191 protein-coding genes, 3 tRNA genes, 1 other RNA gene and 1 pseudogene (2 of these 196 only partly in view) are annotated in these 230,686 nt (G+C 62.4%); 118 read left to right on the top strand and 78 right to left on the bottom strand.

Annotation, left to right across the window (positions count from 1 at the left end):
- From mrdA to RRF64_RS07490, 14 genes are all read left to right on the top strand, one after another.
- Positions 1–125: the final stretch of a penicillin-binding protein 2 gene (gene mrdA, locus RRF64_RS07555; protein WP_323845221.1), read on the top strand. The gene continues 1,768 nt to the left of window position 1, outside the view; 125 of the gene's 1,893 nt are visible here — the last part of the coding sequence; its start codon lies beyond the left edge, outside the window; the stop codon is at positions 123–125.
- Entirely contained in the window at positions 118–1,263 is a 1,146-nt protein-coding gene (gene rodA, locus RRF64_RS07550; protein ID WP_323845220.1) for a rod shape-determining protein RodA, read from the top strand. Before mrdA ends, rodA begins: the two co-directional genes overlap by 8 nt.
- Before the next feature lie 38 nt (positions 1,264–1,301).
- Positions 1,302–2,312: a lytic murein transglycosylase B gene (gene mltB, locus RRF64_RS07545; protein WP_422732611.1), complete on the top strand. Its 1,011-nt coding sequence runs from the start codon at positions 1,302–1,304 to the stop codon at positions 2,310–2,312.
- A gap of 186 nt (positions 2,313–2,498) precedes the next feature.
- On the top strand, positions 2,499–3,341 hold the full coding sequence (locus RRF64_RS07540; RefSeq protein WP_323845605.1) for a septal ring lytic transglycosylase RlpA family protein: 843 nt from the start codon (positions 2,499–2,501) through the stop codon (positions 3,339–3,341).
- A 113-nt stretch (positions 3,342–3,454) separates the two neighbouring features.
- Positions 3,455–4,600, top strand: coding sequence for a D-alanyl-D-alanine carboxypeptidase family protein (locus tag RRF64_RS07535; protein WP_323845218.1), 1,146 nt, complete (start codon positions 3,455–3,457; stop codon positions 4,598–4,600).
- Positions 4,601–4,827: 227 nt separating this feature from the next.
- Complete coding sequence (locus RRF64_RS07530; RefSeq protein WP_323845217.1) at positions 4,828–5,103, top strand: HP0495 family protein; 276 nt, start codon at positions 4,828–4,830, stop codon at positions 5,101–5,103.
- Positions 5,103–5,831 carry a lipoyl(octanoyl) transferase LipB gene (gene lipB, locus RRF64_RS07525; protein WP_323845216.1) on the top strand — a complete coding sequence of 243 codons (729 nt, stop codon included), beginning with the start codon at positions 5,103–5,105 and terminating at the stop codon, positions 5,829–5,831. The genes RRF64_RS07530 and lipB overlap by 1 nt, the downstream gene beginning before the upstream one ends.
- Positions 5,824–6,837: a lipoyl synthase gene (gene lipA, locus RRF64_RS07520; protein WP_323845215.1), complete on the top strand. Its 1,014-nt coding sequence runs from the start codon at positions 5,824–5,826 to the stop codon at positions 6,835–6,837. Before lipB ends, lipA begins: the two co-directional genes overlap by 8 nt.
- A gap of 960 nt (positions 6,838–7,797) precedes the next feature.
- Entirely contained in the window at positions 7,798–10,440 is a 2,643-nt protein-coding gene (locus tag RRF64_RS07515) for a LuxR C-terminal-related transcriptional regulator (protein ID WP_323845214.1), read from the top strand.
- A 20-nt stretch (positions 10,441–10,460) separates the two neighbouring features.
- Positions 10,461–10,943: a response regulator gene (locus RRF64_RS07510; RefSeq protein WP_323845213.1), complete on the top strand. Its 483-nt coding sequence runs from the start codon at positions 10,461–10,463 to the stop codon at positions 10,941–10,943.
- A gap of 164 nt (positions 10,944–11,107) precedes the next feature.
- The gene (locus RRF64_RS07505; protein ID WP_323845212.1) at positions 11,108–11,818 is read left to right on the top strand and encodes a response regulator; all 711 of its coding nucleotides are present in this window, start codon (positions 11,108–11,110) and stop codon (positions 11,816–11,818) included.
- Complete coding sequence (locus RRF64_RS07500) at positions 11,815–12,225, top strand: Hpt domain-containing protein (RefSeq protein ID WP_323845211.1); 411 nt, start codon at positions 11,815–11,817, stop codon at positions 12,223–12,225. Before RRF64_RS07505 ends, RRF64_RS07500 begins: the two co-directional genes overlap by 4 nt.
- A 179-nt stretch (positions 12,226–12,404) precedes the next feature.
- Complete coding sequence (locus RRF64_RS07495; RefSeq protein ID WP_323845210.1) at positions 12,405–17,024, top strand: PAS domain-containing hybrid sensor histidine kinase/response regulator; 4,620 nt, start codon at positions 12,405–12,407, stop codon at positions 17,022–17,024.
- Between the two features lie 1,006 nt (positions 17,025–18,030).
- Positions 18,031–18,336, top strand: a complete 306-nt coding sequence (locus RRF64_RS07490; RefSeq protein WP_323845209.1) for a hypothetical protein — start codon at positions 18,031–18,033, stop codon at positions 18,334–18,336.
- A gap of 222 nt (positions 18,337–18,558) precedes the next feature.
- Here RRF64_RS07490 and RRF64_RS07485 read toward each other — a convergent pair whose 3' ends face one another.
- Entirely contained in the window at positions 18,559–18,852 is a 294-nt protein-coding gene (locus tag RRF64_RS07485) for a DUF1540 domain-containing protein (RefSeq protein WP_323845208.1), read from the bottom strand.
- Positions 18,853–19,002: 150 nt separating this feature from the next.
- Positions 19,003–19,296 carry a DUF1540 domain-containing protein gene (locus RRF64_RS07480; RefSeq protein WP_323845207.1) on the bottom strand — a complete coding sequence of 98 codons (294 nt, stop codon included), beginning with the start codon at positions 19,294–19,296 and terminating at the stop codon, positions 19,003–19,005.
- Between the two features lie 160 nt (positions 19,297–19,456).
- Between RRF64_RS07480 and RRF64_RS07475 the strand changes: the two genes are divergently transcribed.
- Entirely contained in the window at positions 19,457–22,972 is a 3,516-nt protein-coding gene (locus tag RRF64_RS07475; protein WP_323845206.1) for a hybrid sensor histidine kinase/response regulator, read from the top strand.
- Positions 22,973–23,211: 239 nt separating this feature from the next.
- On the opposite strand, the gene RRF64_RS07470 is transcribed toward RRF64_RS07475, so the two are convergent.
- Together RRF64_RS07470 and acs are read right to left on the bottom strand one after the other, a co-directional pair.
- The gene (locus RRF64_RS07470) at positions 23,212–23,916 is read right to left on the bottom strand and encodes a response regulator transcription factor (RefSeq protein ID WP_323845205.1); all 705 of its coding nucleotides are present in this window, start codon (positions 23,914–23,916) and stop codon (positions 23,212–23,214) included.
- A gap of 223 nt (positions 23,917–24,139) precedes the next feature.
- Positions 24,140–26,098, bottom strand: a complete 1,959-nt coding sequence (gene acs / locus RRF64_RS07465) for an acetate--CoA ligase (RefSeq protein ID WP_323845204.1) — start codon at positions 26,096–26,098, stop codon at positions 24,140–24,142.
- A 219-nt stretch (positions 26,099–26,317) separates the two neighbouring features.
- Between acs and RRF64_RS07460 the strand changes: the two genes are divergently transcribed.
- From RRF64_RS07460 to RRF64_RS07450, 3 genes are all read left to right on the top strand, one after another.
- A complete protein-coding gene (locus RRF64_RS07460) occupies positions 26,318–27,634 on the top strand; it encodes a DcaP family trimeric outer membrane transporter (protein ID WP_323845203.1) in 1,317 nt (438 codons plus the stop codon).
- Between the two features lie 77 nt (positions 27,635–27,711).
- Entirely contained in the window at positions 27,712–28,029 is a 318-nt protein-coding gene (locus RRF64_RS07455) for a DUF4212 domain-containing protein (RefSeq protein ID WP_323845202.1), read from the top strand.
- 9 nt (positions 28,030–28,038) lie between these two features.
- Entirely contained in the window at positions 28,039–29,745 is a 1,707-nt protein-coding gene (locus RRF64_RS07450) for a sodium:solute symporter family protein (RefSeq protein WP_323845201.1), read from the top strand.
- Between the two features lie 105 nt (positions 29,746–29,850).
- Here the strand turns inward: RRF64_RS07450 and RRF64_RS07445 are convergent, their stop codons facing one another.
- From RRF64_RS07445 to RRF64_RS07430, 4 genes are all read right to left on the bottom strand, one after another.
- Positions 29,851–30,378, bottom strand: a complete 528-nt coding sequence (locus tag RRF64_RS07445; RefSeq protein ID WP_323845200.1) for a GNAT family N-acetyltransferase — start codon at positions 30,376–30,378, stop codon at positions 29,851–29,853.
- A 153-nt stretch (positions 30,379–30,531) separates the two neighbouring features.
- A complete protein-coding gene (locus RRF64_RS07440) occupies positions 30,532–32,898 on the bottom strand; it encodes an autotransporter outer membrane beta-barrel domain-containing protein (RefSeq protein ID WP_323845199.1) in 2,367 nt (788 codons plus the stop codon).
- Positions 32,899–33,183: 285 nt separating this feature from the next.
- A complete protein-coding gene (locus tag RRF64_RS07435) occupies positions 33,184–35,172 on the bottom strand; it encodes a BCCT family transporter (RefSeq protein WP_323845198.1) in 1,989 nt (662 codons plus the stop codon).
- A gap of 138 nt (positions 35,173–35,310) precedes the next feature.
- The gene (locus tag RRF64_RS07430) at positions 35,311–37,296 is read right to left on the bottom strand and encodes a BCCT family transporter (RefSeq protein ID WP_323845197.1); all 1,986 of its coding nucleotides are present in this window, start codon (positions 37,294–37,296) and stop codon (positions 35,311–35,313) included.
- 116 nt (positions 37,297–37,412) lie between these two features.
- On the opposite strand from RRF64_RS07430, the gene arfB reads away from it, so the two are divergent.
- From arfB to RRF64_RS07415, 3 genes are all read left to right on the top strand, one after another.
- Positions 37,413–37,826: an alternative ribosome rescue aminoacyl-tRNA hydrolase ArfB gene (gene arfB / locus RRF64_RS07425; protein ID WP_323845196.1), complete on the top strand. Its 414-nt coding sequence runs from the start codon at positions 37,413–37,415 to the stop codon at positions 37,824–37,826.
- Between the two features lie 147 nt (positions 37,827–37,973).
- Positions 37,974–39,029: an Ldh family oxidoreductase gene (locus RRF64_RS07420; RefSeq protein WP_323845195.1), complete on the top strand. Its 1,056-nt coding sequence runs from the start codon at positions 37,974–37,976 to the stop codon at positions 39,027–39,029.
- Positions 39,030–39,608, top strand: coding sequence for an HD domain-containing protein (locus RRF64_RS07415; RefSeq protein ID WP_323845194.1), 579 nt, complete (start codon positions 39,030–39,032; stop codon positions 39,606–39,608).
- 85 nt (positions 39,609–39,693) lie between these two features.
- Here RRF64_RS07415 and RRF64_RS07410 read toward each other — a convergent pair whose 3' ends face one another.
- Together RRF64_RS07410 and RRF64_RS07405 are read right to left on the bottom strand one after the other, a co-directional pair.
- Positions 39,694–39,948 carry a hypothetical protein gene (locus RRF64_RS07410; protein ID WP_323845612.1) on the bottom strand — a complete coding sequence of 85 codons (255 nt, stop codon included), beginning with the start codon at positions 39,946–39,948 and terminating at the stop codon, positions 39,694–39,696.
- A 36-nt stretch (positions 39,949–39,984) separates the two neighbouring features.
- Positions 39,985–40,254: pseudogene (locus RRF64_RS07405) on the bottom strand (DUF2799 domain-containing protein); the annotation flags it as partial.
- A 298-nt stretch (positions 40,255–40,552) separates the two neighbouring features.
- On the opposite strand from RRF64_RS07405, the gene RRF64_RS07400 reads away from it, so the two are divergent.
- The 4 genes from RRF64_RS07400 to RRF64_RS07385 all read left to right on the top strand — a co-directional run bounded on the left by RRF64_RS07400 (position 40,553) and on the right by RRF64_RS07385 (position 48,962).
- Positions 40,553–41,995, top strand: a complete 1,443-nt coding sequence (locus RRF64_RS07400) for an amidase (protein ID WP_323845193.1) — start codon at positions 40,553–40,555, stop codon at positions 41,993–41,995.
- On the top strand, positions 41,992–43,191 hold the full coding sequence (locus tag RRF64_RS07395) for a pyridoxal phosphate-dependent aminotransferase (protein ID WP_323845192.1): 1,200 nt from the start codon (positions 41,992–41,994) through the stop codon (positions 43,189–43,191). The genes RRF64_RS07400 and RRF64_RS07395 overlap by 4 nt, the downstream gene beginning before the upstream one ends.
- A 249-nt stretch (positions 43,192–43,440) precedes the next feature.
- A complete protein-coding gene (locus tag RRF64_RS07390) occupies positions 43,441–45,918 on the top strand; it encodes a Lon protease family protein (protein WP_323845191.1) in 2,478 nt (825 codons plus the stop codon).
- 434 nt (positions 45,919–46,352) lie between these two features.
- Positions 46,353–48,962: a TonB-dependent receptor plug domain-containing protein gene (locus tag RRF64_RS07385; protein WP_323845190.1), complete on the top strand. Its 2,610-nt coding sequence runs from the start codon at positions 46,353–46,355 to the stop codon at positions 48,960–48,962.
- Between the two features lie 95 nt (positions 48,963–49,057).
- Here RRF64_RS07385 and RRF64_RS07380 read toward each other — a convergent pair whose 3' ends face one another.
- The 4 genes from RRF64_RS07380 to can form a co-directional block, all read right to left on the bottom strand.
- Positions 49,058–49,831 carry a glycerophosphodiester phosphodiesterase gene (locus tag RRF64_RS07380; protein WP_323845189.1) on the bottom strand — a complete coding sequence of 258 codons (774 nt, stop codon included), beginning with the start codon at positions 49,829–49,831 and terminating at the stop codon, positions 49,058–49,060.
- 134 nt (positions 49,832–49,965) lie between these two features.
- Positions 49,966–50,478: a flavin reductase family protein gene (locus RRF64_RS07375; protein ID WP_323845188.1), complete on the bottom strand. Its 513-nt coding sequence runs from the start codon at positions 50,476–50,478 to the stop codon at positions 49,966–49,968.
- 199 nt (positions 50,479–50,677) lie between these two features.
- A complete protein-coding gene (locus tag RRF64_RS07370; protein WP_323845187.1) occupies positions 50,678–52,339 on the bottom strand; it encodes an FAD-dependent oxidoreductase in 1,662 nt (553 codons plus the stop codon).
- Between the two features lie 91 nt (positions 52,340–52,430).
- Complete coding sequence (gene can, locus RRF64_RS07365; protein ID WP_323845186.1) at positions 52,431–53,087, bottom strand: carbonate dehydratase; 657 nt, start codon at positions 53,085–53,087, stop codon at positions 52,431–52,433.
- A gap of 144 nt (positions 53,088–53,231) precedes the next feature.
- Here can and RRF64_RS07360 point away from each other — a divergent pair, with 144 nt between their 5' ends.
- The 8 genes from RRF64_RS07360 to RRF64_RS07325 all read left to right on the top strand — a co-directional run bounded on the left by RRF64_RS07360 (position 53,232) and on the right by RRF64_RS07325 (position 60,688).
- Positions 53,232–53,429, top strand: a complete 198-nt coding sequence (locus RRF64_RS07360; protein WP_323845185.1) for a hypothetical protein — start codon at positions 53,232–53,234, stop codon at positions 53,427–53,429.
- A 47-nt stretch (positions 53,430–53,476) separates the two neighbouring features.
- The gene (locus RRF64_RS07355; protein WP_323845184.1) at positions 53,477–53,986 is read left to right on the top strand and encodes a GNAT family N-acetyltransferase; all 510 of its coding nucleotides are present in this window, start codon (positions 53,477–53,479) and stop codon (positions 53,984–53,986) included.
- Between the two features lie 163 nt (positions 53,987–54,149).
- A complete protein-coding gene (locus RRF64_RS07350) occupies positions 54,150–54,875 on the top strand; it encodes a hypothetical protein (protein WP_323845183.1) in 726 nt (241 codons plus the stop codon).
- A gap of 153 nt (positions 54,876–55,028) precedes the next feature.
- Entirely contained in the window at positions 55,029–56,033 is a 1,005-nt protein-coding gene (locus RRF64_RS07345; protein ID WP_323845182.1) for a phospholipase A, read from the top strand.
- Positions 56,034–56,172: 139 nt separating this feature from the next.
- Positions 56,173–57,210, top strand: a complete 1,038-nt coding sequence (locus tag RRF64_RS07340) for a phospholipase A (protein WP_323845181.1) — start codon at positions 56,173–56,175, stop codon at positions 57,208–57,210.
- A gap of 2 nt (positions 57,211–57,212) precedes the next feature.
- On the top strand, positions 57,213–57,617 hold the full coding sequence (locus RRF64_RS07335) for an NUDIX hydrolase (protein WP_323845180.1): 405 nt from the start codon (positions 57,213–57,215) through the stop codon (positions 57,615–57,617).
- Between the two features lie 247 nt (positions 57,618–57,864).
- Complete coding sequence (locus RRF64_RS07330) at positions 57,865–59,910, top strand: aminotransferase class I/II-fold pyridoxal phosphate-dependent enzyme (RefSeq protein WP_323845179.1); 2,046 nt, start codon at positions 57,865–57,867, stop codon at positions 59,908–59,910.
- Positions 59,911–59,947: 37 nt separating this feature from the next.
- A complete protein-coding gene (locus RRF64_RS07325) occupies positions 59,948–60,688 on the top strand; it encodes an SDR family oxidoreductase (RefSeq protein WP_323845178.1) in 741 nt (246 codons plus the stop codon).
- A gap of 63 nt (positions 60,689–60,751) precedes the next feature.
- Here RRF64_RS07325 and RRF64_RS07320 read toward each other — a convergent pair whose 3' ends face one another.
- The 5 genes from RRF64_RS07320 to leuS form a co-directional block, all read right to left on the bottom strand.
- The gene (locus tag RRF64_RS07320; RefSeq protein ID WP_323845177.1) at positions 60,752–62,410 is read right to left on the bottom strand and encodes an acyl-CoA dehydrogenase family protein; all 1,659 of its coding nucleotides are present in this window, start codon (positions 62,408–62,410) and stop codon (positions 60,752–60,754) included.
- A gap of 304 nt (positions 62,411–62,714) precedes the next feature.
- A complete protein-coding gene (gene holA / locus RRF64_RS07315; protein WP_323845176.1) occupies positions 62,715–63,716 on the bottom strand; it encodes a DNA polymerase III subunit delta in 1,002 nt (333 codons plus the stop codon).
- Between the two features lie 14 nt (positions 63,717–63,730).
- Positions 63,731–64,258, bottom strand: a complete 528-nt coding sequence (locus RRF64_RS07310) for an LPS-assembly lipoprotein LptE (RefSeq protein ID WP_323845175.1) — start codon at positions 64,256–64,258, stop codon at positions 63,731–63,733.
- Positions 64,255–64,734 carry a hypothetical protein gene (locus RRF64_RS07305; RefSeq protein ID WP_323845174.1) on the bottom strand — a complete coding sequence of 160 codons (480 nt, stop codon included), beginning with the start codon at positions 64,732–64,734 and terminating at the stop codon, positions 64,255–64,257. The genes RRF64_RS07310 and RRF64_RS07305 overlap by 4 nt, the downstream gene beginning before the upstream one ends.
- Positions 64,735–64,792: 58 nt before the next feature.
- The gene (gene leuS / locus RRF64_RS07300; protein ID WP_323845173.1) at positions 64,793–67,405 is read right to left on the bottom strand and encodes a leucine--tRNA ligase; all 2,613 of its coding nucleotides are present in this window, start codon (positions 67,403–67,405) and stop codon (positions 64,793–64,795) included.
- A 161-nt stretch (positions 67,406–67,566) separates the two neighbouring features.
- Between leuS and RRF64_RS07295 the strand changes: the two genes are divergently transcribed.
- The 3 genes from RRF64_RS07295 (at position 67,567) to RRF64_RS07285 (ending at position 69,330) form a co-directional block, all read left to right on the top strand.
- Positions 67,567–68,016 (top strand): zinc ribbon-containing protein, encoded by a 450-nt coding sequence (locus RRF64_RS07295; RefSeq protein WP_323845172.1) that lies wholly within the window; start codon positions 67,567–67,569, stop codon positions 68,014–68,016.
- Positions 68,016–68,813 carry a YdcF family protein gene (locus RRF64_RS07290; protein ID WP_323845171.1) on the top strand — a complete coding sequence of 266 codons (798 nt, stop codon included), beginning with the start codon at positions 68,016–68,018 and terminating at the stop codon, positions 68,811–68,813. The genes RRF64_RS07295 and RRF64_RS07290 overlap by 1 nt, the downstream gene beginning before the upstream one ends.
- A 142-nt stretch (positions 68,814–68,955) precedes the next feature.
- Complete coding sequence (locus tag RRF64_RS07285) at positions 68,956–69,330, top strand: hypothetical protein (protein WP_323845170.1); 375 nt, start codon at positions 68,956–68,958, stop codon at positions 69,328–69,330.
- A gap of 128 nt (positions 69,331–69,458) precedes the next feature.
- On the opposite strand, the gene RRF64_RS07280 is transcribed toward RRF64_RS07285, so the two are convergent.
- Entirely contained in the window at positions 69,459–70,376 is a 918-nt protein-coding gene (locus RRF64_RS07280; RefSeq protein ID WP_323845169.1) for a TIGR01777 family oxidoreductase, read from the bottom strand.
- Between the two features lie 362 nt (positions 70,377–70,738).
- Here RRF64_RS07280 and RRF64_RS07275 point away from each other — a divergent pair, with 362 nt between their 5' ends.
- Positions 70,739–71,218 carry an acyloxyacyl hydrolase gene (locus RRF64_RS07275; protein WP_323845168.1) on the top strand — a complete coding sequence of 160 codons (480 nt, stop codon included), beginning with the start codon at positions 70,739–70,741 and terminating at the stop codon, positions 71,216–71,218.
- A 23-nt stretch (positions 71,219–71,241) separates the two neighbouring features.
- On the opposite strand, the gene lnt is transcribed toward RRF64_RS07275, so the two are convergent.
- The 5 genes from lnt to miaB all read right to left on the bottom strand — a co-directional run bounded on the left by lnt (position 71,242) and on the right by miaB (position 77,394).
- Entirely contained in the window at positions 71,242–72,810 is a 1,569-nt protein-coding gene (gene lnt, locus RRF64_RS07270; protein ID WP_323845167.1) for an apolipoprotein N-acyltransferase, read from the bottom strand.
- Positions 72,811–73,031: 221 nt separating this feature from the next.
- A complete protein-coding gene (locus RRF64_RS07265; RefSeq protein WP_323845166.1) occupies positions 73,032–73,943 on the bottom strand; it encodes an HlyC/CorC family transporter in 912 nt (303 codons plus the stop codon).
- Between the two features lie 76 nt (positions 73,944–74,019).
- Positions 74,020–74,493, bottom strand: a complete 474-nt coding sequence (ybeY, locus tag RRF64_RS07260; RefSeq protein WP_323845165.1) for an rRNA maturation RNase YbeY — start codon at positions 74,491–74,493, stop codon at positions 74,020–74,022.
- Between the two features lie 16 nt (positions 74,494–74,509).
- Entirely contained in the window at positions 74,510–75,547 is a 1,038-nt protein-coding gene (locus RRF64_RS07255; RefSeq protein WP_323845164.1) for a PhoH family protein, read from the bottom strand.
- Positions 75,548–76,026: 479 nt separating this feature from the next.
- Complete coding sequence (gene miaB / locus RRF64_RS07250; RefSeq protein ID WP_323845163.1) at positions 76,027–77,394, bottom strand: tRNA (N6-isopentenyl adenosine(37)-C2)-methylthiotransferase MiaB; 1,368 nt, start codon at positions 77,392–77,394, stop codon at positions 76,027–76,029.
- A gap of 294 nt (positions 77,395–77,688) precedes the next feature.
- Between miaB and RRF64_RS07245 the strand changes: the two genes are divergently transcribed.
- The 5 genes from RRF64_RS07245 to olsF all read left to right on the top strand — a co-directional run bounded on the left by RRF64_RS07245 (position 77,689) and on the right by olsF (position 83,053).
- Complete coding sequence (locus RRF64_RS07245) at positions 77,689–78,021, top strand: DUF1820 family protein (protein ID WP_323845162.1); 333 nt, start codon at positions 77,689–77,691, stop codon at positions 78,019–78,021.
- A gap of 293 nt (positions 78,022–78,314) precedes the next feature.
- Positions 78,315–79,688, top strand: a complete 1,374-nt coding sequence (locus RRF64_RS07240; protein WP_323845161.1) for a hypothetical protein — start codon at positions 78,315–78,317, stop codon at positions 79,686–79,688.
- Positions 79,689–79,735: 47 nt separating this feature from the next.
- A complete protein-coding gene (locus RRF64_RS07235; RefSeq protein WP_323845160.1) occupies positions 79,736–80,473 on the top strand; it encodes a hypothetical protein in 738 nt (245 codons plus the stop codon).
- A gap of 115 nt (positions 80,474–80,588) precedes the next feature.
- A complete protein-coding gene (locus tag RRF64_RS07230) occupies positions 80,589–81,380 on the top strand; it encodes a UDP-2,3-diacylglucosamine diphosphatase (protein ID WP_323845159.1) in 792 nt (263 codons plus the stop codon).
- Positions 81,377–83,053 carry a bifunctional ornithine lipid synthase OlsF gene (gene olsF, locus RRF64_RS07225; protein ID WP_323845158.1) on the top strand — a complete coding sequence of 559 codons (1,677 nt, stop codon included), beginning with the start codon at positions 81,377–81,379 and terminating at the stop codon, positions 83,051–83,053. The genes RRF64_RS07230 and olsF overlap by 4 nt, the downstream gene beginning before the upstream one ends.
- Positions 83,054–83,242: 189 nt before the next feature.
- On the opposite strand, the gene RRF64_RS07220 is transcribed toward olsF, so the two are convergent.
- The 3 genes from RRF64_RS07220 to RRF64_RS07210 all read right to left on the bottom strand — a co-directional run bounded on the left by RRF64_RS07220 (position 83,243) and on the right by RRF64_RS07210 (position 86,892).
- Entirely contained in the window at positions 83,243–84,517 is a 1,275-nt protein-coding gene (locus RRF64_RS07220; RefSeq protein WP_323845157.1) for an aspartate aminotransferase type Ic, read from the bottom strand.
- A 100-nt stretch (positions 84,518–84,617) separates the two neighbouring features.
- Positions 84,618–85,481, bottom strand: a complete 864-nt coding sequence (locus RRF64_RS07215; RefSeq protein WP_323845156.1) for a DUF6279 family lipoprotein — start codon at positions 85,479–85,481, stop codon at positions 84,618–84,620.
- 88 nt (positions 85,482–85,569) lie between these two features.
- Positions 85,570–86,892, bottom strand: a complete 1,323-nt coding sequence (locus tag RRF64_RS07210) for a phosphate ABC transporter substrate-binding protein (protein WP_323845155.1) — start codon at positions 86,890–86,892, stop codon at positions 85,570–85,572.
- Between the two features lie 559 nt (positions 86,893–87,451).
- On the opposite strand from RRF64_RS07210, the gene nagK reads away from it, so the two are divergent.
- The 4 genes from nagK (at position 87,452) to RRF64_RS07190 (ending at position 92,015) form a co-directional block, all read left to right on the top strand.
- A complete protein-coding gene (nagK, locus tag RRF64_RS07205) occupies positions 87,452–88,399 on the top strand; it encodes an N-acetylglucosamine kinase (protein WP_323845154.1) in 948 nt (315 codons plus the stop codon).
- A gap of 61 nt (positions 88,400–88,460) precedes the next feature.
- Positions 88,461–89,459 carry a glucosamine-6-phosphate deaminase NagB-II gene (gene nagB-II / locus RRF64_RS07200; RefSeq protein WP_323845153.1) on the top strand — a complete coding sequence of 333 codons (999 nt, stop codon included), beginning with the start codon at positions 88,461–88,463 and terminating at the stop codon, positions 89,457–89,459.
- Between the two features lie 20 nt (positions 89,460–89,479).
- A complete protein-coding gene (nagA, locus tag RRF64_RS07195) occupies positions 89,480–90,646 on the top strand; it encodes an N-acetylglucosamine-6-phosphate deacetylase (RefSeq protein WP_323845152.1) in 1,167 nt (388 codons plus the stop codon).
- A 37-nt stretch (positions 90,647–90,683) separates the two neighbouring features.
- A complete protein-coding gene (locus tag RRF64_RS07190) occupies positions 90,684–92,015 on the top strand; it encodes a sugar MFS transporter (RefSeq protein WP_323845151.1) in 1,332 nt (443 codons plus the stop codon).
- 141 nt (positions 92,016–92,156) lie between these two features.
- Here RRF64_RS07190 and RRF64_RS07185 read toward each other — a convergent pair whose 3' ends face one another.
- Positions 92,157–93,203, bottom strand: a complete 1,047-nt coding sequence (locus RRF64_RS07185; protein ID WP_323845150.1) for a LacI family DNA-binding transcriptional regulator — start codon at positions 93,201–93,203, stop codon at positions 92,157–92,159.
- A 339-nt stretch (positions 93,204–93,542) separates the two neighbouring features.
- Here RRF64_RS07185 and pgi point away from each other — a divergent pair, with 339 nt between their 5' ends.
- The 12 genes from pgi to RRF64_RS07125 all read left to right on the top strand — a co-directional run bounded on the left by pgi (position 93,543) and on the right by RRF64_RS07125 (position 110,799).
- Complete coding sequence (gene pgi / locus RRF64_RS07180; protein ID WP_323845149.1) at positions 93,543–95,207, top strand: glucose-6-phosphate isomerase; 1,665 nt, start codon at positions 93,543–93,545, stop codon at positions 95,205–95,207.
- 47 nt (positions 95,208–95,254) lie between these two features.
- Positions 95,255–97,072, top strand: a complete 1,818-nt coding sequence (gene edd / locus RRF64_RS07175) for a phosphogluconate dehydratase (protein WP_323845148.1) — start codon at positions 95,255–95,257, stop codon at positions 97,070–97,072.
- Positions 97,073–97,131: 59 nt separating this feature from the next.
- Positions 97,132–98,592: a glucose-6-phosphate dehydrogenase gene (gene zwf, locus RRF64_RS07170; RefSeq protein WP_323845147.1), complete on the top strand. Its 1,461-nt coding sequence runs from the start codon at positions 97,132–97,134 to the stop codon at positions 98,590–98,592.
- A gap of 30 nt (positions 98,593–98,622) precedes the next feature.
- Complete coding sequence (pgl, locus tag RRF64_RS07165; protein ID WP_323845146.1) at positions 98,623–99,333, top strand: 6-phosphogluconolactonase; 711 nt, start codon at positions 98,623–98,625, stop codon at positions 99,331–99,333.
- 90 nt (positions 99,334–99,423) lie between these two features.
- Positions 99,424–100,050, top strand: a complete 627-nt coding sequence (locus RRF64_RS07160) for a bifunctional 4-hydroxy-2-oxoglutarate aldolase/2-dehydro-3-deoxy-phosphogluconate aldolase (protein WP_323845145.1) — start codon at positions 99,424–99,426, stop codon at positions 100,048–100,050.
- A gap of 85 nt (positions 100,051–100,135) precedes the next feature.
- Positions 100,136–101,167, top strand: coding sequence for a type I glyceraldehyde-3-phosphate dehydrogenase (gap, locus tag RRF64_RS07155; protein ID WP_323845144.1), 1,032 nt, complete (start codon positions 100,136–100,138; stop codon positions 101,165–101,167).
- 81 nt (positions 101,168–101,248) lie between these two features.
- Positions 101,249–102,685: a pyruvate kinase gene (pyk, locus tag RRF64_RS07150; protein WP_323845143.1), complete on the top strand. Its 1,437-nt coding sequence runs from the start codon at positions 101,249–101,251 to the stop codon at positions 102,683–102,685.
- Between the two features lie 451 nt (positions 102,686–103,136).
- The gene (locus tag RRF64_RS07145) at positions 103,137–105,749 is read left to right on the top strand and encodes a TonB-dependent receptor (protein WP_323845142.1); all 2,613 of its coding nucleotides are present in this window, start codon (positions 103,137–103,139) and stop codon (positions 105,747–105,749) included.
- Positions 105,750–105,867: 118 nt separating this feature from the next.
- Positions 105,868–106,584, top strand: a complete 717-nt coding sequence (locus RRF64_RS07140; RefSeq protein ID WP_323845141.1) for a SapC family protein — start codon at positions 105,868–105,870, stop codon at positions 106,582–106,584.
- Positions 106,585–106,606: 22 nt separating this feature from the next.
- Positions 106,607–108,175 (top strand): tryptophan halogenase family protein, encoded by a 1,569-nt coding sequence (locus tag RRF64_RS07135; RefSeq protein WP_323845140.1) that lies wholly within the window; start codon positions 106,607–106,609, stop codon positions 108,173–108,175.
- Between the two features lie 7 nt (positions 108,176–108,182).
- Positions 108,183–109,733, top strand: a complete 1,551-nt coding sequence (locus RRF64_RS07130) for a tryptophan halogenase family protein (RefSeq protein ID WP_323845139.1) — start codon at positions 108,183–108,185, stop codon at positions 109,731–109,733.
- On the top strand, positions 109,726–110,799 hold the full coding sequence (locus RRF64_RS07125) for a sulfite exporter TauE/SafE family protein (RefSeq protein ID WP_323845138.1): 1,074 nt from the start codon (positions 109,726–109,728) through the stop codon (positions 110,797–110,799). The genes RRF64_RS07130 and RRF64_RS07125 overlap by 8 nt, the downstream gene beginning before the upstream one ends.
- A gap of 203 nt (positions 110,800–111,002) precedes the next feature.
- Here the strand turns inward: RRF64_RS07125 and RRF64_RS07120 are convergent.
- From RRF64_RS07120 to RRF64_RS07070, 11 genes are all read right to left on the bottom strand, one after another.
- A tRNA-Gln gene (locus RRF64_RS07120) sits at positions 111,003–111,077 on the bottom strand.
- A 38-nt stretch (positions 111,078–111,115) separates the two neighbouring features.
- Positions 111,116–111,192 (bottom strand) — tRNA-Met (locus tag RRF64_RS07115).
- Between the two features lie 148 nt (positions 111,193–111,340).
- Positions 111,341–112,255, bottom strand: a complete 915-nt coding sequence (locus tag RRF64_RS07110) for a DMT family transporter (RefSeq protein WP_323845137.1) — start codon at positions 112,253–112,255, stop codon at positions 111,341–111,343.
- 85 nt (positions 112,256–112,340) lie between these two features.
- Positions 112,341–113,432 (bottom strand): redox-regulated ATPase YchF, encoded by a 1,092-nt coding sequence (gene ychF, locus RRF64_RS07105; RefSeq protein ID WP_323845136.1) that lies wholly within the window; start codon positions 113,430–113,432, stop codon positions 112,341–112,343.
- Between the two features lie 86 nt (positions 113,433–113,518).
- Positions 113,519–114,115 (bottom strand): aminoacyl-tRNA hydrolase, encoded by a 597-nt coding sequence (gene pth / locus RRF64_RS07100; RefSeq protein ID WP_323845135.1) that lies wholly within the window; start codon positions 114,113–114,115, stop codon positions 113,519–113,521.
- An 11-nt stretch (positions 114,116–114,126) separates the two neighbouring features.
- The gene (locus tag RRF64_RS07095; RefSeq protein WP_323845134.1) at positions 114,127–114,753 is read right to left on the bottom strand and encodes a 50S ribosomal protein L25/general stress protein Ctc; all 627 of its coding nucleotides are present in this window, start codon (positions 114,751–114,753) and stop codon (positions 114,127–114,129) included.
- 410 nt (positions 114,754–115,163) lie between these two features.
- The gene (locus RRF64_RS07090; protein ID WP_323845604.1) at positions 115,164–116,093 is read right to left on the bottom strand and encodes a ribose-phosphate pyrophosphokinase; all 930 of its coding nucleotides are present in this window, start codon (positions 116,091–116,093) and stop codon (positions 115,164–115,166) included.
- 284 nt (positions 116,094–116,377) lie between these two features.
- Positions 116,378–116,452 (bottom strand) — tRNA-Gln (locus RRF64_RS07085).
- Positions 116,453–116,466: 14 nt separating this feature from the next.
- On the bottom strand, positions 116,467–117,360 hold the full coding sequence (gene ispE, locus RRF64_RS07080) for a 4-(cytidine 5'-diphospho)-2-C-methyl-D-erythritol kinase (protein WP_323845133.1): 894 nt from the start codon (positions 117,358–117,360) through the stop codon (positions 116,467–116,469).
- A gap of 64 nt (positions 117,361–117,424) precedes the next feature.
- Positions 117,425–118,045, bottom strand: a complete 621-nt coding sequence (gene lolB, locus RRF64_RS07075) for a lipoprotein insertase outer membrane protein LolB (protein WP_323845132.1) — start codon at positions 118,043–118,045, stop codon at positions 117,425–117,427.
- On the bottom strand, positions 118,029–119,828 hold the full coding sequence (locus RRF64_RS07070; protein ID WP_323845131.1) for a tetratricopeptide repeat protein: 1,800 nt from the start codon (positions 119,826–119,828) through the stop codon (positions 118,029–118,031). Before RRF64_RS07070 ends, lolB begins: the two co-directional genes overlap by 17 nt.
- A gap of 290 nt (positions 119,829–120,118) precedes the next feature.
- Between RRF64_RS07070 and hemA the strand changes: the two genes are divergently transcribed.
- The 4 genes from hemA to RRF64_RS07050 all read left to right on the top strand — a co-directional run bounded on the left by hemA (position 120,119) and on the right by RRF64_RS07050 (position 124,441).
- Positions 120,119–121,396 (top strand): glutamyl-tRNA reductase, encoded by a 1,278-nt coding sequence (gene hemA, locus RRF64_RS07065; RefSeq protein WP_323845130.1) that lies wholly within the window; start codon positions 120,119–120,121, stop codon positions 121,394–121,396.
- Positions 121,393–122,475 (top strand): peptide chain release factor 1, encoded by a 1,083-nt coding sequence (gene prfA / locus RRF64_RS07060; protein WP_323845129.1) that lies wholly within the window; start codon positions 121,393–121,395, stop codon positions 122,473–122,475. The genes hemA and prfA overlap by 4 nt, the downstream gene beginning before the upstream one ends.
- A gap of 91 nt (positions 122,476–122,566) precedes the next feature.
- Positions 122,567–123,394 carry a peptide chain release factor N(5)-glutamine methyltransferase gene (prmC, locus tag RRF64_RS07055; protein WP_323845128.1) on the top strand — a complete coding sequence of 276 codons (828 nt, stop codon included), beginning with the start codon at positions 122,567–122,569 and terminating at the stop codon, positions 123,392–123,394.
- 141 nt (positions 123,395–123,535) lie between these two features.
- Positions 123,536–124,441 (top strand): cation diffusion facilitator family transporter, encoded by a 906-nt coding sequence (locus RRF64_RS07050; protein ID WP_323845127.1) that lies wholly within the window; start codon positions 123,536–123,538, stop codon positions 124,439–124,441.
- A 94-nt stretch (positions 124,442–124,535) separates the two neighbouring features.
- Here the strand turns inward: RRF64_RS07050 and RRF64_RS07045 are convergent, their stop codons facing one another.
- Positions 124,536–126,110 (bottom strand): succinylglutamate desuccinylase/aspartoacylase family protein, encoded by a 1,575-nt coding sequence (locus RRF64_RS07045; RefSeq protein ID WP_323845126.1) that lies wholly within the window; start codon positions 126,108–126,110, stop codon positions 124,536–124,538.
- Between the two features lie 114 nt (positions 126,111–126,224).
- The gene (locus tag RRF64_RS07040) at positions 126,225–127,586 is read right to left on the bottom strand and encodes an MATE family efflux transporter (RefSeq protein ID WP_323845125.1); all 1,362 of its coding nucleotides are present in this window, start codon (positions 127,584–127,586) and stop codon (positions 126,225–126,227) included.
- Positions 127,587–127,685: 99 nt separating this feature from the next.
- Here RRF64_RS07040 and RRF64_RS07035 point away from each other — a divergent pair, with 99 nt between their 5' ends.
- The 4 genes from RRF64_RS07035 to RRF64_RS07020 all read left to right on the top strand — a co-directional run bounded on the left by RRF64_RS07035 (position 127,686) and on the right by RRF64_RS07020 (position 133,589).
- Complete coding sequence (locus RRF64_RS07035) at positions 127,686–128,315, top strand: HvfX family Cu-binding RiPP maturation protein (RefSeq protein ID WP_323845124.1); 630 nt, start codon at positions 127,686–127,688, stop codon at positions 128,313–128,315.
- Between the two features lie 376 nt (positions 128,316–128,691).
- Positions 128,692–129,981 (top strand): ATP-dependent RNA helicase RhlB, encoded by a 1,290-nt coding sequence (rhlB, locus tag RRF64_RS07030; RefSeq protein ID WP_323845603.1) that lies wholly within the window; start codon positions 128,692–128,694, stop codon positions 129,979–129,981.
- Between the two features lie 242 nt (positions 129,982–130,223).
- The gene (locus RRF64_RS07025; protein WP_323845123.1) at positions 130,224–132,233 is read left to right on the top strand and encodes an acyltransferase family protein; all 2,010 of its coding nucleotides are present in this window, start codon (positions 130,224–130,226) and stop codon (positions 132,231–132,233) included.
- A 204-nt stretch (positions 132,234–132,437) separates the two neighbouring features.
- Complete coding sequence (locus RRF64_RS07020) at positions 132,438–133,589, top strand: hypothetical protein (RefSeq protein ID WP_323845122.1); 1,152 nt, start codon at positions 132,438–132,440, stop codon at positions 133,587–133,589.
- 71 nt (positions 133,590–133,660) lie between these two features.
- Here RRF64_RS07020 and cysZ read toward each other — a convergent pair whose 3' ends face one another.
- The 7 genes from cysZ to gatC all read right to left on the bottom strand — a co-directional run bounded on the left by cysZ (position 133,661) and on the right by gatC (position 141,800).
- The gene (gene cysZ, locus RRF64_RS07015; protein WP_323845121.1) at positions 133,661–134,494 is read right to left on the bottom strand and encodes a sulfate transporter CysZ; all 834 of its coding nucleotides are present in this window, start codon (positions 134,492–134,494) and stop codon (positions 133,661–133,663) included.
- Positions 134,495–134,523: 29 nt separating this feature from the next.
- Positions 134,524–134,823 carry a PA4642 family protein gene (locus RRF64_RS07010; protein ID WP_323845120.1) on the bottom strand — a complete coding sequence of 100 codons (300 nt, stop codon included), beginning with the start codon at positions 134,821–134,823 and terminating at the stop codon, positions 134,524–134,526.
- Between the two features lie 245 nt (positions 134,824–135,068).
- On the bottom strand, positions 135,069–136,757 hold the full coding sequence (locus tag RRF64_RS07005) for an AMP-binding protein (protein ID WP_323845119.1): 1,689 nt from the start codon (positions 136,755–136,757) through the stop codon (positions 135,069–135,071).
- A 213-nt stretch (positions 136,758–136,970) separates the two neighbouring features.
- Positions 136,971–138,113 carry a serine hydrolase domain-containing protein gene (locus tag RRF64_RS07000; RefSeq protein WP_323845118.1) on the bottom strand — a complete coding sequence of 381 codons (1,143 nt, stop codon included), beginning with the start codon at positions 138,111–138,113 and terminating at the stop codon, positions 136,971–136,973.
- A 428-nt stretch (positions 138,114–138,541) separates the two neighbouring features.
- Entirely contained in the window at positions 138,542–140,005 is a 1,464-nt protein-coding gene (gene gatB, locus RRF64_RS06995; protein ID WP_323845116.1) for an Asp-tRNA(Asn)/Glu-tRNA(Gln) amidotransferase subunit GatB, read from the bottom strand.
- A gap of 14 nt (positions 140,006–140,019) precedes the next feature.
- Positions 140,020–141,480, bottom strand: a complete 1,461-nt coding sequence (gene gatA, locus RRF64_RS06990) for an Asp-tRNA(Asn)/Glu-tRNA(Gln) amidotransferase subunit GatA (RefSeq protein WP_323845115.1) — start codon at positions 141,478–141,480, stop codon at positions 140,020–140,022.
- A gap of 32 nt (positions 141,481–141,512) precedes the next feature.
- Positions 141,513–141,800 (bottom strand): Asp-tRNA(Asn)/Glu-tRNA(Gln) amidotransferase subunit GatC, encoded by a 288-nt coding sequence (gene gatC / locus RRF64_RS06985; protein WP_323845114.1) that lies wholly within the window; start codon positions 141,798–141,800, stop codon positions 141,513–141,515.
- Positions 141,801–142,347: 547 nt separating this feature from the next.
- On the opposite strand from gatC, the gene RRF64_RS06980 reads away from it, so the two are divergent.
- The 8 genes from RRF64_RS06980 to RRF64_RS06945 all read left to right on the top strand — a co-directional run bounded on the left by RRF64_RS06980 (position 142,348) and on the right by RRF64_RS06945 (position 152,848).
- Positions 142,348–143,382, top strand: a complete 1,035-nt coding sequence (locus tag RRF64_RS06980; RefSeq protein WP_323845113.1) for a rod shape-determining protein — start codon at positions 142,348–142,350, stop codon at positions 143,380–143,382.
- 100 nt (positions 143,383–143,482) lie between these two features.
- Positions 143,483–144,349, top strand: a complete 867-nt coding sequence (gene mreC, locus RRF64_RS06975; RefSeq protein ID WP_323845112.1) for a rod shape-determining protein MreC — start codon at positions 143,483–143,485, stop codon at positions 144,347–144,349.
- Positions 144,330–144,815, top strand: coding sequence for a rod shape-determining protein MreD (gene mreD / locus RRF64_RS06970; protein ID WP_323845111.1), 486 nt, complete (start codon positions 144,330–144,332; stop codon positions 144,813–144,815). Before mreC ends, mreD begins: the two co-directional genes overlap by 20 nt.
- 114 nt (positions 144,816–144,929) lie before the next feature.
- On the top strand, positions 144,930–145,607 hold the full coding sequence (locus tag RRF64_RS06965; protein WP_323845110.1) for a Maf family protein: 678 nt from the start codon (positions 144,930–144,932) through the stop codon (positions 145,605–145,607).
- The gene (gene rng, locus RRF64_RS06960) at positions 145,604–147,094 is read left to right on the top strand and encodes a ribonuclease G (RefSeq protein ID WP_323845109.1); all 1,491 of its coding nucleotides are present in this window, start codon (positions 145,604–145,606) and stop codon (positions 147,092–147,094) included. The genes RRF64_RS06965 and rng overlap by 4 nt, the downstream gene beginning before the upstream one ends.
- A 75-nt stretch (positions 147,095–147,169) precedes the next feature.
- Positions 147,170–151,345: a YhdP family protein gene (locus tag RRF64_RS06955; RefSeq protein WP_323845108.1), complete on the top strand. Its 4,176-nt coding sequence runs from the start codon at positions 147,170–147,172 to the stop codon at positions 151,343–151,345.
- Between the two features lie 60 nt (positions 151,346–151,405).
- The gene (gene msrB, locus RRF64_RS06950; RefSeq protein WP_323845107.1) at positions 151,406–151,939 is read left to right on the top strand and encodes a peptide-methionine (R)-S-oxide reductase MsrB; all 534 of its coding nucleotides are present in this window, start codon (positions 151,406–151,408) and stop codon (positions 151,937–151,939) included.
- 72 nt (positions 151,940–152,011) lie between these two features.
- Entirely contained in the window at positions 152,012–152,848 is an 837-nt protein-coding gene (locus tag RRF64_RS06945; protein WP_323845106.1) for a hypothetical protein, read from the top strand.
- A 137-nt stretch (positions 152,849–152,985) separates the two neighbouring features.
- Here the strand turns inward: RRF64_RS06945 and yjgA are convergent, their stop codons facing one another.
- From yjgA to RRF64_RS06885, 12 genes are all read right to left on the bottom strand, one after another.
- On the bottom strand, positions 152,986–153,498 hold the full coding sequence (gene yjgA, locus RRF64_RS06940; RefSeq protein ID WP_323845105.1) for a ribosome biogenesis factor YjgA: 513 nt from the start codon (positions 153,496–153,498) through the stop codon (positions 152,986–152,988).
- Positions 153,499–153,590: 92 nt separating this feature from the next.
- Complete coding sequence (gene mgtE, locus RRF64_RS06935; RefSeq protein WP_323845104.1) at positions 153,591–154,958, bottom strand: magnesium transporter; 1,368 nt, start codon at positions 154,956–154,958, stop codon at positions 153,591–153,593.
- A 215-nt stretch (positions 154,959–155,173) separates the two neighbouring features.
- Positions 155,174–155,443 carry an HPr family phosphocarrier protein gene (locus tag RRF64_RS06930; RefSeq protein ID WP_323845602.1) on the bottom strand — a complete coding sequence of 90 codons (270 nt, stop codon included), beginning with the start codon at positions 155,441–155,443 and terminating at the stop codon, positions 155,174–155,176.
- 174 nt (positions 155,444–155,617) lie between these two features.
- A complete protein-coding gene (gene rapZ, locus RRF64_RS06925; protein WP_323845103.1) occupies positions 155,618–156,523 on the bottom strand; it encodes an RNase adapter RapZ in 906 nt (301 codons plus the stop codon).
- A gap of 127 nt (positions 156,524–156,650) precedes the next feature.
- Positions 156,651–157,112, bottom strand: coding sequence for a PTS IIA-like nitrogen regulatory protein PtsN (ptsN, locus tag RRF64_RS06920; RefSeq protein ID WP_323845102.1), 462 nt, complete (start codon positions 157,110–157,112; stop codon positions 156,651–156,653).
- A gap of 3 nt (positions 157,113–157,115) precedes the next feature.
- Entirely contained in the window at positions 157,116–157,406 is a 291-nt protein-coding gene (hpf, locus tag RRF64_RS06915) for a ribosome hibernation-promoting factor, HPF/YfiA family (RefSeq protein ID WP_323845101.1), read from the bottom strand.
- 310 nt (positions 157,407–157,716) lie between these two features.
- On the bottom strand, positions 157,717–159,165 hold the full coding sequence (locus RRF64_RS06910) for an RNA polymerase factor sigma-54 (protein ID WP_323845100.1): 1,449 nt from the start codon (positions 159,163–159,165) through the stop codon (positions 157,717–157,719).
- Between the two features lie 193 nt (positions 159,166–159,358).
- On the bottom strand, positions 159,359–160,084 hold the full coding sequence (gene lptB / locus RRF64_RS06905; protein WP_323845099.1) for an LPS export ABC transporter ATP-binding protein: 726 nt from the start codon (positions 160,082–160,084) through the stop codon (positions 159,359–159,361).
- A 232-nt stretch (positions 160,085–160,316) separates the two neighbouring features.
- Positions 160,317–160,868 carry a lipopolysaccharide transport periplasmic protein LptA gene (gene lptA / locus RRF64_RS06900; protein WP_323845097.1) on the bottom strand — a complete coding sequence of 184 codons (552 nt, stop codon included), beginning with the start codon at positions 160,866–160,868 and terminating at the stop codon, positions 160,317–160,319.
- Complete coding sequence (gene lptC, locus RRF64_RS06895; protein WP_323845096.1) at positions 160,855–161,421, bottom strand: LPS export ABC transporter periplasmic protein LptC; 567 nt, start codon at positions 161,419–161,421, stop codon at positions 160,855–160,857. The genes lptA and lptC overlap by 14 nt, the downstream gene beginning before the upstream one ends.
- Entirely contained in the window at positions 161,421–161,972 is a 552-nt protein-coding gene (locus RRF64_RS06890) for a KdsC family phosphatase (RefSeq protein WP_323845095.1), read from the bottom strand. The genes lptC and RRF64_RS06890 overlap by 1 nt, the downstream gene beginning before the upstream one ends.
- A 250-nt stretch (positions 161,973–162,222) precedes the next feature.
- On the bottom strand, positions 162,223–163,194 hold the full coding sequence (locus tag RRF64_RS06885; protein WP_323845094.1) for a KpsF/GutQ family sugar-phosphate isomerase: 972 nt from the start codon (positions 163,192–163,194) through the stop codon (positions 162,223–162,225).
- Between the two features lie 426 nt (positions 163,195–163,620).
- Between RRF64_RS06885 and RRF64_RS06880 the strand changes: the two genes are divergently transcribed.
- The 5 genes from RRF64_RS06880 (at position 163,621) to hisD (ending at position 168,297) form a co-directional block, all read left to right on the top strand.
- Entirely contained in the window at positions 163,621–164,274 is a 654-nt protein-coding gene (locus RRF64_RS06880; RefSeq protein WP_323845093.1) for an MlaC/ttg2D family ABC transporter substrate-binding protein, read from the top strand.
- 94 nt (positions 164,275–164,368) lie between these two features.
- Entirely contained in the window at positions 164,369–164,602 is a 234-nt protein-coding gene (locus tag RRF64_RS06875) for a BolA family protein (protein WP_323845092.1), read from the top strand.
- 219 nt (positions 164,603–164,821) lie between these two features.
- Positions 164,822–166,084 (top strand): UDP-N-acetylglucosamine 1-carboxyvinyltransferase, encoded by a 1,263-nt coding sequence (gene murA, locus RRF64_RS06870; protein ID WP_323845091.1) that lies wholly within the window; start codon positions 164,822–164,824, stop codon positions 166,082–166,084.
- Positions 166,085–166,331: 247 nt separating this feature from the next.
- On the top strand, positions 166,332–166,955 hold the full coding sequence (gene hisG, locus RRF64_RS06865) for an ATP phosphoribosyltransferase (protein WP_323845090.1): 624 nt from the start codon (positions 166,332–166,334) through the stop codon (positions 166,953–166,955).
- 34 nt (positions 166,956–166,989) lie between these two features.
- Positions 166,990–168,297, top strand: a complete 1,308-nt coding sequence (gene hisD, locus RRF64_RS06860) for a histidinol dehydrogenase (RefSeq protein ID WP_323845089.1) — start codon at positions 166,990–166,992, stop codon at positions 168,295–168,297.
- Between the two features lie 24 nt (positions 168,298–168,321).
- Here hisD and RRF64_RS06855 read toward each other — a convergent pair whose 3' ends face one another.
- Positions 168,322–168,759, bottom strand: coding sequence for a nuclear transport factor 2 family protein (locus RRF64_RS06855; protein WP_323845088.1), 438 nt, complete (start codon positions 168,757–168,759; stop codon positions 168,322–168,324).
- A gap of 32 nt (positions 168,760–168,791) precedes the next feature.
- On the bottom strand, positions 168,792–169,934 hold the full coding sequence (locus RRF64_RS06850; protein WP_323845087.1) for a S1C family serine protease: 1,143 nt from the start codon (positions 169,932–169,934) through the stop codon (positions 168,792–168,794).
- A 196-nt stretch (positions 169,935–170,130) separates the two neighbouring features.
- Here RRF64_RS06850 and sat point away from each other — a divergent pair, with 196 nt between their 5' ends.
- Entirely contained in the window at positions 170,131–171,321 is a 1,191-nt protein-coding gene (sat, locus tag RRF64_RS06845; RefSeq protein WP_323845086.1) for a sulfate adenylyltransferase, read from the top strand.
- A gap of 81 nt (positions 171,322–171,402) precedes the next feature.
- Here the strand turns inward: sat and RRF64_RS06840 are convergent, their stop codons facing one another.
- Complete coding sequence (locus tag RRF64_RS06840; protein WP_323845085.1) at positions 171,403–171,861, bottom strand: Z-ring associated ZapG family protein; 459 nt, start codon at positions 171,859–171,861, stop codon at positions 171,403–171,405.
- Between the two features lie 166 nt (positions 171,862–172,027).
- Here RRF64_RS06840 and zapE point away from each other — a divergent pair, with 166 nt between their 5' ends.
- From zapE to RRF64_RS06795, 9 genes are all read left to right on the top strand, one after another.
- Complete coding sequence (gene zapE, locus RRF64_RS06835) at positions 172,028–173,152, top strand: cell division protein ZapE (RefSeq protein WP_323845084.1); 1,125 nt, start codon at positions 172,028–172,030, stop codon at positions 173,150–173,152.
- Between the two features lie 285 nt (positions 173,153–173,437).
- Entirely contained in the window at positions 173,438–173,866 is a 429-nt protein-coding gene (gene rplM, locus RRF64_RS06830; RefSeq protein WP_323845083.1) for a 50S ribosomal protein L13, read from the top strand.
- A gap of 14 nt (positions 173,867–173,880) precedes the next feature.
- Positions 173,881–174,273 carry a 30S ribosomal protein S9 gene (rpsI, locus tag RRF64_RS06825; protein WP_323845082.1) on the top strand — a complete coding sequence of 131 codons (393 nt, stop codon included), beginning with the start codon at positions 173,881–173,883 and terminating at the stop codon, positions 174,271–174,273.
- Between the two features lie 302 nt (positions 174,274–174,575).
- Entirely contained in the window at positions 174,576–175,175 is a 600-nt protein-coding gene (gene petA / locus RRF64_RS06820) for a ubiquinol-cytochrome c reductase iron-sulfur subunit (protein ID WP_323845081.1), read from the top strand.
- Positions 175,172–177,373, top strand: a complete 2,202-nt coding sequence (locus RRF64_RS06815) for a ubiquinol-cytochrome c reductase (protein WP_323845080.1) — start codon at positions 175,172–175,174, stop codon at positions 177,371–177,373. The genes petA and RRF64_RS06815 overlap by 4 nt, the downstream gene beginning before the upstream one ends.
- Before the next feature lie 112 nt (positions 177,374–177,485).
- Positions 177,486–178,112, top strand: a complete 627-nt coding sequence (locus RRF64_RS06810; protein ID WP_323845079.1) for a glutathione S-transferase N-terminal domain-containing protein — start codon at positions 177,486–177,488, stop codon at positions 178,110–178,112.
- 239 nt (positions 178,113–178,351) lie between these two features.
- The gene (locus RRF64_RS06805) at positions 178,352–178,747 is read left to right on the top strand and encodes a ClpXP protease specificity-enhancing factor (protein ID WP_323845078.1); all 396 of its coding nucleotides are present in this window, start codon (positions 178,352–178,354) and stop codon (positions 178,745–178,747) included.
- A 137-nt stretch (positions 178,748–178,884) separates the two neighbouring features.
- The gene (locus tag RRF64_RS06800) at positions 178,885–180,084 is read left to right on the top strand and encodes a GGDEF domain-containing protein (RefSeq protein WP_323845077.1); all 1,200 of its coding nucleotides are present in this window, start codon (positions 178,885–178,887) and stop codon (positions 180,082–180,084) included.
- A 106-nt stretch (positions 180,085–180,190) separates the two neighbouring features.
- Positions 180,191–180,805, top strand: coding sequence for a Yip1 family protein (locus tag RRF64_RS06795; protein WP_323845076.1), 615 nt, complete (start codon positions 180,191–180,193; stop codon positions 180,803–180,805).
- A gap of 61 nt (positions 180,806–180,866) precedes the next feature.
- Here RRF64_RS06795 and RRF64_RS06790 read toward each other — a convergent pair whose 3' ends face one another.
- A complete protein-coding gene (locus RRF64_RS06790; protein WP_323845075.1) occupies positions 180,867–182,807 on the bottom strand; it encodes a M48 family metallopeptidase in 1,941 nt (646 codons plus the stop codon).
- 3 nt (positions 182,808–182,810) lie between these two features.
- The gene (locus tag RRF64_RS06785; RefSeq protein WP_323845074.1) at positions 182,811–183,407 is read right to left on the bottom strand and encodes a LemA family protein; all 597 of its coding nucleotides are present in this window, start codon (positions 183,405–183,407) and stop codon (positions 182,811–182,813) included.
- 185 nt (positions 183,408–183,592) lie between these two features.
- Here RRF64_RS06785 and RRF64_RS06780 point away from each other — a divergent pair, with 185 nt between their 5' ends.
- Complete coding sequence (locus tag RRF64_RS06780; RefSeq protein WP_323845073.1) at positions 183,593–184,783, top strand: acetyl-CoA C-acyltransferase; 1,191 nt, start codon at positions 183,593–183,595, stop codon at positions 184,781–184,783.
- 206 nt (positions 184,784–184,989) lie between these two features.
- Here the strand turns inward: RRF64_RS06780 and RRF64_RS06775 are convergent, their stop codons facing one another.
- From RRF64_RS06775 to RRF64_RS06760, 4 genes are read right to left on the bottom strand one after another with little or no spacing between them, the layout of a single operon-like run.
- On the bottom strand, positions 184,990–185,565 hold the full coding sequence (locus RRF64_RS06775; RefSeq protein WP_323845072.1) for a BON domain-containing protein: 576 nt from the start codon (positions 185,563–185,565) through the stop codon (positions 184,990–184,992).
- 18 nt (positions 185,566–185,583) lie between these two features.
- Complete coding sequence (locus RRF64_RS06770) at positions 185,584–186,174, bottom strand: SIS domain-containing protein (protein WP_323845071.1); 591 nt, start codon at positions 186,172–186,174, stop codon at positions 185,584–185,586.
- A gap of 49 nt (positions 186,175–186,223) precedes the next feature.
- Complete coding sequence (locus RRF64_RS06765; protein ID WP_323845070.1) at positions 186,224–186,595, bottom strand: YraN family protein; 372 nt, start codon at positions 186,593–186,595, stop codon at positions 186,224–186,226.
- Positions 186,582–188,528, bottom strand: a complete 1,947-nt coding sequence (locus RRF64_RS06760; RefSeq protein ID WP_323845069.1) for a penicillin-binding protein activator — start codon at positions 188,526–188,528, stop codon at positions 186,582–186,584. The genes RRF64_RS06765 and RRF64_RS06760 overlap by 14 nt, the downstream gene beginning before the upstream one ends.
- Before the next feature lie 51 nt (positions 188,529–188,579).
- Here RRF64_RS06760 and rsmI point away from each other — a divergent pair, with 51 nt between their 5' ends.
- The 23 genes from rsmI to RRF64_RS06645 all read left to right on the top strand — a co-directional run bounded on the left by rsmI (position 188,580) and on the right by RRF64_RS06645 (position 215,845).
- The gene (gene rsmI / locus RRF64_RS06755) at positions 188,580–189,422 is read left to right on the top strand and encodes a 16S rRNA (cytidine(1402)-2'-O)-methyltransferase (RefSeq protein WP_323845068.1); all 843 of its coding nucleotides are present in this window, start codon (positions 188,580–188,582) and stop codon (positions 189,420–189,422) included.
- A gap of 343 nt (positions 189,423–189,765) precedes the next feature.
- Positions 189,766–190,125, top strand: an RNA gene (rnpB, locus tag RRF64_RS06750) — RNase P RNA component class A.
- A 552-nt stretch (positions 190,126–190,677) separates the two neighbouring features.
- Positions 190,678–191,121: a division/cell wall cluster transcriptional repressor MraZ gene (gene mraZ / locus RRF64_RS06745; protein WP_323845067.1), complete on the top strand. Its 444-nt coding sequence runs from the start codon at positions 190,678–190,680 to the stop codon at positions 191,119–191,121.
- Positions 191,122–191,144: 23 nt separating this feature from the next.
- A complete protein-coding gene (rsmH, locus tag RRF64_RS06740; RefSeq protein ID WP_323845066.1) occupies positions 191,145–192,071 on the top strand; it encodes a 16S rRNA (cytosine(1402)-N(4))-methyltransferase RsmH in 927 nt (308 codons plus the stop codon).
- A 22-nt stretch (positions 192,072–192,093) separates the two neighbouring features.
- Positions 192,094–192,369, top strand: a complete 276-nt coding sequence (ftsL, locus tag RRF64_RS06735; protein ID WP_323845065.1) for a cell division protein FtsL — start codon at positions 192,094–192,096, stop codon at positions 192,367–192,369.
- 54 nt (positions 192,370–192,423) lie between these two features.
- Entirely contained in the window at positions 192,424–194,193 is a 1,770-nt protein-coding gene (locus RRF64_RS06730) for a peptidoglycan D,D-transpeptidase FtsI family protein (RefSeq protein WP_323845064.1), read from the top strand.
- Positions 194,190–195,728, top strand: a complete 1,539-nt coding sequence (locus RRF64_RS06725) for a UDP-N-acetylmuramoyl-L-alanyl-D-glutamate--2,6-diaminopimelate ligase (protein ID WP_323845063.1) — start codon at positions 194,190–194,192, stop codon at positions 195,726–195,728. The genes RRF64_RS06730 and RRF64_RS06725 overlap by 4 nt, the downstream gene beginning before the upstream one ends.
- A complete protein-coding gene (locus tag RRF64_RS06720) occupies positions 195,725–197,104 on the top strand; it encodes a UDP-N-acetylmuramoyl-tripeptide--D-alanyl-D-alanine ligase (protein ID WP_323845062.1) in 1,380 nt (459 codons plus the stop codon). The genes RRF64_RS06725 and RRF64_RS06720 overlap by 4 nt, the downstream gene beginning before the upstream one ends.
- Positions 197,105–197,266: 162 nt before the next feature.
- The gene (gene mraY, locus RRF64_RS06715) at positions 197,267–198,352 is read left to right on the top strand and encodes a phospho-N-acetylmuramoyl-pentapeptide-transferase (protein WP_323845061.1); all 1,086 of its coding nucleotides are present in this window, start codon (positions 197,267–197,269) and stop codon (positions 198,350–198,352) included.
- A 63-nt stretch (positions 198,353–198,415) separates the two neighbouring features.
- Positions 198,416–199,822 (top strand): UDP-N-acetylmuramoyl-L-alanine--D-glutamate ligase, encoded by a 1,407-nt coding sequence (gene murD / locus RRF64_RS06710; protein ID WP_323845060.1) that lies wholly within the window; start codon positions 198,416–198,418, stop codon positions 199,820–199,822.
- Positions 199,819–201,042: a putative lipid II flippase FtsW gene (gene ftsW / locus RRF64_RS06705; RefSeq protein WP_323845059.1), complete on the top strand. Its 1,224-nt coding sequence runs from the start codon at positions 199,819–199,821 to the stop codon at positions 201,040–201,042. Before murD ends, ftsW begins: the two co-directional genes overlap by 4 nt.
- A complete protein-coding gene (murG, locus tag RRF64_RS06700; RefSeq protein ID WP_323845058.1) occupies positions 201,042–202,163 on the top strand; it encodes an undecaprenyldiphospho-muramoylpentapeptide beta-N-acetylglucosaminyltransferase in 1,122 nt (373 codons plus the stop codon). The genes ftsW and murG overlap by 1 nt, the downstream gene beginning before the upstream one ends.
- Before the next feature lie 43 nt (positions 202,164–202,206).
- Positions 202,207–203,661 carry a UDP-N-acetylmuramate--L-alanine ligase gene (gene murC, locus RRF64_RS06695; protein WP_323845057.1) on the top strand — a complete coding sequence of 485 codons (1,455 nt, stop codon included), beginning with the start codon at positions 202,207–202,209 and terminating at the stop codon, positions 203,659–203,661.
- Between the two features lie 122 nt (positions 203,662–203,783).
- Positions 203,784–204,626, top strand: coding sequence for a cell division protein FtsQ/DivIB (locus RRF64_RS06690; RefSeq protein ID WP_323845056.1), 843 nt, complete (start codon positions 203,784–203,786; stop codon positions 204,624–204,626).
- A 99-nt stretch (positions 204,627–204,725) separates the two neighbouring features.
- Positions 204,726–205,961 (top strand): cell division protein FtsA, encoded by a 1,236-nt coding sequence (ftsA, locus tag RRF64_RS06685; RefSeq protein WP_323845055.1) that lies wholly within the window; start codon positions 204,726–204,728, stop codon positions 205,959–205,961.
- A gap of 204 nt (positions 205,962–206,165) precedes the next feature.
- On the top strand, positions 206,166–207,380 hold the full coding sequence (gene ftsZ, locus RRF64_RS06680) for a cell division protein FtsZ (RefSeq protein WP_323845054.1): 1,215 nt from the start codon (positions 206,166–206,168) through the stop codon (positions 207,378–207,380).
- Between the two features lie 480 nt (positions 207,381–207,860).
- A complete protein-coding gene (lpxC, locus tag RRF64_RS06675; RefSeq protein ID WP_323845053.1) occupies positions 207,861–208,772 on the top strand; it encodes a UDP-3-O-acyl-N-acetylglucosamine deacetylase in 912 nt (303 codons plus the stop codon).
- A 343-nt stretch (positions 208,773–209,115) separates the two neighbouring features.
- Positions 209,116–210,051 (top strand): M23 family metallopeptidase, encoded by a 936-nt coding sequence (locus RRF64_RS06670; protein ID WP_323845052.1) that lies wholly within the window; start codon positions 209,116–209,118, stop codon positions 210,049–210,051.
- 266 nt (positions 210,052–210,317) lie between these two features.
- Positions 210,318–213,068 (top strand): preprotein translocase subunit SecA, encoded by a 2,751-nt coding sequence (gene secA / locus RRF64_RS06665; RefSeq protein WP_323845051.1) that lies wholly within the window; start codon positions 210,318–210,320, stop codon positions 213,066–213,068.
- A gap of 411 nt (positions 213,069–213,479) precedes the next feature.
- A complete protein-coding gene (gene argJ / locus RRF64_RS06660; protein WP_323845050.1) occupies positions 213,480–214,682 on the top strand; it encodes a bifunctional glutamate N-acetyltransferase/amino-acid acetyltransferase ArgJ in 1,203 nt (400 codons plus the stop codon).
- 10 nt (positions 214,683–214,692) lie between these two features.
- Positions 214,693–215,094, top strand: coding sequence for an 8-oxo-dGTP diphosphatase MutT (mutT, locus tag RRF64_RS06655; protein ID WP_323845049.1), 402 nt, complete (start codon positions 214,693–214,695; stop codon positions 215,092–215,094).
- 239 nt (positions 215,095–215,333) lie between these two features.
- A complete protein-coding gene (locus RRF64_RS06650; protein ID WP_323845048.1) occupies positions 215,334–215,618 on the top strand; it encodes a BrnT family toxin in 285 nt (94 codons plus the stop codon).
- Positions 215,618–215,845, top strand: a complete 228-nt coding sequence (locus RRF64_RS06645; protein WP_323845047.1) for a BrnA antitoxin family protein — start codon at positions 215,618–215,620, stop codon at positions 215,843–215,845. The genes RRF64_RS06650 and RRF64_RS06645 overlap by 1 nt, the downstream gene beginning before the upstream one ends.
- Before the next feature lie 166 nt (positions 215,846–216,011).
- Here RRF64_RS06645 and yacG read toward each other — a convergent pair whose 3' ends face one another.
- The 5 genes from yacG to pilB all read right to left on the bottom strand — a co-directional run bounded on the left by yacG (position 216,012) and on the right by pilB (position 221,153).
- Positions 216,012–216,221, bottom strand: a complete 210-nt coding sequence (gene yacG / locus RRF64_RS06640) for a DNA gyrase inhibitor YacG (RefSeq protein WP_323845046.1) — start codon at positions 216,219–216,221, stop codon at positions 216,012–216,014.
- Between the two features lie 7 nt (positions 216,222–216,228).
- Positions 216,229–216,831 (bottom strand): dephospho-CoA kinase, encoded by a 603-nt coding sequence (gene coaE / locus RRF64_RS06635; protein ID WP_323845045.1) that lies wholly within the window; start codon positions 216,829–216,831, stop codon positions 216,229–216,231.
- Between the two features lie 309 nt (positions 216,832–217,140).
- On the bottom strand, positions 217,141–218,025 hold the full coding sequence (locus tag RRF64_RS06630; protein WP_323845044.1) for a prepilin peptidase: 885 nt from the start codon (positions 218,023–218,025) through the stop codon (positions 217,141–217,143).
- A 6-nt stretch (positions 218,026–218,031) separates the two neighbouring features.
- Positions 218,032–219,243 (bottom strand): type II secretion system F family protein, encoded by a 1,212-nt coding sequence (locus RRF64_RS06625; RefSeq protein ID WP_323845043.1) that lies wholly within the window; start codon positions 219,241–219,243, stop codon positions 218,032–218,034.
- Positions 219,244–219,440: 197 nt separating this feature from the next.
- Complete coding sequence (gene pilB / locus RRF64_RS06620; protein WP_323845042.1) at positions 219,441–221,153, bottom strand: type IV-A pilus assembly ATPase PilB; 1,713 nt, start codon at positions 221,151–221,153, stop codon at positions 219,441–219,443.
- Between the two features lie 610 nt (positions 221,154–221,763).
- Here pilB and RRF64_RS06615 point away from each other — a divergent pair.
- The 4 genes from RRF64_RS06615 to RRF64_RS06600 all read left to right on the top strand — a co-directional run bounded on the left by RRF64_RS06615 (position 221,764) and on the right by RRF64_RS06600 (position 224,025).
- Positions 221,764–222,207 carry a pilin gene (locus RRF64_RS06615; RefSeq protein WP_323845041.1) on the top strand — a complete coding sequence of 148 codons (444 nt, stop codon included), beginning with the start codon at positions 221,764–221,766 and terminating at the stop codon, positions 222,205–222,207.
- 332 nt (positions 222,208–222,539) lie between these two features.
- The gene (locus RRF64_RS06610; protein ID WP_323845040.1) at positions 222,540–223,262 is read left to right on the top strand and encodes a transposase; all 723 of its coding nucleotides are present in this window, start codon (positions 222,540–222,542) and stop codon (positions 223,260–223,262) included.
- Positions 223,263–223,426: 164 nt separating this feature from the next.
- Positions 223,427–223,636, top strand: a complete 210-nt coding sequence (locus tag RRF64_RS06605; protein ID WP_323845039.1) for an AbrB/MazE/SpoVT family DNA-binding domain-containing protein — start codon at positions 223,427–223,429, stop codon at positions 223,634–223,636.
- Positions 223,636–224,025, top strand: a complete 390-nt coding sequence (locus RRF64_RS06600) for a type II toxin-antitoxin system VapC family toxin (protein WP_323845038.1) — start codon at positions 223,636–223,638, stop codon at positions 224,023–224,025. Before RRF64_RS06605 ends, RRF64_RS06600 begins: the two co-directional genes overlap by 1 nt.
- A gap of 40 nt (positions 224,026–224,065) precedes the next feature.
- On the opposite strand, the gene RRF64_RS06595 is transcribed toward RRF64_RS06600, so the two are convergent.
- The 3 genes from RRF64_RS06595 to imuA all read right to left on the bottom strand — a co-directional run bounded on the left by RRF64_RS06595 (position 224,066) and on the right by imuA (position 229,967).
- Positions 224,066–227,335 carry an error-prone DNA polymerase gene (locus RRF64_RS06595; protein WP_323845037.1) on the bottom strand — a complete coding sequence of 1,090 codons (3,270 nt, stop codon included), beginning with the start codon at positions 227,333–227,335 and terminating at the stop codon, positions 224,066–224,068.
- Positions 227,336–227,388: 53 nt separating this feature from the next.
- Positions 227,389–228,900 carry a Y-family DNA polymerase gene (locus RRF64_RS06590; protein ID WP_323845036.1) on the bottom strand — a complete coding sequence of 504 codons (1,512 nt, stop codon included), beginning with the start codon at positions 228,898–228,900 and terminating at the stop codon, positions 227,389–227,391.
- 359 nt (positions 228,901–229,259) lie between these two features.
- On the bottom strand, positions 229,260–229,967 hold the full coding sequence (imuA, locus tag RRF64_RS06585; RefSeq protein ID WP_323845035.1) for a translesion DNA synthesis-associated protein ImuA: 708 nt from the start codon (positions 229,965–229,967) through the stop codon (positions 229,260–229,262).
- 222 nt (positions 229,968–230,189) lie between these two features.
- Between imuA and dcd the strand changes: the two genes are divergently transcribed.
- Positions 230,190–230,686 carry the 5' portion of a dCTP deaminase gene (dcd, locus tag RRF64_RS06580; protein WP_323845034.1) on the top strand. It continues 73 nt past the right edge of the window, so 497 of the gene's 570 nt are visible here — the first part of the coding sequence; its start codon is at positions 230,190–230,192; its stop codon lies off the right edge, out of view.

Genomic DNA, 230,686 nt, shown 5'->3' with positions numbered 1-230,686 from the left:
AGGGCGGCGGCAAGGTGGCGGCGCCCGTGGCGCGTGAAGTGTTTTACGACTGGATGTCGCGACCGCCGGTGCAGGCGGCCGACAATTCCAATACCGATATCAACGAGGGGGCAGGGCATGGCTAGTCGCGACTATATGCACCGGCTGCCGGATTCCCACAGCAGCCTCAGCCGCCCGGTGAGCCTGTCGCGCCGCTGGCATATCGATGTACCGCTGCTGATGCTGTTGCTGGTGCTGGCGGCGGTGGGCCTGGGGGTGCTCTACAGTGCCGCCGGCGGTGACGTGCACTATGTGAAGCGCCAGGCCGTGTTCATGGTGATGGCGTTTGTCGGCATGTTTGTAGTCGCGCAGATACCGTTGGACGTGTACCGGCGCTGGTCGCCCTGGGCCTACGTGGGCGGCTGCGGCCTGCTGGTGGCGGTGCTGTTCGTCGGCGTCGGCGCCAAAGGGGCCCAGCGCTGGCTGGAAGTGGGCGGGTTCCGCTTCCAGCCGTCGGAGGCAATGAAGCTGGCGGTGCCCATGTCGGTGGCCGCCTACCTGCACAGGCGCACATTGCCGCCGTCTTTCTTCACAGTCGTGGGGGCACTGGCCATCGTCGCCGTGCCGGCTGCACTGATTGTGCGGCAGCCGGATCTCGGCACCTCCATCCTGATCGCCGCCTCGGGGCTGTTCGCACTCTATCTCGCCGGCCTCAGCTGGAAGATGATCGGCGCGGCGCTGATGGCACTGGTGGCGGCTGCCTGGCCCATCTGGCAGTGGGGGCTGCGGGACTACCAGCGCCAGCGCATCCTCACGCTGCTGGATCCCGACGCGGACCGCCTCGGCGCCGGCTGGAATATTTTTCAGTCCAAGGCCGCCATCGGTTCCGGCGGCGTCTACGGCAAGGGCTATATGCAGGGTACCCAGTCGCAGCTGGACTTTTTGCCCGAGAGTCACACGGACTTTATCATCGCCGTGCTGTCGGAAGAGTGGGGCATGCGCGGTGCCCTGATACTGTTGCTGTTGTATATATTGATCATTGCGCGCGGGATCTATATTAGTTTTATCGCACAGCATGTGTTCGGACGGCTGTTGGCGGGGAGTATTACCCTCACTTTCTTTGTCTATGTGTTTGTGAATATCGGTATGGTCACCGGACTGCTGCCGGTGGTGGGGGTGCCGCTGCCGATGGTGAGCTATGGCGGAACCTCGCTCATCACGCTGATGGCCGGGTTTGGCATCCTGATGGCGATAGGAACAGAGCAGCGCCGGGTGTCTTTCTAGCACCTGCCAGAATAAAAACTTGGATGTAGAGACGCACTATGAGAACAGGAGCGGTTGTTTTGAAGTGGACGACAGGATTATTCGCAGGTATGGGGCTGATGCTCGCCGCCTGCGCCCAGGAGCCCGGCCACGGCGACAACGTCAATGCGCAGGCGTTTGTCGAGTACATGGTGGAAAAGCATGACTTCGACCGCGAAGAACTCCTTGCCCTGATGCGCGAGGCCAAGCTGAAGGAGTCCATTCTCAAGGCGATCAAACGGCCGGCGGAGAAAGCCAAGCCCTGGTATGAATACCGCAAGATTTTCCTGACCCCGCAGAGCATCGCCGGCGGTGTCGATTTCTGGGACAAGAACGCCAAGGCACTGGCGGAAGCCGAGAAAAAATACGGTGTGCCGGCGGAGATGATCGTCGCCATTATCGGCATCGAAACCCGCTACGGCGGCAACATGGGCGGCTACCGGGTGCTGGATGCGCTCGCCACTCTGGCCTTCAATTATCCGCGCCGCTCCGCTTTCTTTACCAAGGAACTGGAAAACTTCCTATTGCTCACCCGCGACCAGGGCATGGATCCCACCGGACTCAAGGGCTCTTACGCCGGTGCCATGGGCTTCGGCCAGTTCATGCCGTCCAGCTACCGCGCTTACGCCGTTGATTTCAACAGCGATGGCCATGTGGATATCTGGACCGATACCGAGGACGCCATCGGCAGCGTCGCCAACTATTTTGCCCGCCACGGCTGGTTACCGCTGGAGCCTGTCGTAGTGCTCGCCAACCCGCGTCCCAATGCGGACATGACCATCGTCAACGACTCCCTGGATACGAACTGGACGGTCGGCGAGCTGGCGGAAAAGGGCTTCCCCACCACCGCTCAGGTGGAACCGGACATGCCCGCCAGCGTGTTTTCGCTGGAGACCGAAAACGGCAAGCAGTACTGGATAGGGCTCAACAATTTTTCCACGATCACCCGCTACAATCGCAGTCGCCTCTACGCCATGGCGGCCTACGACCTGGCGCAGGAGATCGTCAAGGCGCGCGGCGGTCGCTCTTGAATCGACCGTTTTAGAGTTAAGAATAAAGATCAGAGGGGTTCCGTAAATTTGCGGAACCTATATCGTTGTCGATAATCCAACGATTTCAAATTAAATAGACGGCTTCAAATAACAACGGCTTTGGGGGCGGCAGTTTTGCGCCGCACGCCGGGGGGAATCATGTTTCAGTGCAAAGTGCGACTGGGAGTGGTATTGGCCGCTCTCCTACTGGCGGCCTGTAGCGGGCAGCCGACCAAACCCGCCAGGAACACCAGCGTGGATACCATCAAGGACAGCGGCCCGCCGACCCCGGTGGACATGCTGGCGACGCCTGAGCCGACACCGGTGCGCGAGCCCATCGGCCCGGCCGGCAATAAATCCCCCTACAAAGTCAACGGCGTCACCTACAAGGTGCGCAACGACGTCAAAGGCTACAAGGAGCGCGGCCACGCCTCCTGGTATGGCACCAAGTTTCACGGTCGCCGCACAGCAAATGGCGAGGTCTACAATATGTACGCCATGTCCGCCGCGCACAAGACGCTGCCGCTGCCCAGCTACGCCAAGGTGACCAACCTGGAGAACGGCCGCAGCATTATCGTGCGCGTCAACGACCGCGGTCCGTTCGTGCCCGGGCGCATCATCGACCTGAGCTACACCGCGGCGCAGAAACTGGGCTACGTGAACAAGGGCGTGGCGCGGGTGGAAGTGGAAGCACTGGATCCAGCGACACTTCCAACCGCGGGCCAGACCCTGGCGATGGAAAAGGATGTTGCCGCGCGCGAGAGTCTGGCCCAGGATGCGAGTTTCAAACTGCCCGCCAACACCTATTTGCAGGTTGGCGCCTACAGCAACGCCGGCCAGGCCAACAATGTGCGCGCGCAGGTGTCCGCCGTGGTCGACTATCCTGTATCGGTCAGTCCCACTGAGAGCGGCGGCCAGAGGCTGTACCGCGTGCGCATAGGGCCTATAGGCCAGCAGCGCGCCCTGGTTGCTGCACGTGAAACCGTAGAGGAGAACCGCCTGGGACAACCCCAGGTCGTCTATGACTAAACGGCCAGGAGGGCCGTTTGCACAGACGAAGGTCGTCCACGGGACAAGGGGGGTCGGTAAAGGCTCAAATGATTGGAAATCAACGAACACGAGGAATAATGAGACACATAAATATGATCAAACGGATAATTGCCTGCGCTTTCCTGTCACTTTGTGCCGGCCTGGCCCAGGCCCAATCGCTGATTCCCGCACCGCCGCAACTGGCCGCGACGGCCTACCTGTTGCTCGACGCACATACCGGCCAGGTACTGGTGGAGCACAATGCGGACAAGCAGGTACCCCCGGCCAGCCTCACCAAGATGATGACCGCCTATATCGTTTCCGAGGAAATAGAGAAGGGCACCATCAAGGAACAGGACATGGTGCGCATTTCCGAGAAGGCCTGGCGCATGGGCGGCTCGAAGATGTTCGTCAAGGTGGGCAACACGGTGCCCGTCATCGACCTGCTGCGCGGTGTGATCATCCAGTCCGGCAACGACGCCAGCATCGCCCTGGCGGAGCATGTATCCGGCAGCGAGGAGGTGTTCGCTGAGGTCATGAACCAGCAGGCGGAACTGCTGGGCATGCGCGACACTCATTTCGTCAATGCCACCGGCTGGCCGGCGGATGGGCATCTGACCACTGCCCGCGATCTGGGCACCCTGGCCCGCGCGCTGATCGCCGACCACCCGCAGCACTACGACATCTACTCGGAGAAGTACTTCAACTGGGCCGGTATCAACCAGCCGAACCGCAACCGCCTGCTGTGGCGCGATCCGGCGGTGGACGGCATCAAGACCGGTCATACCGAGGAGGCCGGCTACTGTCTGGTGGCGTCCGCGGTGAAGCGCGGTATGCGCCTGATCGCGGTGGTCCTCGGGACCGACAGCGACGAGAAGCGCGCCGCCGAGACCCAGAAGCTGCTCGCCTACGGTTTCCGCTACTTCCAGACCCACAAGGTTTACGGCAAGGACGATGTGCTGCAGACCGAACGCGTCTGGGGCGGCAAACAGCCTGAAGTGGGCATCGCCGTAGAAAAAGACGTATTCGTTACCATACCCCGCGGTGGCGAGGAGAGTATCAAGGCCGACCTGATCATCGACGGCGAACTGGAAGCACCACTGGAGAAAGGGCAGCCGGTGGGCAAAGTCGTGGTGACTCTGGACGGAGAGACGGTCGCGGAGGTCAAGGCCGTTGTCGCCGAGGATGTGGAGGAGGCCGGCTTCTTCAAACGCCTCTGGGATGCCATCAAGCGCTTCGTCATGGGCTTCTTCAGCTGATTTCCCTGCGCCCCTCTCCCATTTATGGGGGAGGGGCCGAGGGGAGAGCGCCAGCCCCTGGGAACGCCGAGCTCCAGCTCGGCAACGGGCCGCAGGCCCGCCGGGCGAACACCAGGTTCGCCCTGCACACCTTCCTCCCTGTCCACTAATCACTCACCACTGTATAATCGCCGCCCGGCCGCGCCCCCGCTGTCACCATGTCTTTCCGCGCGGCCCTGGAGAGTGGTATGAGTCGAGATCCCCAGCCCCCGAAAATCGAGTTCCCGTGCGAAGACTATATGGTCAAGGTCGTCCGCGACGCCGATGACCAGACACACGAGTTCGTGCTGGAAGTCATGCGCAGGCACGCGCCGGGACTCGACGAAGAGCGCATCACCCTGCGCGACAGCAAGAGCGGCAACTTCACCTCCATGACTTTCTATATCGTCGCCACCGGCGAGGAACAGCTACAGGCGCTGTTCGATGAACTCAAAGCGCACCCGTCGGTGCATATGGTGCTGTGATGACGCAGGACAAGACAAAGGTCTGCAACCTCGGCCGGCGGGACTACGAATCCGTGTGGCGGGCCATGTCCCACTACACCGATCGGCGCGATGAACTCAGTGAAGACCAGATCTGGTGTGTCGAGCACGAGCCGGTGTTCACTCAGGGACAGGCGGGCAGGGCGGAGCATCTGCTGAACACCGGTGACATCCCGGTGGTGCAGGTCGACCGCGGCGGCCAGGTTACCTACCACGGCCCGGGCCAATTGGTGGTCTACCCGCTGCTGGACCTGCGCCGCGCCAGAGTGGGCGTCCGCGACCTGGTCACGGCACTGGAAACCGCTACCGCGGCGATGCTGAAGGAATTCGGTATCAGCGCCGCCCCCCGCGCCGATGCCCCGGGCGTCTACCTGACGGAAGGCCCCCGCGCCGGCAACAAGATCGCCTCTATCGGCCTGCGCGTGCGCCGCGGCTGCAGCTTTCACGGCATAGCGATCAATATCGACATGGACCTGGCGCCCTTCCTGCGCATCAATCCCTGCGGCTACGCCGGTATGCAGATGGTGCAGATGGCGGAACTGATAGAGCCGGTTCCGGGCTGGCATCAGGTGGCGGAAATCTTCGTGCGCGAATTGCTGCGCACGCTGGCGCTGCCCGAGGCGGAGTGGCAGCCGCTGGACGAAAATGAATTTGCGCGCTTGCGCGCCCCTGTGCAGGGCAAAGAGGAACAGGAAACAACCAATGGCTGACGACACCAAACTGGACAGTCTCAATCTGGACGGGCCCGATCTGGTACCGGTTAAACGCACCCGCCGCCTGCAGCAGGGCGAGAAGCTGCGCGACGGCGACAAGGTGGAGCGCATTCCGGTGAAGGTGATCGCCAGCGACCAGGTGCTGCGCAAGCCGGACTGGATCCGCGTGAAGGTGCCCGCCTCCAAGGAGGTGGACCGCATCAAGAGCATCCTGCGCTCGCAGAAGCTCGCCACCGTGTGCGAGGAGGCCAGCTGTCCCAACCTGGGTGAGTGCTTCAGCGGCGGTACCGCCACTTTTATGATCATGGGCGAGATCTGCACCCGCCGCTGCCCCTTCTGCGATGTGGGCCACGGCAAGCCGAATCCGCTGGATCCGGAAGAACCGCAACACCTGGCGGAGGCCATCGCCGCGATGGGTCTGCGCTACGTGGTGATCACTTCGGTGGACCGCGACGACCTGCGCGACGGCGGCGCCCAGCACTTCGCCGACTGTATCAAGCGCGCCCGCGAATTGTCGCCGAACCTGCAGGTGGAGATTCTGACCCCGGACTTCCGCGGCCGCATGGAAGTGGCGCTGGATATCCTCGAGGCCGAGGCCCCGGACGTGTTCAACCACAACCTGGAGACGGTGCCGCGCCTCTACCGCGAGTCCCGCCCCGGCGCCAACTACAAGTGGTCGCTGAAGCTGTTGCAGGAATACAAGAAGCGCCGCCCGGACGTGCTGACCAAGTCCGGCCTGATGGTGGGGCTCGGTGAGGAGAAGGAAGAGATCTTCCGGGTAATGGACGACATGCGCGCCCACGATATCGACATGCTGACCATCGGCCAGTACCTGCAGCCGAGCAAGCAGCACCTGCCGGTGCAGCGCTATGTGCACCCGGACGAGTTCGAGGAGTACCGCCGCTATGCCGAACAGATCGGCTTCAAGCACGCCGCCTGTGGCCCGCTGGTGCGCTCCTCCTATCATGCCGACAAGCAGGCACACGGCGAGAAGGTCGGCTGATCCCAGCATAGAAGCTTCGTGAAAGAAAAGGCCGGTGTCTCGCACCGGCCTTTTCCGCTCATTGACACCCATCCTTCCACACTCCGCAAGTACGGTGGCGGCAAAGCACTGGGGCGGGTATTGCAAAATTTACACTAGCCACCCTGCTAGGGTGGGCGAGCCAGTCGAGAAATTTTGCATAATAGCCAATAACATTAACAGCTTGCTTGACTCTCAGAGCGGCTCCCTCATTTCAGACATTCCATCTTGGGTTTCTGCCGCGACTAGCTCGCGGTTTTTTTTGCGCTGTATCGCCAATGTCGGGCAGGGGCGCCCGCTCCTATTGACGATGGTTATATCCAGGCCACTTGTAATTGTTTCTGTTCTTGCCAGTTCGAACTCGACCACCACTCCCTTGGCATCTGCGATGCCTGTACACCCCAAATTGCAGGCTTGATGCCGCACGCAGCTCCGATTGGCGCGGAGCCGTGGGAAGTCTTGGGCAAAATACTCACCCCACCCGTTGCGGGTTGGCGGGAAAAAGTTGGGGGGGAGCATAATAGCCAGCCATAATGTGTGGTTTGAAAGCTTGCAGTGCATGGTTTTGTCATAAGCCAGAGGTATAATTGGCGCACTGAGCCAGGCGCGATATGTGCAAGGTGTTCTGCATCACAAGAATAATTCGGGGGCGCAGGCTGGGTGTTGACCTGGGGTAACAAAAGACAGGACGGCGCCAACTTTGGCATCTGTCAGCAGCGCTACGGCGCGGCTGGCAGGCTCGTTAATGGCCCCGCCCATGATCAATTCAGATGCCATCACGGCGCTAGCGGCGATCCGCGCGACGCGGTGACGGGCTGCGACGGGACGGCCAGTGGCGCTACAGTGGCGCAAAGCGGCCGGACCTGCGCGCTGGAAAATGCGACGAGGGCTCGATGGCGCAGTTGTTGATCGACATCAACATCAACCGTACGAGGGGAACAGTTGAAGGTTGAAGTGCAGAGTATGCAGCCAGACGAGGCTTTGCTCAGAACGGCCCCGCCGCGTCTGCCGGATGCCTTTGTCGGGGGGGCGCGCCTGGACCTGGCGCAAGCGCGCTGGGCCGGCGCCGCCTTGGTGGAAGTGCGCGCGCCGGCGGGTTATGGAAAAACGGCATTACTGGCGCACTGGCGGCGCAGTTGCCTGAGCGCCGGCGAGGTAGTGGCCTGGTTGTCGCTTGACGGCGAGCTGGGCGCAGCCGGATTCGTGCAGGGACTGGCCGCGGCGCTGGCCGCGGGGAGTGGCCGGCGACCCCCGAAAGGGTCGCCGGAGGCACCGCCCGCGCAGGCGATGACCGCGTGGTTGGCCCGGGTGGCCAGCCTCGGTGGCCCGGTGACGCTGATGCTCGACGATATCCACCGGTTGCCGGCGACCGTACTTGATGGCCCGATGGCCTACCTGCTGCACCTGATGCCGGCCAACCTGCGGGTGGTGGTGGCTGGCCGTCCCGCGCGCACCACCTTGGGTGGACTGTGCGATGGCAGGGGTTACGTTCTGCTCAACGAATGTGAGCTCAGACTGACTGCCACAGAGTCGGCGGTGCTTCTGCGGGGCCGTTATGGTGACGCCCTGGATGACGATACCTGTGCGCGGCTGCATGCGATGAGTGAGGGCTGGCCGCTGGGCCTGACGCTGGCAGCCGCGGGCATCGACCGGGCGCCGGGTTGGAGCGAGGCCATAAGCCGAGGCGAGCAGGTGGGCCGCGAGCTCGAGCAGTACTTCCAGCGCATCTTGATCGACAGCTTGGGTCCCGAGATGGATGCGTTCCTAACGAAGCTGGCCATCGTGCGGGATATCCACGCCGACCTGGCCCGGGTGATCACCGGCTCGGCCGATGCGGCCGAGCGCCTGGAGGTCCTGCGCGGGGCGACGCCGGTGCTCTCGCTCGCGCCAGTGGATGGCTGGTACAGGCTGCATGTCTTGGTGCGCACTTTTTTCCGGCAACGCCTCGCGTCCCTGGCGCCGATGCAGCGGCGGGCGTTGCACGCGAGTGCCGCGCAGTGGTTCGCCCAGGCACACCAGTACGCAGAGGCCGCGCATCACGCGCGGGAGGCAGGGTGCGAGGAGTTATTGCGAAGCACCCTCTCGCAGGCGCTGTATGCGAGCGTTGCGCAAGGCAGCATCGCGGCGGTGCGCGCTTGGGACGGGGCACTGCTCGATCAGTGCTTGCGGCAGGATGAGCAGCTGTGCCTGACGCTGTGCCTGACGCTGGCCTATTCGACGGAAGCGGATCTTGTGCCGGCGTGGGTGGGGCCGATCCGCCAGCGTTCGCAGCCGGGGAGCGTGGCGTGGCGGCAAGCAGGTGCGAGCCTGGCCGCGGTGGCTGCGGTGCGGGATCGGCTCGACGAATGTGAGCAACTGATGAATATCCCGGCTGCTGCGCCGGAGGCCGGCGCCGGGGCGCTTCCCGACCGCGTTCACGCATCGGAGGCCGCGACCCAGGCGTATCTGGCCCTGCACCAAGGGCGTGTGGAGGCGGCGCGTCTTATATTGGAGCGGGTTCGTACCCCAGCGCATACCCCGGGGCGCGAGGCAATTCAGCGGATCTGCGACCATATGTACGCGAGGACTTACCTGTGGGAAGGCCGTCCGCGCGAGGCGGCGCGCTACGCCCGGGCGGCACTGGAAGAATGCGAAACGGCCTTGCCTCGGCGCAGCCAGCATGCCACCGCGCTGGCCAGTGTGCTGGCGGCCGCGCTGTGGGAGCAGGGGGACGATGGAGATCAGGTGGCGATGCTGCTCGCGGACCGGCTCGACCTGTTCGAGCTCGGCGGCCCGATGACAGCGGTCAACGCTTTCGTCACGGCGGCGCAGTTGGCGTGCGAACGCGGCGAACACCTGCGCGCGGAGAGCTTGCTGTGGCGGCTGGCCGAGTTGGGCCGCATGCGGGGCCAGCCGCGGCTGGAGCTGACCGCGTTGCGCTACCACGTGCAATTCCAGGCACAGCTCGGACATGAGAGTGCCTGTAGCAGGCTTATCAGAGAAATTGAGACGGTTGCGGCGCGTGCGGACCGGTCCGGCCTATTGGCGCACTTGTTGGAGCTGCAGGTGGCACTGGCGCGCGCCCACGCCTCCTTGGCGCGCAAGGAGTGGCGCGACCTGCAGGCCCAGGCGAGCATCGCCGAAGCGCTGGCAGTGATGCTGGGCCGTGTCGGCGATGTTGCGCGAGCTAAGGCGCTCACGGCGCTGGCATTGTGCCGGCTTGGGCAGGACGAGTCCGCGACCTTGGCCGAGGCATACCATCTGGTGGATACGCGGGGGCTCCAACGGCTGCGCGACGAGATGACGGATGCGTTCAGTTTTCCGGTCCTCCGGAGGGCTCAGCCCGCTCAGGCCCCGCTTATGGCGGGCAATAGTCTGACCCGTATCCGCGTTACCCCCAGCAGTTTGCTGACCCCGAAAGAGGGCGACATCCTGCTGTTGCTGGCGCGAGGATTGACGAACAAGCAGATCGGGCTGGCACTGGACTGCAGCGATCAGACGGTCAAATGGCATCTGCAGAATCTGTATACAAAATTTGCGGTGGGCCGGCGGAAGCATCTGGTCGAGCGGGCCCAGATGCTTGGCATCATTGAAATTGAAGGCTGAATAAACAGGCGGGCAAGAGGATGACCAATATATTGTCGTATCGTCCTGGGGATGTTGCGGATCAGCACGTCATTTGCATCGTGGATGACAACCCAGTGGTGCTCGCGCACATCGGGGGCATGCTGCGGCGGGCGAACCTGGGCAATGTCGCCGTCTTCGCGGATCCGGGGCAGGCCCTGGCCTACTGCCTCGCCGATCCGCCCGACGTGATACTGCTCGACTACCGTATGCCCCGCATGGATGGTTTGGCGTTTCTGCGGGCGTTGGACTCGTGCCACACCCGCCCGGCGGTGTTGATGTTCAGTGGTTTCGACTTGGAGCCATTGAGGGCGCCCGCCTATAGTGCCGGCGCAGTCGATGTTCTGCCCAAGTCAGTGAGGGGCGAGGAAGTGGTGATGAAGGTGCGCAACCTGATAGCGTGTAGAACCAGGCGGTGGAGCCATTGTGGAGACGGTCGCGGCGCCGCTGAGCGCGAGCTGCTCACCTCTCCGAAACTCAGCTGAGCAGCTCATCCGGGTTCGTGCTGTACCACTGCGAATACTGGAATGGGGCAGGTCACCCTCGGAGGCTGCGCGGCGAGGAGATCCCGGTCAGAGATTATCATGAACCGCTTCGGTGACGCCTTCGAGTGTGCGCCCGAAGCCCAACACCTTGAGGAACAAAAAAATTGAGCCGTTCTACGAAAGATGATCAGGTTCCGGAAAACAAATCCCTGGTTAGCGTCGGCGGTGCCGCCACGCTTCTGGGGGTTTCCAGAGCCACGGTGCAGCGCTTGGTCGACCAGAATCAATTGCAGGGCATGCGCACTTTAGGCGGCCATCGGCGAATTCTGATCTCGTCGCTAACCCAGTACCTTACCCAACATGGTGCGCCCCAAAGAGCGACCGGCACATCCCGATTGAAGGTACTGATCGCCGAGGACAACCTCACCATGCAGCATGCGTATGATCTTCGGCTGGGGCGAGAGATGCCGCAGGTCGATTGGATGCTGGCGCGCGACGCTGTCGAAACCCTGCTCATCATAGAGCGCAATCGCCCACATGTGTTGATCGTCGACCTGGTGATGAAGCCCTTCGATGGCTTTCACCTGATCAACCAGATTTATCGGCGCCCCGAGTTTTCCGACATCAGCATCATTGTCGTAACGGCATTGGACACTGCCGAAATTGCCGCCCGCGGAGGCCTTCCCCCCAGTATCCCGTGCTTGTCGAAGCCAGCCCCGTGGGAGCGCTTGTTCGGTTACCTGGAAGCGCACTTCCAGTTGCGGTTCAGAAAACAGTTGGACGAGGCTTGGCTGTCGCAGAATGGCTTTGCTCACGATGAGATAAACGCGCCCGGGAAGGGGTTGAGGCAATGGGCTACGGAGGGAGATCTATGAGCGATCTTATTATCGATCTGGAGGCCCTGCAGGCGCAGTATGGCATAGACAAGGCGGCCATTGGCTCGCTGATTCGGGTATTTTTCAAGCAGGTGCCCAACATGATCGGTGCGCTCGAATCCAGCGCCGATGCGCCGGAGGCGGAGGCGTTCGCGTCGGCATGCCACGAGATCGCCACGTCGCTGGCTATCGTTGGCGCCACGTCACTGTCGGAGCAGATCCGGCAAATGGAGCATGGGTTACGCCGAGGCGCCTCGATCGATCGCCTGGCAGCTGCTCAGTCGATCGACGCGGACCTCCACCGTGTCGCGCAGCGTCTCGCCCAGATTAAGGACGATTTGGCTGGCAAGCCCTGTACGGATGGGGCCGGAATTGAAGCCCCAAAGCCCTCCCTCAGCGCGTTCTAAACGCGTTCTAAGGGACCCAAGGTGCTCAATGAGAAATTGGACACTGCCAGTTGCACACCTCCCCCTGTCGATAGTAACCCCGTGAAGAGCGTTTCCAAGGATAACTTCCTACCGTCGTTGTTGTTTGCCGATGTGATGCCTGCCGGAAATGCCAATCCGCGTCAGGAATTGGAGTATGCATGTTAAGCCTGATTTCATTTTTGAGACCGATAGCCACTGAACGGCGACCGAAACCCATTTGGCTGGCAGTGATAAGCCTGTTGCTGCCCAAAGTCTCGATGGCCGAGGCGAAGTTGGCCAGTGGCAAGACACCGGCCTTCTGGCTGATCTCGTCTCCGGTTTTCGCGGGTGTTGTCGGTTTGCTGCTCGCGGTGGCCTTGATCGGCTCGAGTTGGTTTCACTTTCGATCGGCGAACAAGCGATCAGATTCCTGGCTATCCGATCGCGGTGGTCGAGTTTATGGCGTCACCTCAGCCGTGCTGCTGTTCTTGCTCGCATCGATGTTTGTGGTCGGTTCCGCACAGTCCCGACTTGAAAAAGAACTTCAAAACAGTATTGGATTGACGCTAAAGGCGGTCAATGACGGGGTTTATCTTTGGCTGGATTTGTGGAAGAAAGGCCATGCCAGTGACATGGCGGAACTATTGGATATTCCAGAATATCAGCAACGGTTACAGACACTGGTTCGTGAGCTGCAAGACCGTCCATCACCTTCGCCGCCCGGCGTCGAGGAAATGGTGCGGACATTTGATATCGTCTATCCCGACAACAGTTCCAGCGGGTTTGGCATTTTTTTGCCAAATGGCCACTCCTTTCGGCACGGTCTCTGTGCAGAGCAAAACCTATCGATATTTCTTCAGGACAATCCGGGCCTGCTCAGCCGCGTGTTTTCAGGAGAGCGTCTGTTTTCGAAGGTCAGTTACGCGCGAACCGTAGACTTGAACGGTGGCAATGGATATCGGTTTGATAAGCCGCTCCTACATTATTTTATTCCTCTATACGGTCCTCAGGGGGACGTGGTAGCCGCCTACGGTCACTGCTTTAACCTCACTACCAGTCTGTCAGCGATTGGCCGCTCCGGACGAGTGGGTGAGAGTGGAGAAACCTATTTCATCGATCATAATGCGCGCTTCTTGACCGAGGGGCGATTTCTGAATCACTCCGAATGGCCGTCTGATTGGTTCGGCAACCCGGATAGCATGGTAGGTGTCAGGGCGCTGGATCCTGGCGACCAACGACTGCAGACTTCCAAAACTGAAGGCCATCCACAGGCGGGGCTATTGACCTATGCTGCGGAGCAATTGCTGCAAGGTCGCAGCGGAATGAACGTCAATGGTTATAACGACTACCGCGGCGTTCCGGTGATCGGGATTTGGCACAACTTCCATGAGCTTGGTATCGGTGTCATTACTGAAATCGATCAATCCGAGGCACTGGCGCCCTACCTCCGCAACCGCCGCATGATTTGGCTTGCATTCGGAGGTGTGATTGGTCTGTCTCTGATTCTGACCATGATCGTCCTGCTGAGTGGAAGACGAACACGCCGCCAGCTGGCGGATCAGGTACGTGCCCAGACTCGCGAATTGAGTGCCAGTGTCGAACGTTTCCGAATTTTGTTTGAGGCAGCACCGCAGGCGTATTTGCTGTTTGAAAGCCAGCATCTCGTCGATTGTAATCAGATGGCGGTGACGCTGTTCGGCTTTGAATGCAAAAGTAACCTGTTGTCCCTGCAGCCGATAGACCTGTCGCCGCTGGAACAGCTTGATGGGCAAGGCACAACTTTGCAGTTATTCGAGCAAATAGTGGCCGCAGAGCGCGAAGGTTGTGCCGAATTCAGCTGGCTGTGTGTCCGTGCCAATGGTGAAACATTTCCGGCGACTGTTGCACTAACGGCTATTGCGCTCGATGGCCGCCCGCACTTGTTGGCGATGGTGCATGATTTGACTGACATTCGTCGAGCGCATGCGAAACTGGAACAGGCCAATTTCTATAGTGATGTAGCGCTCAGCCTCACCAAGTGTGGCTTTTGGCGATACGATTACGGCGATCCGCAACACTATTACTTATCGCCACAAGCGGCGGCCATTCTTGGCGAAACGACGCATCCGGATGGTCGCTATCAATTGCATGGCGAATGTCATAGGCGCATCTGTCACGCCGCCCCGGCGATTTCGAAATCCGTTCGCCAGGCTTTTGCAGATGTACTGCGCAATCGGGCATCCGGTTTTGATGAGCAGTTCCAGTATTGTCGACCAGCTGACGGCAAGGTGATCTGGTTGCGCTGTGTCGGCAAGGTCGTGCGTGAAAATCAGGGACGGCTGCGGTCTCTATACGGTGTCTATCAGGATATCACCGCACAGAAACATCAGGAGATCGAGGCCGAACAGTGCCGGCAGAGGCTGGTGAACTTTTTCGATTTTTTGCCATATGGCGCCATGCTGCTAGATAGAAATGGTTATCTGCGGATTGCGAATCAGAAAGCAGAAGAGATTTTACAGATTCCGAGTAATCGCGATAGCAGTTGGAGTCCGAATGATCAGGACTGGAACTTTTACAGTCCCGACTGTGTGCCGTTGGCGCACCATGAAAATCCGATACAGTTGTTGCAGGGCGGCAAACAGGAGCTGCGCAACTTGGAGGTACTGATTTCCAGGGGGGCAGGACAGTTTGCCCACCTGCTGCTATCAGGCACGGTACAAGACGAGTTGAGTGGCGGCGGTATCGTACTCGTTTTTGAAGATATTACCGAACGAAAACGCGTTGAAGAAGAGGTGAATAGGGGTAGAAACCTACTGCGCACCATCATCGATAACATTCCCAGTGCCGTAGTTTTGAAAGATCGCGATGGCCGTTATTTGATTGCCAACGCTTACTGTGAGCAGTTGATCGATTTCCCGGTCGAACAGTTGCTCGGGAAAAACGATCGGGAAGTACTCGGGCCGGACGTCGGCGCCAGAATCATGGCCGGCGATCAGGCAGTAATGGCATCGGCGCAGCCGAGTAGCTTCGAAGAACAGTTTCTGCACCCGGATGGTACCGAGCATCAGTACTGGACCACCAAGGTGCCGTTAATTGACAGCCATGGACAGGTGTATGCTCTGGCAGCCATCGCCACTGATGTCACGGAGCGTTTTCAGTTCGAGCAGGAGCTGTTGCATGCGAAAGAGGTGGCTGAACAAGCAACATCCACCAAGTCGAAATTTCTGGCCAACATGTCCCATGAAATTCGTACGCCCATGAATGCGATCATTGGTATGACTCGCCTGGCGCTGCAAACGGAATTGAGCGCTAAGCAACAGAACTATGTGGAAAAGATCAGCCACTCGGCCGAAATCCTGCTCGACCTGGTCAATGGGATTCTCGACTTTTCTAAAATCGAAGCAGGGAGGCTCGATCTGGAAAACGTGGAATTTAGCCTCGATAAGGTGCTCAATGACTTGGCAAGCATAGTCGGGCTCAAAGTTGAGGAAAAAGGCCTGGATTTCTTGTTTCGCATCGAGAGAAACCTTCCGGCTCGTTTGATCGGTGATCCGCTGCGTCTGGGCCAGATACTGATCAATCTTGTTTCAAATGCGGTGAAATTTACCGAGCCGGGGGGTGTGATCACTGTTGCTGTGTCCATGGCAAGTCAGAATGACACCAGAGTCAAACTGAAATTCAGTGTTCAGGATACCGGTATCGGTATAGCCGAGGCTCAGAAGAGTAAACTGTTCCAGGCGTTTTCTCAGGCCGATGGTTCTACCACGCGACGATATGGCGGCAGCGGTCTCGGTCTGGTAATCAGTAAAAGTCTGGTCAGTATGATGGGCGGCGAGATCTGGTTGAGTAGCACCATCGGCGAGGGTTCGACATTTTATTTTACCGCCGAGTTCGACTGGGTTGCAGTTGAGCGCGAGTCTGAAGCGAATGTCGACGTAGGTCCAGTGAGGATTCTACTGCTCGAGAGCAACGACAGACGCCGGGAGTATCTCTCCGAGATGCAGGACAACTTCCAATTTGTGGTTGATGCCGTGGTCGACGTGCCGGAGGCGATACAGCGAGCGGTTCAAATGGCAAGTGAGGATTCTCCGCCGCAGCTGTTGCTGGTCGATTGGAAAACCGATGGCGACAATGCGCTCAAGGCCATCGCAGCGCTTCGCAATCTGCCCGCATTGGCATCGCTGCCGGTCGTAATAGTCACTGAGGGGCGAAGCGCTGGTGCTGACGAACCGCAGTTGGCGGATATCGACAATAAAGCCTGCCTTGCCGAGCCGATAACGCGTTCGGCACTGCTGGATGCTGTTCGCGTGGCGATGGGTAAATCGGCCGTTCAAAAACACGTGAACAATCAGGCTGGCCCCGGCAGCGAGGATCTGGCGAAATTGCGTCATGCCCGCATCCTGCTGGTCGAGGACAATGAGATCAATCAGGAACTTATGCGCGAGATCCTGATCAATCAACAGATGGCGGTGTGTATTGCCAGTAACGGGCAAGAGGCTCTTGACTTGCTCGTCGAGCAGTCCTTTGACGGCGTTTTAATGGACTGCCAGATGCCGGTTATGGATGGCTACACTGCCGCGCGGCTCATTCGCCAGCGGCTGCAGCTGCAGGATCTTCCTGTATTGGCGCTCACCGCAAATGCCATGGCGGGTGATCGAGAAAAAGTCCTCGCCGCCGGTATGAACGATCACATTGGGAAACCTATTCGCCTGGCAGAGCTGTTCAGTACTATGGCCCGTTGGATAACGCCGGGGGTAAGGGAAAATCGGACGCAGTCCGCCGATATGATCTCACCGCCTGAGGCCGATGTCCGCGACTAAGTGCAATTCCGGCCCAGCTCGGTGGCAATTGGCTAAGGGGCGGCCTGCAGCTGTGTCAAGGCGGGGCTTCGTTATATCCAGAAATCCTTGGCTCAGAAGCGAAGGTTTATCAATCGGTTCCACGATCCCCACTTCGTTCCTGGCAAAGTGGGGGATTGCTGACCTTGAATGTTTTCAGCAGATGCGGCTTCAGATCTGCAGCCTGCCAAAGCTGGCGAGCCAGACAGGTCGCCATGCCCACACTGGAGTGCGTGGCCTCGTGGGGAACAGCGCCCATTGTCAGCTTGAGGGCGCGATGCACTGATTCTCCATCAATCACCGACGGACGCCCTGGTCCCGCCCGAGCGGGCAATCCGCTTGATCCGGATTCCGCCAACCGCGTTTTCCACTTGGGGACTGTTTTGCGCGAAGCCCGCTGAGCGGCAGCCACCTCCGTCACCGGTACCTCCTGAAAGCGCCTGAATCATCTTTGCACGGGTGATCTGTCTTTGCGCTAGCGAAGTGTTGCGAATCCAGCGTTCCTGCCAGCCCTCTCTGTGAGTTTATTTGAGGAAATCCTATCATCCCACCCGTAATCGGTGGGAGATGCGGGTTCGAAACTTTGCATAATAACCGTGAGAGGTTTGTGCAATTCTCGAAGTGGCTCCTTTTCCATCCAGGCTTTTAGCCGCGCCTAAACGTGGCTTTTTTTCTGAGCTGTATGGCCTCTGCCGGCCAGAGATGCCCCCTCAATCTTTACCGGGACGCATTTCTGTCCACGCCCTCAAGCCTGAGCGCGGCCTACACAGAGACTTTGTGCGCATATTTATTGTGTGCTGGAGCGAAGAGTCATCCCGGAGCGGTAAGTGAGCACAAAGGGAGCTCCACGCGCCACATATTCTCGACGGCCAATTGAAATCCACCGGGCTGCAGATTGAAAAGAGCAGGTGGCGAACCAGGGAAAGACTGGTGGCCGAGATGGAACCAGGAAGCCTGCGCTATGAGGTATGGGAAGTTTGTGGTTTGTATGCTGTTTTGTATGGGCGTGGTCCTGCCTGTCACCACCTGGGGTGTCGAAAGCAATGTCAGCGCCTCTGCCTCGGCGCGTATCACCCTCCGCATTCCTTCCCGGGTGCAGCTGCGCCAGACCGATAACCCGGCCAGCGACCAGCTGTGCGTCAGCCGAATACCGGCGAGCAGCTACTACCTGACCGTTTGGGACATGGGAACACAGGCAGAGAAGCCGAAGCGCCTGTCGGGCCAGCCCGGTAATCACTGTATCCAGGTGTCCGCATCCCGCGAGGGCAAAATGGTGCTGATAGTGGCCGAGTAGCGATTTGCCCCTATTGGGGCGCGGAAAAACTGTGGCATTACCGCTATGCCGATCCCCTAAGCGCTGAAGAGAATCGCTACTGGCCCGGCCGCCACTGGCTGCCGTGTTCATGGACAGGATCTTCGTCCACCGGGATGACTCCCCCAACGCGCTCGGCGCTACATGCTCCGCCCCTGCTTGCTTGCGGCTTTCGGTGAGCCTTGGCGCAGGCCGGTCTGGCGGTCAATGGCAGGTGCAGGTCTGGCACTTCGCCGCCTTGTCTCGCCTGCCGACGCTAATACTGTCCGCCGAACACTCGAAGTCGACATTGAAGTCGCACGCCTCCACCTTGCAGGCGCCGACGCCCGCGGCGCGGTGGCTGCGCGTGTGGGTGGAGTTGGCAAAATAGGTGTCGCAGCCGGGGTTGTCGCCATCGCCGACGGTAATGGCGCGCGCGTGGCAGTTGTTGTCGGTGTTGTAGGCACAGGTGGAGACCGTGCACTGGGCGACTTCCGGCATGTCGGTGGCGATTATCATAGCGGACCTCGCTAAACAGTCTGGCTTATACGAGCCTAGTTCAGCGGGGTCGCTTGTCAATTGAGCCACTCGGGAGCGGCAATTATTTCCGCTCACCCCCACGGAACTGAATGCTCAGCGGGGATCAGCCAGAAGGACAAAAGGGCTGGTTCAGTGCCTGGTATAGGTCTGGCAGTTGGCTGTACCGGCAGAGGCGCCCACCTGAATACTGTCGGCGGTGCACTCGAAATCCCGGTTGTGGGTGCAGTCCTCGATCTTGCAGGCGCCCACGCCGGCAGTGCGGCTGCTGCGGGTGTGCTTGTTGCTGTCGAAATAGGTGTCGCAGTCCGGGTCCGCGCCCTCGCCGATGGTGATGGCGCGCGCGTGGCAGGCGTCATCGGCGTTGTAGGCGCACTGACTGACAACACACTTGGCGACTTCGGGCATATCGGTCGCGATGATCATGGCTGAGTTCTCTCGAGTTGGGGCTTTTACGTTCGAGCCTAGTTCAGCCCCGCCCCATGTCAATGCAGCACTGACACCGACGATTCGCTAATGGCGGCCGCATCATGCGTCGGGTATAAAGATCACTTACGCGTCACAACCCGATGCGCGGAGTGAACGAATGATCGGCAAGCCCTATCTGTTGTTTTTTGCCCTCGCCTACGTGGCGCTGCTGTTTGCGGTGGCCTGGCGTGCGGAGCATCGCAAACAGTGGCTGCTGCGCTACCGCCCGCAAATTTACGCACTGACGCTGGCGGTCTACTGCAGCTCGTGGACCTTCTTCGGCGCTGTCGGCCAGGCGGTTTCCAGTACCTGGAGTTACCTGCCGATCTATCTCGGCCCGATGCTACTGTTCCTGTTCGGCGGCGCTTTTCTGCGCAAGCTGATGCTGGTGAGTGAGCGGCAGAAGGTGACCTCTATCGCCGACTTTATCGGCTGCCGCTATGGCAAGAGTCAGGGGCTGTCGGCGCTGGTGACGCTGCTGGCCATCGTGGGCAGCCTGCCCTACATAGCGCTGCAGCTGCGGGCGGTGACCATGGCTTGGGACACCGTGGGCGCCGGCAGCGAGTCCGGCGGCTGGGTCGGTCTCGACACGGCCTTCGCCACCGCCCTGCTGATGGTGGTGTTCGCGATGCTTTTCGGCACCCGTCACCTGGAGGGGCGCGAGCGCAACCGCGGCGTGGTGGCGGCCATCGCGCTGGAGTCCGTGGTCAAGTTACTGGCCTTTGCCGCTGTGGCCGCAATGGCCGGTTGGTTGCTGGTGGCCGGCGAGCGCTATGCGACCGTCGAACTGTACCTGGATCCACTGATTCCCGATGCCAATTTTCTCACCCAGACACTTTTGGCCACCGCGGCCATCATCTGCCTGCCGCGCCAGTTCCATATGGCAGTGGTGGAATTTCAGGACCAGCGCGAGCTGCGCACTGCGCGCTGGCTGCTGCCATTGTATCTGGGGTTCTTTTCACTGCTGATTTTGCCTATCGCCCTCGCCGGGCAGCCGATGCTGGCGCAGGGGCTGCTGGATCCGGATGGGCTGGTTCTGACACTGCCAATGGCGAACGGCAGCAGTGGCCTGGCGCTGCTGGCCTATATCGGCGGATTCTCGGCGGCCACCGGCATGGTGATCGTCGCCGCTGTGACCCTGGCGGTGATGATCTCTAACGAACTCGTGGCGCCGCTGTGGCTGTTCCTGAGCCGCTTCACATCGCTGTCGGCTGCGTCATTGGGCAATCACCTACGCCTGATCCGCCGACTCAGCATTTTGCTGTTACTGATGCTGAGTTGGGGCATGCACAAGGCGATCACCGGGGTAGTACCGCTGGCTTCCATCGGCCTGCTGTCGTTTGCCGCCGCGGCGCAGCTGGCGCCGGCGCTGATCGGTGCCATCTACTGGCGCCGCGCCCACCGGTTTGGTGTGCTGGCCGGACTAGTGGCCGGCTATGGGCTTTGGTTCTACTGCCTGGTGTTCCCCGCGCTGTATCCTCAGCACCAGCTACTGTCGCAGGGCTTGTTGGGCCAGTCCTGGCTGCGGCCGGAGCACCTGCTGGGCCTCGGCGGGCAGGATGCGCTGAGCCACGGTGTTTTCTGGAGCCTGCTGGCGAATGTGCTGCTGTTTATCGCCGTATCCTTGCTGAGTCGTCAGCAGACGCGCGACCGCCGTCAGGCGGAGGCCTTCGTCGAGTTGTCGGAACTGGACGGCGGCGCGAATCTGGAGTTGAGCGGGATCCAGGTGGGGCAGCTGAAGAGCCTGATGCAGCCGTTTGTCGGTCGCAAACGGCTGGAACAGATCTGGAACGGTTTCGAGCGGCGCAGCCAGCAGCGTCTGCTGGCGGACGACGCGGCGCCGCGCTTTGCGGTGCAGGAGGCGGAAAGCGTCCTTGCCGGCATTATCGGTTCCGCCACCGCCCACCAGGTCATTGACCTGCTGCAAGCCAACCGGCCGTTTCAGCTGGAAGACATAGCGAGGCTGGTAGACGGTACTTCGCAAAAGCTGCGCTTTTCCCAGGAACTGCTGCAGACCACCGTGGAGACCATCAGCCAGGGCATCAGCGTGGTGGACGCGGACCTGCGTCTGGTGGCCTGGAACCAGCACTATATCGAGCTGTTCGATTACCCGGAGCGGCTGCTCTACATCGGCTGCCCGGTGGAAAAACTGTATCGGCACAATGCCGAGCGCGGCCTCTACGGCGACAATGCCGATCTCGAGGCAGAGGTCCAGCGGCGCCTGGAGTTGCTGCGTCACGGCAGTGCACACCGCTTCGAGCGCAGGCTGCCGAACGGCAGCATCGTCGAGGTGCGCGGCACCCCAATGCCCGGCGGCGGCTTCGTGACCACATTTACCGATATCAGCGACTACCGCGCGGCGGTGGACGCACTGGAAGAAAACCAGCGCACGTTGGAAGAGCGGGTGGAACAGCGCACGGCGGAACTGCTGCAGAGCAACGAGGCGCTGCAGGCGGAGAACCGCCGTCGCGCCGAGGTGGAGGGGCAGATGCGCGAGCTGCATGCTGCCAAGACCCGCTTTCTCGCCCACACCAGTCACGACCTGTTGCAGCCGATCAATGCCGCGCGGTTGTTTATCGCCTCGGCGCAGCAGAAGGCGGCGCGCAGCGCCTGGGAGGAGACCCTGGAGGATATCGGCCATATCGACAGTGCACTCAATACCGCCGAGCACCTGATCGGCGCACTGCGCGAGATCAGCCGGCTGGACGGCGGCAACCTGACCCCGCGGCGCGAGCACTTCCCGGTGGCGGAGCTGCTCGATGCGCTTACCGCGGAGTTCCAGGCGATTGCGGCCAGTCGCGGCCTGCAGTTGCGCTACCGCCCCAGCAGTCTCTGGGTCCACAGCGACCGGCACCTGCTGCGCCGAATCCTGCAGAATTTCCTCAGCAACGCGCTGCACTACACCAGTCGCGGCAAGGTACTCCTCGGCGCGCGCAGGCGCGGAGGGGAGTTTGGAGAAGAGCTGGAAATCCAGGTCTGGGATACCGGTCCCGGCATTGCGCCCGCGGCGCAGGCGCAGATTTTTGACGAGTTCGTGCGCCTGACATCCGCGGAGGGTCCGGCCGACAAAGGCCTGGGGCTGGGACTCGCGATCGCGAAACGAAGTGCGGAGCTGCTGCAGCACCCGATTGCGGTGCAGTCGTGTCCGGGACGCGGGGCGATGTTCTCTATCCGTATACCGCTGGGCGTGGCGGCCAGGGCCGAGCAGCCGAAGCCACCACCGCAAATCGCCGGAGCCGACCTGTCGGGCATCCGGGTGCTGTGTATCGACAACGAGGAGTCGATACTGCGCGGTATGCAGAGCCTGCTGAGCGGCTGGGGGTGCCGGGTAACGGCGGTCCGGTCACTGCGGGAGGCGCTGGCCACCTGGCCCAGTGAGCTGCCGCCGCAACTGGTGATCGTCGATTACCACCTCGACTGCAACGAGACGGGGATCGCGGCGCTGGATGGACTGTATCAGCGCTGGGGACAGCCGCTGCCGGGCATTCTGATCAGTGCGGATATTTCCGAACAGGTACGCGATGCCGCCGTCGCACGCGGATGCTTTTATCTCTCCAAACCGGTCAAACCGGCGGCACTGCGCAACCTGGTGCGGCGGCTGGCGCGGCGGCCGGCAGTGGCAGTTGAGTTTTAGCGAATTGTTTGCATTCGGCCCGTATGCAGGCTGGGTCAGGTGTGGTCCGGTGGCGGCAAAGCACCGGGGATTGTATTTCGAAAACGCATGAATATGTCCCTGCAGCTCCGTCTGCGCCGTCCCTGCGCAGACGGTTTCGAAATACAGACCCCCGGCATTTTGCCTTCGATTCTGGGTGCACGACTCTGTAAGCAAAAACGGACAAACACGAAGCTCGCCCCGGCAAATCAGTGAAGAAATCAGACGTGCGCGGGCGCGTGCTTCGGTGGCGGCGTGAACTGTCCGGGCGGTTCGACATCCAGGCTGCCGAGTGCCAGCACCGCCTGGGTGCGGGAGCTGACGTCCAGTTTGCGGAACAGCGCCGTCAGGTGCGCCTTGACCGTCGCCTCGGTGACATTCATTTCATAGGCGATCTGCTTGTTCAGCAGGCCTTCGGCGAGCATCGTGGCGACGCGGAACTGCTGTGGCGTCAGCGATGCGACCACATCGGCCACGGACAGGTCGGAGGACGCCGCCGCACACTGTTCAGCCACGCCCCGCAGCAGCCAGATTTCGCCAGCCAGTACCTGCCGCAGCGCGGTGGTGATCGTTTCCACCGGTGCCGACTTGGGCAGAAAACCGCAGGCGCCGTAATCGATCGCGCGGCACATCACCTCCGGCTTTTCGTTCGCAGATACCACCATCACCGGCAGTTCCGGATACTGGCCATTGAGAAAGATCAGGCCGCTAAATCCCCGCGTGCCGGGCATGTGCAGATCCAGTAACAGCAGGTCGCAATCACCGTGTTCGGCCACGCAGCGCTGCAGGCTGTCCATATCCTCCGCCTCGTACAGCTCGGCACCCGGAAATGCCTGGGTAATGGACTGGCGCAGGGCGCTGCGAAACAGTGGGTGGTCGTCAGCGATAATGAACTTGTGCACCGCTTTATCGGTATTCGAGTGCATGGTTATCGCTCCCTCATCATCAATGGTCTCCCTCGACCCGCACGCAGGCCGGCGAGAGTGAGTGCGTACACACATTATATTTTTATCAGTGTACGCCGATATTGTGAGTGATTCTTATTGTTTCTTGCTATCGAACACGGCTAAACGTCACCGCCGTTGACGGGCGATGCCGCTTCTGCTGTCAAAACCCGCCGTGTGCGCCGCGGCACACGGCAAACTGCGCTCAGGCCGTCTGTGCCAGCTCGGCGTGATTGTCGATCAACTGCCGTACCACCGACGGGTCCGCCAGGGTGGAGATATCGCCCAGCTGGTCGCACTCGTCGGCGGCGATCTTGCGCAGAATGCGGCGCATGATCTTGCCGGAGCGGGTCTTCGGCAGCCCCGGCGCCCACTGGATTACGTCCGGAGTGGCGATGGGGCCTATTTCACTGCGCAGCCAGTTGCGCAGTTGCTGGCGCATCTCCTCGCTGGGCTCCATGTGGCTGTTCAGGGTAACGTAGACGTAGATACCCTGGCCCTTGATGTCGTGGGGGAAGCCCACCACCGCCGCCTCGGCGACTGCCTCGTGAGCGACCAGCGCGCTCTCCAGCTCGGCAGTGCCCATGCGGTGGCCGGACACATTGAGTACGTCATCCACGCGCCCGGTAATCCAGTAGTAGCCGTCGGTATCGCGGCGCGCGCCGTCACCGGTGAAGTACATACCGGCGAAGGTGCCGAAGTAGGTGTCGATAAAGCGCTGGTGATCGCCGAACACCGTGCGCATCTGCCCGGGCCAGCTGTCCAGCAGCACCAGATTGCCCTCGGCCGCGCCGTCGAGAATATTGCCGTCGTTGTCGACCAGCGCCGGCTGCACGCCAAGGAAGGGGCGGGTGGCGGAGCCGGGTTTGAGGGCGGTGGCGCCCGGCAGCGGGGTCAGCATGGCGGCGCCGGTTTCGGTCTGCCACCAGGTGTCGACGATGGGGCAATGGCCGCGGCCGAAGGTGCGGTGAAACCACTTCCACGCCTCGGGGTTGATCGGCTCGCCGACGGTGCCCAGCAGGCGCAGGCTGGAGAGGTCGGCGCCTGCCACCGGCTTGTCGCCCTCGGCCATCAGCGCGCGAATCGCGGTCGGGGCGATGTAGAGAATCTCGATCTTGTGATCGTCGATGATCTGCGCCACGCGGGTCGCGTCGGGGTAATTCGGTACTCCTTCGTACATCACGGTGGTGGCGCCGTTGGCCAGCGGACCATAGATGATATAGGAGTGACCAGTGACCCAGCCGATATCGGCGGCACACCAATAGCGCTCGCCGCGGCGGTAATCGAAGACGTATTCATGGGTCAGGGAGGCGTAGGTCAGATAGCCGCCACCGGTGTGCAGCACCCCCTTGGGTTTACCGGTAGAGCCGGAGGTATACAGGATAAACAGCGGGTCCTCCGCGTTCATTTCCGCAACCGGGCAGTCGACACTCTGTTGCGCCACCAGCTCACCGTAGTCAGTGTCGCGCCCCGGGTGCCAGGTGACCTTGTCGCTGGTGTAACCGACCACCACCACTTTGTCGACGGAAGTCTCCTGGCACAGCGCGATGGCCTTGTCGACGTTCTCCTTCAGTACCACCGAGCGGCCGCCGCGCACGCCGGCATTCGCGGTGATCACGACGCGGGAGTTGCCGTCGTCCATACGCCCGGCCAGGGCCTCGGGCGAGAAGCCGGCGAATACCACCGAGTGAATGGCGCCGATGCGCGCGCAGGCCAGCATGGCCACCGCTGCTTCCGGGATCATCGGCATATAGATGGTGACCACATCGCCTTTCCGCACACCGATCGACTTGAGGCCGTTGGCAAAGCGGCATACGTCCCTGTGCAGCTCACGGTAGCTGATCTCCCGCGAAACACCCGGTTCGTCGCCTACCCACAGGATGGCGGTGCTGTCGCCGTGCTCGGTTAGGTGGCGGTCGAGGCAGTTGGCGGCGACATTCAGGCTGCCGTCCGCGTACCAGCGGATATGCAGGTCGTCCTTGGCGAAGGACACATCCTTCACCTGACTGTAGGGCTTGATCCAGTCGAGCCTCTGGCCCTGTTCGCGCCAGAAACCCTCGTTGTCCTCGATGGAGCGGTGGTATAGCTCGAGGTACTGCACTTCATTCAGCAGAGACTTGTCGGCGTAGTGCTGCGGGACGGGATAGACGGATTGCTCAGACACGTTAGGCCTCATCATCTTGCCAGTTCTTGTATATCGCATTCTGCAATCCTCCCGCAGTTGCGCGTATTAGACAAAAGTCGAAACGGAGGAAAGGGGGACTTAGACATTGGTCTAAAGAGCGGCAAATATAGACCAATGGTTAATTCCAAAGTGGTGTCCAACAGGCTTTTATCGTCGGCGGCAAAGCAGTATTTCGACAACTAGCGCTCGGAGGGAGCTATGTCGCTTACAAGAATAAAATCTGCCCGCACCGCAGCGGGCGTCATTTCAGCAATGATGGCCAGCCTGGTGCCGTTGTCGGCAGCGGCGCAAACCAGTGCCGAGGAAATGCAGCTCCGTATCGAAGAGTTGCAGGCGCAGGTGGACAAGCTGGCCGCTGAGGCGGCGCAGCAGCGCCAGGCAGTGATAGACAACCCGGAGCCGCTCCAGCAACCACAGGGCACGCAGATCGAGATCGGCGGCTTTATGAAGCTGGACAGCATGTTCAGTGACTATTCCGATGGAAATTCCGCGACCGCCGGCATCGGCGAGGACTTCCTGGTACCGTCGACCATCCCGATCGGCGGCGAGGGCGGTGACATTAAATTCAATTCCCATGCCAAATCCTCGCGTCTGTTTATCAAGAGCCACACCGCGGTCGCTGGTGGGCAGGTGAATACGCATCTGGAAATCGATGCGATGGCCAGTGGCCAGGGCGATGAGCGCATCAGTAACTCCTATGCCCAGCGTATGCGCCACGCTTATGTGGACTGGCAAATGGACGAGCGCAATAGCCTGCTCGCTGGCCAGACTTGGTCGACCTTTTTCAATGTTGGCGCTCTTCCAGAGGGGATGGATTTCGTCGGGCCGGTGGGCACCATTTTCGAACGCCAGCCGCAGCTGCGCTATACGCGCAAATTCGGCAGCGGCAGCTTCCAGCTGGCCGCGGAAAATCCGGCTACTACCCTGTACAACGGCAGCGAAAATCCCTACGACGACGGCAGCACCCCGGACCTGGTCTTGCGCTACAACAACAGCGCCGGCGACTTCAGTTACGCGGTGGCTTCCATGAGCCGCGAGCTGTCTTATGACATTGGCGCCGACAATGAGTCGGTGCGCGGTTATGCGATCAGTGTTTCCGGAAAATATCAGTTGGGCCGCGATGATATCCGTTTTATGCTGAGTTCGGGCAATGCGCTTGGTCGCTATATGGGGCTAAACAGCTACCGCGCCGGTATCATCGAAGCCGATGGTGATATCGAGTTGATCGAGCAGAGCGGGGGCTTTGTTGCCTTGCGGCATTTCTGGAGCGATGAGTGGCGCAGTAACCTGGTGTTGTCCGCATCCAAAGCGGATAACCCGGACAGCGTCTCCGATACCACCCCGTCAGCCTACCAGAGCATGCATCTGAACTTGCTCTATTCGCCGGTTCCGAAAATGACTCTGGGTGGCGAATATATTCTTGCCAGCAAGGAGATTGAAAACACCAGCGGTACGCTGGTCGACGATGAGGGAGAGCTGCAGCGTCTGCAGTTTTCGGTAAAGTATGTGTTCTAGCGACTCCCGGAGCGTCCAACAGGGCGCTCCACATAATTCGATAATAACTCTTAATAATTTTTTTGGGAGATAGAAAGATGAGTTTTGAAAGCGAACAACACGCGGACGATTACTGGAAGGAGAATCTGCGCCTGATGCTGTCGCTGCTTGCGATCTGGTTCGCAGTTTCCTTCGGCTGTGGCATCCTGCTGGTCGATGAGCTGAACACGATTCGCTTCGGTGGCTTCAAGCTCGGCTTCTGGTTTGCCCAACAGGGTTCCATCTATGTATTCCTGGCACTGATCGTTGTGTACGTGCACAGAATGAACAAGCTCGATCGCAAGTACAACGTGCACGAGGATCATGAAGAACCGGATGAGTTTGAAGAAGCACTCGAAGAAGAGTTCGGTCAATAGGAGCAGATCATGGATATCCAAACCCTTACTTTCCTGATCGTCGGCGCGACCTTTGCGCTGTACATCGGTATTGCGATCTGGTCCCGTGCCGGATCTACCCACGACTTCTATGTTGCCAGTGGTGGCGTCAATCCGGTGGCCAACGGCATGGCCACGGCGGCGGACTGGATGTCGGCAGCCTCGTTCATCTCCATGGCGGGCCTGATCAGCTTTATGGGCTATGATGGTGCCGTCTACCTGATGGGCTGGACCGGTGGCTATGTGTTGCTGGCGCTGTGCCTGGCCCCCTACCTGCGCAAGTTCGGCAAGTTCACGGTGCCGGCATTTATCGGCGACCGCTACTACTCGAACACCGCGCGCACTGTGGCGGTAATCTGTGCCGTGTTTGTCTGTTTCACCTATGTGGCAGGGCAGATGCGCGGTGTAGGGGTGGTTTTCTCGCGCTTCCTGGAGGTGGACATCGCCACCGGTGTCATCATCGGTATGGCGATCGTGTTCTTCTATGCGGTGCTCGGCGGCATGAAAGGCATCACCTATACCCAGGTGGCCCAGTACTGCGTACTGATCTGCGCCTACCTGGTACCGGCTATTTTCATTTCCATCATGATGACCGGCCACGTGATCCCGCAGCTTGGCTTCGGCTCTGAACTGGCCGATGGCTCCGGTACCTACCTGCTGGACAAGCTGGATGGGCTGTCCACTGAGCTGGGTTTTGCCGAATACACCTCGGGAACCAAGAGCACCATCGACGTTTTCTTTATTACCGCAGCACTGATGGTGGGTACCGCCGGCCTGCCACATGTGATCGTGCGTTTCTTCACCGTGCCGAAAGTGCGCGACGCGCGTAAATCCGCCGGCTGGGCGTTGCTTTTTATCGCATTGCTGTACACCACGGCTCCGGCCATCGCCACCTTCGCCCGGGTGAACATGATCGACACCATCAACGGCCCCCAGGCCGAGGGTACCGCCTACGAGGAGGCTCCGAGCTGGATCAGCAACTGGGAGAGCACCGGCCTGATCTCGTGGGAGGACAAAAATGGCGATGGAAAGATGTTCTACTCCGGCGATGAGCGCAACGAAATGAAGATCGACCGCGACATTATGGTGCTAGCCAACCCGGAGATCGCCGGCCTGCCGGCCTGGGTGATCGCGCTGGTAGCGGCCGGTGGTATCGCCGCAGCACTGTCGACTTCCGCCGGCCTGTTGCTGGTGATCTCGACCTCGATCTCGCACGACCTGCTAAAGCGTAACCTGATGCCGCATATCACCGACAAGCAGGAACTGCGCTATGCGCGGGCGGCGTCGGCCGTTGCTATCTGTATCGCCGGCTATCTGGGCATCAACCCGCCGGGCTTTGTCGCCCAGGTGGTGGCGTTTGCGTTCGGGCTGGCCGCGTCGTCCTTCTTCCCGGCGATTATTCTCGGCATCTTCAGCAAGCGCATGAACAAGGAGGGGGCGATTGCGGGCATGATTTCCGGTATCACTTTTACCGCCGCCTATATCATCTACTTCAAGTTCATCAATCCAGCGGCGAATACCCCGGATAACTGGTGGTTCGGTATCTCACCGGAGGGCATTGGTACCCTGGGTATGCTGCTGAACTTTGCCGTGGCAATCGGCGTGGCCCGTTTTACCTCGGACGCACCGCAAGATGTGCAGGAAATGGTGGCACATATCCGTTTCCCGAAAGGAGCCGGTGAGGCCAGCGCACACTGAGTTGTCTTAGTTGCGGGTGGGGGCGGGTTAGTACTGTCCCCACCCGTCTCTGCTGTGATTCATCCTTGGCGAGGCACTTGCTCCCTCAGGCGTGACTCGCCTTTTTTATTGATGACTTTCACCGGGCTCTGCGTCCCAGGCCATCAACAACAGTTCTTCGGTACCGTTGGGCAACGTGATGTGCTTTTCCGGTTGCAGCCCAATTTTTTCCAGCAAGCGCACGGAAGGGGTGTTGTCGGGAAGGGTTATCGCAACGACGCGTTTCAGGGCTGCCTGCGTGCGAGCATACTCCATCACCGCCTCGGCGGCCTCCAGTGCGTAACCGTGGCCGCGATACCTCGGCAAGAAGGCGAAGCCGATATCGACATCATCGAGGCCGTCACGTTTAACCAGTCCGCACAGGCCGATGGCCGTACCGTCTTTCAGTTCCACCTTGTACATACCGAAACCGTACTGGTGGTACATGCTCATTGGGCCGTCGATGATATAGCGGCGGGCATCCGCCTCGGTGCGGACGCCGCGATCGCCGACATTGCGCAAAAAGTCGGGATCGTTCAATACCGCGAGCATCAGCGGTGCGTCATTTTCCGTCAGCTGGCGCAGTAGCAGTTTGGGAGTTTCCAGTTGGAACATGGTGTCTCGTATCGTCCTTCGAATAAATCAGGAGACTATTTTGCATCTCTGCCGATGGCTTGGCGAGAACCAATGGGATAGTCGGAAAGTTAGGCGAGTGCGTGAGAGATAAGTTTGTGCGCTCCCGCAGAAGGGAGCGCACAAACGGGGTGCTTAGAAGCGGTAGCTCACGTTGACGGAGCCGGACTCGGATGTCGGGCGCGCGGCCAGGTTGGCGCTGACGGCGATGCGCTCGGCGGCCTGCCAGCGCAGGCCGACGATTGCGCCGGCGCCGTCTTCGAACAGGCCGACACCCGCGCTGGAGTAGCTCGGCATCGCGTTCATATTGCCCTCCATGGACTTCACGCCCACCTCGACGAAATCGTCATCGGTACCGGTGGTGTCTTCATACCAGATCTGGCCGTAGGCGCTGACGCTGTCCCAGCTCCTGCTGGCGAAGGCACCGATACGCATGGTGGTGTAGCGACGCTCCTGGTCACCGAAGTGCATACCGAAGGGGTCACGCTCGATGCCGTTGATGTCGGTATAGGTGAAGCCGTCGATGGCGTTCTCGGTATAGCCGTCCACTTCCATGGTCGCGCGCGTGACATTGGCGAAGGGCCCGAACTGGGACGCGCCGCTCAGGATGTTCACACCGGCGGTCATGCTCAGGGACAGGTTCTCACCGGCCGTGGTCGCCTCGAGACTGCCGTCGAAGTTGTTGCCGAGGCCGAAGGCGCGGCTGACATCGTCATAGTCCACATCGGTCAGGGTCGCGCTGGCATCAACGAAGAAGATCTCGTGGTGGAAGCGGCCGAACAGGCTGTAGTTGGTGGAGGTGGATTCCACGGCAGCCTGGTCGTTGTCCACGTTGATGTCGGTGCGGCTGACGGCGAAGCCCAGCTCGGCATTGCTGCGCAGGGCGTAGGTGGCACCGATCAGGTTGCCGTCGCTGTCGCCGCTGACGCTGGGGGCGAAGGCGCTGTCGTAGTCGGTATTGCCGAACACGGTACCGGCGAAGACGCCGCTCTGGGCCTCGCGGTAACGGGCACCGGCGAGGCTCTCATCCAGGGTGTTGGTGTGGGTGCGGGCGGCCTGCACGCCGATATCCGGCAGCTGACCGGCCACCTGTGCCGCATTGACCACGTTGGTGTAGTAATCGGCCAGCATCTGCTGGGCGGCCTGGGTCGGGTGCACCGCGTCGTTGAAGATCAGCTTGCTGTCGTCCGGTGCGGTGCCGGTGGCGCCGTACTCCGGGTGCTCGATGCACTTGTAACCGTTGTAGCAGAAGGTGGTCTGGTCGAATTCGGATGAGAAACCCAGCGCGCCCGCGTTGGCCAGGGTCACCTTGAGCACGCCGGCCTGGTCCACCATCAGCACGCCGTCGATATCCTTCGCTGCCGCCAGCAGCGTGGAATTGAAGGCGTCGCTGGCCGCGCTGGTCTGCATCAGGGTGCTGTCGATGGCCGCCTGCAGCTGCGCGTCCGCCTCTTCCTGGGTCATCAGGCCGGCAGTTACCGCGTCGGCCAGCTGCTGCGCCTCGGGGCTGTTGTATACCGCCTGGGCGGTACTGGCATAGACGCCGGCGGTCTTGCTCACGTCCGGCACGTTGGACAGCAGGATATAGTTGGCGCCGGCATCGGACAGGGCGCCGGCGGCGTCCGCGAGCATGGTGGCCGCCATGCCGATATTCTCGCCGAACTGGGCCTCGCTGATACTGCCGGTAATCATCGCCTCGAAGCCGCCCAGCAGGTCGTTGCCGCCGCCGTTGACCCAGTAGAGGGCGTTGGGATCGGCCTTGCCGGACGTGGTCTCCAGATAGCCGAGGCCGGTCGGGTGCGGGTTGCCGGTGATGCCGGAGTCCGCGACTATCTGGCCCGGTGCCGCGTCTATCTGCGCCTGCAGGCCGTCGGCCTGGGCGTCGTAGGCGTCCGCTGTCGCGGTGTCGCCGGCCGCCCGGTACGCATCCGCCGCCGCGCGCAACTCGGCCACCACTGCCGGGCCCTGCAGTATCAGGCCCATCAGCTGTAAGTCGGCGTAGAGGCCGGTGCTGGTCTCGCGGGTCGGATCCGGCAGCAGCGCGCTGTAAAAGCTGTGGTCGGTCACGTCGAGCGTCAGTCCGCGCTCGCTCAGGTAATTGAAGTAGCCGCGGGTGCCGAGGATGTTCAGCAGCACGTCGCCGGCGCGGTGGCCGCCCACGGCCCAGCCGGTGCCCACATTGGACAGTGCTTGCTGCACCTGGGCCTGCGCCGATGCCAGCAGTTCCGCCTCGCTCAGACTCGGGTCCACGTCCGGCAGGCACAATTGCATGCCGCCGCAGGACGGGGTCACAGGGCCGAGGCCGAGTTGCTGGGACATCAGGCTGATGGCCACCTGGCGGTCGGCGCCGCCGCTGGTGAACACGCCGGCGTTGCCGACGTCGGTCAGACTGTCACCGAAGGCGACGACCTGGGAAAAAGCGGATTCGTCGGCGAAGGCAGCTGTGCTGCCGAGGGATGCGAGTGCAATGGCAACTGCGAGGCTGCGCTTGGCGTTGGGCATGGTCTTCTCCTAATCGCGGATACACCGCGTGCCCGCCGGCAGCTTCGGGAGATAAGCCAAAGGTAGGTGGTGGGCGCGCGTCGTTATTGTTGTTATTCCTGCACCTCAAGGAATCCGCTCCATACTAGCGGATTTGACTTGGACAATAAAAGCAGCCATTGATCGGAAAGCTGGCTGCCTGGTCACTTTTCTGTGCTGTGCCGGTGCGCGTGACTACAGATTTGCCCCGGGGAATTGATGGTCGATTAATCTTGGAAAATTCTGCATGAAGTTATTTGCGATTTGCTAGCGCAGGGTGTGCAGAAACTGCAGATGCCGTTCGTACTGGGACAGGATATCCGTCAGCAGCTGGTCGCGCGTCCAGCCCATGACATCGTAGTCCTGTCCGCCCTCGCTCAGGTGCACCTCGGCGCGGAAGTATTTATCCGGCGAGCCGTCGTCATAGGCGTCGTCCAGTACCGCGTCCGGATTGCTGGCGTTGGGTTTCAGGTGCGCCTTGGGATGAATGCTATAGAGAAAATCCACTTCCTCGCCCTGCAGAACCTTCAGGTGGACTGCGAAATTTTCCCCTTCGGTGACCTCGGCCTCGAAGCCGTTTTGCTGCATCTGCGCGGCGAAATCCCGCAGTGCCGGCAGAGCGGTATCCCCGATATATTCATGCACCTCCTGCAGGGACGGCAGCTGCACCAGGTTTTTCAGGCGGCGCTCCCAGGAGACGGGGTTGCGCGCGCTGATCGGTGCCACCGGCGCACTCTGCGCGTCGCGCTTGGCCGAGTCCATGCGCAGCGCCTTGATCAGGCCGTAGATGGCCACCAGCAGTATGAGCGAAAAGGGCAGGGCGCTGGCGATCGCCGCAGTCTGCAGCGAAGAGAGACCGCCGGCCAGCAACAGCGCTATGGCGACTATGCCGATGATGGCGGCCCAGAATATGCGCTGCCACGTCGGCGTATCGTCGCGGCCGTGGGACGAGAGCATGTTCATCACCAGTGCGCCGGAGTCGGCAGAGGTCACGAAAAATATCACCACCAGCACTATGGCCAGCAACGACAGGGCTTGGGACAGCGGAAACTGCTCGAGAAACTGGAACAGGGCCAGAGACTGGTCCTTCTGGATGATCTCCGCCAGAGATTGCAGGCCCTCCTCCCGGATCATGCGAATGGCGGAATTACCGAAAACCGTGAGCCACAAAATGGTAATCAGCGTCGGCATCAGCAGCGTACCGACAGTGAATTCGCGAATGGTGCGCCCGCGGGAAATACGCGCGATAAACAAGCCGACGAACGGCGACCAGCTCAAGCACCAGCCCCAGTAGAAAATCGTCCAGCCGCCGATCCAGTCGGTGGGCGCGTAGGCATAGAGATTGAAGGTGCGGTTGACCAGTACCGACAGGTAGCTGCCAATGTTCTGCACAAACGCCTGAAACAGGAACACGGTGCTGCCGAGCACCAGTACCGTCAACACCAGTATGGCCGCGAGCCCCATATTCAACTGCGACAGCCGCTTGATACCGGCGTCCAGCCCCACAACCACGGAAATGGTGGCCAGCGCCGTGGTGACGACAATCAGGATTACCTGGGTGGCTTCACCCACCGGAATGCCGAACAGGTGATTCAGGCCGGAGTTCATCTGCAGTACGCCAAAGCCGAGCGTGGTGGCGACACCGCAGACGGTACTGACGATTGCAAACACATCGATGGCGTGGCCGATGGGGCCGTGAATGCGCTCGCCGATCAGCGGGTAGAGCGCGGAGCGCAGGGTCAGCGGCAGGTTGTGGCGGTAACTGAAATAGCCGAGGATCAGTGCCACGCCGGCGAAGATCGCCCATACGTGGAAACCCCAGTGGAAGATACTCAGTACCATCGCCTCGCGCGCGGCCTCCACCGTGCCGGGTTGCGCGTCCGGAGGATTCTGGAAGTGCATCACCGGTTCGGCCACGCCGAAGAACAGCAGGCCGATACCGATACCGGCGGAAAACAGCATCGCCAGCCAGGAGCCGAAGCTGTATTCGGGCTTGGCGTGCTCCGGGCCGAGTTTGATATCGCCGAGTCGCGACATGCTGATCACCACCACGGTGACCAGCAGGATGGCCACGATCAGCACATAGTACCAGCCCATGTAGGTGACAATGCCCTCCTGCATGGACTGGAAGCGCGCGGTGGCGTCCTCCGGAAAGAAGACCGCATAGGCGACCAGCAGCAGCAGGATTGCCGTGGAGGTGTAGAACACCGGCGGATCGAAGCGGGCCTTGCCCTCGTCGGTAGTGCGCAGCTTCATAAGTGCGGCTCGTCGGGAGAATATCGGCAACCCGGGCGGCTTGTCCGGATTAACATGCTGGCAATCCCAGCATAGTCGAGATGGCTGCCGATGCCGGGTTTCGGTGTGCGCAATGACCTGCTCTCCACCGGGAAAGAACTACCGCAGCGTGTGCAGAAACTGCAGATGGCGTTCATATTGGGAGACCATATCCGTGAGAAGCTGGTCGCTGGTCCAGCCCATGACGTCGTAATCCTGGCCGCCCTCGAACAGGTGTACCTCCGCGCGAAAATACTTGTCCGGTGAGCCGTCGTCGTGGGCATCGTCCAGCTCCGCATCCGGATTGGCGGCATCCGGCTTGAGCGTCGCCTTGGGGTGCAGGGCGTAGACAAAACTCACCTCTTCGCCGTGGAGTACTTTCAGTTGTACCGAGCGGTTGTCGCTCTCTGTCACGGTGGCGGAGTAGCCGTTTTTCTCCATCTCTGCGGCAAACTCCTGCAGCGCCGGCTTGCCGGTATCGCGGATGTATTCGTGCACTTCTTCCAGGGACGGCAACCGCAACGCATTCTTCAGCCGCCGCTGCCAAACCACCGGGTTGCGGGCACTGATCGGTGCGACCGGCGCACTCTGGGTGATGCGCTTGACTGTGTCCTTGCGCAGCGCGGAGACCAGCCCGTAAATGGCCACCAGCAGAATCGCCGAGAAGGGCAGGGCGCTGGCGATCACCGCCGTCTGCAGAGAACCTAGCCCGCCGGCCAGCAACAGCGCTATGGCGACCGCGCCGATCAGGAAGCACCAGAAGATACGCTGCCACAGCGGTGTGTCATCGCGGCCGTGGGATGAGAGCATATTCACCACCAGCGCGCCGGAATCCGCCGAGGTAACGAAGAAAACCACCACCATCACCACGGCCACGAAAGAGAATACGCTGGAGAAGGGAAACTGCTCCAGGAACTGGAACAGCGCTACCGACTGGTCTTTTGCCACTATCTCGCCGAGTGAAGTCAGCCCCTCGTTGAGGATCATGTGAATGGCGGAGTTGCCAAAAAACGTCATCCACAGCAGTGTGACCAGCGCCGGCACCATCATGGCCCCCACGACAAATTCGCGGATGGTGCGCCCACGGGAAATACGCGCGATAAACAGCCCCACGAACGGTGACCAGGACATCCACCAGCCCCAATACAGAATGGTCCAGCCGCCGAGCCAGTCGGTGGGTTCGTAGGCGTAGAGGTTGAAGGTCTTGTTGACGATCACCGACAGGTAGCTGCCGAAGTTCTGCACAAACGCCTGCAGCAGGTAGACGGTACTGCCGAGCAGCAGCACCATGACAATCAGTATCGCCGCCAGGATCATGTTCAGTTGCGACAGCCGCTTGATGCCGGCGTCGAGGCCGAGGACCACCGAGATGGTGGCCAGAATCGTGGTGACGACGATAAGCACCACCTGCACCCCGGCGCCGACCGGCAGGCCGAACAGATGGTTCAGACCCGAGTTGATCTGCAACACGCCGTAGCCGAGCGTGGTGGCGACACCGCACACGGTGCCGACGATGGCAAAAATATCCACGGCGTGGCCGATGGGGCCGTGAATGCGTTCGCCGATCATCGGATAGAGCGCCGAGCGCAGAGTCAGCGGCAGTTTGTGGCGGTAGCTGAAATAGCCGAGAATCAGCGCCACTATGGCGTAGATGGCCCAGGCGTGAAATCCCCAGTGAAAGAAGGTCAGTACCATCGCCTGGCGCGCGGCTTCCACGGTGCCGGTTTGTCCCACCGGCGGATCCAGGTAGTGCATCACCGGCTCCGCCACGCCGAAGAACAGCAGGCCGATGCCCATGCCGGCGGAGAACAGCATCGCAAACCAGGACCAGAAATCGTACTCGGGCTCCGCGTGTTCCGGCCCCAACTTGATTTCGCCAAACTTGGAAATGCCGATCACCAGCACACTGATCAGGATGATCGCCACCACCAGCACGTAGTACCAACTCATATTGGAGACGATCGCCGCCTGCAGATCCTTAAACTGGGCAGTGGCGGCCTCGGGAAAGATCACCGCATAGGCCACCAGCAGCAGTAGCACCGCCGTGGCCGTATAGAATACCGGTGGGTCGAAATGGGCTTTTCCCGGAGATTGTTGCTCGGCCATAGCGCGGTTGCCGCCTGGAACTGCCGCAACCGCGGCAAGGTAAATTTTGCGCCTGTCGGTTCAAGCATAGACAATGCGTGTCTTTGGCAGGATTCTGAATATGAAATCAGTCTTATATGTTGCAAATTTCTAGAAATCTGGTGATCCCCCTGGACGAGGTGGAGATGCACGCGGTGCGCGCCCAGGGCGCCGGCGGCCAGAACGTCAACAAGGTGTCCAGCGCGATCCACCTGCGCTTCGATATTCGCGCCTCCTCGCTGCCGGAGGAGCTGAAGGAGCGGCTGCTACAAATAAAGGATCAGCGAATTACCGCTGACGGCGTCATCGTGATCAAGGCGCAGCGTTTTCGCACCCAGGAAAAGAATCGCGAGGATGCACTGGAGCGGTTGCGGCTGCTGATCGAAAAGGCGAACTTCCGGCACAAGAAGCGCGTTCCCACCAAGCCCAGCAGCGGGGCGAAAGAGCGGCGACTGAAAAACAAGACACACCGCGGACAAGTAAAAGCGATGCGAGGCAAGGTGCATGAATAAGGTGAGTACACTGTTTCAATACGAGTTTTTATCGACTCGTCATACCGGCGCAGGCCGGTATCCAGTCCGGGAAAGCTGGATTCCGGCCTGCACCGGAATGACGACAGAAAACCGCGCGCGCGATCAATACTGATTAGGGGAGGACCCATGCCCAAGCGCTACGACGCGACCGAGCTGCAGCTATTTGCCAGTACCCTGTTTCAGCGCGCCGGCCTCGCCGCCGAGCGGGCCGAAGTGATGGCGAAGGTATTTCTGCAGGCGGATCTGCTCGGATTCACTACCCATGGCATGAACCGCGTGGCCAGCAACCTGGCCTGGCTGCAAAGCGGTGACACCCGAGCGCAGGGAGAGCCGGAAGTTCTCCACGATCGCGGCAACTGCTTTAACTGGGATGCGGATTTCCTGCCGGGCCCCTGGGTGCTGACCCGCGCGATCGCCCACGCGCTGGAGCGGGTGCCGGACCACGGTGTGGTTAGCGCCACCATCCGCCGCAGCCAGCATATCGCCTGCCTCGCCGCCTACCTGCCGGCGATTGTCGAGGCCGGCTATGTGGCGCTACTGACCTGCTCCACGCCGGCGGAAAGTACGGTAGCGCCGCAGGGCAGCCGCGATCCGCTGTTTTCCGCCAACCCGCTCGCCTTCGCCGCGCCGGCCGGCGACTATCCGCTGCTGTTCGATATCAGCATGTCGGTGACGGCCGGCGGCTATGTGGCGCGGGCCCGCCGCGAGGGCAGAAAAATGCCGACCCAATGCCTGAAGGACAGCGACGGCAAGCTGTCCGACGATCCGGCCGTGTTCAAGAGCGGCGGCAGCATACTGCCGGTCGGCGGCGCCGATCACGGCTACAAGGGCGCGGCGCTGTCCGCGATGCTGGAAGTGCTGTCGATGGCCCTCGGCGGCTACGGCCGCGGCGACGCCGCGGCGAAAGATGACGACGAGGCCAACTCGGTATTTTTGCAGATCATCGACCCGCAGGCCTTCGGCTCGCGCGCGGATTTCCTGCGTCAGACGGTCGCCCTGTGCAATTTGTGGGAACACAGTCGCAGCGACAGCGATGCGCCGGTGCGGGTGCCCGGCCAGCGCGCCTGGGCGGCGCGCGAGCGACAGCTGCGCGAGGGTGTCGAGCTGTATCCGACGATTATGCAGGACCTCGAGCCCTGGGCAGAAAAACTGCATGTGATCATGCCGCGGGCGATCAGTTAAATGAAAGAAATCGAGCAGATCCTGGAATTTATTGTCGAGATCGAGAAGCTGAAGGCGGTGCTGCGCAAGACGAAGCCGGTGGGGCTGGAGCGGAGGGAAAACGCCGCCGAGCACAGCTGGCATGTTTGCCTCGCCGCGCTGATGCTCAGGGAATATGCCAATGAACCGGTGGACATAGACCGCGTCATCAAAATGCTGCTGCTGCACGATCTGGGCGAGATCGATGCCGGTGACAAGATTGTCTACGCGAGTGAAACTGCCGCGCAAAAGGCCGCAGAAGAACAGGGCGTAAGGCGTATTCTGGCAATGCTGCCGGATGGCGGGGGCGACGAATACTTTGCCCTGTGGTCCGAATTCGAGGCCGGTGAGACGGCGGAATCCAGATACGCCCGCGCCATCGACCGGGTGCCGCCGCTGCTGCACAACCTGCGCGGCGGGGGCCACGCGTGGCGGGAGAACAATATCCGCAAGGAGCAGGTGTTCGCGCTGAACAGCCGCATCGGCGACGGCAGCAGTGAATTGTGGCAGGTGATGGAAGAGATGCTGCAGGGCGCCGTGGCCAGCGGCATTCTGAAGTGATCAGTCGCGATTTTGTAGGGGCGGCGGGGCACTCCGCAGGGTGCGCCGTGCGCACCCCGCGAGCATCCGGTGCGGGCGGCGCACCCTACTGATAGGGCGAACGCGCCTGCACTTCCTGGTACTCCGCCTCGCGCATGGCCAGTTCGTGCTCGAGATCCTCGATCTCCACGCCCAGTTCGGTGTGCCGGCCCTTGAGACGGGCGATATCGGCGAGCAGGGTGATGCGCTCTTCCTTGGTGGACTCGTCGCTGATCAGGCGGGCGCTCATCGCGGTAATGTCGTCGAGAATATGTTCGCGCTCCTCGATCCTTTCGCCGATGGCGCCGGCCACCTGATTCACCGCGCTCTGCGCCAGATGGATTTCGCGACCCGACTCGTAGCCGCGCAGGAAGAGTCCCTCGAGATCCGCCGGGCAGACACCACCGTAACCACCGCCGGCGCGGCCCAGGCGGAAGCCGCGGTTTTCGGTGCAGTAGAGCTACAGTCCCTCGTCGCGACCGGCGCGATAGGCCGCCGTATCAGGTCGCACGCCATATTCAGCGCAGGCCTCGCGGCGCTTGCCGAGCTGCGCGACCTGCAGGCCGGCGGCCCCGTCCTCATAGCCAATTGCGTGCCAGTCAGCAACAAGGCACTCCTCTTCGCTCATGGTGGCGCAGCCACTGGCCAGCATTAGCATCACTACCGCCGGGGCCAGGGCCGCGCGTGGAATCATTCTCGTTTTTAGGTTCACTGTTGGTTCCGTCACAGACTGTCTCGTTAGGCCAAATTATCTCATCGAGGCTGACTGCAGCCTGAAGGAATCACAGGAAGTGAGACCTGCGTCGCAAAAAGTCCGTGTGTTGATCGGGGCGTCTGAGTCAACGTGAATCCGCACCATCTGCTAATAAAGGCGCGCCACCTCGTACTAGGATGGGGGAATAAGTCGAGAAAAAGAGGGATCGCCGATGAGTGATTTTATCCGCATGACCGCGGTGGAGTTACTGCACGGGTATCAAAGCCAGGCCTTTTCCCCGGTCGAAGTCACCGAAGCACTGTTGCGCCAGATCGAACGCTGCAATTCCGCGGTTAACGCCTACTGCCTGGTGGATGGCGACACCAGCCTCGCCTTTGCGCGCGAATCGGAAAAGCGCTACAGATCCGGTGCGCCGCAAGGGTTGCTGGACGGCGTGCCCGTGGCGATCAAGGACGTGTTCCTGACGCGCATGTGGCCGACGGTGAAGGGCTCCAGAATCATCGATCCGGAGTCCACCCTCGGCAAGGAGGCACCCTGCGTTGCGGCGCTGCGCCGCAACGGTTATGTGCCGCTGGGCAAGACCACGACACCCGAAATGGGCTGGAAGGGCGTCACCGACAACCCGATCGACGGCGTCACCCGCAACCCCTGGAACACCGACAAGACCGCCGGTGGCTCCAGCGGCGGCAGCGCCGCGGCGGTACCGCTGGGCATGGGCCCGCTGGCGCTGGGCACCGATGCCGGCGGCTCGATCCGCATCCCCGCCGGCTTCTGCGGTCTCGTCGGCCTCAAGCCCAGTTTCGGCGAAGTGCCCCACTGGCCGCCGAGCCCGTTCGGCACCCTGGCCCACGCCGGCCCCATGAGCTGGACGGTGGCGGATTGCGCGCTGATGATGAATGTGCTGACAGAGGCCGATCACCGCGACACCCAGGCGATACCGCGGCGCAATATCGATTATTTCGCGGAGATTCGGGGCGAGCCGCGGGAATTGCTGCAGGGCCTGCACATCGCCTACAGCGCCACGCTCGGCTATGTGCAGCCGGATCCGGAAGTCGACGACGCGGTGCGCGCCGCCGCGCAGCTGCTGCAGTCCCTGGGCGCCGAAGTTTCCGAGGTGGCGCCGGGTTTCGACGATCCGCTGGCGGCCTTCGGTCACCTGTTTTACGGCGGTGCCGCCAATGCGCTGCGCGATATCGGCAAGCGCCAGCGCCAGCAGATGGACCAGCAGCTGGTGGCGGTGGCGGACAAGGCGGCGCAGTTGTCGATGCTCGATTACCTGGCCGCGGTCAACGAGCGCACGGCCCTGTGTGAGCGCATGGCCAACTTTCATCAGAAATACGACCTGTTGCTGACTCCGACGCTGCCCATTACCGCGTTCAAGGCCGGCCGCGAGGTGCCGGAGGACTGGCCCAGCACTCGCTGGCCCTCCTGGACCCCCTACACTTATCCGTTCAACCTCACCGGCCAGCCGGCGCTGTCGGTGCCCTGCGGCTTTTCATCCGACGGCCTGCCGATCGGGCTGCAGCTGGTGGGGCGGCGTTTCGATGACGCCACAGTGCTGCGCGCTGGGCAGGCCTACCAGCTGGCCGCGCCGCTGACCGAGCGGCGCCCCGATCTCTTCCGCGTCGACGCCGCCGCCGGGGAAGAGGCGTGAGTCGGCTGGATTTCGACTTCTACGAGTCCGAGGATCCGGTCTGGAATCCGGCACTGCTGACGATACCGGTGCCGGGTATCCGCAAGATGGTCAACCTGGCGGCGACCATGGACGACGTGATCCACCTGTCCATCGGCCAGCCGGACGCGCCGGCGCCGCCCCATGTCATCCAGGCCACGGTGGATGCGCTGGAAGCCGGGCAGACCGGCTACACCATGGACGCCGGCCTGCCGGAATTGCTCGACGCGCTGGCGGAGTACAACGGCGAACGTTACGATCGGAAAATTTCGCCGGAGAATATTCTCGTCACCACCGGCGCCACCGAAGCGATCTACCTCGCGCTGACGGCGATGTCCGCGCCGGGGCGCGAATTTATCGTGCCGGATCCCTCCTTCATGCTGTACGCGCCGCTGATCCGCATGAACGGTGGCGAAGTGAAATACATTCCCACCCGCGCCGAGAACAACCACCAGCTGGACCCGCAGGAAGTCATCGACGCGATCGACAAGAATACCCACGCGATCGTGCTGAATTCGCCCAGCAACCCCACCGGCACCGTGTATCCGCGCGAGACCATCGAGACCATCGTGCAGGAGGCGGCCTACCGCGGCATCTACGTGATCAGCGACGAGGTCTACGATCACCTGGTCTACGACAACCGCGACTACGCCAGCGTGCTGTCCTGCTGTTCCGATCTCGATCACGTGATGATCATCAGCAGTTTTTCCAAGACCTTCAGCATGGCCGGCATGCGCATCGGCTGGCTGATCGCCAGCCAGGGCGCGATACGCAAGCTGCGCCGCTACCATATGTTCACCACCACGGTCGCCAACACCCCCTGTCAGTGGGCGGGCGTCGCTGCGCTGCGGGGCGACCGCAGTTTTATCGACGGCATAGTGGCGATCTACAAGAAAAGGCGCAATCGGCTGGTGCAGCTGGTGGAACAGACGCCCTATCTGGAAGGCTATATGCCCGAGGGCGCCTTCTACCTTTTCCCCTCCCTGCCGGATGGCGTGAACGGCAACAATGTCGCCCTGCGACTGTTGCGGGAGACCGGCGTCTGCACCATCGCCGGCGACACATTCGGCGATTCCTGCCGCAACGCACTGCGCATCAGTTACGCCACGTCTATCGACAAGATTGAGAAGGCTTTCGAGCGGATCATTCCGTGGATGGAGAAACAGGATTTTGGCTGAGCTAAGCTGGACGAGTGGGCCGTGCGCAAAGTTAGGTAACAGTTTGCTTCGCCAAAGCGTCCAGCTCTGCGTTGAGAAAGCTTGAATTAGCGCTGCTAGTCCTGCGCTTTCTCGCCTCGATCTGAACGCTTGGGCTGTGCTCCTTTGTTACCGAACTTCACTCACGGCCCACTAGCGGAAGTCGAAAAATCGACGAGGCGGGGGAACCCCCCGGTGTGATTGGCATTTTCTCTGTTGATAGGCGCGTTAATGAATCTCGACCCCCTGGCTCCGGAACAGCTCTACCAGCACTGTCCGTTGGAATGGCTGGAGCTGCAGGCCGAGGTAGGCGAGGCGGACGACAGTCGCCACTTCGGGCAGGAGCGCGCGCTGGAGGCGCTGGAATTCGCGCTGGATATGTCCGGCAACGGCTACAACCTCTATGTGGCCGGTTCGGTCGGGCTTGGCAAACACGCGCTGGTCATGAAGCGCATCGGCGCCTGGGCGCAAAAGCAGGATGCGGCGGCGGACCTCTGTTACATCCACAATTTTGATGCCGAACACAAACCCCATGCACTGGTGCTCCCCCCCGGCACCGCGCGGGAATTGAAGCGGGACACCGAGGACCTGCTCGAGCACCTGCTGACGGCCATTCCCGATATCTTTAAGAGTGACGAGTACCGCGCGCGCCGAGATGAACTCAAACAGCAGCTGGAGGATCGCGAAGAACAGACCTTCGCCGAGCTGGTGGAGCGCGCTAAGGAACTCGGCATCGGCGTCGTGCGCACCCCCTCGGGCTATACCATCGGCCCGCTGGTGGACGGCGAATTTATCAGTCCGAAAAAATTTTCCGAGTTGCCGGAAGAGGAGCAGCAACGGCTCAAGGAAAATATCGAGAAGGTCAACGTCGATCTGAAGGAAACGCTGGGGCGCGCACTGCGCTGGCACGAGAAACTGGCCAAGGACCTGAAGCGGCTGATCCGCGAGTATCTGCATCTGACCCTGGATGAACGCATCGACTGGCTGCGCCGGCGCTACCAGAACCTGGACCAGGTGCAGGCGTTTATCGAAAACATCAAGCACGGCGTGATTGAAAATGCCGACGATTTCCGCGCGGCCGGTGAACAGGCACAGAAGGAGGGCATAGTTCCGCGCAAACTGATCCGCGCGCGGGAGTTCAATCGCTTCCGCGTGAATATCCTGGTGGATAACGGCGATGCCGAGGGTGCGCCGGTCATCTACGAGGACAATCCCATCTACACCAACCTGCTCGGGCGCATCGAGCACGAATCGCAGATGGGCACCCTGACCACCAATTTCAAACTGATCAAGGGCGGGGCCCTGCACCGGGCCAACGGCGGCTGCCTGATTCTCGATGCGCACCGGTTGCTGATGACACCATTCGCGTGGGAGACATTGAAACGGGCGCTGCACTCGCGGGAATTGAAGGTCCAGCCGCTGGAAATGCAGATGGGGTTGCTGTCCACCATTACCCTGGAGCCGGAACCGATACCGCTCAATGTCAATGTGGTATTGATCGGCGAACGCTGGCTCTACTACCTGCTGAAGGCCCACGACCCGGAAGCCAAGCAGCTGTTCAAGGTCTACGCCGACTTTGCCGAGGATATAGATCGCGAGCGCGAAAGTGTCGCCGCCTATGCACAGCTTATTTTCGGACTGGCCCGCGGGGAAAAGTTGCGGCCCTTCTCGCAGAATGCGGTCGCACGGGTAGTGGAGCAGGCGGCGCGCCTGGCCGGGGATGCAAAAAAACTGTCGCTGCACGGCGAGCGCCTGGCAGACCTGTTGCGCGAGGCCGATTACTGGTGCCGGCGCGAAGAGGCGGAGCAGGTGGAAAGGTTGCACGTGCAGAGGGCCATCGACCAGCGCGAGTACCGCCAACGCCAGTGGCAGGAGCGGCTGCAGGAATCCATCGAGCGCGACATCCTGATGATCGACACCGAAGGCTCGCAGGTGGCGCAGATCAACGGCCTGTCCGTGATACAGCTCGGCGACAGCGCCTTCGGCCGCCCCTCGCGCATCACCGCCACCGCGCGCCTGGGCAGCGGCAAGATGGTGGATATCGAACGCGAGTCGGAGCTGGGCGGGCCCCTGCACTCCAAGGGCGTGATGATCCTGAGCGCCTTCCTCGCCAATCGCTACGCGCCCTCACAGCCATTTTCCCTCTCCGCCAGCCTGGTGTTCGAGCAGTCCTACGGTCCGGTCGACGGCGACAGCGCCTCGTTGGCGGAGCTCTGCGCGCTGCTGTCGGCGATTGCCCAGGTGCCGCTGCGCCAGCGCTTGGCGGTGACCGGTTCGGTCAACCAGCTCGGGCAGGTGCAGGCAGTGGGCGGGGTCAATGAAAAGATCGAGGGGTTCTTCGAAGTGTGCCAGGCGCGCGGTCTGAGCGGCGAGCACGGTGTCATTATTCCGGCGGCCAATATCCAGCACCTGATGCTGAAGGAAGCGGTGGTGCAGGCGGTGCGCGAGCAGAAATTTGCCGTCTATGCGGTGGCGAGCGTAGATGAGGCCATAGAGTTGCTCACCGGTCTCGAAGCCGGCATGGCCGATGAGCGGGGGGAATATCCCGAAAGCTCGTTCAATGGAAAGGTGCAGCGGCGGCTCGGAGAGTTGGAGGAGTCTCGCTCGCAACTGCTCAGGAGCGAGCTGCAGGGGCTGGAATCGGAAAGCGCACCATCGGCGCCCCTCAAGGACGGGCAGGCGGATAACCCCGGCAGAGATCGGTATTAGTGACCGGGTGACGGCCAAAGGCCGGGTTGCCAATTGTCAGGATTCTCTTCTGTGACTGTCGCGCATCTTGCCGGAGTGCGACCAGCGGCGGTGTATGGGGGGCCGCGGGTTCTCACTTATTGGCGGACAACTCAGTAGGACTATCGCACCAGAAAAGGATCTTTCATCTAAAAAGATTGGGACTGGGTAATGGATATCCTTAATGGCGCAAGAAACATTCCCACTTGTAACAATCCGTATCAGCATCGGCTGTGTTCTTTGTGATTTCTTCTGAAACATTGCCCGGATAGACCGATTTGCATACCCTGACCGCACAACAAAGGTGCGACGCAGCAATTGTCTCGCACAAAAAATAATCACCGCACGCGGCAGTCTGGGGGTATCGGACGGCGTGGTGCTCGATTGAATAACGACAAAAGAGAGGACGGGCAGACATGCAATCTTATTCATTCAAACCCCTGTCGCTGGCCATTGCCGCGGCACTCGCCATTCCGGCCGCCAGCGCACTGGCGCAGGATCAGGCCAATCAGACACCGTCCGCCGACCACGGCGTGATGGAGGAAGTCATCACCACCGGTACCCGCAAGGAGGGTGTAGCCCCGACGGAGACCCTGTCCCCGGTTGACGTGGTCGGCGGCGCAAACCTGGCGGATCAGGCCAGCTTCGACCTGACCGAGTCGCTGGCCAAGGTGGCGCCCTCGTTCAATACCCAGCGCTTCCCGATCGCCGACGGCACCGCGTTTATTCGCCCGGTGACCCTGCGCAATCTGTCGCCGGACCAGACACTGGTGCTGGTCAACGGCACCCGCCGCCACCGCTCCGCGCTGGTAAACCTGCAGCTGGCGCCGCTGGGTACCAATAACCAGGGTGCCCAGGCGGTGGACTTCTCCGCGATTCCCTCGATGGCAGTTGAGCGTGTGGAAGTGCTGCGCGATGGCGCCTCGGCCCAATACGGTTCCGACGCGATCGCCGGCGTGGTCAACGTGATCCTGAAGGATGACGCCGAGGGCATCAGCGTATCCGCGCAGACCGGTGAGTATTTCGAGGGCGATGGCACCCGCACCAGCCTGGCGGCCAACGCCGGCTTTGCGCTCGGTGACAGCGGCTTCGTCAACGCGACCGTGGAGCATTCCACCGCTGACAAGACCTGGCGCGGCGCCGCGCGCCCGGACGCGGAATTCGTCGGCTCCGTGGTCGGTGTGGACCAGGTGCCGCTGGACGGCCTGGGGCAGCGCTGGGGTGATCCCGAGGTGGAGACCACCAAGCTGTTTATCAACACCGGCTTCGACCTGAACGACAGTGTCGAGCTGTACGGCAACCTGGGTTATTCAGACAATTCCACCATTTCCGATTTCTTCTACCGCGGCCCGGTCATGGACCCGCAGTACGAATTCGGCGCGCGCGCCACGCTGCAGGCGGATGGGGATGGCGACTTTATGCCGGATCCGGCGCCCCAGTCCCTGATCGACAGCATTAATGCGCAGGGACTGAGTCCGGCCGATTACCTGGTCGCCGACAGCTCGAGCCCCAGTGGCTATGTGCTGCGCAACCCGATCTACACCCTGTTCCCGGGCGGCTATAACCCGCAGTTCGGTGCGGATATCAGCGACATTTCCGCAGTCTTCGGCGCCCGCGGCGAACTGGCCTCCGGCATGACCTGGGACCTCCGCGCGCGCACCGCGGAAAACGAGGTGTCCTATGTATTGAAGGACTCCATCAACCCGAGCCTCGGCGCTCTGTCGCCGACCACCTTCAATCCGGGAACGCTCTCTCAGGAAGAGACCAGTGTGAATGCGGACTTCGTGCAGCCGGTCGACGTCGCGGGGCTGGCCAGCCCGCTCAACGTAGCCTTCGGTGCCGAGTGGCGCGAGGAAACCTACAAGATCGGTGCCGGCGATGAAGCCTCTATCGCGGTGGGACCGACTGCGGCGGTATTCGGTGTCGGCTCGGACGGCTTCCAGGGCTTCCCCACCGAGGCGGCGGGCAGCTACAGCAGCGAGAGCATGGCCGCCTACGTGGATCTCGAAGCGGATGTGACCGACCAGCTGACTCTGGGCGCGGCGCTGCGTTTCGAGGACTACGATCTGTTCGGCTCCACCTCCGACTGGAAACTGTCTGCGCGCTACGACTTCAACGAGGCCTTCGCGCTGCGCGCCACCGCCAACACCGGTTTCCGCGCGCCGACCCCCGGTCAGGTGAATACGCTTAATGTCACCACTACGGCCAACTCCGACGGCAGCCTGACCCCCAGCGGTACCTATCCGGTCGACCACCCGGTGGCCGAGGTGCTGGGAGCGGTAGCGCTGAATCCGGAGGAGTCCACCAGCTTCACAATCGGTGCCGTGATCAACCCGCTGGATAACACCAGCATCACCGTCGATTACTACAACATCGATATCGAAGACCGCCTGGCCCTGCGCAACAACACCATTGGCGATGACGAAGTGGCATTGCTCACCGGTGCCGGCGTGGCCGATGCCTCGCTGTTGCTCGGTAGCAACGTCAACTATTTCACCAATGCCTTTGATTCGGAGATCAGCGGTATCGATCTGGCGATTACCAGCGATTTCGACCTGGCCGGCGGCCTGCTGACCGTGGATCTGCGCCACAACTACAACCAGCAGGAAGTCACCAAGGTGGCCCCCAACACGATCAACGCCACCCGCGTGTTTGACTTCGAGAACCAGGTACCCAATCAGCGCAGTACCCTGACCTTCGACTACGACACCGGCGGCATGCTGCAGGGCTACCTGCGCTTCAACCGCTACGGCGGCTGGGAGTCCACCGGTGGTCAGCTGGAGGCAGATGGCAACGACACTTCCAATGCCACCAGCTACGGTGCCAAGATCCTGACGGATATCGAGGCCCGTTTCTCCTTCGCCGAAAATTACACCGTCGCCGTCGGCGGCGAGAATATTTTCGACGTGGAGGCGGACGAGGAGGGTAACGGTACGCTGCAGTTCCTGGGCGTGCGCCAGGCGCTCACTTCACCGTTCGGCTTTAATGGCGGCTTCTGGTACCTGCGCGCGAGTGCGGAGTTCTAAGTCAGCTGTTTTCGAAACGTCACGAAGAAAGGCCGGCACAATAAGTGCCGGCCTTTTTTTTGCGGGGCGGAATGAGCGCAAAAAGTAGCGTTCGTTCAGGAAGCGCGCGGCATCTCACTGTCACCGGCATCCAGCTGCTGCAGCAGCATCTCGGCGGTAATACGCGCGTTGTAATCCATCACCATCTGCGGCTCATCGGTAAACACGCCGTCTGCGCCCATGGCCGCGAGCAGCGTCAGGTCGTCGGGATTGTTGACGGTGAATACGTAGTTTTTCAGGCCGCGCCGCTTGCCGTCGGCGATCATGTCGGCATCGGCGAATTCCAGGCTCAGGTGCATCGAATACGCCTTCAGCGGCTCGGCGCAGGCGGCCAGATCCAGGGGGACACCGTCGACCAGTACGCCGCGGCGCACTTCCGGCAGCAGCTGCAGGCTCTCGTACAGCTGGCGGTGGTCGAAGGAGGAGATCAGGTACTGTTCGAAAGAGGCGCCGTTGTCGCTCACATAGGACTCGAGTTCCCTGGCCACCAGCGCGGCGCAGTTGGGACCCTTCAGCTCGATGTTGAGCTGCGCGTTGTTGCCCACCACTTCAAGCACCTCGCGCAGGGTCGGCACGCGGCCGCCGCAGGGCAGCAGCTTCTCGCGCAGCACTTCCGGGCACAGGTCGGTCAGCAGCTCGCTGCCGGCGATCAGGCGGCCGAGGCGGCGGTCGTGTTTGACCAGCAGCTGGCCGCCGATATTCCAGATATCGATCTCGATACCGTCGACGTCGAATTCCAGTGCGTGGGCGATCGCCTGCAGGGTGTTTTCGGTGGCCCGTTGGCGGTAGCCGCGGTGGGCAAAGCAAAAGAGGGTGCGGGGTATCTGCATGGATTACTGACCCTGAAATACTGCCAGCAACAGCGTGCACTTAAAGTATGACGCCGTGATTAAAAAGCAACCAACAATTTGCGCAATTTTCGTGAATTTGGCGTTGAAGCTGTTCCGCCCTATCGGAAAAAGTGTCAGTTGCCGGCCAGGGCCCGGTAGCGGCCGCGATGAAATACCAGTGGTTCGCCGCCGCTGGCCGTGAACTCCAGCACCTCACCCAGCAGTATGGTGTGATCGCCGCCGTCGATGCACTGCACGCGGCGGCAGTGGAAAAAGGCGGCGCAATCGTCGATCTGCGGCACGCCATCGGGGCCCGGGCGCCAGTGTATCTGGCCGAACTTGTCGGCGCCGCGGCCGGCAAACAGGTTGGAGATATGCTGCTGGTCGGCTTTCAGCACATGCACCGCAAAGTGTTCCTGCTGGGTGAAGGCGTCGTAGCCGAGGGATTGCTTGTCGATGCTCCAAAGCACCAGTGCCGGATCCAGGGAGACGGAGTTGAAGCTGTTGACGGTCATGCCCGCGGGTTGGCCAGCCGCGTCCCGCGTGGTCACCACGGTGACACCGGTGGCGAAATGGCCCAGGGTGTCGCGCAGGGCGCGGCTCTGCAGGGCTGCGGGGGTGATGGCGGGGCTGCTGTCTGTCGTCATACCGTTGATTAAATATTGTGCAAAATCTGTACTGGCGGCCATTCTACGGCAAAAGCGTCCTAATTGCGCGTTTTGCCTCTGAGGGGCGCAGGTTGGGGTGAGCGTCTGTCGCTCAGCCAAATGTGAGAGCCTGCCCTGCAGGCGATTGTGTGGAAGCGCGCGGCTCCGCAAATCTGGCTCCCACAACGATTCCAAAGAATCATTCCGCCATCAGCGGCGCGCACTCGCCCGCCAGCTGGTCCCGCGCGGCAATGGCCGAACCGGTGAGGGCGAAGCCGAGCAGGCGGCCGTCGGCGTCGCGGAATTCCGCCTTTACGCCGCTTGCGGAGCTGTCGATCTGCCAGCTGCCCTCGGCACCGGCCGGCGGCGCACAGACAGTGGTGGGGCGCAGGGTGGTCTTTACGGCGACAGGGATGGCGCCGTAATGCACCGGCGTCGGCGCGCCGCTCAAGGTCTTGGCGAGGGCGCGCGCACAGGCCATCAGCGGCGCGACGAAATAGAGCAGGTGGCCGTCCACTTCGGCGCAGTCGCCGAGGGCATATATATCGGCATCGCTGCTCTGCAGCTGGCGGTTCACCACTATGCCGCGCTCGACCGCCAGCCCGGCTTTCTCGGCGAGGCCGGTGTTGGCCCGCAGGCCGAGGGCGGCGAGGGCGATATCCGCGTCTATGTGTTCGCCGTTGTCCAGCTGGGCGCGAATACCGCCGCCACTGCGGTCCAGGCGCGCAACTCTGGCATTGCCGTGGAAACGGACGCCGTGACTCTCGAGGGTGCGTTGGATATCGCGGCCGGCGGCCTCGGGCAGCAGGGTGGCCAGCGGCCAGTCCAGCGGATCCACCATCTCCACCGCGAATCCGGCCTGGACCAGGTCGTTGGCGAATTCACAGCCGATCAGGCCGGCGCCCAGCAGCAACACCCGCTGGCGCCCCACCATGGCGGTGCGGAAACGGTGGTAGTCGCCGAGGCTGTTGATGCGGAACAGGCGCGCGTGGCCGTCGCCCTCGATCGCCGGCAGGGCACGGCAGCCGGCGCCGGTGGCCAGCACCAGCTTGCCATAGCGCAAGGCGGCGCTGTGGCCGCCGTGCTCCGGCGCCAGGGTCAGGGTTTTGGACGCGGCGTCGATATCGATCACGCGGGTGTGGACCAGAATCTCCGCGCCCAGCTCCCGTGCCATTTCCTCGGCGGAGGCGCTGGCCAGCTGCTGCGGGGTCTTGCCGTGGGCCAGGGAGGCGGACAGCAGCGGCTTGGAGTAGTAGGTGCCATCGTCGCCGGTTATCAGGCGTAGCGGCGTGTGCTGGTCCAGTTTGCGGAATTCGCGCGCCAGGTTGTAGCCGGCGAGGCCGGTGCCGACGATGACCAGCGGATCCCGGTCGGCGAGTATGCCGCTGTCGACGGCTGTGGCGGGTGCCGCTTCCGGTGCGGCCCCGGCCACCAGCACCATATCGAACTCTTCCTTGCCGATACCACACTGGGGGCAGCACCAGTCCTCGGGAATATCCTCCCAGCGGGTGCCCGGCGCAATGCCGTCCTCAGGCCAGCCCTTGGACTCGTCGTAGACCCAGCCGCACACCATGCACTCCCAGATGCGGTAGCCGGCGCTTTGCGCGGACGCACGCGGGGCTGCGGCAATGGACTCGGTGGCGGGAACGTCAGAGGGCGGCGCGGCTTCCTGCGGCTGGTGTTCCGGTACTACCGCGAGCATCGCGAAATCCTGCTTGGCCGCGCCGCATTCCGGGCAGCACCAGTCGTCGGGAATGTCTTCCCAGCGAGTGCCGGGCGCTATACCGTCTTCGGGCCAGCCCTTGGCTTCGTCGTAAATCCAGCCACAGATCTGGCATTCCCAAACGCGGTATTCGGCCATTGACTCCCCCGGACAGATGCAGAAAGCCCGGCAGAGCCGGGCTTTGGAAATTTTGGATGGGGAATATTAAGGAAATTTGTCGCGGAAGTCGCTACTCCCTGTCGCGCTGGGCGATATTGGTCAGGGCGCTGTGGTAGATCTCCGCGATCTCTCCCGGGTGGGTGATGGAAATACCGAGGTCGTGAATCAGGCCGTCCTTGAGTCCGTAGACCCAGCCGTTGACCGACAGCGGCTGGCCGCTGCGCCAGGCGTCGCGCACTATGGTGGTCTGACACACGTGGATGACCTGCTCCAGCACGTTCAGTTCGCACAGCAGGTCGGTGCGCTCCTGTTGCTGGAACAGGTCGATCAGTGTGTGATGCTTGTCGCGCACGTCCTGGATATGGCGCAGCCAGTTGTCGATCAGACCCAGCTGCTGGTTGTGCAGTGCCGCCTGCACACCGCCGCAGCCGTAGTGACCACAGACGATGATGTGCTTCACCTTGAGTATCTCCACCGCGTACTGCAGCACCGACAGGCAGTTGAGGTCCGTGTGTACCACCACGTTGGCCACGTTGCGGTGCACGAACAGCTCGCCGGGCAGCAGGCCGACAATCTCGTTGGCGGGCACGCGGCTGTCGGCGCAGCCGACCCACAGGTATTGCGGGCTCTGTTGCTCGGACAGTTTGAGGAAGAAGTCCGGTTTCTGTTCGCGGGTGGCGAGGGACCACTGCCGGTTGTTGTGTATCAGGTGTTTGAGCGGGCGCAATGCGGTTTCCTGGTGTGACTGATCGGCCATTGACCTGCGAGGATAGCGACTTTGTTGGCGCCGGCCAAGCGCAGAGGCACTGAACCGCGGCTCCGCTATCTGTTAGTCTGCAACTTGAACGCAACGTGTGAGGCGGTGAGAACCATGGGTAGACGAAGATCCCACGCATTCGCCGGGCGCCGGCGCGTGTCCTACCGCGCCAGCCCCCTGTGGCGTCACCGCATCCGCGTGCGCTGGCTGCGGGCGCAGCGCACCCGGCTGCGAAACTATTTGAGCCGCTTTGCGGGTACCGATGCGACTGACCGCGCGCTCGCTAGCTACAGCGGGAAGCGGCCCGACTGAGCCGCGGCACATCTGCAAAATCGATAAACCGACTTCGGAAACAGTGAATGGAAAAACCTATGCCCGACACGGCAGCACAAGTGCACACCCTGATTGCGGACTATCGGAATGATCGACACGCGCAGGATATCTTGGCACTGATGGAGGAGTACGCGCGCGATCCTTTCGGTGGTGGAGAGCCGCTCTCGGATTATTGCCGCGAGCAGCTGCTGCCGAAACTGGCGGAATTTCCCGGCGCCTTCAGCGTGCTGGCCTACCGCGATAACCGGGCACTGGGCCTGATCAACTGCTTTATGGGATTTTCGACATTTGTCTGCAAACCGCTGGTCAATATTCACGATGTGATCGTCAGTGAAAGTGCCCGCGGCAGCGGCGTATGCGCGCAGATGCTAGACCTGGTTGCACGCGAGGCAAAAAGCCGCGGTTGCTGCAAGCTGACGCTGGAGATACTGGAGAAAAACCTGCCGGCACAGATTGCCTACCGCAGGTCCGGTTTCAAGCCCTATACGCTGGATGAAGAGATGGGTCAGGCGCATTTCTGGCAGCGCTACCTGTAACTTTTTGCCGTCGGGAACGGCCTGTTGTCCGGGGGGAATCCTGGCGCCAATCCCGGCGCAGTTATGCCCCCTTGTGCAATACTTTGTGCAGGCGTCAGTTCGGTGTAGCGCACCCCCCAATGCATCCATTTGGTGCGCGCAGTGAACAGGGAGATTGTCTGCAATGGGATTGAACTCAACTTTGGCGCAGGGACGCTATCAGTACAGCTGCGACGGCCGGGAAATGCCGGTGCAGGACAGCTGGCAACTGGGCGAAGACGAGCGGGGCTGGCGCACCCTGGTCAGCCAGCGCCTCGTCGGCGATCAGCGCTTCGGCATGGAGGTGAGCGCACTGCTGCGCGACGGGCTGGTGAGCGAGTGCCGGATCTGCTGGCGCGACGAGGTCGATGAAGTCAATGCCCACTATCGCCTGTGCAGCGCCGAGGGTGAGGCGCCGCAACTGGGCGATACCATTGAGGCCAACTGGACCGGACCCAACGGCCCTCAGCAGGCCTTCGTCGAGGGCCGCCGCCGTCTGCTGTTCCCGCTGATGCGCATATTTATGGGGCCGCTGCTGTTGAAACTGGAGCAGTTCAAGGAGGGGCTGGAGGTGGTCACCCCCGATATCGTCGACCCCTCCCAGCGCGGCAAGTTGCTCGCACCGCGCGTCAGCCACCGCAGCGCCAGGCTGATGGCGGGTGATATCGCCAGCCAGAAAACCCAGGAATTGGGTGCCGACATCAGTGGTTACATCTACCAGGGCGACGAGGCCGAGCGCGACGCCCACTGCTATGTGGACAGTCGGGGCCTGTTGGTCGGCTATGACTGGCCCTCCAGCACTGGTCGACTGTGGCAGGTGCGGTTGCGCGATCTGGAGTGGTCGCCCCAATTGCTCGGTATTCATTGCTGAATCTGCGCCAGCGGTGGTGCCAGGGCTGCGCGATTGCCAGTGCAATGATTACCTGTTTGTGAATCCGGCCAGGGAAGTCCCGGATTTGTCGGTCAATGGCAAGGAGCCATCAGCGTGCATGTCAAACGGCTACAGGGAAGTCGGCTTTGGCTGGTGTCGTTAATTTCTGCGCCGCTATTGGCTGTTGGCCAGGAGTCGCTGCGGCAAGTGGTGGTCCCGGTCGAGCAGAGCAGCCGGGAAATTGCCCGCGATGCCGCAAGTCCATCGGAGCAAATACCGGCGGGAGTCCTGGTCATAGCGGCGCTACCGGAGAGCAGTGAAGCCGCTGGCGATGCAGGGCGCGCGGCATCGGAACCCGGGCTGCCGGATCCGCCGACCTCCGCGCCCAGTGATCGTGTGCGGGCGGTTCAGGATGCGGCCGGCAATCGATTCTCCCTCGCTTCGCACAAAGCCAGCTATGTACTGCCCGCCGCCTACTACGCCGGCGAGGGCGATGCCGAGGGCACTAGCGGTGTATCCGCCGACTTAAAGCCGATTGAAATCGAATTCCAGCTGTCCGTGCAGGTGCCCGTCTGGACCGGCCTGCTGGGGCCTTCATCTTTTCTCAGCGCCGCTTATACCAACCACAGCTTCTGGCAGGCGTATACGCCTTCCGCACCTTTTCGGGAGAGCATTCACGAGCCGGAAGTGCTGCTTACCTGGCTGAGTGACTGGGAGCTTCTCGGCTTCGAGTGTGCTGCCACGCAATTGGCCTTCAGCCACCAGTCCAATGGTCTCGAGGGAGAGCAATCGCGCGGCTGGAACCGCATCTATGCGCACTTTATTTTTGAGCGCGACCAGTATTTTCTCGCATTCAAGCCCTGGTACCGCATTCCGGAAGACGGTGTGGGCGACGACAATCCGGATTTGGGCTTCTATCTGGGGCATTTTGAATTCAGTGGCGGATTCCGCGGCGACCGGTTTGGCGCTTCGATGATGCTGCGCAACAACCTTCGTTCTGACAACCGCGGCGCACTCGAGTTGCGCTGGAGCTTCCCGGTCGGCCAGCGCCTGCGGGGCGTCGTGCGGTATTTCAACGGCTATGGGCATGGCCTGCTGAGCTACGACCGGCGTCAGCAATCTCTGGGTATGGGAATCGAACTGGCGGAAGGATTCTAGGCCGTGGAATAATTCTGGTCTGCTCAGAATTTTTCACGGAGAGTAAATTTTGCCGCATCGGAAGTTGATTCTGTCTTTCGGTATATTTGCTGCCTTTGCGCAAGGCGCGGGAGCTCAGGAGTCGGCTCCGCAGGAGGTATTGCGGGAGGCGGCGGGCTCGGTACAGGAAGTCGTTCAGGAAGCCACCGCCACCACTCCGGCACAGCGCGAGGAGGCCTGCCTGCGCGAACAGCTGTTAGTAGCGCCTGCCAGCATTACGTTGGAGGAGATGCGCCGCTTTTGTGCCGAGCAGGTGTATGGCGATCCGGCGCAGCGGGAAGAGCGGCCGCTGTTTGGCACTGTGTCTGAGCCGCCGCAGGAACAGCTGCCCGGCGATGAGGTGCGCATAAGCGAGAGGGCCCAGGCGATTCGCGACGCCGCCAACAACCCGTTTACGCTGGCCTCCCACAAGACCAATTACCTGTTGCCGCTGGTCTACAACCCGTCGCCCAACGATGCCGGTCTGGAAGAACTTGAAGCACTGGGGGAGCCCGTCGACCTGGATCACATCGAAGTGCAGTTTCAGCTGTCGGTGCAGGTACCGGTGTGGCGCGGCTTCCTCGGGCAGGCGTCGTTCATGAGCGTCGCCTACACCAACCGCAGTTTCTGGCAGGCATACAATTCCGACGACTCTTCGCCGTTTCGCGAGACCAACCACGAGCCGGAACTGATCATGACCTGGCTGAACGACTGGAGCCTGTTCGGCTGGCAGAACGTGGCCAACCAGCTGGCGGTCAATCACCAGTCCAACGGCCGCAGCGAGCCCCTGTCCCGCAGCTGGAACCGTATCTACGCCAACCTGATCTTCGAGCGGGACTGCTACTCCATCAGCTTCAAGCCCTGGTACCGGATTCCCGAGAGCCGCGAAGAGGACGACAACCCCGATATTGAAAACTACCTGGGGCATTTCGAACTGCGCGGCCGCTATCGCAACGGCGGCCACAGTCTGTCCCTGATGGTGCGCAACAATCTGCGCTCCGACAATCACGGCGCGGTGGAGCTGTCCTGGGGCTTCCCCATCGGCAATCGGGTGCGCGGCTATATGAAATACTTCAATGGCTACGGGGAAAGCCTGATCGACTACGATGAGGCGGTACAGACACTGGGCTTCGGTTTCGAGTTGGCCCAGGGATTCTAGGAATGGGCTTCGAAGACACTTATCGCCTCAGCGCCCACGCGGTGATCACCAACGCGGTGGGCGAGGTGCTGCAGTTGCGCGCCACCTACGCCGACAGGAGCTGGGGCCTGCCCGGCGGCGCGCTGGATCCCGGTGAGACGGTCCACGAGGCGCTGCTGCGCGAGTGCCGCGAGGAGCTCGGTCGGGCCGTGCGCATCGACTACCTGAGCGGTGTCTACTATCACCGCGTCTACAACTCCCATGTGTTCATTTTTCGCGCGCAGTTTGTCGATGCCGAGGCCATCGCACTGTCAGACGAGCACTCGGAGATGGGCTATTTCCCGCTGGACGCGCTGACACCGGTGCAGCGCCAGCGGGTCGTGGACTGCCTCGCTTTCGACGGTCGAGTGCGCAGTGCAAAGTTCTGACGCCGGGGGGGTTCAGTGGTATCAGATCTGGTTTAGTGTTTGCCTTTTGGCAAGTTATGCTAAATCCCACTGCTTCGCGGAATTCCCTCCTGGCCTCCTTTAGTATTTGCCCTCTCGATTGCGAGTCACACTTTCCCGGCGCCGCCGATGTGGCTGCCGGAAAGTAAAAAAGCAAATAAAATCAAAAAGTTAACAGGACGAGGCAGCAGCCTGCGGGAAGAATCGGGCTATGCTGATGGATAAGACTATGGGTTTGGAACTGAAGATGCCTGATCTGGGCAACCTGAGTGAGAGCGCACAGCCGCTGGAGTGCCGCGTGGCCCTGATCAGCGCCGACCGCCAGCTGGCCGGCGACTGGGTCAATGCGCTGAATGCCACCGCCGCACAGCATGAGAATCCCTTCGGCCTGCGCTTCGAGGCGGTCACACCCACCGGCGTCGAGCGCCTGGTACAGGACGAGGACAACCTGCAGGCGCTGATCGTCGATGGTGGTGACGACGCCCAGGGGCTGGAAGCCGCGGATGAACTGGCGGAGCGGGTGCACAGCCTGCGTTCGCAGATCAATATTTTCCTGGTGGCGCACGGCTCTCTCGCCGGTGCCGGCACCGGGGCCCAGGCCGCTGCGCCCAGCGCGCAATCCCTCGCCAACCTGCGCCAGCGCTTCGATGAGCTGTTCGACCGCCGCGAGGGCAACTTCAACCATATGTTCCGGCTGGTGCAGGCGTTTATCGCCCGCCGCGCCTCCACGCCCTTCGCCGACACCCTGAAAGAGTATGTATTCTCGGCGCGCGATGCCTGGCACACCCCGGGTCACTCGGGCGGCGACAGTCTGCGCAACAGTCCCTGGGTCGGGGATTTCTACCGTTTTATGGGCGAGCACGTGTTCAATACCGACCTGTCCGTATCGGTGCAGGTGCTGGACAGCCTGCTGGAGCCCCACTCGGTGATTCAGGAGGCGCAGGACCTGGCGGCACAGGCCTTCGGTGCGCGCCACACCTTTTTCCTGACCAACGGCACTTCCACCGCCAACAAGGTGGTGATCCAGCAGATCCTCGGCGGCGGCGGCAAGATCATCGTCGACCAGGCCTGTCACAAGTCGGTGCACCACGCGATCGTGATGAACCGCTGCGAGCCGGTGTATCTGAAATCTGTGCTGCACCCGGAGTTCGGCATCTACGGCCCGGTGAAGCGTTCCGACATAGAGCAGGCACTGGATGAGCACGGCGACGCGCGCCTGCTGGTGCTCACCTCCTGCACCTACGACGGCCTGCGCTACGACCTCAAGCCGATCATCGACTATGCCCACGAGCGCGGCGTCAAGGTGCTGGTGGACGAGGCCTGGTACGCACACGGTTACTTCCACCCGGAACTGCGCCCGACGGCGCTGGAATGCGGCGCGGACTATGTGACCCAGAGTACCCACAAGATGCTGTCGGCCTTCTCCCAGGCCAGCATGATTCACGTGCAGGATCCGGATTTCGACGACCATCGCTTCCGCGAGAACCTGAATATGCACGCCTCCACCAGTCCGCAGTACGCGATGATTGCGAGCCTGGACGTGGCGCGCAAACAGATGGCGATGGAAGGTTACAGCCGCCTCAAGCAGTGCCTGCAGATGGTGGAAACCCTGCGCCGCGCGGTGGACGAAACCGGGGTGTTCCGCGCGCTGACACGCGATGACCTGATCGCCGAGCCGCTCGTTGGCGACAATATCCGTCTGGACCCGACCAAGGTCACCATCGATATCTCCGCCAGCGGCTTCTCCGGCAAGGAGATGCAGATCAAGCTGTTCGACCAGTACGGCATCCAGGTGGAAAAGACCACCTACAACACGGTGACGGTACTGGTGACGCTCGGCAGCACCGAGAGCAAGCTGTTGCGCCTGATTCACGCCCTCAAGCAGCTGGCGCGCAATACCCGCAAGCGCCTCCATGTGGGCAGCTCGCGCCGGCTGCCGGAATTCACGCGCTTCACCTGCCTGCCGGCGGATGCCTACTTCTCCGAGGCGGAGGAGTTGCCGCTGATGGACAACGGTGTCGACGCGACCCAGAACCTGGTCGGCCGCACCAGTGCGGACGAGATAGTGCCCTATCCGCCGGGGATTCCGGTGCTGGTGCCCGGGCAGGAGATCTCCGCGCAGATAGTGCAGTTCCTGCAGCAGCTGTTGCAAGGGCAGAACGCCACCGAAATTCACGGCCTGATTTTCCGCTCCGACGAGCCGATGCTGCGGGTGGTCAAGGAGGAGCCGCCGAAATCGGCGCAGAGGAAGCATTCGGCAAAGAAATCCAGCTGATCGAGCACGCGATCAGCGATCCGGCAGGGAGGCCGGCATGTTCGATCGACCAGCAACGGTAATGCTTGCCGGCGCATCCGGTGGCCTGGCCAGGGCCATCGGCAGCGAACTGGTCAGGTGCTTTCCCCGGGTATCCCTGCTGACCCTCAGTCGCGGCGAGGTTGAGCCCCTTGCCCGCCACGATGGTCGTCATCGGCATCTGCGCGTAGCGCTGGGCGAGTCGTCTTCGATTCGCGATGTCGAAACTTTCCTTTCCGAAGTAGGCAACCTGCCGGATTGGGTCATCAACTGCTGCGGCCTGTTGCACGACGGCGAACACGGGCCGGAAAAGTCTCTGGACCAGTGCCGCGACGACTGGCTGCTGGAGTCCATGCGCGTCAATGTGCTGACGCACCTGCATCTCGCTCAGGCCCTGGGGAAGTTGCTGCAGCGCCGGCAGCCGCTGCTGTGGGCGTCGCTGTCGGCCAAAGTGGGCAGTATCGGCGACAATCACCTGGGCGGCTGGTACAGCTACCGCATCAGCAAGGCGGCGCTGAATATGCTGGTCAGGAATCTCGCCATCGAGTGGGGGCGGCGGCTGGAAAGCAGCTGTGTGGTGGCCATCCATCCGGGCACCACGGATACGGCGCTGTCCAAACCCTTCCAGGAAAATATTCCGGCCGGCAAGCTTTATCATGCCGAACTCAGCGCCGCGCGCATCGTCGAGGTCTTGCGGCGACTCAGCCCGCCGGACAGCGGTCAGTTGCTGTTCTGGGATGGCACGCCGCTGCCCTGGTAAAGCGCGGCGCTGCGGCGGTGCCTTCCCATCGATACGGCCGCAGCGCGCGCCCGGCAGGAGGCGTCAAAGACTGAGCGGATTGCCGCGCTCGACCAGGGTTTGCACCTCGAGTCCGGTGGGCAGGCAGCCGGTGTTGTGGGCGCCGCTGCTGCCGAGGCGAGAGGCGATAAAGGCCTCGGCCACCGCGCTGTTGCCGCCCTGCACCAGCAGGTGCGCCTGCATCGCCAGGGCCATCTGATCCACCAGGTAGCGCGCGCGGTACTCGACCTGGTCCATATCCGCGAGCTGGGCTTTCAAACCAGCCACTGTCTTGTCCAGCAGCGCGTCGGCGCCGGCGCTGTCTGCCAGTTCGTCGAACCAGTGGTTGATCACCGCCGGGGTCTTGGCGATGGCGCGCAGCACGTCGAGCGCCTGGATATTGCCGGAGCCCTCCCAGATCGCATTGATGGGCGCGTCCCTGTAGAGGCGCGCGGTGATGAAGTTCTCGATCACGCCGTTGCCGCCCAGGCATTCCATCGCCTCGTAGGCGTGGTGCGGGGTGCGCTTGCAGATCCAGTATTTGCCCACGGCGGTGCCGAGGCGCATCAGCATTCTCTCGTGTTCACTGTCGAGGTGGTCGAAGGCCCGCGCCATGCGCATGGTCATGGCAACCGAGCCCTCGACTTCCAGCTGCAGGTCGGCCAGCACATTCTGCATCAGCGGCTGGTCGATCAGGGTCTTGCCGAAGGCGCTGCGCTGGCTCGAGTGGTAAATCGCCTGCACCACCGCCTGGCGCTGGCCGCCGGAGGAGCCGATCATGCAGTCGAAGCGGGTGGTGGACACCATCTCGATAATCGCGTTGACCCCGCGACCCTCCTCGCCCACCAGCCAGCCGAGCGCGCCGCGCAGTTCGATCTCGGAGGACGCGTTGGAGACATTGCCGGCCTTGTTTTTCAGCCTTTGTACCTGGATCGGGTTCTTGCTGCCATCCGGGCGCCAGCGGGGCACCAGGAAACAGGTGAGACCGCTGTCGGTCTGCGCCAGCATCAGAAACGCGTCGCACATGGGCGCCGAAGTAAACCACTTGTGGCCCACCAGCTCGTAGGTGCCGTCACCGACCGGGGTGGCGGTGGTGGTATTGGCGCGCACGTCGGAGCCGCCCTGTTTTTCCGTCATGCCCATGCCGATGGTCAGCGCCGACTTCTCCGTGTGCGGGCGGTTACTGGGGTCGTAGCCGCGCGCGGTGATCTTCGGCAGCCACTCCTGTGCCAGTTCCGGCGTCAGGCGGATGGAGGGCACCGAGGCAAAGGTCATGGTCACCGGGCAGCCGTGGCCCGCCTCCAACTGGCTGTGCAGGTAGTATTTGGCGGCGCGCGCCACGTGGGCGCCGGGCTTGGGATCCGTCCAGGGACTGCTGTGCAGGCCCTCACTCAGTGCCAGCTGCATCAGCTGGTGGTAAGCCGGGTGGTAGCGCACCAGGTCGACGCGATTGCCGACGCGGTCGTGGGGCTCAAAAATGGGCTTGAACTCGTTGGCGTCGAAACCGCGCTGGATCATCTCCGGGCGCCCGCAGACCTCGCCGTAGCGCTGCAGGTCGTCCTCGGCCCAGTGGCCGCCGTTGTGCTGCACCGCGTCGCGCAGCGCCGCGTCGCCGGCGTAGAGGTTGTGGCCGGTCAGCGGTGGCGTCTGGTTGAAGACCTGGTGGGTTGAGGCGAGCTCGGACGGGGAGGGCGTTTTACTCATGGATCTATTCTCTGCAATCATCACGCGGCACCGGTGTGGGAAAGGTTAGCCGGTTTTGCCGACCATCCTAGTGACATTAGCGCCGCGGGTCTTGCCCATTTGTGACGGCATTATTTGCCGCGCCGCCCAGTGGCGCACAGGTGCAACAGTTTGGCGTGCTGTGAATAAATGACAGAGTTGGAAGGGATGACAGTGCGTTACGGGAGCCGCCGGGACGCAGCTCGGCAACGGCCGGCAAATGAACGTCTGCAGCAGCGGCCGAGGGTCGCTGCTGCAAGGAGGAAATTAAATACTAAGGAAATAGTTAAATACTGCGCTTGCCGGCCAGGTTCAGCGTGAGTTCCAGCAGACCGGTCCAGGGGTCCTGGTCCCTGCCGCCCTTGATCGCGGTATCCACCGCGCGAGCGCGCAGCAGCAGGCCTTCGAGCGACCGCGGGCGCAGCCGCGACAGCGCCGCCTGGATCAGCGGCTGGCGCTTCTGGATGCGCACCAGGCGCGCGAGCGGCTGGCCCTGGTCGAGTTTCTCGCCGATCTCCAGCAGGCTGCGGATCTCCCGCGCCAGGGCCCAGAGCACTACCGGCGCCTCTATCCCTTCCGCGCGCAGGCCGTGCAGTGTTTTTACGGCGCTTTCGGCTTCGCCGGCCAGGGCCCGGTCGATCAGGCCGAAGACGTCGTAGCGGGCGGAGCTGGCCACGGCGTCGTTCATCATTGCGGCGGAGATCAGGTTGTCCCCGCTCAGCAGCTTCAGCTTCTCGATTTCCTGGCTGGCGGCGAGCAGGTTGCCCTCGACCCGCTCGGCCAGGATCTGGATGGCCTCGGGTTCCGCGTCCAGCCCGGCGGCGCGCAGCCGCTGGTGGATCCAGCGCGGCATCTCCTGCGCGTCTACCGGCCATATCTGGATCAGCACGCCTTTCTCCTCGAGCGCCTTGATCCATTTGCTGTTCAGCTGGGATCTGTCCAGCTTGGGCAGTACCAGGAGCAGCAGCAGGTCGTCGCCGCCGAGGCCGGCGAATTCCTGCAGCGCCTTGCTGCCCTTATCGCCGGGCTTGCCGCCCGGGAGGCGCAGCTCGATGACCTTTTTCTCGGCGAACAGCGACATGCTGCCGGCCGAAGCGAGCAGCAAACCCCAGTCGAAATTGTGCTCCGCGTGCAGCAGCTCGCGCTCGCTGAATCCGCTTTTCCTGGCGGCCGCGCGAATACTGTCACAGCACTCCTGCACCAGCAGCGGCTCGTCCCCGGAGACGATGTAAACCGTCGCCAGGCCCCTGTTCAGGCTCTGTGATAGTTGGCGGGGGTTGATGCGCATGTTATCGGGGAATCCTAGTAGCTCTTGTCTTCCGCCGGGGCGTTGACGTCGATGCGGCGCAGGCGGTCGATGATGCGACCGATCAGCTCGCGGCGCATCTCCTCGCGCAGCAGCCGCTCCTCCTCGCCCTTGCTGACGATTTCGTTGGCGTTCCACTCCAGGGTGCGGTAGACGTCCGCCTGGGCGTTGTTCAGCAGCGTGTAGCCGGTGCTGTCGCGCACGCTGTAGAGCGCGCTGGTGATCAGTTCGTATTCCGCCGCGCGGCCCTGGGCATCCACGGAAACGGTGCGCTTGCGCTCGATTTCCCGGTGAATGGTCAGGTCGTAATCCGCCTCCAGCGGCGATGCCGCCATCGGCAGGCCGGCGTTCTGCAGCAGGCGCGTGAGCTCCGCGGCGATATCGCTGCGCGGATCTTCCGCGGAGATATACAGCTGGCTGCCGGGCGGGAAGTTTTTTGGGGCGCCGCGCAGGTGCCAGCCGCAGGCGCTCAGGAACGCGGTGATGGTGCAGCAAACAAGAATCCGGCCGAATATTTTTTTCATTGTTTTCGCGAATAGAATTGGTGATTGAGTTTTTGCGGCCGTGCGCCGCCGGTTACCGATTGCAGCCCCGGCGCATCGCCGAAGACCAGCTTGCCGCCGATGATGGCAACAATCTGCGCAATTCTCTGGCCGCTACCGGGGAGCTGCATGCCGCCGCTCAGCAACTCGCGCACATCGATATCGATTTCCCACGCGGATTCGCCGCCCTCGGCGGCAAGGGTCCGGCCGAGCCGGTAGCTGCCAGTGGAGACAATTTCCATGCCCATGGTCTCTGTGCAGTCCGCGTCGATATAGAAGGCGGTTTTCGCCGAGTAGGCGCCGTCAGCGGAAAAATGGCTGGTGATCTGCAGATAGTTGCCCGAGGCCTTCTTGCACTGGCTCTGCCATTTGCCGACCAGTTCCCGGTCCAGCTCCGCCGCCTGTGCCTGGGTGGCGGCCAGCAGGCCCGCCACCAGTAATGCCATTCGATTCTTCACTGCTCGATCCCCCGAAGGTTGTGTTGCTTCGGCGACGGTGGCGGTCACTTGGCCGCGACTAATTGGCCACGATGTTGACCAGCTTGCCCGGTACCACGATGACCTTGCGCACCGTGGCGTCGCCGATAAATTTCTGAACGTTGTCGTTGGACAGCGCCATCTCCTCCAGGGTTTCCTTGTCGGCTTCGGCCGGGGCTTCCAGTTTCGCGCGCACCTTGCCGTTGACCTGCACCACCAGGGTGATGCTGGAGCGCACCAGCGCGTTTTCGTCCACCAGCGGCCACTGCGCGTCCACCAGCGGGGTGTCGTTGCCCAGCGCCTGCCACAGCAGGTGGCAGATATGCGGGGTGACCGGGGCCAGCAGCAGTACCGCCGCCTGTAGCGCTTCGCGCTCCACCGCCAGGCCCTGTGCACTGTCGCGCTCGGCGAGCTTGCCCACTTCGTTGAGCAGTTCCATCACCGCGGCGACGGCGGTATTGAAGGTCTGGCGGCGGCCGTAGTCGTCGCCGACTTTCTGGATGGTCTCGTGGGTCTTGCGGCGCAGTTGCTGCTGTTGGTCGGAGAGGGCGCTCGCATCGAATTCCGCGCGGCCTTCACCGGCGGCGCTGTCGCTGGCATTGAGGTGGCCGTGCACAGTCTTCCACAGTTTGCGCAGGAAGCGGCTGGCGCCCTCCACGCCGGCGTCGTGCCACTCGAGGGTCTGCTCGGGCGGCGCGGCAAACATGGTGAACAGGCGCACGGTGTCCGCGCCGTACTGCTCGACCGCCGCGTGCGGGTCTATGCCGTTGTTCTTGGACTTGGACATCTTCACCACACCGCCGCTGACCAGCTCCTCGCCGGTGGCCCGCTCGACGGCCCGGACCGGCTTGCCCTTGTCATCGCGCTCGACATCCACGTCGGCGGGATTGATCCAGGTCTTGTGACCGTTCGCTTCCTTGTAGAAGGATTCCGCCAGCACCATGCCCTGGCACAGCAGCTGCTTGAAGGGCTCGTCGCTGTCGACCAGGCCCTCGTCGCGCATCAGCTTGTGGAAGAAGCGCGCGTACAGCAGGTGCAGGATGGCGTGCTCGATGCCGCCCACATACTGGTCCACCGGCAGCCAGTAGTTGGCGCGCTCCGGGTCCAGCATGCCCTGCTCGAAATCGGGGCAGGTGTAGCGGGCGTAGTACCAGCTGGACTCCATAAAGGTGTCGAAGGTATCGGTCTCGCGCTCCACCGGCTCGCCGTTGAGGTCGTCTTTGCGCCACTCGGGATCGGCCTTGATCGGCGACTGCACGCCGTCCAGTTCGACATCCTCGGGCAGCAGCACCGGCAGCTTGTCTGCCGGCACCGGGATCTCGCCGCCGTCGGCCAGGTTGAACATCGGAATCGGCGCGCCCCAGTAGCGCTGGCGGGACACGCCCCAGTCGCGCAGGCGGTAGTTGGTGGTCACGCGGCCCTTGCCGGCGGCGGACAGCGCATCGGCGATGGCGTCGAAGGCGGCCTGGAAGTCGAGGCCGTCGAAACCGCCGGAATTCACCAGGACGCCTTTGTCGGTGTAGGCCTCTTTGTCCAGGTCGATGGCTTCACCGCTGGCCGGCGCGACCACCTGTTCGATCGGCAGGCCGTACTTGCGCGCAAACTCCCAGTCGCGCTGGTCGTGGGCCGGCACCGCCATCACCGCGCCGGAACCGTAGTCCATCAGCACGTAGTTGGCGATCCACACCGGCACTTCCTCGCCGGTGATCGGGTGAATGGCCGTGAGGCCGGTGTCCATGCCCTTCTTCTCCATGGTGGCCATGTCGGCCTCGGACAGGGACTGCTTCTTGCACTCGGTGATAAACGCCTTGAGTTCCGGATTGCTCTCCGCCAGTTCCAGCGCGATCGGGTGTTCGGCGGCCAGCGACACGTAGGTGACGCCCATCAGGGTGTCCGGACGGGTGGTGTAGACATCGAAATGGTCCACGCCGGCGATGGTCCGCGGCAGGGCGAAGGAGAGTTCCACGCCCTTGCTCTTGCCGATCCAGTTGCGCTGCATGGTGCGCACCTGCTCCGGCCAGTGGGGCAGCTTGTCCAGGTCGTCCAGCAGCTCCTCGGCGTAGTCGGTGATCTTGATGAACCACTGCGCCAGCTCGCGGCGCTCCACGGTGGTGCCACAGCGCCAGCAGCAGCCGTCTTCGACCTGCTCGTTGGCGAGTACCGTCTGGTCGTGGGGGCACCAGTTCACTGCCGAGTTCTTCTTGTAGACGAGGCCCTTCTCGTACAGGCGGGTGAAGAACCACTGCTCCCAGCGGTAGTAGGACGGCTGGCAGGTGGCCAGTTCGCGGGACCAGTCGAAGCCGAAGCCCAGCGCCTTCAGCTGGCCCTTCATGTAGTCGATGTTGGCGTAGGTCCATTTGGCCGGCGCAGTTCTGTTCTGGATGGCGGCGTTCTCCGCCGGCAGACCGAAGGCATCCCAACCCATCGGGTGCAGCACATTCTTGCCCTGCATGCGCTGGTAGCGGGAGATCACGTCGGTGATGGTGTAGTTGCGCACATGCCCCATATGCAGCTTGCCGCTGGGATAGGGGAACATGGATAGGCAGTAGAATTTCTCCTTGCTGGCGTCCTCTGTCACTTCAAAGCTCTTCTGATCCGCCCAGAACTGCTGGGCGGCGGCTTCGACTGCGGAGGGGTTGTACTGCTCTTCCATCGATTGGGGACCTATACTCTGTGATCAAAATTTGCGGGGAAACTGTTCTACGTTTTGCCGGGGCGGTCGTCGCAGGCGATATCAGGGACGTGATCGCGATCAAGGACCACCCGTGCCGCATCGGCCAGGATGCGCAAACGCGGAATTATAGGAGGGATACCGTGACGAAGGAACCGAAGTTGCCGCCGGAGGAGAATCTGGCAGAGGAATTGCGCCGGGACCTGGAAAATCTGGTGGAGGGGGAGCTGGCGGTGGAGGATCTGACCGCTAACAAGGTCGCCTTCCTGCGCGCCTGGCTGAAAGATGACCTGCACCGCGCCGCGGACTATATGCGCGGCCTCGGCGGCGAGCTGCAGACCCTGGAGGAGCGCGGCGGCAATTGGCTGCTGGACGCGGCCGATCCCACCGAGACCGCCTGGCCGAACCTGATGCGCTGTATCAAGCAGGGCAGGCCCTGGGCGCTGGCCGGGGAGCGGGTTGGCCCCGGCGAGGAATTGCAGTGCCTCGGCTGCGGCTACCGCGCCATGCCGCCGGCGAACAGCCAGATTACCCCCTGCCACCGCTGTGGCTACGGCTGTTTTCGCCAGATCGAGGGCGGCCTCGAAGACTGATGGACGTGCACGCGCTCTTGACGGCTTTGGCGACGCCTCCGCTCGCACCCCTGCTGGGCCTGCTGCTGGCCCTGATACTGTGGTTTTTCCCGTCCGCCTCGCCTTTCGCGAAACTGTCACTGCCGCTGGCTATTCTCTCGTTCAGCGTTCTGTGGATTTGCGCGACACCGGCATTTTCTGCCTGGCTGGGGCAGCGCTTGGCCAAAGTATCTGCTATACCGGACGCGGTACCTCAGGCGGTGGTGGTCCTGGGGGGCGGCCGTTACCGGGATGAGAACTCCGGTAACGAGCGGCTCTCCGCCGTCAGTCTGGAGCGCGTGACCTGGGCCGCGCAGCGGGCGCCGGCGCAGCTGCCGCTGCTGGTTTCGGGGGGCCGTGTCTACGCGCAGGAACGGGCGACAGAGGCGGATCTGATGGCCGGCCTGTTGCAGGAGACTCTCGGGCGTCCGGTGACTTGGCGCGAGAATTGCAGTCGTACAACCGCCGAGAATGCGGTCAACAGCGCGGCGATACTCCACGATTCCGGCGTGGAGAGCGTGGTGCTGGTGACCCACTGGTGGCATATGCCCCGCGCAGCCGAGGTGTTTGCCCGCGCCGGCCTGCAGGTGCAGCCGCTGCCGGTAGGCAGTGCCGCGGAGCTGCTGCCGCGCGCGCAGGGCGGCCTGCTGCGCTGGATCCCGAGCGCCGCGGCACTGCTGCGCACCCAGGTGTACTGGCGCGAAGTACTGGCGCGGCAGTGGTATCGGTGGATGCCCCTGCCGCAAGTGCGGAACCTTTGCGCCGGTGGCGGTTCATAAAGTTCGGGTCACGAAGCAGCCTTGTCTGCACCTTACACCGGGCATAAGATGGCTGGCCCCACAGTGGAAGCCGATTGGTTATTGCGCATACGGAGCAGTGGCTGTGGAAAGCAACCATAAAAATAAAAGAGGTAACACTGAGATGAAGGGCATTCCTGCATCCTTTTCCCCCATTCAACTGCACAACCGCCTCAACCGCGCGGTGTGGATCGGATTCAAACGGGCGGTACACGACGGCCGCGAACTGGTGTTCCTCAGCCCCGGCGGTGAGGGCGCCGCACAGGTAAGCAAGAATTTCGAGACTTTTGCCGGGCAGATAGTGCGGGAATTCCGCATCAACCCGGCCGAAGTGGACTTTGTCGAGTTGCGCAGTGACGGCGACGAGCAGCAGTGGTATCGCTGGCACGCGCAGTGGGTCGGCTCGGCGCCGATGGAGTGCAGGGCGGAGTTGGTGGCGAGTGAGTCAGGCCGCCGCTACCTGAGCCAGGCGCTGAGCCGCGGCGTGGAAGCCGCGTAGCGCCATTCGGCCCCGAACTGTGGGAGCCTGCCCGGCAGGCGATGGCTTCGGCTTTGTTTAGGCGCGGTTTAGCCGCGTCCGTTTCGCCAGCAGGGCTGGCTCCCACAGGGCATTCACCCTTAGAAACCTCAGGCCCGCACCTTTCTGGCGTGGCCATTGCCCTGCAGCAGATCTGCCAGGGCCTGCTGCAGGGTCGGAAACTGGAAACTGTAGCCGCTGTCCAGTGCCGTGCGCGGCTCCATTCTCTGGCTCGCCAGCAACAGCTCTTCCGCCATCTCCCCGAACATCAGTTTCAGCGCCCAGGCCGGAGTGCGCATCAGCGCCGGCCGGTGCAGCTGTTTGGCCAGCAGGCGGGCAAAGCTGTTATTGGTTACCGCCTCGGGGGCGCAGGCGTTGAATGGCAGGCACAGGTGGCGGTCGATGGCGTGGAGCATAAGGCCGACGATATCGTCCTCGTGAATCCAGCTCATCCACTGCTCGCCAGAGCCCATCGGGCCGCCCGCACCCAGGCGGAAGGCCGGCAGCATCTGCGCGAGGGCGCCGCCGCGGGTGGAAAGCACTATGGCGGTGCGCATGGTGCCGACACAGATGCCAGCCTGCTGCAACGGCAGGGTGGCCGCCTCCCAGTCCCGACACAGCTGTGCGGCAAAGCCGCCGCCGGGCGGACTGCTCTCCCGCAGCAGGTCGCCGCCGCGGTCGCCGTAGTAACCAACCGCCGAACCGGACAGGAAATAGCGGGGCCGCTGCGCCTGGGCCAGCGACCAGCGCACCAGCTGCTCCGTCACTCTGAGCCGTGAATTGCGAATCTCCGCGCGACGTTTTTCCGTCCAGCGGTGGACGATCGGCTCTCCTGCCAGGTTCACCACCACGTCCACGGGAGTGTCCACTTCCTGGGGTTCGCGACAGCTTCGCGCCGTCTCGCCGCACAGTTTCTGTACCTTGTCTGGCCGCCGGCTCAACACCGTCAGTGTGTCACCTCGCGCCAGCCACTGATGGCAGAACAGTCGGCCAATCAGGCCGGTGCCGCCGCTGATCAAACAATGCATAGGGAGGGCATCCTTGCCGTGCTCTTGTCTGTGTATCGCTGTTTTTCATTATGCGTGGCCGCGGCTGCTGTAGGGGGCCGCGCATACATAGTAGCAGCCGGCAAGCGGAAGCCGGCCATTTGCACAAATACGGCGGAGTTTAGGTGATATCAACCGCGGTAGCGGTGGATTCCTATGCCCTTGTGTGGATGCGGTGGCGCGAATTGAGCCGATCGTCCGGAATGATTGCGGAAGATGCGGAATATTCCAGGTCGCGGCACTTTACTCCTCGCGTCAGCACTCGCCCGGGCATGGGTTGCTATAGTTTTTTGTGAGCTAAGAAATAGCCCGTCGCAGTTGCCGCAGACAAGAGGTTTACAGGGATGTTCGGCAGAGCAACCGGATTACGGAATTGGCTTCTGACCCTAATGATTGGCATTGTGGCGGCGGATGTGTCGGCGGCAGAAAAACCTGAGAGCGGGGTTGGCGTAGCGCTTGGCAAGGCGGTCCTGACCGGGCACATGACAACTGCCGAGTTGTCTTTCCGGCACAGTCGCTGGGAGTTGGGGGCGACCCTGCTGGGATATGGCAGTACCGATGAGGGGGAGCAGGAACGCCTGGGCTACGGCGTTTCGGTGACGAGGCTCCTTCATCCCGACTGGCACTTGTGGAAGGGGACGATATACGGCCGCCTGGGGGTGGCCTACATAGACAGCTCGCCCCTGGTCGGACACTTTAATTTCCGGACCGGAATGGGCATCGAGTTCGAACACTTCTCACTGGAATACCTGCATTATTCGAGCGCCGGATTGACACCGCTGAATACAGGTATCGACGTTATCCAGTTTCGGGTTCCTTTCTAAATTGCCGTTCTGAGGCGCCGCCGTCAATCGGTGGTCTGCTGGCCGATGGCGAGAGTCGAATGCGCGTCCTTCTTGCGCCGCAGAACTGCCGCTGCGGCCAGCATCGGCAGGGCCAGAGAGAATACCAGCGAAATACCGGCCAGCATAAACGGCGTGCTGCCGGCCATGGCCCTGATTTCCCCGACCATATTGGCGCGTTCAAACTGGGGCAGTTTTTCCACGATCTGACCGCGCGGATCCACGATCGCGGTGACACCGGTGTTGGTGCCCCGCACCAGATAGCGACCGGTTTCCAGCGCGCGCATCTGCGCCATCTGCATATGCTGCAGCGGACCGATGGAATCGCCGAACCAGGCGTCGTTACTGATGGTGAGCAGTACCTGGGAGGTGAGCGCGCTGTCAGCAACCAGGCGCGGGTAGACGATCTCGTAGCAGATCAGTGGCGCCCAGCTGATGCCACCGGCATTGAGCGGCTGCTGCTCCTCGGGGCCCGGGCGGATAATGGATGTGGGCAGGTTGAAGAACTCTATGGTGCCGCGGATCCATTCCTCCAGTGGCACATATTCGCCGAAAGGCACCAAGTGGCGCTTGTGGTAGACGCTCGGACTGCGCCCGAAGACCGCGGCGGAGTTGTGGATGACGCGGCGGGGCTCGGCGCCGCTATCTTCGCGGTCGAAGAGCACACCGCTGATCAGGTCTATCTGCGTCTGCTCGGCATTGCGCTGCAGGGCCTCCATCAGATTGGGCGCCTGCCCGTACAAAAGGGGCAGTGCGGCTTCGGGCCAGATGATCACGTCGACCCCCCGCTCGCTGAGTGCGCGGGTGCCGTCCTGGTAGCGGCTGATGGTTTCACCGCGGAATTCCGGCAGCCACTTCTTGTCCTGCGGAATATTGGCCTGGACCAGGCCGATTGTGATCTCGTCGCCCTCGGTATGGGTCCATTCCACCTGTGCGAGCAGTGCGCCGAGGGGCCAGGGCGCCAGCGCTGCGGTCACCAGGGCAATGGATGTGCGCTGCCTGAACGGTGCCAGCCGCCCCGCGGCGGCCAGGCCGATAACGGCGGCACTCAGCGCCAGCAGCAGGCCTATGCCGTAGACACTGAGGACCGGGGCCCAGCCGGAAAGCCAGGTGTCGACGTGGCCGTAGCCGGCGAACAGCCACGGAAAGCCGGTAAAGAGCCAGCTGCGCAGCCATTCACTGATAAACCAGAGTGCCGGAAAGGCCAGGGCGAAGCGGACTGGGTGGTCGGTGAAGCGACCGAGGAAGTAAAAGGGCAGCGCCAGCAACAGCGCCAGGATGGCGACGAAGGCGCCGGTAAGCGCCAGCCCCAGCGGCACCGAGGAGTTGCCGAACTCGGTGATGGACACATAGACCCAGGAGCCGCCGGTGGCAAAGAGCCCCAGCCCGTACCAGAACGCCAGCCACAGTGCACTGCGCCCGGCCAGTGGCTGTGCGCCGGCGGCGCGCAGATACAGCCACGCCAGCAGGGACAGCGACAGCAGGCCGCAGACCCAGTAATCATATGGTGCGAAAGAGAGTGTAAGCAGTCCGCCGGCGGCTGCGCTGGCGAGTGGAATCAGTAGTTTGCGCATTGACTGGTTTCGTCGCGATATTCTGGCATTCGGGCGCCTGGCATCTGGTTGCAGTACACAGGGGCGGATAGGTGCATCCGCCCGTGGGCTGCCGCTGCCTGGAAACAGGCTGCCGGGCGCCGTGTCGATGGCTGGCGTCTATCCGCGCCCGGCTTTCAGGTGATCGTATTTTACCCGTCCTTTGGCCCGCAAGCGGCGCAGAGGTTCCCTGCGCCGGGCAGTCAGCCGTCTTCCGCCGCCGGCCGCTCCATGCGGCTGACCCGCAACAGGTGGATCTGCCGGTTGTCGGCGTAGAGCACCCGGAACATAAAGTCGCCCAGGCGGGTGACCTCGTCGCGCCCCGGCAGGTGGCCGAAGGACTGCATGATCAGGCCGCCAATGGTATCGAACTCCTCCTCGCTGAGTTCGCAGGCAAAATAATCGTTGAAGTCTTCGATGGGGGTGAGTGCCTTGACGATGTAGTCGTTCTCTCCCACCTTGCGGATAAAGCTGTCCGCTTCTTCCTCGTCGGTCTCGTCCTCGATTTCGCCGACGATCTCCTCGAGAATGTCTTCAATAGTGACAACACCGGAGACACCACCGTACTCGTCGATCACCACGGCCATGTGGTAGCGGTTCTCGCGGAATTCCCGCAGCAGGATATTCAGGCGTTTGCTCTCGGGAATGATATTGGCCGGGCGGATGATGTCTTCCAGCTGGAAGTCCTCTACGCCTTTCAGTACCAGAGGCAGCAGGTCCTTGGCCAACAGTACGCCGCGGATGTCATCGATACTGTCGCCGATTACCGGGAAGCGGGAATGGCCCGACTCGATGATCTTGGGCAGGAATTCCTCGGGCTTGTCGTGCAGGCTCACCACTACCATCTGTGAGCGCGGGATCATGATCTCCCGTACCTGCTGGCTGGACACGTCCAGCGCACCCTCGATGATGGACAGGGCTTCCGCGTCTACCAGCTGGTTCTCCGCGGCGTCCTTGATGATATCCAGCAGTTCGTCGCGTGATTTGGGTTCGGCGGAAAAAGCGCCGAAGAGCTTCTCCAGCCAGTTCTTCTCCCCCGATCGCTTTTCACCCGATCGGGGGCGGCTGGAAGACTGACTACTTGGGGGCTCGTCTGTGGTCATGGAAGTGGCCATGCTCCGGTTTTCTCTCGTCTGTACTCTAATCTGTGGCGGTTCGCGCCGGTATTGGTTCGGGATCACGAACGCGCGGTTATTCCTCGACCTCGTCCACGGGCGCATAGGGGTCCGCAAAACCGAGGCCAGCGAGCAGGCCGGTTTCCAGCCGCTCCATCACTTCTGCGTCTGCATCCTCAATGTGGTCGTAACCCAAAAGATGCAGTGTGCCATGGACCACCATATGTGCCCAGTGCGCGGGGGGCTCTTTGCGCTGTTGTTCCGCTTCCTGCGCGACTACCGGTGCGCAAATTACAAGATCCCCCAACAGGGGAAGATCCAGGTCCTCGGGGAGCTCGGCGGGGAAGGACAGGACATTGGTGGGCTTGTCCTTGCCGCGGTACTGGCAATTCAGCTGCCGGCTCTCGTCTTCATCGACGATGCGCACCGTCAGCTCCGCCTCTTCCTGCCGGCCGGCCAGGGCGGCCGCCACCCAGGTGCGAATGCTGTCATCCGAGGGCAGGTCGGTACAGCGGGTGGCCCGCTGTACGTCGAGTTGTAGATCGATCATGACTGGTGCGGCTGCCTCAGGCGGCGTCCTCATTCGGCTTGCCTGTTGCATTCGCGGACATCGCCTCGCGCTCCGCCTCGTGCGCATCGTAGGCCTCGACAATGCGTTGCACCAGCGGGTGGCGGACCACGTCCTTGGCGCCGAAGTGGGTGAAGCTGATGCCGTTTACATTGCCCAGTACTTCGACGGCGTGGCGCAGGCCGGAGGCCTGGCCGCGGGGCAGGTCTATCTGGCTGGGGTCGCCGGTGATCACCGCGGTGGAGCCAAAACCGATGCGGGTCAGGAACATTTTCATCTGCTCGCGGGTGGTGTTCTGGCTCTCGTCGAGGATCACGAAGGCATTGTTCAGGGTGCGGCCGCGCATATAGGCGAGTGGCGCCACTTCGATGACGTTGCGTTCGATCAGCTTGCCGACCGTCTCGAAACCGAGCATCTCGTAGAGGGCGTCATAGAGCGGGCGCAGGTAAGGGTCCACCTTTTGGCTCAGGTCGCCGGGCAGGAAACCGAGTTTTTCCCCCGCCTCGACCGCCGGGCGCACCAGCAGAATCCGCTCGACCTGATCCTTCAGCAGCGCCTCCACCGCGCAGGCCACCGCCAGGTAGGTCTTGCCGGTGCCGGCCGGGCCTATGCCGAAGTTGATGTCGTTGGTCTGCACGGCCTGCACGTATTTGCGCTGGTTCAGGCCGCGCGGGCGCACGGAGCACTTCTTGGTGCGGATCAGCACCACCTGGTCGGCTTCGCCGCCCTCGCTTTCGTCATTCTTGTCCAGGAGTTCCTCGACGCCCGACTGCTGCAGCGCCAGGTGGATCTCGTTCGGCGTCAGTTGGTCGCGGGATCCCGTCTCCTTGTACAGGAAGCTCAGCAGTTCGCCGGCGGCGCGGGCGGACTTGGGCTCTCCGTAGAAGGCAAACTGATTGCCGCGATTGCGGATTTCGATATCCAATCGCTGTTCAATCTGGCGCAGGTGTTGATCGAATTGGCCACAGAGGTTGGCCAGGCGGCGGGCGTCGTTGGGCTCCAGGGTGATACTGTGAGCGAGGGTATGCGTTTCCAAATTGGTTTCCGGCACCTTTATCTGGGAGGTTCATTGCTAGGGTATACCCATTTTCCCGGTAGGGGAAAGGGGAGAGTGTGACGAATGGGTTCTATCTGGTCGTGGGGCTTATAACACGGCGGTATTACAGAATAGGGACTCTTCTTGTGTGGGGAGCCATCGCGGGGGCTCCGTCAGCGGGTCCTTGAGCGGCCCTGCTACCGGGGACTTCTCGCGGGACACGCCGTAAATCCATCCCTGGAGGCTTGTCGGCCGGGTCCCTCCGGCCGACAGTCCCGCGAGAAGTCCCCGGTATCAGAGCCTTCGCATCCGGCTTCTAAGTTCTCCCGGCCCTTGTCATGCGAGGGGTGTAACGAGGGTTATTGCCCAATGCGCAGGTCCTGCTGCCGGTGGCCGTCCGGGAAATATTTACCGATGAGGTTTTTTCCCGGGCGGCTACCGGCAGCAGGGTCGCCACCGTGTTCGACTGAACCCCTGAATTAGACCAGCGGGCCATCCAGCTCAGAGGCCACCAAGGTGCCGCGCAGGGAATTGGGCAGCGCCTCCTCGATCAGCACGTCGGCGAACTTGCCGATCAGTGCCAGATCGTCAAAGCGGAAGTTGACCACGCGGTTGTTCTCGGTGCGGCCCTGCAGCTGGCCCGGGTCCTTCTTCGACACGCCGGTCACCAGCACCCGCTCGGTATTGCCGACCATGCGCCGGGCTATCTCCGCCGCCTGCTGGTTGATGCGGTGCTGCAGCAGCTGCAGCCGCTGCTTCTTCACTTCCTCCGGGGTGTCGTCCGGCAGGTCTGCCGCCGGCGTGCCCGGGCGCGGGGAATAGATGAAGCTGAAGGAGATGTCGAAGCCCACGTCCTGGATCAGCTTCATCGTGGCCTCGAAGTCCTGTTCGGTCTCGCCGGGGAAGCCGATGATAAAGTCCGAAGACAGGCAGATATCCGGGCGGATCTTCTTCAGGCGGCGGATCTTGGACTTGTACTCCAGCGCCGTGTGGCCGCGCTTCATCGCCATCAGGATGCGGTCGGAGCCGCTCTGCACCGGCAGGTGCAGGTGGTTCACCAGTTCCGGCACCTCGGCGTAGACGTCGATCAGGGCATCGGAGAACTCCACCGGGTGCGAGGTGGTGTAGCGGATCCGGTCGATACCGTCGATGGCCGCCACATAGGTGATCAGCTCGGCGAAATCGACGATCTGGCCGTCGTCGCCGGGGGCGCGGTAGGCGTTCACGTTCTGGCCCAGCAGGTTCACTTCGCGCACGCCCTGGTCCGCCAGGTGGGCGACTTCCTCGAGGACGTCCGCCACCGGGCGGCTCACTTCCTCGCCGCGGGTGTAGGGCACCACGCAGAAGGTACAATACTTGGAGCAGCCCTCCATAATGGAGACGAACGCCGTGGCGCCTTCCGCCTCCGGCTGCGGCAACCGGTCGAACTTCTCGATCTCCGGAAAGCTGACGTCCACCACCACGGCGCCGTTTTTCTGCTCTCTGGTTTCCATCATCTCCGGCAAGCGGTGTAGCGTCTGCGGGCCGAAGATCAGGTCCACGTAGGGCGCGCGCTTGGCGATCGCCTCGCCCTCCTGGCTGGCCACACAGCCGCCGACGCCGATGATCAGGTCGGGATTCTTTTCCTTCAGGTGCTTCCAGCGGCCCAGTTGGTGGAACAATTTTTCCTGGGCCTTCTCGCGGATAGAACAAGTGTTCACGAGCAGGACGTCCGCGTCCTCCGGATCATCGGTCGGCACCATGGCGTGGGACTCGCCGAGCAGATCGCGCATGCGCGCCGAGTCGTACTCGTTCATCTGGCAGCCGTGGGTCTTGATATAGAGCTTCTTTACCGAAGTTTCGGACATGTTGCGCCTGGTTAAAAACTGGTCAATAAATAGGGTGGGGCATTATAGCGATACCGCTCTGCACTGCATAGACGGCTATATTAGGTGCGGAAATCCTGTGCTATTCTTGCGCGCTTTTTCGGGCTGGCTCGCGCGTTTGCAAAGCCCTGCTTTGTGCGCGGGCCAGCGACCAGCCAGGGATGGCTGGGCCGGAGCTAGATCGAATGCACGGTAGTAGCGCCAGGGATGGCAGGCACTGAATTGCGAAGCCTCCCCCGCTTGTATCCACGGGGCAGCCCCCAGTTAGAGAGACCTATGGCCAACCCAATCTACAAAGTCATCTTCCACAACCAGAACCAGGTGTACGAACTCTACGCCCGGGCCATCTATCAGAGCGATATGTACGGCTTTATCGAGGTGGAGGAGTTTGTGTTTGGTGAAAAGGCGCAACTGGTGGTGGATCCCAGCGAAGAGAAGCTGAAGAGCGAGTTCGCCTCGGTGACCCGTTGCTATATCCCGATGCACAGCATCGTGCGTATTGACGAGGTGGAGAAAGAGGGTGTGGGCAAAATCGTAGAGGTAAAAGGTGACAAGGTCACCAAGTTCCCCTTCCCTGCGCCGATGCGCCCGCCGATAGATTCCGAGTGACCTCCCGCGGCAGTGTCCCGCTGCCGCCTTGCTCCCCGCGCTTCCAGCCCCGGCCAGGATTTGGGCCACACTTTATCGCATTACCCCCTTGCGCTCTCCAGGCCAGCTATTCTGAAGGATAGGGAAAATTTCCGCTGTGGACCGGCCGGGCAGTTGCGACTGGGCGGACGGTCTTACTGAAGTGATTCCTTGCTCGGGATCAGGTGCTGCCCCCGAAGGCGAAACACTTCTGCCAGCGGAATGACAGTCAAAATCGAAACCTAAAATGTAGTGGATGTCTTTTAGGTGAAGCCATGACCTCAATTCCGGCAACCAAGGCCGCCATTTCCGCCCTCAAGCTCGAACAGCGCGTAGAGCGCGACGTCAAGGCCGGTATCCCCGAGATCGATCGCAACAGCCATACCGAGAGCGAAGAGAGCCTTCGCTCCTATGTGATCCGGGAGATCATCGGCAAAGTTCATCAGGACCGGCAGGCGCAGCTCGACGAGCAGGTGGAAGCCCGCAACGAAGTGGGTATCCGACAGCTGTACCAGGATGTGAAGAACACCGAAAAGACGATCAGCCAGCGGATTGGCAACCGCTTCTCGGTAATTGCCCAGGACCTGAAACGGATCGCCAGGGAACTGTCCTCGGTGCGGATGGATCTCGAGATCTTCAAACACAGGAACGACCTGACCCGGGAGGCTATCTACCGGGAGTCCAAGATCCTCCACTATTCCATTATATTTTTCATCGTCATCTTCGAGACGGCACTGAACTCCTTCTTCCTATCCAAGGGCAGCGAGCTGGGTCTCGTAGGTGGCTTCTTCCAGGCATTCATCATCTCGCTCGTCAACCTGGGGCTCGCCGCCTTTGCCGCCTTCGCACTGAGAGGCAGCTTTCACCGCAATATTCTGCGCAAGCTGCTGGCGCTGCTCCTGTTTGCGGCCATCGGCGCGGTTGCCACTGCCTTTGTGCTCGGGGTCGGCCACTACCGCGAGGCGCTGGAACTTAATCCATTCATCGCCTCCAAACTGGCGGTGATGAACCTGTGGGGCGATCCGTTTGGCATTCACGACTTCAATTCCTGGATCATGGTGATCGTCAGTGGCATCGCCCTGATACTGCTCACCGCCAAGTTTTTTGTGGTCGATGACCGCTATCCCGGCTATACGGCGATGACCCGGCGGGTCAAGGAACTGCAAAACCAGTGGTGCCGGAGTTGTGCCGGGGCCATCGAGGAAATCAATGAGGTGGCGGAGGAGTTCCAGCAGGAAGTCGCCGAAACGGAGAGGGAGATCCGCTCGCAGTACATCAGTTTCAAATCCAGTATCGAGCGCAGCGAGGAAATTCGCAGTCACTATGAAGAGGATATCGTCAAGGCGCAGGGGCTGCTGGACGAGCTGGTCCGCTACTACCAGTCCTACTCCGCGCGCATGATGAATCGCCGCGCGGCCTACTTCGGCGAGCTGTTGCGGTTTGAGCTGGATAAATTACCGAAGTTGAACACTACGGGTCTGGAACAGCACAAGGGAGACCTGGTCGCATTTGACCAGGTGCTGCACGACCTGGATCAGGTCTACGCGGATTCCGTGGCGGCCATCAACAGAAGGAGCGACGAAGTACAGCGGCAGCTGTCTGCCCTGATCGGCAGTATTGAACGGGACAACGGACTGAGTGGATTGTGATGAGGTATTCCCGCAGAGGCATGTCGGCCGAGGACAGGAAGGGGGTAGTGATATTTGCTTTCGGTGCGGCAATCCTGATCGCGCTGGCCGCCTTCGTGCTGAAGGTGATCAACTCGCCGGAGAAGGACTATGACAGGGTGACGCTCTGCAACGAGAGCTTGCCGCGATATAGCCACCATCTGCTGATTATCGATGTCTCCGATGCCCTGTCTGCGCACCAGGAGCATTTCCTTCGCACCCATATATCGGATCTGCTGCAGAGCGCCAGGGTGAATGACCGGTTTTCCATATTTGTTCTCGATGAGCGCTACAACGGTCTGTCGGACCCGGTCATCGATCTGTGCAAGCCGAATTCCGCTGACGATGTGGATATGCTGACTTCAAACCGTGTATTCGTCGAACAGCTGTACCGGGACCGTTTTGAAAGACCGCTCGAGCGCACCATCGCCTCCGTCGTGGCCTCCGGTGAGCAGAAGCAGTCGCCCATTTTTGAAGCCCTGTCCGATATCGCCGCGTTGCGGAGGATCGATCAGCGGGCCGGGGATATCAGTCTGACAATCGTCAGCGACATGATCCAGAATTCCAGGGCCGGATCAGTCTTCAGCGCCGGTGCCGAGGCGATCGACAATCTGCCGATGATCGATCTGCGCCGGGTCAAGACCAAGGTTTTCTGGCTCGACCGGGAAAAATATAAACGCTTTCAAACCTCTGATCTGGCCAGCAGTTGGGAGGATTACCTGGCGAGCGTATCCAGGTTTGAGCAGATTGAAAGAGTCAGGAACTAGCGCTCCGATCTATTGACGCTGCGCCCGCGGGCTGCAATAAATTCTTCACAGAACTGGCCACTTTCTGTAAGAAAACTCGAGCAAGGTATCTCAAACCGCTAACTGGGACCTTGCCATGAGCAACCGCTATCGCGCACTGTGGATTTCCGATGTTCACCTGGGCAGCAGGGACAGCGAGCCGCAACGGCTGGCGGACTTCCTCGCCCAGAACCGCGCAGACACTGTCTACCTGGTCGGCGATATCTTCGATATGAAGGCGCTGGCGCAGGGCAAAGGCAGCTGGTGTCAGGCATCTTCCCTGCTGCTGGGCATGTTGTCCGAACTGAGCAGCAAGACCCCGGAAATCATCTATGTGCCCGGCAACCACGACGCGCCGATGCGCAGCTGGGCGGGCAAGCGCCTCGGTAATATCCGTGTCGAGCGCGAGTGGGTCCATACCGCGGGCGATGGCAGGCGCTATTGGGTCACCCACGGCGACCAGTTCGAGCATCAAATCGATGTCAATCCCATCAGCTACCACATCGGCGACCAGAGCTATTACCTGATGCTGCGCCTGAACCGCTGGATCAACTACTGGCGCGGCCGCTTCGACAAGCCCTGGTGGTCACTCGCCAATCACGTGAAAAACCGCGTGCAGGCGGCCAGGCGCATGATGAACCGCTTCGAGGAAATCGCCATCCGCGAGACCGGTCGCCGCGGCCTCGATGGCGTTATCTGCGGTCACATACATCGCGCCACCCTGCGTCATGGCAATTGCGCCGACCATCAGGTGACCTACGCCAACTGCGGCGATTGGGTGGACTCCATGAGCGCGGTGGTGGAGCAACACGATGGCAGCCTGGAACTGCTGCACTGGCACAGGGCGCCGAAAATCGCCCATATCATGACTGAGGCGGTAGCCGCATGATCCAATTGGAAAACCTGTTACAGAAAAATGCCTGGTACAGCGCCGCGCCTTCGAAGCCGACGCGCAAGCTGGTCTCCGCGACCCTGAAGAAGATCTGCTGCGAGCAGCAGATACAGGAGTTCGGCCGCCTCTACCCGCATCTGGGCGGGCTGGATTTTATCCGCCAGGTATTCGCCTACTTCGACTTCCGCTACGACCTGAACCCGTCGGAGCTGGAGCGGATTCCCCGCAGCGGCCCGCTGGTGATCGTTTCCAATCATCCCCTCGGCAGCCTCGACGGCCTGGCGCTGATCGACATGGTGGCGCGGGTGCGCAAGGACGTGCGCGCCGTGGCGAGCCAACTGCTGTGGAATATCGAGCCGCTGCGCCCGTATTTGTTGCCGGTGGACAACTTCAGCGGCCGCACCCGTCGCGGCGATGTGGAGGGCATTTACCAGCACCTGCAGCGGGGCGGGGTCATCATCGTCTTTCCGGCCGGTGAAGTCTCGCGGCTCACACCCCAGGGGGTGCGCGACGGCCGCTGGAATCCGGGCTTCGCCCGCTTCGCGGAGAAAACCCGGGCACCGATCCTTCCGGTACAGGTGCGCGGGCGCAATTCGCTGTGGTTCTACGGCCTGTCCATGCTGAACAAGCCGCTGTCCACCCTGTGGCTGATTCGCGAAATGTTCAAGCAGACCAGCCGCAGTATCGATATCCGCATCGGCTGTCCGGTGGCGGCCGATCTGTTCCGCAACTGGCCGCTGACCCCGCGCGCCCAGGCCGCGCTGTGGCGCCGTCATGTATACCAGCTGCACAAGTCGCCGCGGCCACTGGGTCCGGAACCCATCGCCGCCGCCGAACCGGCGGACGAGGTGGCGCGCGTGATTGAAGGCTGCGACACCCTGATCGAACAGGGTGAATTCGTCATCAAACTCTACCGCCAGCAGGCGGATTGCTCGGTGATGCGCGAGCTGTCGCGGATCCGCGAAATCGCCTTCCGCGCGGTGGGAGAGGGCACCGGGCAGAGCCGCGACTGGGACGCTTTCGATGCGCACTACGACCACCTGCTGCTATGGGATACCCAGCGGCGGCAGATTGCCGGGGCCTACCGCCTGGCGAAGACGGAAGGCCTGCAGCCGGAACAGATCTACAGCAGTACGCTGTTCAACTATCCGCGCGCACCGCAGCAGTGCCTGCCGGGATCGGCGGAGCTCGGGCGCAGTTTTCTGCTGCCGGAGTACTGGCGCGGCCGCGGTCTGGACCTGCTCTGGTGCGGCATTGGCCAGTGGATTGCGCGCAATCGTGTCCGCTACCTGTTCGGGCCTGTGTCCATGCCGGGCACCTTCTCGGTGCGCGCCAAATCGGCGATCGCGCGCTACTTCCTGCACCACTTCGCCACGGAGAATCCCCTCGGTGATGCGCGCCTGCCGTTCGCCGAGGCGCGCGACGACCTGCCGAAACTGAGCGGAGACGCCAGTGAAGACATGGTGCAGCTGAAACAGATTTTGAAGGAAGAGGGGGTAATGCTGCCGCCGCTGTTCAAGAAGTACACCGCAGTGACTCGGCCGGGCGGAACCAGCTTTCACGCGTTCAACGTGGATCCGGACTTCTGCGACTCGGTGGACGGCCTTGTAGTAGTGGACCTGGAGCAGGTGGATCCGAAATTCGCCCGGCGCTATCTGGGCAGTATTTAAGGCAGGTAGCATCGATAAGACAACAGGAGTCAGATGCGCAGGTCCTGCTGCCGGGAATCGTTTGCGGGACTGTCTGCGAGAGGGACCTCGCAGACAAGCCTACAGGGATGTATTTAGGGGGGGGCGCCTAGCCCGTGTCCCGCAAACGATTCCCGGCAGCGGGACCGCCCTTGTACTCGCTTACGGGGCTCAGGAAGCTTCCAGCTGCTGGCGCACACTCGCCAGCTTCACGCACAGCACAAACACCGACATCGCCGTGTCCAGCTCTTCCAGTGGCGGGAAGCTGGGGGCTATGCGGATATTGCAGTCCTGCGGATCTTTGCCGTAGGGGAAGGTCGCACCGGCGGGAGTCAGTTTCACACCGGCGTCCGCTGCCAGTTTGACCACAGCGGTGGCGCATCCCGGGCGGGTATTGAAGGAAACGAAGTAACCGCCTTTCGGCTTTTCCCAGGTGCCCAGATCCGAATCACCGAAAGCGCTTTCCAGCTGATTCAGCACACACTCGAACTTTGGTTTCAGAATCCGTGCGTGTTTCTGCATATGCTCCTTCAGCATGGTGAACTCGGCGAAGAAGCGCGAGTGGCGCAGCTGATTCACCTTGTCGGGGCCGATGGTCATGGCCTGCATCTGCTTTTTCAGCGATGCCAGGTTGGCTTGACTCGCGCTGACAAAGGCTACGCCGGCACCGGCGTGGGTGACCTTGGAGGTAGAGGCGAACTGCAGTACCGAGTCCGCGGTGTCGTTTTCCAGTGTCGCGGTGCGAATACTGGGCAGGTTGACCTGTTGCGCCAGGTCGTGGATCGCGTAGGCATTGTCCCAGAAAATGCGGAAACCCGGATTGGCGATCTGCCCCAGGCGCGCCAGGCGTTCGACGGTGTCCTTGCTGTAGGTGACGCCGGTGGGGTTGGAAAATTTCGGCACACACCAGATCCCGACAATGTCCTGGTCCTGGCGGATCTGCGCTTCCACCATATCCATGTCCGGACCGCTATCGGTCATGGGCACATTGATCATGTCGATGCCGAGCTGCTCGCAAATGGAGAAGTGGCGATCGTAGCCGGGTACCGGGCAGAGGAATTTCGGTGCTTGCAGCTCCCGCCAGGGCTTGTTGCCGGCGAAGCCGAACAGGTAGCCGGTCAGCACAGCGTGGTACATCAGGGTCAGGGAACTGCTGCCACCGGCGAGTACTTCTGCGGTGGGCACCTGCAATATGTCCGCGCCGAGTTCGCGCGCGCAGATCAGCCCCTCCAGGCCGCCGTAGTTGCGGGTGTCGGTGCCGTCGGCCGCGCGATAATCGCCGTTCAGTATGCCGTCCAGCTTGTCTGCCAGGTGCAACTGTTCCGCCGACGGCTTGCCCCGGGTGATATCCAGGCTCAGTTCGTGCCGGCAGATACGCTGGTATTGCGCACCCAGTTCCTTTTCCCATGCCTGTAGCTGGTCGCGTGTGACGGAGTCGATACGCACGAGGTTCCCCCTGTCTGATTAATGTAGGCGGCGAGCTTAGCAGTCGCAGATGGCATCCGTCAGCTATCTCCGGGACAAAAAGGCGGATTGCAGAAGAGGATCACTGATTGGCCAGGGTGCGGAAATCCCGCGCGTATTCGCGCAGCGTTTGCGTCAGGTGTTGCCGCTGCTGTTCGGTGGTGCTCGCGAGGATTTGCTCGCTCAGCTCTCGCGCCTGCTGGTGCCGCTGTTCCTGCATCTGGCGGTAGTCCTCGGGCCAGAGCTGTTCCGGGTTCAGCATCAGGTCGCGCAATTGAGCCAGATAGCCGTCCGGTTTGCGGCGCAGCAGATCGATAAATTGCGCCTGCCAGATCTGCCGCTGCTGATCGCGCAGCAGCGGGTTGTACTCCACCTGCGCCACCCAGGCAGCAATCAGCTGCTCCTGTTCACCGCTCAGCGAGCCGAGCCACCGCTCACTCTGTCTGCGAATTTGCTTTTTCCTGCGGCGCTGAATCCGGTCCGGGGATTTTTGCCACTTCTCCAGCGACTCCTCGCGTTTCTCGCGCAGTTTCTGTTCCATACCGGTGATCTGCGCATCGCTCAACTGGGCGGCCAGGGGCAGCAGCAGGTCGTAGAGCTGCATGCTGGCGGTATCCCAGAACTGGCGCAGCGGCTCCTCCACGGCGGCCAGCTGTACCTGCTGCAGCTGGCCCTGTTCGACCTGGTCGGCGAGTTGCGAAAGAAAGTCGGCGTAGTGGGGTAGCTGGGTCTGGCGGTGCCAGCTGTGGAAGCTGTCGAGGGCGGCGACCAACTGTCCCTTCTGCGCGCTGGTGAGATCGACATAGTCGTCGATCTGCCAGCGCATCCAGCGGTCCAGCTGGTTGTAGGCGAACTGTACACTGGAGCAACTGCAGAGAAACAGCAGCGCAACCAGCGTTGCGATACGCCAAGTACGGTTCAGTAGTCCCGGCACCGGGTCCGTCATCGTCTCTTCCCTGTGACAACAGCCCCCGTCGAATTGGACGGGCCAATCATTAGTGTCCTCTAAGGTACTAGCATAGCTGAACCGTCGGCTAATTAATCCACACCTCGACGCGGCTGTTCTTGATCGGAGCCAGCTCGCGATCCGCGGTCAGCGGTGCAAAGGCGCCCAGGGCGAGGATCTTGCTGTCGCCCAGCTGGTGGTCCCGCAACAGGGCGCCCTGGACCTTGAGGGCGCGGAAACGGGAGATGATATCGGCGATATTACTGTTGGACTTCTGGTCGGAAAAGCCCACCAGCGTGAGGCTGAGTTCCCGTTCGGCGCCGTCCATATAGGCCTCCAGGCGGCGCAGATCCTTGAGTGCGCGGCTGTCGAGCTCCGAGCTGCCGTCGGCAAAGCGAAAGGAAATACTCAGGCGCTCAGCCTTTGCCATCAGCGCGCGGTAGTCTTCGGGCGCGTTGGGGTAGGGGTCCATTCTAAGCGCCACCGGCGTCAGGTTGATGAAGCCCGTTTCCGCCACCAGTTCCTGTCCTTTAGATGATTCGACAAAGTGCAGGAAGCTGTCCACGTGGGGTTTGTAGTGGCTCGGATTCTTGTACAGGTACAGGCGCCGGGTCAGGGGGAAGTCCTCGGTGGCGATGATGCCGCGGTCGGGCACAACGGCGGCCAGATTGCCGGACTTGATCGCCACTTTCCTGACGCCCTCCGCGTCGGCGAACGGCAGGTAGCCAATGGCGCCGGCCTGTCGCTGTACCAATTGATGCGTCTCGGCATTGCCAGACACCTCGTAGACGCCGCGGGCCGCGGGGCGGCTGCCGCCGAAGACCTCTTCGTCAAAGGTTGCCCGGGTGCCGGATTCGATATCCCGGTGCAGGGGACGAATCGGCAAATCGGCACCGCCGAGCTCGGCCCAGTTCCGGATTTCGCCGCTGTATATCTGTCTGAGTTGCGCCAGATTGAGCTGGCTGACCGGGTTGCTCGGGTGAACCGCGATGACCAGCGCGTCCAGACCGATGACGTGCTCCGCGTCGGCGCTGGCGAGATTGCCGAAGCGCGCCAGCATTTCCACTTCCTTCTGCTTGATCTTGCGCGAGGCCATGCCGATATCGGCGTCGTCACTGTTCAGGGCCTTGAAGCCGGTGCTGCTGCCGAGCGCGATTATGGGCACCACTACAGTGCGGCCTTCCAGAGTGGCGCTGATCCAGTGGCGCTCACCGGCACTGCGCTGCTCAATATTGCTGGCATTCAGGCTGCGCAGGTACCCCTTTACCAGCAGCGGCGCCAGTTCGGCGCCGACCGTGTTGGAGCCGGTGAGGCGGAACAGGGTCTGGGATTCTGCGGCCACAGACGGTGCGGCAAAGAACTGGCAGCATAGAAGCGCCGCGATCGCGGCGCGCGTGAACAAGCCCCCCATTAGATAACCTCTCGTTTGCTTCCTTGTTAGAATATGTTTGGAGCGAATCCCGCCGTTGTCGTTATATGAGTGCCCCAGGCTGCGGGTTGCGGTGGCTCGCGGGCAGCGTATTCGCGTGGTGCGGGAGGCGCCGACTGTGAAGAGGGCGTCATTCCAGGCGGGTGCTTTATCGCAGAAATGTGTGACGCGATTATTGCAAACGGGTGTTAGCTGGTTCGCAGTTTCTCGACCGAGAAGCGGTGGTGGGCGACAATCCGCGGAGCGCCGCGCGGCAAGGGTGTTTGCCGGGATGCTGTGGGCGAGATCGACCAGAGCCTCTTATACTGTCCGGCACCCCAAAGAAGTTGCGTTTATTTATTGATCGATCGAGGTGGTGAACACGCTTTTGATTGGGTTTTTATTGGAAATGGCATGACAACGCTGTCATTTCTTGTGTAGTATCTCTACTATTAGCGGATTGGCACTGGCGCCCTCAGTGCGTCGGCCGGCTTCCCGGGGAAATGCATTGGGAAGCCCGGCAAAGACACATAACAATACAAAATCTTAGAGGCCGGGACAGATGGTTGCTTTGAGAGACAGGGACACACTTTTCATTGGTATCGACGGCGGCGGCAGCAAGTGCCGCGCCTCTATAGTGGATGCGCACAATCGTGTCCTCGGTACCGGTGTCGCCGGACCTGCCAATCCGCTGCACGGCTATGCCCAGACCATCGATTCCATCGTGCGCTCCGCGGCACTCGCGCTGGCGGACGCCAAGTTGCCGCCGGAGACCCTCGGCAAGCTGGTGGCGGGTGTCGGCCTGGCCGGCGTCAATATGCCGCGGCTGTACAACGAGATGGCCTCCTGGGCCCACCCCTTCAAGAAAATGTATCTCACTACCGACCAGCACTCAGCCTGCCTCGGTGCCCACCGCGGCGGCGACGGCGCTGTGATCATTGCCGGCACCGGTTCCGTCGGATATTCCTGGGTCAACGGTCGCAGCAAGCTGATCGGCGGCCATGGCTTTCCGCACGGCGACAAGGGCAGCGGTGCGTGGATGGGAATGGAGGCGGTCAAATACCTGCTGATGGCCCTGGACGGCCTTGCCGAGGATTCGCGGCTGAAGGGTGAACTGCTGAAGGCGCTCGATGCACAGGATGCCAACGAGGTGTTCGAAAAGATCGGCGGCAAATCCTCCAGCCACTACGCGCGCCTGGCGGTGCAGGTGATCGAGTGTGCCGAGGCCGGCGATCCGGTGGCGGTGGCCATAGTGCGGGACGGCGCCTCCTATATCAGTGACCTGGCCGACAAATTGCTGGAGCTGCATCCGCCGCGCCTGACGATGATTGGCGGCCTGGCGCCGCGCCTGCGTCCCTGGCTGGCCCCCCATGTTGTGGAGCAGTTGGCAGAGCCGCTGGATGCACCGGAGATTGGCTGTGTCTACTTCGCCCAGCAATCCCTGGCGAGAGAGGCGGGCGAGATTGAGGACGCCGCTCCGGAAGCCGGCACTAACGCCCTGTTTGGATAATGGAAACCGAGATTTTATGACTGCAACAACGCCCGCTAAGGCAATACAGGTAAATAGCGGTATGGCCACTACCATCATGGAATCCGAGGCCCGCGAGGCGCCTGCGCGTATCGCCGAGCAACTGCAGAGCAATGCAGCCACTATGGCCCAGCTGGGCGAGCGGCTGCGGCGCGAGCCGCCCAGGTTCGTCATGATTGTCGGGCGCGGCTCTTCCGACCACGCCGGTGTATTTGCCAAGTATCTGATTGAAATTGAAACCGGCACGCCCACGTTCGCCGCGGCGCCATCCGTGTCCAGCGTCTACGGCCGCAAGCTGAAGCTCGAGGGTGCGCTGGTGCTGGTGATCTCGCAGTCCGGCCGCAGCCCGGATATTCTCGCCCAGGCCAGAATGGCGAAAGAGGCGGGTGCCTATACGGTGGCGCTGGTTAACGATGAAAGTGCGCCCATCGGCGACATCGTCGACCTGATGGTGCCCCTGAAAGCCGGTCCGGAAAAGGCGGTCGCGGCCACCAAGAGTTATCTCGCCACCCTGTCTGCGGTACTGCAACTGGTGGCCAACTGGACCGAGAATCGGGAATTGCTCGACGCGGTCGATGCGCTGCCGCAGACCCTGAGCGAGGCGATTGAGTCCGAGATCCAGCTGCGCCCGGAAGACCTGGCCAACGTGAAGAACCTGGTGGTGCTCGGCCGCGGTCCCGGTTACGGCATCACCCGTGAGCTGGCGCTGAAACTAAAGGAAGTCTGCAATATCCACGCCGAGTCCTTCTCCAGTGCCGAGTTCCTGCACGGCCCGGTGACCCTGGTGGAACAGAAACTCACGGTGGTCAATGTGCCGATCGAGGACGAATCTTTTCAGGCGCACAGCGAGCAGATCGCGGATATCATCCGCCGCGGCGGCACCCTGGTAAACCTGCACGTTCCCAGTAAGGGCGTTCACCCGCGTGTCGCGCCGCTGGCGCTGCTGCAGCGCTTTTATATCGACGTCGCCCATGTGGCGGTCAGCCGCGGTATCAATCCGGACGAGCCGGCCGGCCTGAAGAAAGTTACCCAAACCGTCTGAACCGGTTGGGCCAGAGAGCGGTGGGTCAGAGAGAGGTGGAGAACATCGTGGTGCGCACACTGATCGCAGAGCAACTTTTCGACGGCGAACAGATTCGCCGCGATGTTCCGCTGGCGATCGGCGACGACGGCCTGATCGAGTCGCTAGACGGCGAGGCGCCGGCTGACGCCGAACGTCTGCGCGGCCTGCTGGCGCCTGGCCTGGTGGATGTGCAGGTCAACGGTGGCGGTGGTGCGCTGTTTAACAACGATCCCAGTGTTAATGCACTGGGCAGGATGAGTGCCGCCCACGCGCGATTCGGCACTACCGGTTTTGCGCCCACGCTGATCACCGACCGCGTGGATGTCATGCAGCGGGCCGCGGATGCCGTCAGCGCGGCATTGAGCGAGGGAGTGCCCGGCGTGATCGGCGTACACTTCGAGGGGCCGCACTTAAGCGGGCCGAAGAAGGGTACGCACGAGGAAAAATTTATTCGCCCGCTGAGCGACGAGGAGTTCGCCATCTACGCCCGCGAGGACCTGGGTATCAAGGTGGTGACCCTGGCGCCGGAGAATGTCGCGGTCGAGGATATCCGCAAGCTGGTGTCTCTCGGCGTAAAGGTCTGCCTCGGCCACTCCAATGCGGACGGCGCAACCGCCGCTGCGGCGGTCGCCGCCGGCGCCACGGGCTTTACCCATTTGTACAACGCCATGTCGCCGCTACAGTCCCGCGAGCCGGGTATGGTGGGGACGGCGCTGATCAGCGATGACGCCTGGTGCGGTCTGATCGCCGACGGTCATCACGTTTGCGCGGAAGCGATGCTGCTGGCCCTGAAGGCCAAGCCGCGCGGCAAGATCATGCTGGTCACCGATGCGATGTCGCTGGTGGGCTGCGACGAAACCAGCTTTCCGCTGTTCGATCGGGTGGTTACCCGCGAGGGCGACAAGCTGACTTCGACCACCGGCGAGCTTGCAGGCTCCCATCTGGATATGATCAGCGCCGTGCGCAATATGCGCGACTGGTGCGGTGTAGCGCTCGAAGAGGCGCTGCGCATGGCGAGCCTGTACCCGGCACAGTTTCTGGGTGCGCGGGCCGGGAAGATCGAAGCCGGTTCTCCCGCGGATTTAATTTTGTTGGACGAGAAATTACAGGTTACGAAAACCTGGATAGGTGGCAGGGAAGTCTTTTCGCAGCTAAGGCAAAAGTAACTTTCGCAAATCATCATAACGATAAAAAGGTGCTCCTATGGATACCGCAATTGCAACTCAACATGAGTCGAGAAGCAGCCTGCTGCCGATGGCGATCATCGGCATGCTGTTCTTTATCTTCGGCTTTGTAACCTGGCTGAACGGCGCCCTGATTCCGTTCCTGCAGACTATTTGTGATCTGACTGCCTTCCAGGCCATGTTGGTCGCTTCTGCTTTCTATATTGCCTATACCGTGATGGCCCTGCCGATGGCGGCGATCATCGAGCGCACCGGGTACAAAAACGGTATGGCGCTGGGCTTGGCACTTGTTGGAGTGGGAGCGCTGATTTTTATTCCTGCCGCCTACAGTCGCATCTTTGGTGTTTTCCTGCTTGCCCAGTTCGTGGTCGGATCGGGCCTGACAATTCTGCAGACCGCATCCAATCCCTATATCGTCAGGGTTGGTTCCCCGGATACCGCTGCGGTGCGTATCTGCATCATGGGCCTGTTGAACAAGGGCGCCGGTATTGTGGCGCCGCTGGTATTCGCTGCACTGGTGCTGGGTGGCATTACCGGAATTTCTGATGCCGAGCTGTCGGCACTCTCTGCCACCGCCAAGGATGCCAAGCTGGACGAGCTGGCGGGCCAGCTGGTCAGCCCCTATATTGGCATGGCGATTCTGGCGGTGATTCTGGCGGTGGCGATGACGTTTGCCCCGCTGCCCGATATTGAAGATGAAGCAGTGGCTGGCCAGGAGAATGCCGAGGTGACTCTGGCCGGACTGATGAAATTTCCGCAGCTGATTCTCGGCTCGGTAGCTCTGTTCTTTTATGTCGGTGTAGAGGTCATTGCCGGCGATGCCATCGGCCTGCTGGGTAGGCAGGCGGGTATGGATACTGCCGAGGCCGCGGTACTGACTTCCTACACGATGATCTTTATGGTGCTCGGCTACATTTACGGCACCATTGCGATTCCGCGCTTTATCAGCCAGCAGACCGCACTGATGATCTCCGCCGTGCTGGGGCTTGTCTTCACCGCATTGGTAATGACTGGCTCTATGGAAAGTGCAGCGCTGTCTGCCGCGACCCTGTCCCAGTTCGGCTTGCCGGAAGTGCCGAACGCCGTGTTCTTTGTTGCGCTACTGGGTTTTGCCAACGCCATGTGCTGGCCGGCGATCTGGCCGCTTGCGCTGGAGGGGCTGGGCAAATTTACGTCTAAAGGCTCGGCTCTTTTGATTATGGGGATTTCCGGTGCTGCGGTCATGCCGCCACTGTACGGACACTTCGCGGATACCGGTGACGGCCAGCTCGCTTACCTGATCGCGATTCCCGCCTATCTGTTTATCCTCTTCTACGCGCTCAAGGGGCACAAGCTGCGCAGCTGGAAGTAGCACACTTTACTTGTCATTTTTCTTTCTGTTGTTTTTCTCTTTGGTTCTCGTCATCTTGCCCTCCTAGTGAGGGCTCTTTTTTTTAGATTGCTGAATGGCCGCCATTGCGGCCGCTGCGGTTACTTCAGAAGAACCCCGCGCTTATTCCGGCGCTGGCCCGCTGGAATCCCGTACCACCAGCTCTGGCGTGAACTCCCGCACGATCCCCGCCTCTTTGTGGGCTTTGCCGTTCTCGGTCGCCCCTTTGCTGCGCGCCTTGCTCAGGACCAGTGCCGCTGCACATTTGGCGATCTCGTTGTTGGGCTGGTGAGCGGTGGTCAGTTTGGGCCAGGTCTGCCGCGAGAAGGGGCTGTCCTCGAAACCGACGATGGAGAGCTGTTCCGGAATCTCGATATGCATCAACCGCGCGGCGAAGAGCGCACCGGCTGCCATCTCGTCGTTACTGGCGAAAATCGCCGTGGGCGGATTGGCTGACTGCAGCAGCGTCTTGGCGCCGGTGACGCCGGAATCAAACGAATATTCGCCTTTCAGGATCAGGTCTTCTTCGATCGGCAGGCCGGCATCCGCCATCGCGCGGCGATAGCCGTCCAGGCGGCCGTGGGTGGAGACGTGTTCCTCGCCGCCGCAGAGGAAGCCGATACGCTTGTGACCGAGCTGCAGCAGGTGCCGGGTAATATCGTAGGCCGCCGCGCTGTCGTCCACCTGGATGCAGTTCTCTTCGTCGTCGTGCGCCGCGGCGGCGGAGACGATTCGCACATAGTCCACGTTCAGGGACTTGACCGTTTCAATCACCGTCTGGGTTTCGGAAAAGGGCGGCGTCAGCACCAGCCCGGCGACTTTGGAGTGCTCGACCAGGTTGCGCAGCTCGTCGTGCACCGTTGCGGACTTGGAGTTGCTGGGGTGAATCAGCAGCTCATAGCCGCGCGCCTTGCAGGCCTCGAGTATGCCGTTCTGCATGTCGATCACATAGTAGGCATTCGGGTTGTCGTAGATAAAGGCGATGGTGTAGGAGCGGCTGCCGGCCAGGTTGCGCGCGGCCAGGTTGGGCTGGTAGTTGAGTGCCTCCACAGCCTCCATGACTTTCTTCCGTGTGGCGGGGCGCACGGAGGGTTCGTTGTTGATAACCCGGGAAACGGTTTTGATCGAGACGCCGGCCTGCGCGGCGACATCGTTGATGGTGACTTTCATCGGGGGCGCTTGTCCTTATTGTAAATGCCTCGGTCGCAGCCGGCCCTCAGGCGTCGGGAGGGGCGGCGCGGAGCTCCTGGCGGCCGAATGCCGCAGTCTATCAGCAAATGTCGGCATATTTCCCGGGTAGTTCTTTGGCTGCCGCTCTTTCTTGCGATTGCCGGCCGGTTTTTGGAAATTTACTACAATTCAAATTGACAGCGTTTTCATGATATGGGAGCCTCATGTCATTATGACAACGCTGTCATTTGTCGGCATGGATCGGCAGGGCAGAGTTACAAGAACAATAACCGGTGCCCGAATTCTGTCGCCGGCACCGACAAACAAGGGGGCTTTCTGATGGATATCACCCAGTTTCCCAGCTGGCAGCGACTCAATTCTCTGGCCTGCAGGATGCAGGGCCGCCACCTGCGCGAACTCTTCGCGGAGGATCCGGCGCGAGCGGCGCGCTTTTCCGTCGAGCTGCCGGAATTCCTGTTCGATTTCTCCAAGAACCTGATCGACGATGAGGTTTTTGTAAATTTGTTACAGCTCGCGCGCGATGCGGATCTCGAGGGCTGGCGTGATGCCATGCTGTCCGGTGCGCCGATAAATTGCACCGAAGGGCGCCCGGTTCTGCATGCGGCGCTGCGCGGCGGCCTGCCGCAACCCGTAGTTCTGGACGGCGATTCGGTGGATGCCCAGGCGGCCGCTGAGCTGGGGCGCTTGAAAGAGTTTGTAAATTTACTACATAATGGCGCCGTGACGGGCTGCACCGGCCGGCGCATTACCGATGTGGTCAATCTGGGGGTCGGTGGTTCCCATCTCGGCCCCGCGATGGCGATCGAGGCGCTGCGGGCCTATCGGCGCGACGATGTGCGAGTGCATTTCGTTTCCAATGTGGACGGTGCCCAGCTGGCTGACACCCTGGCGACACTGGATGTCGAAACCACGCTGTTTGTGGTGTCGTCGAAAACCTTCACCACCACCGAGACCGTGACCAATGCGCGCAGTGCGCTGCGCTGGTTTGGCGATCTGGCGCCCCGGGCTGAATTGCTGCGGCAACATTTTGTTGCGGTGACAGCCAAGCCGGAAAGGGCGATCGAGTTCGGCATGGCGCCGCAGCGCATTTTCCGCTTCTGGGACTGGGTCGGTGGTCGTTTTTCCCTTTGGTCGGCGATCGGGCTGCCCATCGCCATTGCAGTTGGCTTCGACAATTTTCGCGCGCTGCTCGACGGAGCGGCCAGCATGGACAGGCATTTCCGCGAGACGCCGCTGGAGGGGAATGCGCCGGTACTGATGGCGCTGGTGAGTCTCTGGTACTGCACCTTCATGGGTTATCCGGCGCACGCCATTCTGCCCTACGAGCAGGCGCTGCATATGTTGCCGGCGTATCTGCAGCAGGCGGAGATGGAGAGCAACGGCAAATCTACTACCAGGGCAGGGGAGGAGGCGGATTACGCAACCGGCCCACTAATATGGGGCATGCTCGGCATCAATGGCCAGCACGCGTTTTACCAGTATTTGCACCAGAGCCCCGAAGTGGTGCCGGCGGATTTTATCGGCAGTGCCACCCCCGGGCATGCGCTGCCGGGACATCACGAAATCCTGTTGGCCAATATGCTCGCCCAGAGCCAGGCCCTGATGAACGGGGTCGGCCGGGAGCAGGTGGAAACAGAGCTGGCCGCGAAGGGATTGGCGGTGGACGAAATTGAAAAGCTGGCACCCTACAAGGTGCACCGCGGCAACAGGCCCAGCAACACCATCCTGTTGCGCAAGCTCGACCCGCACTCGCTGGGCGCACTGATTGCGCTGTACGAGCACAAAATATTTGCTCAGGGCGTGATACTGCAAATTTATTCTTTTGATCAGTGGGGCGTGGAACTGGGTAAAGGGCTGGCCGCGGCACTACAACCGAAACTGACAAGTGGCGATGCAAGCGGCCAGGACGCTTCCACGGCGGGGCTGATCAACTATTACCAGCGGGTGACCGCCGGCGCCGCGGCGCTGGAGTTTGCCGGCTAGAGGATTGACTGCGGTTAGCGCAGCAAAAGCAGGAATACGGAAAGGTTATGGTACACAGCAAGGTTCAAGCAGTTACCGATCGGATCATCGAGCGCAGCGAGGAGACTCGCGCGCAATACCTAGCGCAGGTGGACAAGTCGCATTTCGAAGGCCGCGCCAGCGGCCGCCTGTCCTGCGGCAACCTGGCGCACGCCATCGCCGCTTCCTCCGATGAGGACAAGAACTTGATCGCCTCCGGGCGCGGCCCCAATCTGGCGATAGTGACCGCCTACAACGACATGCTGTCGGCACACCAGCCCTACGGCACCTATCCGCAGCTGCTGAAAGAAGCGGCCGCGCGCAATGGCGCCACCGCCCAGGTCGCCGGCGGCGTGCCGGCCATGTGCGACGGCGTGACCCAGGGCCGCGCCGGTATGGAGCTGAGCCTGTTTTCCCGCGACGTGATCGCGATGTCCACGGCGATCTCCCTGTCCCACGATGTCTTCGAGGGCAGCATGTTCCTCGGCATCTGCGACAAAATTGTCCCGGGCCTGGTGATCGGCGCCCTGGCCTTCGGCCACCTGCCGGCAATCTTCGTACCGGCGGGTCCAATGCCCACCGGTCTTTCCAATGCGGAAAAAGTGCGGGTGCGGCAGCTGTATGCCGAGGGCAAGGTGGGCCGCAAGGAACTGCTGGAAGCGGAGAGCGCTTCCTATCACAGCCCGGGCACCTGCACCTTCTACGGCACCGCCAACAGCAACCAGATGCTGGTGGAAATCATGGGGCTGCAGCTGCCGGGCAGTTCTTTCGTCAATCCCGGCACCGAGCTGCGCACGGCGCTGAACGAGGCCGCGGTGAAGCAGCTGGTGCAGATCACCGAGCCCAGCCAGCACACGCCCATTGCCAAGATCCTGACCGAGCAGACCTTCGTCAACGGCATCGTCGGCCTGCTCGCCACGGGCGGTTCCACCAACCACACGCTGCACCTGGTGGCCATGGCGCGCGCCGCCGGAATCCAGCTCACCTGGCAGGACATGGCGGAACTGTCGGAAGTCGTACCGCTGCTCTGTCACGTGTACCCGAACGGCACCGCCGATATCAACCACTTTGCCGCCGCCGGGGGTATGCAGTTCCTGATTCGCGAATTGCTCGGCGCCGGCCTGCTGCACGACGACGTGCACACGGTACTGGGGCATTCCGGTATGGAGGCCTACTGCCAGGATCCGTTCCTGAACGAAGACAAGAGCGCTGTGGTTTGGCGCCCGACACCGGCGGAAAGCGGCGATCCGGATGTTATCCGCCCGGTGAGCGATCCCTTCTCGCACCACGGCGGCCTGCAGCTGCTGGAGGGCAATCTGGGCCGCAGCGTAATCAAGGTATCGGCGCTGAAATCCGATCATCTCAAGGTCACCGCGCCGGCCGTCGTGCTGAACGATCAGGACGAGCTGCTGGCGCGCTTCAAGGCCGGCGAACTGGAAAAAGACTTTGTCGCCGTGGTGCGCTTCCAGGGGCCACGCGCCAACGGTATGCCGGAGCTGCACAAGCTGACCCCGACCCTGGGTGTGCTGCAGGATCGCGGCTTCAAGGTGGCGCTGGTGACCGACGGGCGCATGTCCGGCGCGTCCGGCAAGGTGCCCGCGGCTATCCATATGTCGCCGGAAGCGGTCGAGGGCGGCCCCATCGCCAGGGTGCGCGACGGGGACCTGATCGAACTGGACTGCGAGGCGGGTGTGCTGAAGGTGCATGTGGACGATGCTGAACTGGCGGCACGGGAGCCGGCGCAGTGCGATCTGTCCGAGAGCGCCAGGGGCATGGGGCGCGAGCTGTTTACCAATATGCGCGCAATCGCCAGCGGCGCGGAGAGCGGCGCCAGCATTCTCTATTAATTTTTGCGGTGCGGACCGCCGAGGGGCGCCGGGAAATGGAAAAATCAGAGCAAAAATTTATGACAAATCCTTTTGATATGGTGTTGTTTGGCGGTGGCGGCGACCTGGCACTGCGCAAGCTGATTCCGGCCCTTTACCGCGCCCACATGGAAGGCAGCCTCGTCGAAGGTTCTCGGATCCTGCCGGTGTGCCGACGCCAGGGCGACGTGGATCAATACCTGAACACCGCCCGGGATGCCTTGAAAAAGCACCTGCGCGATGGCGAATACAGCGAGTCCCTGTGGCAGGAATTCAGCCAGCTGCTGCGCCCAGTGGCGCTGGACATTGCCGTGCCGGATGAGCAGTGGGACCAGCTGGCGGATATTCTCGGCGGCGATGACGGGCGCGGGCGTATCTTCTATCTGGCCATACCGCCGGGGGTGTTCGGCCCCTGCTGCGAGAACCTGTCGCTGAAAGGACTGATTAACGAGCGCTCCCGCGTGGTGGTGGAAAAACCGCTCGGTTACAACGCGCAGACCTCCGACGAAATCAACAGCAAGATCGCCAGCTACTTCCCGGAAGAGGACATCTTCCGCATCGACCACTATCTCGGCAAGGAGACGGTCCAGAACCTGCTGGCACTGCGATTCAGCAATGTGCTGTTCGAGCATCTGTGGGATGCCACAACCATCGACCATATCCAGATCAGCATCTCGGAAACCGTCGGCCTGGAGGGCCGGGCGGGCTTCTATGACGAGACCGGCGCACTGCGCGATATGGTGCAGAACCACCTGCTGCAGCTGCTGTGCCTGATCGCGATGGAATCCCCCAACAAGATGACCGCGAAAAATATCCGCGCCGAGAAAATCAAGGTACTGGAGGCATTGCGCCCACTGGTGGGTGACGCGGTGGACAAGAATGTTGTCCGCGGTCAGTACGTCGCCGGCGGTCTGGGCACGCAGCTGGTGCCCGGCTATCTGGAAGAGCTGGAAGCGGCCGGCAGCAGCACGGAGACTTTCGTGGCGATACGCGCACATATCGATAACTGGCGCTGGGCCGGTGTGCCCTTTTATCTGCGCACCGGCAAGCGCATGGAAAAGCGCTGTGCGGAGATTGTGATCCAGTACAAGAAGGTCTCCCACCGCGTGTACGACGAGTCGGCCGGTGAAATCAGTCCCAACCGCCTGGTGATCCGCCTGCAGCCGGAAGAGAGCATCAAGCTGGTGCTGATGGCGAAGAAGATGGACAGCCTGACCACCGAGCTGCAGCCGGCCGAGCTGAACCTGACTCTGTCGGATACCTACGACAGTTTCCGCAGCGACGCCTACAAGCGGCTGATGCTGGATGCCGCGGCCAACAACTCCGCGCTGTTTATCCACCGCGACGAAGTGGCCGCGGCCTGGGCCTGGGTGGATCCGATCGTCGATTACTGGCGCGAGACCAATAACCAGCCGCATCTCTATCGCGCCGGCAGCTGGGGGCCGCAAGCCGCCAACGAGCTGCTGACCCGCGACGGTCGCCACTGGTTCAACGCACATTAAACACCTGCTCAATGCCGAGTCGAAAATAGCATGGTCGAAGAAAAATTTTATTCCGATCGCGAACGCCTGGTGCAGGCACTGGCCCACGACTGTGCCTGTGACCTGCAAAAAGGCATCAAGGAGCGCGGGCAGGCGAGTTTCCTCGTCTCCGGCGGCAGCACGCCCGAGCCGGTTTACCGCGAACTCTCCAGGCGCCCGCTGCCCTGGTCGCAGATAGCTGTCGCCCTGGTCGATGAACGCTGGGTGGAAAGGACCGCGAGTGGCAGCAATCAGGCGTTTATCGAGAGCTGCCTGTTGCAGAACTGCGCCGCCGAGGCGCCGTTTCTCGGCATGAAAACGCCGCACGCCACCGCCGCGGAGGCTGAGGCAGATTGCGAGCGCGCCTACGGTGAATTGCCGCGGCCCTTCGACGTCTGCGTACTCGGCATGGGCAGTGACGGACACACCGCCTCCCTGTTTCCCCACGCCGAGGGCCTGCAGGCGGCGCTGGATCCGAATAGCGCGAAACTGTGCAGTGCAATCACCGCAAAGCAGAGTGCCGTCACCGGCAGTCACACCGAGCGCATGACCCTGACGTTGGCGGGCATCCTGCAGGCGCGGGATATCAAGCTGCTAATCACCGGCGACGAGAAGCTGAAAGTGTACCGCGAGGCGCTGCTCGGCAGCGACGAGCTGGAAATGCCGGTGCGCAGCATTCTCAAACAGGGATTGAAAGCGGTCACCGTTTACTGGGCGCCCTGAAGCGAGCTCGATGGTGCGCGCGGCGCACCCCGCAGGGTCGATCGTAGGGTGCGCCGTGCGCACCACTGAAATGGAAGCTGGAATTTAAAGATGCAAAAGAATCTCGCCGAAGTACTGGAACAGGCCGGAGTGGTACCGGTGCTGGTCATTGAAAAAGTCGAAGACGCGCTGCCGCTCGCCGAGGCGTTGGTGGAAGGTGGCCTGAATGTACTCGAAATCACCCTGCGCACCGAGGCGGCGCTGGGGGCTGTCGAGCAGATTGCGAAACATCTGCCGGACGCTCATGTGGGCACCGGCACAGTGCTGAGTGGTGACGACCTGCGCCGCTCCGTGGATGCCGGGGCCAGTTTCCTGGTGAGCCCCGGTTCGACGGAGCTGCTGCTGGACGCGGCGGAAGGCAGCGATGTACCGCTGCTCCCCGGCGCGGCCAACCCGTCCGAAGTCATGCGCCTGCTGGAGCGCGGCTATCGCTACCAGAAGTTTTTCCCGGCGCAGGCCGCGGGCGGCGTGCCGATGCTGAAGTCCATCGGCGGCCCCCTGGCTCAGGTGAAGTTCTGTCCGACCGGCGGCATCGGCCCGGGCAATGCGGCCGACTATCTGGCGCTGCCTAACGTTGTCTGCGTGGGCGGTTCCTGGATGGCCACTGCCGGTTTGGTGCGCGACAAAAACTGGGCCGAGATCACCCGCCTGTCGAAAGAGGCGTCCGCGTTGAAATAAACAGACGCTCCGCCGGGGTGGCCACAGCGGCTAACCGGTGAGGCTGAAGGGAATGATCAGATTCAAATAATGAGGGTATAGCGAGATGAAAATTAAAATTGCCATCAATGGCTACGGCCGCATCGGCCGCAATGTCACCCGCGCGATCTATGAGTCCGGCTACGGCGATCGCATCCAGCTGGTTGCGATCAACGACCTGGCACCGGTGGAGTCCAATGCGCACCTGACCCGCTTCGATACCATTCACGGTCGCTTCAATACCGAGGTGAAGGTAGACGGCGATGCGCTGCTGATCGGCGGCGATCGCGTGCAGGTTTGCCAGGAGCGCGACCCGGCGAAGCTGCCGTGGCGCGAGCTGGACGTCGACCTGGTGCTGGAGTGTACCGGCCGCTTTACCGACAAGGCGTCGGCCTCGGCGCACATCGCCGCAGGCGCCAAGGCGGTGCTGATCAGTGCGCCCTCCAAGGATGCGGATCTGACCGTCGTCTACGGCGTGAATGATGACAAACTGACGGCGGATCACAAGGTCGTTTCCAACGCCTCCTGTACCACCAACTGCCTGGCGCCGGTCGCCAAGGCCCTGCACCGCGCGCTGGGCATCGAGCGCGGCTTCATGACCACGGTGCATGCCTACACCAACGACCAGAATACCCAGGACGCGGTGCACGCAGATATCTACCGCGCCCGCGCCGCCGCCGACAATATGATCCCCACCAAGACCGGCGCCGCAGCGGCCGTTGGCCTGGTGTTGCCGGAACTGAAAGGCAAGCTGGATGGCATGGCGGTGCGCGTGCCGGTGAGCAATGTGTCCCTGGTGGACTGCCAGTTTATCGCCAGCCGTGAGACCAGTGCGGAAGAGGTCAATCGCATCATGCAGGAGGCGGCCGAAGCCAGCGGCGTACTGACTTACTGCGACCAGCCACTGGTATCCGTGGACTTCAACCACACCACTGCGTCCAGCCACTTCGACGCCAACCACACCCGTGTAAACGGCAATCTGGTCAAGGTGATGGCCTGGTACGACAACGAGTGGGGCTTCTCCCACCGCATGCTGGACACGAGCCTCGCCATGGCGGAAGCGTTACAGCTCAATCGGGTCGTCGCAGAGACTGCCTAATCTTTCCTGTTCTCGCCGCCCTCGCCATTTGGTGCGGGCGGTTCACTTAAATCTTCTCAGAATAAATTCCAGCTGGACTCTATGATTCGCCATACCAAAATTGTCGCCACGCTTGGCCCGGGCACCGACAAGCCTCGCGTTATCGAGGAAATGATCCGCGCCGGCGTCAATATCGTGCGCCTGAACTTTTCCCACGGCTCTGCCGATGACCACCGCCGCCGAGTCGAGGAAGTGCGCCGCGCCGCCGCCACCCAGGGCAAAATGGTCGCGGTACTGGGCGATCTGCAGGGGCCGAAAATCCGCATTGCGCGCTTTTCCGAGGGCAGTATCTGGCTGGAGAACAACAGCGAATTCGCGCTGGACCTGGACTGCCCGCCGGAAGGCGGCGACCAGCACCGCGTCGGGGTCGACTATCCGAGCCTGATCAGTGACTGCAATGCGGGCAATATTCTGCTGCTGGACGACGGCAAGATTCGCCTCGAGGTCACCGGCACCACGCCGCGCAAGCTCTACTGCCGCGTACTGCAGGGCGGCAAACTGTCCAACAACAAGGGCATCAACCTGCTCGGTGGCGGCCTGTCGGCGCCGGCACTGACGGAAAAAGATTATCGCGACATTGTGCTGGCGGCCGAGCTGGAAGTGGATTTCCTTGCGGTCAGCTTTCCGCGCTGCGCGGAAGACCTGGAGACCGCGCGCCGCGCGATGCAGGAGGCGGGCAGCCAGGCGGCCATCGTCGCCAAGGTCGAGCGGGCCGAGGCCGTTGCCGACGACGAGCAGATGGACAACCTTATCCTCGCCTCCGATGCCATCATGGTGGCGCGCGGCGACCTGGGCGTGGAGATCGGTGACCCGGCGCTGATCGGCGTGCAGAAGAAACTGATCAACCGCGCCAACGCGCTGAACCGCGGCGTGATCACCGCGACGCAGATGATGGAGTCGATGATCACCAGCCCCACGCCGACCCGAGCGGAAGTCATGGATGTGGCCAACGCAGTGCTCGATGGCACTGACGCGGTCATGCTGTCGGCGGAAACCGCGGCCGGGGACTTTCCCGTAGCGGCGGTCGAGTCGATGAGCGAAGTGATCGTCGGCGCCGAGCAGTATCTCGGCAGCGTGCCGCGCCCGGCCGCGAACCAGAGCGCCTCCGACCGCATCGACACCGTGATCGCCCAGGCGGCGATCGACGTGGCCGCGCGGGTGGAGAACCTGTGCGCGGTGGCGGCGCTGACGGAATCCGGCCGCACCCCGCGCATTATGTCTCGAGCCACCACGCAACTGCCGATCTATGCCCTGACCCGGCACCCGGCCGTGGCGCGCCAGCTGGTGCTACTGCGCGGCGTGGAGCCGGTGGCGTTCGATCCGGCCTCGGTGCCCCTGGGCCACCTGACCGAATCGATCATCGAGGTGCTCGGCTCCCGCCTGGACCTGCAAAAGGGCCAGCGCATTCTCATTACCCAGGGTGAGCGGCTTAACGTCGGCGGTCATACCAGCTCCATGCGCATCAAAGAAATTGAGTAATTTTTAGACAGTTCGCTCCGCCCGCATTATTTGGTCAGGGCGGAGTGAATACTCCTAACCCTTCCTTCAATTAAATTGCCACTCGGCACGCTCAATAATTGAGCGCGGCGCAAATGCTGATTTCCGGCTGGAGCGGTCATTCCTGACTATATGGCACCTGCGGCCAATAACGCCGGCAAATTCTCTAACTCATTGTTTCAATTGAATTTTTTATTCGAATAAACGACAGATGGCGTTAATTGCGTTGGATTTAGACGGATATCGGGTTAAATCGCGTTCCCAGCAGTAGCTTTTTATTTTCTTTCTGTGTATTGTCGATCGCGGAATGACAGCGCTATCATAAAAACGAAATGACAACGCTATCATTTTGCAACACGATGTTAGCCTTGTACGACAACTCAAAAGAATTCTGACCAGATTTTCAAATCAATAAAAAAGGAAGGGGAAATCGATGCTTAAGCGCAACAAACTCGCACTCTCCATCAGTGCGGCTGTCCTGACCGGTGGCCTGGTGGCTCCGCTGGCAGTTGCCCAGAACAGCGGAGAGGGTCTCGAAGAGGTTACCGTTACAGGTATTCGCGGTTCTCTGCAGGACGCCCTCAGCACCAAACGCGACTCCTACGCGATCGTAGATGCGATCTCTGCCGAAGATATCGGCAAGTTTCCGGACAAGAACGTCGCAGAATCTCTGCAGCGCGTTCCCGGTGTCACCATTCAGCGCCAGTTTGGTGAAGGTGCCGCCGTATCCATTCGCGGTGCAGGTAATGACCTGACGTTGACCACGTTGAACGGTCAGAACGTTGCCTCTACTGGTTGGTTCGTGCTCGAGCCGGCGAAGCGCAGCTTCAACTACGAGCTGCTGCCGTCTGAACTGGTGGGCGATATTGAAGTCTACAAGAGCTCGCAGGCCGATCTGGCCGAGGGTGGCGTCGGCGGTACCGTCGTCATCAACACGCGCAAGCCGCTCGATCTGGATGCCATGACCCTGCACGGTTCTGTAGAGGCTTCCCAGCAGTCCGACTCTGATTCCACCGATCCGCAATTCTCCGGCCTCGCCAGCTGGAAGAACGATGCCGAAACCTTCGGTGTACTGGTCTCCGCCGTATCCCAGGAGCGCCAGCTGCAGCGTCAGGGTAACGAGGCTTTCTGGCAGTGGGGCGCCGGTCCGGTTGCCTTCGAGCAGGAGCGCAAACGCTCCGCCGTCAATGCTACTTTCCAGTTCAAGCCGATGGAAAACCTCGACATCGTTTTCAATGCAATCGACATGCAGATGGAGGCGGACAATACCAACTACGCGCTGTGGCTTACCCAGGGTGACTGTGGTTGGGGTCAGGTGGCTCCGGGCGAAGAAGGGCACAGCCCGCAGTGTTGGAGCGGCCTGGGGGAGACTAGCCAGTGGATCGACCAGGGTCGCGTGAATTCCGATGGCGTTGGTGTTCCGGCGGCAGGACCGCTGTATTCAGCCTACTGGCAGGCGCGTCCCCGCGAAGCGACCATGAACTCCGACGTGTTCGATCTGTCTGCGACTTACTCCGGTGAGTCCTACGAGTTGAGCTTCCAGGCGGGCCGAACCACTTCGACAGGTGGTACCGACTTCGAAATGGTTCTCGATGACGGCAGTGGCGGCCAGCTGATTGACGGCACCTATGACTTCACCGGTGGCAAGCAGACCTGGGATACTCAGGGCTTCGATATGTCCAGCTATATCCCGGACACTGTGCTGATGGGTACCGGCGCCAACTTCAATGCCACGCCGAAGACTGACGAAGAGAGCTACTTCCAGGCCGACCTGGAGTTCGACGTCGCTTTTGGCATGGTCAACTCCATCAAGACCGGCATTAAGACCGCGGATCACAACACCACCAGCCGGCGCTTTGAGTTCCTGCAGGACGCGAGCTTCGTTCCGGAAATCGCTACCGCCGATATCCTGGACGGCACCATCGAGGCGGGCTCCGGTAGCTACGACATCGTCAGACTCGACGACGACGCGCTGAAGGACTGGGCCAAGTCCTCCATCACCGGCAAGGTCGAAGATCTGGGCTCCTACAGTGAGATCGACGAGACCAACAATGCCTTCTACGTTATGGCCACTTACGCCGGTGATCGCGTGCGCGGTAACTTCGGTGTGCGCTATGTGAACACTGATGCCACATCCGTTTACTATCTGGACGGCCAGAAATCCAAGACCGATGCCAGCTACTCCGAGGTGCTGCCGAGCTTTAACCTGGCCTACGACCTCTCCGAGGACCTGATCCTGCGCACCTCGGCGGCCAAGGTAATGGCGCGCCCGCAGTACGTGGATATGTACGTTAACCCCAACGTGCTCGGCTCTAACGATGGTGTCGATAACAACCAGGTCTGGGTAGTCGGCAATGTTGGCCTGCAGCCGTACACCGCCAATCAGTTTGACCTCGGCGTAGAGTGGTATTTTGCCGAGGGCTCCCTGCTGTCCGGTGCTGTCTTCTACAAAGACGTATCCAACTTTGTGACCATTAGCGAGTACCAGGCCAGCGCGAGCGAGATCCCGTATGATCTGCCCGCCAGCGAGGCCGCGCTCGGCTGGACCGTGCAGGAACTGGACAATGGTGAGAGTGCCGATATCACTGGTATCGAGTTGGGTTACCAACAGGACTTTGGCAACGGCTTCGGTGCCATCGCCAACTACACCTGGACCGACACCTCCACCGCCGAGGACACTTTCACTGATGCCAACCCGTTCCTGAGTGACAGCTCTGAGAATGTGTACAACCTGACCGGTTACTACGAGAACGATATGTTCTCCGCGCGTCTGGCCTACAACTGGCGCAGCGAGTACATGATTCGTGAGTCCGGTTCCTACGGTAACCGCCTGCACGATGACTTCGGCAGCCTGGATCTGAGCGCCGTGTGGTACGCGACCGACAACATCGATGTTAAGCTGGACGTGAACAACCTGCTGGCCGAAGAGGCTGTGCAGAAAGGTAACAACCAGTTCGCCGATGCCAACGGTTTCGCACAGGGCTTCCCGCTGTTCGAGTATGAAACTGCTCGCCGCGTGAATCTGGGTGTTTCCGCCAAGTTCTAAGTCCGGCTTGGAACGAAGAGGTAACGGAAAAAGGGAAGTTTATGCTTCCCTTTTTTCGTATGAAAAATATACTAGCCGGGCATCTAACAAAATAACCAAGCTAATTTGATGGTGTTGTATGACGAGTAAGCAGTCTCCCAAAGTAGTTCCCCTGCAAAGCAATGTGCACAGCAAGCTGAAAGTGCGTGAACTGGGTACTTTCGAGCATGTGAAAGAGAGCCACATGGTCCCGGTTACCGCGCACGAATTCACCAGGTTGGGAGCGGAATACCCGATCGTTTTTGTCAAGAATTCGGAGACCGGCCAGTTTCAGGCCGTGGCCCTGATGGGGCTGAAAGTGGGTGAAAACCTGTTCGTGGATGGCGACAAGTGGCAGGGCGTGTTCGTGCCCGGAGCCATTCGCAATCATCCCTTTGTGCTGGCTCCTGCAGGTCAGAACAAGGAGCAGCTGATGGTCGGCATTATTGAGAACAGCCCGCTGGTTGGCGAAGAAGAGGGCAATGCCCTGTTCAATGAGGGCGGGGAAGAGTCCGACTACCTGAAGGCGAAGAAAGAGACTCTGGTCAACTTCCTGGAAAGCGATCAGATGACCAAAGCCTTCGTGAACGTTCTGGTAGAGAAAGAGCTTCTGACTCCTCAGTCCGTATCGGTCAATGCCGGTGAAGAGAAAATCAACCTGAGCGGCCTTTACATCGTCGATGAGAAGAAGCTCAACGAGCTGAGCGAAGAAGAGTTCGCAGACTTCCGCAAGCGCGGTTTCCTGCCGGCGCTGTACGCGCAACTGGGTTCACTGCATCAGCTGTCCAGACTGGCCAAGCTGCAGGCGGGCGCCTGACGATACAGTCCATTGACAGATCATGGATAACAATAAGCATGATGATGCGATAAAACATGTTCTGGTAGTGGGGGGAGGCACCGCCGGCTGGTTGTCGGCGTGCCATCTCGCCAAGAGGCTTCGGGCAAACGCTGCCGATGGCGTGCGCGTTACGCTGCTGGAGTCGGAGGATATTCCGACGATTGGCGTCGGCGAGGGCACTGTCCCCGCCATTCGGCAAACCCTGCAGCACCTGGGTATCAGCGAGACGGACTTTGTCCGCGAGTGCGATGCCAGCTTCAAGCAGAGCATCAAGTTTGTAGACTGGCTTCATTCGCCCCGTGGTGGCGAAAGTCACTACTACCACCACGTATTCGACTATCCCGACAACCGTTGTGCGGACCTCACCCGGTTCTGGCTGTCCCAGCTGGAAAAGCGCTCATCCTATGCGGATGCCGTGTCGGTGCAGGGAAGAATCTGCGATCGGGGGCTGGGGCCCAAGGACATCACCCACCCCGAATTCGAAGGCGCCACCAGTTACGCCTATCATCTGGACGCAGCCAAATTCGCCCGTCTCTTGACCCGACACGCCGTCGAGAAACTCGGCGTGCGACACCTGCTGGGCAATGTGCAGCGAGCGCGCCTGGGTGAAGACGGTGCAATCAAAGCGGTGGTTACCGATCGCCATGGCGATGTGGAAGCGGACCTGTTTGTCGATTGCACCGGCTTTTCGTCGCTGCTGCTCGGCCAGGCTTTAGGTGTCGGCTTTATCGATCGGAGAGACGTGCTTTTCGCCGATTACGCTCTGGCCGCCCAGGTGCCCTACACAGCGCCGGATACGCCAATACCAAGTTTTACGATTGCTACCGCGCAGGAGAGTGGCTGGACATGGGATATCGGCCTGCCGGCGCGGCGCGGTACCGGTTATGTCTATTCGAGCGCGCATACCGATCACGCGCGGGCGGAAGATACTTTTCGCCATTACCTGGGCAGCGAGGCCGAGCGCGTCGATGTGCGCCGCATCCCGATGAAGGTGGGCTATCGCGAGCAGTTCTGGCACAAAAACTGTGTTGCCATCGGGCTGTCCCAGGGGTTCGTCGAACCGCTGGAGGCGACCGGTATCCTCGTCTACGACGCTACGGCGAGAATGCTGGCGGAAACCCTGCCCGCGCGTACCAGTGTCATGGACCTGGTTGCCCGGCAATTCAATCGGCATGTGCGCTATACCTGGGACAGGGTCATCGAATTTATCAAGTTGCACTACTGTATCTCCCGTCGCGACGACAGCGATTTCTGGCTGGATAATCGGGATCCTGCGACGATTCCGGAAGCTTTGCGGGACAAGCTGCAACTTTGGAGATTTCAGCCGCCCACAGAGTACGACTTCCCGAGCAAGCTGGAAATTTTCAACCTGCCCAATTATCTGTACGTGCTCTATGGCATGGAGTACGAAACCTCCCTGGCCGCAATTGATCGACATCTGACGGATTGTCGGGTGGCGGAGACGCAATGCGCGCTTATCGCCGATGTATCTGGCCGGTTGTCCGGACAACTGCCTCCGCATCGGGAGCTGATCGAAAAAATCAGGCGTTTCGGCCTGCAAAAAATATAAATTTACTATGAGCGAACAGCAGTTGAAGGTCATCAATATTATTGGTGGCGGGTCTGCCGGCTGGATGGCCGCAATTTACCTGAATCGGTATTTCAACCGGGACAGAAAGAATTACACCATTCGGGTAATCGAGAGCCCGGACATCGGTATCATCGGTGTCGGCGAGGCAACGGTACACAGTATCCGTTTTTTCTTCGCCGCGATGGGGCTCGATGAAACCGAGCTGATGGCGGAGACCAATGCAACACTCAAGTCGGGCATCCTGTTTCGCAATTGGATGAAACCGACTGAGGGCAAGGTTCACGAATACTTCCACCCTTTTGATCAGCAGCAGCCCGGCGGCTCCATCGATATTTCTTCTGCCTGGTTTATCGCCAGCCGCGGTGGACGAGAGCGTTACGATCAGGGTGTGAGTGTAAATGCCCATCTGATCGACGCGGGCGTATGTCCCAAGACCATTTCCTCCGCGCCCTATCAGGCTATTACGCCCTACGGATACCACCTGGATGCGACTCTGCTGGCCCGCTTTCTGCGCCGCAAGGCGGTAGAGGCCGGTGTGTTGCATGTGCCTGCGACCGTCAGTGATGTCCAGGTAAATGGGGAAACCGTGCTGAGCGTCGACACCGACCAGGGGCGTTTTAGTGGCGACTTTTTTGTCGACTGCAGTGGATTCCGCGGCTTGGTGATCGAGAAGCTGCGGCGGGAAAACTGGTCATCGTTTGCCGAATCACTGCCGTGCGATCGAGCGGTGGCCATCCAGCGCGATCTACCCGCAGGGCAGGCGCCTAACTCCTACACCGTGGCGACCGCGCTGAGCAACGGTTGGGCCTGGCAGATCGACCTGGTCAACCGGCAGGGCTGCGGTTACGTCTACGATTCGAGCCGACAGGCGCCGGAAGATGCGGAGCGGGAACTGAGGCAGTTTCTCGAAGATGAAAGCCGGGTTCTGAAATGCACCCATCTCGAGATGAAGGTTGGTTGCCGGAAGGAGTTCTGGATTGGCAACTGTGTCGCTGTCGGGCTGGCGGGAGGGTTTATCGAGCCGCTGGAGTCAACCGGGTTGCATATGGTGCATCTGGGGGTGGGCCTGCTGGCAACGCATTTGGCCGGCAGCGAGGAGGGCGGTGTGCCGCAGCCACTGCGCGATTCTTACAACGAAAAAATGCTCGGTTTCTACCAGGATCTGAAGCAGTTTATCGTCCTGCATTACTGCCTGAGCGACCGCGACGACACGGATTTCTGGCGCGCGGCTGCGGCCACTGTGGACGGCTGCCCCTGGCTCAAGTCCCGGCTGGCCATTTGGAAACACAAGATCTGTGAGTACCAGGATTTTGCCGGCAGCTTCGCCAGTATTTTTACCGATACCAATTATCGCTACGTGCTTTACGGCATGCAGCACTGCCCTCAGCTGACGTTCGAGATCTCCGGGGCCGAAAGTGCGTCGATCTTCGCCCGCTTCAGGGCGCTGGTGGATCGGGCGCTATCCGGTTGCATGGAACACTCGGCCTACCTGCAAATGGTTCACGCGGCGGAAAAGGGTGGGTCAGTACATGTCTAGTTTCGCAGCCACGCTCGGCCGTTTTTGGCCGTGGTTGGTGAGTCTGGCCGTCTTCTATCTCGTCTGGCTGCTGCTGGTGGCAGGCATCGGTTACTGGGAGGCAGCGATTGACCACTGGCCCATGGCGCTCGCCATGGCGCTGGGCAGCTACGCCGCGGGGTCCACGCCGATGGGCGGGGGTACCGTCGGCTTTCCCGTCCTTGTCCTGCTGTTCGATACCCCGGCCACCCTCGGTCGCGATTTCAGTTTTGCGGTGCAGTCCATCGGCATGGTGAGTGCCAGTATCTTTATCCTGTGTCGCCGGCAGCCGTTGGCCTGGTCCATGCTGCGCGGCGCCATGCTCGGCTCGCTGGTCGGGACCCCCTTGGGAATCCTCTTTCTCGCGCCGCTCATCCCGGAATTGTGGGTGAAGCTGGTGTTCGCGGTGATTTGGGGGAGTTTCGGCGTGCTGCACCTCTACCGTCTCGGTGAAATCACGTCGCACGCCAGGGTGGCTGGCGCGTGTCCGCGCCGGGATTTCCGTATCGGATTGTGGCTCGGTACGCTCGCCGGCGGTACGGCGGCCGCCGTGACCGGCGTGGGTATTGATATGGTCGTCTACGCGGCGCTCGTGCTCCTGTGTCGGGTGGATCTGAAAATCGCGATTCCTACCTCGGTGGTGATCATGGCGTTCACTTCGCTGGTCGGCGTAGTGGTCAAGACGCTCGCTGGCGACTGGCAGCCGCAGGTGTTTGGCAACTGGCTGGCAGCGGCGCCGGTGGTCGCACTGGGGGCCCCGCTGGGTGTGTTTATCGTGGGTCTCATTGGGCGCCGGCCGACCCTGTTGGTCGTGGCAATGCTTTGTGTCGTGCAGTTCGTGTGGACTTGTGTGGCCGAGTGGCCTGCGCTGGGGATTGCCGGGCTGCTCGTGGCCCTGTTTTCGCTGGGTGTCTGCCTGGCGGGATTTGAATGGGTGCGGCGTGCCGGTTTGCGCGTGGTCGAGGTGGCAGGCGCGGAGTTGACAGGCAGGGAGCGACGCGAGCGGGCTGGATACGCTATGCCAGCGGGAATATCCGGCGCGGTTTGACGGGGGCGTTGGCGCTTTGGAGCGGCGCGCCGGTTAATTTGAGTCGGCGCTGCTGTCTGGCATCAGTTGCGGAAAGGAAAATGGCTGGGGCGGAAGGATTAGCTTCGCCCTGCGGGCTCGCTGGTCTCCGGCGGCCCTGCCGCCTCCGGCTCGAACCCGTCGAGTCCCGGAGTTTCGATCCGCATACTGCGAGTCGGGAATAATGGCTGGGGCGGAAGGATTCGAACCTTCGCATGACGGGATCAAAACCCGCTGCCTTACCGCTTGGCTACGCCCCAGTTTCAGGACTGCGAAACGATCGCTCGCAGTTTGAAAATGGTAGCAAGGGGGAGACTTGAACTCCCGACCTCAGCATTATGAGTGCTGCGCTCTAACCAGCTGAGCTACCTTGCCACAGTTTTCTCGATAATTGTTGGCCAATGGGCCTTACCGAGGGCGCGCATTATCGGGCGCGGGGGCGGGGCTGTCAACCCCTGTTTTCGTTGTCTTTTCAGTAAGTTAGCGATTCTTGCCGGCCGCGTTTGAAGATGCGGTCAGTCCTCTAGCGGCCTCTGCCGATAGCGGCAAACAGGGAGCCGCAGACGACCGCCGCCGCGCCCAGCCAGCTGATCCAGTTCAGGGGTTCCACCTCAATATAGTCGGGCCACAGGAGGCCTATCAGCGCGCTCAGCGCGAGGGTCATCAGCGGTACCAGTGCCAGGGTGGCGCTGACGCGCGAGGCCTCCCAGTTGGCCAGGGCTTTACTGAAGGCGCCGTAGGCGATCAGCGTGTTGGCCGTCAGGAAGAGCAGCAGGGCCCAGCCCAGCCAGTCCAGTTTAACCACGCTGAGCGGATCCGCCATTGGCAGGAAGCACAGGGTGCCCGCCAGATAGATGAGTACCAGCAGATCCTGTGGTGTGGCACGGCTGAGAATTTTCTTCTGGTAGAAACCGTAAATGGCCCAGCCGAAGGCGGCGACGACGATAAAGCCGAGGCCGACAAGGTAGTCTGCATTGCTGCCGCCGATCAGCTCCGGCAGTCGCTGGTTGAAGAACAGCGGCAGGCCGACGGCCACCATAACCACGCCCAGCCACTGGCGCGGGGAGAAGTGTTCGCCGAGCCACAGCACGCTGGAGATCAGCAGCATCAGCGGCGCCAGCTGGATGACTATCTGCGCGGCACCGGCGGTGACGTAGTTGAGGCCGGTGGCGTAGGTCAGATAGTTGGTCAGCAGTCCCGCCACCGCCAGCAGCGTGAATGGCAGCAGGGCGCGTTCGAACAATTGACGCAGGTTCAGCCGGCGCGACCAGCCGTAGTAGCCGCCTGCCAGTACGGCCGCGCCGACGAAGCGGTACCAGGTGGCGGTAGCGGCGCTGATGCTGTCCAGCAGGCCTTTCAGGGCGATGGGCAGCAGGGCCCACATGAAGGTGGTGATCAGGGCCAGGGGCAGGCCGATTTTCCAGTTGGATTGGATCATGGGGCTGGGTACAAGCTTGAGGGGTTGTGGGGAATGCCTTCTCCCCGGGCCCCTCTCCCATTTATGGGAGAGGGGAGGGTGGGCATCAGACGTTGAAACGGAAGTGGATCACGTCGCCGTCCGCGACCACGTACTCCTTGCCTTCCAGCCGCCATTTGCCGGCTTCCTTGGCCCCCGCTTCGCCCTTGTAGGTGACGAAATCGCTGTAGCCGATCACTTCCGCGCGGATGAAACCCTTTTCGAAATCCGTGTGGATCTTGCCCGCCGCCTGCGGCGCGGTGGCGCCCAGCGGAATGGTCCAGGCGCGCACTTCCTTGACGCCGGCGGTGAAATAAGTGTGCAGGCCCAGCAGCTGGTAGCCGGCGCGGATGACGCGGTTCAGGCCCGGCTCATCCATGCCCAGCTCTTCGAGGAATTCCTGTTTCTCGTCGTCGTCCAGTTCTGCAATCTCGGATTCCAGCTTGTTGCAGATGGGCACCAGCACCGCGTTTTCTTCGGCGGCTATGGCGGCCACGGCGTCCAGGTGCGGGTTGTTCTCGAAGCCGTCCTCGTGCACGTTGGCGATATACATGGTCGGCTTGATGGTCAGCAGGCTCAGCTCGCGGAGGCTCTCGAGTTCTTCGCCGGAGAGGCCGAAGGAGCGCAGCGGCTTGGCCTCGTCCAGGTGCGGCAGGATCTTTTCCAGCAGTGCCTTCATCTTGATGGCGTGCTTGTCCTGGCCCTTGGCGGCGCGCGTGTAGCGCTGCAGCGCCTTTTCCACGGTATCCAGGTCGGCCAGCGCCAGCTCGGTGTTGATCACTTCGATATCCGCCACCGGGTGTACCTGGTTGGCCACGTGAATGACGTTGTCGTCCTCGAAGCAGCGCACCACGTGGGCGATGGCGTCGGTTTCGCGGATATTGGCCAGGAACTTGTTGCCCAGGCCCTCGCCCTTGGAGGCGCCCGCCACCAGGCCGGCGATATCGGTGAATTCCATCGTGGTGGGAATCACTTTCTGCGGCTTGACGATCTCCGCCAGCTTGTCGAGCCGCGGGTCCGGCACCGGCACTACGCCGGCATTGGGCTCAATGGTGCAGAAAGGAAAGTTCTCGGCGTCGATGCCCGCCTTGGTCAGGGCGTTGAACAGCGTGGATTTGCCCACGTTGGGCAGGCCGACGATACCGCAAGTAAATCCCATGGTCTGGTTCCTGTGTGCTTGTCCGGGAGTAGGGTGCGCCGTGCGCACCATTTGCGCTCGAGCGGTGCGCGCGGCGCACCCTGCGATTAGCCGTTGGTGTGCAGTGTTTTCATGGCCGCGCCCCAGTCGCCGGCAGCGGCGGTGGGCATCACATCGACGGCGCGGTCGATGGCTTCGGCCAGTTGTTCCTGTTCCGCTCTGGGGGCGCGTTGCAGCACAAAGTTGACCACCTCGCGGGCGCTGCCCGGGTGGCCGATGCCGAGACGCAGGCGCATGAAGTCGCGGTTGTTGCCCAGGGCGGAAATGATGTCCCGCAGGCCGTTGTGGCCGCCGTGTCCGCCGCCGGCTTTCAGGCGCGCGGTGCCGGGGGGCAGGTCCAGCTCGTCGTGAGCGACCAGAATGGCTTCGACGGGAATCTTGAAGAAATTCGCCAGCGGGCCTACTGACTGGCCGCTGCGGTTCATATAGGTGGTGGGGATCAGCAGGCGCACGTCCTGGCCGCCGATCCGCACACGGCCACTGAAGCCGTGGTACTTGCCGTCCGGCACGAGCTGGGCGCCGTGGCGGCGGGCCAGCTCGGTGACGAAATCGGCACCGGCGTTGTGGCGCGTCCGGTCGTACTCGGGGCCGGGATTGCCCAGCCCCACGATCAACTGGATTGGCGTGTCCGGTGCCTTGGTCAAGGTGTTGACCCTTACTCTTCGCCTTCGCCTTCAGCTGCTTCAGCTTCGGCTTCAATGGCGCCGCGCGGCTTGTGCACGGAGGCGACGACCAGGTCGTGGTCGGTGCCGTGGCTCAGGTCCACAGACTCAACACCCGCCGGCAGTTTGATGTCGGAGATGTGAATGATGCCGTCCATTTCCAGGTTGGCCAGGTCCACTTCGATGAACTCGGGCAGCTTGGAAGCCGGTGCGCTGATTTCCAGCTCGGTCAGAGTGTGGGACACGATGCCGCCCGCCTTGACGCCTTTGCAGGTTTCTTCGTTCAGGAAGTGCAGCGGCACTTTGACGTGAACTTTGGTGTTGGCGGAAACGCGCTGGAAGTCGACGTGCAGCAGCAGTTGCTTGGCCGGGTGGCGCTGCAGGTCGCGCAGGATTACGGTGTCGGACTTGCCGTCGATGTCCAGGGTCAGAACGGAGGAGAAGAAAGCTTCGTTCTCCAGGGCCTTGAACATGTCTTTCTGCAGCAAGGAGATGGACTGCGGCTCGGACTTGCCACCGTAAACGATGCCGGGGACACGACCTTCCTCACGACGCAGGCGGCGGCTCGCACCTTTCCCTTCGTCGCTGCGGACGTTGGCGTTCAGTTTGATATCAGACATGGGGTAAACCTCGGGTTGTCTGTCCAGAGTGACCTGCGACCGGACCGCTCTGGCGTTGCTGTAAATCGGATTGCTTCAATCCAATAGTAAACGCCCGGCGGGGCCGGGCGGGCGCGTATTCTACGGGATGTGGTGGGTTAGCGCCAGTGGGGGCGCCCCTTGTGTTCGCCCGGGATGGGATTGCTTCGTGGCTGGTTCCGTGGCGGCCCTGCTACCGGTATTCGTTTGCGGGACACGGGCTAGGCGCCCCCCCGAAGTACATCCCTGTAGGCTCGTCGGCGGCCATCCCTGGCCGCCGACGGTCCCGCAAACGAATCCCGGTATCAGGGCCTGCGCATCAAGTTCTACGCCTGGCCGTCCTTCACAGGGCGAACGCAAGGTTCGCCCCTACAAATGAGGTGGGTGTCGAGTCAGCGGAACATCGCCGACAGGGACTCCTCGTTGCTGATGCGGCGCATGGACTCGGCCAGCATCGCGGACAGGGTCAGCTGGCGGATCTTCGGCGCCCTTTCCATCTTGTCGCCCAGCGGGATGGAGTCGGTGACTACCAGTTCATCCAGTACCGACTTGTTCAGGTTCTCGATGGCATTGCCGGACAGCACCGGGTGGGTACAGTAGGCCACCACTTTCAGGGCGCCGTGCTCCTTCAGGGCATGGGCGGCGTTGCACAGGGTGCCGGCGGTGTCGACCATGTCGTCCACCAGCAGGCAGGTGCGACCGTCGACCTCGCCGATGATGTTCATCACCTCGGCCACATTGGCGGCGGGGCGGCGTTTGTCGATGATGGCCAGGTCGCAGTCGAGGCTCTTGGCCACAGCGCGCGCGCGCACTACGCCACCGATATCCGGGGATACCACCACCAGGTTTTCGTAATTCTGGCGCTCGATATCGTCCAGCAGTACCGAGGAGCCGTAGACGTTGTCCACCGGCACGTCGAAGAAGCCCTGGATCTGCTCGGCGTGCAGATCCACGGTCAGTACCCGGTCGATGCCCACGCTGACCATCATATCGGCCACCACCTTGGCGGAAATCGGCACGCGCTGGGAGCGCACGCGGCGATCCTGGCGGGCGTAGCCGAAGTAGGGCACCACCGCGGTGATGCGGCCGGCGGAGGCGCGGCGCAGGGCGTCGACCAGCAGGATCAGTTCCATCAGGTTGCGGTTGGTGGGCTGGCAGGTGGACTGCACGACGAACACGTCACGGCCGCGCACGTTATCGGTGATTTCTACTGCAATCTCGCCATCGGAGAAGCGCTTGACCACCGCTTCGCCCAGGGGGATCGCCATATGGTCGACAATTTTCTGTGCCAGTTCCGGGTTAGCGTTGCCGGTAAAGACCATTAAGTCAGCCACAATAAGAGTCCCTTTGGTTCTGTCTGGAAATGAAATGAAGTGTAGATGCCTGTAATTGTGAAAGCTGTTAGCGCGCGATTGCGTCACCTTTATGCCGGGCGGCACAGGCGGCCGCGAAGGATCGTGAAATTGGCTCGTTCCGGAGCTCGCAGCGACACAGGGAGGTGTCGCCCGCAAATCAACTTGTTGATTTGTCGTGAGCCAAGTGCGGACATGTGCCGCGCTAGGCGTCTTTTGCCGGATTCAGGGATGAATCCGGCAAAACTAAAAAGTGGCTGGGGCGGAAGGATTCGAACCTTCGCATGACGGGATCAAAACCCGCTGCCTTACCGCTTGGCTACGCCCCAGTAAAATTTGCGCCTTAAATGGCCGGCGCAATCTTCGCGAGTTGCCGGTGGGTGGGAGATTCCTGCACCCCGGCGGCAACAAAGCCGCGCCACCCGGTCGGCAGACTGGCGAGCACGTCGTTGGCCGCCTGTGCCGAGTCAAACGCTGCGAATACGCAGGCCCCGGTACCGGTCAGTTGCGCTTTGGCAAACTGCTGCAGCCACTCTCGCGCCGCACGGATTTCCGGGTAGAGGCTCTCGACCAGTGCCTGGCAGTCATTGCCGGCGTGCTGCTCCAGCCAGTCGCTGTCCAGCGCTGTGTCGCCGGGTAGCCCCTCGCGAAGGGCCGCTAATGTAATTGCGGTGGAATCTCTTGTCAAACGGGGATCGCCAAAAACCGCCGCGGTGCTGACCGCGCAGTTGGGCACCAGCACCAGGTAATGGCGCGACGCCGTTATTACCGGTGTCAGTCGCTCGCCGACGCCCTTGGCCCAGGCGGTACGACCGCGCACGAAGACCGGGACATCCGCGCCCAGCTGGCGCCCCAGCTCGGCCAGCTCATCGAGGCTCAGCTTGCAGCCCCACAGGTGATTGAGTCCGAGCAGGGTCGTGGCCGCGTCGCTGCTGCCACCGCCGATGCCGCCGCCGTGGGGCAGGTTCTTCTGCAGGCGGATATGCGCGCCCTGCGTAGCGTCAGTGTGCTGCTGCAACAACCGTGCGGCGCGGAAGATCAGATTGTCCTGCAGCGGAATATCGAGATTGCCGGCGTCCACGCTGATCTGCCCGTCCCCGCGCGGGGAAAATTCCAGCATGTCGCCGAAATCCAGCAGCTGGAACAGCGTCTGCAATTCGTGATAGCCGTCGGGCCTGCGGCCGAGAATGCGCAGGATCAGGTTGAGTTTGGCGGGGGCGGGTAACTGCAGAGGCATGATTGAAATGACGGATAGATTAGGCAGATTGGCAAATGATACCGATCTGCCAGCCATCCATCATTCAAAAAAGCCACTCCTTGATAATAAGAGTCACTTTCACCGGTCCCGCTATGCCATTCGTTTCCGCCTTGATGCGGGTGGGCAGCACATAGGGGCCGCGGTTCTGGTAGTCGCTGAAATTCAACTGCCAGCCGGCCTGTTGCAGGCTCTGCAGCTGGCCCTGTGGATTGCGCTGTTGTTTGCCGGCGCCGCCGGGCGCCGGCAGGCCGCGCACCCAGTAGAACATCTCATTAACCGGCAGCGGCCAACCGAGCGTTTCCATCGTCAGCTGAGCCGGGTTGCGCGCCTGCAGGGGGGGCTCGTCACCGCGCTGGAGGCTGACGCCGCCCGGCGTGCCGTTGATCACGGTGGCGCCGGCGCCGAGGGGGCCGCTCAGGTGAATGCGGTAGTTGGGCGCGCTTTGCTGCTGCCAGGTCAGGTTGGCACTGCCGTTGTCGCGGGCCGAGCGCACGCCGAGCTTGCCCTTAATAGTCCAGTGCTGCAGCTGCATTGCCGACTGTTCTGCAGTGCTGGGTGGCTGTGGTTGCTGGCCGGCACAGGCGGCGAGCAGGAATGCCAGCAGCGCCAGCCATAGAAAATGAATCTGTTTGGAGGGGCGGGACGCTTCAGCTATCGGAGGCATGTTGTTCCAGTGATTCGTTGATTTGCAGGCGCTTCAAGGTGGCCGGAATGATTTTGCTCTGCGGATTGAGTTTCATACCCTGCTGCCAGATCGCCATGGCCTTCTCACGGTTGCCCTGTACCCACAGTACTTCGCCCAGGTGCGCGGCAATTTCGTGATCGGGCAGCTTCTCCAGGGCCTGTTGCAGATATTTGACCGCTTCGTCGTGGTTGCCGAGACGGTACTGTATCCAGCCCATGCTGTCGATGATCGCCGGGTCATCGGGGCGCAGCTCCAGTGCCTTGGTGATGAGCTGCAGTGCTTCGTCGTGGCGGGTTTCGTCCTCGATCAGCTTGTAGCCCAGGGCGTTGAGAATCGTGGCGTTGTCCGGATCCTTATCCAGCAGTTTGCGCAACCCCTGCTCGAAGGCAGTGGCATTGCCCAGCTTGTCGTTGAGCAGGGCGCGGGTGTAGATCAGGCGGCCGCTTTCACTGTTTTGCGCCAGGGCCTGGTCGACAAGGTCGAGCGCTTCGCGATTTTGCTCGTGCTTGGTCAGGAGTTGCGCTTCCATCAGATAAAAGTGTTCGGACTGATCGGGGTGGCGCTGGCGCAGTTCGGCAAACCACTGGCGGTTGTCGTTGTTCTGCCCGGTGGCGGCGAGTAACTCGGTGCCGCGGGTGATGGCCTCGACATAGTCGTTGCCGGGTTCCACCTTGCGGTAGTGGGTAACGGCGGTGGGGGTGTCGTTCTCCTGCTCGGCGATACCGCCCAGGTAGAAGTGCGCTGCGGATTCGTGCTGCTCCAGCGTCAGCAGGCGCTCAAACAGCGGTTTAGCCGCTTCGAGGTTGTCGGTTTCATAGCGGATCAGCGCCAGCGACAGAATCATGTTGCCGTCATTGGGGTGAAGCTTCACCAGCTCGGCGAACTGCTGCTGGGCCAGGGCGAGATCCTCGCGGATCAGCAGGCGCGCGTATTGCAGGCGCAGCCGGCTCTCACGCGGGTAGATGCTGACCAGCTTGTCCAGCAGCTGAATCGCCTCCTGGCGCCGCTCCTGGTCGACGAGCAGGTGCGATTCCAGCAGCGGGGCATCCAGCAAGTCCGGGTGCTGTTCCTGTACCCGCCGCACAATGGCGAGCGCCTCCGGATACTGTTCGGTGGCGCGCAGCATCATCGCGTACGCCAGTACAACCTCGCCATTATTGGGGTACACCTGGGCCAGGCGCCGGAATTCGGGCATGACCTTCTCGGTCAGTTCGCGGTTGGAGACGGCGGTGGCAGCCAGGGACTGCAGTGGTGCATCGCCGCCCAATTTCAGGGCCTTTTCCGCGTGAACCAGCGCGCTTTCCAGGTCTCCGGCCAGGGTCAGTTCAGCGGTGGCGGCCAGCTGTGCCTCCGGGTCGTCCGGTTCCAGCTCCGCCCACAGCTGCGCCGAGCGCAGGGCCGCCCGCCGCGCATTGAGAAAGCGGGCGATACGGGTGGCGCGGGCGGCTACGCCAGCATCTTGGGTGCGCTCGGCCTGGTGGAAGTAGTTGGCCAGGGCCACATCGTACTGCTCGCGATTGCCGGCTACTTCCGCGACCAGCAGCGTGTAAAAGGTATCGATCGGGAAGGGGCGCGGGGCGGGCTCGCTGGTGGCGATATGCGCCGGCGCGGCCCCCTCCGCCGGTTGCGCCTCGACCGGCACTGCCACCTGCTGCTGGGCGCAGGCGCCGAGCAGCAGCGTGAGCGCTGCCGCCAGCAGATACTTGCCGGTGGAAGGGGGGAGAATTCTGGCGGGAGAAGCCGCGCGAGGTGCTGGGAGCATATGAGCGTATCCGTACGTAGGCCCGGCACGGGTGCCGGGCGCGGGTGGCGTGTTCTAAACGATTATCGCCGTATAATTCTAGTCGCGATTTACATGGGGGGCCGGGGGCGCGGTGGCGCTATCCCCGTCTCTGCGCGCAATTAAACCGTCCCCCGACCTTGCAAGCGGGCCGGCCGCCCGGGAAAATGCGCCCCAGCGCCAGTCTCATCTCTGATCTGCGTCCGCAGTCGGAGGGTTTTGAGACATTCGGGCCAGTACCGCAGCTCAAGAGTTAACGCCGACAGGAATCTATGCCAATCCTCGCCCTGGGTATCAACCACGACAGCGCACCGATCGAGGTGCGCGAGCGGGTGGCCTTTGCCCCCGAGGTGATGCCCGGCGCCCTGGCCGAAGCGCGCCGGGCACTGCGGTGTCCGGAACTGGCGATACTTTCCACCTGTAACCGCACCGAGATCTACGGCGAGGTGGAGCGAGAGCAGCTGCTCGAGTGGCTGGCCGCCTACCACCGGGTGCCGCAGGAGCAGCTGGAAGGCTGCTGCTACAGCTACAGCGGCGAGGCGGCGGTGCGCCATATGATGCGGGTGGCCTGCGGGCTCGACTCGCTGGTACTCGGCGAGCCGCAGATCCTCGGCCAGATCAAGTCCGCCTATGCGGTGGCCCGTGAGAGCGGCAGTGTCGGCAGCCTGCTGCACAGTGTCTTCCAGCAGGTGTTCGCGGTGGCGAAGAAGGTGCGCACCGAGACCGCCATCGGCGAGAACCCGGTTTCCGTGGCCTACGCCGCCGTGTCACTGGCGTCGCGCATCTTCACCGACCTGAAACAGCAGACGGCCCTGCTGATCGGCGCCGGCGAAACCATCGAACTGGTGGCCCGGCACCTGCTGGAACAGGGCGTCAGGCAGCTGGTGGTGGCCAATCGCACCCTGCAGCGCGCGCAGCAGCTGGCGGAAAACTTCGGCGCCGAGGCGATACTGCTGGCGGACATTCCCGAGCATCTGCCGCGCGCCGATATCGTCATCAGTTCCACCGCCAGCCAGCTGCCGATCCTCGGCAAGGGCGCGGTGGAATCGGCGCTGAAACAGCGCCGTCACAGACCGGTATTCATGGTGGATATCGCCGTGCCGCGGGATATCGAACCCCAGGTCGGCCAGCTGGACGACGTCTACCTCTATACCGTGGACGATCTGCGCGGCGTGATCGACGAGGGCATGCGCTCGCGGGAGAAGGCCGCCCGGGCCGCCGACGCCATCGTCGATGCCGCGGCGATCGAATTTATGCGCGAGCGCCGCTCGCTGGGCGCCGTGGACAGCATACGCAGCTATCGGCAGCGCGCCCAGGAGATCGGCAGCGCGGAGCTGGAGCGGGCGCTGGTGCAGCTCGACAAGGGCGAGGATCCGCGGCGGCTGCTCGAGCAGCTGACGCGCGCGCTGACCAACAAACTGATCCATGCGCCCACGGTCAGCCTGAAGCGCGCCACCGCCGAGGGCGACCTGGAGCGATTGCGCATAGCGCGGGAAATTGTCGGGCTGGAACCGCTCGCTGACATCGCCTTAGAGAAAAAAGACGGATGAAAGACTCGTTACTGAACAAGCTGGAAAACCTGCTGGAGCGCCACGAGGAAGTGTCCGCGCTGCTGGGCGACGCCGGGGTGATTGCCGATCAGGAGCAGTTTCGCGATCTGTCCCGCGAGTACTCCGAGCTGGAGGAAGTGGTGAAATGCTACGGCCGCTACAAGCGGCTGCAGGAAGACATGGCCGAGGCACGGGAGATGCTCGGCGAGAGCGACCCCGAAATGCGCGAGATGGCGCAGCAGGAGCTGCGTCAGGCCGAGGTACAGGTGGAACCGCTGGAGCGCGAGCTGCAGACGCTGCTGCTGCCGAAGGACCCCAACGACCGCAAGAACGTCTTCCTGGAAATTCGCGCCGGCACCGGTGGTGACGAGGCGGCGATTTTCTCCGGCGACCTGTTCCGCATGTACTCCCGCTACGCGGAAAGGCAGGGCTGGCGCATCGAGATCATCAGCGAAAACCCCGGCGAACACGGCGGCTACAAGGAGATCATTACCCGCGTCGCCGGCGAGGATGTCTACGCCAAACTGAAGTTTGAGTCGGGCGCGCACCGGGTGCAGCGGGTGCCGGAGACCGAATCCCAGGGCCGCATCCACACCTCGGCCTGTACCGTGGCGGTGATGCCGGAGCCGGATGAGCGCGACGCCATCGAGATCAACAAATCTGACCTGCGCGTGGACACCTACCGCGCCTCCGGTGCCGGCGGCCAGCACGTGAACAAGACCGACTCGGCGGTGCGCCTGACCCATATCCCCAGCGGCATCGTCGTCGAGTGCCAGGACGAGCGCTCCCAGCACAAGAACCGCGCCAAGGCGATGGCGCTGCTGCAGGCCAGGCTCTCCAGCGAGCAGGAGGCGGCAGCGGCCCGGGAGATTTCCGATGCGCGCAGAATCCTTGTCGGCAGCGGCGATCGCTCCGAGCGCATCCGCACCTACAATTTTCCCCAGGGCCGCGTTACCGATCACCGCATCGGCCTGACGCTGTACAAGCTCGACGAGATTATGCAGGGCGCGCTCGACGAGGTGATCGAGCCGCTGCGCACCGAGCATCAGGCGGACCAGCTGGCGGCGCTCGGTCAGTGATTGGCGGTCAGCGGCTGCTGGTACGCCCCTGGGAGCGCCGCGCTCCAGCTCGGCATCGCGGGCGGAGCCCGCGCCTTCATTTAGTCACAATATGACCAGCGTCAAACAGAATCTCACCCGCAGCACTGAACTAACGGAAAGCGACAGCGCCCGGCTGGATACCGAGATTCTGCTCGGCCATATACTCGGCCGCCAGCGCACCTGGCTCTATACCTGGCCCGAATACGAACTCACGGAAATTGAGCAGCGGCAGTTCGATGAGCTTCTCGCGCGGCGCAAATCCGGCGAACCGGTAGCCCATCTCACCGGTGAGCGCGAGTTCTGGTCGCTGCCGCTGCGGGTCAACGCCTCCACCCTGATACCGCGCCCGGAAACCGAATTGCTGGTGGAGACCGCACTGCAACTCTTTCCGCAGCAACAGGCGCGAGCGCTGGATCTGGGCACCGGTACCGGCGCCATAGCGCTGGCGCTGGCGGCGGAGAAGCCGGGCTGGCGGATAGTCGCCGCGGAGAAGTCCGCAGACGCGGTGGCGCTGGCGGAGGGAAACCGCAGCAGGCTCGGCTTCGACAATGTCGAGATAGTGCAGAGCGACTGGTTCGAAAATATAGCGCCGCAGCAGTTCGACCTGATCGTCAGCAATCCGCCCTATATCGACGCCGCGGATCCGCACCTGGCGCAGGGGGATGTGCGCTTCGAGCCGCGCTCGGCGCTGGTGGCAGAGCGCGAGGGACTCGCGGATATCGAGCACATTGCCCGGGACGCGATCGAGTATCTCCGGCCCGGCGCCTGGCTGATGGTGGAGCATGGCTGGCAGCAGGCCGCGGCGGTGCGCCACATTTTCGCCGCTGCCGGTTTGAGGAATATCGAGAGCCGCAGAGACTACGCCGATTGGGAGCGGCTGACGCTGGGGCAGAAATAACCCTCCGCAAGCTTATATTCGTCATTCAGGCGCAGGCCGTAATCTAAGAGCCCCGGAACCGGATACCGGCCTGCGCCGGTATGACGAACCTGTGAAATTATGTGGTGCAACCGGAGCATCTTTGAAACCGGGAGGGAATCCGTGCACGAACATGTCCACCACCGCCGCGGCAGCGGCCACCTGCGCCCGCTGGTGTGGGGACTGGTCATCACCTTTGCGTTCGCGATGGTCGAGGCGATTGGCGGCTGGATGTCCGGCTCCCTGGCGCTGCTGGGCGACGCCGGCCATATGGCCACGGATTCATTGTCGCTGGCCCTCGGTGCCGTGGCGGCGCTGCTGGCGCAGCGGCCGGCAAACCGCGAGCTGTCTTTCGGCTGGGGCCGGGCCGAGGTGCTGGCCGCCGTCATCAACGCGGTGTTTATGCTGGTGATTGTTATCGGCATCTGCTATGCGGCGGTGGGCAGGTTGCGCGAGCCGCAGCCGGTGCAGGGCGGCATCGTGATGCTGATCGCCTTCATCGGCCTGCTGGTGAATCTGCTGGTGGCCTGGACCCTGCACCGCGGCGAGCAGACGCTGAATATTCGCGGTGCGCTGCTGCATGTGATGGGCGACCTGCTCGGCTCGGTGGCGGCGCTGATCGCCGGTGCGGTGATCTATTTCACCGGCTGGCTGCCGATTGACCCGCTGCTGTCGCTGCTGATCTGTCTGCTGATCCTGTTTTCCAGCGTGCGCCTGCTGCGCGATGCGGTGGATGTGCTGATGGAGCGGGTGCCGCGCGAGCTGAGCCTGCCGGTGGTGGGGGAGACCCTGGCGGCGGTGAAGGGCGTGCGCTCGGTGCACGACCTGCATATCTGGCGTTTAGACAGCAGCACCATTTCCCTGTCCGCGCATATTGTGGTCGACGACCTGCTGGCCTGGCCGGCGGTGCTGGAGCGGCTGCGCGAGACGCTGATCAAGCGCTTCGATATCAATCACATCACGCTGCAGCCGGAGCCCCTGAGCCTCGCCGGCGCGACCATTATCGACCGGGTCAGCGACAACCAGTAAGCCGCTATTCCACCTGAGGCAGCCAGCCCTGCAGGCGATCGGCCGGAGCCGCCCATCTCGCCAGCAGGGCTGGCTCCCACAGGGCGGGGTTCTGTTAGTCCTCGTCTCTGCCGTCGGTCTCGGAGGACTGGCTCTCGATCACCGCTTCGCCGCTCGAGACTTCATCGGAGAGCGTCTCGTTCTCCGCCGATTTTTCCTCTGCGGCGGTCGCCGGGGCAGTGACCGGCACCGCCTGCTCGCTGGCCGCGGTCACATCCTCCGGCGGACTGATCTGCTCCTCGGGCGCCTGAATGCCGATGTGGTAGGCGGCAAAGCCCGGCTGCACCACCTGGTTCATGGCCATGCCGAGAATGCGGCCGTTGTGCTGCGAGCGGATTTCCGTGCGCACATTGGTGATCGGGTTAGTTACTGTGCCGAGCAGGTCGCCTTTGCGCACAAACTGTCCCAGCGCAACGTTGCTGAAAATGATGCCGCCGGTGGTGGCCCGCTGCCAGGTGGAGTTGTAGTAGACCGGCTCCGGCTCGCCCCATAGGCGGAATTTTTCCACCATCCCCAGCTGGTTCAGCAGCGTGCGGATGCCCTTGACACTGTGGCTCACCGACGGCTCGTCCAACACCATGGGCGCGCCGGCTTCCAGGGTGACGGTGGGAATGCCGGCCTCGACTGCGGCCCGACGCAAGGTGCCCTTGGCGCCCTTGCTGTGCAGCACCACGGTGGAACCGAAACTCTTGGTTATCTTGACGATCTTGGGGTTGCCCAGGTCACCGCGCAGCTGCGGCAGGTTGGTGCGGTAAAAAGAGCCGGTGTGCAAGTCCACCACCGCGTTGCAGTGGCTGAGCACCTCGTGGAAGAACGAATAGGCGATGCGCGATGCCGAGGAGCCGCGCGGATAGCCGGGAAAGTGCCGGTTCAGGTCGCGGCGGTCGGTCAGGTAGCGGGAGCCGCGGTGAAAGCCCTGCATGTTGACGATGGGTACGCCGATCACCGCGCCGCTCAGGGTGTCCGCATCCAGGTTGTACATCACCCGGCGCACCGTCTCTATGCCGTTCAGCTCGTCGCCGTGCACGGCCGCGGTCAGGCACAGGGTCGGGCCCGGCTTGGCGCCATTCACGACCAGCACCGGCGTGGAACTGTAGACGCCCTCAAAATGCTGGGAGGGCGACCAGGCCAGGCGGGTGGATGTGGCTGGTGGCACCTCGGCGCCGAGCAAACGCAGGGGCTTTGCCTGCTCTTCGGCGGCCGGCGCGGCGTCGGTCTGTAGCGCAGCGCTGTCCGCGGCTGGCTCCGGCTGCGGTGCGGCCACTGCCGGTTGCGCCGGCTCCGCCTCGGGCTTGGTCGCCGGAAGCTGCTCCAGCTCCTCGATCGGCTGATCCAGTTGCAGGTTTTCCGCCTGGGGCAGGGGTTCTTCGGCCCCCTTCTCCTGGGTCGCACTATCCGGCGCGGGCTTATCTGCGCTGTCCGGCTGCGGTTCTTCCGCCAGGGGTTGGTCCAGCTGCAGGTTTTCCGCCTGGGGCACCGGGGCGCCGTTCTGGCGCTCGATGCTGTCCTGCGGCTCTTCAGCCTCGGTCATGCCCAGGGCTTGCGCGGATGCCAGCAGCAGGGCTGCAGATGCCAGTAGGGAGAAAGGCAGTGTGCGGTGAGATCGGCTCAGGGGCGAGCGCAACAACATTCAGTCACTCCGGTAAATCTATGTAGCAGGCGGCAATGGGCGCCCGTCGGGTGTAGGGAGTTGGAGCGCGATTATAGCGGAAGCGTTCCCTGCGGCGCCGAAGAAATCTGACCGTCAGACGCCGTATGTACTCCTGATCGCCTTGCGACTGGTGCGCCACAGCCGCAGTCCCAGCAGTATGGCCGCGGTGCCGAGACCGATGCAGATGCCGGCCCAGTAACCGTAGACGCCCCAGAAGCGCTCTCCCAGCCAGTAGGCGGAAGTCAGCCCCACCAGCCAGTAGGAAAACAGCTGTACATACATGGGCACGCGGGTGTCCTTGTAACCCCGCAGTGCGCCCCAGGCCATCGCCTGGGCTACGTCCACCAGCTGGAAGGCTGCGCACAGCAGCAGCAGATTGCTGGCCACGGCGACGATATCGGCATTGCTGGTGTAGGCCAGCACGAACGGCTGGCGCAGGGTAATGAGCAGTACGCCGGTGGCCAGCGCATAGATCAGGCCGCTGCCGATACCCACCTTGCTGGCAAAGCGGGCCCGCTTCGGCCGCCCCTGCCCCAGCAGCTGCGCGGTGCGGATGCTCAGCGCCTGCGCCAGTGCCAGCGCCACCAGGTAGAAAATGGAGCCGATATTCAGGCCTATCTGGTGTGCCGCCACTATGGTGGCGCCGTAGGAGGCCAGCAGTACCGTCAGGCTGGCGAAAAAGGTCACCTCGCTGGCGGCGCCGATGCAGATCGGCAGGCCCACGCCGAGCAGGTGCCGCAGTGTCGGCCAGTGCGGTCGGGGCGGCAGCAGCCGCAGCCGCAGCGAACGGTAGGCCGGGTCGCTGCCGGCGTGCCAGAAGAGGGCCGCGGCGATGGACCAGCTCACCAGGGCGGTGGCCCAGCCGCAGCCGGCGCCGCCCATGGCGGGTATGGGGCCGGCGCCGAACACAAAGAGGATATCCAGCGGAATGTTCAGCACCGCCGCGGCGAGATAAATGCGCATCACCGGGCGCACCTGGCCCATGCCCTCGCAGTAGCCGCGCAGCGCCGTGCCCAGCGCAAAGGGCAGGGTGCCGGTGGCGAGCGCCAGCAGATACTGCTGCATCACCCGGCGCACCGGCTCTTCGGTATCTATCCACTGGCTCCAAACAGGCACCGCCAGCAGTGCGCCCACCACGATCAGGCCGCCGACCAGCGCAATCCACAGCGACTGCTGCAGCTGTGCCGCGCAGCCCTGTTCATCCCGAGCGCCGCGCAGGTGCGCCACCAGTGGCGATACGGCGGCCAGCAGGCCGATCAGGGTTACCGCGCAGACCGCCCAGATACTCGCGCCCAGCGCCAGTCCGGCCAGGTCCACCTCGCCGGCGCGGCCCGCGACCAGGGTGTCGGCCACACCCATGCTCACCACCGCCAGATTGCTCACCACCAGCGGTCCGCCGAGCGTGGTCAGGTGCGAGAGTTCGGTGGCGGTGGCCCGCGGGTAGAGCTTAAGCATATAGGTGTGTAACAGCTGCAGGCGGCGCGTCGACTAAAGTGAAAACAAGCGCAGTGGTCCGTGCCCAAAATTGAGGCGGGACGTTGAGAGGGCAGAATTATGGATGGCGCAAAGGGCTGGTTCAATCGGCTTTACGGGGTTTTTCTGCGCTGCGTGCGCGCCCTGGACTGGCTGGGGCCGCTGGCGCTGCGCATCTACTTGGCCCCCATCTTTATCCTCTCCGGCTGGAACAAGGTCCAGCATATCGGCGACGTGGCCGCCTGGTTCGGCAATCCGGACTGGGGCCTCGGCCTGCCGGCGCCGCTGCTGCTGGCCTGGCTGGCGGCGCTGACCGAGCTGCTCGGCGGCATAGCGCTGCTGCTCGGCCTCGGGGTGCGCCTGGCGGCGCTGCCGCTGATGTTCACAATGGCCGTGGCCGCGGTGACCGCCCACTGGCAGTACGGCTGGTCGGCGCTGCCGGACCAGACGCTGGTGATGCCCTGGGAGTGGCGCCGGGACCTGATCGCCGAAGGCGCGGCGCGCAAGGACAAGGCGGTGGAGCTGCTCAAGGAGTACGGCAACTACGACTGGCTGACCGAGGCCGGCAGCTTTACCGTGCTGAAGAACGGCATCGAGTTCGCCGCCACCTACTTCATTATGCTGCTGGCGCTGCTGTGCAGCGGCGCGGGCCGCTTCTTCAGTCTGGACTACTGGGTCTGCCGCCGCAGTGGCGGGCGAGATTCCTGGTAGCTATAGATGGTATACTCGCCGATTATTTAACCCCCCGCCGTCCACGGCGTTCGCCCTGCGGGCGCCCGCGGCATTCAGATTCGCTGCGGCGAGTTTGTACACATTGAAGCGAGTATTGCACTTGATAGGAAAGTTGTTCCGCCGTTCCGCGTCCAAAGACGAGAAGAGCCTTAAGTCCGGGGAGAAGAGCCCTCAGCGCGAGGATAAAAGCCCTCAGCGCGAGGCTAAAAGCCCTCAGCGTGAGGAGAAAGGCCCCCAGCGCGGCGAAGAGCGCCAGCGGCCGGAAAAAGGCCGCAAGCGCGAAGGCAAGAAGGGCCCCGAGAGCACCGAGCAGAAGCCGAGCGGCGACAAGGGACGGAAGCCTGCAGCTGCCGAGATGACCAGCTGGTCGCTGGATGACTTCCAGGCGCCAGAGCAGGAGGGCAAGGTGCGCTTCCACGACCTGGGCCTGCCGCTGCCGCTGATGCGCGCGATCCACGACCTGGGCTTCCAGTACTGCTCGCCGATCCAGGGCCGCTCCCTGCCGCACACCCTGAACGGCCACGACCTGGTGGGCAAGGCCCAGACGGGTACCGGCAAGACCGCCGCCTTCCTGATCACCATTATCGACGACCTGCTCAAGAACCCGTTCGAGGGCGAGCGCTACGCCGGCGAGGCGCGCACGCTGATCATCGCGCCGACGCGCGAGCTGGTGATGCAGATCGCCGACGACGCCAAGGCCCTGTGCAAATACACCGATCTGGAGATCCACACCCTGGTGGGCGGCATGGACTACCAGAAGCAGCAGCGCAACCTGCACGAGCGCCTGGTGGACATCCTCGTCGCCACCCCCGGCCGCCTGCTGGACTTCGCCAGCAACCGCGACTGCTACCTGGACCAGGTGGAAGTGCTGGTGATCGACGAGGCCGACCGCATGCTGGATATGGGCTTTATCCCGCAGGTGCGCCGCATCGTGCGCCAGACGCCGCGCAAGACGCACCGCCAGACCATGTTCTTCTCCGCCACCTTCACCCCGGAAGTGGACTCGCTGGTGGAGCAGTGGACCGACGAACCGGTGATGGTGGAGATAGAGCCGGAGCGGGTGGCCACCGACAGCGTCGAGCAGCACGTCTACCTGGTGGCCAGTGAGGAAAAATACACGCTGCTCTACAACATACTGCAGCGGGACGACGTGGACAGCCTGATCGTGTTCGCCAACCGCCGCGACCAGTGCCGCCGCCTGCACGAACACCTGGAGGCGCACGGCTTCAAGGCCGGCCTGCTGTCCGGCGAAATCGCGCAGAACAAGCGCGTGCGCACCCTGGAGGATTTCAAGAGCGGCGTGACCAAGGTGCTGGTGGCCACCGACGTGGCCGGCCGCGGTATCCATATTGAAGGCATCAGCCACGTGGTCAATTACACCCTGCCGGAAGAGCCGGAGGATTACGTGCACCGCATCGGCCGCACCGGCCGCGCCGGCAAGACCGGTACCTCCATCAGCTTCGCCTGCGAGGATGACGCCATGCGCCTGGAGCCGATCGAGCAGCTGCTCGGCGGCAAGCTCAGGTGCGAGGTGCCGCCGGAAGAGTTGCTGGCGGAACCGCCGAAAGTGAAAGTGCAGCGCAGCCACGAAGACAGGGGCGGACGTCGCAGCGGTGGCGGAAACCGCCGGCCCCGGCGGCACTGAGTTAAAGACGCGGACAAGGTCCGCGTTTTTATTGCCTTCAGATTTTTTCTGAAACCGGATCTTGTGACGCTGAGAAACCGCACGCGGTTATATGCGCTCTCAGTGCTTGCCCAAAGGCATTTGTAAAATGGACGCTGGCCATAACCGGCAGCGAGACAGCCGGCAGCGAGACATAACACAAGGCGCCATGGACAGGCTTTAAGCGAAGTATTCTTTGAACAGTCAGTCCCTGGTCATTGCTTGTGAGTAGTATTGGATACCGTCGCGATATCGACGGGTTGCGCGCTTTCGCGATTCTGCCGGTTCTCTTTGCGCACGCCGGACTGCCGGGCTTCGCCGGTGGATTTGTCGGCGTCGATGTGTTTTTCGTGATCTCCGGCTATCTGATCACCGGCATTCTGGCGCGGGAGATCGGCGAGGGCCGCTTCTCTCTGGCGAACTTTTACGAGCGCCGCGCCCGCCGTATTCTGCCGGCGCTCTTTGCGGTCCTGATCGCCTCTGTTGCCGTGGGCTGGTTCGTGTTGCCACCGGAACCGCTGAAGGAGCTTGCCCAGTCGGTGCTGGCTGCGGTGCTGTTCGTATCGAATATCTGGTTCTGGCAGAGCACCGAGGACTATTTCGGCACCGATGCGGAATGGCAGCCGCTGCTGCATACCTGGTCCCTCTCCGTCGAGGAGCAGTTCTACCTCGGTTTTCCGCTGCTGCTGTGCCTGCTGGCCGCGCGCGGGCGCCGCCCGACCTTGCTCGCCGTGGCCGGGCTGTCGGCGCTCTCTCTCGGTCTTTCGGTCTGGGCCACCAAAGCGCAGCCGTTTGCCAACTACTTCCTGGCGCCGACCCGGGTCTGGGAACTGGGGCTGGGTGCGCTGATCGCGCTTGGGGCTTTCCCGCGGGTGCGCCGAGCCTGGCTGCTGGAGCTGGCGGCGGCTGCAGGTATCGCAATGATCCTCGCCAGCGTCTTCCTGTACGATTCGGCCACGCCTTTTCCCGGCATCGCCGCACTCCTGCCCTGTGCCGGTGCCGCCGCGCTGATCTGGGCGGGCAATCAGCGGCAGACTGCGGCCGGCCGGCTGCTGTGCTGGCGCCCCTTAGTCGCGGTGGGGCTGATGTCCTACTCCCTGTACCTCTGGCACTGGCCAGTGCTGGTGTTGTTCCGGCTTTTGCACGGATCCGCCGAACTGCCGCTCGGACTGGCGCTGCAGGCGCTGGCGCTTTCCGCCGCGCTGGCCTGGCTCAGCTGGCGGTTCGTGGAGGCGCCGTTTCGCCGAGCGTCCGCGCAGGGATTTTCGCGCCGGGGGCTGGTGCGCCTCTTCGGCGCGGCGGCCGCGCTTATCGTGTCCGTCTCGGTGGTGATCAACGTCAACAAGGGCGTGCCCGCCCGGTTGCCGGAACCCGTGTTTGCCACTTATCAACATGCCATAGAGCGCACGCCCGAGGAGCGCCGCTGCATGGGCCGTTTGCCCCAAGAGGGACTCTGCGAGTTCGGTGTGGCGTCAGAAAACGATACTTCGGTGGATTATCTGCTTTGGGGCGACTCCCACGCCGGGGCTTTTCTGCCGGGTTTCGAGCGCTGGCTCCAGGAGCGGGGGCACAGCGGCGCCGTGGCGGCCAAGTCTGCATGTGCGCCCCTGCTCGGGGTGATCCGCACGGAAATGGGGGCGTCCCACGGTTGCGATACCTTCAACGCGCAGGTGATGGAGATGCTGGAGCGGCGGGAGGATTTGCGAACCGTCATTCTGGTGGCCCGTTGGGCACTGGTGGTGGAGGGAACCCGCTCCCCGGGCGAGAGCGGTCCGCCCGCCATCATGGGGCCGGCGGCGATGCAGGGTGCCCCGGAACTCCCCGCGGACGGGGATACGGCGGCCCGCAATTTCGCGCTGGTCGCGCGCGGCCTCACAGAAACCGTGGCCCGAATCCGGGCTGGCGGGCGGAGAGTGGTGATCGTGGAGGGCATCCCGGAGATCCCCTTCTCGGTTCCGCTGGCCATCGTCAGCGCCGAATTCGCCGGCGCCCAGCTGCAGGCGGCGCCCATGCGGGAGGAAGTGGAGGCGCGCAACCGCCGAGCCGACGCGATCTTTGACACCCTGGTGGAGGAATTCCAGGTACAGCGCGCGAGCCTGGTGCCCGAGCTCTGTCGCCCTCGCTGTCGGATTCAGGCTAACGGGGAGCCCCTGTACCGCGATGACGATCACCTGAGTACTTTCGGCGCGGAGCGACTGGTGCCGGATCTGCTGGATCTCGTTCCGGCTGGCTAGTGACAGGCCGCGCGCAGGCGCCGGATGGTGTAGCTGAACTAAGAAGAAGCGGGCCAAGCCCGCTTTTTTATAGTGCCGCGGCACCTGCGGATTGGTTGGTGGCGGCAACGCCGATCGCACTGAACTGCAGCAGTTCGTCACAGATTGCTGCGAAAGCCGCCTGCATTTGCTGCGCTGCCCGGCATCCACAGTAATATTGACAGCATGCGTACCCTGTACCTGCACATAGGATTCCACAAGACGGGTTCCAGCTCCCTGCAGCTGGCCCTGAACAGGCATAGAGACTACTTGCTGGAAAAGGGGTTCGAGTTTGTCTCCCTGGGTAAAAAGGGCAATTCGTCCGGCGGGATCAAAGTGTGCAGGGAAAGCGGCCGGCTCGTGTTCAGGATCAGCCGGCGATTCGAGCGGTTGCTGGCCGCCAGCCGCGGAGAGCGCGTTATTGTTTCCGCCGAGCACTTATCCTTCCTGCACTCGGCGGCAGATATCGAACAGCTAAGGGGTCTTTGCGGCAAGTATTTTGACGATACGATCGTCATCGCCTATCTGCGTCGCCAGGACCGACAGGCGATGTCCTTCAAGCAGCAGGCGGCCAGGGCATGTGAACGCGACTGGAGTTCCTCCAGCAAACTGATGGGGCACGGGGAAGGTGCCTTCCCCGATCTCAGCGAAGATGTCAGAGCCTACTACGACTACTTTGCCAAATTGCAATTGTGGGAGCGGAGTTTTGGCCGGCAGGCTCTCCGTGTGCGCGAGTTTGAAGGCGGCAGTCTCTGCGGCGGCGATATAGTCACGGACTTTGCCGGGCTGTTGGGCGCGGGGGTGGAGGTACCGCCGTGTCGCGTCAACGAGGGCATCTGCCGCAAGCATTTTTTGTTGACGCACAAGCTGATCGAGCTGGGTGTCGCGCGGCGGGAAATTGAAAAACTGAGGCCGCTGATGGCGGCGGACACCACTTCCCTGACGCCCAGCCGGGCCTCTGCACTGGCGTTTTTCCGCGAGTTCGAAATCTCCAATCGCCACCTGAACGATCACTATCTGCGCCAGGATTCCGGACTGGCATTCAGCGATGACTTCAGTGACTATCCCGACGAAGGCAACGACCGGCTCTCTATCGCGGACCTGGCCCGCTGGACTCCGGATCTGTTTGCCGCGGGACTGGAAAACCCGCGCGGGCTGAGAGATGCGTTGCTGGTCGACAGACTCGAGGTCCTGTCTGCAGCAGGCGCGGGGGCAGGCGAAAACCTGTCGCGGGAGCTGGCCGCACTCAGACAATGCCTTGCCATGACGGCCGACACAACCCCGCAGCGGCGCCCCTGGTATCGGCGAATCAAGTTGGGGAAGCGTTCCGGCCGCTAGTGCCCTTCGGGACACCAGCGATCTGCCCCCGAGGTTATCGGCAGCAAAAACGCGGGCCGGGCCCGCGTTCTCTATTGTTCGGTCGGCAGTTTTTCCGTCCCCGGATCGCCATCCTGCCGCAACCGCTCGATCCACAGCGCGGTACCGCCGGCCACCGCCGCCGGCATCACAAAGATATTCAGCACCGGCACCATCTTCGCCAGCATCACCGCCCCGCCGAAGCTCAGGGAGGTCATCTTGCGCCGCAGCAGTACGCTCTTCAGTTCATCGAACGGCCGCTGGTGGTTGTCGAGCGGGTAGTCCACGTACTGGATGGCCATACACCAGGCGCCCCAGAGCGCGCCCAGCAGCGCGGGCACAAACACCGTCCAACTGGTCAGAAGGGCGATCAGCAGGATCACCAGACCCCAGCCGATAAAGTAGCGCAGTTTGCGCAGTTCGCGGCCGAGGGTGCGCCAGACCATCCTGCCCAGGGGTTCCTGCGGCGGCGCCCGGCCGGTGAGGATTTCCTCGACCTTTTCCGCCAGAAACCCGTTAAACGGGGCGGCGATGATATTGGTGATGATGCCGAACAGATAACCGTAGACAAAGAAGAACAGCAGCAGCACGGCCAGGGCGATCACCCAGGCCAGCCAGCGGAAGGCGTCGGCGGCCCAGGCGGCGCCCTTGGCCATGATGGCCTCCCACCAGGACATGTTGTCCGTATTCACCGGCGTGTGCGACAGCAGGCTGCCGAGATAGTCGGCGAGGCCGCCCAGCTGCGAGATCATCAGCGCGGTGATGGCGATAAACAGCACCAGGTTGATCAGCAGCGGCACGATAATGAACGGGCGCAGCTCGCGCCGCGTCAGCAGGCGCGCGCCGCGCATCAGCGCGTCGAAGCCGTGAGCCGGATTGGAGGTCATCGTCTGTCCCCTCTATCGCACAGCGGCGCTCAGGCGCGACCGCCGGCAGTCCTTAGAATGGCCGCGTATTCCGCACCCTGGCGGTGTTCCTCGATTCGCGCCAACAGGGTCCTGCCGTCCGGTGCGGGGCTGTTCAGGTCCAGGCTCTGCGCCTGAAACAGGCGCACGAAAGTCTCGAAGTTCTCCGCCTTCATGCTGCGGTAGGCGCGTTCCAGCAGGTAGAAGTCGCGGTTCATTCCCTCCGGCGCATCGCCGATCAGAAAGCCGGCGATGCGCTCGTCATCGAACATTTCGCCGAGGACTTTCTGCTTGTCTTTTTTCAGGCTCACAATCTCTTCCTTAATCGCCACTGATCTGTATGGCCACCACTTCGCGCCGATACGCCGGAAGTCCGTCGGGCGGCCGGCCCGCCATTGTACGCAGCGCGGATCGCTATGTCCTCCCCGCCATTTTGGCGATCGGAGCGCGCGCCCTGCGTGTCGGGAAGGGGACTTCACCGGATGGAGAGGCGCAGGTGCTGGCGCTGACGTCGGCGCGGGGGGGCAGACCGCGCCGGGCCGGCAGATCCTCGCGGTCAGTCCCCGAGGCCGAGTTCGGCGATGGAGATCTCGCGCATTTTGAATTTCTGGATCTTGCCGGTCACCGTCATCGGGAAGCTGTCGGTGAACTTGAAGTAGCGCGGCACCTTGAAGTGGGTGATCCTGCCCCGGCAGAAGTCCCGCAATTCCTCCTCAGAAACAGCGCCGGCATCGGCGCGCAGCTGAACCCAGGCAACCAGCTCCTCACCGTATCTCTTGTCCGGCACGCCGGTGACCTGTACATCGGCAATGGCCGGGTGGGTGTAGAGGAACTCCTCCACCTCCTTCGGATAGATGTTCTCCCCGCCGCGGATCACCATGTCCTTGATGCGGCCGACGATCTGGATATAGCCGTCCTCGTCCATGGTGGCCAGGTCGCCGGTGTGCATCCAGCCGTCGCCGTCGATGGCGGCGCGGGTGGCCGCCTCGTTGTTCCAGTAACCGAGCATGACGCTGTAGCCGCGGGTGCACAGCTCGCCGATTGCGCCGCGCGGCACAGTCGCGCCGCTAGCGGGATCGACGATCTTCGATTCCAGGTGCGGCTGGGTGCGGCCGACGGTGGTGACGCGCTTGTCGAACGGGTCATCGGCGGCGGTCTGGGTTGAAACCGGGCTGGTCTCGGTCATGCCGTAGGCGATCTGCACTTCCTCCATATGCATCCTGCCGTTGACCGCCTTCATGACTTCGGCCGGGCAGATGGAGCCGGCCATGATGCCGGTGCGCAGTGAGCTGAGGTCGTAGCGGGTGAAGTCCGGGTGCTCCAGTTCGGCGATAAACATGGTGGGTACGCCGTAGAGCGCGGTGGCGCGCTCCGCCGCCACCGTTTCCAGTACCGCGGCCGGATCAAAGCCCTCGCCGGGGTAGATTATGGTGGCGCCGTGGGTCACGCAGCCCAGGTTGCCCATCACCATGCCGAAACAGTGATACAGCGGCACCGGTATCACCAGGCGGTCGCGCTCGGTCAGCTTGATGCTCTCGGCGACGAAGAAACCGTTGTTGAGGATGTTGTGGTGGGAGAGGGTGGCGCCCTTGGGGAAACCGGTGGTGCCGGAGGTGTACTGGATATTGATCGGGTCGCGATAGTGCAGAGAACGCTGTACCGCTGCCAGCTGGGCCGCGCTGACCTTGTCGGCCTCTTCGAGCAGGTCGTGCCAGCGCCACATACCGTCGTAACTTTGCTCGGCGAGATTCGCGACGATGTGCAGGTGCGGGAGCTTGGCGGCGGCGGGCTTTTCTCTGGCCGATGACTTCAGCTCCGGCGCCAGCTCGTAGAGCATCCGGGTGTAATCCGAGCTCTTGAAACGCTCGGCGATCACCAGCATGCGGGTTTGCGAGTGATTGAGCGCGTATTCGAGTTCGTGCAGGCGGTAGGACGGGTTGATATTGACCAGGATGGCGCCGATCTTGGCGGTGGCGAATTGCAGCGTGGTCCACTCGGCGCAGTTGGGCGACCAGATGCCGACCCTGTCCCCCTTGTCGATGCCGATGGCGAGCAGCGCGCGGGCGCAGGTGTCGACCTGCTGCCGGAACTCCTTATAGCTCCAGCGGATGCCCTGGTGGCGGGCAATCAGCGCATCGTTATCGGGGAATGCCGCGGCGATCTGGTCCAACTTGTCGCCGATGGTCATGTCGATCAGGGGCTCGGCGGCGCTGCCGCGAGTATAGCTGGGAAGGGTGTCTTGCATCGCCCGTACCTCGTTGTAGTTATCGTACAGCGTTGAGTGTTATCGATTATCGGCCTTACTTTCCTGACTTTTGTTGCGTTTGTCTAGTGGGCTCGGGGCGCCGGGCAGGACTGAAACGGTGGATGCGATGCGGCCGGTCTTCACGTGCTACGGCTTTTCGCTACTCTGCTTTTCGCTACTCCGCTTTTCGCGCCGCTGCCTCAGAGCGAATGCCTATACGGCCGCAGGGGTTTCCCGGCCGGAATTTAGTAGCCGGATCCAAAAGTTCGCGGTGATTTCACTGATCACGCTGCTTTCCGCGTTCAGCAATACCACGAGGCCAATGTCGCGTTCCCTGGAATAGGCCATGTCGGCCACATAGCCCTGCACCCAACCGCCGTGGTAAATCAGGTCTTCATCCTGAACTCGGTAGATGCGCCAGCCCAACCCGTAGTGGGCATCCTGCAGGTGATCTTTCCAGGCTTTGCGTCGCAATTCCTTCAGGGTACGCACCCGTGCCCGTGTCACTTCGTCGATGACGGGCTGCGGAATCACATCCTGCCGGTATCCCATCTGTGCGATCAGCCACTTTCCCAGGTCCGTAACGCTGGCATTCACGCCCGCGGCGGGCGAAACCCGGTAATAGCTCGGATTGACTTCCCCGGTCACCCAATCACCATTTTTCCTGATGTGCGGCAGCGCGCGATTGTCGGCGGCGAGAAATGCCGCCATGCCCACTGACGATTGATGCATATCCAGCGGCTCGAATATTCGCTGTGTCACCAGGCCGGCGTAGGGCATTCCCGTGACCTGCTCGAGGATAGGTTCCACCAGACTGAACACGATATTCTGGTATCCGTAGCACTCGCCCGGCGTACAGTGCGGCTCCAACTCGCGAAAGCGCGGCAGAATCTTTTGCAGAGGCAGGTCGTCTTCCAGCAGGTTGTCGTAGGCATTGGGCACCAGGCCCGAACTCTGCCCGATCAGGTGCTGCACCTGCAGTGCCTGCGACGCGCGCTGCGTTCTGAAGCGGAAGCCGGGCAGAAAGCGGTTGACCGGATCTTCCCAGCGCAACTTCCCATCGCGCACCACGAGGCCGGTTACTTCTGCGGCGAAAGTCTTGGATGCGGAAGCAATGCGGAATACCGTGTGCGGGTCGATTTCTTCCTGAGAATTCTTGGCGCGTAGTCCGTAGCCGCGCGCTGACACTATCTGGTCGCCGTCGACAATGGCATAGGCGCCGCCGGGAATGCCCGCCTCCTCGAGCTTCTGCCGGAATTCCCGATCAAACTGGTCACTCAGAGAATCGAGAGAGGCCGCCACGGATTGTGCGCCGCACAACCAGAGTGCGGCACACAGGAAAGCTCGTTTTACCATTGTTATAACTCTTTTACTGCTTGTTCCGGGTTTGTTGTAGCCGGCCATTGATTGCGTTTTCACCGGCGCGTTGTCGCACCCGGCACCGCCGGCAAAGTTCGCGCCACTGCATTGATCCTGTCACCGATGGTCATGGCGGGCAGGGTGCGGGATCTCTTTTCGCCAGTATGGCTCAGAAGGGCGCCGGTTATCGTCGGTGCCCCACCCTCTGTTCTTCACTGATGGACCCCACTTTCATGACTCTTGTTCCGTTTGTCCAGGGACCATTTGGGGAGTGTCGCCGCGAACGGCGCGCGGTGTGAAGGGCGCGGTTCGGCGGAATGCGGTTTGGAGGAGTGCAGTTTGGAGGGAGCGGCTGCCGGTGAGGGGAGCGGCGCCGCTAACAGCGGGCGCGCCGGGTGGCGCGTCCGCTGTGGCAATAGCCGGTGTCAGAGGAGGGCGTCGAGCTTTTCCTTGAGGATCTCGTTGATCATCTGCGGATTGGCCTGGCCCTTGGAGGCCTTCATGATCTGGCCGACAAAATAGCCCATCATCTTCGGTCTCTTGGCCTCGTCCGCATTGCGGTAGTTCTCCACCTGGGCGGCGCTGGCGGCGATGACCTGGTCCACCAGCTGTTCGATGGCGCCGGTATCGGATACCTGTTTGAGGCCGCGCTGCTCGATCACCGTATCCGCGTCGCCCTCGCCCTCGGCGATGGCCTCGAACACCTGCTTGGCGATCTTGCCGGAGATGGTGTTGTCTTTGATGCGCAGAATCAGACCGGCCAGCTGCTCGGCGGAGACCGGCGAGCGCGCGATGGACAGCTCCTCGCGGTTCAGCAGCGCGGCCAGTTCGCCGGTGATCCAGTTGGCGGCCAGCTTGGGTTCTCCGGACTCTTTAGCGACCGTCTCGAAGTAGTCGGCGATGGCGCGCTCCTGGGTCAGCTGGTCGGCGTCGTAGGCGGACAGCTTGTAGTCGCCCTGGAAGCGCGCGGCCTTGGCATCCGGCAGTTCGGGCAGTTCGCCGCGGAGTTTCTCCACATAGTCATCGGACAGGATTACCGGCAGCAGGTCCGGGCAGGGGAAGTAGCGGTAGTCGTTGGCCACTTCCTTGCTGCGCATGGAGCGGGTTTCGTTCTTGTCCGCGTCGTACAGGCGCGTCTCCTGCACAATGGAGCCGCCGTCCTCGAGGATATCGATCTGGCGCTCGGCCTCGACCTTGATGGCGCGCTCGACGAAGCGGAAGGAGTTGATGTTTTTCAGCTCGGTGCGGGTGCCGAGTTTTTCCTCTCCCTTTAAACGCACCGAGACGTTGGCATCGCAGCGCATCGAGCCCTGAGACATGTCGCCGTCGGAGATGCCCAGGTAGGTCACGATGCTGTGAATCTTCTTCAGGTAGGCGACCGCCTCGGCGGCGCTGCGCATATCCGGCTCGGACACTATCTCGATCAGCGGCGTGCCGGCGCGGTTCAGGTCGATGCCGGACATGCCGTGGCCACTTTCAAAAACAGCTTCATGCAGGGACTTGCCGGCGTCCTCCTCCAGGTGTGCGTGGTGCAGGCGCACCATCTTGCTGCTGCCGTCTTCCAGGTGAATTTCAACCTCGCCGGCACCGACGATCGGCTCGGCCAGCTGGGTGGTCTGGTAGCCCTTGGGCAGGTCCGGGTAGAAGTAGTTCTTGCGCTCGAACACCGAGCGCCGGCCGATCTCCGCATTCATGGCCAGGCCGAACATCACCGCGTAGCGGAAGGCCTCCTCGTTGGGTACCGGCAGTGTGCCCGGCATGGCCAGGTCGATGGCGCAGGCCTGGGTATTCGGCTCGGCGCCGAAGCGGGTACTGGCGCCGGAGAAAAGTTTCGACTTGGTGGAGAGCTGGACATGGACTTCCAGCCCGATAACGATTTCCCAACCCACGATGAATCTCCTTGTTATACGGCGCTGGCCAGGTTTGCGTGCTGTCTATGCCAGTCGGTGACCTGCTGGAACTGGTGGGCAACGTTGAGCATGCGCGCCTCGTCCAGGTAGTTGCCGATAATCTGCAGGCCTACGGGCATACTGTTCACCAGGCCGCAGGGCAGGGACATACCGGGCAGGCCCGCCAGGTTGGTGGCGATGGTGTAGATGTCCTCGAGGTACATGGCGACCGGGTCGGCCTTCTTGGCTCCCAGTGCAAAGGCCGGCGACGGCGAAGTCGGGCCCATGATCACGTCGACTTTCTCGAACGCCTGGACGAAATCCTGTTTGATCAGGCGGCGCACCTGCTGCGCCTTGTTGTAGTAGGCATCGTAATAGCCGGCGGACAGGGCGTAGGTTCCGACTAAAATGCGGCGCTGCACCTCGTCGCCGAAGCCTTCACCGCGGGAGCGCATATAGAGGTCGCGCAGGTCCTGCGGGTCCTCGCAGCGGTAGCCGTAGCGTACGCCATCGAAGCGCGACAGGTTGGCCGAGGCCTCCGCCGGCGCTATGACGTAGTAGGCGGGCACCGCCAGTTCGGTGTGCGGCAGGCTGACCTCCACCAGCTCGGCGCCGAGCCTTTCGAACTCCTTCAGCGCATCCTCTATCCGCGCCGCCGTGTCCGCGTTCAGGCCCTCGCCGAAGTACTCTTTCGGCACGCCGATTCTCAGCCCGGCGATGGGGTCGTTCAGGTTCAGTGTGTAGTCCTGCACCGGCCGGTTCAGGCTGGTGGAGTCCTTTTCGTCGTGGCCGGCCATCACCGTCAGCAAATAGGCCACATCTTCCGCACTGCGGGCGATGGGGCCGGCCTGGTCGAGGCTGGAGGCGAAGGCGATCATGCCCCAGCGGGACACGCGCCCGTAGGTGGGCTTCAGGCCGGTGGTGTTGGTCAGTGCCGCCGGCTGGCGGATGGAGCCGCCGGTGTCGGTGGCGGTGGCGCCGGGGACCAGCAGCGCCGCCACGGCGGCGGCGGATCCGCCGGAGGAGCCGCCGGGCACGCAGTCGGTGTTCCAGGGGTTTTTCACCGGGCCGTAGTAGCTGGTCTCGTTGGAGGAGCCCATCGCGAACTCGTCCATATTGGTCTTGCCCAGGGTCACGGCGGAGGCAGCGTTGAATTTCTCTACCACGGTGGCGTCGTAGGGCGGAACAAAGTTGTCCAGCATTCTGGAGCCGCAGCTGGTGCGCACGCCGCTGGTGCAGAAGATGTCCTTGTGCGCAATGGGCACGCCGCACAGGGCCGGGGCCCCGCCCTGCGCCAGGCGCGCGTCCGCCGCCGCGGCCTGGGCCATCGCCAGCTGGTCAGTGACGGTGATAAAGCTGTTGTAATTGCCATCGAGCTGCTGAATGCGGTCCAGCAGGTGGCGGGTGATCTCGACGCTGGAGAACTGCCTGTCCCGCAGCCCCCGAATAACTTCGGCGATGGTTAACTGATGCATATTCTTCCCTTGGACGCTTCCAGTCCGCGCGCTTAGTCGATTACTTTCGGGACCAGGTAGAGGCCCTGCTCCGATTGTGGGGCCAGTTTGAGGAACTCCTCGCGGCGGTCGGGTTCGGTGACCTCATCCGCGCGCAGCACCTGCACCTCGTCCAGGGGGTGGGCCATGGGGGCTACACCCTCGGTGTGAACTGCCTGTAGCTGATCTACCAGCTGCAGGACGTCGCCCAGGCGACCGCTGACTTCATTGATGGTCTCTGCGGAGATGGCAATGCGAGCCAGCTCTGCCAGCTTTTCTACGGTTTGTGTATCCACGGCCATGGCGTACGGGGCTCCAGCTTCAGTGGCATTTCGGAGGCTGCCTCGAAACAGACCGGGCGAGGCAGAGGGGTCGCAAATTTAGCACAAAGGGCCGCTATTCTCACCGGCCGGTCAGCCCGGTGCCGGCGGTGCGACCGGTAATGTGGCCGGCGGTCCGCATTTGACTGTTTTTCAGCCTTGCTCTGAACCCCCGCCGTTGTTAGAGTTTGCCGATTCTGGCCGGGGTCTGCGTGTTCCCGGCAATTTGGCAGAAGATCGGGCCGGAAATGCGGTCCGGAACTCAGAATTTTTTGCGCGGACTAAGCTAGTCTCCGTCCGGGGGCAGGCCTACTGCGAGCGCCGTGAGCACGCCATCTGCACATTGCAAGAAGTGGTTATTTAGCGAGCTAAACGCCCACTTCTCGCAATGCACAGCTGACGCACTCACGGCGCTCTCGCTACGGCCCTTTCCCAGGACGAAGCCTAGAGAAGCTTTGAATCCGGGTTTGAACCGCGCCTGCGGTGCCCACCCTGGGCGCTGATAATTAGTACAAGGTAATCGAATTCCATGTTTAAACGTTTGCGGGGCATGTTCTCCAGTGATCTCTCCATCGACCTGGGAACAGCCAACACGCTCATCTATGTCCGCGATCGCGGCGTAGTCCTCGATGAACCCTCCGTCGTCGCCATCCGTCACTACAACGGCCAGAAGATCGTCGAGGCAGTCGGTGTCGAGGCCAAGCGCATGCTCGGCCGCACCCCGGGGAACATCACCGCCATACGCCCGATGAAGGACGGCGTGATCGCCGACTTCCAGGTGACCGAAAAGATGCTGCAGCACTTTATCCGCAAGGTGCACGAGAACAGCTGGATGCGCCCGAGCCCGCGGGTGCTGGTGTGCGTGCCCTGCCAGTCCACCGAGGTGGAGCGCCGCGCGATTCGGGAATCCGCGATGGGGGCGGGCGCCCGCGAAGTGTGGCTGATCGAGGAACCCATGGCGGCGGCCATCGGTGCCGGCCTCAAGGTCGAGGAGGCCAGCGGCTCCATGGTGGTGGACATCGGCGGCGGCACCACCGAGATCGCGATCATCTCGCTGAACGGCGTCGTTTACTCCGATTCCGTGCGCATCGGCGGTGACCGTTTCGACGAGGCCATCGTCAACTATGTGCGCCGCAACTACGGCAGCGTGATCGGCGATGCCACCGCCGAGCGCATCAAGGAAGAGATCGGCTGTGCCTATGCGGGCAGCGAAGTGCGCGAGATCGACGTGCGCGGCCGCAACCTGGCGGAGGGCGTGCCGCGCAGCTTCACCCTCAACTCCGACGAGATTCTCGAGGCGCTGCAGGATCCACTGACCGGCATAGTGCAGGCGGTGAAGAGCGCGCTGGAACAGTCCCCGCCGGAACTGGCCTCCGACATCGCCGAGCGGGGCATGGTGCTGACCGGCGGCGGCGCACTGCTGCGCGACCTGGACCGCCTGCTGATGGAGGAATCAGGCCTGCCGGTCATCGTCGCCGACGATCCGCTCACCTGTGTGGCGCGCGGCGGCGGCAAGGCGCTGGATATGATGGACAAGAGCCGTCTGTATCTGGTGTCCAACTAAATACAATTCCCTCTAGGAGCGGCGGGGCGGATGGCCGCCCCGCCGCTCCTACAAGGTATGATGCGACGACACAAACACACTCAGACTGGTCGACGGGGGTTTGCCCATTAAACCGCTATTTACCCGCGGCCCCTCGCCTGAGTCCCGCATCCTCGTGCTGGGCCTGGTGGCGGCGGCACTGATCGCGATCAATCTCTACACCGACTGGCTGCAGCCGTTGCGCGAGCGGCTGGCGGGCTTTGTGGCGCCCTTCTACTGGATAACCGGCGCGCCCGAGCGCGTCGGCGACTGGGCCGGTGAGCAGTGGCGGACCCGCGAGGAGCTGCTGGAGGAGAACAGTCGCCTCCAGCGTCAGGTGCTGCTGCTGGAGCAGCGCAGCCAGTTGCTCGCAGCGGTGAAGGCGGAAAACACTCAGCTCAAGGAGCTGATGAACTCCGCCGATACCGTGGACGAGCGGGTGCTGGTGGCGCAGATCATCGGCGTTTCCCCCGATCCTCTCGAACATGTGTTGCTGATCGACAAGGGGCGCGACGACGGCGTCGACCTCGGCACGCCGATCATGGATGCCAGCGGTCTGCTGGGTCAGGTGATCGAGGCCGGCGCCAGCTCCAGCCGCGTGCTGCTGATCACCGACGCCAGTCACGCCATCCCGGTACAGGTGCTGCGCAACAGCGTGCGCGCCGTGGCCGAAGGCACCGGCGACCTCTACCGACTCAAGCTGCGCCACCTGGCCAATACCAGCGATATCCGCGAGGGCGACCTGTTGCTCAGCTCCGGTCTCGGCGGGCGCTTCCCGACCGGCTACCCGGTCGGCGAGGTGATTTCGGTGCGGCGCGACCCGGGCCGTCCCTTCGCCGAGGCCGAGGTACAGCCCCGCGGGCGCATGAATCGCAGCCGCTTCGTGCTGGCGGTGATCGCCGAACGGAACAGTACCGACGGCGGGGACCATGTCCTTGGAACCGAATAACCGCTGGTTTATCGCCGCGACCATACTGGTGGCACTGCTGCTGGCGGTCATGCCGCTGCCGCAGCAGTGGCTGTGGTTTCGCCCGGCGTTTACGGCGCTGCTGGTGATCTTCTGGATCACGCGCATGCCGCAGAACCTGGGCGTCGGCTTCGCCTGGCTGGTGGGCATCCTGGAGGACCTGGTGACCGGCGCGACCTTCGGCACCCACGCCCTGGCGCTGGCGGTGCTGGCGTACTTCAGCCTGCTGACCTACCGGCGCACCCGCGCCTTCAATTCGACCCAACAGCTGATGTGGATATTCGTGCTGGTGGGCATCAACCAGGTGGTGGGCAACTGGATTCACAGCCTGGCCGGCAAGCCGGTGCCGGGGCTGACCTTCCTGTGGCCAGCGATCACCACCGCGCTGTTGTGGCCCTGGGTGGTGCCCTGGCTGAGCGTTGTGGCCGGGCGCCTGCATGTGCGCTGATCCTGCATCTGCGCTTAAATAGGCCCGGCGACTGTTAAACACTGTAAAAGGTCGATCATTTTTCGACCGGTGCGGCTATAATCGGCCGCTGATCCACTAACAATAAGCAGTACTGTGTCAAACTTCTCTGCCGCAAGCCGACTCCTTCTCGCCTCCGGCTCCCCGCGCCGCGCGCAGCTGCTGGCGCAGATTGCTGTGCCCTTCACCCAGATCACGCCCGCAGTACCGGAGCAGCGCCAGGCCGTCGAGAGTCCGCAGGACTATATCCAGCGCCTGGCCCACGACAAGGCGGAAGCGGGATTGCGCATGTCCGGTGAGTCAGAGTCAAACCTGTGGGCCCTGGGGGCCGATACCCTGGTGCTGGCCGGCGACCGGGTATTGGAAAAACCGCGGGATTTCGCCGAATTTGAACACATGATGCTGGCGCTGTCGGGTAGCGAGCACTCGGTGCTGACCGCGCTGTGCCTGCGCTCGCACGAGCGCCAGTTCAGCCGCCTGGTGGAGACCCGGGTGGGCTTTCGCCACCTGACCAGGTCGCAGATAGAGGCCTACTGGCGCACCGGCGAACCGGCGGACAAGGCCGGTGGCTACGGCATTCAGGGGCTGGGGGCGGCGCTGGTGGAGTCCATCAGCGGCAGCTACAGCAATGTGGTGGGCCTGCCGCTGGAGGCGCTGGTGCCCATGCTGGAGCACGCCGCTATTCCCTACTGGTGTGACGAGACAGCCTCGAGCCGGGAGAAGGCTGCCTGGGGCCGGGAGGAGACTGCCCCAGGTCGGGAGAAAGACGCGTGAGCGAGGAGCTGCTGATCAATGTCGCGCCCACCGAGACCCGTGTCGCGCTGGTGGAAAACGGCGTGCTGCAGGAAGTCTACCTGGAGCGCAGCGCGCGCCGCGGTATCGTCGGCAATATCTACAAGGGCAAGGTGGTGCGCGTGCTGCCGGGCATGCAGGCCGCATTTGTCGATATCGGCCTCGAGCGGGCCGGGTTCATCCACGCCTCGGATATAGCGCCACTGGACGAGGACGGCATGGAGTCCCGCGAGTCGACCGAGGTCGCGGATATCCGCGCGCTGGTGCGCGAGGGCCAGTCGCTGGTGGTGCAGGTGGTCAAGGACCCGATCAGCAGCAAGGGCGCGCGCCTGACGACCCACCTGTCGGTGTCGGCGCGCTACCTGGTCTATATGCCCCAGACCCGTCATATCGGTATCTCCAACCGCATCGAGGACGAGGGCGAGCGCGAGCGGCTGCGCGCACTGGTGGAGCTGGCTTCCACCAAGCTGGCGGAAGAGGGCCTTTCCGGCGACGGCGGCTTTATCCTGCGCACCGTGGCCGAGGGGGTCAGCGAGGAGGAGCTGCTGCGCGATATCCCCTTCCTCTACAAGCTCTGGCGCGAGCTGGAGCTGCGCATCAAGGATCGCGCGGTGCCGGCGGTGATCTACGAGGATCTGCCGCTGTTCATGCGCGCCCTGCGCGACCTGGCGCGCCCCTATACGGAGAAGATCCGTATCGACTCCCGCGAGGCCCACGGTCGCGCGGCGGAGTTTGCCGGCAAGTACGCGCCCGAGATCGCCGGGCGCCTGGAACACTACCCCGGCGAGCGGCCGCTGTTCGATCTCTACGGCGTCGAGGAGGAGATCCGCAAGGCGCTGCAGAACAAGGTCACACTCAAGTCCGGTGGCTACCTGATCATCGAACAGACCGAGGCGATGAGCACCATCGATGTGAATACGGGCGCCTTCGTCGGCCATCGCAACCTGGAAGAGACCATCTTCAAGACCAACCTGGAAGCGGCCACCGCCATCGCGCGCCAGCTGCGCCTGCGCAATCTGGGCGGCATCATCATCATCGACTTTATCGATATGAAGGATCCCGAGCACCAGCGCCAGGTGCTGCGCACGCTGGAGAAGACGCTGGAGCGGGATCACGCCAAGTCCAGTATTACCGGCGTGTCCGAACTGGGTCTGGTGGAGATGACCCGCAAGCGCACCCGCGAATCCCTCGGCCAGATACTCTGTGAGCCCTGTCCGGTATGCGGCGGGCGCGGTACCTTGAAGAGTGCCGAGACAGTGTGTTACGAAATATTCCGCGAAATCATTCGCGAGGCGCGCGCCTACGACAGCGAGAAGATTATGGTGCTGGCCAGCCAGGTGGTCATCGATCTGCTGTTGGACGAGGAGTCGGCGAATGTCGCCGACCTGGAAGAATTTATCGGCCGCCCGATCCAGTTCCAGGTGGAGCCCATCTACAACCAGGAGCAGTACGACATTGTTCTCGTTTGATCCGCACCCTTGCGCTCTGCGAGCATTCCGCGCCCACCGGGCGCGGAGCGCACCGCCGCGCGCCACAGGGGGTGGATGGTGATCGGTCTGCTGCGCTGGCTGGCGCGCAAATTCTGGCTGCTGACGATCAGTTTGATCATTGCGCTGGCGATCATCGTGCAGACCGGCCGCATACTGTCGCCGCAGGTGGAACAGTATCGCCCGCAAATCAGTGCCTGGCTGTCCGAAAGCCTCGGCGTGCCGGTGCAGTTGGAGCGGTTGTCGCTGCGCTGGCAGGCGCTCGAAGTGGCGCTGCAGCTGGACGGGCTGCGCCTCGGGGAAAACGGCGAGGTGCAGATGGGTTACGGCCTGTTTCACCTCGACCTGCTCGCGACCCTGTGGAACCGCGAACTGGTGTGGAAGAACCTGCAGGTGCACGATTTTGTCGCAGGCCTCAGTCGCGATGCCGGCGGTCACTGGCATATCGACGGCTTTCCGAAAACCGCGGCGCCGCCGGCCGCTGACGGCAGTGCCCATGCCGTGCGGCTCGGCGACCCGGCGCGCGTCTTCCAGCTGGGGCCCAAGGTGCAGGTGCGCAATGCCAGTATTACCCTGCGACTGGCCGACGGCCAGTCGGCGCAATTGAGTCTGCCGCAGATACAACTGGAAAACAGCGGTTACTTCCACCGGCTCAGCGCCCGCGCCCAGGTTTCAACGCATGGTTCCCGCGACGGTGAGCCCCAGGTGGCAGGGGCAGAGCGGGAAACCCTGCGCCTGGTTCTCGAGGGGCGCGGCAACCCGCGCGACAAATCCCACTTCTCCCTCAAGGGCTATGTGCAGCTGAACGAGCTGCTGCTGGACGAGGACATCGTCACTCTGTTGTACCAGCTGACGCCATTGCCCGAGCAATATCACTGGCGCGGGCGCAAGCTGGCGCGCGGCAAACTGTGGCTGACGAGCGACGCGGAAGAAGACTACCGGCTGCTCGGCCGCCTCAGCCTTGAGCAGGTCGACGAGGGTGGCCTCGCGGAAGCCCGACTTGGCGGCCCGGCGCAGGTCGACGGTGCCGACGCCGGCGGCGAGGTGCAGGCGTCCGCACTGGCGCCGCTCCAGTTCGTCACCGGCGATATTTCCGGGCGCTGGCAGCCAGGGCAGCGGTGGCGTCTGGCGCTGCAGGATACTCAGCTGGGCTGGCGCGATCTGCAGATGCCGCCGCTGAACCTGCAGGCGAGCGGCAGCGCCGAACACGGCCTGCAGCTGGCGGCGGATGTGATCGATCTGGCCGGCTGGAGCCGCATCCTCGAGCAGCTGGCGCTGCTGCAGGGGTCCGCGGACGAATGGCTGCGCGCGCTCAAGCCCAGCGGCCAGTTGCGCAATATCCAGCTGGCCCGCGGCGCCGACGGCCGGATAGGGCTGAGTGCCAACCTGCGCGACTTCAGCGCCGCGGCACACCGGGGCGCGCCGGCGGTGGGCGGGCTGAACGGCTTCCTGCAGCTGCAGGGTGCCAGCGGTCGCGTGGAACTGGCTGGAGGCTTCAGCGCCCAGTTCCCGGATCTCTATACCGAAGCCTTCCAGTTCGAGCACGCCAGCGGCACCGTGGCCTGGAGCGTCGACCGGGAGAGTAACGCGGTGCAGGTGCTGTCGGGCCCACTGCAACTGCACGGCGACCTCGGCAAGGTCAGGGGCCAGTTCCTGCTGCAGCTGCCGTACATCGCGCAGAGCCGCGCGGCTGAATTTACCCTGGCGCTGGGCCTGCGCGATGCGCCGGTATCTGCCCAGGAGCGGCTGGTACCGGTCACGGTCAGCGACGACCTGCGCCGCTGGCTGGGCGAGAGCCTGGGCGGGCAGAACCCCGGGCGCGTTGCCAGCGCGGGATTCGTCTACCGCGGTTCCAGTTACCGGGAGGGTGACGACGCGAAACTGCTGGCGCTGGGACAGCACCCGGAGCGGCAGACGGTGCAGCTGGCGGCCGATATCGCCGGTGCGGATCTCGATTACGTCGCCGGCTGGCCGGCCGCGCGCAGCGTCGATGGGCGCCTGCTGATCGATGACGGCAACGTGCTGGTCAATGCCAGCCGGGCCCGGCTGTGGAATATCGAAGTGCACAATATCGAGGTGGGCGTAACGCCGAGCCCGATGGGGCAGGGATCCCTGCTCGGTGTGCGCGCACAGCTGGCCGGTCCGGCGGCGGACGGTCTCAGACTCCTGCAGCAGTCACCGCTGCGCCAGCAGCTGGGCAGCGCCTTCGATGAGTGGCAGCTGAGCGGGCGCATGAGCGGCAGCCTGACACTGTCGCAACCGCTCGGGGGCGCGGAGCTGCCCGCACAGCAGAGCGTGCAGTTGGACCTGCAGGGCGGCGCGCTGGCGCTGCAGAACCTGCGCCTGGAGATGGATGCGCTGCGCGGGCGCGTCGAATACGACAGCGCCCGCGGCCTCGCCGGGACCCGGCTGGAGGGCAAACTGTGGGGTCGCCCGCTGCAGGCGGAGATTCGCCATTTTGGCGAGGGGGAACAGCGGGACACCCAGGTGGTCTTGAATGGCAGTGCGGCAACCGAGTCGGTGGCCAGCTGGAGTGGCAGACCGGAACTGCAATGGCTGGACGGCATGTTCGACTATCGGGCCCTGGTCACCATTCCCGCCAAGGCGAAACAGGCGCCCTACGGGGCGATTTTCGAGCTGACCTCCGATCTGGCCGGCGTTGCGGTGAAACTGCCGGCGCCGCTGGGCAAGCTGGCCGAAGACCAGACGCATTTTGTGCTGCGGGTCCCCATCGGCGACCAGGGCAGTCTCTTTCATATGAATTATGGCGAACACCTGCAGGGCCAGTTCTGGCTGGTGCAGGGGGCGCTGGAGCGCGGGGTGATTGCACTGAACGCCGAGGCCAAGCTGCCGCCGGAGCGCGGCCTGGCGATCAGCGGTGACCTGTCGCGGGTGGACCTGCCGCACTGGCGCAGGCTGCTGCGAGTCTACGAAGCGGCGGGCGCCGAAAGCGGCGCGGACACGGCCGGGGCCGCGCTGCCGATCGCGCTGGACCTGAGCACCGACCGGCTAATGCTGGGCGCGACGGAAATCGAGCATATTCACGTGCGCGGTCGCGGCCGGGGTGCCGACTGGCAGCTGCAGTTCGACAGCGCTACCGCGGCGGGCAAACTGAACGGAACCGTGCACGGTTCGGCGCCGCTGCAGCTGGATCTGACTCACCTGCGACTGCCGGCGCCGGCCGAGCCCGATCCCGCGGCGATCGTCGAAGCGACACCGCAGGGAGCCGATTCCTGGGCCGGCTTCGATTTCGCCGAGCTGCCGAAGGTGAACTTCAGTACCGACAGCCTGCGCATCGGCGACGAGGACCTGGGCCGCTGGTCCTTCCGCCTGCGCCCCTCCGCCGATCGCCTGGTGCTGAGCGATATCCGCGGCGCCGCGCGCGGCGTGCGGCTGGAAGGGCGCGGCACGGGCGAGAAAAAGCTCGGCGCTCAGCTGATGTGGCTGCGCGACGCCGAGGGGCGCGAATCGTCGCAGTTTATCGGCCGCCTGGTTGCCGATGACCTGGCGGATGTGCAGCGGGCCTGGGGGCAGGAGCCGCTGATCGAGAGCAGGTACGCGAGCTTCGATACCGCGCTGCGCTGGGACGGCTCGCCGGTGCAGGTGGCGGGCAACCTGCTGTCCGGGGAGTTAAAGATCGATATCCGCGAAGGTCGCTTCCTGCGCGCCACCGACAACGCCGGCTCGGCGCTGTTGCGGCTGCTGTCCCTGTTCAATTTCGATACCTGGGCCCGGCGCCTGCGGCTGGATTTCTCCGACCTCTACCAGAGTGGCATGGCCTTCGACCAGGTGCGCGGCGAAGTGGTGTTCGAGGGTGACGGGCAGCTGCTGATCGCGGTGCCCATTCAGGTGGAAGGGCCGACCAGTGAGCTGCAGATGGCGGGCAGGGTCAACCTGAAGCGGGAGGACCTGAATCTGTCCCTGGTGGCGACGCTGCCGGTGGGCAACAACCTGGCACTGGTGGCGGCGCTGGCCGGCGGCCTGCCGGCGGCCGCCGGGGTCTACCTGATCAGCAAGGCGTTCAAGAAACAGGTGAACAAGATGGCCAGCGTCAGTTACCGGATCAGCGGCGACTGGGACGAACCGGACGTGCGCTTTGACCGGCTGTTTGACGGCGATGGCGCCGAGCGCCAGGGAGCGGCCGCGGGACAGGGGGAGCGGCGACCGCCCGAAACTGAGCGGGCAGCGCCACAGGGGGGATCCGTTCCCTCGACCCTGGCGCCGGCGAGCTGAACCAGGGGCCGTGCCCGGGCTCCAAATGACAGGAAATCCACCCGAGGAAGGAGTCTGAATGTGAACAAGTCCCTGTTTCTGGTCCCGATCTTGCTGGCGGTATGCGCGCTGCCGGCCTGCACCGAGGCGGACGAACCGCGCGATCAGTCCATGACCGTGGAAGAGGCCCGGGCCCATATCGCCGCGGGTACCAACCTGTCCCAAATCCCCAAATCCGTCTGGCGCCAGCTATTGCCGGAGGCGCAGTACGAAGTACTGTGGGAGAAGGACACAGAGCGCGCCTTCAGCGGCAAGTGGTTGCACAACGAGGCCGACGGCGTCTATGTGACCGCCGGCTGCCGATTGCCAGTGTTCAGCTCCGCGCACAAGTTCGAATCGGGTACCGGCTGGCCGAGCTTCTGGGACATCGCCTACCCGCAAAACGTGGTGCTGAAGGAGGACTACAGCTGGGGCATGAAACGCACCGAAGTGCTGTCTGCCTGCGGCGAACACCTGGGGCACCTGTTCAAGGACGGCCCCGAGCCCACCGGGCTGCGCTACTGCCTGAACTCCCTGGCCCTGGATTTCGTGCCGGGTGTTGCAAAAACCGAATAATTATTCGATATTGGTGGCGGCGGCCCTGCCGCATCGCCGAGCTAGAACAATAATCAACAGAGGTTAATGCCGATGTCCGAGGTGGCCACGTTGCGTTTACCGAATAACCGCTACATGCTCTTCCGGGTGTTCAAATACACCGTCTACCTGTTACTCGCCTATAACATCTACGCCTTCTTTGTCGAGAATCACGCCGCCGCCGGCTCGGTATTTGCTGATGGCCTGCAGTGGGGGCGGGTGATCGAGGCCTACAACGATTCCATCGATACCCTGGCCTGGGTGCTGCTGCTGCTCGTCTTTGAACTGGAGACATTCGTGCTGGCGGACGACAAGATCCACGGCTGGATCAAGTGGGCACTGAACGGTATCTCCGCCTTCTGTTATCTGTTTATCGTCTATTCCTTCTACGGTTATGTGGCGGAGATGGTCTCGGTGACCAATCTGCTGCCGGTGCTGCAGCCGGCCTGTGAGCTGGCGGCGCAAGGTGGCTGGCAGCTGGTCGTGGGCCAGGATGATTACACCGCGTTGACCAGCGCGAACTGCACGGCGCTGGCGGATCCCCGCGTACTGCAGCTGGCCGGTGCGCAAATAGTCGGCGATACCGCGACCTGGCGTGAAATCAAATGGCTGGCATGGACAGATGTGATCAATGCCGGTGCCTGGCTGCTGGTGGTCTTTATCCTGGCATTCGAGGTGTGGCTGCAGCTGCGCCACGAACTCTCCGATCGGATCATGCGCTACTCGCAGTTGGTGAAGGGGGTGCTCTATTTCACCCTTTTCCTGTGCGCGATCTACTGGGGTTTCAGCGGCAGTTTCCTGGACTTCTGGGACGCCTTCCTGTGGCTGGTGGCCTTCTTCTTTATCGAGATGAACCTGTTCCAGTGGCAGGCGGAAACGAGTTCTGAGTAACTGATTTGCCGGGGCGATCTTAGGGTTCGCCCTTGGCTAGCAGTTTCGGAGCCCTGTGGTCAGTTCCTTGGCGGCAGGGCCTTCGCATCGACAAATCGCTCCGTCGACCCTTCCTTGGGTGAATACGTGGTTCGCCGCTACAGTTCCTGCATAAAGAAATCCCGCAAGAAGCGGAACAGCTTGCGTTGATTGGTCGGCGGCTTGTCCTGCTCGATTTCCCTGTTCGCGTCGCGCACCAGCTGGCGCAGCTGCTGGTGATCCGCCTGTGGGTAGCGGTCGAAGAAGTCGCTCTGTGCCGCATTTCCTTCCGCCAGCAGGCGCTTGCGCCAGTCTTCGGCCATCTTGTCGAAGCGCAGGTGCTGCTGGTCGCGCTCCTTGAATCGGTTCAGTACCGCCTCAATCGACTCGCTGTCGGCACTGCGCATCAGGCGACCGATGTACTGTATCTGGCGCCGGCGCGCCTCGTTGGATTTGATGCGGTGCAGGGTGGCGATCGCCTCGCGCAGGTCTTCGTCCAGGGGCACTTCTGCCAGTTGCGCCTTGGAGAGTTCGGTCAGCTGTTTGCCCAGATCCTGCAGTTGGTGCATTTCCTGCTTGACCCTGGTCTTGCTCTTCGGCAACTCGCCTTCGTAATCGTCGTATTCCTGCATTTGTACTTCCAGTGTTTTCTGTTTCGTAGGAGCGGCCGCTCCATGTACTCAGGGCGCCTGTGGCCCTAGAGCGCGTTCATAAAGCTTAGCGGTCAGCCGAAGTACCAGGTGGCGAGGCCGAGGAAGGACATAAAGCCCACCACATCGGTGACGGTGGTCAGGGCCACGCCACCGGCCAGGGCCGGGTCTATGCGCATGGCGCGCAGTGCCACCGGCAGTATCGCACCGGCAAAGGCCGCGGTGACCAGGTTGATCACCATGGCGGCGATGATAATCAGCGCGATGCGGTTGTCCCCGAACCAGAGGCCGGCGATCAGCCCCATCACCAGGGACCAGAGCAGCGCATTGAGCACGGCGGAGCCCAGCTCCCGCGACAGCAGCCAGCTGAGGTTGCTGCGGCCGATCTGGCCGAGGGCCATGCCGCGGATCACTACCGTCAGCGTCTGGCTGCCGGCGACCCCGCCCATGCTGGCGACGATCGGCATCAGTACCGCCAGCGCCACCACCTTGTCCAGGGTGCCCTGGAACAGGCTGATCACCCAGGAGGCCAGCAGGGCCGTGAGCAGATTGATGCCGAGCCACAGGGCGCGCCGGCGCGCGGTGCGGCGGACCGGCGCAAAGGTATCTCCCTCCTCTTCGAGACCGGCGAGGCTCATCAGCGAGTGGTCGGCATCTCCGCGGATCACGTCCACCACATCGTCGATGGTGATGCGCCCCAGCAGCCGGCCGTTCTCGTCGACCACCGGCGCGGTGATCCAGTCGTACTTGGTAAAGAGCCGCGCTACTTCGGTATCGGACATGTCGGCGGGAATCGGCTCCACGTCGGTGTTCATCACCTCGCGCACGGTTACCGACGGGTCGGTGGTCAGCAGCTTGGACAGCGGCAGCAGCCCTATGTACTGGCCCTTGCGGTTGACCACGAACAGGCTGTCGGTGGATTCCGGCAGCTGCTCGTGGCGGCGCAGGTAGCGCAATACCACGTCCAGGGTCAGGTTCGGGCGCACGGAGATGGTATCCGTGTCCATCAGGCCGCCGGCCGTCTCCTCGTCGTGGGCGAGAACGCTCTCCACCCGCAGTCGGTCCGTCTCGCTCATGGCGGACAGCACTTCCGCCATGACCCTTTCGGGCAGCTGCTGCAGTATGTCGGCGATGTCGTCGGCGTCGAGGCCCTCCATCACCGCCACCATTTCCTCGGTGTCCATGGTGGCGAGGATCTGGCTCTGCACCTCGTCGGTGAGTTCCTGCAGTACCTCGCCCTCGACTTCTTTGTCGATCAGCTTCCACAGTACCTGGCGGATGCGCGGCGGGGAACTCTCCAGCAGCTGGGCGATGCTCTGCGGCGTCAGGGTGCTGAGCATCCGCCGGACTTCGCGCCCGGTGCCGCTGTCGAGCGCAGCAAACAACTCACCCAGCTGGTTCTGCGCGCGGAACTTGATTTCGGCTGGGGGGGTATTGGACACGGAGGGGCTTCTCAATGATGAATGCGGAATGATGAATGCGGAGTACGCGACCCGGTTTCTTGGCTGCCGGAACGGCCGTCGGCCGCGATCATACTATCAGCCCGAACCGAAATCGATTGTGGTTGAAGTGGCTGCCGTAAAACTGATAAGCATTCCGCATTCCGCATTCCGCATTCCGCATTCCGCATTCCGCATTCCGCATTCCGCATTAAGTACTATTCTGCTTCCCCAAAGCGGTCGGCCACCAGTTCGCTGATGGCGCAGAGCGCGGCGTCCTCATCGCGGCCGTCCACTTCCAGCTCGAGCTCGGTGCCCTTGCCGGCGGCCAGCAGCATCAATGCCATCACGCTCTTGCCATCCACGGATTTGCCCTGGCAATGCACTTTGACGTTGGCGGAGAAGCGCGCCGAAGTCTGGGCAAACTTGCTTGCTGCGCGGGCGTGAAGGCCGAGCTTGTTGATAATCAGGAGGCGGCTTTTCTGCATGGGCGGTTCAGGCGTTCTGTTGCTGGTAACTTGCTTCACAGTGCGGCACATGGATGTGCCGCCGCGGCCGTAGGCCGGCGCGAGCCCGCGAAATGCCAGCAGTTCCATGTGTCTGCGCGGGCAACTCGCGGGCGACATCAAAATAGAGCATGGATGCTCTATTTTGATGTCAGGTTAAGAGATCTGCTGCTCGCGGTGGCGGATCTGCACATTGTCGAACTGGTGGGCAAAGGTCTTCGCCAGCTGCTCCACCATGTATACGGAGCGGTGGCGGCCGCCGGTGCAGCCGACGGAGATGCAGGTGTAGCTGCGGTTGCTGCGCTGATAGGACGGCAGCCAGTGCTGCAGGAATTCGGTGATATCCCGCTCCATTTTGTCCGTCTCGGGATGCGTGCGCAGGTACTCGATCACCTCAGCATCCAGGCCGGTTTTCTGGCGCAGCTCCGCCACCCAGTAGGGGTTGGGCAGGCAGCGCAGATCGAAAACCAGATCCGCGTCCACCGGTACCCCGTGTTTGAAGCCGAAGGACTGGAACAGTATCGCCATGCCTTCCGTTCCGTCGCCGACGACGCGGGTTTTGATCAGGTCGCGCAGCTGGTGCAGGCTGAGGCTGCTGGTATCGATCACCATGTCGGCCATTGCGGAGATAGGCGCGAGCAGCTCCTTTTCCCGGTTGAGGGCTTCCAGCAGGTGGGTGCGGTTGTCGCTGAGGGGGTGTTTGCGCCGGGTTTCGCTGAAGCGCTGTACCAGCACCGGCGCGCGCGCATCCAGGTAGATCACATCGCACTGGACGCCGCTCGCGCGCAGTGATTCGATCACCTGCGGCGCCTGCTGCACGTCCTGCCAGAGATTGCGCGCGTCTATCCCCAGGGCCAGGCGGGGGCTGCCCAGCGCGCGTTGGGAATTGTCCAGAGCGTTTTGGGTTTCGTCGATCGGCGGCTGTTCGCGCACCCGCTTGACGAGTTCGGGCAGCAGGCTCGCGGGCAGGTTGTCGATGCAGTTGAAGCCGACATCCTCCAGCAACTGCAGCGCCGAGCTTTTTCCGGAGCCCGAGCGACCACTGATAATTACCAAACGCATAGGGGAATTCCTTTCTTCACGCAGCGCGTTGTGTCCGGCACGCAACATGCCGCCCCGGTTAAGTGATTTGGAGCGGTGGTAGCGCCGATCCCGTCACTGGGGAGCGTTCTGCTTATTCGGTTACAGATTATGCAGCGGCGGCACTGTCGATGGCCAGTGCGTAAAGCTCATCGCCGCTCTGGGCCTGGCGCAGTTTTTCCCTTACGCGGCTGTCCGAGAAGAGGGCGGCAATCTCGGCCAGGGTCTCCAGGTGTTCCTGCTCGGCGTCTTCGGGGACCAGCAGGGCAAACAGCAGGTCTACCGGCTGGCGGTCTGCGGCGTCGAAATCAATGGCTGGATCGGTGGTACAGAGCACGCCGATCGGCCGCTCGCAGCCGGGCAGACGGCAGTGGGGAATCGCAACGCCATCGCCGATACCGGTTGAGCCGAGGCGCTCGCGGGCGATCAATTGGTTGAAGATAGTGTCGGAGTCGTGTTGTGGATATTGTTCGGCAATGGCCTGGGCAATATTGAGCAGCAACTTTTTTTTGCTACTCCCCGCCAGATGGCAAAGGCTCAGGCGGGGAGAGAGTAATGCTTCCAATGTCATAGTTCAGCGGTGGTTCTGCAACTTCTCTTTGTGTTTCTTCAGTTGGCGGTCCAGCTTGTCGGCGAGCGCGTCGATGGCCGCGTACATGTCTTTGTCTTCGGAGCCGGCGCAGAGGTCGTGTCCGTTGATGTGCACTCTGGCTTCGGCTTTCTGAATCAGTTTTTCGACGGATAGGATTACCTGGGCAGTGGTAATGTTGTCGTAGTGTCGGGACAGCCTTTCCAGCTTGGATTCGCAGTAATCGCGCATGGGCGGAGTGACATCGACGTGGTGGCCACTAATGTTGATCTGCATGGATTTCTCCTTATCGGGTGCATCTCATACCGGCACTACCTTCCGTTTGGGCGGCAACCCTACTAGGAAGTGCGCCAGAATGGAAGGATACACTCAAAGTTCGGAGATTGGTCGCGGTCCGGGTGGCAATGGGCGCCCGGCTGTTTGCGACCAGGGTTTCCCCTAGGGTCGACACCATTTGGGGTGACCGCGGCGCGGTAATTGTTGCCGGATGCTGACAGGGCAGCTGAACGGGTGTCGGGATGCCGGGGCCGCACGGCCGCCGTTGTGGCCATTCCGGTCGGGTGCGCTGTCTGGTCGGCAAGCGGCGCTAAATCAGGCGCTTGCGTTCGCTGGAAGACGGGATGCCCATGGACTCGCGGTACTTGGCCACGGTGCGGCGGGCGACCTGGATGCCCTGCTTGTCCAGTTCCTGGGTGATCTTGTTGTCGGACAACGGCTTGCGCGGCGTTTCGGCGTCGATCAGCTTGCGAATCATCGCACGGATGGCGGTGGAGGAGGCATCTTCGCCGGAGTCGGTGCTGACGTGGCTGGAGAAGAAGTACTTCAGCTCGAAGACCCCGCGGGGCGTGAACATGTACTTCTGGGTGGTGACCCGGGAAATGGTGGACTCATGCATGCCGATGGTTTCCGCGATATCGGCGAGCACCATGGGCTTCATAGCCTCGGGACCCAGCTCGAAGAATCCCAGCTGTTTCTCGACGATGCAGGAGGCCACTTTCAATAGCGTCTCGTTGCGGCTCTGCAGGCTTTTGAGAAACCATCGTGCTTCCTGCAGGTGGTCGCGCAGGAAATTGTTGTCGCTGGAGTTGTCGGCGCGCCTGATCAGGGCCGCGTAGTCGCCGTTGATGCGCAGCCTGGGGGTGGTTTCTGGATTCAGCTCCACCAGCCAGCGCTGTTCGCGGCGGCGAACGATGATATCCGGCACCACATACTGCGGCTCCTCGCCGCCGAAAGCCTCGCCGGGATAGGGGGTCAGCGTCTGGATAAGGCGCATCACCTCGCCCAATTGGGCCTCGTTCAGCCGCGTGCGACGGCTGAGGCTGCGGAAGTCGCGTTTGCCGAGCAGATCCAGGTGGCGCTCGACCACCGTCTGTGCCTGCTCCAGCCAGGGCGTGGCGGCCGGCAGCTGGCGCAGTTGCAGCAGCAGGCACTCGCGCAGGTCGCGGGCACCGCAGCCGGCGGGCTCGAACTGCTGGATCGTCTTGAGCACGGCGAGGACTTCGTCCTCTTCGGCCTCAAGCGCGGCGGCGATTTCGCTCAGGGGTGTTTCCAGGAAGCCGCTCGGGGCGATGCCGTCGATCAGGTTCTCGCCGATCAGCTTGTCGAGTTCGGACAGGGTGGTGAGATTGAGCTGCCACAGCAGGTGGTCCTGCAGGCTGTCCGGCGCGGAATTGCGCTGTTCCAGTGCCAGTTCGTCCCCGTCGCCACCGCTGTAACTGCCGCCGCTGTAGATATCCTCCCAGCGGGTGTCCACCGGCAGCTCGTCGGGAATGTCCTGGCTCCAGTCGCTCTCGCCTTCCCCGCCACCGTCCGCAGCTTCGGCGGCCGTCGTGTGTTCCGGCGACGGATGTTCCTGGAGTGGCTCCCCGTGGGCGTGCTCGTCGCCGTCGATTTCCAGCAGCGGATTGCTGTCCAGCGCCGACTGCACTTCCTGCTGCAGATCCAGTGTCGACAGCTGCAGCAGCCGGATGGCCTGCTGCAGCTGAGGCGTCATGGTCAGCTGGGTGCCGAGCTTTAACTGGAGAGACTGCTTCATAGTGGGGAACTGCAGACCGAGGCGGCGGATGAATCTTCTGGAAATCCAGGACGCTGCAGACTAACCCTCCGATCGGCGGATTACAAGCAATAACTGTGCCGGAACGGCAGCTTGGTTTTGCGGTGGGTGTCGGGCGGCGGTGATGAAGTGTCGGTCACCGGCGGGAAACGGTGACCGCTGATTTGCGCGGGGCCTAAATCGTAAACTCGTGTCCCAAATACACTTCGCGCACCTGCTGGTTGGCGAGCACTTCCGCCGGTGTGCCGGCGGCGATGATGTGGCCCTCGCTGACGATATAGGCCGTCTCACAGATATCCAGCGTCTCGCGCACATTGTGGTCGGTGATCAGTACGCCGATACCGCGGTCGCGCAGGTGGCGGATGATCTGCTTGATGTCGTTGACCGAGATGGGGTCGACGCCGGCGAAGGGCTCGTCCAGCAGCACGAAGTCCGGGTCGGTGGCGAGTGCGCGCGCAATTTCCACACGGCGCCGCTCGCCGCCGGACAGGGCCATGCCGAGGCTGTTCTCGATATGGGTGATATTGAACTCCCGCAGCAGTTCCTGCACCTGCTGCAGGCGCTCGGCGCGGGACAGGTCTTTGCGCGTCTCGAGGATGGCGAGGATGTTGTCGCGCACCGACAGGCGGCGGAACACCGAGGCCTCCTGCGGCAGGTAGCCGATGCCCTTGCGCGCGCGCCCGTGCATGGACAGGCGGGTGATATCCTCCTCGTCGATCAGCACCTGGCCGGCGTCCGCCTGTACCAGGCCGGCGATCATGTAAAAGCAGGTGGTCTTGCCGGCGCCGTTGGGGCCGAGCAGGCCGACGATCTGGCCGCTGGTGACGCTGACGGAAACGTCCTGGACCACTTTTCTTTTCTTGTACTGTTTGGCGAGGTGTAACGCTTTCAGCGTTGGCATAGTGTGTTCCGAATTTGGTTCTGGCCCTGGCCCTGGCCCTGGCTCTGGCTCTGGCTCTGGAGCTGGAGCTGGAGCTGGCCCTGGACGGTGCTGTTGCCGGTGACCGTTGCTCAATAGCCTCATCGGGCCGCATTCCGGCCGCAGGCGCTTTTCCCGGACGGCCCCCGGCATCGGGGCCTTCGCATCTGGCTAAGGTGTTCTTTCCGAGTCCCGAGGGCGATTGCGCCCCGAGTTATTGGTCTTGCTGTGTGTCGCCGGCCTGCTGGCCGTTTTCCTTTTTCTCCGGCTTCCAGATCATCTCCACGCGGCCCTCTCCCGCCTGGCCCTGGGCCTGCATCTGTTCGCTGTTCAGGTCGTAATCGATCTTCTCGGCCGTCAGCGTATTGCCGTCGCGGTCCACGTGGGCGTCGCCGACGAGGTGCAGCTCGTCGGAAGTGACGGTGAACTCTATGCGCCGCGCGCGCGCCTTGACCGGATCCTGGCTCTGCTGCACCTGCTGCTGGAAGTGCGCCGGCTTGCCGGTGGCGATCACGCGGCTGATTTCACCCTGCGCATTGCCGTGCACTTCCACGCGGTCGGCGCGAATCTGCAGTGAGCCCTGGGTGATGACCACGTCGCCACTGTATATGGACAGGTTCTTGCTGCGGTCGGCTTCGAGTTTCTGGGCCTGCACGCGGATCGGCTGCTCGCGGTCATCGGGCAGCGCCTGAACCTGGGCGGTCAACGCGAGCAGGGCGGCGCTGGCGAGGGTCTGCAGGTGGCGGCAAAGGTTACTCGGTTTCATAGCTGCTCTTTACGTCGGAGAGGATTTCCACCCGGTCTTCTTTCAGGAAGGCGCGCAGGCCTCTGCCGGTGGTGCTGTTCGGGCCGGCGGTAATGGTAACAACTTTGTCCGTCTCGGCGAATTCCTCGCGGGGCTTGATGGTGATGCTCTGGGTGTTCAGTTTGATACCACCCGGCTTCGGCAGTTCGGTGATGAGGACGTCGCCGTGCAGCACTACGCGCTCGCCGTTGTTGTGCGCGACGCCGCGGCGGGACTCGGTGCGCCACTTGGGCTCGTGTTCCTGGTAGAAGAGTATACGCGGCTCGGTCAGGTCGGCGCGGTCGCGGCGCTCGAACTGGAAGAAGGTGATCTGGTCGGCGTCCACCCGGTAGGCGAGGGTGCCCTCCTGATTGAAGTGGCGCGTCTTGGCGTCGCGTATCACCAGGTCGGCGGCGCCCTTCTGCTGCTGTGGTGTCGGTTGCTTGCCGAGCAGCTGCTGGGGCGGGCTCTCGGAAAACCAGAGTCCGGCGCTGATCAGCAGCACGACGACGACCAGTGGCAGCCAGGTGCGCATCAGTGTTCTCCCGGGCCTGCGGGCAGATAGGGTGCCAGGGCGGCATCGAAGGTGCCCTGGACCTGCATGATGCGGTCGCACACTTCGCGCACCGCGCCCTCGCCGCCGCGGGCGGCGGTGACCCACAGCGCGCGCTCGCGCACCGGCGGCGCGGCGTCGGGTACGGATATGGGGCAGCCGATGCGGGTCATCACCAGCAGGTCGGGGTAGTCGTCGCCCATATAGGCGATATCCTCGAGGCGACAGGGCTCGTCCGCGAACAGTTCCTCGAGCGCGGCGAACTTGTCCTCGCGGCCCTGGATCAGCTTGCCGACCCCCAGGTCGTGCGCGCGCCGCTCCACCACCGCGCTGCGCCGGCCGGTAATGATGGCCACGCCCACACCGGATTTCTGCAGCATCTTGATGCCGTGGCCGTCCAGGGTGTTGAACGTCTTGAGCTCGTTGCCATTGTTGTCGAAGTAGAGTTTGCCGTCGGTCAGCACACCGTCCACGTCCAGTATCAGCCAGCGGACTTTTTTCAGGGCTTCGTTGAGTTTTTCTTCTGCAGTCACGGGTGTTCCTATATAAACAGTCGGGCGGCGCTGCTGCCGGTGGCCGTTTGCGGGACACGCAGTGAATACATCCCTGTACGCTCTCCACGGCCATCCCTGGCCGTGAAAGGTCCCGCAAACGGCCACCGGCATCAGCGCCTTCGCATCAAGTTCCAATAAACTTTTCGGGTCGTAGGGTGGATAAGCGCAGCGCATCCACCAAGGGCGGGCCTGTGGCCCGCATGCGGAGCTGGAGCTCCGCGCTCCCGGGTCAAATCACCCCGGCGCGCAGTATATCGTGCATATGCAGCACGCCGACGGGGTGGTGCGCCTCGTCCTCCACCACCAGGGCGGTGATCTTGTGGTCTTCCATGATGCGCAGCGCCTCGGCGGCGAGGGTCTCTGCGGACACCGTCTTGGGGCGGCGGCTCATGACTTCTTCCATCTTGGCCCTGTCCAGCTCCACCTTGTGGTCGATCACGCGGCGCAGGTCGCCGTCGGTGAACACACCGAGCAGTGTGCCCTTGTGGTCGACCACGGTCGTCATGCCGAAGCCCTTGCTTGTCATTTCCAGCAGCGCCTTGGAGAGCAGGGTCTCGGGGAAGACCTGCGGCAGTTCGTCGCCGGCGTGCATCACGTCTTCCACCTTTAGCAGCAGTCGCCGGCCGAGGGCGCCGCCGGGGTGGGAGAAGGCGAAGTCCTCGGCGGTAAAGCCGCGGGCCTCCAGCAGAGCAACGGCCAGGGCGTCGCCCATGACCAGGGTGACTGTGGTAGAGGAGGTGGGGGCCAGGTTCAGGGGGCAGGCCTCGGTTTCCACGGCGATGTCCAGGTTGACGTCGGCGGCCTGGGCCAGCGGGGAGTCCGCCTTGCCGGCCATGCTGATCATCGGGATGCCGAGCCGCTTCAGCAGCGGCAGCAGCGTCAGCACTTCCGCGGATGAGCCGGAATTGGAGATGGCGATCACCAGATCATCGCGCGTGATCATGCCCAGGTCGCCGTGGCTGGCTTCCCCGGGGTGCACGAAGAAGCTGGGCGTGCCGGTGCTGGCCAGGGTGGCCGCGATCTTGCGGCCGATATGTCCGGACTTGCCCATGCCGGTCACGATGGCGCGCCCGCGGCACTGCAGGATCAGTTCACAGGCGCGCTTGAATTCGTCGTTGATTCTGTGCTCCAGCGCGGCCACCGCTTCTGTTTCCATCAATACGGTGCGGCGTCCCGCTTGCAAAATCAGGTCCTGGGTCATTGAGTGTCTCTGGTAATTCGCTTCTATTGAGTGTAGGTACTCACAAAAGTGCCGTTCTGCGGCGAAACGGCCGCCAACGACCGCGCTGGCGCCGGGTCTCGCCCGCTCTGGCCTTGTCGCCGCGACCGGTGCGGATCTCGGGGTGGGCTGGCCCGCGGTTCGTCGTGCTAACCTCTATCTATCCGGATTGTTGAATTCGGTGAAACACGGCGCTCGCGGCGCCGGGCGGCCGCCGGATTGCAACGTGCCGCCACACCGGTGGGCGCGGCCATGGTATAGTCTGCCGCCGCCTCTGTCAGCTCTGTCGCTCAGTGGATGATGGACAGATTCGCGAAGTACGGCGGAAAACCGCAGAAAACGGCGTCGCCATGGCACTTATTTACGCCATGTGCGTCCAAGGAACGATTTGCCAACGGGAGAATTTTTGTGAACGCATCTTCAATAAATGGTCGGCTGGGTTTCGTGCGGTGGGTCAAGTTTGCCCTCTGCGCCCTGCTGGTCTCCGCCTGGGCGCCATCTGCCAGCGCCGCCCAGGACCCCTACATCATGATCGAAGGGGTGTCCCAGAGCCTGTTGGGTGTGATTCGCTCCAATGCGCAGTACATGAATTCCGATCCGCAGCGCTACTACAGCGCGGTGGAAGGCGTGCTGACGCCGGTGGTGGACTTTGACTTTATCGCCCGGGGCGTGATGGGGCGTTACGCCAAGCAGGCGACCGCCGCGCAGCGGTCGCGCTTTACCAGCGCCTTCCGCCGCGATCTGGTGGCGACCTTTGCCCGCGGCGTGGCCACCTTCGGCGACATGGACGTGAATGTCGTGAATCCGGGTACCAGCCCGAGCGGCAACCGCGTCAATGTGCTGCAGGAGGTGCGGAGCAAAGAGGGGATCACCAAGGTTTCCTATACCCTGGTGCGCAACCGCGCCGGCCAGTGGAAGCTGATCAACGTGATTCTCAATGGCGTCAACCTGGGCAAGACCTTCCGTAGTCAGTTCGCCCAGTCCATGCAGACGCACGGCGATATCGACAAGGTCATCGCCAACTGGTCTGCAGCCCAGGATGTAGCCGACAAGGTGGGCTAAGGGCGCCCGCGCGGGTCGCGCAGCTGTGGCTGCGCGACCGGTCGGTTTCCAGTACACTTGCGCGCTATTTTTCCAACCAACGCAATTCCCGCCTATGCAACCCGAAGAAATCAAGGCCCTGATCGAAGGGCATATCCCCGAGAGTCGCGCCGATGTCGCCTTCGAGGGCAGCCATCTGATGGTCACAGTGGTCAGCAGTGCCTTCGCCGGCCTGAGCCGCCTGAAGAAGCAACAGCTGGTCTACGCGGCGCTCAGTGACAAGATCGCAGACGGCACCCTGCATGCGGTTCAGATGCAGACGCTCACCCCGGAAGAAGCCGGTCACTGATGACCTTGCGGTGAGATAGATCAGTCCGGCCGCTCCAAGCTTTCGCGGCGCCTTCGGCCCATGATCTATCTCACCGTCGCCCGCGCAATACTGGCGCAGATGTGCGAATCTGCCTGTCCTGTATTGTGCGGGCTCGCACCGGCCTGCGCCCGGCGGCGGCACATCCCTGTGCCGCTTTAATGCGGCTACGCCGCTCAGCTAATGAATACGCGAGACTGAATGGACAAGTTAATCATTGAGGGCGGCAGCCCGATCTCCGGAACCCTGAAGATTTCCGGGGCCAAGAACGCTGCGCTGCCGATTCTCGCCGCCGCGCTGCTGGCGGATGGGCCGGTGCACATCCACAACCTGCCGCACCTGAACGACATCACCACCATGATCACCCTGCTGCGGTGCATGGGCTGTGAGGTCACCATCGACGAGAAGCTGGGCGTGGAGATAGATCCGCGCTCGGTGAACGACCTCACGGCGCCCTACGAGCTGGTGAAGACCATGCGCGCCTCCATCCTGGTGCTGGGTCCGCTGCTGGCCCGCCACGGTGTGGCCAACGTCTCCTTCCCCGGTGGTTGTGCCATCGGCAGCCGTCCGGTGGATATTCACCTGAAGGGCCTGGAGGCCATGGGCGCGCAGATCACCATCGATGAGGGCTTTATCCGCGCCCGCACCAACGGTCGTCTGAAGGGCGCCAATATCGTCATGGAGAAGGTCACCGTCGGCGGCACCGAGAATCTGCTGATGGCCGCCGTACTGGCCGAGGGCACCACGGTGCTGCACAACGCCGCGCGGGAGCCGGAGATCGTCGACCTGGCGGAATTCCTGATCGCCATGGGCGCGCAGATCGAAGGTGTCGGGACCGATACGCTGCGCGTGCACGGGGTACAGCGCCTCAATCCCTGCACTTTTACCGTGATGCCGGACCGTATCGAGACCGGCACTTTCCTCGCGGCCGCGGCCGCGGCGCGGGGCAAGGTGCGGCTGACCCATACCCGCGCCGATATCCTCGACGCGGTGCTGCTCAAGTTCGAGGAGGCCGGTGCGCACCTGAGTGTCGGCGACGACTGGATCGAGCTGGACATGAAGGGCAACCGCCCGAAAGCCGTCAGCTTCCGCACGGCCCCCTATCCGGCATTTCCCACCGATATGCAGTCCCAGTTCACCGCCATGAATGCGGTGGCCGAGGGCAAGGGTGCGGTGGTGGAGACCATCTTCGAAAACCGCCTGATCCAGGTGCACGAACTCAACCGCATGGGTGCCAATATCCTGCTTGAGGGCAACACCGCGATAGTGACCGGTGTGGAAAAGTTGAAAGGCGCCCCGGTGATGGCCTCGGATCTGCGCGCTTCCGCCAGTCTGGTAATCGCCGGCATGGTTGCCGAGGGCACCACCATCGTCGACCGCATCTACCATATCGACCGCGGCTACGAGTGTATCGAGGAAAAACTGCAGCAGCTGGGGGCGAATATCCGCCGGGTGCCGGGATAAAGTTGGCCGGGACTCGGGACTCAAGACTCGGGACTCGGAAAGAACACCGAAGGTTAAAGTGAAGGTCCTGATGCCGGTAGCTCTTTGCGGGACCTTCTGCGGCCATGGATGGCCGCGGAGAGCCTACAGGGATGTATTCACGGCGTGTCCCGCAAAGAGCTACCGGCAGCAGGGCCGCACCAAACTCGAATAGTGGCTCCACGGAATTTGGAAACGATCGACGCTCGCCGATAAAACGATAACCGCCATGCAAATCACCATCGCACTGACCAAGGGCCGAATCCTCCAGGAAACCCTGCCGCTGCTCGCGGCCGCGGGACTGGAGCCGCTCGAGGATATCTCCAAAAGCCGCAAATTGATTTTCCCCACCAATCAGGAAGGCGTGCGCCTGCTGGTCCTGCGCGGGGTGGATGTGCCCACCTATGTACAGCACGGCGCGGCGGATATCGGTGTCGCCGGCAAGGATACCTTGCTCGAGCATGGCGTCGATGGGATATACGAACCGCTCGACTTGGGCATCGCCCGCTGCCGCCTGATGACTGCCGGCATCCGGGGCGCGGAGCTGCCGCGGGGCCGCATCAAAGTCGCGACCAAATTCGTGCAGAGTGCCAAGCGCTATTACGCGGCCCAGGGGCGCCAGGCCGATATCATCAAGCTGTACGGCGCCATGGAGCTAGCCCCGCTGATGGACCTGGCCGACGAGATCGTCGATATCGTCGACACCGGCAACACCCTCACGGCCAATGGTCTCGAAGCCCGCGAAACCATCGCACAGATTAGTAGCCGCCTGATCGTCAACAAGGCATCGATGAAGATGAAGTACCAGCCCATCAACGCCCTGATTGAGAAGCTCGCCGCTGCAGTGCAGTAATGACCGACTAAACAATCCCCGATCAAAGACCGCCATGACCTCCGACAGCATTCGCCGGCTCAATGCCGCAGACAGGGAATTCGATGCGCAACTGGACCAGCTGCTGGCCTGGGAGTCCGTCGCCGACAGCCAGGTGGAAGCAACCGTTGCGGAGATTCTGCAGCAGGTGCGCAGTCGCGGCGATGCGGCGGTCATCGAATATACCAACCGCTTCGACCGGCGCCAGTTAGCCAGTGCGCGCGAATTCTGCCTGGCGCCCGCTGAACTGAGCGCCGCGCTGCAGCGCATCCCCGCCGCGGAGCGCCGCGCCCTGGAAGCCGCCGCCGAACGGGTGCGGGAATACCACCGGTATCAGTTGCAGGAGTCCTGGCGCTATCGCGAAGCGGACGGCACTGTCCTCGGCCAGCAGATCACACCGATGGAGAGAGTCGGCATCTATGTGCCCGGGGGCAAGGCGAGTTATCCGTCCTCGGTGCTGATGAACGCGATCCCGGCCAAGGTCGCCGGTGTCGACTGCGTCGCCATGGTGGTGCCGGCGCCGGACGGTCAGCTGAGCGACCTGGTGCTGGCCGCGGCGGCCATCGCCGGCGTGGATCAGCTGTATACGATCGGCGGCGCCCAGGCCGTGGCGGCACTGGCCTACGGCACTCAGTCCGTGAAGAAAGTGGACAAGATTGTCGGGCCCGGCAACATTTTTGTCGCCGCCGCCAAGCGCGCGGTGTTCGGTCGTGTCGCTATCGATATGATCGCCGGCCCGTCGGAAATCCTGGTGATCTGCGACGGCCAGACGGACCCTGACTGGATAGCGATGGACCTGCTGTCCCAGGCGGAGCACGACCAGCAGGCGCAGTCGATACTGCTCAGCCCCGATGCGGCGTTTCTGCAGGCGGTGGGGGAGTCGCTGGAGCGGTTGCTGGCGGAGCTGCCGCGCCGCGAAATTGCCGCGGCGTCTCTGGCCGGGCGCGGCGCCCTGATTCAGGTGGAGTCGATAGAGGCGGCGATAGCGCTTGCAAACCGCATAGCGCCGGAGCACCTGGAAGTCTCGGTGGCAGACCCTGAGCAGTACCTGCCGCAGATCCGCCACGCCGGCGCCATCTTTCTCGGCCGCCACACCGCCGAAGCCCTGGGCGACTACTGCGCCGGCCCCAACCACGTGCTGCCGACGAGCGGCACCGCGCGCTTCTCCTCACCGCTGGGCGTCTACGATTTCCAGAAGCGCAGCTCGATTATCTACTGTTCGCCGGAAGGCGCCGACAAGCTCGGCCGCGTCGCCCGTACACTGGCGCGCGGCGAAGGGCTGGAAGCGCACGCGCGCTCTGCGGAGTATCGCGTCGAGGACTGAGACTTCACCCGGTCGCGCGGTGGGCTACTGCTCGGCTGCCGGAATCTTGGTGGCCTGCCAGGCGACCGCGCGCCAGTTGCCGTCGCGTTTTACGAATGTGCCCGTATTGAAATAGCGGCTGGTCACGGCCTCAGCTGCGGACCTGTCCTCTCCAACCAGCTTGAAAGCGACCACTGCGGTCTCCCCGAACAGGCGTATATCGACCTCTTCGGCACTGTAGCTCGCCGTCACCGGCTGTCCCTTGGCTTCCGCCAGCCCCTGCATGATCACCGCTTTGCCGAAGCGCTTGCCGGACGAGCTGGTGTAGATCAGGTCATCGGCCCAGAAGCGCTGGTGCACGGCGGCATCGCCGGCGGCGCCCGCGAGAAATTCTTCCAGCAGCTGTTGCAGTTGCTCCCGGTCACCGGCGTGGGCCGGGGCGGCGAACAGGATGATAAGGAAGGAGATTGCCAGTGCGCGCATAGATATTCTCTCTTTTTTAGTATGGGACGCCACTAGCTGCGGCGTTGTGCCTTGGGTTTTTCCGATACGGTGGCCTCGACCGTGTTGGCGACACCGTTGCGCATAAAGGTAATGGAGACGGTATCGCCCGGGCGCAGCGTCGCCATGGTGGCGATGCCGCGTTTGCCGTCATTGATCGGCTGGCCGTCGATATGCGTGATCACGTCGCCGGGCTTGAGGCCGGCCTGGTGCGCCGGACCCTGATTGTAGATGGCGGTAATGATCACGCCGTTGGTGGATGGCAGGCGGAATGCGCGCGCGAGCTGCGGCGTTACCGCACTCGCCTCGATACCCAGCCAGCCGGGTACCACACGGCCGTACTCAATGATGTCCTGCATTACCTTGAAGGCGATGTTGGCTGGTATCGCGAAGCCGATACCGCCGGAATAGCCGGTACGGCTGACGATTTCGGTGTTGATACCCAGCAGGCGCCCGTGGGCATCGACCAGCGCGCCGCCGGAGTTGCCCGGGTTTACTGCCGCGTCGGTCTGCAGGAAGTTCTGCAGGTAGCTGCCGGTACCACTGCTGGACAGATCCAGGTAGCGCTCGCCGGTTGCGCTGATGATGCCCTGCGTCACCGTCTGGCCGACGCCGAAGGGGTTGCCGATGGCGAGCACCACGTCACCCACCTGGACCTTTTCCGGCTCGCCGACTTTGATGGATGTGAGGTTGGGCAGATCCACTTTCAGTACCGCCAGATCGAAATCGGCATCGCTGCCCACGAGCTGCGCCTGGGCCTCGCGTCCGTCCGCCAGTTTCACCAATATCTCGTCAACGCCGTTGACCACGTGATGGTTGGTAAGGATGTAGCCGTCATCGCCGACGACCACGCCGGAGCCCACATTGGACTCCAGGCGTTGCCGTTCCAGCGGGTTCATTCTTTCGAGCAGCATCCGGAACAGCGGGTTGTTGGAGTTGGGGTGGTTGGCCAGGGGCGTGCGGGTATAGATGTTGACCACGGCGGGCGCTGCGCGCCTTACTGCAGATGCATAGGAGACCGGCCCCTGCCACTCGTCGGTCGCGGGTGCGGGCGCGCCGCCGCGCAGTTGCGGAAACAACAATAACAGCGTTGCCGCCATTGCAAGGCCGATGCCGGCGGGGACGGCCCAGTCCTGTAGAAAACGTTTTGGGGACACTCTCGACTCCTCGATTTGCGGCCATTATACATGGCTCGCCGGCCGGAGCCGCGGCCGCCTGGCCTCTTGGATGCGCAGGCACCTGCACCAGGGCAGGATTTCGATCCGCAGGCCATTGGTCGGGGAGCGCAGATCCGTATAATGGCGAGTCCAAAATTCCAAGACCTATCGCCATTTCATTAAATTGGAGACCAAAATGTCCCTGGTTCGCCCCCACGGCAGTGTTGAGCTGCAGCCCCGCTTTGTGTACGACAGCGAGCGGCATCACCAGTTGATGCACGAGGCGGAGTCCCTGCCGTCGATTGTGGTCAGCTCCGCCGCCGCGGCCAATGCGGTGATGCTCGGCGCCGGCTACTTCAACCCGCTGCACGGCTACATGAACCTGGCGGACGCTCTGAGCGTGGCCGAGACCCTGCGCACCGTGAACGGCCTCTTCTGGCCGGTGCCGGTATTGAATGTGGTGCAGGACACCAGTGCCATCGAGGGTGCCTCCCGCATTGCCCTGCGCGACCCGAATATGGAAGGCAACCCGGTGCTGGCGATCATGGACGTCGAGGCGATCGAGACCATATCCGAAGAGCAGCTGGATACCATGGCCGGCCATGTGTTCGGGACTCTGGACGAGAAACACCCGGGCGTCGCCACCTTCAAGTCCGCGGGCCGCAAGTTGATTTCCGGCCCGATCGAAGTGCTGAATTTCAGCTATTTCCAGAGCGACTTTCCGGATACCTTCCGCACAGCGGTGGAGATTCGCAACGAGTTTGTCGAGCGCGGCTGGAGCAAGGTGGTGGCCTTCCAGACCCGCAACCCGATGCACCGCGCCCACGAGGAGCTGTGCAAGATGGCGCTCGACGGCGTGGACGCGGACGGTGTGCTGATCCATATGCTGCTGGGTCAGCTGAAGCCCGGTGATATTCCCGCGCCGGTGCGCGACGCCTCCATCCGCAAGATGGTCGAGCTGTACTTCCCGGCCAATACCGTGATGGTGACCGGCTACGGTTTCGACATGCTGTATGCCGGCCCGCGCGAGGCGGTGCTGCATGCGGTCTTCCGCCAGAACTGTGGCTGCAGCCACCTGATCGTCGGTCGCGATCACGCCGGGGTGGGGGACTACTATGGTGCTTTCGATGCGCAGACCATCTTCGACGAGAAGGTACCGGAGGGGGCGCTGGAGATCGAGATCTTCCGCGCCGACCACACGGCCTACTCAAAAAAGCTGAATAAGGTGGTGATGATGCGCGATGTGCCGGATCACACCAAGGAAGACTTTATCCTGCTGTCCGGCACCAAGGTGCGCGAGTTGCTGGGTGACGGCATCGCCCCGCCGCCGGAGTTCTCCCGGCCGGAAGTGGCGCAGATCCTGATGGACTACTACCAGAAGCTCTGAGTCGGACCTTTAAGCAATAAAAAGGGCGGGTTGTTACCCGCCCTTTTTTGTCTGGCTTTTGTGGGTTTCGCCGGCTTAATGCTAGCGACTTGCCGCGCTCTCGCGCCCTCCGGCGGGCTCCTTCTCGAGACCAAAATCTTCCGATAGTGTGCCCTTGGCGCCCGGCTCCTTCGGCGCCCAGTCCCGCGGTGGCGCGACGCTCTGAAGGTTCTCGACGTTATCGCTCAGCTTGCCGCTGCCGGCCTCCAGCATCTGGCGGCCGATATCATGGCTGGACAGGCGCATGGCGCTGTTGGCCAGATATTCATGCACTTCCCGATAGCTTTCGGTCAAGTTGTGAACCAGTTGCGCTGTCTGGTCAAAATGTTCGTTTACCTGCAGCTGGAAATCCTCAAGCCTGTTGTTGGCTTCGCGCAGGCGGAGCTCCAGTTCCTGGGTGCGGTCCAGGCTGCCGCGTCCGCGTACCGCCAGAAATGCCAGCAGGGCGCCCAGCACTAGGCCGAGAATGCCCACCAGAATCAATACCGATGTAGAGTGCACGAAAACTTCCTCCTCAACTAATAAAAAGCGCCGGCCATCCCTGACGTAGACACCATTATACGCAATTCGAGCCGCAGCGTCGGGATAGTCGCAGCCGGCGAAAAAACGGTGGGAATTTGCTAGAGTGGCGCCCCTCGCAGCCAGGCAGTCGATCGTATCCCCAGCTATGTCACCCGCTAACTCGCCCATTTTGTCACCGCTAGAGCGCTACCAGCGCGATTTGCAGCGCCCGGACTTTGTCGCAGATCCGGCACAGCAGGCCGCCGTCGAGGAGCTGCAGGATCTTTATATCCGCCTGCTGCAGCGGGTGGGGCGGGGCAGTTTGTTCGGGCGCGTGCGCAAGCTGTGGCGGGATCAGCCGCAGCCGGAACGGGGGCTCTACTTCTGGGGCGGCGTCGGTCGCGGCAAGACCTACCTGATGGACGCCTTTTTCGAGTCGCTGCCCTTTGCGCAGAAGCAGCGCACGCACTTTCACCGCTTTATGCGCCAGGTGCACCGGGAGCTGAAGGCGCTGTCGGGCGAGAAGAACCCGCTGGAGCAGGTGGCGGATCGCCTCGCCTCGCGGGCGCGGGTGCTGTGTTTCGACGAGTTCTTTGTCTCCGATATCACCGATGCGATGATCCTCGCCAATCTGCTGGACGCGCTCTTCCGTCGCGGGGTTACCCTGGTGGCAACGTCCAATATCGAGCCGGAGGGCCTGTATAGGGACGGCTTGCAGCGGGCGCGCTTCCTGCCGGCCATCGCCCTGCTGAAACAGTACACGAAGGTGGTCAACGTGGACGGCGGCACCGACTATCGGCTGCGCGCGCTGGAGATGGCGGAGCTGTACCACTCGCCGCTGGACGCGGCGGCGGACGCGAGTCTGGCGCGCAGCTTCGCCAGGCTAAGTGTGGAGGGCTGCGAGGTGCGCGATAAAGTGAACCTGGACGTGGAGGGGCGTCCCATTCGCGCCCTGAAGGTCGCCGACGACGTGGCTTGGTTCGATTTCAGCGACCTGTGCGACGGACCCCGCTCGCAGAATGACTATATAGAGCTGGCGCGGGAATTCCACACGGTGCTGCTGGCCGAGGTGCCGCGCTTCGACGAGCGCATGGAAGCCCAGGCGCGGCGCTTCATCAACCTGGTGGACGAGTTCTACGACCGCTGCGTCAAGCTGGTGATCTCCGCGGAGGTGCCCGCGGAGCAGCTCTACGGCGGCAAGCACCTGAAGTTCGAGTTCGAACGCACGGTCAGCCGGCTGTTGGAGATGCAGTCTCACGAGTATCTGGCGCGGCCGCATAGGCCAGAGTGAGCCCCTCCTCCGTCTAGTAGTACCAGTAAGAGAGATTTGTGGCGGTCCTGGCGCCGGGGGCCTTTCACGGCGTGTCCCGCAAGCAGCTCCCGGTAGCGAAGCCGCCACTGGACTAGCTTACTGGCACCCCTGGAGAGGGGCGCGCCCTGTAGCCCGCCTGCAGCGCACACGGCGCCGAAAAGAGCCGCCCAAAATCGCTTGAAAAGCATACACTCCTTATGTACTATCCGCGCTCTTTCGTGGGACGGCCCCTATTTTCGGGGTCTTATTACAGGTGTTTATAACATGAAGACTTACAGTGCCAAGCCGGAAGCGGTAACACGCGACTGGTACATTGTCGACGCTGCGGACAAGACTCTCGGCCGTATTTCCGCCGAGATCGCCCACCGCCTGCGCGGCAAGCACAAGCCTGAATTTACGCCCCACGTGGACACCGGCGATTACATCATCGTGATCAACGCCGAGAAGGTCCGCGTGACCGGCAACAAGGCCAAAGACAAGATCTACCACAGCCACTCCGGCTACCCCGGTGGTCTCAAGTCCATCAGCTTCGAGAAGCTGATCGAAAAAGCGCCCGAGCGCACCATTCAAAGCGCCGTAAAAGGCATGCTGCCGAAGGGTCCGCTGGGTCGCGCCATGTTCAAGAAGCTGAAAGTATACAGCGGCAGTGAACATCCTCACGCGGCGCAACAGCCGATTGAACTGGCGATCTAAGGGGGAATACTCAGATGGCAACTACTCAATACTACGGTACCGGCCGCCGCAAGACCTCCACCGCTCGTGTATTCATCGAGCAGGGCGAGGGCAAGATCACCGTTAACGGCCGTACCCTGGACGAATACTTCGGCCGCGAAGTGGCGCGCATGATCGTGCGTCAGCCGCTGGAAATGGTCGACATGGTGGAAAAATTCGATATCAACGTCACTGTTAAAGGCGGCGGTTCCTTCGGTCAGGCGGGCGCTATCCGCCACGGCCTGACCCGCGCCCTGATGCAGTACGACGAAGCGCTGCGCCAGCCGCTGCGCGCTGCGGGTTACGTGACTCGCGACGCCCGTGAAGTGGAGCGTAAGAAAGTGGGTCTGCGCAAAGCGCGCAAGAAGCCGCAGTTCTCCAAGCGATAAGCTTTCTTTTTGGCCCGGCAATTGCCGGGCTTTTTTATTTCCGCTATGCAGCTGGCGTCGAACACTTCTTGTCAGATCTGCCTAGTATCTCGCCAGTTCGCTGCGCGATTCCCGACGTTCCCCTTGTCATTGCCTTGTATCAAATTGGCATTTTCTTTAACATTGCGCGAATTTGTATCCGCTTGATTTATGGGGTTTATTCGCGCGGACAGTCTGTCGGGCGAAATTTCCTGCAAGATTTTTTGGGTTTGGGCCAGCCTGTCTCCGGAGCTTCCGGGACGCTGTGATGGGAGAACTACGTCATGAGTGATGACGGTGTAAACGTAGGACGGCGCCGCTTCCTGACCGCCGCTACCTCGGTTGTCGGTGGTGCGGGTGCGGTAGGTGTAGCCGTACCCTTCGTCGCATCCTGGAATCCGAGCGCCAAGGCGAAAGCCGCCGGCGCGCCGGTGAAATACAATGTCGGCAAGCTCGAAGCGGGCCAGATGGTCACCGTTGAGTGGCGCGGAAAGCCCGTCTATGTCGTGCGCCGCACCGAGCAGACACTGCAGAATCTGGAGAAAGTGACGCCGCTGCTGCGCGATCCCAACTCGGAAGAATCGATTCAGCCCCCCTACGTCAACCCGGAGAACCGCGCTATCAAGCCGCATCTGCTGGTGCTGGTTGGCCTCTGCACGCACCTGGGCTGCGCTCCCATGTACCGGCCGGAGGTCGGCGCGGCCGATCTCGGCGGCGACGAGTGGATGGGCGGCTTCTTCTGCCCCTGTCACGGCTCCAAGTACGACCTGGCCGGACGCGTTTTCAAGGGTGTGCCCGCACCGACCAACCTCGATGTACCGCCCTATTCCTTTGAGGGTGACGACGTAATCGTAATCGGCGTGGATCAGGAGGGCAGCGCATGAAATGGCTAACCGCATTCGGTGACTGGGTCGACCAGCGTCTGCCGATCTACCAGGCCTGGGACAGGCACATGGGCAAGTACTACGCGCCCAAGAACTTCAATCTCTGGTACTTCTTCGGCGTCTTCTCCCTGCTGGTCCTGGTCAACCAGCTGCTCACCGGCATCTGGCTGGTGATGAGCTTCAATCCCTCCGCCGAGGGTGCCTTTGCCTCCGTCGAGTACATCATGCGCGACGTCGAGTGGGGCTGGCTGATTCGCTATATGCACTCCACCGGTGCCTCGGCGTTCTTCGTCGTGGTCTACCTGCACATGTTCCGCGGACTGATGTACGGCTCCTACAAGCCGCCGCGGGAGCTGGTGTGGATCTTCGGCATGTGCATCTACCTGGTGCTGATGGCCGAGGCATTCATGGGTTACGTGCTGCCCTGGGGGCAGATGTCCTACTGGGGCGCTCAGGTGATCGTGTCACTGTTCGGGGCCGTTCCCGGCATTGGTGAAGACCTGGTGCAGTGGATCCGCGGTGACTACCTGATCTCCGGTATTACCCTGACCCGCTTCTTCTCCCTGCATGTGATCGCGCTGCCGCTGGTGCTGGTACTGCTGGTGGTACTGCACATCCTCGCATTGCACGAGGTGGGTTCCAACAATCCGGACGGCATCGAAATCAAGAAGAACAAGGACGAGAACGGCATACCCCTGGATGGCGTGCCCTTCCACCCTTACTACTCGGTGCACGACCTGGTGGGCGTGGCGGTATTCCTGTTCATCTTCTGTGTGGTGGTGTTCTTCTTCCCGGAAATGGGCGGTTTCTTCCTCGAACACGCGAACTTCGAAGAGGCAAACCCTCTGAAGACGCCGGAGCATATTGCGCCGGTGTGGTATTTCACGCCTTTCTACGCGGTTCTGCGCGCGGTAACCATCGATATAGGCCCGCTGACCGCCAAGTTCCTCGGCCTGGTGGCCATGGGTGCGGCTATCGCGATCCTGTTCGTGCTGCCGTGGCTGGATAAGAGCCCGGTGCGCTCCATCCGTTACAAGGGCTGGCTGCCCAAGGCGCTGCTGCTGGTGTTCGCTGCGGTATTTATCATCCTCGGCTACCTGGGTGTTAAATCCCCGACGCCGGGCCGCAACTTCCTGGCCCAGGTGGCGACCCTGTTCTATTTTGCCTTCTTCGTGACCATGCCCATCTGGAGCAACCCGAAGGAGCGCAAGGGCATGGCGTCCTGGATCGTGAGCGGCGTCTTCGCGGTACTGTTCCTGTGGATGGCGGTAACCAACTTCAAGGCGAGCCTGTTCGTCGGTGTCGCGGCCCTGCTGCTGGCGGCGTTCTTCGCCGCTCTGCCGTGGCTGACCGTGCGCGACGAGGTGCATCCGGAGCCCGCACGGGTAACCAGCCCCTCCGGCGGCAAGACCTTCGGTGTGCTTTTCGGTGGCATCATTGTCGTGGCGCTGCTGGCCTTCCTGCCGATCAAGGCAGTGGGCGCAGAGAGCACGGTGGAACTCGACTACATCAACATCGACCTGAGGGACAAGCCGTCCCTGCAGCGCGGTGCCAAGTACTTCGTCAACTACTGCATGGGTTGCCACAGTGCCAACTTTTCCCGCTGGGAACGCGTGGCCACTGACCTGGAAATTCCCAACGAGCTGATGCTGCAGAACCTGGTGCTGGGTGAGGGCAAGATTGGCGATCTGATGCAGATCTCCATGCGTCCGGACGACTCGAAAGTCTGGTTCGGCGCCGCGCCGCCGGACCTGACACTGGTTGCCCGCTCCCGTTCTCCGGAATGGCTCTACACTTACCTGCGCAGTTTCTACAAGGATGACAGCCGCCCGACCGGCGTGAACAACAAGGTGTTCCCGAGTGTGGCCATGCCCCACGTGTTGATGGAACTGCAGGGGCTGCCGGAGTGTGCGCCCGGCCCGAAGCGCGAACACGGCCACACGGTGCGCGATGACCTGGGTAACCCGATCATGGACGCCGAATGTGGTAGCCTGAAAGTCGGTAACGTCAAAGGCTCCATGAACGAGGCGGAGTTCGATCAGGCGATGTATGACCTGGTGAACTTCATGGAATATATCGCCGAGCCGATGGCGGAAGAGCGCAAGCGCATCGGTTTCTACGTGCTGGCGTTTATCGTGGTGTTCTTCATCTTCGCCTGGCTGCTGAACCGCGAATACTGGAAAGACGTGCAACACTGAGTTGTCGCCGATTTTCCGTTGCTGGGTGGTGGGGCTGCTCCGCCACCCTTTTTATGTTTTTGGAATGATGGTTGGCGCAGGCGCCGACCAACTAGTTTGAGGTAGTTAGAACATGGGTGTGCCGACCAACAAGCGCTCCTCCATGACCTTCTTTTCCGATGGTCGCAGTCATTACAGCCACCGAGTGCGCATTGTGCTCGCAGAGAAAGGCGTTTCCGTCGATATCATCGATGTGGATCCGGATGATAAGCCTGCGGAACTGGCTGACCTCAATCCGTACAACTCGCTGCCCACCCTGGTGGACCGGGAACTGGTGCTGTTCGAAACCAAGGTAATGATGGAGTACCTGGACGAGCGTTTCCCGCACCCGCCGCTGCTGCCGGTCTACCCGGTTGCCCGTGCGCAGAGCCGCCAGATTATGTACCGCATCGAACGCGACTGGTGCCCGCTGGTCGAAAAGATTCTCGCCGGTGGCAAAGACGTCGCTGCCGCGCGCAAGGATCTTCGCGACAGCCTGGTCGGAATTGCACCGATGTTTACCGACCTGCCGTATTTCTTCAATGAAGAGTTTTCGCTGGTGGATTGCTGTATGGCGCCGCTGCTGTGGCGTCTGGAGCAGTTCGAGATCAGCCTGCCGAAGACCAAGCAGGCCAAGCCGCTGCTGGATTACATGGACCGCCTGTTTGCGCGGGAGGCCTTCCAGCAGAGCCTGACCGAATACGAACGGGAAATGCGCTGAGGGCCGAGAAGCGCCTGGACAAAGCACCGCTTTGCGCGCGGTTCGGCGCCCCGCCATGGGCCTAAGGCGCCCCGCCATGGGCCTAAGGCGCCGCGAATGCATGCGGCGCCCGGACCGGTGGGGCAGGGGGCAGATCGAACTCGATAAAGCCGCGCCATGGATGGTAAGCACTGGGCCCCTCGCGGCAACTTTAACGGCGCGTGGCAATTTTTACGGAGAGTGACTTGAGTAAGCCGCCCATGACATCCAATCGCCCGTATATCCTGCGGGCGTTTTACGAGTGGATAACCGATAACCGGTGCACTCCGTATATCCTCGTCGACACGCATCTGACCGGTGTGCTGGTGCCGCAGCAGCATGTCAATGAAGACGGGCAGATAGTGCTGAACATCTCCGAGAGCGCCGTGGCGGGCCTCACCATGGACAACTACGCGATCCGCTTCAATGCGCGCTTCGGCGGCGTACCCACCGATATTCAGGTTCCGGTGGGCGCGGTGGTCGGCATCTATGCGCGCGAAAATGGCCAGGGCATGGTGTTTGAAGCGGAAGAGACGCCGGAACCGCCGGAGCCGACGCCACCCACAAGCCTCGGCAGGAAATCTGCGAAGAAGCCCGCGCTGCGCGTGGTCAAGTAGGCGCTGCAAAGACGGCAGTGACCCGCGGTCGGCTTCAGCGGTCGATCGCGGGTTGCCGTCGCAAACTGCGACGCATTCCCTCCGCCGGCTGATACGGGCGCGTATAATCTGCGGCGAATTCCACACTCCGTCCTGCCATGTCGCCCTATCCGTATTGGCTGCGCTATAGCTGGCTGCCGTGCTTAGTGCTGGCCCTGTTTTCCGCGCAGTATTTTTCCTGGTTTGATTTTCGCTCCCTGCTGACAGCGCAGTTGCCACCTGCGCTGCTGGGCATTGCCCTGGCGCTGGGGATTTGCTTCAAGTCCAGCCGCGTGGCGTTTCCCTCGGCATTACTTCTGTGTGTGTATCTTGCGGTGGTGAACATGCCCTGGCTGCAGTGGCATGGACTTCTGCCGCTGCTCTTGGCCCTGGCCGCTGTCAATTTGGCGCTGATCAGCTGCAGCCGCGACCGCAGTGTGATCAGCGGTTTCGGGCTGCTGCTGTTGTTCGCGATTCTGGCTCAGGGCGTAGGGCTGTTACTGCTGCAAACCTGTTGCGAGCAGCTGGCAATGGGCCGCTGGCCCGCCGTGGTTTTGCCGGTACCGCTGCTGGAGCGGGAAATGCAATTCGACCCGGTGGCGTTGTTGTTTGCCGCCGGCCTCCTGCTCGCCAGTATTAAAATTGTCATCAGACCGGATCATGCCGGCTTTGCGCTGCTGACCGGCGTGCTGCTGTTGTTTATTGCCAATGCCATCGAACTGGAACTGGCGGTTACTTTTTCCGCAATCGGCCTGTTGCTGATACTGCTGGTGCTGCGCACGGCCTACGAACTGGCGTTCCGCGATGAGCTCACCGGCATTCCTTCGCGGCGGGCGTACAGCCGCTACCTGCTGACACTCGGCCGGCACTTCAGCATCGCGGTGGTGGATATAGACCACTTTAAGAAACTGAACGACCGCTACGGCCACCAGGTCGGCGATCAGGCGCTGCGTATGGTGGCGGGGAAAATCGCGCGTTTCGGTGGTGGTCGCGCTTTTCGCTATGGCGGTGAGGAATTCGTGGTGGTGATAGCCGGCCGCGCTGGTGCCAGGGCGGAACACGCGCTGGAACAGATGCGGGAAAAAATCGCCGCCTATCCGCTGCGCTTGCGCGCGGAATCCCGCGCCCCCGGCAGCGATGGGCGCGCCCGCCGGCGACGCGGGCAGGGTGGGGGCAGGGCGATCAAAACGACAGTCAGCGTCGGCGTCGCCAGTAGCGGCGGCGATCTGAAGTCTCCGGCAGAGGTGCTGAAAGCGGCGGATCGCGCGCTCTACAAAGCCAAGCGCGGCGGGCGCAATCGCGTCTGCGTACATAACTGATATAAATCAAGTGTCGCGAAAAATGGCGCCTTATTACTGATTTACATTGGTTAATCGCTCCCCTGACCCCGATACTGCTTAGCAGAGTATTGAAGGGAGACACAGCGTGCGAATTCTTAGTCATACCATCGGAATCTTTACCCATCCCGACCGGGAGTGGCAGGCCATACGTTCCGACAAGCACTCATTCAAACAAGTGTTCTTCAGTCACGTGCCGTTTCTGGCACTGATCCCCTGTATCGCCGGCTATGTCGGCGTGACCCGCTTCGGTTTTGAATTGGGCGGCCACCTGACGAAATTGACCCCCGCGAGCGCGGGCGTGCTGGCGGTGGTGACCTATTTCGCGATGCTGATCGGGGTCTATCTGTTGGGCGAGTTTATCAACTGGATGGCCAAATCCTATGGCGTCGAAGGTGATGAGCCCACGCGTCATTACGAGGGCACCGCGCTGGCGGTCTTCGTGACCACGCCGATTTTCCTCGCCAGTATCGTCGTGCTCTACCCGCACCTGTGGTTGACCGTGTTGGTTGTCGGGCTCGCCGGCGCCTATTCCATCTATCTGATGTTTGAGGGCATTCCGATCCTGATGAACATGAACAAGGATCGCGCCTTTCTGTACGCCTGTGCGGTGGTTACCGTCGCGCTGATCATGATGGTGACGGTGCTGATCGGTTCGGTGATTCTCTGGAGCATGGGTATCGGGCCCGTCTACCAGCACTGAGGCATGTGTGGGCAGGCGTAAAAGAGCCGGCATAATCTGCCGGCTTTTTTACGCTTGCCGATCAGCTGATTGGCGCAGGAATCCGGCTGCCTGCCGCCGACGCGACGGTGGACGGGACCAGGGGGGGGATTGGACAGTCGAGGCAGTCGGCCACCGCACGGAGCAGCTCGATTTCCCCTGCTTCGACTATACCGTCGTGGGCCATGGTCGCGGCCATCGCTTTCAGCAGCGCCGGCTTCCGCAGTGGCTTGATATCGCTGGCAATGGCGATGGCCTTGTCCAGCCGCGGCAGGGTGATATCTGCGGCCGCCGGCAGTGGCGTAATCTCGAGGCCGAGGGCCTTCAGGCCACACTCATAGGCGCGTTTGGCCGGCAGGTAATCGCCGTTGCCGGAATGCGCCACCGCCGCCAGGATAAATCGCGCCGCGTCCCTTTCCGCACCACTGCGGTGGGACAGGCGCTGGCGATCGGGAGCACCTTCGAGCGCGTGCATCAGCACCCGGTAAAGCGCCCATTCCCACAGCTCCACTTTACCGTCGCTGCGCAGCAGCTTGATCAGGTTGCGTTTAAAGACCTGGTACTGCTGCGGCACCAGTGCTTTCAGTGCCGGCACACAGAGATCCAGCAGAGGCAGGCGCGCGCTGGCGGAGAGACTCTGAAGCTGGGGTTCGAGCTTCACCATTTCCCGTACCACTGCCGGGTGGGCAAACTGCTGCAGCAGCTGGCGCTGCACCCGGCGCTCGCTCTCCTCATTGTGCATCAGCAGGTAATAGACCAGCGCGCGTGCGGCAAAGGGGTCGCGCGCGGCCTGCTGCAGCGCTGCCGGTACCGATTGCAGTAGTTGGCGGCCGTAATCTACCTGTTGTTCACTGGGGTTGCCGATGCTGTTGTCGACCGCGTCGATTACCTGTTGATAGGGCGCGGCGGTCGCGGCGATGCCCATCACCTGGGCGTCCTGCTGAGCGGTTACCGAGAGACCGGCGGGCGCGCTGTCGGTACTGGGAAAGCGGCCATTCCACTGCGGGTCGAGGCGCGCTATGCGCGCGGCGAGCGGCGGGTGGGTGGCGAACAGGTTGGTAAAGGATTTCTTCAGGCCGCTGGCGAAGTACATATGGCTGAATTCCGCTGCGTTGCCGGCGGTCAGCTGCGAGCCGGCCGTGTAGCCACCGATCTTTTTCAGTGCGCCGGCGATGCCGGCATTGTTGCGGGTGAACTGTACCGCCGAGGCATCGGCGAGAAATTCGCGCTGGCGGCTGACTGCAGACTTGATCAGGTTGCCGAAAAAAGTCCCCGTATAGCCGATCACCATCAGCCCGGCGCCGATCCCGAACAGCGCGGCGCGGCCGCGGTTGTCGCGACCGGAGCTCAAGTGAGTGCCGCGCAGCAGCCAGTAGCCGAGCAGGCCGATAATCAGGATGCCGTTCAGCAGGCCGACGATGCGAATGTTCAGGCGCATGTCGCCGTTGAAGATGTGACTGAATTCGTGCGCCACCACGCCCTGCAGTTCGTCGCGGTTGAGCCTCTCGATACAGCCGCGGGTCAGGCCGATCACCGCGTCGGACGGTTTGTAGCCGGCGGCGAAGGCGTTGATGGCATCGTCCTCGATCAGGTAGACATCCGGCACCGGTGTGCCCGAGGCGATGGCCATCTCCTCCACCACATTCAGCGCGCGTTGCTCCGCGTCGCCGTGCGGCGCGATGTTGATCTTGCGCCCGCCGAGGGACTCGGCCACCGCGCGGCCACCGGCGGCCAGCTGCCGCAGCTTGTACAGGCTGCCCAGCGCGATCACCGCGGCGATGGAGACTGCGATGGTGGCGACTATGTCCCAGCCCAGCAGCTGGTCGATGTTGACGAGCGAGAACGCCTGACCGCGGGAGTAGGCCACCAGCGCTGCGGCGAGCAGCGTGGTGATGCCGATCAGCAGCATCACCGCCAGCGCGAAGAGGCCAACCAGCAGGCCGCTGTTGCGCCTGGCCCTGTCCTGGTACTCAAAGAAATTCATCGGTTAGAACTCGACCCGCGGCGCGGCCTGGATGGTCTCCGAGTCGGCGAATTCCAGCAGCTTGCCGTCGTCGCGGTGGCCGAAGAAGCCGGCGAAGAATACCGGCGGGAAGCTCTGCTTGAAGATGTTGTAGGTCATCACCGAGTCGTTGAACGCCTGGCGGGCAAAGGCGACCTTGTTTTCGGTACTGGTCAGCTCCTCGGTGAGCTGCATCATATTCTGGTTGGCCTTCAGATCCGGGTAGGCCTCCATCACCACGTTGAGCCGACCCAGCGCATTGGCCAGGGCGCCCTCGGCGTGCCCCAGGTCGGCGATGGCGCCGGCAGAGCCGGGGTTGGCCGCAGCGGCCTTGAGACCGGCGAGCGCGGTGTTGCGCGCACTGATCACTGCTTCCAGCGTCTCGCGCTCGTGCTTCAGGTAGCCCTTGGCCGTGTCGACCAGATTGGGAATCAGGTCGTAGCGGCGTTTCAGCTGCACTTCGATCTGCGCGAAGGCGTTTTCATAGCGGTTCTTCAGTGAAACCAGTTTGTTGTATATGCCGACCACGTAGAACAAAAGTGCGGCAATGGCCACCAGCCAGACGATGCTTGAGATTTCCATATTACTTCTCGCCGTTGTTGTAGGTTGTTGGCGCCGATAGTAACACGGAGCCAATGTCGCAAACTGCGAAAGCCTACTGCCAAGGGCGGATGGGGTCTTGCTGCCGGCTTCGGTTATAATGCGGCCGCAATAAATGTAACGCCGCCGCCTTCCGAGCGGTGGCACAGATTTTGGGAGCAGCCAGTATGAGTGATGTAACTTCCGATCCGGTCGTGATCGTGGGTATGGCCCGCACGCCGATGGGCGCCATGCAGGGCAGCCTGTCCGACTTGAGCGCGCCGCAGCTGGGCGCCGCCGCTATCCGCGCGGCCCTCGAGGACGCGGGCGTGGCGCCGGCAGATGTGGATGAAGTACTGATGGGCTGCGTGCTGCCGGCCGGTGTCGGCCAGGCGCCGGCGCGGCAGGCGTCCATTGGCGCCGGCATCCCGGCAGGCACCCCCTGCACTACGGTGAACAAGGTGTGCGGCTCCGGTATGAAGACCGTGATGATGGCCCGCGATGCGCTGCTGCTGGGTGAGGGCAAGGTGATCGTCGCCGGCGGCATGGAGAGCATGAGCAACGCGCCCTACGTGCTGCCGAAGGTGCGCAGCGGGTTGCGCCTGGGCCACGGCGAAGTGAAGGACCATATGTTCCTCGACGGCCTGGAAAACGCCTACGACGGCAAGCTGATGGGCACCTTTGCCGAGTGCACCGCCGACAAGTACAGCTTCACCCGCGAGGAGCAGGATGCATTTGCGCTAGAGTCCCTGGCGCGCGCCCAGGCGGCCATCGAGAGCGGCGCCTTCGAGCGCGAGATCACCCCGGTGACCGTGACCTCCCGCCGCGGCGAGGTGGAAGTCAGTGTGGACGAGGGCCCGGGCAGCGCCCGCCCGGAGAAGATTCCGCAGCTGAAGCCGGCCTTCCGCAAGGACGGCACAGTGACCGCCGCCAATGCCAGCTCCATTTCCGACGGCGCCGCGGCGCTGGTGCTGATGCGCGAGAGCGAGGCCAAGAAGCGCGGGCTGAAAGTACTGGCGGTCGTGCGCGGTCAGTCGCAATTCGCGCAGCAGCCGGAGTGGTTCACCACCGCGCCGGTAGGGGCGATGCAGAAGCTGCTGGAGAACACCGGCTGGTCCGCCGATGAGGTAGATCTATTCGAGATCAATGAAGCCTTCGCGGTGGTTACCCTGTCCGCGATGCGCGAACTGAACCTGCCCCACGACAAGGTCAACGTGAACGGCGGCGCCTGTGCCCTCGGCCACCCGCTGGGCGCCAGCGGCGCGCGCATTCTGGTGACCCTGCTGGCGGCGATGGAGAAGCGCGGCGCGAAGAAGGGTATCGCCAGCCTGTGTATCGGCGGCGGCGAGGCCACGGCGGTTGCCATCGAGCGGGTTTGATCCCGGTTCAATAAAAAACGGAGGAATTTGCCTCCGTTTTTTGCCTTCTTCTCGTAGGAGCGGCGGGGCGGCCATCCGCCCATGGCCGCGATCAATGTATCAGGTTAGCTGGATAGCCCGATCGCGGCCATGGGCCGCTCCTACAACTATTCGGCGTTGAGTTCGCAGGGCACTTACCACTCGACGATTTTCCCGAGTTTCGGTTCTCAGTCGATATACTCCACCGCCTTGACCACCTTCTGCACCCCGCCAATACTGCGGGTCACATCCGCGGCCCGTTCCGCCTCGGCGTGGGTCAGCAGTCCCATCAGATACACAACGCCGTTCTCGGTGACCACCTTGATGCGGCCGCTGTCGATCTCCTTGTTCGCGAGCAAATTACTTTTCACCTTGGTCGTCAGCCAGGCGTCGCTGGAGCTGGCGAGGAAGGACACAGTGCCGCGTACCTGGATCTCGTTGTAGACCTGGCGCACATACTTGACCTGTTGCGCCGTGCGCCCGGCGAGCAGGCGGAGATCGTTGTCCCCTACCTGGCCGGTGAGCAGCACAATGCCGTTGAAGGCGTTCACATTGATATTGGCCGCTTTCAAATCCGGATGCGCCTTGTTGATGTTGACCGTCGTGACGGTCTCGATCTTCTGGTCATCCATATAGGTGCCCAGTGAGCGCTTGCCTGGATCCTGCTGGATGGGGCCGTCGTGGGTGGCTTCCAGCACGGTGCTGCAGCCGGCCAGTGCCGTTGTCAGCACCAGGGCAACAAAAAAACGATTTTTCAGATTCATTAGATTTTTCATCATGGTTCAGTCCTCGTAACCACCGAACAGGCTGCTGTCGATCAGATCGCACAGGCAGAAAATAGTGAGCAGGTGTACCTGGTGTACCTCAGCTGCGACCTCGGAAGGCACCCGCAGTTCAATATCGTCAGTATCCAGCAGCGCGGCGCAGTCGCCGCCATCGCCGCCGGTCAGCGCCAGTATTCCCATATCGCGATCGCGCGCCGCGCGCACGGCCTGCACCAGGTTGGAGTCGCGGCCGTCGTTGCTGAGGATCACCAGCAGGTCCCCGGGCTGGCCGAGGGCGCGCACCGGTCGCGCAAAAGATTCGGCGCGGCCGTGATTGCGGGCGATAGTCCCGATGGAAATACCGTCGCTGTTCAGCGCTATGGCGGGCAGGCCGGGGCGCTCGCGCTGGAAGCCGCCGACCAGCTGTGCGCTGAAACTCTGCGCCAGTGCACCGCTGACACCATTGCCACACAGCAACAGTTTGTTCTCCGCCAGCAGTGTGTGCACGATCATTTCGCTGGCCTCCGCTACCAGCGGCGCCAGTATTTCGCCGGCGTTCATGGTGGCTTCCAGGCTGCGGTGGAATAGGGTTACGACTCGCTGTTCCATTGTTTCCTTAAGCGGGCGAACAACTGGTTCACCGTTAACTGTTCGAAGCCTAGGCTCCGAAGGCGTTCTTTATCCATTGAATATTCTGCACATCGCCTTCGATCGCAATGACGTCAAAGCGGCAGGGGCAGTCCAGTTTGTTCTGCAGCAGATAACTTTGCGCCGTGGCGAGCAGCTTTTGCTGCTTGCGCCGATCGACAGTGGCTCCGGCGGTGCCGAAGCGGTTATTGCTGCGGTAGCGCACTTCGGCGAAAACCAGGGTATCGCCGTCGTTGGCGATCAGGTCTATCTCGCCGCGGCGGCTGCGGTAGTTGCGTGCAATCACTGTGAGGCCGGCGGCTTGCAGATAGCGCGCCGCGGCCTCCTCCATCCTTGCGCCGATACCATCTGTTGTACCGGCTGTGCGCTTAAAAAGCTTCACTGTTCCCGCTGAGTTCCATGCTCTCGGGCTCCGGCAGTACCGGTTCCACCGCCGTGGTGACGGGGACCGGCTCGCCCTTGTCGATACGCGCCCAAATCTGCTCGCGCACTATGCGGCCGTCGGCACTCAGGCTCAGGGCGCCGGTCAGGCCGTGCACCCGCTGCTGCGGAAACTGGCGCAGCATCGGAATGCGCGGGTAGAGGCGAAAGGCGTCGGCGCCGAGTGCATAGAGTCGCGCAAACGCCGGCGCCGGCGATGCCTGCTGTTCGATGTTGCGCTTGGTCAGGTTGTCGCTCTCGAACAGCCACGGCAGCGCGGTAAAGCGGATGCCGTTGATATCCCGGTCGCGGTTCGGATTGATATTGCCGTCAAACACGTGCGAGGTGGCATAGACGGGCAGGTCGCCGGCGTAATAGAAGGTCAGCATCGGGTTGATCTGGCGCGCCTGCTGCGGCTGTGCGGCCAGGAACAGCATGTCCACGTCGCCGCGGCGGCGCGGGGTGAATTCCAGGGACGCGGCGAGTTGGCGGCGCAGTTCGGCCTCGCGCGCCTTGCTGTCCGGAATCAGCAGTGCGTCGCTGACCAGTTGGGAGAATTTGCTGTTGTCGCGGAAACTCCGGCTGATGCTGACGGTGCCGCCGAGGCGCTGCCACTCCTGCTGGAAGGCCTCGGCGCCGCGCTGGCCCCAGCTGGCATCGGCGGCGAGGATCATCGCCTGGCGGTGGCCCTGCCGATAGGCGTGCTGGGCCACCTGGCGGGCTTCGTCCTCGATGGCGAGACCGAACTGCACCAGATCATTGGTCAGACTGCCGCCGTCGGCCGAATCCCCGGCCCCCAAATCACTGGCGTAGTTCAGCGCCAGGGTGGGTACCGGCAGTTTTTCCGTGGCCAGCAGGTTGGCCACCTTGCTCTTGTCCAGCGGGCCGACAATGCTCTGGGCGCCGGCGTCCACGGCGCTCTGGTAAATCTCCTCGAAAGGCTGGTCGGTGCCCGTGTCGTACACCATCACCGTCGGCGTGGGAGCGCCGGCGTTCAGGGCGGTGTAGTGGGCGGCCATAAAGCCGTCGCGGATGGCGCGCCCGGCGCTGCCCAGTTGGCCGGACAGCGGCAGCAGCAGCGCTATGCGGTCGGCGCGCTGGGCGGCCAGCTGCTCCAGCAGCCGCAGTGCCTGCGGCGGGTGGGCAGTGGCACTGTGATGCGGCCACTGCTGGCGCCAGCGGCTCAGGGCGGTGAGTTGCGAACTGATATCGGTCTGGGTATCGCGGCCGAGCAGGGCCAGCTGGTACCATCCGCGCATCTGCGGGTCTCTGCTCTCGCTGGCGCGCTGCTGCAGCTCGCTGGAGGGCAGCTGGGTCAGCAGTTGCCAGAAGCCGTCGTTGTTGTCGGCGATGGCCTCGCCAGTCTGCGCCAGGTCGGCGATCTGGCGGCGCTCGGCGATGGCGCTGTCCAGGTCTCCGAGCAGCCCCCACAGGTCGGCGCGCAGGTCGCGCAGGGGCAGGGCGGTATCCTGCGGCAATTGGGTCCACACCTGGTCGAGGCGCGGCGCCGTCGCCAGGTCGAGGGCGCGGAAAAACTCGTCCTCGGCGGCGAGGAGGCTGCCGTACACCTGCGCGTAGCGGGCGTAGAGGGCGTCGTCCAGCTGTTCCGGGGAAATGTTGACCACGGCCTCTTTGGCGGTCTGCTTGTCGCCCAGCTCGTATAGAATGGCCGCGGCCTGCAGGCGCTGCCGGTCTCGCTGCGGTGCCGGCAGGGTTTCCGCGCTGTGCAGCAGCTGCACGGCGGCGCTGCGGCTGGCGGCGGAACCGCCGGTGTCCACCGGCAGCTGTGCGCCGGGCTTGGAGGCCGGCGTCTGGCAGGCGGCCAGCGCCAGGGCCAGCGCACTGGCGGCGATTCTGGCAATGACTGGGGGGGTGCGCCGGGAAGAGGCGGACATATTCTTCTCCCGCAATACGTAACTCATATTTGAGCTAAGGGGTCGTGAATTATGGGGCCGGATCAGGCGCTGCTCTACATCGTCGCTACGCCCATCGGTAATCTGGCCGATATGGTACCGCGAGCGGTCGAAGTTCTACAATGCGCCGATCTGGTTGCGGCGGAGGACACACGTCACAGTCAGAGGCTTTTCTCCCACTTCAATATCGATACGCCGCTGATGGCGTACCATGACCACTCGGACGATAAACGCACAGAGCAGATACTGCAGCGGCTCGAACAAGGGCAGAAGATCGCGCTGATCTCGGATGCCGGCACGCCGCTGATCTCCGATCCCGGCTACCGGCTCGTGCGCGAGGCCCGCAGCCGGGGCATCCGCGTGGTGCCGATTCCCGGCCCCTGTGCCTTTGTGGCGGCCCTCAGTGCCGCCGGCCTGCCCAGCGACCGCTTCAGCTTCGAGGGCTTTCTGCCGGCCAAGGCCGGCGCGCGGGAAAAGGCGCTGCGGGAACTGGCGGCCGATACGCGCACCATGGTGTTCTACGAGGCCCCGCACCGGGTGGCGGACACCCTGGACGCAATGGTGGAAGCGTTTGGCGGTGAGCGCGAGGCGGTGATCGCCCGCGAGATCAGCAAGGCCTTTGAAACCTTCCACCTGGCGCCGCTCGCCGAGCTGGCGGCCTGGGTGCGCGCGGACAGCAATCAGCAGCGCGGCGAGATAGTGCTGCTGGTACGCGGCGCCGAACACCGGCAGGACTCGGAGCTGGACAGCGAGGCCGAGCGGGTCATGAAGCTGCTGCTGGCGGAGCTGCCGCCGAAGCGCGCGGCGGCGCTGGCGGCGGAGATCACCGGGGTGAACAAGAAAACCCTGTACAACTGGAGTCTGGAGCAGAAGTGACGACATTCGACGTTTGAATCTGCCGTAGGAGCGGCGGGGCGGCCATCCGCCCATGGCCGCGATCGATCTCGCCAGGAATGCGGCCCGGCCACCTCGGGGAAGAGATTCCTGTAACGGGTTCAGTGGTTGCCCTGCTGCCGCGGGGCTATCTGTGTTGTGGGAGCCTGCCTTGCGAGCGATCGAGGCGGGTGCCGCCGGCAGAGCCCATTTCGCCAGCAGGGCTAGCTCCCGCGGGGGTGCCCCCTGATAACCGGCAGCCTGGCCTTCGGGTCGAGTCTCAGTATTCTCTTTCCGAGCCCCGATATCCCTTGCATTCCCGCCACCCCGTCATTACCCTTCGCGCCGAGCTGGCCGGACAATCGCTGTTTCTCTTCGGAGAAGTGGAGGAAAGTCCGGGCTCCATAGGGTGGGACGCCAGGTAACGCCTGGGGGGCGCGAGCCTACGGAAAGTGCAGCAGAGAGTAGACCGCCGATGGCCCGCGCAAGTGGGCACAGGTAAGGGTGAAACGGTGCGGTAAGAGCGCACCGCGCAGCTGGTAACAGTCTGCGGCGATGGTAAACCCCGTCCGGAGCAAGACCAAATAGGCCCTCTACAGGTGTGACCCGCACCGAGGGCGGGTAGGTCGCTTGAGGTGTCTGGTGACAGGCATCCCAGATGAATGATTGTCCTCGACAGAACCCGGCTTACAGGCCAGCTCCTTATATTCCAAAAGCCCCGGCATTGGCCGGGGCTTTTTCGTTCTGAAGCGGATTCTGTGATACGGGTCTCCGTAAGCACGCAAGATCGCCGGCTTACAAATCCCCAGCAGCTCTTCTCTCACTCCAAAATTGGATGATTCTTCTGTCGCTACGCTCAATTGCTGTTAGTGTTTGCTAACAATTTCACTTTCAAAGTTATCGCGCCAAAAGTTAAAGTAGTCTCTTAACTTGAATAAGTAAGTGCTTGCTTCATTTTGTAATTGTGGCGGCGTGAATCTTCTCGCTTTTCGTCTCTCTCCTCCGCAGCCCGCGAATTTACTGGGTTTTCCCGCCGGTTTGCCGTTGATTTCCTTGACTTTACACCGGTCAGATTTATAGTGTCGGCAGTGGGGAAAAGTGGAAATTTGTGGAGTTTGGTGGTTTATTCGTGGTTGTGAGTGGGTATTTACCTCTCGCGAATGAAAATTGCGCAAATTTTCCCCGGTAGAACTCGATAAAAATCACCGCACCTGCGGGTGCAACAACGGCGCACACGAACAAAAAGCACGCAAGCAAAGTGTATTTAGGAAGCCACGCAATCAACATGGACGCCAAGGGGCGTCTGGCCATTCCGGCGCGGGTCCGCGACACGCTGCTGGAGGATTGCGCTGGTCGCCTGGTCGTCACGGCTCATACCGAAGAGCGTTGCCTGCTGGTTTACCCCGAGCCCCAGTGGCAGGAAATTCTTCCGAAAATCGAAGCCCTGTCCAGCTTTAACAAGGTGGCGCGCCGCGCCCAGCGGCTGCTGATCGGTTATGCGTGCGAACTGCAGGTGGATGCCAATGGCCGGGTGCTGATTCCGCCGACCCTGCGCGAGTACGCCGGCCTGGAAAAGAAACTGATGCTGGTTGGGCAGGGCAAGAAACTGGAGTTGTGGAGTGAGGACCGCTGGATGTCCTGGCTCGACGACAGCGAGGGCGAGGGTGAGATGCCGCAGGAGATGGCGTCCCTCTCTTTATAAGAGACTCTTTAAGGAGAATCGGGGTGTCTCAGGAACTGCATCGCAGTGTGTTGTTGCGCGAGGCCGTGGACGCCCTGGTGACCGATCCGGGCGGTTTTTATATAGACGGCACCTTCGGCCGCGGCGGCCACAGCGCATTGATTCTGGAGCGATTGAATGAAAGCGGACGCCTGCTGGGGGTGGACAAGGACCCGCAGGCGGTGGAATTCGCGCGCGAACGCTTTGCCGGTGAGCAGCGCTTTTCCATCTGGCACGGCTCCTTTGCCGACATGGACCTGGCCGCGGCGGACCGGGCCGGCCGGGTGACCGGCATACTGCTGGATCTGGGCGTTTCCTCGCCGCAGCTGGACCAGGCCGAGCGCGGCTTCAGCTTTATGCAGGACGGCCCGCTCGACATGCGCATGGACACCAGCCGCGGCATCAGCGCGGCGGACTGGGTCAACAGCGAGTCGGAAGCGGAGCTGGCGCGGGTATTCAAAGAATATGGCGAGGAGCGATTTGCCCGCCGCATGGCCGCCGCCATAGTGCGGCGCCGGGCGGAAAAGCGCTTCGAGCGCACGCTGGACCTGGCGGAGGTGGTCAAGGCCGCCAACCCCGCCTGGGAAAAGGGCAAGCACCCGGCGACACGCGTGTTCCAGGCCATCCGCATCCATATCAATGGCGAGCTGGAAGACCTGCAGCAGGCGCTGGAAAAGTCCCTGCAGCTGCTCGCGCCCGGCGGGCGCCTGGTGGTGATCAGCTTCCACTCGCTGGAAGACCGCATGGTGAAGCGCTTTATCCGCGACAAGGAGCGCGGCCCGCAGCTGCCGCGCGGCCTGCCGGTGAGGGACAGCGAAATAGTGAAGACGGTGCGCGCCGTCGGCAAGGCGATCAAGGCCGACACCGGCGAAGTGGGCGAAAACGTCCGCTCTCGCAGCGCGGTGATGCGGGTCGCGGAAAAGCTGGGCTGAAGCTGGGTTGAGAGCAGTTCGAATGAGCGGGAAGAAGATACTGGTGGTGGCGCTGCTGTGGCTGGCGACCATCGCCTCCGCCCTGGCGGTGGTGCACACCACCCAGCGCAACCGCGAACTGACCGCCGAGCTGGGGCGCGCGCAGAAGGCGCGCGACGAGCTGCGCTACGAGCAGGAGCGGTTGCTACTGGAGAAGGGCGCCTGGTCCGCCTACAGCCGTATCGAAAAGGCGGCGCGGGAAGAACTGAATATGCACGTGCCCGCTGCGAATGAGCGGGTACTGGTAACGAAAAAATAACGTTTACGAATACTTCTAACGATTACTTCGAATAAGTCTCACAGGGACTTTGTTATGGGCGCAGTCAGGAAACAGCAGATTCAGCCGGGTATCGCCCGCTGGCGCTTTGCGCTGGTGGCGGCCCTGCTGTGTCTGCTGGCCCTGGCCCTTGTCTATCACCTGGCGCGCCTGCAAGTGCTGCCGGAGGCCGAGCGCGGCTACCGTTTCCTGCAGGACCAGGGGCGCGCGCGCACCATCCGCACCGAAGAGATTGCCGCCTACCGCGGCGCCATCGTCGATCGCAACGGCGAACTGCTCGCGGTCAGCACCCCGGTGCACAGCCTCTGGGCCAACCCGCAGCTGCTGCGCGAGGCCAGTGCCGACGAGCTGCGCCGCCTGGCCGCGGCCCTGGAGCTGAAGCCGGCGGTGCTGGCCAAACGCCTGGAAAAATACCGCAACAAGGAATTCATGTACCTGCGCCGCCACCTGTCGCCGGAGCAGGCGAACAGGGTGCTGGGCCTGGATACGGCCGGTGTCTACAGCAAGAAGGAGTACCGCCGTTTCTACCCGGCCGGTGAGGTGGTGGCGCAGCTGCTGGGCTTTACCAACATCGACGACCGCGGCCAGGAGGGGCTGGAGCTGGCCTACAACGACTGGCTGTCCGGCCAGCCGGGCGCGCAGCAGGTGGTCAAGGACCTGAAAGGGCGCACGGTGCAGGATCTGGCGACACAGCGCGAGGCGCGCCCGGGTCGCGATCTGCGCCTGTCGATCGATATGCGCCTGCAGTATCTGGCCTATCGTGAATTGAAGCGCGCGGTCACCGAAAACGGTGCCGCCTCCGGCTTTATGGTGATCCTCGATACCAAGAGCGGCGACGTGCTGGCGATGGCCAACCAGCCCTCCTTCAACCCGAACAACCGCAGCGGTGTTGCGGCCGCGGCGATGCGCAACCGTGCGCTGATCGACCAGTTCGAGCCGGGCTCCACCGTCAAGCCGCTCACCGCGCTGGCGGCGCTGGAGAGCGGCCGCTATCAGCCGCATACACCGATCAACACCAGCCCCGGCTATATCCGCGTGCCGGGCAAGACCCTGGTGGACCCGGTCAACTACGGCCAGCTCGACCTGACCAGCGTGATCACCAAGTCGAGCCAGGTGGGCATTACGAAAGTTGCCCTGGACCTGGAACCAAACGCTCTGCGGGAACTCTTTTACCGGCTGGGGCTGGGGGAGACGGTCGGCAGCGGCTTCCCCGGCGAGGCGGCGGGGATACTGCCCAGCCGCAGTCGTTGGCACCCAATCGAGCGGGCCAACTTCGCCTTCGGCTACGGTTTAACAGTGAACGGCGTGCAGCTGGCCCAGGCCTACAGCGTGCTGGCCAACGCCGGGCTCAAGCGCCCGGTTTCGCTGGTTTTGTCCGGCGACAATTCTGCCGGCAAGTCCGCCGCTGCCTCGGAGCGGGTGGTCGAGGCACCACTAGCCGAGCAGGTCACCGCGATGCTGGAAACCGTGATCGGCCGCGGTACCGGCAAGCTCGCCGCCGTCGAGGGTTTCCGCGTGGCCGGCAAGACCGGCACCGTGCACAAGGTGGGCAGCGACGGCTATGCCGACAACCGCTACAGATCGGTGTTCGCGGGCTTTATCCCCGCCGACCGGCCGCGCCTGGCCGCGGTCGTGGTGATTGACGATCCGAGCCACGCCAAATATTACGGCGGCGAAGTGGCCGCGCCGGTATTCGGCGCGGTGATGGCCGGCGCCATGCGCCTGTTGCAGGTGCCGCCGGCGGAAGTGGCGCCGGCGGAGCAGCAGCTGGCTGCGCAACTGAACGAAAGGGGTACTAAATCGTGAGTCAGCGCGAGCAACGCACAGTTTCTCTGAAAGACCTGGTGCCGGGCTACGCCGGCATTCCCGACGTGGCCGTGACCGGCGTGGCGCTGGACAGCCGTCTGGTGCAGCCGGGCGACGTGTTTATGGCCCTGCGCGGCACCGTCGTCGACGGGCGCGAATATATCGATGCGGCCATAGCCGCCGGCGCCGGCGCCGTGCTCGCCGACGGCGACAAGCTCGAGTGCAAAACCCGCGATGGCATCCAGGTCGTCAGCGTGCCCGGACTGGCCAAGCGCGTCGGCGAAATCGCCGCGCGCTTCCACGGCAATCCCACTGAGCAGATCCACCTGGTGGGGGTGACCGGCACCAACGGCAAGACCACCTGCGCCTACCTGACTTCCCAGCTGCTGGCCCGCCACTTCGGCAGCGCCGCGCTGATGGGCACCATCGGCAACGGCATCTGGACCGACGGCCATATCGAACTGCAGGAGACCGGCCTCACCACGCCGGATCCGGTGCGTCTGCAGGCGGACTATGCCGCCTTCCGCGATCAGGGCGTGCGCGCCGCGGCCATGGAGGTCTCCTCCCACTCCCTGTCCCAGGGGCGGGTGCACGGGCTGATCTTCGACACCGCGATTTTCACCAATCTGTCGCGGGACCACCTGGACTACCACGGCAATATGGCCGCCTACGGCGCCGCCAAGGAAAAGCTGTTCGGCCTGCCGAAGCTGAAGCGCGGCATCATCAACCTGGATGACCCCTTCGGCGCCCAGCTGGTGGAGCGCTGCAAGCTGCGCAATCTGAAGGTAATCACCTACGGCCTGCAGGCGGGCGACCTGCACGCGACCGACCTGCGCCGCCACGAGGGCGGTTTCTCCGTGCAGCTGACCACGCCCTGGGGCAGTGGCGAACTGCGCGCGCCGCTGATCGGCGACTTCAATATTCACAATGCGCTGGCGGTAGTCGCCGCCGCGGCGTCAGCGGGCATGCCGTTCGAGGACATCCTCACCGCCTTCCCGGCCATCAAGGCCGTACCCGGCCGCATGGAGCGGGTAAAAGTCCCGGGCGCAGACGCCAGTGCAGAGGCTGACGTGGGCGTGCTGGTGGATTACGCCCACACGCCGGATGCCCTGCGCGCGGCGCTGGCCGCGGCGCGGCCCTACTGCCGCGGCAAGCTCTGGTGCGTGTTCGGCTGCGGCGGCGACCGCGATACCGGCAAGCGCGCCCCCATGGGCCGCATCGCCTCGGAGATGGCGGATCACGCCATAGTCACCAGCGACAATCCCCGCAGCGAGGATCCGCAGAAGATTATCGACGACATTCTCGAGGGCGCGGCGAGCAATATCGAGGTGGAAATCGATCGCGCGACCGCGATTGCGCGCGCCGTCGCCGCGGCGCAGCCCGGCGATATCGTGCTGATCGCCGGCAAGGGCCACGAGGACTACCAGATTATCGGCAGCGAGAAGATTCACTTCTGCGACCGCGAGCAGGCCGCCGCGGCGCTGCAGAAGCGGGCTGGCAGACAAAAAGACCAAGTAGCGGGGGCCGCCGAGTGATCAGTCCGCTCTCCCTGCAACAGCTACAAGGGCGCTTCGGCGGCGAGCTGATCAACGGCTCGGTGCAGTTCGAGCGCGTGTGCACCGACACACGCAAACTGGAGCCGCAGGCCCTGTTAGTTGCGTTAAAGGGAGAGAACTTCGACGCGCACGATTTCGTCATCGAGCTGGCAGGGGCCGGCGAGCTGGAAGGGCAGGCGCTGGGCCTCGTGGTGGATCGGGAGATCCCCGGCTGCAGCCTGCCGCAGTGGCGCGTGGCCGACACCACTATCGCGCTGGGGCAGATCGGCCGGCTGTGTCGCGAGCAGTTCAAGGGCCGGGTGATCGCGATCACCGGATCCTGCGGCAAGACCACGGTGAAGGAAATGCTCGCGGCAATTTTTGCCCAGCGCCACCACCCCTGCGTGACGCGTGGCAACCTGAACAACCAGTTCGGCCTGCCGATGACACTGTTCGGCCTGTCCGCGGATCACGACGTGCTGATTCTGGAGATGGGCGCCAGCGGCCCGGACGAGATCGGCTATCTGTGCGGAATCGGCAAGCCGCAGGTGACGGCGGTCAACAACGTGATGCCGGCGCATGTCGAGGGCTTCGGCTCCGTGGATGCCATCGCGAAGGCCAAGGGGCAAATTTATACAGGATTGGATGTGGGCGGCACCGCGGTGATCAACACCGACGACGGCTACGCGAATTACTGGCTCGATCGCCTGCCCGCGGGCGTGCGCAGCCTGGAAGTGGGCCTCGGACACCAGTGCGCCATCCACGCCGACAACATCGAATTGAATGACAGCGGCTGCCCGTCCTTCGACCTGGTGATCGAGGGACTGGCACACCCGGTGAAGCTGCAACTGCTCGGCGAACACAATGTGCACAACGCGCTGGTCGCGGCCGGCTGCGCCTTCGCCGCCGGCGTACCCGCGGCGGAGATCGCCAGCGGCCTCGGCAAGCTGGGCGGGGTGGCCGGGCGTCTGCAGGAAGCGCGCGGCCAGCGGGGCGCGACGATTATCGACGACAGCTACAACGCGAACCCTGGCTCTGTGGGCGCAGCAATCGAACTGCTGGCGCAGCGGCGCGGCAAGAAAATCCTGGTGCTCGGCGATATGGCCGAGCTGGGTGCGGATGCAGAGGAAATGCACCGGAAAATCGGCGAACTGGCACGGGAGCGCGGACTGGATGCGCTATTTACCCTGGGTCCACTGGGTACTGCCGCCGGTGTCGCCTTCAGTGCGGGGCGGCACCAGCCGCTGCACAACTACCGGGACAGGGAGCCGCTGATTGCGGCACTGACCCACGAACTGAATAAAGACACCACGGTGCTGGTGAAGGGTTCCCGCAGCGCCCGCATGGAACTGGTCGTGCAGGCGCTTTTAACCTAGCAATCCAATGGATCATCCGTGATCCATTGGATTGTCGCCCCCGAAATGCTGGCGCAGATGCGTGGATCTGCTGGCATTTCGCGGGCTTGCGACAAATCAGTCATAAACGACTGATTTGCGAGCGGGCCATCCATGGCCCTTGTTAGAATTTGAGGACAACTAATGCTGCTCTGGCTGGCAGAATTACTGCAACAACACGTGAGCACCTTCGCGGTGTTCAACTACCTGACGGTGCGCGCCATTCTCGGTGCGCTGACCGCGCTGGCCATTTCCCTGATCGTTGGGCCGCGCATGATCACCTGGCTGAACCAGCTGCAGGTGGGGCAGGCGGTGCGCGACGACGGCCCGCAAACCCATCTGAGCAAATCCGGCACGCCGACCATGGGCGGCACCCTGATCCTGGCCTCGATCTTTTCCTCGGCACTGCTGTGGTCGGATCTCTCGAACCGCTATGTATGGGTCACCCTGCTGGTGACTTTCATCTTCGGTGCCGTGGGTTTCGTCGACGACTACAAAAAAGTCGTGCACAAGAATCCGCGCGGCCTGATCGCGCGCTGGAAATATTTCTGGCAGTCCGTCGCCGGTCTGGGCGCCGCTATCTATCTGTACCTGAGTGCGACCAGCCCGGCGGAGACCCAGTTCTTCGTGCCCTTCTTCAAGGACGTGGCCATCAACCTGGGGCCGGTATTCTTTATCCTGCTGACCTATTTCGTCGTGGTCGGCTCCAGTAACGCAGTGAACCTGACCGACGGCCTCGACGGCCTGGCCATCATGCCGACGGTGATGGTCGGCGGCGCCCTGGGCCTTATCGCCTACCTGGCCGGCCACGTGGAATTCGCGAATTACCTGCACATCCCGTCGATCCCCGGTGCCGGCGAACTCGCCGTTTTCTGTGCGGCGCTCGGCGGCGCGGGGCTCGGATTCCTGTGGTTCAACACTTACCCGGCCCAGGTATTTATGGGCGATGTGGGTGCACTGGCCCTGGGCGCGGCGCTCGGCATTATCGCGGTGATTACCCGCCATGAAATCGTACTGTTCATCATGGGCGGCGTCTTCGTGATGGAGACCGTGTCGGTGATCCTGCAGGTGGCATCCTTCAAACTGACCGGCAAGCGCATTTTCCGCATGGCGCCGCTGCACCACCATTTTGAACTGAAAGGCTGGCCGGAGCCGCGCGTCATCGTGCGCTTCTGGATCATCACTGTCGTGCTGGTGCTGGCAGGTCTGGCAACCCTCAAGTTGCGCTAGGAATAAGAGTGTGGTGCACACAGCGCACCCTACGGATAACGAGAGACAGCGATAAGAAAAGTTATGACCCTGATCGCGACTTCGGAGAAAAAAGTGGTAATCGGCATGGGCGCTACCGGTATTTCGGTAGTGCGCTTCCTGCTGCGCGCCGGTTTTTCTCCCGTGGTCGCGGACAGCCGCGCGCTGCCGCCGGGACTGGACGCCTTCCGCGCGGAATTCCCCGGGGTGCCGGTGGAGACAGGCCCGCTGAACGCCGAGACGATGCTCGCCGCCAGCGAGATTATCGCCAGCCCCGGAATCGCGCTTGCGGAGCCGGCACTGCAGCAGGCGGTCAGCGCCGGCATCCCGGTCATCGGCGATATCGAACTGTTCGCGCGCGAGCTCGGCAAGCTGGCACAGCCGCCGAAAGTGGTGGCGATCACCGGTTCCAACGGCAAGAGCACCGTCACCACCCTGGTCGGCCTGATGGCGGAAAAGGCCGGCGTCAATGTGCGCGTGGGTGGCAATATCGGCGTGCCGGTGCTGGACCTGCTCGCGCAGCCGCTGCCGGATCTGTTCGTGCTGGAGCTGTCCAGCTTCCAACTGGAAACGACCTATTCCCTGGCGCCGACCGTGGCGACGATCCTGAATCTGAGTGCGGACCATATGGACCGCTACGCCAGCCTGGCCGACTATCACCGCGCCAAGCAGCGCATCTACCGCAACGCCAGGCAGCTGGTGGTCAACCGCGCCGACCCGCTGACCCGCGGCCCGCTGTCCCGCGAATGCCGCGAATGGAGTTTTGGTCTCGACCAGCCGGACCTGCAGCAGTTCGGTGTCCGCCGCTTCCATGGTGGCCGCGAAAGCGGAAATCAACAGGAGTGGCTGGTGCAGGGCCTGGATAAACTGCTGCCCGTCAGTGAGCTGGCCATGGTCGGCATGCACAATGTCGCCAACGCGCTGGCGGCGCTGGCACTCGGCAATGCGGTGGACCTGCCGGTGGCCGCGATGCTGGCGGTGCTGCGCACTTTCAAGGGGCTGCCGCACCGCTGCGAGCGGGTTGCCGACCTGGACGGCGTCACTTATGTGAACGACTCCAAGGGCACCAACGTCGGCGCCACCCGCGCGGCGCTCGACGGCCTCGCTACGGCGACGAACAAGATCGTGCTGATCGCCGGTGGCGACGGCAAAGGGGCGGACTTCTCGCCGCTGGCGGAAGCGGCCGGCGCACTGCGCGCGCTGGTCGCCATCGGTGTCGACGGCGACAAGGTCGCGGCGGCATTCGCAGGCAAGACCGCTATTCACCGCGCCATTTCCATGGACGACGCGGTGGCGCAGGCGCGCGCGCTGGCCGAGCGCGGCGACTATGTGCTGTTGTCGCCGGCCTGCGCCAGTTTCGATATGTATCGCAATTTCGAGGCGCGCGGCGACGATTTCCGCCGCGCGGTTGCGGCCCTCAGCGGCAGTTTGACCGCGGGAGGTGCCGAATGAGCGAGATGAAGGCCGCCGTGGCAGACGAAAAGAATCTCGACTGGCTGCTGCCGTTCTGCGTGCTGGCACTGGTCAGTATCGGTGTGGTGATGGTGGCGTCGGCATCCATTGCGTACGCGGTGGATGTGTACGGCGATTCCTGGTTCTTCCTCAAGCGCCACCTGATGTATCTGGGCGTGGGCGCCGTGGCGGCATTGATAGTGAGCCAGGTGCCGCTGTCGGTATGGTCGCGCCTGTCCTGGCCGCTGCTGCTGTTTTCCTGCCTGTTGCTGATGGCGGTGCTGGTGCCCGGCATCGGTCGCGAGGTCAACGGCAGCCGCCGTTGGCTGGCGCTGGGCTCGATCACCGTGCAGCCGGCGGAAGTGGCCAAGTTCTGCCTGCTGGTGTTTTTTGCCAGCTTCCTGACCCGCCGCAACCAGCAGCTGCGCCACTGGAGCAGCTTTATGGTGCCGGTGGTGATTCTCGGTGTCGTCGCCGTACTGTTGCTGTTGCAGCCCGACTTCGGCTCGGTCGTGGTGATTTCCGGTACCGTGCTGGCGATGGTGTTTCTCGCCGGCGCGCGCCTGCCGCACACCTTCTTGCTGGTGGGCGCGGCGGCCTCGGGACTGGCGCTGATGGCGCTGGTGAGCCCCTACCGGTTGCAGCGGCTGATGACCTTCCTCGATCCCTGGGGCGACCAGTTTGCCAGCGGCTACCAGCTGACCCAGTCGCTGATCGCCTTCGGCCGCGGGGAATGGGTCGGCGTCGGCCTCGGCAACAGCGTGCAGAAACTCTTCTATCTGCCGGAGGCGCACACGGACTTTATCTTCGCCATCCTCTCCGAGGAGTGGGGCATGGTCGGCGGCCTGGTGGTGATTGCACTCTTCGCCGCCCTGACCTGGTCGCTGCTGCGGCTGGTGCGCGGCGCCCTGGCACAGCAGAAGTATTTTGCCGCGCTGCTGGCCTTCGGCATTGCCGTACTGCTGGCGGGCCAGGCATTCGTGAATATGGGCGTGGCCTCCGGCCTGCTGCCCACCAAGGGACTGACGCTGCCGTTTGTCAGCTCCGGCGGCAGCAGCCTGGTGGTCTGTTGCGCGCTCTTCGCGCTGGCATTGCGCCTGCAGTCGGAGCTGAAGGATAAATCCAGTAGCGAAAAATCCGGCCTCGGCACCATTCGACAGCTGCCGATCTTCAACCCGTTGCAGGTCGGGGATCGCGCACTGAAAGGGGAGGCGGCCTGATGTCTGACCAGCCCCAGGAAAGCAAGGTGCCGTTTGCCGGCGGATTTTCCGGTAAAAAGTTTCTGGTGATGGCCGGCGGCACCGGCGGCCATGTGTTCCCGGCCCTGGCAGTGGCCCGCGCGCTGCAGGAGCAGGGCGCGGTTGTCGAGTGGCTCGGCACCGAGCGCGGCATAGAGGCGCAGCTGATTCCTGAGGCTGAGATTCCGCTGCACTTCATCACCGTCGAGGGCGTGCGCGGCAAGGGCAGGCTGGCCCTGCTGAAGGCGCCACTGCAGATTTTGCGCGCGGTTGCGCAGGCGCGCGCGGTGGTGAAGAAAGTGCGGCCGGACGCGGTGCTGGGTTTTGGCGGTTTCGCCACCGGCCCCGGTGGCGTCGCCGCGCGCCTCGGCGGCGTGCCGCTGATCATTCACGAGCAGAACGCAGTGGCCGGCACTACTAACCGATTGCTGGCCCGCATCGCCAGCCGCGTGCTGGAAGCGTTTCCCAGCGGACTGCCGGGCGCACAGCAGGTCGGCAACCCGGTGCGCAACGAGATAGCGCAGCTGCCGGAGCCGCAAGCACGCATCGGCAGGGAGCAGCCGCTGCGGCTGCTGGTGCTGGGGGGCAGCCTCGGTGCCGTGGCGATCAACGAGCTGGTGCCGCAGGCAGTTTCCCTGCTGGAACCGGAGCTGCGGCCGCGCATCGTGCACCAGGCCGGCAAGCGCCACCTGGACGTCGCCCGCGATGCCTATCGCCAGGCAAATGTGGAGGCGGAAGTGGTGCCGTTTATCGCCGATATGGCGGCGGCTTATAGCGCGGCCGACCTGATCATCTGCCGCGCCGGCGCCCTGACGGTGTCGGAAATCGCCGCGGCCGGCGTGGGCGCAATCATGGTGCCCTTTCCGTTTGCGATCGATGATCACCAGACCAAGAACGGCGAATGGCTGCAGCATGCCGGCGGTGCCATAGTGATTCAGCAGGATGCGCTGGATGCGGAAAAGCTGGCGGGTTTACTGAAAGAATTGTTTGCCGAACCGCAGAAGCTGCTGGCGATGGCCGAGGCCGCGCGGCGGGTGGCGAAAACCGATGCGACGGCGCAGGTGCTGGCGGCCTGCGGCGAACAACTGGCGCTGGCCAAGTAGTGGGTATAGCGGGTAAGCGGGTACGCGGAAAAGGGTTAGAGAAATGTCATCAGAACTGACGAACGCACAAGAGAGTTACAGCGTACCCACGATGCGCCGCATCCGCCGTATTCATTTTATCGGTATCGGCGGCGCCGGCATGAGCGGCATCGCCGAGGTGCTGCAGAACCAGGGCTACGAGGTTTCCGGCTCCGATCTGAAAGAGTCCTCGGTCACCGAGCGGCTGCGCAAGCTGGGTATCCAGGTACAGATCGGCCACAGCAAGGAAAATATCTGCGACGTGGACGTGGTGGTGAATTCCTCCGCGGTTCATGACGATAACCCGGAAATGGTGGCCGCCCATGAAAGGCGCATTCCGGTCGTGCGTCGCGCCGAGATGCTCGGTGAGCTGATGCGCTACCGCTACGGCATCGCCGTGGCCGGCACCCACGGCAAGACAACCACCACCAGCCTGATCGCGTCGATTTTTGCCGCGGACAGGAAAGATCCGACGTTTGTGATCGGCGGCCTGGTCAATGCGGCGGGTGCCAATGCGGCGCTGGGGGAGAGCCGCTATCTGATCGCCGAGGCGGACGAGAGTGATGCATCGTTTATTCACCTGCAGCCGATGGTCACGGTGATTACCAATATCGATGCGGACCACATGGAGACCTACGGCGGCGACTTCGAGAAGGTCAAACAGATCTTCGTCGATTTCGTGCACAACCTGCCGTTCTACGGACTGGCGGTGGTCTGCGGTGACGAAGTCAATATTCAGGAAGTGATTCCGAAATTTTCACGCCCGGTGCTCACCTACGGCTTCGACGAGGACAATGACTTCCGCATCGTCGACGTGAAGCAGGAGCCGCTGCGCAGCCACTTCCGTGTGCAGCGCCCGGATGGCAAACCGCTGGATGTCTGCGTCAATACGCCCGGTATCCACAATGTGCTGAACGCGACTGCCGCGATTGCGGTGGCGACCGACGAGGGCATCGGCGACGAGGCGATCCGCGAGGGCCTGGCGGGATTCCAGGGCGTCGGCCGCCGATTCCAGATCTTCGGTCACTTCGCGGTCAGCGACGACGCGAGTGCGGAGAAGGTGATGCTGGTGGACGACTACGGTCACCACCCGCGCGAGGTCGCCGCGACCATCAAGACGGTGCGCGACGGCTGGCCGGAGCGCCGCCTGGTGATGATCTACCAGCCGCACCGCTACACCCGCACGCGGGACCTGTTCGAGGATTTCGTGCAGGTGCTGTCGCAGGTGGACAAGCTGATTCTGCTGGACGTGTACAGCGCCGGCGAAGCGCCGATACCGGGTGCGGACGGCCGCACCCTGGCGCGCAGCCTGCGCAACCGCGGCCAGGTGGATCCGATTTTTGTCGAGACCATCGAACAGGTGCCGCCGGTGCTGGCGGATCTGCTCGAGCCGGGTGACATAGTGCTGACCCAGGGCGCCGGCAACGTGGGCGCGCTGGCCCAGCAGCTGGCGCAGTGGCGCCTGGGCGAGAAGGAATAGATGCAATTGTCTGTTCGTCATTCCGGCGCAGGCCGGAATCCAGTGGGCACCGAACTGGATGCCGGCCCGCGCCGGCATGACGAATCGATGGTTGAGCGGACAACCGGGAGCGATTGATCGGCATGGCAAAGGCGATTCGTGTCGACCGGGAAAGAAAGAAAGTGCGCGGCGCGCGTCCGATGGCGGATCGCGGCGAGCAGGGCACCGGGCGCAACTGGCGACCGCTGCTGCTGGTGGTGCTGGCGATCGGCACCCTGGCCGGGCTGAGTTACGGCGGCCTGTGGTTGTGGCAGCGCACCCCGGCGCAGGAATCTAGCCGGGTCGATGCGCTGCAACAGGTGCGGGTCAAGGGGCCGTTCAACGCGGTGACCCAGCGGCAGCTAGAGGAAATTCTGCTGCCCTATCTGCGCGATGGGTTCTTCTCCGCGGATATCCGCGGTATGCGCGCGGCACTGCTGCAGAATCCGTGGATAACCAGCGCGTCGGTCAGCCGGCGCTGGCCGCGCGGGGTCGAGGTGGAAGTGCAGGAGGCGCAGCCGCTCGCAGTCTGGGGCAGTGACAAACTGCTGGTGGCGAGCGGCGAGCTGCTGCCGCGTCCGGCACAGATGAATACGGGTCGCCTGCCGGAGCTGGCGGGCGACGAGGAACTGGTCGAGCGCATCGTGGCTCAGTACCAGGCGCTCGCGGGGTTGCTGACCACGCGGGATATGGAAGTGAAGCGGTTGTCCTTCGACGACCTGGCGGGGTGGCGGCTGGAGCTGGTTTCCGGTGTGGAGCTGCACCTGGGGCACGACGAGTTACTGGAGCGGGTCAACCGTTTCCTGCAGCTGAGCCGCGGTGTACTGGCGCCCCACCTGGCCAAGGTATCCAGGGTGGATACCCGCTACAGCAACGCAGTGGCGGTGGAGTGGAAAGAAGACAGCAGCGAAGGTGGCCCTAAGGCCGCCATTGAAAACAAAATTTAAAAGTGAATTATTAAAAAGCGAATCCTGTGCCCTGGCCCGTCTCTTATTCCGTTGTGGGGAATGCGGTTCGGAGCACAGTTCAGCGAGGTTGGTATAAAAATGACACAAGCATCCGATCACCGCATGATCGTGGGTCTGGATATCGGCACTTCCAAAGTGGTCGCGATCGTCGGCGAAGTCTCGCGCGATGGCGAGCTGAATATTGTCGGTATCGGTTCGCACAGGTCCACCGGCATGAAAAAAGGTGTGGTGGTTAATATCGAGTCCACCGTGCAGTCGATTCAGCGCGCGGTGGAAGAGGCGGAACTGATGGCCGGTTGCGAGATTCACTCGGTCTACGCCGGCATTGCCGGCAGCCACATCCGCAGCCTGAATTCCCACGGCATAGTGGCCATCAAGGACCGCGAAGTAACCAAGCAGGATCTGGATCGGGTGATAGACGCCGCGCGCGCGGTGGCGATTCCGGCGGACCAGAAAATCCTGCACACACTGCCGCAGGAATTCCTGATCGACAGCCAGGAGGGCGTCAAGGAACCGCTGGGCATGTCCGGTGTGCGCCTCGAGGCCAAGGTGCACCTGGTCAGCGGTGCGGTCAATGCGGCGCAGAATATCGAGAAGTGTATCCGCCGCTGTGGCCTGGAAGTGGAAGACATCATTCTCGAGCAGCTGGCCTCCAGTTACGCGGTGCTGACCGACGACGAGAAAGAGCTGGGTGTGTGCATGGTGGATATCGGCGGCGGCACCACCGATATCGCGGTATTCACCGGCGGCGCCATTCGCCATACCGGTGTGATTCCGATCGCCGGCGATCAGGTGACCAACGATATCGCCATGGCGCTGCGCACGCCGACACCGCACGCGGAAGAATTGAAAATTAAATACGCCTGCGCGCTGGCCAAACTCGCGCGCGAAGGCGAGACCATCAAGGTGCCGAGCGTCGGCGACCGCGCGCCGCGGGACCTCTCCCGCCAGGCGCTGGCGGAAGTGGTGGAGCCCAGATACGACGAGCTGTTCACCCTGGTGCAGGCGGAGCTGCGCCGCAGCGGCTTCGAGGACCTCTGCGCGGCCGGCGTGGTACTGACCGGCGGCTCCTCAAAAATGGAAGGGGCGGTGGAACTGGCCGAGGAAATTTTCCACATGCCGGTGCGCCTCGCGGTGCCGCAGGGTGTGGCGGGGCTGGTCGATATCGTCAGCAACCCGATCTACTCCACCGGCGTCGGCCTGCTGATGTACGCGATGCAGCGCGAGGAGGTCAGCGAAGGGCGCCAGCGCCCGATGCGCAACGAAAACCAGTGGTGGGACAAGGTCAAGTACTGGTTCAGGGGAAACCTGTAGGGATCGTTGAAAAACTACTGCGCGTGCGCCTGGCGGCGTCCGGCGGTGCTCGGAATGCTCACGTACTTCAAGTACGCTCCGCTTCCTCCGCTCCGGCGGCCACCACCAGCCACCCGCTCGCTACGTTTTTCAGCGATCCCTGCGGAGAAAGAATTTTAGGGATCGAACTATAAATTTTGACATGAGCAAAAAAGGGGAACAGAGATGTTCGAACTAGTCGATAGCGTACAGGACAAACCTGTCATCAAAGTGATCGGTGTCGGCGGCGGTGGCGGCAATGCGGTGAAGCATATGATCGTCAGCGAAGTGGAGGGCGTGGATTTTATCTGTGCCAACACTGACGCCCAGGCGCTGAAAGATATCCATGCGCGCACCATTTTGCAGCTGGGCAACAACATCACCCGCGGGCTCGGTGCCGGCGCCAATCCGGATGTGGGCCGCCAGTCCGCACTGGAGGATCGCGAGCGCATCGCCGAGGTACTCGCCGGCGCGGACATGGTGTTCATCACCGCCGGCATGGGCGGCGGTACCGGCACCGGCGGCGCGCCCATCGTGGCGGAGATCGCCAAGGATCTGGGTATCCTGACCGTGGCGGTGGTTACCCGTCCGTTCAAGATCGAGGGACGCAAGCGCTCGGTAGTGGCGGAAGAGGGCATCCTCGAGCTGCGCGACAAGGTCGACTCGCTGATCACCATTCCCAATGACCGCCTGCTCGAGGTGCTGGGAAACAAGATCACCATGAAGGCGGCCTACAAGGAAGCGGATAACGTGCTGCTGGGCGCGGTGCAGGGCATCGCCGACCTGATGATCCGCCCCGGCATCATGAACGTGGACTTCGCCGACGTGCGCACCGTCATGTCCGAAATGGGCATGGCGATGATGGGCTCCGGCTCCGCGGTCGGCGAGAACCGCGCCCGCGAGGCGGCCGAGAAGGCGGTGCGCAGCCCGCTGCTGGACAACGTCAACCTGCAGGGCGCCCGCGGCATCCTGGTCAATATCATCACCGGCAGCGAAGAGGGCGGCTGTCAGGAACTGACCCTGGGCGAATACTCAGAAGTGGGTGAAATCGTGCAGGAGATCGCCTCCGACGACGCCACCGTGGTGATCGGCACCGCGGTCGACGACAAGCTCGGCGACGAGATGCGTGTGACCGTAGTTGCCGCCGGCCTCGGTGACGCCCAGCAGGTGGCGCGCCCTACCAAGGTGGTGGATAACACCCGCCGCCCGCAGTTGCATGAGGGGCGCGAGCCCCGCGAGAGCCAGGGCAGTTCGGCCGGACTGGGCGGTCGCGAAGGCGTGGACACCCGCGCGCGTGTAGAGAGCGAGCGCCCGAAGCGCCCGGCGCCGTCGCTGAACCCGGCGGATACCGATATGGAGTATCTCGATATCCCCGCGTTCCTGCGCCGCCAGGCGGATTGAGGATCCATCAGGGTTAAGGACAGGCACTCCGTGGGAGCCAGACCTGCTGGCGAAACAAACCCCGCGGCAGCGCCGACCTATTCGCCTGCAGGGCAGGCTCCCACAAGGATGGATCCGGCAACCGCCTACCGGGGCAGCAACCCCGCTCATGTCACCTCGGCCCTCTCTTTTCGGAGAGTGCCGGGCTGCCTCGACGGCGGTCGTCACATCGCCTGACCTGTCGGTCGGATATCCAAGTTAGCCCGGGCCAGTCCCGGGTTAACAATTTTTAACAGCGGTAATTGAGTCGGCCGCCCTAAAATGGGGTCATAGTCAAAGTACGCATGGCGCCGCAGTAGTCGTGCTGAGCTATTCTGAGAACATGGGGCGATAAGTCGAAATGACTGTCAGGCCAATGCTAGTTTTGGCGTGATATTTCTGCTATGATCGCCGGCTCGCTGCGGCTCCTGTGCCGCTCACCGACTGGGAAAAGATAGTTTCATGATCAAACAGCGCACACTCAAGAATGCTATTCGCGCCACCGGCGTAGGTCTGCACACCGGCAAAAAGGTCGTCCTGACCCTGAAACCGGCGCCCGTGGATACTGGCATTGTGTTTCGCCGGACCGACCTGGACCCGGCGGTTGAGATTGAAGCCCGGGCGGAAAACGTGGGCGATACCCTGCTGTCCACGACCCTGGTCAAAGGCGACGTGCGGGTGGCCACCGTCGAGCACCTGCTGTCTGCGATGGCCGGTCTGGGCATCGACAACGCGATTGTCGAACTGTCTGCCCAGGAAGTGCCGATCATGGATGGCAGCGCCGGTCCTTTCGTGTTCCTGATCCAGTCCGCCGGTATCCAGGAGCAGTCGGCGCCGAAGAAATTCCTGCGTATCAAGAAGCCGGTAACCGTGGAAGAGGGCGACAAGGTAGCCAGCTTCCTGCCGTTCAATGGCTTCAAGGTGTCTTTCACCATCGATTTCGATCACCCGGTGTTCCAGGGTCGCAACCTGACCTCCTCGGTGGACTTCTCCAGCACCTCCTTCGTGAAAGAAGTGAGCCGCGCGCGCACCTTCGGCTTTATGCACGAGATCGAGTACCTGCGCTCCAAGGGCCTGGTGCAGGGCGGCAGCGTGGACAACGCCATCGTGATCGACCAGTACCGCATTCTGAACGAAGGCGGCTTGCGCTACGAAGACGAATTCGTGAAACACAAGATACTGGACGCCATTGGCGACCTGTATCTGCTGGGCACCAGCCTGATCGGCGAGTTCAGGGCCCATAAGTCGGGCCACGCGCTCAACAACAAATCACTGCGCACCCTGATGGCGCAGGAAGACGCCTGGGAGATGGTGACTTTCGAAGACGAACAGGAAGCACCGATCTCCTACATCAAGCCAATCCTGGCGGTCTGAGCCAGATAGAGAAAGCCGGCATGAAAATTGCCGGCTTTTTATTTGGGCATCGTGCGCAGCATGGACTCCGAGGTGCGCACGGCGTACCCAAAGAGATGTCGTCATTCCGGCGCAGGCCGGAATCCAGGAGAGCGAGCACAAGGTTTGCTCCAAAGCGCAGAAAATTGTTCCTGACAAATTTGTGCGCTCGTAACATTTTTTCTCAGCCGGCCGGTGTTACATTGGAAGTGTTGGTTGGCTGAGTTGCCATTGGATAGGCGTGAGAGCGAGGCACGGAGGCGTTTGTCCGGCTTTGCAACAGAGCTAACGAAAACAACAAACTGTCGAATTTCACACGCCTGTTATGAAAGTAATCCTAGTCAATGAGCGCGGCGGAACGCGCAGCTTCAGCTTCGGCGGCCTGAGCAGGGCGCTGCTGGGCTTTTGTCTGCTCGGTTTGCCCGTCGGCGCCTTCCTGGTTGGCGCCAACCTGCCGGTGGCGGAGTCCGATGTGTTCGACTCCCGCACCGCCAAGGCCTGGAGCAAGGCGCTGCGCAAGCAGCAGCAGCAGATCGACGAGGCGGACCGCGAGGCCCGCGAACAGCTGACCGCGCTGACCGTCAAACTGGCGGAGATGCAGGCGCGCCTGACCCGCCTGGATGCGCTCGGCGAGCGCCTCACCACCGTGGCCAAGCTCGACGAGGGCGAATTCCAGTTCGGCAGTGCGCCCGCCGTCGGCGGCCCGGAGGATCCGGGTATCGCCGGCGCCTCGGAACTGCCCTACGAGCCACCGGAATTCCTCGAGGCGATCGGCGAACTGTCGGACCAGATTGCCGACCGCCAGATGCAGCTGAATACGCTCGAGACGCTGCTGGCCGATCGCCAGCTGCAGGACGAACAGTTTATTGCCGGCCGCCCGATCAGCCGCGGCTGGATGTCCTCACGCTACGGCTATCGCACAGATCCCTTTAGCGGCCGCCGCACCTGGCACAAGGGCGTCGACTTCGCCGGCAAGAAGGGCTCCGACGTGGTGTCCGTGGCCGCCGGTGTCGTGACCTGGGCCGAGGACCGCTACGGCTACGGCCAGCTGGTGGAAATCAACCACGGCAATGGCTACTCCACGCGATACGGTCACAACAGCGAGCTCAAGGTCAAGCTGGGCGACGTGGTCAAGAAGGGCCAGGTGATCGCCCTGATGGGCTCCAGCGGCCGCTCCACCGGTCCCCATGTGCACTTCGAGGTGTACAAGAACAACCGCGCCGTGGACCCGGCCAGCTACATCCGCCGCACCGGCAGATAGCAACTATTCTTCCAATATCGCGCCACCACCGGCAACTTCCCTGAAAGCGCCCGCCGCTTAAGGGGCGCCTGCAGCCAAGGGCATAAGTGCCCGCAGCCCAAGGTCAGAGTTGCTAGTCGTGGCGCCTTCCTGTTTACTTGCACCCCTCATTGCAAAGAGCGCTCAGACTGGCTTGATTTTGGGTGTAAGTGCCGCAACTTTCTCTACTCAGACTGGCCCCGGCTCACAAGGCCGGCAGCGCAAATAAGATAAGTGGTTTCTAGATAATGATTGGCAAACTGATTACATCGGTCTTCGGTTCAAAGAACGAGCGCGAGCTCAAACGCATGCGCCGCGTCGTGGCGCAGATCAATGCGCTGGAGGAGGAGTACCAGAAGCTCGACGACGCCGCCCTCAGAGCCAAGACCGACGAGTTCAGAAAGCGCCTCGCCGACGGCGAGACCCTGGATCAACTGTTGCCGGAAGCCTTCGCCGCGGTGCGCGAGGCCGGCCGCCGCACGCTGGGCCTGCGCCACTTCGATGTGCAGATGATCGGCGGTATGACCCTGCACGAGGGCCGCATCGCCGAGATGCGCACCGGCGAGGGCAAGACCCTGGTGGCCACGCTGCCGGCCTACCTGAACGCGCTGGAAAGCAAGGGCGTGCACATCATTACCGTCAACGACTACCTGGCCGCGCGGGACGCCAACTGGATGCGTCCGGTGTACGAATTCCTCGGCCTGACCGTGGGTGTCATCGTCTCCCAGCAGCACCCGGAAGACAAAAAGGCGGCCTACCAGGCGGATATCACCTACGGCACCAACAACGAATTCGGCTTCGACTACCTGCGCGACAACATGGTGCTGCGCAAGGAAGACCGCACCCAGCGCCCGCAGAATTTCGCCATCGTCGACGAGGTGGACTCCATCCTGATCGACGAGGCGCGTACGCCGCTGATCATCTCCGGCGCCGCCGAGGATTCCTCCCACCTGTACCTGGCGATGAACCAGCTGGTGCCGCGCCTTGAGCGCGCGGAAGAGGGCGGAGAGGGCCACTACAGCGTGGACGAGAAGACCCGCCAGGTGGAACTGACCGAAGACGGTCACCAGCTGATCGAGGACCTGCTGTCCCGCAGCGGCCTGATGAAGGAAGACGAGTCCCTGTACGCGCCCGGCAACCTGGGCCTGCTGCACCATGTGCACGCGGCACTGCGCGCGCACGTGCTGTTCCACAAAGACGTCGACTATATAGTGCAGAACGGTCAGGTGGTGCTGATCGACGAGCACACCGGCCGCACCATGCCCGGCCGCCGCCTGTCCGAGGGCCTGCACCAGGCGCTGGAAGCGAAGGAGAAGGTGCAGATCCAGAGCGAGAGCCAGACCCTGGCCTCCACCACCTTCCAGAACCTGTTCCGCTTCTACCCGAAGCTGGCGGGCATGACCGGCACCGCCGATACCGAGGCGTTCGAGTTCCAGCAGATCTACGGGCTGGACGTGGTGGTGATCCCCACCAACCGCGAAGTGCAGCGCCAGGATCTGAACGACCTGGTCTACCTGACCAAAGAAGAAAAGATGGAAGCCATCATCGAGGACATCAAGTACTGCCGCGACAAGCAGGCACCGATCCTCGTCGGCACCGCCTCCATCGAGACCTCCGAAGAGATGTCGCGCCGCTTGCAGCAGGCCAAGATCGAGCACCAGGTGCTGAACGCCAAATACCACGAGCGCGAGGCCCATATCATCGCCCAGGCCGGCCGCCCGGGCACCGTCACCATCGCCACCAACATGGCCGGCCGCGGTACCGATATCGTGCTCGGCGGCAACTGGGAGGCGGAGGTCGCCGACCTGCGGCAGGAACTGCACGAGAAGGAGGGTCGCGAGCCCACCGAGGCCGAGATCGCGAAGATCAGGGAAGAGTGGCAGCAGCGCCACGACACAGTGATCGAGGCCGGCGGCCTGCATATCATCGGCACCGAGCGCCACGAGTCCCGCCGCATCGACAACCAGCTGCGCGGCCGCGCCGGCCGCCAGGGCGACCCGGGTGTGACCCGCTTCTACCTGTCCCTGGAAGACAACCTGATGCGCATCTTCGCCTCCGAGCGGGTGAAGAACTTTATGCAGATGCTGGGCATGGAAAAAGGCGAGGCCATCGAGCACCGCATGGTGTCCAACGCCATCGAAAAGGCCCAGCGCCGCGTCGAGGGCCGCAACTTCGATATCCGCAAGCAGCTGCTGGAATACGACGACGTCGCCAACGACCAGCGCCGCGTCATCTACAGCCAGCGCAACGAGCTGCTGGAGGCGGAGAATATCAGCGATACCATCACCGCGATCCGCGAGGACGTGGTCGACGAGCTGATCTCCGGCTTCGTGCCGCCGCAGAGCGTGGAAGAGCAGTGGGATATTCCCGGCCTGGAAAAACAACTGGCCGGCGAACTGGGCCTGCAGCTGCCGGTCCAGCAATGGCTGGACGAGGACCGCACCCTGCACGAGGAGAGCCTGCGCGAGAAGATCATCGCCGCGGCCCAGGAAGCCTACGCGGCCAAGGTGGCGCGTATCGGTGAATCCTCCGGTGACACCAGCCTGATGCCCACCGTAGAGCGCCAGATCATGCTGCAGGTGCTGGACCAGCTGTGGAAGGAACACCTCGCGAGCCAGGACCACCTGCGCGCCGGCATCGGCCTGCGCGCCTACGCCAACAAGAACCCCAAGCAGGAGTTCAAGCGCGAGTCCTTCCACCTGTTCCAGAGCATGCTCGACAATTTGAAGCACGAAGTGGTGCGCATCCTCGCCCACGTCGAGCCGATGACCCGCGAGCAGATGGAAGAGCTGGAACGCCGCCGTATCGAGGCCCAGCGCAAGCAGCAGCTGGAACTGCAACACGCCCAGGCCTCCGCCATGCCGCAGGCCGAAGAGCCAGAGCAGGCCATGCCGGAACGCCGCGGCCCCAAGGTCGGCCGCAACGACCCCTGTCCCTGCGGCTCGGGCAAGAAGTACAAGCAGTGCCACGGCAAACTGGCCTCGTCCACCTCGACCTGATGTTGAATATTCGTCATTCCGGCCTGCGTCGGAATGACGGGGCCATTGAGTAGGAGCCTGCCCGCAGGCGCCCCCCCCCGGGAACGCCGAGCCCCAGCTCGGCACCGGGCCGCAGGCCCGCCGCAAGAGCCTGCTCGCGGGCGATCCCTGGGAACGCCGAGCTCCAGCTCGGCAACGGGCCGCAGGCCCTCTGTGGGAGCCAGCCCTGCTGGCGAAATACCGCAGCCCGGCTCAATCGCCTGCCGGGCAGGCTCCCACAATAGGCCTGCGGCCCCGTATTTTTTAAATCTCGTCATTCCGGCGCAGGCCGGAATCCAGATTGACCTGCAGTGGCTTCTCTGGATTCCGGCCCGCGCCGGAATGACGATGGCAAGGAAATTTTGTAGGAGCGGCCGTCGGCCGCGATGATAAATGCCCCAGAACACACTCCCTCAAATTCCAGGCATCCGCCTAGCCAGCGTCCCCGCCAAGATCAAAAACTGGCAGCGCGACGACCTGCTGCTGATCGAGATCAACGAGGGCGCGGCCGTCTCCGCGACCTTTACCAAGAACGCCTTCTGCGCCGCACCGGTCACCGTCGCCAGGGAGCATATCCGCCAGGGCAACACCCGCGCACTGCTGATCAACGCCGGCAACGCCAACGCCGCCACCGGTGAGCGCGGCCTGAGTGACGCCCGCGCCTGCTGCGCGGCCATCGCCGAAGCACTGCATATCCGCGCCGAGCAGGTGCTGCCGTTCAGCACCGGCGTGATCGGCGAGCACCTGCCGCTGCAGAAAATCGTCGACGCCATTCCCGCGGCCGCCACCCACCTGACCGGCGACGGCTGGGACAAGGCCGCCCGCGCGATCATGACCACCGATACCCGGCCCAAGACCGCCAGCCGCACGGTGGAAATCGCCGGTGAGCAGATCAGAGTCGTCGGCATCGCCAAGGGCGCCGGCATGATCCAGCCGAATATGGCCACCATGCTCGCCTATATCGCGACAGACGCGGCCATCTCCCAGCCGCTGCTGGACGCGCTGGTGAAGGAAGCGGTCAACGCCTCCTTCAACCGCATCAGCATCGACGGAGACACCTCCACCAACGACGCCTGCGTACTGATCGCCAGCGGTGCCACCGGGCCGCAGATCATGGATATGCGCAGCGCCGAGTATGAGCGCCTGAAGGCTGCGATTGTCGAGGCGCATATCGAGCTGGCCCAGGCGGTCGTCAGGGACGGCGAGGGGGCCACCAAATTTGTCACCGTGCAGGTGAAGGGCGCCGGCAGCAGCGAAGAAGCGTTGAAGGTCGCCTTCGAAGTGGGCGAGTCCCCGCTGGTCAAAACCGCCCTCTACGCATCGGACCCCAACTGGGGCCGCCTGATCATGGCGGTCGGCAACGCCGGCGTCGAGAACCTGGATCCGTCGCGGGTGAATGTCTACCTGGACGACGTGCAGGTAGTGGAAGCCGGCGGCCGCGCGGCCAGCTACACCGAAGCGGCCGGGCAGGAAGTTTTTTCCAAAGTAGAATTCACCATCTCCGTGGATCTCGGCCGCGGCGACTGTAGCGAACATATCTGGACCTGCGACTTCTCCCACGACTATGTGACCATCAATGCCGAATACCGGACCTGAGGCGTACTGGATGGGCAAAGTGATCCATGTCGCCGTAGGGGTAGTGCAGCGCGCAGACGGCAAAATACTGATCGCCCGCCGCCCCGATCACCTGCATATGGGCGGCCGCTGGGAATTTCCCGGCGGCAAGGTGGAGGAGGGCGAAACGGTACAGCAGGCCCTGACCCGCGAACTGCGCGAGGAAGTGGCGATAGAGGTAAAGGACTTAAAGCCCCTGACGGAAATCCGCCACGAAGACCCGGAAAAAACCGTGTTGCTGGACACCTGGTGGGTAACGGATTTCGAAGGCGAGGCCGAGGGTCAGGAAGGCCAGCAAACCGCCTGGGTAGAAATTGCAGACCTGACCCGCTACCACTTCCCCGACGCCAACCAACCCATCATCGCAGCCATTCAGTCCACCCAGCCCTTGTAGGGCCGAAGGCGCCGTGAATACGTGGAGCGGCCGGGGCGGCCCATGGCCGCGACCAAACTCCGCACTGGATCCCAGCTAGCGCCAGGATGACGAAACGTGACCAAGAAGCGCCCCCTCCTGGGAGCGCCGAGCCCCAGCTCGGCAACGGGCCGCAGGCCCGCAATTCCTCGAATTAGGCTCTCAAATTGTCCCTCTTCAAGGTCAATTGACATCTCCTTATCTGTACATACACTGTATGTATGATTGAGTTCGAATGGGACCCAAAGAAAGCCGCGTCAAACCTCAAGAAGCACGGTGTCTCATTTGAAGAGGCACAATCTGTCTTCTATGACGAGTTTGCTGTGCAATTTTTTGATGAAGAGAATTCTCTAGCAGAAAGCCGCTTCCTTATGCTTGGTTTGAGCGGCGAAGCCAGTTTGCTCTTGGTCTGTCACTGTGAGCGAGACAGTGGCAACGTCATTCGTATTATTTCCGCCCGTAAAGCCACTAAGTCAGAGCGGAAATTCTATCCCGGAGGTAGGTGATGATGAAGAAAGAATACGATCTAGCGTCAATGAAAAGCCGAAAAAACCCCTATGCAAGCAAACTTAAAAAGTCTGTGACTATTCGTATGGGCGAGGATGTAATTGTTTATTTTAAGAATATGTCTGAAGAAACGGGTATCCCCTACCAAAGCCTGATCAATTTGTACCTGAGGGACTGCGTAGCTCACCACCGGACAATCGATCTTAAATGGCAGGAGTCTCGCTGAATTAACAGTAGCTCTCCCCCGGGAACGCCGAGCTGTTTTTATTTTCGCTGAGGGCTCCAGCTCGGCAACGGGCCGCAGGCCCGCCGTGCGCGCAGGCAGACTACCGAGCTTTCCGCTCATATTCCCCTTCTCCCCTCGGGGAGAGGGCCGGGGATAGGGGGCAACCTCAGTGCCGAGTCTTGGAGTTATCCAACTCCTCACTCAAAACATCATCAAATGCCGGCTCCCCCGGAATCTTGTGCCCCTCTGAAGCCCACTCCCCGAGATCGATCAACTTACACCGCTCACTACAAAACGGCCGAAACGGAAACTTCTCATTCCACTCAATCGGTTTCTTACACGTGGGACAGTTGAGGGTGGGGGTATTTTTAGCCATAAGTACTTCAGTAATTCTCTTCTACCAATTGCAGGTACTGCCGATGCAGCACCTCGACTTGTGTTCTGAGGCTCGCCAGATCACCGGAATTGTCCAGCACATCGTCCGCCTTCTCCAGGCGCTTCTCGCGCGGAAGCTGCGCGGCCATGATCTTGCGAATCTGCTCCGCATCACTGCCATCCCGCGCGCCGGCGCGCTCGATTTGCAGCTCCTCGGGCAAGTCTACCACGCAGATCCTGTCCACCAGTTTATACTGCCCCGACTCGATCAACAGCGGCGACTCCAGGATCGCGTAGGCACTCTTACTGGCCTCCAGCGCCCGCAAAATCTCCTCGCGAATCAGCGGGTGCAGCAGCCCCTCCAGCCATTTCCTTTCGGCTTCGTTGTCGAACACCAGGCTGCGCAGCCTGGCCCTGTCCAGCGCGCCGTTCTCCAGCAGGACCTCGGCCCCGAAGTGCTGCGCGATCTGTGCCAGCGCCGGCTGCCCCGGCTGCACCACCACCCGCGCCGCCCAGTCCGCATCGACGACATCGATCCCCAGCGCCCGAAAACAATCCGCCGCCGCCGACTTGCCGCTGCCGATACCACCAGTCAGTCCAATAATAAGCACCGTCTCCACACCCTCCTGTAGGAGCGGCCCATGGCCGCGATCAAAGCCGGAATGATTCCCCGGACAAAGCGCACCCACTGTAGGAGCGGCCGCTGGCCGCGATCCAACCCGAACGGAACCACTATGTTCAAAGGCCGCACCCAAGCCTAATTGTAGAGCCGCAGGCTCCGCAAGTGCATGGAGCAGCCGGAGCGAACCTAGTGTCCGCCCCTCCACTCGGCCTGAAAGCAAAAAGGGCGAACCCAAAGTCCGCCCTTACTCCTGGGAACGCCGAGCTCAAGCTCGGCGAGCGGGCCTACGGCCCGCCATTTAGCCATTCAACCCGGAATAATTGAGATACCACCCCACAATCCGATCCCCCCACAGCATCGCAATCCACCCAGCCCCGGCCAGATAGGGCCCAAACGCAATCGGCAGATTTCTGTCCCGCCCGGCAATCACACTCCAGCTCAAACCAGCCACAGCCCCAACGGCCGCGGAAAGCAGAATCACCAGCGGCAACATCTGCCACCCGAACCAGGCGCCGATGGCCGCCAGTATCTTGAAATCCCCGGCCCCCATACCTTCCTTGCCGGTCACCAGCTTGAAGATATGAAACACCGACCAGAGCGCCAGGTAACCGGCAATGGCTCCGATTACCGCATCCTGCAACGGCACGAACACGCCCCACAGATTGATAAACAGGCCCGCCCACAGCAACGGCAGGGTGATACTGTCCGGCAGCAGCTGCTTGTCGAAGTCGATCCCGGTCAGCGCCACCAGCGCCCAGGTAAACACACAGCCCGCCAGTGCCTGCCAGGTGAAGCCCAGCTGCCAGACAACGATTGCTGTCAGCAGGCCGGTGACCAGTTCCACCACCGGGTAGCGCTTTGAAATAGAGGTACCACAGTTACCGCATTTGCCGCCCAGCAGCAGATAGCTGACCAGTGGCACATTGTGCCAGGGCTTGATCTCCGCATCGCACTTGGGGCAGTGGGAGTGGGGCAGTATCAGGTTGAAAGTTTCGTTCAACTCTTTCTGCTCAGCCGGATCCGGCTTGGTGTCAAAGTAGCTGTAGAAATCCCGTTTGTATTCCCGCTCCATCATGATAGGCAGGCGATAGATAACTACATTCAGGAAACTGCCAAGCAGCAGCCCCAAAACAAAAGCGCTGCCTAACAGCAGCGCTTGGTAGGAGAGTAAAGTGTCGAGCATCTTCTTTTATACAACCTGGCCCAGCTGGAAGATCGGCAGATACATCGCAATCATTAGGCCGCCAACCAGAATGCCCAGTACAGCCATGATCAACGGCTCCAGCAGGGTCGTCAGGTTGTCCACCATATTGTCAACGGCCTCTTCGTAGAAGTCGGCGGCCTTGGCCAGCATATCGTCCAGTGCGCCGGATTCCTCGCCGATTGCGGCCATCTGTACCAGCATGGTGGGATAGAGACCTGAAGCGCGCAGTGCACCGTTCAGAGGAATACCAGTGGCCACTGAATCGCGAATCTTTAACGTGGCTTCTGCATACAGGCTATTGCCGGTGGCGCCGGCGACGGATTTGAGTGCGTCGATCAGCGGTACACCGGCGGCAAAAGTAGTCGACAGGGTGCGGGCAAAACGCGCGGCGATGGAGTTGTAGGTGATCATGCCGAGAATCGGCAGTTTCAGTATCAGGCGGTCGAAAAACTCGGCGACTTTCCTGTTACGCTTCTTCGCTTCGATCGTGCCGCCAATGCCTACAACAACGCAGATCAGCGCGATAAACCAGTTGGCCTGCATCCATTCCGACATACCGACTACCATCTGCGTAAATGCCGGCAAGTCGGCGCCGAAACTGGAGAAAGTCTCTGCAAACTGCGGCACTACCTTGATCAGCAGGATGGAAGTCACCACGATCGCTACCACGATTACGGCAATCGGGTAGGTCATCGCCTTCTTGATCTTCGCCTTGAGCTGCTCAGTCTTTTCCTTGTAGGTCGCAATCCGGTCCAGCATAGTTTCCAGCGCACCGGACTGCTCGCCGGAAGCGACCAGATTGCAGAACAGATCGTCGAAATACAGCGGATGCTTGCGCAGCGCGTCGGCGAAAGCAGTGCCCGAGGCCACCTCGTCGCGAATCTTGAAAATCAGCTGCTTCACCCCTTCGTTGTCGAGGCCATCCGCGACGATCTCGAAGCTCTGTACCAAGGGTACGCCGGCCTTCATCATTGTGGCCATCTGCCGGGTAAACAGGGCGATATCCGCCGGCTTTACTTTTTTGTTGCCGCCAAACAGGGGCTTGGGCTTTTTCTGCACCCGGTTGGCAATAATCCCCTGTTTGCGCAGCTGTGCCTTGATCAGCGCGGGGCTGGTGCCGTTGATCTCTCCCTCGACCCTGTTGCCTTTACTGTCCACCCCTTTGTAGACGTAAGCGACTGCTGCGGCATTGGCCATGGTTGTATTCCCGTATTTTTATTGCTGCGCAGATATCGCCGCGCGTGATTCTATTAAATATCGTCATTCCGGCGCAGAGCCTGTGCCGGACTTGATCCGGTACCGAATCCAATTTCCCGGTCTGCTCGTGGGAGCCTGCCCTGCAGGCGATGCAGATGGCATGAATCGCCTGCAGGGCAGGCTCCCACAATGAGCTATTAATCTTTGGTAACGCGATTCGCCTCTTCCAGGCTGGTAACCCCCATCACCACCTTGCGCAACGCCGAAGTGCGCAGGTTATTGAAGCCCTCCTTACGCGCCTGGTCGGCAATCTGAATCGAGTTGCCGCCCTCCATTATAATTCTGGAGATTCCATCGGTGATGCGAACCACTTCATAGACCCCTACTCGGCCCTTGTAGCCGTTGGAGCAGTGCTCACAGCCCTCCGGCTGGTAGATCTTCCAGTCCTTGCGCTCGATGGTCACCGCATCGAAGCCCTCCTCCTTAAGCACCTCGTCTGGCAGGGTCGCGGGCTTCTTGCATTCGTTGCACAGCCGCCGCGCCAAGCGTTGGGCGATGATTACGCTCACGGATGTGGCGATATTGAAGGTGGGTACCCCCATATTCATCAAACGGGTCAGGGTCTCCGGTGCAGAATTCGTGTGCAGGGTTGAGAGTACGAGGTGGCCAGTCTGCGCGGCTTTGATCGCAATCTCTGCAGTTTCCAGGTCCCGGATCTCACCCACCATCACAATATCCGGGTCCTGGCGCAGGAAGGAGCGCAGCGCCTCGGCGAAATTGAGTCCTACCTTGGGCGCAACGTTGACCTGGTTGATACCCTCCAGGTTGATTTCCACCGGATCCTCGGCGGTGGAGATATTGCGCTCCGGGGTATTCAGGATATTCAGGCCGGTATAGAGTGAGACCGTCTTGCCCGAACCGGTGGGACCGGTCACCAGGATCATGCCCTGGGGCTGGGCCAGAGCATCCATATAGATCTTCTTCTGGGCGTCTTCATAACCCAGCGCATCGATGCCCAGTTTTGCGGAAGAGGGGTCGAGAATCCGCAGCACAATCTTTTCGCCCCAGAGTGTCGGCAGACTGTTGACCCGGAAGTCGATGGCCTTGGTCTTGGACAGCTTCATCTTGATGCGGCCGTCCTGGGGAACGCGCCGCTCGGAGATATCCATCTTGGACATCACCTTCAGGCGCGCGGAGATACGCGGGGCCAACTGAATCGGCGGTTTGGCCACCTCATGCAGCACGCCGTCGGTACGAAAGCGCACCCGGTAGGCCTTCTCATAGGGCTCGAAATGGATGTCCGAGGCTCCGGAGCGGATAGCGTCGAGCAAGACCTTGTTCACAAAACGTACAACGGGCGCTTCGTCGCCGCCGGGATCGTCGTCATTTCTGCGATCTGGCTCGCCCCCCTCAACATCGAGGGCATCCAGCTCCTCGTCGTCGATACCTTCCAAGCCGGCACCCATATCCGAGCTGTCGGACAGGTAGCTCTCGATCGCCTTGGCGAGTTTGTCCGCCTCGACCAATACCGCTTCGGTATTGAGGCCGGTATTGAAGTTGATTTCATCCAGGCCGGACAGATTCGTGGGGTCGGCGACCGCGACAAACAGGCGATTGCCCCGCTTATATAAAGGCAGGGCAAAATGTTTGCTGATCAGCTTTTCATCAACGACGTCTTTCGGGATCAGGTCGAAGTTGTAGCTGCCGAGATCAAACAGCGGGGAGCCAAATGCCTGTGATGCGATATTGGCCAGCTCGCGGCTCTTGACCAATTTTGCATCGACGGCATGCTGAGCAAAGGTCTGGTTTTCCCGTTGGGCGGCTTTGGTGGCGGAGACCGCCGTCGACTCGTCGAGTATTCGATCGGCCACCAAGCGCTTGGCCAGGCCGGAAAGTGGGCTAGAGCTCATAAGGATTGGAACCGCTGCATGATCAAAGGCTGCTCATTTTTTGTTCTTAGGGTATCTATTGAAGACTTGCCTCCCCACGGTCCCTGTAGGAGCCTGCTTGCAGGCGAACCCGTCGGTGCCGCTACAAGTCGGTTAAATATAACGAATTCCCCTTGCCAGGCCAAACCTGCAGCGAGAGGGATGGCAACAATTAACAGGAAATCTTCGACCTATGACAATGGGGCATAGCCTGTGCTGGACTTGATTCGGCACAAGTAGCTAGATCCTACTCGTCATACCGTCGTAGAGCCTGTGCCGGACGTGATCCGGTACCGTTATCCAGACCCAAATTGAAGGATGGGCCATGCGCGACACCCCCCCCTCAAGCCTCCCGATTTCGTCTGTAACTGACACTTTTGGTCAGAAGTTAATTAGGTGCGTATGTCCCAAATGATGGTGAGTGAAAAACCAACAAGCTTTGTGTGACTTTCCTCCCATTGTTGTCGGGCGAGAGAGTTTTCACGCTTGCGCGAATTGGCACAAAGCTTGTATCTTGTTTCGCGACTTCCTCACGGGATGCTCTCCCTTTCGGGATTCACCAAAACCAAAAGTCTGTATGGAGACGGTTACAATGAAAAAGCAACAGGGTTTTACTCTTATTGAATTGATGATCGTGGTAGCGATCATCGGTATTCTGGCTGCGGTTGCGCTGCCGGCTTACCAGGATTACACCGCTCGTGCCCAAGCGGCGGAAGGCGCTTCATTGGCAGCTGCGGCCAAAACTTCTATTGCTGAGTTCTGGAACAGCGAAGGTGCCTATCCGGCAGCTGCTGGTACTACTGTTCTCACTGGTGATCTTGCTGCCACTGGTGCGTACTCTGGTCTGACTGTTGGAGATGGCACTGGCGTAGTCACTGTGCAATTTAACGCTGCTGGTGTTTCTGCAGATTTGCAGGGAAAAACAGTCACCTTCACCCCTGATCCGCCCGCAGCCGGCGATTCCTCATTTAAGTGGACTTGCGGTGGAACAGTGCTGCAGAAGCACATGCCCAAAGGGTGTACGACTACTCCGTAAAGGTTCAGAGGGGTCAGACTCGATTGATTTAGTTTGACCTTGATCCTGCCCCCAAAAGCCCTGCAGTTGCGGGGCTTTTTTCGTTTTACAAGATCCGCGGGGTCAAAGGGAAGTAGGGGTCAAATCTTGACACGGATCAATGGGGTCAGACTCGATTGATTTAGTTTGATCTCGATCCCATCCCAAGAAGCCCCGCAATTGCGGGGCTTTTTAGTTTTACAAGGTCAGTGGGGGCGGACTCGATGATTATGGTCGAGATCAAACTCGATTGATTCGCCTCTCTGTCTAGGTTAGTTTTTGCCCCTTCTATAAATGTCACGGAAAGGATATCCATGGCACGCCTGCCCCGTTTCGTTATTCCCGGCCAGCCTCAACACATTATTCAGCGCGGCAATAATCGCCAGGAGATTTTCTGTGAGGAGGATGACTATCGGTTTTACCTGGAGAAACTGGAAGAGGCTGCCGAAAAGTTTCAGTGCGATGTTCACGCCTATGTGTTGATGACTAATCATGTGCACTTGCTGGTAACACCGCATACGGAAACCGGCATTGGCAAAATGCTGCAGTCGCTCGGTCGCTACTATGTGCAGTACTTCAATTACCGCTATCAGCGGACTGGCACCCTGTGGGAGGGGCGCTACAGGGCGACGCTGATCGATAGCGAACAGTACCTGTTTACCTGTATGCGTTATATCGAATTGAATCCTGTGCGTGCGAGTATGGTGGGACACCCCTCGGAATATCCCTGGTCCAGTTATCGAAGTAATGGGGCGGGAGTACCGGCTTCGCTGATTTCCTCACATGGGGAGTATCGGCGCCTGGGCAGGACCGAAGCGGAGCGCCAGTCCGCGTACCGGCAATTGGTTCGCGCCCGTATACCGGATAAGACGCTGGATGAAATCCGCTCTGCCACCAACAAGGCATGGGTGCTGGGGAGTGACCGGTTTCGGGAGCGGATTGCCAGGCAGTTGAATCGCAGAGTTGCGCCAGCAGTGAGGGGCGGGGACAGGAAATCCAAGGCTTATAGAGATAACGTGGAATTCAATCGAGTCTGACCCCATTGGTCACACTGGCGGCAGATGGCCAGATCGAACCAATCGAGTCTGACCCCATTGGTCCCCGACCCCCGTTGGTCCTTCATTGGTCCGTTTAACTGCTTGCTCGGAGGTTAACCTGGCACTATTCTTACCAAATCAATATCGATTTGAGGTTGGTAAGAATGGCCGTCGCTACGCTTTCAAGCAAGTTTCAGCTCGGAATCCCGAAGTCCGTACGTGAGGAGCTCGGATTGAAGGCTGGTCAGAAGTTCACGGTTATTGCCAAGGGCTCTGTGATTGAGTTGGTGCCGGTGCGGTCGATGGATGATATGCGCGGCCTGCTGCGTGGCGCTTCGACACTCGAGGTGCGCGATCGTCGGGATCGGTTCTGATGGTTGTTGTGGATACCTGCGGTTGGATCGAATGGTTAACCGACGGTTCGCTGGCGGAGGATTTCAAGCCTTGGCTTGCCGATACCGAACAGCTATTGGTTCCCACTTCTATTCAGTTCGAGCTTTACAAATGGGTTAAGCGAGAGCGCGGGGAGGTGGCGGCTTTGGAGACCGTGGCCTGGACAGAGCAGGGTAAGGTGATTGCATTGGATAGCAATATTGCCCTGCTGGCAGCCGACCTTGCGCTTCACTACCGCCTGTCCTTTGCCGATGCGATTATTTATGCGTCTGCGCGCCAACATGGCGCGAAGTTGATTACGGCGGATGACCACTTTGAGGGCTTGGACGGTGTTACTTTTTTCGATAAACGGGCAAGTCGTAATCGCTAGCTTCTGATAATTATCTGCTTTCTGGGTGGTCCGCCTTTCTTCAGTGGAAGCTTCTCACTGCCTGAATCTCCGACCACTCCAGGCAGCGGATTTTCTGGCCGACCAAGTGAACCACTGAATAATCCTGCTTTTCGCGATCGGTGTTGATCTGCACCGTCCCACCGATTTCCAGCACATTCCCCCGCTTGATCTCCGCCCTGTAGCGCTGCTGCACCTGCTCCCACAGCACCACATTGACCACGCCGGTTTCGTCTTCCAGTGTCAGGAACATTACGCCGGCGGCACTGCCCGGCCGCTGTCGGCAGGTGACCAGACCGATGATCGTTGCCCGCTGGCCGTTGTGGTAGCGGGCCAGATCCTGTGCCCGGGTGTGCTTGCGGAACCGGTCGCGGCGGCGCAGCAGGGCTATGGGGTGTTCGCGCAGGGTCAGGCCTGTGCTGCTGTAGTCGCTGTAGGTGTTGTCCTCTGCGGAGTTGCTGGGGTTGTGTTCGGTGATGGTGGTGTTTTCTGTCTCTCCATTCAGTGACAGCCAGGTGTCCAGGTAGCGGTTTTCGCTCAGGCTGTTGAAGGCGTTGGCGCTGGCCAGGGCGGCGACCTGTTCTTTGGGGAGTTGGGTCAGTTGGCGGAACTGGGTTGGGGAGGTGAAGGTTTGTTCCTCTCTCAGGGTGACGATGGTGGTTGCGGTTTGTTCTTCCAGGCCGTTGATGAGGCGCATGCCGAGGCGGAGCATCGGGGTGCTGAATTCAGGCATGCGCCGGAATGACGATGGGGTGTCGGCAATTGGCAGGCTGGTTTCTGGTTGCCGGGTGTTGAATGCGGGCTGGAGGCGCTCTTGGACCTCTGCGTTTTCGGCGGGGATCGATCGCGGCCAAGGGCCGCTCCTACAGGGGAGGGATCTTTCCCCCGGTTCCTCGCCTCGGAGGGGAGAGGGGCGCTGGAATTCCAGGGTGTGGTGCCAGTGGCTGTGGAGTACGTCGATCGGCAGCACTTTTACGTTGTGGCGCTGGGCGTCGTAGACCAGTTGGGCGGGGGCGTAGAAGCCCATCGGCTGGCTGTTTAGCAGGCCGCAATAAAAAGCCGCCGGATGGTGGCGTTTGATCCACGCGGAAAAATACGCGAGCAGGGCGAAGCTCGCTGAGTGAGATTCGGGGAAGCCGTAGGAGCCGAAGCCTTTCATCTGGTTGAACAGTTGTTCGGCAAAGTCGGGGCTGTAGCCGTTGGCGAGCATGCCCTGGATCAGTTTGTCCTTGAACTTGTACAGGTCGCCGTTCCTGCCCCAGCTGGCCATGGCGCGGCGCAGTTCGTCGGCCTCGCCGCCGCTGAAGCCGGCGGCGACCATCGACAGCTGGATCACCTGCTCCTGAAAGATCGGCACGCCGAGGGTGCGCTCCAGTACCGGGCGCAGGTTCTCGTGGGGATAGGTCACCGGTTCCAGTCCCTGCTTGCGCTTGAGATAGGGGTGCACCATTCCGCCCTGGATCGGGCCGGGGCGGACTATCGCGATCTCTATCGTCAGTTCGTAGAACTTCTGTGGCTGCAGCCTGGGCAGCATGCTCATCTGCGCGCGGGATTCGATCTGGAAGACGCCGACGGTATCGGCGCGGCACATCATCTCGTAGACGGCCGGGTCTTCCGGCGGAATATCCTGCAGGCGCAGCCTGGGGCCGTAGAGGGCGATATAGCTCAGGGATTTGCGCAGCGCGGTGAGCATGCCGAGGGCGAGGATGTCGACCTTCATCAGTTTCAGGTCTTCGATATCCTCCTTGTCCCACTGCACTATGGTGCGCTCCTCCATGGCCGCGTTTTCGATCGGCACCAGTGTGTGCAGCGGCTGCTCGGTGATCACGAAGCCGCCCACATGCTGGGACAGGTGGCGGGGGAAGCCGTAGATCTGTTCCAGCAATAGCGGCAGGGCCCGGCCGGTGGAGCTGGCGGGATCTATACCGACCTTTTTCATCTGCTGCGGAAAGTCCTCCAGCTTGTCCCACCAGGCGCGCTCGGCCACCAGCTGCTCGATGATGGCGGCGCTGATCCCCAGGGCCTTGCCGATATCGCGCAGGGCGCTCTTGAAGCGGTAGGTGATCTTGGTCGCGGCGAGGCCGGCGCGGTGGCGGCCGTATTTGCCGTAGATGTACTGGATGATCTCCTCGCGCCTTTCGTGCTCGAAGTCCACGTCGATATCCGGCGGCTCGTTGCGCTCGCGGGAGATAAAGCGCTCGAACAGCAGGCCGATCTTGTGCGGGTCTATCTCGGTGATAAACAGGCAGTAGCAGACCACCGAATTGGCGGCGGAACCGCGGCCCTGGTAGAGGATGTGCTGGCTGCGGGCGTGCTGGACTATGTCGTAGATGGTGAGGAAGTAGTGTTCGTATTCCAGCTCGGCGATCAGTGCGAGTTCCTTTTCGATCTGCGCGTCGATACGCGGCTCCGGGCCATGGGGCCAGCGTACTTTCCGGCCTGATGCGACCAGTTCGCGCAGGTATGCGCTGGGTGCTTTATCGGCCGGGATCACCTCTGATGGATACTGGTAGCGCAGTTCGCTGAGGCTGAAGTGGCAGCGTTCGGCGATGGCGATGGTGTTCTCGATCGCCTCTCTGGGATAGAGGGCCTCGATATCCGCCAGCGTGCGCAGGTAGCGCTCGGCGTTCTGCTCGATGCGGTAGCCCAGCTGCTCGAGGGTGCAGTTGTGGTAGTTGGCGTTGAGCACATCCTGTAGCGGTTTGCGGCTGCGGCAGTGCATCAGTACCGCGCTGGTGGCGAGCAGTGGCAGCTGTTCGCGCCGGGCAAATTCGATCAGGGTGTGGCTGTGCCGGTTCTGTTGCGGCAGCAGCCGGTTGCTGATGGCGATATACAGGCGGCCGCTGAAATGCTGTTTCAGTTCTGCGGGAATGCTCAGCGGCGTTTTGTGGGGCAGCCAGATGGCGATGGTTTCCCGGCACAGTTGCAGCAGGTCTTGCAGGTGCGTCTGGTATTGGCCCTTTTCTGCGCGCAGGCGGGAAGTGGAGATCAGCTGGCAGAGTTCGCTGTAGGCATTTTTGTTGGGGGCCAGCAGCACCAGTTGCTCGCCTTGCTGCAGGCGGAAGAAGCTGCCGCAGATCAGCTTGAGTTCAATGCCGGCTGATTTCAGGTTGTGCAGCTCCTTGTAGGCGCGCACTACGCCCGCGAGGGAACACTCGTCGGTAATGGCCAGGGCCTGGTAGCCCAGTTGATGTGCCGTCTGGATCAGTTCCTGCGGGTGGGAGGCGCCCTGCAGGAAGGAGAAATTGGTTTGGCAGAAGAGTTCGGCGTACTGCACAGCTGCGTCACTCATGATTTATTGATGTGCTACCTGGGGCAGCTTATGTGTTTCGTCATGCTGTTGGGCTAGCCGTAAACCCCATGTAAATACCAGTCCTCCGAAGTCAGGTCCTGAAACACCCAGTAGAGCCCGCCTTCCTCCCCCCGCGCCAGGTAGTAGTCCCGCCCGTGGCGGCCGTGTTGCCACCAGTAGCCGTCGATGCGCTCGGGGCCCTGCAGCAGTCTGATTTCGCCGCGGTAAAAGAGCTTGTGCTCGCGGCTCTGCAGTTTGTCGGGCCTGGGCAGCAGCCAGGTGGGGCGGGGGGCGTTGATGGGCTGCAGCTGGTGGCCTTTCTTGCTGTGGTTGCTCTGCAGCACCAGGGTGTCGGCGCTGGCCCAGGCCTGCTCCGGCAGATAGCTCTCCTTCAGGGTGACACCGGACAGGGCCTGGTGGCCGAGGCGGGCCTTGAGTTTGTCCAGCAGCTGGTGGCTGCGCTGTACCTGGGTGTTCTTGCCGAACAGGTCGTCGTCGAGCTGGTTCTGTTCCAGCGGCAGTAGCTGGTCGCAGGTCAGGCTGACGGCCTGTATTGGCTGTTCGAGTTGGATTCTTTCCAGCTGCAGTTTTGTCAGGGCGATCAACCGCTGCGGATCCAGCATCGGGCGTGAGACTTCGACGCTGAAGACCTTGCAGCCCTGCTGGCCGAAGTCGAGTTTCCAGCGCAGCTGGTGGCTGTATAGCTGGCGACGCTGTAATTGCTGGCAGAGCTCGCGCACCAGGCGGGCGGCGGGAAACAGTAGTTGTTCACTGTTGTCCAGCGGGCTGGGAAAGAAGAGCTCACTGTGAAATTCAGGCGGCGGCTGGTAGCTGGGCACCGGGTCGTGGCGGGTGCCGTTGAGGCGCGCCAGGTATTCGACGAAGCCGCGGCCGAAACGGCTGCCCACTTCCGACAGTGGGATTGCCAGCAACTGGCTGACCCGCTTGATGCCGCAGGCGTACAGCTTGGCGATGGTCTTGTTGTCGCAGTCGAGCAGTTTGCTCGGGGAAAAGCTGATCCACTGCCGCCACTGCTGCGGGCTGGGTGGGGTCTGGGTTTCCTTCAGCCACTGACGGTGTTCCGGTAGCAGGCTGAGCATGCGCGCGGCGCTGGGGCTGTGGCCCAGCCCCATAAAAGCGCTGATGCGCATCTGGCGCAGTTCACGGTGCAGTTGTTGCAGCAGCGGTTTCAGTCCGCCGCTGGCTTTGAGGCAGCCGGAGAGTTCCAGGTACAGGCAGGCGAAGTGCACATCGCCGGCATCCACGGAGCCGGCGGCCTGTGGGGAGACCACCGGGGTGAAGCTGTAGCCCCACTGTGCCAGTTGCTGCAGTTGTTGTTCCTCCCGCTGAGTATCTCGCTGCAGCAGCTGCAGGTCTGCGCAGAGGGCGCAGGCGGTGGCGATGGTGAGACCGGTCTCCACGCCGCGCTCGGCGGCGGTGCGGTTGGCATCCACGATCAGCTGTTGTTCCACCACGGCCTGGGCGTGGGCCTGGGTGCCGTCGCGCTGGGCGCGGGTGAGGACTTCCAGCGGGAGTTTGGGGAATTGGATGCAGAGCCAGAGCATGGTTGGGGTTCCGTTTGTTGCCTATTGCACACCACTATTTGGATAGATCGATCGCGGCCGTGGGCGGATGGCCGCCCCGCCGCTCCTACAAGGGCGGGCCTGTGGCCCGCTTGCCGAGCTGGGGCTCGGCGGTGATTCGCGCCATCCATGGCGCTCACCCGCTTCGCGGGCGCCTTCGGCGTCCAAATCGGCAATCCTGCCGATTTGTCCCAGGGGCGGCTGTGCCACCTGGCGGAGCTGCAGCCTTCAGCGCTTAGGACAGCTCCGCGATCCCGGGGCTGCTGCGTTTTGTAGGGTGCGCACCGCTGCGCGGGGTGGTGCGCACGGCGCACCCTACGTCAGTCCCGAGTTCTTTTCCTTCAATGCAGCGGCCGGTCGCGGCGGGTGAGGTCGGCGCTGCGGGCCAGGTGCAGGCGCTGGCCGGACTGGCCGCCCAGTTGTTTCAGCAGCTGTACAGCTAATTGTTCGCCGTCACTGCCGAGACTCAGGCGCAGGCTGGCCGGGGAGGGGCTGGCGGCGCAGGACTGGGGGCGGAAGTGGAAGTGCAGGCAGTCGCCCTCGCGGGCGGCGAGCTGCAGGCGGCGCAGATCCTTGTCTGCCGGTGCCTGGCGAGGCTGCCAGCTGAGCAGGGCGCCGCAGCAGCCGGACTGCAGGGACTGTTCTATCGCCCAGAGTTCGTCCTTCTGTCCGCGCGGGTGCAGTATCAGCAGCTTCTCCAGCTGCACGCCGGCGCTGGCCAGCGCCGGGGCGTAGGGAATGAAGGGCGGGTTCACCAGCACCAGCATCTGTTCGCGCTGGCTGAGTTCTGCCAGGGCCGGCAGCAGCAGGGATATCTCGCCGATGCCGGATTGGTTGACCAGCAGTTCGGTGGTGGCGCCGCGGGGCCAGCCGCGGCCGGCGAGCAGGGCGTCCAGGCTGGCGTAGCCGGTGGCGATGCCGCCGCGCTGGCGCTTGTGTTCGTTGGCGGCCTGCCAGATATCCGGCCTGGCGAGCAGCCGGCTCAGCCGCTGGTGCTTGGACTGGTCGGCTAACTGATTGTTTTGCAATAGGTTTTCTGCGTTGCTCACGGTTTTTGGCCCTCTTTATCAGCCTCGCGGCCGCCCTCTCCAGGCGGCGACTGTATGTCTGTACAGTTAATACTGGTGATTTATACAGTAGTTGATTCAGTGCAACAAGAGGGCATTGATTCGATTGGCACTTTTTTGCACAGCGCAAAACGGCTATGATTCGGCTCCTTATCGACCACGATAAACAGTCGACCAGTTTTGAAAATACCCAGGGGGAGCGGAGTGAGTATCAAGTCCGACAAGTGGATTCGCCGTATGGCCGAGCAGCACGGCATGATCGAGCCGTTCGAGCCGGGCCAGGTGCGCCAGAATGGCAACGGCGAGCGGCTGATCTCCTACGGCACCTCCAGCTACGGCTACGACGTGCGCTGTGCCCGTGAGTTCAAGATCTTCACCAATGTGCACTCCGCCACCGTGGATCCGAAGACCTTCGACGAGAACAGCTTTGTCGACGTGGAAGGGGAATACTGCATTATTCCGCCGAACTCCTTCGCCCTGGCGCGCACGGTCGAGTACTTCCGCATTCCGCGCTCGGTGCTGACCATCTGCCTGGGCAAGTCCACCTACGCGCGCTGCGGCATCATCGTCAATGTGACCCCGCTGGAGCCGGAGTGGGAAGGGCATGTGACCCTGGAATTCTCCAACACCACCAACCTGCCGGCGAAGATCTACGCCAACGAGGGCGTGGCGCAGATGCTGTTCTTCGAGTCCGACGAAGT

The organism is Microbulbifer magnicolonia (genome assembly GCF_035117725.1).
GTDB classification, from domain to species: Bacteria; Pseudomonadota; Gammaproteobacteria; order Pseudomonadales; family Cellvibrionaceae; genus Microbulbifer; species Microbulbifer magnicolonia.
Note: the sequence above shows the minus strand (reverse complement) of the source record. Positions and strands in the feature narration are given on the sequence as shown.

Coding starts and splice junctions, on each gene's coding strand:
- ybeY (WP_323845165.1), bottom strand. CDS start 74,493: ATGATCGATCTACAACTCGACGTACAGCGGGCCACCCGCTGTACCGAC.
- RRF64_RS07485 (WP_323845208.1), bottom strand. CDS start 18,852: ATGATAATCGCCACCGACATGCCGGAAGTCGCCCAGTGCACGGTCTCC.
- ftsA (WP_323845055.1), top strand. CDS start 204,726: ATGACACAAGCATCCGATCACCGCATGATCGTGGGTCTGGATATCGGC.
- RRF64_RS07130 (WP_323845139.1), top strand. CDS start 108,183: ATGAGCGAACAGCAGTTGAAGGTCATCAATATTATTGGTGGCGGGTCT.
- zapE (WP_323845084.1), top strand. CDS start 172,028: ATGTCACCCGCTAACTCGCCCATTTTGTCACCGCTAGAGCGCTACCAG.
- RRF64_RS06875 (WP_323845092.1), top strand. CDS start 164,369: ATGCAACCCGAAGAAATCAAGGCCCTGATCGAAGGGCATATCCCCGAG.
- RRF64_RS06945 (WP_323845106.1), top strand. CDS start 152,012: ATGTCCGAGGTGGCCACGTTGCGTTTACCGAATAACCGCTACATGCTC.
- murA (WP_323845091.1), top strand. CDS start 164,822: ATGGACAAGTTAATCATTGAGGGCGGCAGCCCGATCTCCGGAACCCTG.
- rplM (WP_323845083.1), top strand. CDS start 173,438: ATGAAGACTTACAGTGCCAAGCCGGAAGCGGTAACACGCGACTGGTAC.
- RRF64_RS07265 (WP_323845166.1), bottom strand. CDS start 73,943: ATGGCCACTTCCATGACCACAGACGAGCCCCCAAGTAGTCAGTCTTCC.
- secA (WP_323845051.1), top strand. CDS start 210,318: ATGATTGGCAAACTGATTACATCGGTCTTCGGTTCAAAGAACGAGCGC.
- RRF64_RS06595 (WP_323845037.1), bottom strand. CDS start 227,335: ATGAGTGACGCAGCTGTGCAGTACGCCGAACTCTTCTGCCAAACCAAT.
- RRF64_RS06650 (WP_323845048.1), top strand. CDS start 215,334: ATGATTGAGTTCGAATGGGACCCAAAGAAAGCCGCGTCAAACCTCAAG.
- nagB-II (WP_323845153.1), top strand. CDS start 88,461: ATGGCCACTACCATCATGGAATCCGAGGCCCGCGAGGCGCCTGCGCGT.
- RRF64_RS07430 (WP_323845197.1), bottom strand. CDS start 37,296: ATGGCCGAGCAACAATCTCCGGGAAAAGCCCATTTCGACCCACCGGTA.
- RRF64_RS06855 (WP_323845088.1), bottom strand. CDS start 168,759: ATGCGCGCACTGGCAATCTCCTTCCTTATCATCCTGTTCGCCGCCCCG.
- hemA (WP_323845130.1), top strand. CDS start 120,119: ATGCCAATCCTCGCCCTGGGTATCAACCACGACAGCGCACCGATCGAG.
- RRF64_RS07160 (WP_323845145.1), top strand. CDS start 99,424: ATGCAAAAGAATCTCGCCGAAGTACTGGAACAGGCCGGAGTGGTACCG.
- RRF64_RS06600 (WP_323845038.1), top strand. CDS start 223,636: ATGGTTGTTGTGGATACCTGCGGTTGGATCGAATGGTTAACCGACGGT.
- RRF64_RS07125 (WP_323845138.1), top strand. CDS start 109,726: ATGTCTAGTTTCGCAGCCACGCTCGGCCGTTTTTGGCCGTGGTTGGTG.
- RRF64_RS07140 (WP_323845141.1), top strand. CDS start 105,868: ATGACGAGTAAGCAGTCTCCCAAAGTAGTTCCCCTGCAAAGCAATGTG.
- hpf (WP_323845101.1), bottom strand. CDS start 157,406: ATGCAGATCAACATTAGTGGCCACCACGTCGATGTCACTCCGCCCATG.
- mraY (WP_323845061.1), top strand. CDS start 197,267: ATGCTGCTCTGGCTGGCAGAATTACTGCAACAACACGTGAGCACCTTC.
- RRF64_RS06815 (WP_323845080.1), top strand. CDS start 175,172: ATGAAATGGCTAACCGCATTCGGTGACTGGGTCGACCAGCGTCTGCCG.
- gap (WP_323845144.1), top strand. CDS start 100,136: ATGAAAATTAAAATTGCCATCAATGGCTACGGCCGCATCGGCCGCAAT.
- RRF64_RS06785 (WP_323845074.1), bottom strand. CDS start 183,407: ATGGAAATCTCAAGCATCGTCTGGCTGGTGGCCATTGCCGCACTTTTG.
- RRF64_RS07090 (WP_323845604.1), bottom strand. CDS start 116,093: ATGGTCTTTACCGGCAACGCTAACCCGGAACTGGCACAGAAAATTGTC.
- RRF64_RS06810 (WP_323845079.1), top strand. CDS start 177,486: ATGGGTGTGCCGACCAACAAGCGCTCCTCCATGACCTTCTTTTCCGAT.
- RRF64_RS07355 (WP_323845184.1), top strand. CDS start 53,477: ATGGAAAAACCTATGCCCGACACGGCAGCACAAGTGCACACCCTGATT.
- pgl (WP_323845146.1), top strand. CDS start 98,623: ATGGTCGAAGAAAAATTTTATTCCGATCGCGAACGCCTGGTGCAGGCA.
- pyk (WP_323845143.1), top strand. CDS start 101,249: ATGATTCGCCATACCAAAATTGTCGCCACGCTTGGCCCGGGCACCGAC.
- RRF64_RS06590 (WP_323845036.1), bottom strand. CDS start 228,900: ATGCTCTGGCTCTGCATCCAATTCCCCAAACTCCCGCTGGAAGTCCTC.
- ychF (WP_323845136.1), bottom strand. CDS start 113,432: ATGGGATTTACTTGCGGTATCGTCGGCCTGCCCAACGTGGGCAAATCC.
- argJ (WP_323845050.1), top strand. CDS start 213,480: ATGCCCCAGAACACACTCCCTCAAATTCCAGGCATCCGCCTAGCCAGC.
- RRF64_RS06805 (WP_323845078.1), top strand. CDS start 178,352: ATGACATCCAATCGCCCGTATATCCTGCGGGCGTTTTACGAGTGGATA.
- RRF64_RS07475 (WP_323845206.1), top strand. CDS start 19,457: ATGATCGGCAAGCCCTATCTGTTGTTTTTTGCCCTCGCCTACGTGGCG.
- ispE (WP_323845133.1), bottom strand. CDS start 117,360: ATGCCTCTGCAGTTACCCGCCCCCGCCAAACTCAACCTGATCCTGCGC.
- RRF64_RS07275 (WP_323845168.1), top strand. CDS start 70,739: ATGTTCGGCAGAGCAACCGGATTACGGAATTGGCTTCTGACCCTAATG.
- rapZ (WP_323845103.1), bottom strand. CDS start 156,523: ATGCGTTTGGTAATTATCAGTGGTCGCTCGGGCTCCGGAAAAAGCTCG.
- RRF64_RS06770 (WP_323845071.1), bottom strand. CDS start 186,174: ATGGAACAGCGAGTCGTAACCCTATTCCACCGCAGCCTGGAAGCCACC.
- RRF64_RS07335 (WP_323845180.1), top strand. CDS start 57,213: ATGGGCTTCGAAGACACTTATCGCCTCAGCGCCCACGCGGTGATCACC.
- RRF64_RS07390 (WP_323845191.1), top strand. CDS start 43,441: ATGAATCTCGACCCCCTGGCTCCGGAACAGCTCTACCAGCACTGTCCG.
- RRF64_RS06670 (WP_323845052.1), top strand. CDS start 209,116: ATGAAAGTAATCCTAGTCAATGAGCGCGGCGGAACGCGCAGCTTCAGC.
- RRF64_RS07375 (WP_323845188.1), bottom strand. CDS start 50,478: ATGACGACAGACAGCAGCCCCGCCATCACCCCCGCAGCCCTGCAGAGC.
- RRF64_RS07360 (WP_323845185.1), top strand. CDS start 53,232: ATGGGTAGACGAAGATCCCACGCATTCGCCGGGCGCCGGCGCGTGTCC.
- RRF64_RS07385 (WP_323845190.1), top strand. CDS start 46,353: ATGCAATCTTATTCATTCAAACCCCTGTCGCTGGCCATTGCCGCGGCA.
- RRF64_RS07215 (WP_323845156.1), bottom strand. CDS start 85,481: ATGACGGACCCGGTGCCGGGACTACTGAACCGTACTTGGCGTATCGCA.
- RRF64_RS07135 (WP_323845140.1), top strand. CDS start 106,607: ATGGATAACAATAAGCATGATGATGCGATAAAACATGTTCTGGTAGTG.
- RRF64_RS06980 (WP_323845113.1), top strand. CDS start 142,348: ATGTTTAAACGTTTGCGGGGCATGTTCTCCAGTGATCTCTCCATCGAC.
- murG (WP_323845058.1), top strand. CDS start 201,042: ATGTCTGACCAGCCCCAGGAAAGCAAGGTGCCGTTTGCCGGCGGATTT.
- RRF64_RS06910 (WP_323845100.1), bottom strand. CDS start 159,165: ATGAAGCAGTCTCTCCAGTTAAAGCTCGGCACCCAGCTGACCATGACG.
- RRF64_RS07005 (WP_323845119.1), bottom strand. CDS start 136,757: ATGCAAGACACCCTTCCCAGCTATACTCGCGGCAGCGCCGCCGAGCCC.
- RRF64_RS07350 (WP_323845183.1), top strand. CDS start 54,150: ATGGGATTGAACTCAACTTTGGCGCAGGGACGCTATCAGTACAGCTGC.
- RRF64_RS06730 (WP_323845064.1), top strand. CDS start 192,424: ATGGGCGCAGTCAGGAAACAGCAGATTCAGCCGGGTATCGCCCGCTGG.
- RRF64_RS07230 (WP_323845159.1), top strand. CDS start 80,589: ATGAGCAACCGCTATCGCGCACTGTGGATTTCCGATGTTCACCTGGGC.
- RRF64_RS07370 (WP_323845187.1), bottom strand. CDS start 52,339: ATGGCCGAATACCGCGTTTGGGAATGCCAGATCTGTGGCTGGATTTAC.
- leuS (WP_323845173.1), bottom strand. CDS start 67,405: ATGGAAGAGCAGTACAACCCCTCCGCAGTCGAAGCCGCCGCCCAGCAG.
- RRF64_RS07500 (WP_323845211.1), top strand. CDS start 11,815: ATGAGCGATCTTATTATCGATCTGGAGGCCCTGCAGGCGCAGTATGGC.
- cysZ (WP_323845121.1), bottom strand. CDS start 134,494: ATGACCTCCAATCCGGCTCACGGCTTCGACGCGCTGATGCGCGGCGCG.
- RRF64_RS07460 (WP_323845203.1), top strand. CDS start 26,318: ATGTCGCTTACAAGAATAAAATCTGCCCGCACCGCAGCGGGCGTCATT.
- RRF64_RS06955 (WP_323845108.1), top strand. CDS start 147,170: ATGGTGATCGGTCTGCTGCGCTGGCTGGCGCGCAAATTCTGGCTGCTG.
- RRF64_RS06605 (WP_323845039.1), top strand. CDS start 223,427: ATGGCCGTCGCTACGCTTTCAAGCAAGTTTCAGCTCGGAATCCCGAAG.
- RRF64_RS07185 (WP_323845150.1), bottom strand. CDS start 93,203: ATGAAAGTCACCATCAACGATGTCGCCGCGCAGGCCGGCGTCTCGATC.
- RRF64_RS07480 (WP_323845207.1), bottom strand. CDS start 19,296: ATGATCATCGCGACCGATATGCCCGAAGTCGCCAAGTGTGTTGTCAGT.
- rsmI (WP_323845068.1), top strand. CDS start 188,580: ATGGGGCCGGATCAGGCGCTGCTCTACATCGTCGCTACGCCCATCGGT.
- RRF64_RS06625 (WP_323845043.1), bottom strand. CDS start 219,243: ATGGCCAATGCCGCAGCAGTCGCTTACGTCTACAAAGGGGTGGACAGT.
- RRF64_RS07040 (WP_323845125.1), bottom strand. CDS start 127,586: ATGCTTAAGCTCTACCCGCGGGCCACCGCCACCGAACTCTCGCACCTG.
- nagK (WP_323845154.1), top strand. CDS start 87,452: ATGGTTGCTTTGAGAGACAGGGACACACTTTTCATTGGTATCGACGGC.
- RRF64_RS07035 (WP_323845124.1), top strand. CDS start 127,686: ATGGATGGCGCAAAGGGCTGGTTCAATCGGCTTTACGGGGTTTTTCTG.
- RRF64_RS07320 (WP_323845177.1), bottom strand. CDS start 62,410: ATGAGTAAAACGCCCTCCCCGTCCGAGCTCGCCTCAACCCACCAGGTC.
- rpsI (WP_323845082.1), top strand. CDS start 173,881: ATGGCAACTACTCAATACTACGGTACCGGCCGCCGCAAGACCTCCACC.
- rodA (WP_323845220.1), top strand. CDS start 118: ATGGCTAGTCGCGACTATATGCACCGGCTGCCGGATTCCCACAGCAGC.
- prmC (WP_323845128.1), top strand. CDS start 122,567: ATGACCAGCGTCAAACAGAATCTCACCCGCAGCACTGAACTAACGGAA.
- RRF64_RS07490 (WP_323845209.1), top strand. CDS start 18,031: ATGCTGTTTTGTATGGGCGTGGTCCTGCCTGTCACCACCTGGGGTGTC.
- lptC (WP_323845096.1), bottom strand. CDS start 161,421: ATGCGCACCTGGCTGCCACTGGTCGTCGTCGTGCTGCTGATCAGCGCC.
- RRF64_RS07290 (WP_323845171.1), top strand. CDS start 68,016: ATGGACGTGCACGCGCTCTTGACGGCTTTGGCGACGCCTCCGCTCGCA.
- olsF (WP_323845158.1), top strand. CDS start 81,377: ATGATCCAATTGGAAAACCTGTTACAGAAAAATGCCTGGTACAGCGCC.
- lolB (WP_323845132.1), bottom strand. CDS start 118,045: ATGCCTCCGATAGCTGAAGCGTCCCGCCCCTCCAAACAGATTCATTTT.
- RRF64_RS07210 (WP_323845155.1), bottom strand. CDS start 86,892: ATGGGGGGCTTGTTCACGCGCGCCGCGATCGCGGCGCTTCTATGCTGC.
- RRF64_RS07310 (WP_323845175.1), bottom strand. CDS start 64,258: ATGAAAAAAATATTCGGCCGGATTCTTGTTTGCTGCACCATCACCGCG.
- gatA (WP_323845115.1), bottom strand. CDS start 141,480: ATGCATCAGTTAACCATCGCCGAAGTTATTCGGGGGCTGCGGGACAGG.
- arfB (WP_323845196.1), top strand. CDS start 37,413: ATGTTGCAAATTTCTAGAAATCTGGTGATCCCCCTGGACGAGGTGGAG.
- petA (WP_323845081.1), top strand. CDS start 174,576: ATGAGTGATGACGGTGTAAACGTAGGACGGCGCCGCTTCCTGACCGCC.
- hisG (WP_323845090.1), top strand. CDS start 166,332: ATGCAAATCACCATCGCACTGACCAAGGGCCGAATCCTCCAGGAAACC.
- RRF64_RS07285 (WP_323845170.1), top strand. CDS start 68,956: ATGAAGGGCATTCCTGCATCCTTTTCCCCCATTCAACTGCACAACCGC.
- RRF64_RS07440 (WP_323845199.1), bottom strand. CDS start 32,898: ATGCCCAACGCCAAGCGCAGCCTCGCAGTTGCCATTGCACTCGCATCC.
- yacG (WP_323845046.1), bottom strand. CDS start 216,221: ATGGCTAAAAATACCCCCACCCTCAACTGTCCCACGTGTAAGAAACCG.
- RRF64_RS07045 (WP_323845126.1), bottom strand. CDS start 126,110: ATGTTGTTGCGCTCGCCCCTGAGCCGATCTCACCGCACACTGCCTTTC.
- RRF64_RS06645 (WP_323845047.1), top strand. CDS start 215,618: ATGATGAAGAAAGAATACGATCTAGCGTCAATGAAAAGCCGAAAAAAC.
- ftsL (WP_323845065.1), top strand. CDS start 192,094: ATGAGCGGGAAGAAGATACTGGTGGTGGCGCTGCTGTGGCTGGCGACC.
- RRF64_RS07095 (WP_323845134.1), bottom strand. CDS start 114,753: ATGTCTGATATCAAACTGAACGCCAACGTCCGCAGCGACGAAGGGAAA.
- lptA (WP_323845097.1), bottom strand. CDS start 160,868: ATGAAACCGAGTAACCTTTGCCGCCACCTGCAGACCCTCGCCAGCGCC.
- hisD (WP_323845089.1), top strand. CDS start 166,990: ATGACCTCCGACAGCATTCGCCGGCTCAATGCCGCAGACAGGGAATTC.
- ftsZ (WP_323845054.1), top strand. CDS start 206,166: ATGTTCGAACTAGTCGATAGCGTACAGGACAAACCTGTCATCAAAGTG.
- RRF64_RS07190 (WP_323845151.1), top strand. CDS start 90,684: ATGGATACCGCAATTGCAACTCAACATGAGTCGAGAAGCAGCCTGCTG.
- RRF64_RS07380 (WP_323845189.1), bottom strand. CDS start 49,831: ATGCAGATACCCCGCACCCTCTTTTGCTTTGCCCACCGCGGCTACCGC.
- RRF64_RS06690 (WP_323845056.1), top strand. CDS start 203,784: ATGGCAAAGGCGATTCGTGTCGACCGGGAAAGAAAGAAAGTGCGCGGC.
- RRF64_RS07450 (WP_323845201.1), top strand. CDS start 28,039: ATGGATATCCAAACCCTTACTTTCCTGATCGTCGGCGCGACCTTTGCG.
- RRF64_RS06790 (WP_323845075.1), bottom strand. CDS start 182,807: ATGAATTTCTTTGAGTACCAGGACAGGGCCAGGCGCAACAGCGGCCTG.
- ftsW (WP_323845059.1), top strand. CDS start 199,819: ATGAGCGAGATGAAGGCCGCCGTGGCAGACGAAAAGAATCTCGACTGG.
- edd (WP_323845148.1), top strand. CDS start 95,255: ATGGTACACAGCAAGGTTCAAGCAGTTACCGATCGGATCATCGAGCGC.
- RRF64_RS06630 (WP_323845044.1), bottom strand. CDS start 218,025: ATGCTCGACACTTTACTCTCCTACCAAGCGCTGCTGTTAGGCAGCGCT.
- RRF64_RS07420 (WP_323845195.1), top strand. CDS start 37,974: ATGCCCAAGCGCTACGACGCGACCGAGCTGCAGCTATTTGCCAGTACC.
- RRF64_RS06930 (WP_323845602.1), bottom strand. CDS start 155,443: ATGCAGAAAAGCCGCCTCCTGATTATCAACAAGCTCGGCCTTCACGCC.
- RRF64_RS07400 (WP_323845193.1), top strand. CDS start 40,553: ATGAGTGATTTTATCCGCATGACCGCGGTGGAGTTACTGCACGGGTAT.
- sat (WP_323845086.1), top strand. CDS start 170,131: ATGTCCCTGGTTCGCCCCCACGGCAGTGTTGAGCTGCAGCCCCGCTTT.
- gatC (WP_323845114.1), bottom strand. CDS start 141,800: ATGGCCGTGGATACACAAACCGTAGAAAAGCTGGCAGAGCTGGCTCGC.
- RRF64_RS06610 (WP_323845040.1), top strand. CDS start 222,540: ATGGCACGCCTGCCCCGTTTCGTTATTCCCGGCCAGCCTCAACACATT.
- RRF64_RS06760 (WP_323845069.1), bottom strand. CDS start 188,528: ATGTCCGCCTCTTCCCGGCGCACCCCCCCAGTCATTGCCAGAATCGCC.
- rhlB (WP_323845603.1), top strand. CDS start 128,692: ATGACCAGCTGGTCGCTGGATGACTTCCAGGCGCCAGAGCAGGAGGGC.
- RRF64_RS07325 (WP_323845178.1), top strand. CDS start 59,948: ATGTTCGATCGACCAGCAACGGTAATGCTTGCCGGCGCATCCGGTGGC.
- murC (WP_323845057.1), top strand. CDS start 202,207: ATGTCATCAGAACTGACGAACGCACAAGAGAGTTACAGCGTACCCACG.
- RRF64_RS07240 (WP_323845161.1), top strand. CDS start 78,315: ATGACCTCAATTCCGGCAACCAAGGCCGCCATTTCCGCCCTCAAGCTC.
- RRF64_RS07535 (WP_323845218.1), top strand. CDS start 3,455: ATGATCAAACGGATAATTGCCTGCGCTTTCCTGTCACTTTGTGCCGGC.
- RRF64_RS06800 (WP_323845077.1), top strand. CDS start 178,885: ATGTCGCCCTATCCGTATTGGCTGCGCTATAGCTGGCTGCCGTGCTTA.
- RRF64_RS07000 (WP_323845118.1), bottom strand. CDS start 138,113: ATGGTAAAACGAGCTTTCCTGTGTGCCGCACTCTGGTTGTGCGGCGCA.
- miaB (WP_323845163.1), bottom strand. CDS start 77,394: ATGTCCGAAACTTCGGTAAAGAAGCTCTATATCAAGACCCACGGCTGC.
- holA (WP_323845176.1), bottom strand. CDS start 63,716: ATGCGCATCAACCCCCGCCAACTATCACAGAGCCTGAACAGGGGCCTG.
- RRF64_RS07330 (WP_323845179.1), top strand. CDS start 57,865: ATGGGTTTGGAACTGAAGATGCCTGATCTGGGCAACCTGAGTGAGAGC.
- RRF64_RS06775 (WP_323845072.1), bottom strand. CDS start 185,565: ATGAATCTGAAAAATCGTTTTTTTGTTGCCCTGGTGCTGACAACGGCA.
- murD (WP_323845060.1), top strand. CDS start 198,416: ATGACCCTGATCGCGACTTCGGAGAAAAAAGTGGTAATCGGCATGGGC.
- RRF64_RS07435 (WP_323845198.1), bottom strand. CDS start 35,172: ATGAAGCTGCGCACTACCGACGAGGGCAAGGCCCGCTTCGATCCGCCG.
- RRF64_RS07470 (WP_323845205.1), bottom strand. CDS start 23,916: ATGCACTCGAATACCGATAAAGCGGTGCACAAGTTCATTATCGCTGAC.
- RRF64_RS07530 (WP_323845217.1), top strand. CDS start 4,828: ATGAGTCGAGATCCCCAGCCCCCGAAAATCGAGTTCCCGTGCGAAGAC.
- prfA (WP_323845129.1), top strand. CDS start 121,393: ATGAAAGACTCGTTACTGAACAAGCTGGAAAACCTGCTGGAGCGCCAC.
- lipB (WP_323845216.1), top strand. CDS start 5,103: ATGACGCAGGACAAGACAAAGGTCTGCAACCTCGGCCGGCGGGACTAC.
- mltB (WP_422732611.1), top strand. CDS start 1,302: ATGAGAACAGGAGCGGTTGTTTTGAAGTGGACGACAGGATTATTCGCA.
- RRF64_RS07445 (WP_323845200.1), bottom strand. CDS start 30,378: ATGTTCCAACTGGAAACTCCCAAACTGCTACTGCGCCAGCTGACGGAA.
- pilB (WP_323845042.1), bottom strand. CDS start 221,153: ATGAGCTCTAGCCCACTTTCCGGCCTGGCCAAGCGCTTGGTGGCCGAT.
- pgi (WP_323845149.1), top strand. CDS start 93,543: ATGGATATCACCCAGTTTCCCAGCTGGCAGCGACTCAATTCTCTGGCC.
- RRF64_RS07495 (WP_323845210.1), top strand. CDS start 12,405: ATGTTAAGCCTGATTTCATTTTTGAGACCGATAGCCACTGAACGGCGA.
- lipA (WP_323845215.1), top strand. CDS start 5,824: ATGGCTGACGACACCAAACTGGACAGTCTCAATCTGGACGGGCCCGAT.
- RRF64_RS07110 (WP_323845137.1), bottom strand. CDS start 112,255: ATGATCCAATCCAACTGGAAAATCGGCCTGCCCCTGGCCCTGATCACC.
- zwf (WP_323845147.1), top strand. CDS start 97,132: ATGACAAATCCTTTTGATATGGTGTTGTTTGGCGGTGGCGGCGACCTG.
- lptB (WP_323845099.1), bottom strand. CDS start 160,084: ATGCCAACGCTGAAAGCGTTACACCTCGCCAAACAGTACAAGAAAAGA.
- mutT (WP_323845049.1), top strand. CDS start 214,693: ATGGGCAAAGTGATCCATGTCGCCGTAGGGGTAGTGCAGCGCGCAGAC.
- RRF64_RS06780 (WP_323845073.1), top strand. CDS start 183,593: ATGAGTGATGTAACTTCCGATCCGGTCGTGATCGTGGGTATGGCCCGC.
- mreD (WP_323845111.1), top strand. CDS start 144,330: ATGTCCTTGGAACCGAATAACCGCTGGTTTATCGCCGCGACCATACTG.
- RRF64_RS07280 (WP_323845169.1), bottom strand. CDS start 70,376: ATGCATTGTTTGATCAGCGGCGGCACCGGCCTGATTGGCCGACTGTTC.
- RRF64_RS07245 (WP_323845162.1), top strand. CDS start 77,689: ATGGCCAACCCAATCTACAAAGTCATCTTCCACAACCAGAACCAGGTG.
- yjgA (WP_323845105.1), bottom strand. CDS start 153,498: ATGCAGGAATACGACGATTACGAAGGCGAGTTGCCGAAGAGCAAGACC.
- ptsN (WP_323845102.1), bottom strand. CDS start 157,112: ATGACATTGGAAGCATTACTCTCTCCCCGCCTGAGCCTTTGCCATCTG.
- RRF64_RS07510 (WP_323845213.1), top strand. CDS start 10,461: ATGACCAATATATTGTCGTATCGTCCTGGGGATGTTGCGGATCAGCAC.
- RRF64_RS06885 (WP_323845094.1), bottom strand. CDS start 163,194: ATGACCCAGGACCTGATTTTGCAAGCGGGACGCCGCACCGTATTGATG.
- lpxC (WP_323845053.1), top strand. CDS start 207,861: ATGATCAAACAGCGCACACTCAAGAATGCTATTCGCGCCACCGGCGTA.
- RRF64_RS07145 (WP_323845142.1), top strand. CDS start 103,137: ATGCTTAAGCGCAACAAACTCGCACTCTCCATCAGTGCGGCTGTCCTG.
- RRF64_RS07070 (WP_323845131.1), bottom strand. CDS start 119,828: ATGCTCCCAGCACCTCGCGCGGCTTCTCCCGCCAGAATTCTCCCCCCT.
- lnt (WP_323845167.1), bottom strand. CDS start 72,810: ATGCGCAAACTACTGATTCCACTCGCCAGCGCAGCCGCCGGCGGACTG.
- RRF64_RS06615 (WP_323845041.1), top strand. CDS start 221,764: ATGAAAAAGCAACAGGGTTTTACTCTTATTGAATTGATGATCGTGGTA.
- RRF64_RS07020 (WP_323845122.1), top strand. CDS start 132,438: ATGCGTACCCTGTACCTGCACATAGGATTCCACAAGACGGGTTCCAGC.
- RRF64_RS07415 (WP_323845194.1), top strand. CDS start 39,030: ATGAAAGAAATCGAGCAGATCCTGGAATTTATTGTCGAGATCGAGAAG.
- RRF64_RS07455 (WP_323845202.1), top strand. CDS start 27,712: ATGAGTTTTGAAAGCGAACAACACGCGGACGATTACTGGAAGGAGAAT.